The 226,235-nt window shown below is 63.1% G+C and carries 220 protein-coding genes and 6 tRNA genes (2 of these 226 running past the window's edge); 122 read left to right on the forward strand and 104 right to left on the reverse strand.

Going from position 1 to position 226,235, the window contains the following annotated elements; all coding sequences use genetic code 11:
- The 15 genes from nuoL to KTR60_RS13085 all read right to left on the reverse strand — a co-directional run.
- Nucleotides 1–700 carry the 5' end (the start) of an NADH-quinone oxidoreductase subunit L gene (gene nuoL / locus KTR60_RS13015; RefSeq protein ID WP_007735142.1) on the reverse strand. It extends 1,193 nt beyond the left edge of the window, so only the first 700 of its 1,893 coding nucleotides appear in the window; the start codon lies at nt 698–700; its stop codon lies beyond the left edge, outside the window.
- A 1-nt stretch (nt 701) separates the two neighbouring features.
- The gene (gene nuoK, locus KTR60_RS13020; protein WP_003942238.1) at nt 702–1,001 is read right to left on the reverse strand and encodes an NADH-quinone oxidoreductase subunit NuoK; all 300 of its coding nucleotides are present in this window, start codon (nt 999–1,001) and stop codon (nt 702–704) included.
- Nucleotides 998–1,795 carry an NADH-quinone oxidoreductase subunit J gene (locus KTR60_RS13025; protein WP_007735144.1) on the reverse strand — a complete coding sequence of 266 codons (798 nt, stop codon included), beginning with the start codon at nt 1,793–1,795 and terminating at the stop codon, nt 998–1,000. Before KTR60_RS13025 ends, nuoK begins: the two co-directional genes overlap by 4 nt.
- Nucleotides 1,792–2,349, reverse strand: coding sequence for an NADH-quinone oxidoreductase subunit NuoI (gene nuoI / locus KTR60_RS13030; protein WP_007735146.1), 558 nt, complete (start codon nt 2,347–2,349; stop codon nt 1,792–1,794). The genes KTR60_RS13025 and nuoI overlap by 4 nt, the downstream gene beginning before the upstream one ends.
- Nucleotides 2,342–3,682 (reverse strand): NADH-quinone oxidoreductase subunit NuoH, encoded by a 1,341-nt coding sequence (gene nuoH / locus KTR60_RS13035; protein WP_007735147.1) that lies wholly within the window; start codon nt 3,680–3,682, stop codon nt 2,342–2,344. Before nuoH ends, nuoI begins: the two co-directional genes overlap by 8 nt.
- Nucleotides 3,679–6,096 (reverse strand): NADH-quinone oxidoreductase subunit G, encoded by a 2,418-nt coding sequence (locus tag KTR60_RS13040; RefSeq protein ID WP_007735148.1) that lies wholly within the window; start codon nt 6,094–6,096, stop codon nt 3,679–3,681. Before KTR60_RS13040 ends, nuoH begins: the two co-directional genes overlap by 4 nt.
- Nucleotides 6,093–7,412 carry an NADH-quinone oxidoreductase subunit NuoF gene (gene nuoF, locus KTR60_RS13045; RefSeq protein WP_007735149.1) on the reverse strand — a complete coding sequence of 440 codons (1,320 nt, stop codon included), beginning with the start codon at nt 7,410–7,412 and terminating at the stop codon, nt 6,093–6,095. The genes KTR60_RS13040 and nuoF overlap by 4 nt, the downstream gene beginning before the upstream one ends.
- A 1-nt stretch (nt 7,413) precedes the next feature.
- Entirely contained in the window at nt 7,414–8,238 is an 825-nt protein-coding gene (gene nuoE / locus KTR60_RS13050) for an NADH-quinone oxidoreductase subunit NuoE (protein ID WP_228402214.1), read from the reverse strand.
- Nucleotides 8,235–9,566, reverse strand: coding sequence for an NADH dehydrogenase (quinone) subunit D (gene nuoD, locus KTR60_RS13055; RefSeq protein WP_007735150.1), 1,332 nt, complete (start codon nt 9,564–9,566; stop codon nt 8,235–8,237). Before nuoD ends, nuoE begins: the two co-directional genes overlap by 4 nt.
- Nucleotides 9,566–10,228 carry an NADH-quinone oxidoreductase subunit C gene (locus KTR60_RS13060; protein WP_007735151.1) on the reverse strand — a complete coding sequence of 221 codons (663 nt, stop codon included), beginning with the start codon at nt 10,226–10,228 and terminating at the stop codon, nt 9,566–9,568. The genes nuoD and KTR60_RS13060 overlap by 1 nt, the downstream gene beginning before the upstream one ends.
- Complete coding sequence (locus tag KTR60_RS13065) at nt 10,225–10,779, reverse strand: NuoB/complex I 20 kDa subunit family protein (protein ID WP_003942234.1); 555 nt, start codon at nt 10,777–10,779, stop codon at nt 10,225–10,227. The genes KTR60_RS13060 and KTR60_RS13065 overlap by 4 nt, the downstream gene beginning before the upstream one ends.
- A gap of 80 nt (nt 10,780–10,859) precedes the next feature.
- On the reverse strand, nt 10,860–11,219 hold the full coding sequence (locus tag KTR60_RS13070) for an NADH-quinone oxidoreductase subunit A (protein ID WP_003942165.1): 360 nt from the start codon (nt 11,217–11,219) through the stop codon (nt 10,860–10,862).
- A gap of 211 nt (nt 11,220–11,430) precedes the next feature.
- Nucleotides 11,431–11,823, reverse strand: a complete 393-nt coding sequence (locus KTR60_RS13075; RefSeq protein WP_042450864.1) for a response regulator transcription factor — start codon at nt 11,821–11,823, stop codon at nt 11,431–11,433.
- A gap of 180 nt (nt 11,824–12,003) precedes the next feature.
- The gene (locus KTR60_RS13080; RefSeq protein WP_003942203.1) at nt 12,004–12,438 is read right to left on the reverse strand and encodes an SRPBCC family protein; all 435 of its coding nucleotides are present in this window, start codon (nt 12,436–12,438) and stop codon (nt 12,004–12,006) included.
- 87 nt (nt 12,439–12,525) lie between these two features.
- The gene (locus KTR60_RS13085) at nt 12,526–13,005 is read right to left on the reverse strand and encodes a toxin-antitoxin system HicB family antitoxin (protein WP_003942206.1); all 480 of its coding nucleotides are present in this window, start codon (nt 13,003–13,005) and stop codon (nt 12,526–12,528) included.
- Between the two features lie 154 nt (nt 13,006–13,159).
- Between KTR60_RS13085 and thyX the strand changes: the two genes are divergently transcribed.
- The 6 genes from thyX to KTR60_RS13115 all read left to right on the forward strand — a co-directional run bounded on the left by thyX (nt 13,160) and on the right by KTR60_RS13115 (nt 21,476).
- Complete coding sequence (gene thyX / locus KTR60_RS13090) at nt 13,160–13,912, forward strand: FAD-dependent thymidylate synthase (RefSeq protein WP_003942250.1); 753 nt, start codon at nt 13,160–13,162, stop codon at nt 13,910–13,912.
- Between the two features lie 43 nt (nt 13,913–13,955).
- Nucleotides 13,956–14,861, forward strand: a complete 906-nt coding sequence (gene dapA / locus KTR60_RS13095) for a 4-hydroxy-tetrahydrodipicolinate synthase (RefSeq protein WP_003942142.1) — start codon at nt 13,956–13,958, stop codon at nt 14,859–14,861.
- Nucleotides 14,862–16,871: a ribonuclease J gene (locus tag KTR60_RS13100; protein WP_003942231.1), complete on the forward strand. Its 2,010-nt coding sequence runs from the start codon at nt 14,862–14,864 to the stop codon at nt 16,869–16,871.
- 59 nt (nt 16,872–16,930) lie between these two features.
- Nucleotides 16,931–17,554: a TIGR03085 family metal-binding protein gene (locus KTR60_RS13105; RefSeq protein ID WP_007735153.1), complete on the forward strand. Its 624-nt coding sequence runs from the start codon at nt 16,931–16,933 to the stop codon at nt 17,552–17,554.
- 124 nt (nt 17,555–17,678) lie between these two features.
- Nucleotides 17,679–20,450: a DNA translocase FtsK gene (locus tag KTR60_RS13110; RefSeq protein WP_081604874.1), complete on the forward strand. Its 2,772-nt coding sequence runs from the start codon at nt 17,679–17,681 to the stop codon at nt 20,448–20,450.
- Nucleotides 20,451–20,495: 45 nt separating this feature from the next.
- Complete coding sequence (locus KTR60_RS13115; RefSeq protein ID WP_019748181.1) at nt 20,496–21,476, forward strand: TerC family protein; 981 nt, start codon at nt 20,496–20,498, stop codon at nt 21,474–21,476.
- 16 nt (nt 21,477–21,492) lie between these two features.
- On the opposite strand, the gene KTR60_RS13120 is transcribed toward KTR60_RS13115, so the two are convergent.
- The gene (locus KTR60_RS13120; protein ID WP_003942124.1) at nt 21,493–21,777 is read right to left on the reverse strand and encodes a YciI family protein; all 285 of its coding nucleotides are present in this window, start codon (nt 21,775–21,777) and stop codon (nt 21,493–21,495) included.
- A gap of 58 nt (nt 21,778–21,835) precedes the next feature.
- Entirely contained in the window at nt 21,836–22,360 is a 525-nt protein-coding gene (locus tag KTR60_RS13125; protein ID WP_007735157.1) for an amino-acid N-acetyltransferase, read from the reverse strand.
- Between the two features lie 120 nt (nt 22,361–22,480).
- Between KTR60_RS13125 and pgsA (KTR60_RS13130) the strand changes: the two genes are divergently transcribed.
- From pgsA (KTR60_RS13130) to pspM, 5 genes are all read left to right on the forward strand, one after another.
- Nucleotides 22,481–23,122, forward strand: coding sequence for a CDP-diacylglycerol--glycerol-3-phosphate 3-phosphatidyltransferase (gene pgsA / locus KTR60_RS13130; protein WP_003942125.1), 642 nt, complete (start codon nt 22,481–22,483; stop codon nt 23,120–23,122).
- Nucleotides 23,119–23,616, forward strand: coding sequence for a CinA family protein (locus KTR60_RS13135; protein ID WP_003942100.1), 498 nt, complete (start codon nt 23,119–23,121; stop codon nt 23,614–23,616). The genes pgsA (KTR60_RS13130) and KTR60_RS13135 overlap by 4 nt, the downstream gene beginning before the upstream one ends.
- A gap of 90 nt (nt 23,617–23,706) precedes the next feature.
- Nucleotides 23,707–24,087, forward strand: coding sequence for a helix-turn-helix domain-containing protein (locus KTR60_RS13140; RefSeq protein ID WP_003942191.1), 381 nt, complete (start codon nt 23,707–23,709; stop codon nt 24,085–24,087).
- A 156-nt stretch (nt 24,088–24,243) separates the two neighbouring features.
- Nucleotides 24,244–25,056: a phage shock protein PspA gene (gene pspA, locus KTR60_RS13145; RefSeq protein ID WP_003942098.1), complete on the forward strand. Its 813-nt coding sequence runs from the start codon at nt 24,244–24,246 to the stop codon at nt 25,054–25,056.
- A gap of 31 nt (nt 25,057–25,087) precedes the next feature.
- Nucleotides 25,088–25,933: a phage shock envelope stress response protein PspM gene (pspM, locus tag KTR60_RS13150; protein WP_228402215.1), complete on the forward strand. Its 846-nt coding sequence runs from the start codon at nt 25,088–25,090 to the stop codon at nt 25,931–25,933.
- 39 nt (nt 25,934–25,972) lie between these two features.
- Here the strand turns inward: pspM and KTR60_RS13155 are convergent, their stop codons facing one another.
- From KTR60_RS13155 to KTR60_RS13165, 3 genes are read right to left on the reverse strand one after another with little or no spacing between them, the layout of a single operon-like run.
- Nucleotides 25,973–26,578 carry an energy-coupling factor transporter transmembrane component T family protein gene (locus KTR60_RS13155; RefSeq protein WP_007735160.1) on the reverse strand — a complete coding sequence of 202 codons (606 nt, stop codon included), beginning with the start codon at nt 26,576–26,578 and terminating at the stop codon, nt 25,973–25,975.
- Nucleotides 26,575–27,255, reverse strand: a complete 681-nt coding sequence (locus tag KTR60_RS13160) for an energy-coupling factor ABC transporter ATP-binding protein (protein ID WP_007735161.1) — start codon at nt 27,253–27,255, stop codon at nt 26,575–26,577. The genes KTR60_RS13155 and KTR60_RS13160 overlap by 4 nt, the downstream gene beginning before the upstream one ends.
- Nucleotides 27,256–27,261: 6 nt before the next feature.
- Entirely contained in the window at nt 27,262–27,858 is a 597-nt protein-coding gene (locus KTR60_RS13165) for a biotin transporter BioY (RefSeq protein ID WP_007735162.1), read from the reverse strand.
- A gap of 237 nt (nt 27,859–28,095) precedes the next feature.
- On the opposite strand from KTR60_RS13165, the gene KTR60_RS13170 reads away from it, so the two are divergent.
- From KTR60_RS13170 to recX, 8 genes are all read left to right on the forward strand, one after another.
- On the forward strand, nt 28,096–28,272 hold the full coding sequence (locus KTR60_RS13170; RefSeq protein WP_003942133.1) for a hypothetical protein: 177 nt from the start codon (nt 28,096–28,098) through the stop codon (nt 28,270–28,272).
- Between the two features lie 17 nt (nt 28,273–28,289).
- The gene (locus tag KTR60_RS13175; protein ID WP_007735164.1) at nt 28,290–29,003 is read left to right on the forward strand and encodes a PIG-L deacetylase family protein; all 714 of its coding nucleotides are present in this window, start codon (nt 28,290–28,292) and stop codon (nt 29,001–29,003) included.
- Between the two features lie 73 nt (nt 29,004–29,076).
- The gene (locus tag KTR60_RS13180) at nt 29,077–29,715 is read left to right on the forward strand and encodes a TetR/AcrR family transcriptional regulator (RefSeq protein ID WP_007735165.1); all 639 of its coding nucleotides are present in this window, start codon (nt 29,077–29,079) and stop codon (nt 29,713–29,715) included.
- Nucleotides 29,716–29,717: 2 nt separating this feature from the next.
- Nucleotides 29,718–31,253: a glycerol-3-phosphate dehydrogenase/oxidase gene (locus KTR60_RS13185; protein ID WP_007735166.1), complete on the forward strand. Its 1,536-nt coding sequence runs from the start codon at nt 29,718–29,720 to the stop codon at nt 31,251–31,253.
- A gap of 12 nt (nt 31,254–31,265) precedes the next feature.
- On the forward strand, nt 31,266–32,429 hold the full coding sequence (locus KTR60_RS13190; RefSeq protein ID WP_228402216.1) for a glycosyltransferase: 1,164 nt from the start codon (nt 31,266–31,268) through the stop codon (nt 32,427–32,429).
- 52 nt (nt 32,430–32,481) lie between these two features.
- The gene (locus tag KTR60_RS13195; protein ID WP_007735169.1) at nt 32,482–32,676 is read left to right on the forward strand and encodes a DUF3046 domain-containing protein; all 195 of its coding nucleotides are present in this window, start codon (nt 32,482–32,484) and stop codon (nt 32,674–32,676) included.
- Between the two features lie 288 nt (nt 32,677–32,964).
- Nucleotides 32,965–34,002 carry a recombinase RecA gene (gene recA / locus KTR60_RS13200; protein WP_007735170.1) on the forward strand — a complete coding sequence of 346 codons (1,038 nt, stop codon included), beginning with the start codon at nt 32,965–32,967 and terminating at the stop codon, nt 34,000–34,002.
- Between the two features lie 8 nt (nt 34,003–34,010).
- Nucleotides 34,011–34,589 (forward strand): recombination regulator RecX, encoded by a 579-nt coding sequence (gene recX, locus KTR60_RS13205; protein WP_007735171.1) that lies wholly within the window; start codon nt 34,011–34,013, stop codon nt 34,587–34,589.
- A gap of 115 nt (nt 34,590–34,704) precedes the next feature.
- Here recX and KTR60_RS13210 read toward each other — a convergent pair whose 3' ends face one another.
- The 4 genes from KTR60_RS13210 to gluA form a co-directional block, all read right to left on the reverse strand.
- Nucleotides 34,705–35,601, reverse strand: coding sequence for an amino acid ABC transporter permease (locus KTR60_RS13210; protein ID WP_007735172.1), 897 nt, complete (start codon nt 35,599–35,601; stop codon nt 34,705–34,707).
- The gene (locus KTR60_RS13215) at nt 35,598–36,278 is read right to left on the reverse strand and encodes an amino acid ABC transporter permease (protein WP_003942105.1); all 681 of its coding nucleotides are present in this window, start codon (nt 36,276–36,278) and stop codon (nt 35,598–35,600) included. The genes KTR60_RS13210 and KTR60_RS13215 overlap by 4 nt, the downstream gene beginning before the upstream one ends.
- 98 nt (nt 36,279–36,376) lie before the next feature.
- Nucleotides 36,377–37,207 (reverse strand): glutamate ABC transporter substrate-binding protein, encoded by an 831-nt coding sequence (locus KTR60_RS13220; RefSeq protein ID WP_003942146.1) that lies wholly within the window; start codon nt 37,205–37,207, stop codon nt 36,377–36,379.
- A 124-nt stretch (nt 37,208–37,331) separates the two neighbouring features.
- On the reverse strand, nt 37,332–38,060 hold the full coding sequence (gluA, locus tag KTR60_RS13225; protein ID WP_007735175.1) for a glutamate ABC transporter ATP-binding protein GluA: 729 nt from the start codon (nt 38,058–38,060) through the stop codon (nt 37,332–37,334).
- Nucleotides 38,061–38,291: 231 nt separating this feature from the next.
- On the opposite strand from gluA, the gene miaB reads away from it, so the two are divergent.
- The gene (miaB, locus tag KTR60_RS13230; protein ID WP_047271495.1) at nt 38,292–39,839 is read left to right on the forward strand and encodes a tRNA (N6-isopentenyl adenosine(37)-C2)-methylthiotransferase MiaB; all 1,548 of its coding nucleotides are present in this window, start codon (nt 38,292–38,294) and stop codon (nt 39,837–39,839) included.
- A complete protein-coding gene (locus tag KTR60_RS13235) occupies nt 39,836–40,426 on the forward strand; it encodes a hypothetical protein (RefSeq protein WP_003942155.1) in 591 nt (196 codons plus the stop codon). The genes miaB and KTR60_RS13235 overlap by 4 nt, the downstream gene beginning before the upstream one ends.
- Nucleotides 40,427–40,520: 94 nt before the next feature.
- On the opposite strand, the gene KTR60_RS13240 is transcribed toward KTR60_RS13235, so the two are convergent.
- Complete coding sequence (locus KTR60_RS13240) at nt 40,521–41,906, reverse strand: DUF349 domain-containing protein (RefSeq protein ID WP_003942193.1); 1,386 nt, start codon at nt 41,904–41,906, stop codon at nt 40,521–40,523.
- A gap of 139 nt (nt 41,907–42,045) precedes the next feature.
- Between KTR60_RS13240 and KTR60_RS13245 the strand changes: the two genes are divergently transcribed.
- The 7 genes from KTR60_RS13245 to KTR60_RS13275 all read left to right on the forward strand — a co-directional run bounded on the left by KTR60_RS13245 (nt 42,046) and on the right by KTR60_RS13275 (nt 49,321).
- A complete protein-coding gene (locus KTR60_RS13245) occupies nt 42,046–42,807 on the forward strand; it encodes a class III extradiol dioxygenase subunit B-like domain-containing protein (RefSeq protein WP_054188530.1) in 762 nt (253 codons plus the stop codon).
- A complete protein-coding gene (gene miaA, locus KTR60_RS13250; protein WP_007735177.1) occupies nt 42,795–43,730 on the forward strand; it encodes a tRNA (adenosine(37)-N6)-dimethylallyltransferase MiaA in 936 nt (311 codons plus the stop codon). Before KTR60_RS13245 ends, miaA begins: the two co-directional genes overlap by 13 nt.
- Before the next feature lie 84 nt (nt 43,731–43,814).
- Nucleotides 43,815–44,486, forward strand: a complete 672-nt coding sequence (locus KTR60_RS13255) for a class F sortase (protein ID WP_007735179.1) — start codon at nt 43,815–43,817, stop codon at nt 44,484–44,486.
- A 32-nt stretch (nt 44,487–44,518) separates the two neighbouring features.
- The gene (dapF, locus tag KTR60_RS13260) at nt 44,519–45,388 is read left to right on the forward strand and encodes a diaminopimelate epimerase (RefSeq protein ID WP_210378360.1); all 870 of its coding nucleotides are present in this window, start codon (nt 44,519–44,521) and stop codon (nt 45,386–45,388) included.
- Between the two features lie 75 nt (nt 45,389–45,463).
- The gene (gene hflX, locus KTR60_RS13265) at nt 45,464–46,939 is read left to right on the forward strand and encodes a GTPase HflX (RefSeq protein WP_228402217.1); all 1,476 of its coding nucleotides are present in this window, start codon (nt 45,464–45,466) and stop codon (nt 46,937–46,939) included.
- Nucleotides 46,940–46,949: 10 nt separating this feature from the next.
- Nucleotides 46,950–47,939 carry a hypothetical protein gene (locus KTR60_RS13270; protein ID WP_228402218.1) on the forward strand — a complete coding sequence of 330 codons (990 nt, stop codon included), beginning with the start codon at nt 46,950–46,952 and terminating at the stop codon, nt 47,937–47,939.
- 56 nt (nt 47,940–47,995) lie between these two features.
- The gene (locus tag KTR60_RS13275; protein WP_007735188.1) at nt 47,996–49,321 is read left to right on the forward strand and encodes an alpha/beta hydrolase; all 1,326 of its coding nucleotides are present in this window, start codon (nt 47,996–47,998) and stop codon (nt 49,319–49,321) included.
- A gap of 39 nt (nt 49,322–49,360) precedes the next feature.
- On the opposite strand, the gene KTR60_RS13280 is transcribed toward KTR60_RS13275, so the two are convergent.
- The 4 genes from KTR60_RS13280 to KTR60_RS13295 form a co-directional block, all read right to left on the reverse strand.
- A complete protein-coding gene (locus KTR60_RS13280; protein WP_228402219.1) occupies nt 49,361–49,618 on the reverse strand; it encodes an HPr family phosphocarrier protein in 258 nt (85 codons plus the stop codon).
- Nucleotides 49,619–49,715: 97 nt separating this feature from the next.
- Nucleotides 49,716–51,785, reverse strand: a complete 2,070-nt coding sequence (locus KTR60_RS13285) for a PTS fructose transporter subunit IIABC (RefSeq protein ID WP_007735189.1) — start codon at nt 51,783–51,785, stop codon at nt 49,716–49,718.
- Nucleotides 51,786–51,803: 18 nt separating this feature from the next.
- On the reverse strand, nt 51,804–52,799 hold the full coding sequence (locus KTR60_RS13290; RefSeq protein ID WP_007735190.1) for a 1-phosphofructokinase family hexose kinase: 996 nt from the start codon (nt 52,797–52,799) through the stop codon (nt 51,804–51,806).
- Complete coding sequence (locus KTR60_RS13295; protein WP_007735191.1) at nt 52,796–53,563, reverse strand: DeoR/GlpR family DNA-binding transcription regulator; 768 nt, start codon at nt 53,561–53,563, stop codon at nt 52,796–52,798. The genes KTR60_RS13290 and KTR60_RS13295 overlap by 4 nt, the downstream gene beginning before the upstream one ends.
- Before the next feature lie 191 nt (nt 53,564–53,754).
- Between KTR60_RS13295 and KTR60_RS13300 the strand changes: the two genes are divergently transcribed.
- The 3 genes from KTR60_RS13300 (at nt 53,755) to KTR60_RS13310 (ending at nt 58,116) form a co-directional block, all read left to right on the forward strand.
- Nucleotides 53,755–55,428, forward strand: a complete 1,674-nt coding sequence (locus tag KTR60_RS13300; protein WP_007735192.1) for a putative PEP-binding protein — start codon at nt 53,755–53,757, stop codon at nt 55,426–55,428.
- 75 nt (nt 55,429–55,503) lie between these two features.
- Nucleotides 55,504–56,784 carry a uracil-xanthine permease family protein gene (locus KTR60_RS13305; RefSeq protein WP_020907537.1) on the forward strand — a complete coding sequence of 427 codons (1,281 nt, stop codon included), beginning with the start codon at nt 55,504–55,506 and terminating at the stop codon, nt 56,782–56,784.
- 189 nt (nt 56,785–56,973) lie between these two features.
- Complete coding sequence (locus KTR60_RS13310) at nt 56,974–58,116, forward strand: acyl-CoA dehydrogenase family protein (RefSeq protein WP_007735194.1); 1,143 nt, start codon at nt 56,974–56,976, stop codon at nt 58,114–58,116.
- Between the two features lie 92 nt (nt 58,117–58,208).
- Here the strand turns inward: KTR60_RS13310 and lexA are convergent, their stop codons facing one another.
- The gene (gene lexA / locus KTR60_RS13315) at nt 58,209–58,937 is read right to left on the reverse strand and encodes a transcriptional repressor LexA (RefSeq protein WP_007735195.1); all 729 of its coding nucleotides are present in this window, start codon (nt 58,935–58,937) and stop codon (nt 58,209–58,211) included.
- 282 nt (nt 58,938–59,219) lie between these two features.
- On the opposite strand from lexA, the gene KTR60_RS13320 reads away from it, so the two are divergent.
- A complete protein-coding gene (locus KTR60_RS13320; RefSeq protein ID WP_003942242.1) occupies nt 59,220–59,933 on the forward strand; it encodes a LysM peptidoglycan-binding domain-containing protein in 714 nt (237 codons plus the stop codon).
- A 194-nt stretch (nt 59,934–60,127) separates the two neighbouring features.
- Nucleotides 60,128–60,625 (forward strand): transcriptional regulator NrdR, encoded by a 498-nt coding sequence (nrdR, locus tag KTR60_RS13325; RefSeq protein ID WP_030535543.1) that lies wholly within the window; start codon nt 60,128–60,130, stop codon nt 60,623–60,625.
- Nucleotides 60,626–60,911: 286 nt separating this feature from the next.
- On the opposite strand, the gene hrpA is transcribed toward nrdR, so the two are convergent.
- Entirely contained in the window at nt 60,912–64,817 is a 3,906-nt protein-coding gene (gene hrpA, locus KTR60_RS13330) for an ATP-dependent RNA helicase HrpA (protein WP_007735198.1), read from the reverse strand.
- 101 nt (nt 64,818–64,918) lie between these two features.
- Here hrpA and KTR60_RS13335 point away from each other — a divergent pair, with 101 nt between their 5' ends.
- Nucleotides 64,919–65,548 (forward strand): Pr6Pr family membrane protein, encoded by a 630-nt coding sequence (locus KTR60_RS13335; protein WP_007735199.1) that lies wholly within the window; start codon nt 64,919–64,921, stop codon nt 65,546–65,548.
- On the opposite strand, the gene KTR60_RS13340 is transcribed toward KTR60_RS13335, so the two are convergent.
- The gene (locus tag KTR60_RS13340; protein ID WP_003942194.1) at nt 65,519–65,836 is read right to left on the reverse strand and encodes a DUF2322 family protein; all 318 of its coding nucleotides are present in this window, start codon (nt 65,834–65,836) and stop codon (nt 65,519–65,521) included. The two genes, KTR60_RS13335 and KTR60_RS13340, sit on opposite strands and share 30 nt — an antisense overlap.
- A 132-nt stretch (nt 65,837–65,968) precedes the next feature.
- Here KTR60_RS13340 and KTR60_RS13345 point away from each other — a divergent pair, with 132 nt between their 5' ends.
- Nucleotides 65,969–67,192 carry an aspartate aminotransferase family protein gene (locus KTR60_RS13345; RefSeq protein ID WP_083058496.1) on the forward strand — a complete coding sequence of 408 codons (1,224 nt, stop codon included), beginning with the start codon at nt 65,969–65,971 and terminating at the stop codon, nt 67,190–67,192.
- Between the two features lie 2 nt (nt 67,193–67,194).
- Here KTR60_RS13345 and KTR60_RS13350 read toward each other — a convergent pair whose 3' ends face one another.
- Nucleotides 67,195–67,461 carry a hypothetical protein gene (locus KTR60_RS13350; protein WP_007732799.1) on the reverse strand — a complete coding sequence of 89 codons (267 nt, stop codon included), beginning with the start codon at nt 67,459–67,461 and terminating at the stop codon, nt 67,195–67,197.
- A gap of 17 nt (nt 67,462–67,478) precedes the next feature.
- Here KTR60_RS13350 and KTR60_RS13355 point away from each other — a divergent pair, with 17 nt between their 5' ends.
- Nucleotides 67,479–68,177 (forward strand): hypothetical protein, encoded by a 699-nt coding sequence (locus KTR60_RS13355; protein ID WP_003942163.1) that lies wholly within the window; start codon nt 67,479–67,481, stop codon nt 68,175–68,177.
- On the opposite strand, the gene KTR60_RS13360 is transcribed toward KTR60_RS13355, so the two are convergent.
- The 3 genes from KTR60_RS13360 to KTR60_RS13370 form a co-directional block, all read right to left on the reverse strand.
- A complete protein-coding gene (locus KTR60_RS13360; RefSeq protein WP_003942237.1) occupies nt 68,163–68,843 on the reverse strand; it encodes a PhzF family phenazine biosynthesis protein in 681 nt (226 codons plus the stop codon). The genes KTR60_RS13355 and KTR60_RS13360 overlap by 15 nt on opposite strands.
- Before the next feature lie 80 nt (nt 68,844–68,923).
- Complete coding sequence (locus KTR60_RS13365; protein WP_003942122.1) at nt 68,924–69,463, reverse strand: carboxymuconolactone decarboxylase family protein; 540 nt, start codon at nt 69,461–69,463, stop codon at nt 68,924–68,926.
- Between the two features lie 2 nt (nt 69,464–69,465).
- Nucleotides 69,466–70,053: a peroxiredoxin gene (locus tag KTR60_RS13370; RefSeq protein WP_003942119.1), complete on the reverse strand. Its 588-nt coding sequence runs from the start codon at nt 70,051–70,053 to the stop codon at nt 69,466–69,468.
- A gap of 229 nt (nt 70,054–70,282) precedes the next feature.
- On the opposite strand from KTR60_RS13370, the gene KTR60_RS13375 reads away from it, so the two are divergent.
- Nucleotides 70,283–71,203 carry a hydrogen peroxide-inducible genes activator gene (locus KTR60_RS13375; RefSeq protein WP_030536897.1) on the forward strand — a complete coding sequence of 307 codons (921 nt, stop codon included), beginning with the start codon at nt 70,283–70,285 and terminating at the stop codon, nt 71,201–71,203.
- Nucleotides 71,204–71,231: 28 nt separating this feature from the next.
- Here the strand turns inward: KTR60_RS13375 and KTR60_RS13380 are convergent, their stop codons facing one another.
- Together KTR60_RS13380 and KTR60_RS13385 are read right to left on the reverse strand one after the other, a co-directional pair.
- A complete protein-coding gene (locus KTR60_RS13380) occupies nt 71,232–72,632 on the reverse strand; it encodes an FAD-binding oxidoreductase (protein ID WP_007732803.1) in 1,401 nt (466 codons plus the stop codon).
- 122 nt (nt 72,633–72,754) lie between these two features.
- On the reverse strand, nt 72,755–73,603 hold the full coding sequence (locus KTR60_RS13385) for a LysR substrate-binding domain-containing protein (protein WP_003942255.1): 849 nt from the start codon (nt 73,601–73,603) through the stop codon (nt 72,755–72,757).
- A 56-nt stretch (nt 73,604–73,659) separates the two neighbouring features.
- Between KTR60_RS13385 and KTR60_RS13390 the strand changes: the two genes are divergently transcribed.
- Nucleotides 73,660–74,067: a DUF5997 family protein gene (locus tag KTR60_RS13390; protein WP_007732807.1), complete on the forward strand. Its 408-nt coding sequence runs from the start codon at nt 73,660–73,662 to the stop codon at nt 74,065–74,067.
- A gap of 53 nt (nt 74,068–74,120) precedes the next feature.
- Here KTR60_RS13390 and KTR60_RS13395 read toward each other — a convergent pair whose 3' ends face one another.
- The 3 genes from KTR60_RS13395 to KTR60_RS13405 form a co-directional block, all read right to left on the reverse strand.
- On the reverse strand, nt 74,121–76,625 hold the full coding sequence (locus tag KTR60_RS13395; protein ID WP_210378369.1) for a DEAD/DEAH box helicase: 2,505 nt from the start codon (nt 76,623–76,625) through the stop codon (nt 74,121–74,123).
- A gap of 26 nt (nt 76,626–76,651) precedes the next feature.
- Complete coding sequence (locus KTR60_RS13400) at nt 76,652–77,689, reverse strand: alpha/beta fold hydrolase (protein WP_007732813.1); 1,038 nt, start codon at nt 77,687–77,689, stop codon at nt 76,652–76,654.
- A gap of 181 nt (nt 77,690–77,870) precedes the next feature.
- Nucleotides 77,871–78,830, reverse strand: coding sequence for a proteasome assembly chaperone family protein (locus tag KTR60_RS13405; protein WP_003942198.1), 960 nt, complete (start codon nt 78,828–78,830; stop codon nt 77,871–77,873).
- Between the two features lie 355 nt (nt 78,831–79,185).
- Here KTR60_RS13405 and KTR60_RS13410 point away from each other — a divergent pair, with 355 nt between their 5' ends.
- Both KTR60_RS13410 and KTR60_RS13415 read left to right on the forward strand, forming a co-directional pair.
- Nucleotides 79,186–79,941, forward strand: coding sequence for a sensor domain-containing protein (locus KTR60_RS13410; protein WP_007732815.1), 756 nt, complete (start codon nt 79,186–79,188; stop codon nt 79,939–79,941).
- 155 nt (nt 79,942–80,096) lie between these two features.
- Nucleotides 80,097–81,230, forward strand: a complete 1,134-nt coding sequence (locus KTR60_RS13415; protein WP_209908418.1) for a DUF4192 domain-containing protein — start codon at nt 80,097–80,099, stop codon at nt 81,228–81,230.
- On the opposite strand, the gene galE is transcribed toward KTR60_RS13415, so the two are convergent.
- Both galE and KTR60_RS13425 read right to left on the reverse strand, forming a co-directional pair.
- Nucleotides 81,227–82,216, reverse strand: coding sequence for a UDP-glucose 4-epimerase GalE (gene galE / locus KTR60_RS13420; protein WP_209908421.1), 990 nt, complete (start codon nt 82,214–82,216; stop codon nt 81,227–81,229). The genes KTR60_RS13415 and galE overlap by 4 nt on opposite strands.
- Before the next feature lie 8 nt (nt 82,217–82,224).
- Entirely contained in the window at nt 82,225–82,911 is a 687-nt protein-coding gene (locus tag KTR60_RS13425) for a metal-dependent transcriptional regulator (protein ID WP_003942150.1), read from the reverse strand.
- A gap of 176 nt (nt 82,912–83,087) precedes the next feature.
- Here KTR60_RS13425 and KTR60_RS13430 point away from each other — a divergent pair, with 176 nt between their 5' ends.
- The gene (locus tag KTR60_RS13430; protein ID WP_003942159.1) at nt 83,088–84,359 is read left to right on the forward strand and encodes an acetoin utilization protein AcuC; all 1,272 of its coding nucleotides are present in this window, start codon (nt 83,088–83,090) and stop codon (nt 84,357–84,359) included.
- Nucleotides 84,352–87,063: a bifunctional GNAT family N-acetyltransferase/acetate--CoA ligase family protein gene (locus tag KTR60_RS13435; protein ID WP_030536893.1), complete on the forward strand. Its 2,712-nt coding sequence runs from the start codon at nt 84,352–84,354 to the stop codon at nt 87,061–87,063. Before KTR60_RS13430 ends, KTR60_RS13435 begins: the two co-directional genes overlap by 8 nt.
- Before the next feature lie 124 nt (nt 87,064–87,187).
- Here the strand turns inward: KTR60_RS13435 and KTR60_RS13440 are convergent, their stop codons facing one another.
- From KTR60_RS13440 to KTR60_RS13450, 3 genes are all read right to left on the reverse strand, one after another.
- Entirely contained in the window at nt 87,188–88,159 is a 972-nt protein-coding gene (locus KTR60_RS13440) for a sigma-70 family RNA polymerase sigma factor (protein WP_003942639.1), read from the reverse strand.
- Between the two features lie 159 nt (nt 88,160–88,318).
- On the reverse strand, nt 88,319–89,818 hold the full coding sequence (locus tag KTR60_RS13445; RefSeq protein ID WP_211920258.1) for a methyltransferase: 1,500 nt from the start codon (nt 89,816–89,818) through the stop codon (nt 88,319–88,321).
- 26 nt (nt 89,819–89,844) lie between these two features.
- Nucleotides 89,845–90,204, reverse strand: a complete 360-nt coding sequence (locus KTR60_RS13450; RefSeq protein ID WP_003942638.1) for a DUF3099 domain-containing protein — start codon at nt 90,202–90,204, stop codon at nt 89,845–89,847.
- Nucleotides 90,205–90,287: 83 nt separating this feature from the next.
- Here KTR60_RS13450 and KTR60_RS13455 point away from each other — a divergent pair, with 83 nt between their 5' ends.
- A complete protein-coding gene (locus KTR60_RS13455; protein WP_003942602.1) occupies nt 90,288–90,524 on the forward strand; it encodes a DUF3039 domain-containing protein in 237 nt (78 codons plus the stop codon).
- On the opposite strand, the gene KTR60_RS13460 is transcribed toward KTR60_RS13455, so the two are convergent.
- The gene (locus tag KTR60_RS13460; protein WP_030536891.1) at nt 90,497–91,759 is read right to left on the reverse strand and encodes a YihY/virulence factor BrkB family protein; all 1,263 of its coding nucleotides are present in this window, start codon (nt 91,757–91,759) and stop codon (nt 90,497–90,499) included. The two genes, KTR60_RS13455 and KTR60_RS13460, sit on opposite strands and share 28 nt — an antisense overlap.
- Nucleotides 91,760–92,015: 256 nt before the next feature.
- Between KTR60_RS13460 and KTR60_RS13465 the strand changes: the two genes are divergently transcribed.
- Nucleotides 92,016–93,794 carry a DEAD/DEAH box helicase gene (locus KTR60_RS13465; protein ID WP_003942642.1) on the forward strand — a complete coding sequence of 593 codons (1,779 nt, stop codon included), beginning with the start codon at nt 92,016–92,018 and terminating at the stop codon, nt 93,792–93,794.
- A gap of 133 nt (nt 93,795–93,927) precedes the next feature.
- Here KTR60_RS13465 and KTR60_RS13470 read toward each other — a convergent pair whose 3' ends face one another.
- Nucleotides 93,928–94,119 (reverse strand): hypothetical protein, encoded by a 192-nt coding sequence (locus tag KTR60_RS13470; RefSeq protein ID WP_003942643.1) that lies wholly within the window; start codon nt 94,117–94,119, stop codon nt 93,928–93,930.
- Between the two features lie 234 nt (nt 94,120–94,353).
- Here KTR60_RS13470 and KTR60_RS13475 point away from each other — a divergent pair, with 234 nt between their 5' ends.
- The 4 genes from KTR60_RS13475 to KTR60_RS13490 all read left to right on the forward strand — a co-directional run bounded on the left by KTR60_RS13475 (nt 94,354) and on the right by KTR60_RS13490 (nt 97,311).
- Nucleotides 94,354–94,731, forward strand: a complete 378-nt coding sequence (locus KTR60_RS13475; protein WP_211920257.1) for a DUF952 domain-containing protein — start codon at nt 94,354–94,356, stop codon at nt 94,729–94,731.
- 86 nt (nt 94,732–94,817) lie between these two features.
- The gene (locus KTR60_RS13480; protein ID WP_021344116.1) at nt 94,818–95,300 is read left to right on the forward strand and encodes a cation:proton antiporter regulatory subunit; all 483 of its coding nucleotides are present in this window, start codon (nt 94,818–94,820) and stop codon (nt 95,298–95,300) included.
- Nucleotides 95,301–95,307: 7 nt separating this feature from the next.
- Nucleotides 95,308–96,480: a cation:proton antiporter gene (locus KTR60_RS13485; protein WP_003942634.1), complete on the forward strand. Its 1,173-nt coding sequence runs from the start codon at nt 95,308–95,310 to the stop codon at nt 96,478–96,480.
- A gap of 21 nt (nt 96,481–96,501) precedes the next feature.
- Nucleotides 96,502–97,311, forward strand: a complete 810-nt coding sequence (locus KTR60_RS13490) for a tyrosine-protein phosphatase (protein ID WP_211920255.1) — start codon at nt 96,502–96,504, stop codon at nt 97,309–97,311.
- Nucleotides 97,312–97,380: 69 nt separating this feature from the next.
- Here KTR60_RS13490 and KTR60_RS13495 read toward each other — a convergent pair whose 3' ends face one another.
- Both KTR60_RS13495 and ppgK read right to left on the reverse strand, forming a co-directional pair.
- Nucleotides 97,381–98,739 carry an RNA polymerase sigma factor gene (locus tag KTR60_RS13495; protein WP_019748245.1) on the reverse strand — a complete coding sequence of 453 codons (1,359 nt, stop codon included), beginning with the start codon at nt 98,737–98,739 and terminating at the stop codon, nt 97,381–97,383.
- 178 nt (nt 98,740–98,917) lie between these two features.
- Nucleotides 98,918–99,685 carry a polyphosphate--glucose phosphotransferase gene (gene ppgK, locus KTR60_RS13500; RefSeq protein WP_042449945.1) on the reverse strand — a complete coding sequence of 256 codons (768 nt, stop codon included), beginning with the start codon at nt 99,683–99,685 and terminating at the stop codon, nt 98,918–98,920.
- A 169-nt stretch (nt 99,686–99,854) separates the two neighbouring features.
- On the opposite strand from ppgK, the gene KTR60_RS13505 reads away from it, so the two are divergent.
- A complete protein-coding gene (locus tag KTR60_RS13505; RefSeq protein WP_003942622.1) occupies nt 99,855–100,733 on the forward strand; it encodes an inositol monophosphatase family protein in 879 nt (292 codons plus the stop codon).
- A 6-nt stretch (nt 100,734–100,739) separates the two neighbouring features.
- Here the strand turns inward: KTR60_RS13505 and cei are convergent, their stop codons facing one another.
- Entirely contained in the window at nt 100,740–101,423 is a 684-nt protein-coding gene (gene cei, locus KTR60_RS13510; RefSeq protein WP_003942618.1) for an envelope integrity protein Cei, read from the reverse strand.
- A gap of 533 nt (nt 101,424–101,956) precedes the next feature.
- Here cei and KTR60_RS13515 point away from each other — a divergent pair.
- A complete protein-coding gene (locus tag KTR60_RS13515; RefSeq protein WP_003942593.1) occupies nt 101,957–102,259 on the forward strand; it encodes a DUF4193 domain-containing protein in 303 nt (100 codons plus the stop codon).
- Between the two features lie 80 nt (nt 102,260–102,339).
- Here KTR60_RS13515 and KTR60_RS13520 read toward each other — a convergent pair whose 3' ends face one another.
- Nucleotides 102,340–102,837 carry a DUF3093 domain-containing protein gene (locus tag KTR60_RS13520; RefSeq protein WP_003942596.1) on the reverse strand — a complete coding sequence of 166 codons (498 nt, stop codon included), beginning with the start codon at nt 102,835–102,837 and terminating at the stop codon, nt 102,340–102,342.
- A gap of 41 nt (nt 102,838–102,878) precedes the next feature.
- Here KTR60_RS13520 and dut point away from each other — a divergent pair, with 41 nt between their 5' ends.
- Together dut and KTR60_RS13530 are read left to right on the forward strand one after the other, a co-directional pair.
- A complete protein-coding gene (dut, locus tag KTR60_RS13525; RefSeq protein ID WP_003942635.1) occupies nt 102,879–103,373 on the forward strand; it encodes a dUTP diphosphatase in 495 nt (164 codons plus the stop codon).
- A 3-nt stretch (nt 103,374–103,376) separates the two neighbouring features.
- The gene (locus tag KTR60_RS13530) at nt 103,377–104,216 is read left to right on the forward strand and encodes a DUF3710 domain-containing protein (protein ID WP_007732842.1); all 840 of its coding nucleotides are present in this window, start codon (nt 103,377–103,379) and stop codon (nt 104,214–104,216) included.
- A gap of 11 nt (nt 104,217–104,227) precedes the next feature.
- Here KTR60_RS13530 and KTR60_RS13535 read toward each other — a convergent pair whose 3' ends face one another.
- On the reverse strand, nt 104,228–104,953 hold the full coding sequence (locus KTR60_RS13535) for an alpha/beta fold hydrolase (RefSeq protein ID WP_228402220.1): 726 nt from the start codon (nt 104,951–104,953) through the stop codon (nt 104,228–104,230).
- A gap of 138 nt (nt 104,954–105,091) precedes the next feature.
- On the opposite strand from KTR60_RS13535, the gene KTR60_RS13540 reads away from it, so the two are divergent.
- Together KTR60_RS13540 and KTR60_RS13545 are read left to right on the forward strand one after the other, a co-directional pair.
- Nucleotides 105,092–105,466, forward strand: coding sequence for an OB-fold nucleic acid binding domain-containing protein (locus KTR60_RS13540; RefSeq protein WP_030536883.1), 375 nt, complete (start codon nt 105,092–105,094; stop codon nt 105,464–105,466).
- Between the two features lie 52 nt (nt 105,467–105,518).
- The gene (locus KTR60_RS13545) at nt 105,519–106,232 is read left to right on the forward strand and encodes a DUF3159 domain-containing protein (RefSeq protein ID WP_003942611.1); all 714 of its coding nucleotides are present in this window, start codon (nt 105,519–105,521) and stop codon (nt 106,230–106,232) included.
- Here KTR60_RS13545 and KTR60_RS13550 read toward each other — a convergent pair.
- The 3 genes from KTR60_RS13550 to KTR60_RS13560 all read right to left on the reverse strand — a co-directional run bounded on the left by KTR60_RS13550 (nt 106,225) and on the right by KTR60_RS13560 (nt 107,966).
- On the reverse strand, nt 106,225–106,518 hold the full coding sequence (locus KTR60_RS13550) for a GNAT family N-acetyltransferase (RefSeq protein WP_003942641.1): 294 nt from the start codon (nt 106,516–106,518) through the stop codon (nt 106,225–106,227). The two genes, KTR60_RS13545 and KTR60_RS13550, sit on opposite strands and share 8 nt — an antisense overlap.
- Before the next feature lie 33 nt (nt 106,519–106,551).
- On the reverse strand, nt 106,552–107,214 hold the full coding sequence (locus tag KTR60_RS13555; protein ID WP_003942632.1) for a potassium channel family protein: 663 nt from the start codon (nt 107,212–107,214) through the stop codon (nt 106,552–106,554).
- Between the two features lie 86 nt (nt 107,215–107,300).
- Entirely contained in the window at nt 107,301–107,966 is a 666-nt protein-coding gene (locus KTR60_RS13560; RefSeq protein WP_003942587.1) for a potassium channel family protein, read from the reverse strand.
- Between the two features lie 171 nt (nt 107,967–108,137).
- On the opposite strand from KTR60_RS13560, the gene KTR60_RS13565 reads away from it, so the two are divergent.
- The 4 genes from KTR60_RS13565 (at nt 108,138) to KTR60_RS13580 (ending at nt 113,744) form a co-directional block, all read left to right on the forward strand.
- Nucleotides 108,138–110,132, forward strand: coding sequence for an APC family permease (locus tag KTR60_RS13565; RefSeq protein ID WP_007732857.1), 1,995 nt, complete (start codon nt 108,138–108,140; stop codon nt 110,130–110,132).
- Nucleotides 110,133–110,180: 48 nt separating this feature from the next.
- Nucleotides 110,181–111,449, forward strand: a complete 1,269-nt coding sequence (locus KTR60_RS13570) for a class I SAM-dependent RNA methyltransferase (protein ID WP_007732860.1) — start codon at nt 110,181–110,183, stop codon at nt 111,447–111,449.
- Nucleotides 111,450–111,603: 154 nt separating this feature from the next.
- Nucleotides 111,604–112,092, forward strand: coding sequence for a MarR family winged helix-turn-helix transcriptional regulator (locus tag KTR60_RS13575; protein WP_003942624.1), 489 nt, complete (start codon nt 111,604–111,606; stop codon nt 112,090–112,092).
- Between the two features lie 5 nt (nt 112,093–112,097).
- Entirely contained in the window at nt 112,098–113,744 is a 1,647-nt protein-coding gene (locus KTR60_RS13580) for an MDR family MFS transporter (protein ID WP_007732863.1), read from the forward strand.
- Nucleotides 113,745–113,795: 51 nt separating this feature from the next.
- Here the strand turns inward: KTR60_RS13580 and KTR60_RS13585 are convergent, their stop codons facing one another.
- Together KTR60_RS13585 and glsA are read right to left on the reverse strand one after the other, a co-directional pair.
- Nucleotides 113,796–114,461, reverse strand: a complete 666-nt coding sequence (locus KTR60_RS13585; RefSeq protein ID WP_007732865.1) for an SIMPL domain-containing protein — start codon at nt 114,459–114,461, stop codon at nt 113,796–113,798.
- A gap of 9 nt (nt 114,462–114,470) precedes the next feature.
- Nucleotides 114,471–116,297 carry a glutaminase A gene (gene glsA / locus KTR60_RS13590; RefSeq protein ID WP_125051007.1) on the reverse strand — a complete coding sequence of 609 codons (1,827 nt, stop codon included), beginning with the start codon at nt 116,295–116,297 and terminating at the stop codon, nt 114,471–114,473.
- Nucleotides 116,298–116,549: 252 nt separating this feature from the next.
- On the opposite strand from glsA, the gene dxs reads away from it, so the two are divergent.
- Entirely contained in the window at nt 116,550–118,496 is a 1,947-nt protein-coding gene (gene dxs, locus KTR60_RS13595) for a 1-deoxy-D-xylulose-5-phosphate synthase (RefSeq protein WP_210378372.1), read from the forward strand.
- 95 nt (nt 118,497–118,591) lie between these two features.
- On the opposite strand, the gene KTR60_RS13600 is transcribed toward dxs, so the two are convergent.
- Together KTR60_RS13600 and KTR60_RS13605 are read right to left on the reverse strand one after the other, a co-directional pair.
- Nucleotides 118,592–120,034 (reverse strand): sugar porter family MFS transporter, encoded by a 1,443-nt coding sequence (locus tag KTR60_RS13600; protein ID WP_007732869.1) that lies wholly within the window; start codon nt 120,032–120,034, stop codon nt 118,592–118,594.
- A 350-nt stretch (nt 120,035–120,384) separates the two neighbouring features.
- Nucleotides 120,385–121,401, reverse strand: a complete 1,017-nt coding sequence (locus tag KTR60_RS13605) for an iron-siderophore ABC transporter substrate-binding protein (protein WP_054188508.1) — start codon at nt 121,399–121,401, stop codon at nt 120,385–120,387.
- A 124-nt stretch (nt 121,402–121,525) separates the two neighbouring features.
- On the opposite strand from KTR60_RS13605, the gene KTR60_RS13610 reads away from it, so the two are divergent.
- A complete protein-coding gene (locus KTR60_RS13610; protein WP_003942617.1) occupies nt 121,526–122,077 on the forward strand; it encodes a TetR/AcrR family transcriptional regulator in 552 nt (183 codons plus the stop codon).
- Between the two features lie 102 nt (nt 122,078–122,179).
- Nucleotides 122,180–123,751 carry a GMC oxidoreductase gene (locus tag KTR60_RS13615; RefSeq protein ID WP_228402221.1) on the forward strand — a complete coding sequence of 524 codons (1,572 nt, stop codon included), beginning with the start codon at nt 122,180–122,182 and terminating at the stop codon, nt 123,749–123,751.
- A 65-nt stretch (nt 123,752–123,816) separates the two neighbouring features.
- On the opposite strand, the gene KTR60_RS13620 is transcribed toward KTR60_RS13615, so the two are convergent.
- From KTR60_RS13620 to KTR60_RS13640, 5 genes are all read right to left on the reverse strand, one after another.
- Nucleotides 123,817–125,922, reverse strand: a complete 2,106-nt coding sequence (locus KTR60_RS13620) for a 3-hydroxyacyl-CoA dehydrogenase NAD-binding domain-containing protein (RefSeq protein ID WP_228402222.1) — start codon at nt 125,920–125,922, stop codon at nt 123,817–123,819.
- Nucleotides 125,923–127,143 (reverse strand): thiolase family protein, encoded by a 1,221-nt coding sequence (locus KTR60_RS13625; RefSeq protein WP_003942598.1) that lies wholly within the window; start codon nt 127,141–127,143, stop codon nt 125,923–125,925.
- A gap of 161 nt (nt 127,144–127,304) precedes the next feature.
- Nucleotides 127,305–128,594 (reverse strand): ribonuclease D, encoded by a 1,290-nt coding sequence (locus KTR60_RS13630; protein WP_050656618.1) that lies wholly within the window; start codon nt 128,592–128,594, stop codon nt 127,305–127,307.
- Between the two features lie 11 nt (nt 128,595–128,605).
- On the reverse strand, nt 128,606–130,012 hold the full coding sequence (locus KTR60_RS13635; protein WP_003942594.1) for a WS/DGAT/MGAT family O-acyltransferase: 1,407 nt from the start codon (nt 130,010–130,012) through the stop codon (nt 128,606–128,608).
- Between the two features lie 60 nt (nt 130,013–130,072).
- Nucleotides 130,073–130,663: a DUF3000 domain-containing protein gene (locus KTR60_RS13640; protein ID WP_003942604.1), complete on the reverse strand. Its 591-nt coding sequence runs from the start codon at nt 130,661–130,663 to the stop codon at nt 130,073–130,075.
- 168 nt (nt 130,664–130,831) lie between these two features.
- Between KTR60_RS13640 and hemE the strand changes: the two genes are divergently transcribed.
- The 7 genes from hemE (at nt 130,832) to KTR60_RS13675 (ending at nt 138,098) form a co-directional block, all read left to right on the forward strand.
- On the forward strand, nt 130,832–131,929 hold the full coding sequence (gene hemE / locus KTR60_RS13645) for a uroporphyrinogen decarboxylase (RefSeq protein ID WP_162113571.1): 1,098 nt from the start codon (nt 130,832–130,834) through the stop codon (nt 131,927–131,929).
- Nucleotides 131,926–133,287 carry a protoporphyrinogen oxidase gene (locus KTR60_RS13650; protein WP_081557797.1) on the forward strand — a complete coding sequence of 454 codons (1,362 nt, stop codon included), beginning with the start codon at nt 131,926–131,928 and terminating at the stop codon, nt 133,285–133,287. Before hemE ends, KTR60_RS13650 begins: the two co-directional genes overlap by 4 nt.
- Nucleotides 133,288–133,291: 4 nt before the next feature.
- Nucleotides 133,292–133,987, forward strand: coding sequence for a hydrogen peroxide-dependent heme synthase (gene hemQ / locus KTR60_RS13655; protein ID WP_003942644.1), 696 nt, complete (start codon nt 133,292–133,294; stop codon nt 133,985–133,987).
- 54 nt (nt 133,988–134,041) lie between these two features.
- Complete coding sequence (locus KTR60_RS13660) at nt 134,042–136,318, forward strand: molybdopterin guanine dinucleotide-containing S/N-oxide reductase (RefSeq protein ID WP_228402277.1); 2,277 nt, start codon at nt 134,042–134,044, stop codon at nt 136,316–136,318.
- Between the two features lie 82 nt (nt 136,319–136,400).
- Nucleotides 136,401–136,874 (forward strand): YbaB/EbfC family nucleoid-associated protein, encoded by a 474-nt coding sequence (locus KTR60_RS13665; protein ID WP_228402223.1) that lies wholly within the window; start codon nt 136,401–136,403, stop codon nt 136,872–136,874.
- Entirely contained in the window at nt 136,867–137,178 is a 312-nt protein-coding gene (locus tag KTR60_RS13670; protein ID WP_003942588.1) for a hypothetical protein, read from the forward strand. Before KTR60_RS13665 ends, KTR60_RS13670 begins: the two co-directional genes overlap by 8 nt.
- Nucleotides 137,178–138,098, forward strand: a complete 921-nt coding sequence (locus tag KTR60_RS13675) for a hypothetical protein (RefSeq protein ID WP_007732900.1) — start codon at nt 137,178–137,180, stop codon at nt 138,096–138,098. The genes KTR60_RS13670 and KTR60_RS13675 overlap by 1 nt, the downstream gene beginning before the upstream one ends.
- 54 nt (nt 138,099–138,152) lie before the next feature.
- Here the strand turns inward: KTR60_RS13675 and msrB are convergent, their stop codons facing one another.
- From msrB to KTR60_RS13695, 4 genes are read right to left on the reverse strand one after another with little or no spacing between them, the layout of a single operon-like run.
- Complete coding sequence (msrB, locus tag KTR60_RS13680; protein ID WP_003942631.1) at nt 138,153–138,584, reverse strand: peptide-methionine (R)-S-oxide reductase MsrB; 432 nt, start codon at nt 138,582–138,584, stop codon at nt 138,153–138,155.
- A gap of 9 nt (nt 138,585–138,593) precedes the next feature.
- Nucleotides 138,594–139,877: a glycosyltransferase family 87 protein gene (locus KTR60_RS13685; RefSeq protein ID WP_228402224.1), complete on the reverse strand. Its 1,284-nt coding sequence runs from the start codon at nt 139,875–139,877 to the stop codon at nt 138,594–138,596.
- Between the two features lie 60 nt (nt 139,878–139,937).
- Nucleotides 139,938–141,491, reverse strand: a complete 1,554-nt coding sequence (locus KTR60_RS13690) for an alpha/beta hydrolase (RefSeq protein ID WP_228402225.1) — start codon at nt 141,489–141,491, stop codon at nt 139,938–139,940.
- 19 nt (nt 141,492–141,510) lie between these two features.
- A complete protein-coding gene (locus tag KTR60_RS13695; protein ID WP_228402226.1) occupies nt 141,511–142,260 on the reverse strand; it encodes a pyrimidine reductase family protein in 750 nt (249 codons plus the stop codon).
- A 43-nt stretch (nt 142,261–142,303) separates the two neighbouring features.
- On the opposite strand from KTR60_RS13695, the gene zapE reads away from it, so the two are divergent.
- Nucleotides 142,304–143,320, forward strand: a complete 1,017-nt coding sequence (gene zapE / locus KTR60_RS13700) for a cell division protein ZapE (protein ID WP_003942629.1) — start codon at nt 142,304–142,306, stop codon at nt 143,318–143,320.
- Nucleotides 143,321–143,332: 12 nt separating this feature from the next.
- On the opposite strand, the gene KTR60_RS13705 is transcribed toward zapE, so the two are convergent.
- Together KTR60_RS13705 and KTR60_RS13710 are read right to left on the reverse strand one after the other, a co-directional pair.
- The gene (locus KTR60_RS13705; RefSeq protein ID WP_007732909.1) at nt 143,333–143,866 is read right to left on the reverse strand and encodes a GNAT family N-acetyltransferase; all 534 of its coding nucleotides are present in this window, start codon (nt 143,864–143,866) and stop codon (nt 143,333–143,335) included.
- A gap of 67 nt (nt 143,867–143,933) precedes the next feature.
- Entirely contained in the window at nt 143,934–145,130 is a 1,197-nt protein-coding gene (locus tag KTR60_RS13710) for an MFS transporter (protein ID WP_007732911.1), read from the reverse strand.
- Between the two features lie 116 nt (nt 145,131–145,246).
- Between KTR60_RS13710 and KTR60_RS13715 the strand changes: the two genes are divergently transcribed.
- Together KTR60_RS13715 and KTR60_RS13720 are read left to right on the forward strand one after the other, a co-directional pair.
- Nucleotides 145,247–146,632: a GH1 family beta-glucosidase gene (locus tag KTR60_RS13715; RefSeq protein WP_050656610.1), complete on the forward strand. Its 1,386-nt coding sequence runs from the start codon at nt 145,247–145,249 to the stop codon at nt 146,630–146,632.
- Nucleotides 146,633–146,806: 174 nt separating this feature from the next.
- Nucleotides 146,807–147,283 (forward strand): alpha-isopropylmalate synthase regulatory domain-containing protein, encoded by a 477-nt coding sequence (locus KTR60_RS13720; RefSeq protein ID WP_003942597.1) that lies wholly within the window; start codon nt 146,807–146,809, stop codon nt 147,281–147,283.
- A 146-nt stretch (nt 147,284–147,429) separates the two neighbouring features.
- On the opposite strand, the gene KTR60_RS13725 is transcribed toward KTR60_RS13720, so the two are convergent.
- From KTR60_RS13725 to KTR60_RS13745, 5 genes are all read right to left on the reverse strand, one after another.
- Nucleotides 147,430–147,504: transfer RNA gene (locus tag KTR60_RS13725), tRNA-Val, on the reverse strand.
- Between the two features lie 16 nt (nt 147,505–147,520).
- Nucleotides 147,521–147,596 (reverse strand) — tRNA-Gly (locus KTR60_RS13730).
- Nucleotides 147,597–147,688: 92 nt separating this feature from the next.
- Nucleotides 147,689–147,763 (reverse strand) — tRNA-Val (locus KTR60_RS13735).
- 1 nt (nt 147,764) lies between these two features.
- Nucleotides 147,765–147,835: transfer RNA gene (locus KTR60_RS13740), tRNA-Cys, on the reverse strand.
- A 25-nt stretch (nt 147,836–147,860) separates the two neighbouring features.
- Nucleotides 147,861–147,933, reverse strand: a tRNA-Gly gene (locus tag KTR60_RS13745).
- Nucleotides 147,934–148,226: 293 nt separating this feature from the next.
- Here KTR60_RS13745 and KTR60_RS13750 point away from each other — a divergent pair.
- The 9 genes from KTR60_RS13750 to pdxS all read left to right on the forward strand — a co-directional run bounded on the left by KTR60_RS13750 (nt 148,227) and on the right by pdxS (nt 156,561).
- A tRNA-Val gene (locus KTR60_RS13750) sits at nt 148,227–148,298 on the forward strand.
- A gap of 187 nt (nt 148,299–148,485) precedes the next feature.
- Nucleotides 148,486–148,938, forward strand: a complete 453-nt coding sequence (locus tag KTR60_RS13755; protein WP_030536868.1) for a TIGR02611 family protein — start codon at nt 148,486–148,488, stop codon at nt 148,936–148,938.
- 133 nt (nt 148,939–149,071) lie between these two features.
- Complete coding sequence (gene thrS, locus KTR60_RS13760) at nt 149,072–151,129, forward strand: threonine--tRNA ligase (protein ID WP_007732914.1); 2,058 nt, start codon at nt 149,072–149,074, stop codon at nt 151,127–151,129.
- Nucleotides 151,126–151,680, forward strand: a complete 555-nt coding sequence (locus tag KTR60_RS13765) for an HIT family protein (protein ID WP_003943307.1) — start codon at nt 151,126–151,128, stop codon at nt 151,678–151,680. Before thrS ends, KTR60_RS13765 begins: the two co-directional genes overlap by 4 nt.
- An 81-nt stretch (nt 151,681–151,761) precedes the next feature.
- Nucleotides 151,762–152,439: a phosphatidylinositol phosphate synthase gene (gene pgsA, locus KTR60_RS13770; protein ID WP_007732918.1), complete on the forward strand. Its 678-nt coding sequence runs from the start codon at nt 151,762–151,764 to the stop codon at nt 152,437–152,439.
- Nucleotides 152,436–153,338, forward strand: coding sequence for a phosphatidylinositol mannoside acyltransferase (locus tag KTR60_RS13775; protein WP_042919909.1), 903 nt, complete (start codon nt 152,436–152,438; stop codon nt 153,336–153,338). The genes pgsA (KTR60_RS13770) and KTR60_RS13775 overlap by 4 nt, the downstream gene beginning before the upstream one ends.
- Nucleotides 153,335–154,462, forward strand: coding sequence for a glycosyltransferase family 4 protein (locus KTR60_RS13780; protein WP_054188503.1), 1,128 nt, complete (start codon nt 153,335–153,337; stop codon nt 154,460–154,462). Before KTR60_RS13775 ends, KTR60_RS13780 begins: the two co-directional genes overlap by 4 nt.
- Entirely contained in the window at nt 154,459–155,481 is a 1,023-nt protein-coding gene (locus KTR60_RS13785) for an NUDIX hydrolase (RefSeq protein WP_192712464.1), read from the forward strand. Before KTR60_RS13780 ends, KTR60_RS13785 begins: the two co-directional genes overlap by 4 nt.
- Nucleotides 155,482–155,652: 171 nt before the next feature.
- Nucleotides 155,653–156,561, forward strand: a complete 909-nt coding sequence (gene pdxS / locus KTR60_RS13790) for a pyridoxal 5'-phosphate synthase lyase subunit PdxS (RefSeq protein ID WP_003943338.1) — start codon at nt 155,653–155,655, stop codon at nt 156,559–156,561.
- A gap of 101 nt (nt 156,562–156,662) precedes the next feature.
- Here the strand turns inward: pdxS and KTR60_RS13795 are convergent, their stop codons facing one another.
- A complete protein-coding gene (locus tag KTR60_RS13795; protein WP_020969521.1) occupies nt 156,663–157,139 on the reverse strand; it encodes a RidA family protein in 477 nt (158 codons plus the stop codon).
- Between the two features lie 163 nt (nt 157,140–157,302).
- On the opposite strand from KTR60_RS13795, the gene KTR60_RS13800 reads away from it, so the two are divergent.
- The 3 genes from KTR60_RS13800 (at nt 157,303) to KTR60_RS13810 (ending at nt 160,300) form a co-directional block, all read left to right on the forward strand.
- Entirely contained in the window at nt 157,303–157,626 is a 324-nt protein-coding gene (locus KTR60_RS13800) for an NUDIX domain-containing protein (RefSeq protein WP_050656606.1), read from the forward strand.
- Between the two features lie 226 nt (nt 157,627–157,852).
- Entirely contained in the window at nt 157,853–159,364 is a 1,512-nt protein-coding gene (locus KTR60_RS13805) for an HNH endonuclease signature motif containing protein (protein ID WP_050656605.1), read from the forward strand.
- Nucleotides 159,365–159,478: 114 nt separating this feature from the next.
- Nucleotides 159,479–160,300 carry an acyl-CoA thioesterase gene (locus KTR60_RS13810; protein ID WP_003943337.1) on the forward strand — a complete coding sequence of 274 codons (822 nt, stop codon included), beginning with the start codon at nt 159,479–159,481 and terminating at the stop codon, nt 160,298–160,300.
- Nucleotides 160,301–160,335: 35 nt separating this feature from the next.
- Here the strand turns inward: KTR60_RS13810 and KTR60_RS13815 are convergent, their stop codons facing one another.
- On the reverse strand, nt 160,336–160,959 hold the full coding sequence (locus KTR60_RS13815) for a hypothetical protein (RefSeq protein ID WP_228402278.1): 624 nt from the start codon (nt 160,957–160,959) through the stop codon (nt 160,336–160,338).
- A 79-nt stretch (nt 160,960–161,038) separates the two neighbouring features.
- Here KTR60_RS13815 and tesB point away from each other — a divergent pair, with 79 nt between their 5' ends.
- Both tesB and pdxT read left to right on the forward strand, forming a co-directional pair.
- Nucleotides 161,039–161,908: an acyl-CoA thioesterase II gene (tesB, locus tag KTR60_RS13820; protein ID WP_007732935.1), complete on the forward strand. Its 870-nt coding sequence runs from the start codon at nt 161,039–161,041 to the stop codon at nt 161,906–161,908.
- Nucleotides 161,908–162,513, forward strand: coding sequence for a pyridoxal 5'-phosphate synthase glutaminase subunit PdxT (pdxT, locus tag KTR60_RS13825; protein ID WP_047269319.1), 606 nt, complete (start codon nt 161,908–161,910; stop codon nt 162,511–162,513). Before tesB ends, pdxT begins: the two co-directional genes overlap by 1 nt.
- Before the next feature lie 25 nt (nt 162,514–162,538).
- On the opposite strand, the gene KTR60_RS13830 is transcribed toward pdxT, so the two are convergent.
- Both KTR60_RS13830 and KTR60_RS13835 read right to left on the reverse strand, forming a co-directional pair.
- On the reverse strand, nt 162,539–163,216 hold the full coding sequence (locus KTR60_RS13830) for a response regulator (protein WP_051649471.1): 678 nt from the start codon (nt 163,214–163,216) through the stop codon (nt 162,539–162,541).
- Nucleotides 163,171–164,385, reverse strand: coding sequence for a sensor histidine kinase (locus tag KTR60_RS13835; protein ID WP_228232990.1), 1,215 nt, complete (start codon nt 164,383–164,385; stop codon nt 163,171–163,173). The genes KTR60_RS13830 and KTR60_RS13835 overlap by 46 nt, the downstream gene beginning before the upstream one ends.
- A 111-nt stretch (nt 164,386–164,496) precedes the next feature.
- On the opposite strand from KTR60_RS13835, the gene KTR60_RS13840 reads away from it, so the two are divergent.
- Together KTR60_RS13840 and KTR60_RS13845 are read left to right on the forward strand one after the other, a co-directional pair.
- Nucleotides 164,497–164,697, forward strand: coding sequence for a hypothetical protein (locus KTR60_RS13840; protein ID WP_003943331.1), 201 nt, complete (start codon nt 164,497–164,499; stop codon nt 164,695–164,697).
- A 1-nt stretch (nt 164,698) separates the two neighbouring features.
- Nucleotides 164,699–165,400 carry a GAP family protein gene (locus tag KTR60_RS13845; RefSeq protein WP_050656602.1) on the forward strand — a complete coding sequence of 234 codons (702 nt, stop codon included), beginning with the start codon at nt 164,699–164,701 and terminating at the stop codon, nt 165,398–165,400.
- Between the two features lie 13 nt (nt 165,401–165,413).
- Here KTR60_RS13845 and KTR60_RS13850 read toward each other — a convergent pair whose 3' ends face one another.
- Nucleotides 165,414–166,334: a hypothetical protein gene (locus KTR60_RS13850; RefSeq protein WP_064112870.1), complete on the reverse strand. Its 921-nt coding sequence runs from the start codon at nt 166,332–166,334 to the stop codon at nt 165,414–165,416.
- Nucleotides 166,331–166,687, reverse strand: a complete 357-nt coding sequence (locus tag KTR60_RS13855; protein WP_003943322.1) for a GntR family transcriptional regulator — start codon at nt 166,685–166,687, stop codon at nt 166,331–166,333. Before KTR60_RS13855 ends, KTR60_RS13850 begins: the two co-directional genes overlap by 4 nt.
- Before the next feature lie 145 nt (nt 166,688–166,832).
- On the opposite strand from KTR60_RS13855, the gene KTR60_RS13860 reads away from it, so the two are divergent.
- From KTR60_RS13860 to KTR60_RS13905, 10 genes are all read left to right on the forward strand, one after another.
- A complete protein-coding gene (locus KTR60_RS13860; protein WP_007732951.1) occupies nt 166,833–167,585 on the forward strand; it encodes a YebC/PmpR family DNA-binding transcriptional regulator in 753 nt (250 codons plus the stop codon).
- Nucleotides 167,586–167,709: 124 nt separating this feature from the next.
- A complete protein-coding gene (gene ruvC / locus KTR60_RS13865; protein WP_003943325.1) occupies nt 167,710–168,279 on the forward strand; it encodes a crossover junction endodeoxyribonuclease RuvC in 570 nt (189 codons plus the stop codon).
- Nucleotides 168,276–168,875 (forward strand): Holliday junction branch migration protein RuvA, encoded by a 600-nt coding sequence (gene ruvA, locus KTR60_RS13870; protein ID WP_003943318.1) that lies wholly within the window; start codon nt 168,276–168,278, stop codon nt 168,873–168,875. The genes ruvC and ruvA overlap by 4 nt, the downstream gene beginning before the upstream one ends.
- Nucleotides 168,872–169,969 carry a Holliday junction branch migration DNA helicase RuvB gene (gene ruvB / locus KTR60_RS13875; protein WP_003943304.1) on the forward strand — a complete coding sequence of 366 codons (1,098 nt, stop codon included), beginning with the start codon at nt 168,872–168,874 and terminating at the stop codon, nt 169,967–169,969. Before ruvA ends, ruvB begins: the two co-directional genes overlap by 4 nt.
- Before the next feature lie 138 nt (nt 169,970–170,107).
- A complete protein-coding gene (yajC, locus tag KTR60_RS13880) occupies nt 170,108–170,455 on the forward strand; it encodes a preprotein translocase subunit YajC (protein WP_003943339.1) in 348 nt (115 codons plus the stop codon).
- Between the two features lie 197 nt (nt 170,456–170,652).
- Nucleotides 170,653–172,374: a protein translocase subunit SecD gene (gene secD, locus KTR60_RS13885; RefSeq protein WP_228402227.1), complete on the forward strand. Its 1,722-nt coding sequence runs from the start codon at nt 170,653–170,655 to the stop codon at nt 172,372–172,374.
- Nucleotides 172,371–173,594 carry a protein translocase subunit SecF gene (gene secF, locus KTR60_RS13890; protein WP_007732958.1) on the forward strand — a complete coding sequence of 408 codons (1,224 nt, stop codon included), beginning with the start codon at nt 172,371–172,373 and terminating at the stop codon, nt 173,592–173,594. Before secD ends, secF begins: the two co-directional genes overlap by 4 nt.
- A gap of 2 nt (nt 173,595–173,596) precedes the next feature.
- The gene (locus KTR60_RS13895) at nt 173,597–175,327 is read left to right on the forward strand and encodes an ABC transporter substrate-binding protein (RefSeq protein WP_228402228.1); all 1,731 of its coding nucleotides are present in this window, start codon (nt 173,597–173,599) and stop codon (nt 175,325–175,327) included.
- Nucleotides 175,324–175,902: an adenine phosphoribosyltransferase gene (locus KTR60_RS13900; protein WP_007732962.1), complete on the forward strand. Its 579-nt coding sequence runs from the start codon at nt 175,324–175,326 to the stop codon at nt 175,900–175,902. The genes KTR60_RS13895 and KTR60_RS13900 overlap by 4 nt, the downstream gene beginning before the upstream one ends.
- 98 nt (nt 175,903–176,000) lie before the next feature.
- Nucleotides 176,001–178,412: a RelA/SpoT family protein gene (locus tag KTR60_RS13905; RefSeq protein WP_003943344.1), complete on the forward strand. Its 2,412-nt coding sequence runs from the start codon at nt 176,001–176,003 to the stop codon at nt 178,410–178,412.
- A gap of 52 nt (nt 178,413–178,464) precedes the next feature.
- On the opposite strand, the gene KTR60_RS13910 is transcribed toward KTR60_RS13905, so the two are convergent.
- The gene (locus KTR60_RS13910) at nt 178,465–179,277 is read right to left on the reverse strand and encodes a peptidylprolyl isomerase (protein ID WP_228402229.1); all 813 of its coding nucleotides are present in this window, start codon (nt 179,275–179,277) and stop codon (nt 178,465–178,467) included.
- The gene (locus KTR60_RS13915; RefSeq protein WP_228402230.1) at nt 179,277–180,158 is read right to left on the reverse strand and encodes a peptidylprolyl isomerase; all 882 of its coding nucleotides are present in this window, start codon (nt 180,156–180,158) and stop codon (nt 179,277–179,279) included. The genes KTR60_RS13910 and KTR60_RS13915 overlap by 1 nt, the downstream gene beginning before the upstream one ends.
- Before the next feature lie 195 nt (nt 180,159–180,353).
- Between KTR60_RS13915 and KTR60_RS13920 the strand changes: the two genes are divergently transcribed.
- The 4 genes from KTR60_RS13920 to KTR60_RS13935 all read left to right on the forward strand — a co-directional run bounded on the left by KTR60_RS13920 (nt 180,354) and on the right by KTR60_RS13935 (nt 183,996).
- A complete protein-coding gene (locus tag KTR60_RS13920) occupies nt 180,354–181,034 on the forward strand; it encodes an MBL fold metallo-hydrolase (RefSeq protein WP_007732970.1) in 681 nt (226 codons plus the stop codon).
- A gap of 15 nt (nt 181,035–181,049) precedes the next feature.
- Entirely contained in the window at nt 181,050–182,321 is a 1,272-nt protein-coding gene (gene hisS, locus KTR60_RS13925; protein WP_003943341.1) for a histidine--tRNA ligase, read from the forward strand.
- The gene (locus tag KTR60_RS13930) at nt 182,311–182,940 is read left to right on the forward strand and encodes a hypothetical protein (protein ID WP_007732974.1); all 630 of its coding nucleotides are present in this window, start codon (nt 182,311–182,313) and stop codon (nt 182,938–182,940) included. The genes hisS and KTR60_RS13930 overlap by 11 nt, the downstream gene beginning before the upstream one ends.
- Nucleotides 182,941–183,006: 66 nt before the next feature.
- Nucleotides 183,007–183,996, forward strand: a complete 990-nt coding sequence (locus tag KTR60_RS13935) for a malate dehydrogenase (RefSeq protein WP_042452093.1) — start codon at nt 183,007–183,009, stop codon at nt 183,994–183,996.
- Between the two features lie 12 nt (nt 183,997–184,008).
- Here the strand turns inward: KTR60_RS13935 and KTR60_RS13940 are convergent, their stop codons facing one another.
- Complete coding sequence (locus KTR60_RS13940; protein WP_228402231.1) at nt 184,009–185,244, reverse strand: hypothetical protein; 1,236 nt, start codon at nt 185,242–185,244, stop codon at nt 184,009–184,011.
- Nucleotides 185,241–185,570 (reverse strand): type VII secretion target, encoded by a 330-nt coding sequence (locus KTR60_RS13945; RefSeq protein ID WP_192712461.1) that lies wholly within the window; start codon nt 185,568–185,570, stop codon nt 185,241–185,243. Before KTR60_RS13945 ends, KTR60_RS13940 begins: the two co-directional genes overlap by 4 nt.
- A gap of 173 nt (nt 185,571–185,743) precedes the next feature.
- On the opposite strand from KTR60_RS13945, the gene otsB reads away from it, so the two are divergent.
- Nucleotides 185,744–186,532 carry a trehalose-phosphatase gene (otsB, locus tag KTR60_RS13950; protein ID WP_228402232.1) on the forward strand — a complete coding sequence of 263 codons (789 nt, stop codon included), beginning with the start codon at nt 185,744–185,746 and terminating at the stop codon, nt 186,530–186,532.
- 199 nt (nt 186,533–186,731) lie between these two features.
- Here otsB and KTR60_RS13955 read toward each other — a convergent pair whose 3' ends face one another.
- The 3 genes from KTR60_RS13955 to KTR60_RS13965 form a co-directional block, all read right to left on the reverse strand.
- A complete protein-coding gene (locus KTR60_RS13955; RefSeq protein ID WP_003943323.1) occupies nt 186,732–187,523 on the reverse strand; it encodes an ABC transporter permease subunit in 792 nt (263 codons plus the stop codon).
- A complete protein-coding gene (locus KTR60_RS13960) occupies nt 187,523–188,497 on the reverse strand; it encodes an ABC transporter ATP-binding protein (RefSeq protein ID WP_042919882.1) in 975 nt (324 codons plus the stop codon). Before KTR60_RS13960 ends, KTR60_RS13955 begins: the two co-directional genes overlap by 1 nt.
- An 81-nt stretch (nt 188,498–188,578) precedes the next feature.
- Nucleotides 188,579–189,634, reverse strand: coding sequence for a serine/threonine protein phosphatase (locus KTR60_RS13965; protein WP_065455701.1), 1,056 nt, complete (start codon nt 189,632–189,634; stop codon nt 188,579–188,581).
- Nucleotides 189,635–190,100: 466 nt separating this feature from the next.
- On the opposite strand from KTR60_RS13965, the gene KTR60_RS13970 reads away from it, so the two are divergent.
- Genes KTR60_RS13970 through KTR60_RS13980 form a run of 3 tightly spaced genes read left to right on the forward strand, consistent with a single transcriptional unit; the run spans nt 190,101 to nt 194,182 of the window.
- Nucleotides 190,101–190,721, forward strand: a complete 621-nt coding sequence (locus KTR60_RS13970) for a TetR/AcrR family transcriptional regulator (protein ID WP_039972893.1) — start codon at nt 190,101–190,103, stop codon at nt 190,719–190,721.
- Nucleotides 190,721–192,484: a 3-oxosteroid 1-dehydrogenase gene (kstD, locus tag KTR60_RS13975; protein ID WP_228402233.1), complete on the forward strand. Its 1,764-nt coding sequence runs from the start codon at nt 190,721–190,723 to the stop codon at nt 192,482–192,484. The genes KTR60_RS13970 and kstD overlap by 1 nt, the downstream gene beginning before the upstream one ends.
- Before the next feature lie 15 nt (nt 192,485–192,499).
- Nucleotides 192,500–194,182 (forward strand): ATP-binding cassette domain-containing protein, encoded by a 1,683-nt coding sequence (locus KTR60_RS13980; RefSeq protein ID WP_228402234.1) that lies wholly within the window; start codon nt 192,500–192,502, stop codon nt 194,180–194,182.
- 17 nt (nt 194,183–194,199) lie between these two features.
- Here the strand turns inward: KTR60_RS13980 and KTR60_RS13985 are convergent, their stop codons facing one another.
- Nucleotides 194,200–194,847: a hypothetical protein gene (locus tag KTR60_RS13985; RefSeq protein WP_228402235.1), complete on the reverse strand. Its 648-nt coding sequence runs from the start codon at nt 194,845–194,847 to the stop codon at nt 194,200–194,202.
- A gap of 439 nt (nt 194,848–195,286) precedes the next feature.
- Between KTR60_RS13985 and KTR60_RS13990 the strand changes: the two genes are divergently transcribed.
- The gene (locus tag KTR60_RS13990) at nt 195,287–195,841 is read left to right on the forward strand and encodes a transglycosylase family protein (RefSeq protein WP_003944949.1); all 555 of its coding nucleotides are present in this window, start codon (nt 195,287–195,289) and stop codon (nt 195,839–195,841) included.
- A 12-nt stretch (nt 195,842–195,853) separates the two neighbouring features.
- Here the strand turns inward: KTR60_RS13990 and KTR60_RS13995 are convergent, their stop codons facing one another.
- Nucleotides 195,854–196,585, reverse strand: a complete 732-nt coding sequence (locus KTR60_RS13995; protein WP_054188193.1) for a TetR/AcrR family transcriptional regulator — start codon at nt 196,583–196,585, stop codon at nt 195,854–195,856.
- 197 nt (nt 196,586–196,782) lie between these two features.
- Between KTR60_RS13995 and KTR60_RS14000 the strand changes: the two genes are divergently transcribed.
- Genes KTR60_RS14000 through KTR60_RS14015 form a run of 4 tightly spaced genes read left to right on the forward strand, consistent with a single transcriptional unit; the run spans nt 196,783 to nt 201,807 of the window.
- Nucleotides 196,783–198,342, forward strand: a complete 1,560-nt coding sequence (locus KTR60_RS14000) for an amino acid permease (RefSeq protein ID WP_042951823.1) — start codon at nt 196,783–196,785, stop codon at nt 198,340–198,342.
- A 2-nt stretch (nt 198,343–198,344) separates the two neighbouring features.
- Nucleotides 198,345–199,178: an urea amidolyase associated protein UAAP1 gene (locus KTR60_RS14005; RefSeq protein WP_228402236.1), complete on the forward strand. Its 834-nt coding sequence runs from the start codon at nt 198,345–198,347 to the stop codon at nt 199,176–199,178.
- The gene (locus KTR60_RS14010; protein WP_007728099.1) at nt 199,175–199,828 is read left to right on the forward strand and encodes an urea amidolyase associated protein UAAP2; all 654 of its coding nucleotides are present in this window, start codon (nt 199,175–199,177) and stop codon (nt 199,826–199,828) included. Before KTR60_RS14005 ends, KTR60_RS14010 begins: the two co-directional genes overlap by 4 nt.
- The gene (locus KTR60_RS14015; RefSeq protein WP_228402237.1) at nt 199,825–201,807 is read left to right on the forward strand and encodes a 5-oxoprolinase/urea amidolyase family protein; all 1,983 of its coding nucleotides are present in this window, start codon (nt 199,825–199,827) and stop codon (nt 201,805–201,807) included. Before KTR60_RS14010 ends, KTR60_RS14015 begins: the two co-directional genes overlap by 4 nt.
- A 115-nt stretch (nt 201,808–201,922) precedes the next feature.
- Here the strand turns inward: KTR60_RS14015 and KTR60_RS14020 are convergent, their stop codons facing one another.
- From KTR60_RS14020 to KTR60_RS14035, 4 genes are read right to left on the reverse strand one after another with little or no spacing between them, the layout of a single operon-like run.
- Nucleotides 201,923–202,705 carry a Fic/DOC family protein gene (locus KTR60_RS14020; protein ID WP_047888369.1) on the reverse strand — a complete coding sequence of 261 codons (783 nt, stop codon included), beginning with the start codon at nt 202,703–202,705 and terminating at the stop codon, nt 201,923–201,925.
- On the reverse strand, nt 202,702–204,135 hold the full coding sequence (locus KTR60_RS14025; protein WP_228232711.1) for a putative nucleotidyltransferase substrate binding domain-containing protein: 1,434 nt from the start codon (nt 204,133–204,135) through the stop codon (nt 202,702–202,704). The genes KTR60_RS14020 and KTR60_RS14025 overlap by 4 nt, the downstream gene beginning before the upstream one ends.
- Before the next feature lie 49 nt (nt 204,136–204,184).
- On the reverse strand, nt 204,185–205,069 hold the full coding sequence (locus KTR60_RS14030) for a DUF5995 family protein (RefSeq protein WP_323374424.1): 885 nt from the start codon (nt 205,067–205,069) through the stop codon (nt 204,185–204,187).
- Between the two features lie 53 nt (nt 205,070–205,122).
- On the reverse strand, nt 205,123–205,488 hold the full coding sequence (locus tag KTR60_RS14035; protein ID WP_058038743.1) for a RidA family protein: 366 nt from the start codon (nt 205,486–205,488) through the stop codon (nt 205,123–205,125).
- A 98-nt stretch (nt 205,489–205,586) separates the two neighbouring features.
- Here KTR60_RS14035 and KTR60_RS14040 point away from each other — a divergent pair, with 98 nt between their 5' ends.
- From KTR60_RS14040 to KTR60_RS14055, 4 genes are read left to right on the forward strand one after another with little or no spacing between them, the layout of a single operon-like run.
- Nucleotides 205,587–206,624, forward strand: a complete 1,038-nt coding sequence (locus KTR60_RS14040) for an Rv2578c family radical SAM protein (protein WP_003944842.1) — start codon at nt 205,587–205,589, stop codon at nt 206,622–206,624.
- 58 nt (nt 206,625–206,682) lie between these two features.
- Nucleotides 206,683–208,086 (forward strand): 3' terminal RNA ribose 2'-O-methyltransferase Hen1, encoded by a 1,404-nt coding sequence (locus KTR60_RS14045; protein WP_370852744.1) that lies wholly within the window; start codon nt 206,683–206,685, stop codon nt 208,084–208,086.
- Nucleotides 208,083–210,626 carry a polynucleotide kinase-phosphatase gene (locus KTR60_RS14050; RefSeq protein ID WP_228402239.1) on the forward strand — a complete coding sequence of 848 codons (2,544 nt, stop codon included), beginning with the start codon at nt 208,083–208,085 and terminating at the stop codon, nt 210,624–210,626. Before KTR60_RS14045 ends, KTR60_RS14050 begins: the two co-directional genes overlap by 4 nt.
- Before the next feature lie 36 nt (nt 210,627–210,662).
- On the forward strand, nt 210,663–211,331 hold the full coding sequence (locus tag KTR60_RS14055; RefSeq protein WP_208689551.1) for a class I SAM-dependent methyltransferase: 669 nt from the start codon (nt 210,663–210,665) through the stop codon (nt 211,329–211,331).
- On the opposite strand, the gene KTR60_RS14060 is transcribed toward KTR60_RS14055, so the two are convergent.
- The gene (locus KTR60_RS14060) at nt 211,292–212,521 is read right to left on the reverse strand and encodes an MFS transporter (RefSeq protein WP_039972887.1); all 1,230 of its coding nucleotides are present in this window, start codon (nt 212,519–212,521) and stop codon (nt 211,292–211,294) included. The genes KTR60_RS14055 and KTR60_RS14060 overlap by 40 nt on opposite strands.
- 70 nt (nt 212,522–212,591) lie before the next feature.
- Here KTR60_RS14060 and KTR60_RS14065 point away from each other — a divergent pair, with 70 nt between their 5' ends.
- Both KTR60_RS14065 and KTR60_RS14070 read left to right on the forward strand, forming a co-directional pair.
- Nucleotides 212,592–213,647 carry a LacI family DNA-binding transcriptional regulator gene (locus tag KTR60_RS14065; protein ID WP_228402240.1) on the forward strand — a complete coding sequence of 352 codons (1,056 nt, stop codon included), beginning with the start codon at nt 212,592–212,594 and terminating at the stop codon, nt 213,645–213,647.
- On the forward strand, nt 213,644–214,267 hold the full coding sequence (locus KTR60_RS14070) for a hypothetical protein (RefSeq protein ID WP_228402241.1): 624 nt from the start codon (nt 213,644–213,646) through the stop codon (nt 214,265–214,267). The genes KTR60_RS14065 and KTR60_RS14070 overlap by 4 nt, the downstream gene beginning before the upstream one ends.
- A gap of 95 nt (nt 214,268–214,362) precedes the next feature.
- Here KTR60_RS14070 and KTR60_RS14075 read toward each other — a convergent pair whose 3' ends face one another.
- Nucleotides 214,363–215,181: a helix-turn-helix domain-containing protein gene (locus KTR60_RS14075; protein WP_054188204.1), complete on the reverse strand. Its 819-nt coding sequence runs from the start codon at nt 215,179–215,181 to the stop codon at nt 214,363–214,365.
- Between the two features lie 89 nt (nt 215,182–215,270).
- Here KTR60_RS14075 and KTR60_RS14080 point away from each other — a divergent pair, with 89 nt between their 5' ends.
- A complete protein-coding gene (locus tag KTR60_RS14080; protein ID WP_054831940.1) occupies nt 215,271–215,642 on the forward strand; it encodes a cupin domain-containing protein in 372 nt (123 codons plus the stop codon).
- Here KTR60_RS14080 and KTR60_RS14085 read toward each other — a convergent pair whose 3' ends face one another.
- The 4 genes from KTR60_RS14085 to KTR60_RS14100 all read right to left on the reverse strand — a co-directional run bounded on the left by KTR60_RS14085 (nt 215,643) and on the right by KTR60_RS14100 (nt 219,440).
- Entirely contained in the window at nt 215,643–216,371 is a 729-nt protein-coding gene (locus KTR60_RS14085; RefSeq protein ID WP_211920212.1) for an HD domain-containing protein, read from the reverse strand.
- 209 nt (nt 216,372–216,580) lie between these two features.
- A complete protein-coding gene (locus KTR60_RS14090; RefSeq protein ID WP_007728059.1) occupies nt 216,581–217,177 on the reverse strand; it encodes a CHAP domain-containing protein in 597 nt (198 codons plus the stop codon).
- 17 nt (nt 217,178–217,194) lie between these two features.
- On the reverse strand, nt 217,195–218,766 hold the full coding sequence (locus tag KTR60_RS14095) for an MDR family MFS transporter (protein WP_003944867.1): 1,572 nt from the start codon (nt 218,764–218,766) through the stop codon (nt 217,195–217,197).
- Between the two features lie 41 nt (nt 218,767–218,807).
- On the reverse strand, nt 218,808–219,440 hold the full coding sequence (locus KTR60_RS14100) for a TetR/AcrR family transcriptional regulator (protein ID WP_003944787.1): 633 nt from the start codon (nt 219,438–219,440) through the stop codon (nt 218,808–218,810).
- 104 nt (nt 219,441–219,544) lie between these two features.
- Between KTR60_RS14100 and KTR60_RS14105 the strand changes: the two genes are divergently transcribed.
- From KTR60_RS14105 to KTR60_RS14120, 4 genes are all read left to right on the forward strand, one after another.
- Nucleotides 219,545–219,898, forward strand: coding sequence for a zinc ribbon domain-containing protein YjdM (locus KTR60_RS14105; RefSeq protein ID WP_164490578.1), 354 nt, complete (start codon nt 219,545–219,547; stop codon nt 219,896–219,898).
- 101 nt (nt 219,899–219,999) lie between these two features.
- Nucleotides 220,000–221,031 (forward strand): ABC transporter substrate-binding protein, encoded by a 1,032-nt coding sequence (locus tag KTR60_RS14110; RefSeq protein ID WP_228402242.1) that lies wholly within the window; start codon nt 220,000–220,002, stop codon nt 221,029–221,031.
- Nucleotides 221,032–221,082: 51 nt separating this feature from the next.
- Nucleotides 221,083–221,502 (forward strand): DUF1622 domain-containing protein, encoded by a 420-nt coding sequence (locus tag KTR60_RS14115; RefSeq protein ID WP_007728052.1) that lies wholly within the window; start codon nt 221,083–221,085, stop codon nt 221,500–221,502.
- A 31-nt stretch (nt 221,503–221,533) separates the two neighbouring features.
- Entirely contained in the window at nt 221,534–222,934 is a 1,401-nt protein-coding gene (locus tag KTR60_RS14120) for a DUF2252 domain-containing protein (RefSeq protein WP_007728051.1), read from the forward strand.
- A gap of 4 nt (nt 222,935–222,938) precedes the next feature.
- Here KTR60_RS14120 and KTR60_RS14125 read toward each other — a convergent pair whose 3' ends face one another.
- From KTR60_RS14125 to KTR60_RS14135, 3 genes are all read right to left on the reverse strand, one after another.
- Complete coding sequence (locus KTR60_RS14125; RefSeq protein WP_228402243.1) at nt 222,939–223,655, reverse strand: SRPBCC domain-containing protein; 717 nt, start codon at nt 223,653–223,655, stop codon at nt 222,939–222,941.
- Nucleotides 223,656–223,657: 2 nt separating this feature from the next.
- Nucleotides 223,658–224,287 carry an ArsR/SmtB family transcription factor gene (locus tag KTR60_RS14130; protein WP_007728048.1) on the reverse strand — a complete coding sequence of 210 codons (630 nt, stop codon included), beginning with the start codon at nt 224,285–224,287 and terminating at the stop codon, nt 223,658–223,660.
- Nucleotides 224,288–224,361: 74 nt separating this feature from the next.
- On the reverse strand, nt 224,362–225,285 hold the full coding sequence (locus KTR60_RS14135) for a neutral zinc metallopeptidase (protein ID WP_003945028.1): 924 nt from the start codon (nt 225,283–225,285) through the stop codon (nt 224,362–224,364).
- Nucleotides 225,286–225,448: 163 nt separating this feature from the next.
- Between KTR60_RS14135 and aspS the strand changes: the two genes are divergently transcribed.
- On the forward strand, nt 225,449–226,235 hold the 5' portion of the coding sequence (gene aspS / locus KTR60_RS14140; protein ID WP_058226758.1) for an aspartate--tRNA ligase. 1,022 nt of this gene lie beyond the right edge of the window; only the first 787 of its 1,809 coding nucleotides appear in the window; it begins with the start codon at nt 225,449–225,451; its stop codon lies off the right edge, out of view.

Consider the following 226,235-nt stretch of genomic DNA (forward strand, 5'->3'; position numbering starts at 1 on the left):
CGGACTTCGCGCATGCAGCGAGGAGGAGCATCAGGCCGATCGCCGTCAGGACACCTTCGCTTGCACCAGACGCGTCGGCGAAGACGCTGCTGAACGAGAGCGAGCCGAACGTGGTGAACATCAACATCATCGCGATCATCAATCCGATGTCGCCCACCCGATTGACGACAAAAGCCTTCTTGGCAGCGGTCGCCGCCGACGGCTTGTGCTGCCAGAAGCCGATCAGGAGGTACGACGCCAAACCGACGCCTTCCCAGCCGACGTAGAGCCCGAGGAAGTTGTCGGCGAGCACGAGGAGCAGCATCGCAGCGAGGAAGAGATTGAGGTAGGCGAAGAACTTCCGACGCTCGGGGTCGTGCGCCATGTAGCCGACCGAGTAGATGTGGATCAGCGAACCTACACCGGTGATGAGCAGGACGAAACACATCGACAGTTGATCAAGCTGCAGTCCGAACTCGACCTGAAGACTGTCGACCGGGACCCAACTGAACAGGTGCTCGGTGACGGTGCGGTCGGCGGTGTCGCGGCCGAGCATGGCGATGAAAGACACCACTGCGACGACAAACGACGCGAGTGCCATGACGCAGGCGAACAGGTGGCCCCACGTGTTCGTGCGACGACCCGCCAGCAACAGGACAGCGGCGCCGCACAGGGGCAGGGCGGGGAGCAACCAGATGGCGGACGTGATTCCTCCTGACATGTCAGTACTTCAGCAGGTCTGCGTCGTCGACGGATACAGAACGCCGAGATCGGAAGATGATCATGATGATTGCCAAGCCGACGACTACTTCGGCCGCAGCTACCACCATCGTGAAGAAGGCGAAGATCTGGCCGTCCAGATTGCCGTGCATGCGCGCGAAGGTCACGAATGCCAGGTTCGCGGCGTTGAGCATCAATTCGATACACATGAACACCACGATGGCGTTGCGTCGCAGGAGGACTCCCGCAGCCCCGATGGTGAACAACAGGACCGACAGATACAGGTAATTCTCGGGATTCATCGCGCAGACTCCTCACCGGTACTCGGATCCGGGGAACGCGGAGTGAGTGCGCTGCTGACGGAGAGCGTCGAGAACGTTCCGTCGGGCAACAGTGCCGGCAAGTCCACTGCGTTGTGACGTGCGTACACGCCGGGACTGGGGAGGGGAGTGGCCGAGCCCTTGTCGGGATTGCTCTCATCGCTGCCCAGGTACGCGAATCGTTGCTGCGAGAGTTCGCGTTGGCTGAGTGTGGCTCCGATCTTCTCCCGATGCGCGAGCATCATTGCGCCAAGTGTCGCCGTGATCAGCAGTGCGCCGGTCAGTTCGAAGGCCCAGACGTAGCGGATGAAGATGAGATCGGCGAGAGCGTCGATGTTGCCCTGGTCGAGTCCGGTGAATCCGGTGAACCCCGAGATCGACGCATTTCCGAGGCCGCCGATAAGGAGTAGCCCGAATCCGACGCCGATCACGATCGCGCTGACGCGTTGTCCCCGTAGCGTTTCGACCAAGGAGTCCGAAGAATCCACGCCGACCAGCATCAGGACGAACAGGAACAACATCATCACTGCGCCGGTATAGACGACGATCTGGACGACACCGAGGAACAGTGCGCCCTGCACGATGTAGAAGACGGCCAGGATGATCATCGTCATTGCAAGGAAGAGCGCAGAGTAGACGGCCTTGGGGGCGGCGACCACGCCCAAAGCGCTGATCACCGCAAGGGTTCCGAGGATCCAGAACTGCACCGCCTCGCCGGTGGAGGTCGATGTCATCGTTCCCTCCGCCAGGATCGTGGTCGTGACCGACGCGATCATTTCTCGGTCTCCGGGTTCGGCTCTTGCTCGGGTGCTGGCTGTTCGGGAGCTGCTGTGATGTCGCCGCGGTAGTAGTCGTCCTGAGTTGTGCCGGGACGCAGCGCGTGTGGTGGCGCTGCCATGTCGGGTTTCAGGGGCGCGAGAAGGCGGTCCTTCTCGTAGATCAATCCGGCTCGGTTGTCGTCGGTCATCTCGTACTCGTTGGTCATGGTGAGAGCCCGAGTGGGGCAAGCCTCGACGCAGAGGCCACAGCCGATGCACCGCAGGTAGTTGATCTGATACACCCGCCCGTAACGCTCGCCGGGGGAGAACCGTTCTTCTTCGGTGTTGTCAGCACCCTCGACATAGATCGCGTCGGCGGGGCAGGCCCAGGCACACAGTTCGCAACCGATGCACTTCTCGAGTCCGTCCGCATACCGGTTGAGTTGATGGCGACCGTGGTATCCGGGCGCGGTGGGGCGCTTCTCCTCCGGATAGAACTCGGTCTCGGGCTTCTTGAACATTGTCGAGAGCGTCACTCCGAAACCCGCGATAGGTCCGAGGAAATCAGGCATGGGAGTCCTCCGATGTGTCGGAAACATCTGTCCGCCGCGGCGGTGGCACCTTCTGACCCGGTAGTTTTCGGGTCGGCAGCGTTTGACCAGGTAGGGGTGGAACCGGGAAGCCGCCCGACATCGCATCGAAAGGCCGGGTCCCCGAATCGGGCACCAACGCGGCGGTTCGGCGTCGGCTGCGGTAAGTCCCGGCCAACACGATCAGGAGCGCAGCTCCGAGAACCAGTGCGACGCAAAGAAGTACGACCCAGGTGTTGTAACCCTCGTTGCGGAACGCACGAACGGTCGCGATCACCATCACCCACACCAAGGCAGCGGGGATGAGAATCTTCCATCCGAGATTCATGAACTGGTCGTAGCGCAATCGAGGAAGCGTGCTGCGCAACCAGATGAAGACGAAGAGGAAGCCCCACACCTTGGCGACAAACCACAGCACCGGCCACCAACCGGAATTGGCGCCGTCCCACAGGTTGAACGGGAACGGTGCGTGCCACCCGCCCAGGAACAGTGTCGTGGCCAGAGCGGACACCGTCACCATGTTCACGTACTCGGCCAGCATGAACATCGCGAACTTGAGTGAGGAGTACTCGGTGTGGAACCCACCCACCAGTTCACCCTCGGCCTCGGGAAGGTCGAAGGGAGCCCTGTTGGTTTCGCCGACCATGGCTGTCACGTAGATCAAGAAGGACGGCAGGAGGAGAAAGACGTACCAGGCACCTTGTTGGGCGCTGACGATGCCGGACGTGGACATCGTGCCGGCGTAGAGGAAGACTGCGGCGAAGGACAGCCCCATTGCTACTTCGTAGGAGATGACCTGCGCGGTCGATCGAAGTGCGCCCAGTAGTGGATACGTCGATCCGGACGACCAGCCGGCAAGCACGATCCCGTACACACCGATTGAAGTTACGGCGAGGATGTAGAGAACTCCGACCGGCAGATCGGTCAGTTGCAGGGGTGAAAGGGTTCCGAAGATCGAGACCTGCGGACCGAACGGGATGACGGCAAAGGCCATGAACGCGGGCACGACTGCGATGACGGGCGCGAGGAGATAAATCGGTTTGTCGGCGCCGGTCGGTGTGATGCCCTCCTTGAGGGCGAGCTTGATTCCGTCAGCGAGACTCTGGAGCATTCCACGGGGGCCGACGCGGTTCGGTCCGACACGCATCTGCATGCGTGCCATGACCTTTCGTTCCGCGTAAATTGCCACCAGCGGTGTGAGTACGAGGAACACGAAAATGGCGAGAGCCTTGCCGATCACCAACCACCACGGGTCGTGCCCGAACGCCGACAGGTCGACCGGAGCTGACACGGTCCCGTACTCGTGGGTGGTCATTGCGCTCCCGCCTTCGCAATCTTCACCACGGAACCCGCGGTAACGCAGAGCGTTTCGTAGATCGTGCTACCCGGTGAATTGAGCGGGAGCCAGACTGTTCGAGGCGGGAGTTCGGTGATCTCCAACGGTAATGTGATGGAACCGGATTCAGTCGACACCGCAACGTGATCGCCGTTGTCGGCGCCGATCTCGGCAGCGGTCTCGGCAGACAAACGCACGAGTGGGAGCCGTGCCGTACCCGCCAGGTTGGGCTCGCCGTCTTGCAATCGGCCGTTGTCGAGCAGCATTCGCCAGCTCGACAACACTGCCTCGCCCAGTGCCGGTGTGGGCATGGTGCCTGACGGCACCTGAGGCGAGATGGGGCGCGATCCGGACCACGCGCCGAGGCGGTGTATCTCCGAGCGTGCGGAATCTGCGTCGGGTAGGCCCAGATCGATGCCCATCTCGGCTGCGATCGCGTGAAGGACGCGCTGATCCGGCATCACTCCTGTCGTTCTCAATGCGGTGTCGAACACGCGCTCGCGGCCTTCCCAATCGAGGAAGGTTCCGGGCTTCTCGGCGACCGGTGCCACCGGGAAGACGACGTCGGCGAGTTCGGTGACTCCGCTGTGACGGATCTCCAAACTCACCACGAAACCTGCTGCTTCGATCGCGGCCCTTGCCTTCGCCGGGTTCGGGAGATCACTCAATTCGACGCCGCCGACAAGAAGGGCAGCAGTCGTCTGCCCCGGATCCAGCAGACTCGCGGCGTCGCGCCCGTCGGATGCCGGGATGGAGGCCCCCCACACTGATTCCACCTCCTGACGTGCTGCCGGGTCCGCAACGGGGCGTCCGCCGGGAAGCAATCCCGGTAGTGCGCCGGCCTCGACGGCGCCGCGATCACCAGCGCGGCGTGGGACCCAAGCCAAACAAGCTCCTGTCGCTTCGGCGAGACGTACCGCCGCGGCGAAGCCGCCCGCCACCTCACTGAGTCGTTCGCCCAACAGGATCACTGCACCGGGCTGCCGGAGGAGCTGCCCCTCCTCACTGCTGGGGTGAGACAACGAATCCATCAGAGCTGCTTCACTTCCGGGTACGGTCCGAAGCAAAGAGCCGCCCATCTTCTTCAGGCCGCGCGTAGCGAATGGCGCGCTGGAGAGCACCGTCGTCTTGCCGAAACGTGCGGCCTTGCGTAGCCGCAGGAAGATGATCGGTGACTCCTCCTCGGGCTCGAGAGCTACCAGCAATGCGGCCGGGGCCGACTCGAGGTCCTGGTACGTTACCGACTCTTCGAGTGTGCGGCCGGCGACGTGTGCTGAGAGGAAACCTGCCTCTTCGGCAGAATGAGCACGGATTCGGAAGTCGATGTTGTTGGTGGCGAGAGCAACTCGCGCGAACTTGCCGTAGGCGTAGGCGTCCTCCAAGGTAGAGCGTCCGCCGACGAGTACGCCTGCGTCACCGCGGGCCTGCGCGAAGGATCGCGCAACGAGGTCGAGTGCCATGGGCCACGACGCCGGAATCAATTCGCCGTCAGCGTTGCGGATCAGGGGAGTGGTGATCCGATCACCTTGGGTCGTGTACGTGAATGCGAAACGGCCCTTGTCGCAGTTCCATTCCTCGTTGACTGCGGGGTCGTCCCCGGCGAGACGGCGGAGAACCTTTCCGCGACGGTGGTCCGTGCGCTGAGCACATCCGTCGGCGCAGTGTTCACACACGCTGGGGCTGGACACCAGATCGAACGGTCGCGCCCGGAATCGGTATGCCGTACTGGTAAGCGCGCCGACCGGGCACACCTGGATGGTGTTGCCCGAGAAGTAGGACTCGAAGGGCTCGTTGGCGTAGATCCCGACCTGTTGAAGCGCGCCGCGCTCGAGGAGATCGATGAACGGGTCGCCGGCGATCTGGCCCGAAAACCGTGTGCATCTGGCGCAGAGGACGCAACGCTCGCGGTCGAGCAGGATTTCGGACGAGAGTGGGATGGGCTTGGGGTAGGTCCTTTTCTCCTCACCGAACCGGGATTCGGTGCGACCGGTCGACATCGCCTGGTTTTGAAGCGGACACTCGCCGCCCTTGTCACACACGGGGCAGTCCAGAGGGTGGTTGATGAGCAGGAGTTCCATCACCCCGCGCTGCGCCTTCTCCGCCACCGGTGACGTGAGCTGTGTGGTGACGACCATTCCGTCCGCAACCGGTGTCGTGCAGGACGCCACCGGCTTGCGTTGACCTTCGACCTCCACGATGCACTGTCGGCACGCCCCGACCGGGTCCAGAAGAGGATGATCGCAGAACCGCGGAATCTGTGTGCCGATCATCTCTGCAGCGCGAATGATCAACGTGCCCTTGGGTACCTGGAGTTCCCGGCCGTCGATGGTGAGGGTGACGAGATCAATCGGCGGTGCCGCATCGGTTCCAGTGGTGGCGTCGGCTGCAGTCATGAGACGAACGCTCCTGTCGCGAGAACGGACCGGCGAGGATCGAACGGGCATCCGTTGCCGTCGAAATGCGCTACGTATTCCTCGCGGAAGTACTTCAGGGAGGACATGATCGGGCTGGTCGCTCCGTCGCCCAACGCGCAGAAGGATTTTCCGAGGATGGTGTCCGAGATGTCGAGAAGTTTGGTGAGATCAGCTTCAGTACCTGTTCCGCCTTCGAGCCGACGCAGGATCTGCACCAGCCAGTACGTGCCTTCGCGGCACGGCGTGCATTTACCGCAAGATTCGTGGGCATAGAACTCGGTCCACCGCAGCACCGCACGCACGATGCAGGTTGTGTCGTCGAATATCTGCAGTGCTTTGGTGCCGAGCATCGATCCCGCCGCGCCGACGCCCTCGTAGTCGAGTGGGACATCGAGATGTTCGTCGGTGAAGATCGGAGTCGAGGATCCGCCGGGAGTCCAGAACTTGAGGGTGTGCCCGGTGCGAACGCCGCCCGCGTAGTCGAGAAGTTCTCGCAACGTGATGCCGAGCGGCGCCTCGTACTGGCCGGGAGTGGTGACATGACCAGAGAGCGAGTACAACGTGAACCCCGGCGACTTCTCGCTTCCCATCGACCGGAACCACTCCGGGCCGCCCAGGACGATCGACGGCACACTCGCGATGGACTCGACGTTGTTGACGACGGTCGGGCAGGCGTAGAGGCCGGCGACGGCGGGGAATGGCGGCCGCAGTCGAGGCTGACCGCGTCGTCCCTCCAACGAATCGAGGAGGGCTGTCTCCTCACCACAGATGTACGCGCCTGCTCCGGCGTGCACGACGAGATCCAAGTCGAATCCCGAACCGAGGATGTTGCGGCCCAGGTATCCGGCCGCGTAGGCCTCGGCCACGGCGGTCTGCAGACGTCGCAGGACCGGGACCACCTCGCCCCGGACGTAGATGAACGCCTTGGCCGCTCGAATTGCATACGCCGCGATGATGACTCCCTCGACCAACGTGTGTGGGGTCGCCATCATCAACGGCATGTCCTTGCATGTGCCCGGTTCGGACTCGTCGGCATTGACGACGAGATAGTGAGGCTTGCCGTCTCCTGGCTTGTCTTCGGTGCTCTGTGGGATGAAACTCCACTTGAGGCCCGTCGGGAAACCGGCGCCACCGCGCCCACGAAGGCCAGCGTCCTTGACCGTTTCGATCACGGCGTCGGGGGACATGGCTAGCGCTTTGCGTAGGGCTTGGTAGCCGTCGTGACGAAGGTAGCTGTCGAGAGTCCACGAGTTCGGTTGATCCCAGTAGCGACTCAGGACGGGGGCGAGTGTCATGTCACTTCCCTTCGCCGGGAGCGTCGGCTGCTGAGGCCGAACCGGGTGGGTTGTCGTCGTGAGATCGGCTGATACGCAGTCCGGCAAGAGTTGCCCCGCCGATTGTCTGTGCTTCGGCTGCTTCGATTCGCGTATCGGGGAACCCGGCCAAGGTGCGTGCGGTCTGTCGGAACGAACACAGTGTGGCACCGCGACTGGGTGTCACGCGCTCTCCGGCGCGGAGCGCATCGACGAGTGAGCGCGCCGATTCCGGAGTCTGGTTGTCGAAGAACTCCCAGTTGATCATCATGACGGGGGCGTAGTCGCACGCCGCATTGCACTCGATGTGTTCGAGGGTGATCTTGCCGTCGGACGTCGAGATGGAGTGTCCGCCTTCGTCTCTGGAGCCTGCTGACCCGAGATGCTCTTCGAGTGCTGCGAGGATGTCGTCTCCGCCCATGATCGCGCACAGCGTGTTGGTGCAGACTCCGACCAGATACTCACCCGTCGGACCACGGCGATACATCGAGTAGAAGGTGGAAACGGCGGCAACCTCGGCGCCGGTCAAACCCAGCTTGGCACTGCAGAAATCGATCCCGGCCGGGGTGATGTACCCGTCCTCGGACTGCACGAGATGAAGGAGCGGCAGGAGGGCTGATCGACTGGTGGTCGCCACGGCGTCAGGCTCACGGTAACGAGCGATGACGGTTTCGGCATCGGCGTCGAGTCGGGCGAGTACGTCAGGCGGATAACTCGATCGTGCGCCAGGGCGTACCAGTTGCGTGGGCTCGTCCGGGCGCGGCCCGAGTTCGATGAACACCCGTGACGAGCCGTTCGGGCCGGTCATCGGTCCACTCCGCCCATGACGGGATCGATACTGGCAACCGAGGCGATCACGTCGGACACCATGCCTCCCTCGCACATCGCCGCTACCGCTTGAAGGTTGGTGAATGACGGATCCCGGAAATGGACTCGGTACGGCCGGGTTCCCCCGTCGCTGACCATGTGCACACCCAACTCGCCACGCGGGGACTCGACGGCGACGTACACCTGGCCGGGCGGCACGCGGATTCCTTCGGTGACCAGTTTGAAATGGTGAATCAGACCCTCCATGGACGACTCCATGATCTTGGCGATGTGCTTCTGCGAATTGCCGAGGCCATCCGGTCCGACAGCGAGATCGGCAGGCCAGGCGATCTTCTTGTCGTCCACCATGACCGGCCCCGGTTGCAGTTTGTCGAGGCACTGCTCGACGATCTTGAGGGACTCCTTCATCTCCTCGACACGGATGACGTACCTTCCGTAGCAATCGGATCCGTCGTGCGTCACGACGTCGAACTCGTAGTTCTCGTAGCCGCAGTAGGGCTGCGCTCGACGCTGATCGTGGGGGAGACCCGTGGCGCGTAGGACCGGCCCCGTCACGCCGAGCGCCATGCAGCCGGTGAGATCGAGATATCCGATTCCCTGGGTGCGGGCTTTCCAGATAGAGTTGTCGCTGAGCATCAGTTCGACGTCACGCAACCGTTTCGGTAGGACCTTCAACAGTTCTCGCACCTTCGCGACCGACCCGTCGGGTAGATCCTGAGCGAGACCACCAGGCCTGATGTAGGCGTGATTCATCCGCAGTCCGGTGATCGTCTCGAACACGTCCAGAATCAATTCGCGTTCGCGGAATCCGAACAGCATCGCCGTCACGGCGCCCAGTTCCATTCCACCGGTTGCCAGGGCGACAAGGTGCGACGAGATTCGATTGAGCTCCATCATCATCACGCGAATGACGGTGGCTCGCTCGGGAATGTCGTCGGTGATACCGAGAAGTTTTTCGACTCCGAGGCAGTACGCGGTTTCGTTGAAGAACGGTGACAGGTAGTCCATTCGAGTAACGAAAGTGACGCCCTGCGTCCAGTTCCGGTATTCGAGATTCTTTTCGATTCCGGTGTGCAGGTAGCCGATTCCACACCGAGCTTCCACGACTGTCTCACCCTCGATTTCGAGAATGAGGCGCAAGACGCCGTGAGTGGACGGATGCTGCGGGCCCATGTTGACCACGATCCGTTCGGCCTCGCCGGTTCGCTGGCGAGCGGCCGCGGTGACGATGTCGTCCCAGTCCTGACCCGATGCTGTGACGACGGTTTCCGTCGTGGCACCGGAGTTGCTTCCTGTCGTCTCGTTCATCAGTTGTACGACCTACGCTCGTCGGGTGGAGGAGTCTGGGCGCCCTTGTACTCGACCGGGATACCGCCGAGCGGATAGTCCTTGCGCTGTGGGTGGCCCTTCCAGTCGTCGGGCATCTCGATACGGGTCAGGGCCGGGTGACCGTCGAAGACGATCCCGAAGAAGTCGTAGGTCTCACGCTCGTGCCAATCGTTGGTGGGGTATATCCCGACGATGGACGGAATATGTGGATCGGAGTCCGGCACGGACACTTCCAGTCTGATCCGGCGGTTGTGCGTGATCGAAGCAAATGGATACACGGCGTGGAGCTCGCGACCGGTGTCCTGCGGATAGTGGACTCCATCGACACCCAGGCAAAGTTCGAAGCGCAGTTCCGATTCGTCGCGCAGTCTGCGCGCGACCTGCGGGAGGTGAGACCGTTCGACATGCAGCGTCATCTCGTCTCGAAAGATCACTACCCGCTCGATTGCATCGGTGAAAGTGCTGCCCCCGCTGCGCAATGCGGCATCCAAGGAGTCCGCAACTTCGTCGAAGTATCCACCGAACGGTCGAGAGGCCTTGTCCTCTACTGAGATCGGCGGGGCGAGCCGGCTGTAGCCCGAGGTGTCACCACTGCCGCGGACCCCGAACATCCCCCTCGATCCGTTGTTGCCCGCGGTCATCGCAGAAGCCCCTTCATGTCGATGGTGGGGGTGGATGCCAGTGCGGCGCGCTCGGCTGCCGCGCGTGCCTCTTCGCGGTTCACGCCGAGGGGCATCTCCTGGATCTTTCGGTGCAGTTCGATGATCGCGTTCAGGAGCATCTCCGGCCGCGGCGGACAACCGGGCAAGTAGATGTCGACCGGCACGATGTGGTCGACGCCCTGTACCACTGCGTAGTTGTTGAACATACCGCCGGACGACGCACACACACCCATGGCCAGAACCCATTTCGGCTCGGCCATCTGGTCGTAGACCTGACGAAGTACCGGCCCCATCTTTTGACTGACCCGCCCGGCCACGATCAGAAGGTCTGCCTGTCGCGGCGACGCGCGGAATGCCTCCATGCCGAACCGCGCCAGGTCGAAGCGACCTGACGTGGTTGCCATCATCTCGATCGCGCAGCACGCGAGCCCGAAGGTGGCAGGCCACAGTGATCCTTTGCGGGCATACCCTGCCAGGCCCTCGACAGTGGTCAGTAGAAATCCGCTGGGGAGCTTTTCTTCGAGACCCATATCCGACTCTTTTCAGTCGTAACAGCTGCGGTGTGACCGGTTTTGTCTGACGTATGTGTGCTGTACCTGTGTCCGCTGGCCTAGTCCCAACCGAGACCGCCTCGTCGCCATTCGTATGCGTATGCCACCGAGACGTTGACTATGAAAAGGCCCATCGCCGCGAGGCCGAACAAGCCGAGCGAATCGAAATGCACCGCCCACGGGTAGAGGAAAACGATCTCGATGTCGAAGATGATGAACAGCATTGCCGTCAGATAGAACTTGACGGGAAACCGCCCGCCACCGGCGGTACGGGGTGCCGGTTCGATTCCGCATTCGTAGGCTTCGAGTTTCGCCCTGTTGTACCGCTTCGGGCCGACCACGGACGCGAGAACAACCGACACCACAGCGAAGGCCATCGCGATGACCCCGAGGACGAGAATGGGGATGTAAGCGTTCATGTCACCCGAACTCCTCTCCGCTGTGCGGAAGTCCGCCCAGCCCGAAGGTGCCGTTCGATTTCGATACTGCCAGCAATTCGATACTTATGTGACCTGCGACACCCACACTAGGGGAGGCCTCCGACATTGGGTTCGTTTTCGGGGTGCCGAGTTTCGCTCTCGAAAGTCCGAAGTAGTCGGCGCCGCAACGAATCACCGCTGCAACGGGTGCTCACCGGCTCAGTTGTCGACGCAGAAGCGCGATGACGGTGGAAGCAAGTTCGATCGGATCTATCGGCTGCGGCACTGAGGCTTCCGCTCTCGACCACGACGCCAGCCACGCATCGTCGGGTCGACCGGTCAGTACGAGGATCGGTGGACAGTCGGCGATCTCGTCCTTGAGTTGTTTCGCGACGCCCATGCCGCCCGCCGGACTCGCCTCGCCGTCGAGGATGGCGAGGTCGATTCCGCCGGCATCGAGCTTGGCTACGACGATCGGTGCCGTCGCGACCTCGATGTAGTCGATGGTGGGCATCGACGGATGTGGGCGCTCTCCGAGAGCGAGCCGAACTTGCTCGCGCGTGTGTGCGTCGTCGCTGTAGACGAGGATGCGCACGGGTGCCATGGAGTTGGGCTCTGCGGTCTCGGCGGACACGCGGCCGACGTTACTCCTGGCGGTCCCTGGCTACCGGCGAATCTTCAACATCGGCAGGGACTTCCGCGAAAACACAGCTCGGCTTCACAGCAAACGGCCCTTACCCGGCGATGAACGCCGAATTAAGGGCCGCCTGAATTGCGTGTGCGCTCAGAAGTTTTCGACGAACTTCGTCAGGCCCTTGCTCGCTGTTTCCAGGGCCGTCTTCTGTGCCTTCTTCACCAGGAAGCCCGGCAGCGGGATCTTGGGATCGATGGTCAGTTCGAAGGTGACTTTGGTTCCACCGTCGGTGGGAGTCAAGACGTACGAGCCGTCCTGCTGGTTCTGCTGACCGCTCTCCACGAGGGTCCAGGTCACCTTCTCGTCGCCCTCGAAGGTGTAGTCGACTACCTGCTCGTCGTTGATTCCCAGAATGGACACGGCCATGCGAACGCGATGGGGGCGACCGTCGTCGTGGGTGCTCTCGATGGTGATCTTCTTGTGTGCAGACGACCATTCCGGCAGCCGATCGACGGCTGCTACGGCCTTCATCACCGTTTCCGGATCAGCCTTGATCTCGAATTCCTTGACGCCCGAAACGGCCATGAACGTGCTCCTTCTCGCCTTGCGGCAACGGTTCGTGATTACTGCAGTTGCGCAATTAGATCATTCGGTGATCGGGTTGGCGTCGAGCTAGTCCATGCCGTTCTTGCGCATCTGGTCCCGCAATGCGCCCTGGACGGCTTGTGAAACCCACGAGTTGAGGGAGACTCCGTTCTGATTGGCGGCCTCCTCGGCGCGGGCTTTGATCTGCTCCATCATCCTCAACGTCACCCGGCTGATATCTCCGCTGACGTCGTCGAACGAGTAGGTTGAGTCCTTCTTCTCGTCGTCTGCCTTCTCGTTTGCACCTTCGCCGCCGGTCGAGTTCGGCGGGCGAACGACGTCGACCAGTAATTCGCTTCCGTCGAGATTGACCTTGACCTCTCGGTCGCCCAGCTTCGCCCCGATCTCCTTGGCCAGTTCTGTCGCCGCGGCCAACAAGACCAGGCGGACCGAGGGTTCGATGGCGGCGGACAACGACGCCGCAATCCGGCGCGTGTGATCGTCGCCGAGTTCGGCTGCAGTGGCGAGGTCGTTCTGCAGCTTTGCGGTGTACTCCGAAATGTCCATGACACCACAGTGACGTCAAAAGTGACGTCAGTCAAGGATGTGATGACGTCACTCGGTATCGAGGGCGGTCGACCGCTATAGAGTTGCCCAGCACCTGAGGCGAACGGCGCCCGGGTTTCATGCTGGTCGTTTCGTGCTTGTCGAGGAGTGGGTTGTGCCGAACACGGTGTCACTGAAAGTGCAGTTGGTGGCGAAGTCCGAGTTCTTCCCGCCCGAGGACATTCCGTGGGAGACGGACGCGGATGGTGGCGAAGCGCTGGTCGAGTTCTCCGGTCGAGCCTGCTACCAGAGTTGGTCCAAGCCGAATCCGCGAACCGCAACCAACGCCGGATACCTGAGGCATCTGCTCGAGGTCGGACACGTTTCGGTGCTCGAGCATGCGACAGTGAGCTTCTACATCACCGGTATCTCGCGCTCGTGCACTCACGAATTGATTCGTCACCGGCACTTCTCGTACTCGCAACTCTCGCAGCGATTCGTCCGTGAGAACGATGCAAACGTCGTCGTGCCTCCTGCTGTCGAAGGTGATCCCGAGCTCGAAGCACTGTTTCTGAATGCCACCGACGAAAGCCGTCGCGCTTACGGGGAACTGCTGACTGCCCTCGAAGGGAAACTGCAATCGGTGCCCGGTGCCCCGATGCGGGGGAAGCAAGCCAGGCAGGCTGCGCGCTCGGTGCTGCCCAACGCCACCGAGACGCGCTTGGTCGTGACCGGAAACTATCGGGCCTGGCGGCACTTCGTCGAGATGCGTGCCACCGAACATGCGGATGTCGAGATCCGGCGAGTCGCGGTCGAGTGCCTGCGTCAGCTTCGTGATGTCGCGCCAAATGTGTTCGGGGACTACGAGATTCTTCGCGGAAGCGACGGATCGGAAATTGCCGTCAGCGCATTTGCGGCCGAGTCGTGACTCGTGTGCAGAAGTAAGAGCTGAACCGGGTAACCTTCTGACCATGACCTACGGTGATTCCGCTTCTCTTGTCGAGCGTCCGTTCGGCACCATTTCCGTTGCGATGGTGACCCCGTTCACTGCCGACGGGAAGTTGGACGTCGACGCGGGAGTGCGCCTCGCAGCCCATCTCGTCGACAACGGCTGTGACGGCCTCGTTCTTGCCGGTACCACCGGTGAATCTCCCACCACCACCGAGTCCGAGAAGCTCGACCTGCTCCGCGCAGTGATCGACGCCGTCGGTAACCGCGCGAAGATCGTTGCAGGCGCCGGCAGCAACGACACCGCTCACAGCGTCGAACTCGCACGTGACGCGGCTCGCGCCGGAGCGCACGGTCTGCTCGTCGTCACCCCGTATTACTCACGTCCGCCCCAGGCCGGACTGTTTGCACACTTCACCGCCGTCGCCAACGCGACCGACCTGCCCGTCATGTTGTACGACATTCCGCCCCGCTCCGTCGTTCCCATCGAGACCGAGACGATCCGCCGACTCGCCGAGCACCCGCGAATCAAGGCCGTCAAGGACGCCAAGGGCGACCTCAACGCCGGCGCAGAGTTGATCGGCACCACCGAGCTCCAGTTCTTCTCCGGCGACGACCCGCTGAATCTGCCGTGGCTCGCTGTGGGCGCCACCGGCTTCGTCAGCGTCATCGGCCATCTTGTTCCGGGTCGTCTCCGCGACCTTCACACCGCGTTCGTGTCCGGCGATATCGCCCGCGCGCGCGAGATAAACCTCAGTTTGATCCCTGTGATTCGTTCCGTTGCCCGCCTCGGCGGTGTCAGCGCTTCGAAGGCGGGTCTGCGACTCATCGGAATCGATGTCGGAGAACCACGCCTTCCGCAGGTTGCACCCACTAAAGAGCAGATCGACGGTCTTGCCGCCGATCTGCATGCGGCAGGAGTTTTGTAAATGACCCGTCCCCCCCGACGTCGTAGTGCCAGTCGTCAAGCCGGTCCGCCTTCGCCTCCGGCTCCCGAAACGGCCGCAAAGGCCGCACCGGTAGAGGCACCAGCTGCGCCGGCGGCAGAAGCGGCCCCCGCCGCAGCCGCCCCGCCCAAGAAGGCCGCAGCAACCAAATCTGCAGCAACCAAGTCCGCTGCCACCAAATCTGCTGCACCCAAGAAGTCGACCGAAGACAGGTCGCCGCGCAAATCTTCCGGCGGTAACCGACCGGCAGCATCGAAGTCGGGCAACGGGCGCGGAAACAAGCGCCCCGAGAACCGTCCGGCCGTCGATCCCACGGGTCGCCTCGGAACACCCCCGAAGGCGCCGGCATCGGGTCTGCGCATCGTCGCGCTGGGCGGCATCGGCGAAATCGGTCGCAACATGACGGTGTTCGAGCACCGTGGCAAGTTGCTGATCGTCGACTGCGGTGTGCTGTTCCCCGAGGACCAGCAGCCTGGCGTCGACCTGATCCTCCCGGACTTCCGCTACATCGAAGACCGTATGGACGACGTCGAAGCCGTCATCTTGACTCACGGACACGAGGACCACATCGGTGCTCTGCCGTTCTTGCTGCGTCTGCGCGCGGACATTCCGGTCATCGGCGCGAAGTTCACTCTCGCTCTCGTTGCCGCCAAGTGCCGCGAGCATCGCCTGCGTCCGAACCTGGTCGAGGTCGTCGAGGGAAACACCACCACCCATGGCCCGTTCGACTGCGAGTACTTCGCGGTCAACCACTCGATTCCCGACGCTCTCGCGATCGCGATTCGCACCGACGCCGGCGTCGTACTGCACACCGGTGACATCAAGCTCGATCAGCTGCCTCTCGACGGCCGCCTGACCGACCTCGCCGGATTCTCCCGCCTGGGCGACGAGGGCGTCGACCTGTTCCTCGTCGACTCGACGAACGCCGAGGTTCCGGGATTCGTCACACCCGAGCGCGAAATCGGGGGAGTGCTCGACAATGTCATCGGCAAGGCGAAGCAGCGCGTCATCGTGGCATCGTTCGCCAGCCATGTGCATCGCATCCAGCAGGTCGTCGACGTAGCCGCTCGGTACAACCGCCGCATCGTCTTCGTCGGCCGCTCGATGGTCCGCAACATGCAGATCGCCCAGGATCTGGGCTACCTGACGGTGCCCGACGGCCTCGTCGTAGACATCGACACCGCCGCCACCCTTCCCGACGATCGCCTGGTGCTCATTTCGACGGGTTCGCAGGGTGAGCCGTTGGCAGCGCTCTCGCGGATGGCGCGCGGCGAACACCGTCAGATCAACATCCGCGCCAACGACCTTGTCGTTCTCGCGTCTTCGCTGATCCCGGGCAACGAGAACTCCGTTTTTGCCGTGGTCAACGGTTTGGCCAAGCGCGGTGCCACCGTCGTGACCCAGCAGAGCGCCAAGGTTCACGTCTCGGGCCACGCGTCCGCCGGTGAGTTGCTCTACCTGTACAACGCGGTTCGGCCCACCAATGCCATGCCCGTCCACGGTGAATGGCGGCACCTGCGTGCCAACGCCGCGCTGGCAAAGGCAACCGGCGTGCCGGAAGAGCGCATCGTATTGGCCGAGGACGGCGTCGTGGTCGACATGGTGGACGGCCTCGCCGAGATCGTCGGACGCGTACCGGTCGGACACGTCTACGTCGACGGTCTGTCCGTCGGCGACGTCGGTGAGCCGACGCTGTCCGATCGCCTCGTGCTCGGTGAGGGCGGCTTCATCGCGATCACCATCGTCATCAACGAGTCGACGGGCCGTGCGGTCAGCACCCCCGAGGTGTCCGGTCGCGGCTTCTCCGACGATCCGACAGCGCTCAAGGCTGCCGCGGATCTCGTGGAATCGGACCTGGCCCGGTTGGCGAGCGAAGGCGTCATCGACGCTCATCGCATCGCGCAGTCGGTGCGCCGCGTCGTCGGACGTTGGGTCGCGGACAAGTACCGCCGCCGTCCGATGATCATTCCGACGGTCATCGCGGTTCCGTAGATTCGGCACAGCAGGTCGCTTCCGCTCGAACCCGGTCCGGTTCGAGTACTTTGGCGAAGGTGACCTTCGCTCATGACGAACGACTCGCCCTGGTGGACAGCATGGTCGAATTCGGCCCCGATGCTCCGACACTGTGTGGGGAGTGGACCAATCGTGACCTGGCAGCACATCTGATAGTCCGGGAGCGGCGTCTCGACGCCGCTCCCGGAATCATGTTGAGCCCTCTTGCCGGTCACACCGAGAGCGTGCGTAAGGCCGCAGCGGCGCGTCCGTGGGAGGAGATCCTCGACGACGTTCGGAGTGGGCCGCCTCGGTGGTCGCCGATGTACTGGCTCGACGCGCAGGTAAATACCACGGAAATGTTCATCCACCACGAAGATGTACGACGCGCACATCTGAACTGGGCGCCGCGTCCGTTGTCGGAGGGTCGGCAGGCTCAGCTGTGGAAGTACGCCCGGCAGATCGGCAAGATGGGTTACCGCAAAGCCGCTGTCGAGGTCATTTTCGAACTTCCGTCCGGCGAGAGTGCGGTCGTCCACAAATCCGGCTCTCGCAGTGTTGTCCTGCAGGGTGAACCCGCCGAGTTACTGCTGCACGCTTTCGGTCGCAACGAGGTGAAGATCGAAGCCAAGGGCGAACTGGCCGACGTTCAATCCGTGATGGCGCTCGATCGCAGTTTCTGATGGCCGCCTTCTACCGGAGTGGAGCTCGACAGACGCGTTGTGAAGATCACGTTTCGCACTCGCCACCAGTGTTGCTGGTGTTGCGGATGGTCCAGATGGGGTCGCACAGACTAGCCTGAACTCCATGGCAGGTAAGTCGAGCGCCCGGGGATCCAGTACAAGCACGTCTACGTCCAGGGCATCGACCAGGTCGTCAGCCTCTACTCCGAGCACGCGCGCAACCGCAAAACCTCGTGCCTCGCGCACCACGCGAACTGTATCGACTCCTCGAAATGTCACGACTTCGGCCAGGGCTGGTGGGCGCCCCGCGTCGGGCAAAGGCTCCAAGCCGGCGCCCAAGAAGGCGTCCGGTACGTCGTCGGCCGCGCGCCGCCCGGTATCGAAAACCTCTCAGCGGGCCAGCCCGTTGGCCGCTGTGGGCAAGGGAATCGGAGCCGGGTGGTCCCTGGCTGCCCGCGGCGTCGGCGCCACCACACGCACCGTCAGTAAGGTCGGTGAGATCGAAGCCGGCCACCGCCGCGACGGAATAGCGCTCGGCCTGATCGCATTCAGCGTCGTCATCGCCGGTGGCGTCTGGTTCAAGGCCGGTGGTCCGATCGGCGGCGGCATCGACACCCTCGTGCGGGCGATCTTCGGCGCGGCCTCGGCCGTGCTCCCCATCGTCGGCGTCGGCCTCGCGATCCTGTTGATGCGCACCGAACCGAAACCTGAGATCCGGCCCCGACTGATCATGGGATCCTTGCTGGTCGGTCTGCCGGCGCTCGGCCTCTGGCACATCATCTCGGGTTCACCGACAGACGCCACCGGTCGCTCCAACGGCGCAGGGTTTGTCGGATACGTCGTGGGCGGCCCGCTCACCAACGGGCTCACCGTCTGGCTGTCTGCGCCGCTGCTGGTCATCGCCGCCGGATTCGGAATCCTCCTTCTGACCGGAACCACGCTGCGTGAGGTGCCGAGCAAGTTCCAGTCCTTCTTCGGTGCCTCGTATCGCTCGGACGAATACGGCGACTACGGATCCGAATTCGACGAGGACGGCGAGCACCACTACGGCGAATCTGCTTACGATCCTTCACTGTTCGACGCCGACGGCTACCCGGTCGACACCTACGCCGAGCCACCGCTCAAGCCCGCCAAGCGGACCAGTCGACGCGCACCGATCGACAACTACCCGACGGACGAGTTCGAGTCGGGCGACAAGAAGACCGAAGTCCTCGGCCTGTGGAACGCCGACGACACAGCAGTACCCGACGAGCCCGTCGCGGCTGCGGCAGCGCCCGTGGTGGAGACTCCGGCGCCGCGCCCCAAGGTGCCTGCGCGTTCGGTCCCCATCGCCAAGCCCGTGCCGAAACCCGAACCGGAGCCGGAGGAGAAGGAACACTTCGTCACCGATCGGGTCACCGACGGCGACTACAACCTCCCGCCGACGACGTTGCTGATCGAGGGAGACCCGCCCAAGCTCCGCAGTTCTGCGAACGACGCGATGATCGAGGCGATCAGCGAAGTCCTCGAACAGTTCAAGATCGATGCCGCTGTTACCGGTTTCACCCGCGGACCGACGGTGACGCGCTACGAGGTCGAACTCGGCCCAGGCGTGAAGGTCGAGAAGATCACCGCGCTCGCCCGCAACATCGCGTACGCCGTGGCAACCGACAACGTCCGCCTCCTGGCCCCCATTCCGGGTAAGTCCGCGGTGGGTATCGAGGTACCGAACTCCGACCGCGAAATGGTCCGCCTCGCCGACGTTTTGAACGCGCCGAGCACTCGACGCGATCACCATCCGCTGGTGATCGGTCTGGGTAAGGACATCGAAGGTGACTTCGTCAGTGCGAACCTCGCGAAGATGCCCCACCTGCTGGTGGCAGGTTCGACCGGCTCGGGTAAGTCGAGCTTCGTGAACTCGATGCTCGTGTCACTGCTGACCCGGGCGACACCGGAAGAAGTACGGATGATCCTCATCGACCCCAAGATGGTCGAGCTCACGCCGTACGAAGGTATCCCGCACCTGATCACGCCGATCATCACTCAGCCGAAGAAGGCAGCGGCAGCGCTGGCCTGGTTGGTCGAGGAGATGGAACAGCGCTACCAGGACATGCAGGCCAACCGGGTGCGTCATATCGACGACTTCAACTCCAAGGTCAAGTCCGGCGAAATCACCGCCCCGCTGGGCAGCGAGCGCGTCTACCGTCCGTACCCCTACATCCTGGCGATCGTGGACGAGCTGGCAGACCTCATGATGACCGCGCCGCGCGACGTCGAAGAAGCAATCGTCCGCATCACGCAGAAAGCCCGTGCTGCCGGTATCCACCTGGTGCTGGCAACGCAGCGCCCGTCCGTCGACGTCGTCACCGGCCTGATCAAGACCAACGTGCCCTCGCGTCTGGCGTTCGCGACGTCTTCACTGACGGACTCGCGAGTCATCCTCGATCAGCCCGGCGCCGAGAAGCTCATCGGTATGGGTGACGGCCTCTTCCTGCCCATGGGCGCGGGTAAGCCGACCCGTATGCAGGGCGCGTTCATCACCGACGAGGAAATCTCGGCGGTTGTCGACTTCGCGAAAAATCAGGCCGAGCCCGAGTACACCGAAGGTGTCACCGCACAGAAGGCAGGGGAGAAGAAAGACGTCGACCCCGACATCGGCGACGACATGGATGTCCTCCTGCAGGCCGTGGAATTGGTCATCACGAGTCAATTCGGTTCGACGTCGATGTTGCAGCGCAAGCTACGAGTCGGGTTCGCCAAGGCCGGCAGACTGATGGACCTCATGGAAAACCGCGGCGTCGTCGGACCCAGCGAGGGCTCGAAGGCACGCGAGGTGCTCATGAAGCCCGAGGAGCTCGACGGTCTGCTGTGGTCGATACGCGGCGGCGACCCGGATGAGGCACCTGCAGACGAGTAGGGACACCTCGGCGGAGAAGCCGTCGACAGACGACCGGAGGAACCCGTGCATGTGACGCCGTTGGCTTGGGGAATCACGATCGTGGTGATCCTCGGCCTGTTCGTCTTCGACTTCTTCGCCCACGTCCGCACTCCGCATGCGCCGACCTTCCGGGAGTCCGCATTCTGGTCGACGGTCTACATTTCGATCGCCATCGTCTTCGGCCTCGTCGTGATGTGGATCTGGGGCACCACGTACGGCGGTGAGTACTTCGCCGGCTACGTCACGGAGAAGGCGCTCTCGGTCGACAATCTGTTCGTCTTCGTGATCATCATGTCGACGTTCGCCGTCCCGCGAGAGTTCCAGCAGAAAGTCCTGCTGATCGGTATCGTCCTCGCATTGGTGATGCGCGGAATCTTCATCGGAGTCGGTGCGGCCGCCATCAATGCGTACAGCTGGGTGTTCTACCTCTTCGGTGCGTTCCTGATCTACACCGCGTACACCCTGATCCGCGATCACGGGCATGAGAAGGAAGCCGAGGAGAAGCGCGACAGTCGCATCATCTCACTCGTGAAGCGGGTGCTGCCGACAACCGAGGAATACGACGGGGACAAACTGATCACCCGGATCGACGGCAAGCGCGTCGTGACACCGTTGTTGTTGGCGCTCATCGCAATCGGGTTTGCCGACGTGCTCTTCGCGCTCGATTCGATTCCGGCGATCTACGGTCTGACCCAGGAACCGTATCTGGTGTTCACCGCCAACGCCTTCGCGCTGATGGGTCTACGGCAGCTGTACTTCCTGATCGGTGGGTTGCTCGAACGGCTGGTCTATCTCTCGTACGGGCTCTCGATAATCCTGGCGTTCATCGGTGTGAAATTGGTACTTCACGCGTTGCACGAGAACACCCTCTCGTTCGTCAACGGAGGTGAACACGTCTCCGTCCCGGAAATCTCCACGGCACTCTCACTCGGAGTGATCATCGGAGTATTGGCGGTGACGACGGTCGCGAGCCTGTTGAAGACTCGCGACCGGGCGGGGGAGTAAGCCGGGGCCGGGGCTCTCAGGCGCTGAACTGACCCAACACCGGAACCCACTCGGTGATCCGGACCTTCTCGATCAAATCGGCGATCGCGAACGGATCGTGGGTGAAGAGGAGGGAAACGGTGTCGGCGTCTGCGGCGTCGACGATGATCAGCGCGCCGTTTCCATCTGCAAACGGGCCGGATGACAAGACGATCGAGCGGGAAACCAGATCCGCGAGCCACGCGCGGTGATCGCTACGGACTTCGTCGCGCTGAGCGTTCTTCTCGGGCGCGTAGGTGTATTCGACGAGGAACAACGACATCGTGAACCGCTTTCGGGGCTGGTGATCGAGATGGTGGTGTGTGAAGAGTCTGAACGGTTCAGAGAGTCAGGAGCATGCGAGTATTGCCGAGTGTGTTGGGTTTCACATAGCTCAGATCGAGGAACTCGGCGACGCCGGCGTCGTAGGACCGACACATTTCCGCATAGACCTCGGCGGTGACGGGGGTGCCGTCGATCTCTGCGAATCCGTGACGGTGGAAGAACTCGGTCTCGAACGTCAAAACGAACAACCGTTCCAACTCCAATTCCTTGGCGACCTCGATGAGTTTGTCGACGACGTGGAAACCTGCGCCCTGGCCTTTGGCAGTCGGATCGACTGCGACGGTGCGGATCTCACCCAGGTCCGCCCACAGCACATGCAGTGCGCCGCAAGCGATTACCTGGCCGCCTCGCTCGGCGACCCAGAACTCCTGGACTGCCTCGTACAGCGTCACGAGATTCTTCTCGAGGAGGATCTTGCCGGCGTAGATGTCGATCAGACGCTTGATTTCGGGGATGTCCGACGTTCGCGCGCGACGCACGATCAACTGGCTCTCGGTATAGGTCGGCGCGGTCGAAGTCATGTGGTGCACATTAGTCAATGGCCCTACCGATATTCTAAGTCGCGTGCCTGTCCGCCCCACGCAATTCCCGCGCCGCTCGGCTTTGTCCCGGGTTCGGCTCACCGCCTGTGCGGTGATCCGATGAGTACCCCGCGCGATCAGACCGACGCCCATCGCGCCGCCGTCGGCCCGTCCGACGGCACACCTGTCGCGGACAACCCGGTTCCGTTGCTGAACATCGCGAACATTCTCACGATGGTCCGAATGGTTCTCGTTCCGGTTTTTCTCGTTGTTCTGTTCGTCGACGGCGGACACTCGACGTGGTGGCGTCTCGGGGCAATGGGCGTGTTCATCGTCGCCGCGATCACGGATCGGATCGACGGCCAATTGGCTCGGAAGTACGGTCTGGTCACCGATTTCGGCAAACTCATGGACCCGATCGCGGACAAGGCACTGATCGGCGCCGCGCTGATCGGTCTTTCGGTTCTCGGTGACCTGTCGTGGTGGGTGACCGGAGTGATCATCGCCAGAGAACTCGGAATCACGCTGTTGCGGTTCGCGGTACTGCGGCACGCGGTCATCCCGGCGGGCAAGGGCGGCAAGCTCAAGACCCTCGTGCAGGCCGTCGCGATCGGGTTCTACCTCTGCCCGCTGCCGAGCAGTTGGGACATCGTCAGCGGATTGCTGATGGCTGCTGCCGTCGTGCTGACGGTGGCGACGGGAATCGAATACATCGTGCAGGCGATCAGGCTTCGCGCCGGAGTTCGCGCAGTCGAGTCATGACGGACCCGCTGCTCGCACTCGGAGTGGTCGAACTCGTCGACGCCCTTGGCGCCGCGAGGCAGACTGTCGCCGCCGCCGAATCTCTGACGGCTGGCTTGTTCACGGCTGCGGTCGCGTCCGTGCCAGGGTCGAGCGCGGTGCTGCGTGGGGGCCTGGTCGTGTATGCGACCGACCTGAAAGCGACGCTGGCGGGCGTGGATCCCGAGCGTCTGGCAACGGACGGCCCCGTGTCCGAGAGCACCGCCGTGGCATTGGCGCTCGGCGCCCGGACGAGGTGCGGCGCCGACTGGGGTATCGGACTGACCGGAGTCGCCGGTCCGAGTGAGCAGGACGGACACCCGGTCGGAACGGTGTTTCTCGGTATCGCCGGCCCGGACGGAACCGAATGCGTACCGCTCGCGCTCGGCGGCGAACGGTGGGAGATTCGGACAACCGCAGTCGCAACTGCCGTGTCGCGGTTACGTGATCGTGTCGCAGAGCGTGCGGCACGATAGGCTCGGGAACCAATCGGATGTGTTCGGACGTTGACGATTGTGAAGACGTACGACCATGCACGATGAGGTCACGGATGAAGGAGGAGCGAGATGGCGCTGCTATTGCGTGAGGCAATCGGTGACAGTCTCCGGCGTACGCGCGTTTCGCAGAGCCGCACGCTACGTGAGGTGTCGAACAGCGCGCGTGTGAGCTTGGGCTATCTGTCCGAAGTGGAACGTGGACGTAAGGAAGCATCGAGCGAACTGTTGGCGGCGATCTGTGATGCGCTCGCAGTCCCACTGTCCGACGTGCTGGTCGACGTGAGCGAGACCCTGGCCACGAAGAAGAGCGCTCCGGTAGCTGGTCGACAGGTCGCCGAACCCGCCGTGTCGGCTTCCGGTTCGGTCTCGGCTTCCGGTTCGCCGACAATCGCACGCGATACCCGCGTCGTGATTCCGGCACCGAACGCTCGAAGGTTGGCGGCGGCGTAGCCACTACCGGCCGTAACCGATAGATTTTGTACGTAACCGCCGGTTTCCAGCAGGTGGGGTCAGAGCAGATAGGGCGCAGCCCTTGTTTCGGTGCGCGACGGTCGCGCTCCGGGTCGCGTTCGGCGCGGCGCATCAGATGGAGGCAGGATCAAACCAATGGCTAATCCTTTCGTCAAGGGCTGGAAGTACCTGATGGCGCTCTTCAATTCGAAGATCGATGAGAAGGCAGATCCAAAGGTTCAGATTCAGCAGGCGATCGAGGACGCACAGCGCCAGCATCAGGCGTTGTCCCAGCAGGCTGCGTCGGTGATCGGTAATCAGCGTCAACTCGAGATGAAGCTCAGCCGTCAACTCGACGAGGTCGAAAAGCTCAACGCCAACGCGCGCCAGGCCGTCAACCTCGCCGATCAGGCCGCTGCTGCCGGCGACAACGACAAGGCGATCCAGTACACCAACGCTGCCGAAGCTTTTGCGGCCCAGTTGGTGACGGCCGAGCAGGGCGTTGAAGATCTGAAGGCACTGCACGACCAGTCCTTGCAGGCCGCCGCTCAGGCCAAGAAGGCTGTCGAGCAGAACGCGATGACTCTGCAGGCAAAGGTTGCCGAGCGCACCAAGCTGCTCAGCCAGCTCGAGCAGGCCAAGATGCAGGAGCGCGTGAGCGAGTCCCTCCGGTCCATGGACAGCACGCTGTCGGCTCCCGGCAACACACCCAGCCTCGATGCTGTGCGCGACAAGATCGAGCGGCGTTACGCCGACGCACTCGGCTCTGCCGAGCTCGCCCAGAACTCCGTTCAAGGCCGCATGATGGAGGTCCAGCAGGCCTCGGTCCAGATGGCAGGGCACAGTCGCCTCGAGCAGATTCGGGCTTCCATGAAGGGCGAGGCACTGCCTTCCGGCGGCGCAGCTGCCACTCCTGCGACTCCGTCCGTCGAGAAGCAGCCCCCGGCTGCCGGTCAGACCGGGCAGTAGCCGAATCCTCGATGTCGGCAGTGATGCTCTGATGTTTTCTTCACGAGACGGTCGACCTGGGCGCGAGCCCCGGTCGGCCGTTCCCGTTTCCGTATCCGGCGCTTTCGGAGCCTTGGGACGCACCGCGGATACATTGCGCGAGGTCGGGCTTTCGGCGGCGGATGCCGCTCGGCGGTGGCAGGACCCGCGGGCCAAATTCGAGCGCAAGCGTGCCCGTGCGCGCCGACGCGCTCAGCGTTGGGGTTTCATGTCCGGCGGATCCGTGGTCGGCACGGCCGGCCTCGCCGTCGCGTCGGCTCCCGAGTGGTCGGTGGTCGTGGCAGGCGGGGGAGCGGCACTGTTCGCGGTTCCCGCCGTCATCGCGGTCGGCCGTTACCGTTCGATGAGTTCCGGCCCACCGCCGTCGGCGCCGATTCGCCGGCGCTTGCCACCGTCGTCGTCTCGCGCGTTCATCCCGATGTCTCGCCTCATCGGCGCCGAGACTTCGTTGTTCGAGATCTTGAGTGTGCTCAGGCGCGCCGACACCATCGACCCCGGTGAGTTGAACGAAATCACTGTTACCGCCGATTCGGCATTGAGAGCGATGTTCGCGGTGTCTTCGGATGTCGTCGCGATGGAACGCGCTGTGGCCGCTACACCCAAGGTGACCGAACCTCTTGATCCCACCATTGACGGCGCAGTTCGTGAGTTGCAGTCGGGGTTGGATCAGTACGAGGATCTGGTGACCTCCGCAGCTGCATTGACAGCGCCTCACAGCCCTTCGGCTCTGGTGGGATTCAACCGAGAACTCTCGGCGCTGCACGCGGCCGCCGAGCGACTCTCGGCGCTTGCCGACGCCATCGGTGAGGTGGACGACATCACCCGCAAGTACAACTGATCGGTCCTCGCGCCTGATCGATGCACCCTGTTCGAAATCTCAGTCGTCGGCGCCGCGGGCCGCCAATGCTTCACCCATTGCGTCCGCGGTCATCAGGGTGCCGACGATGACCGGAACTGCGAAGGATCGCAGCGAGAATCCGAGCCCTCGCGCCTTGCGTGCCTCGGACACCTGTGTGATGACCTCGAACATCAGCGGGATGCACCGGATCGTCATTGCGAGGAGCAAAGCGATCCGTTCGGGATTGACGCCGAAGCGTCGCAAGGGTGTCAGGAACCGGGTGATCGCGTCGAGCATCTCGGAGATCCGTGTGGTCAGACCCATGATCGCCGCGAAGGCGATCGAAATGATCAGAACCCCGCACACGACGGCCGCTCGCTGCCATCCCGCGACTACCAGCTGGAACGCCCCGATGAAGAGCAACATCCACAGCGCCGGACGCAGCTGCCGGATCGCAGTCATCGGAGGAATGCGCGCAACCGCGTACAGGGCCACAACGACGATCGTGGGAGCTGCCAGTTGCCACGGCTCGCGCACGAAGATCGAGACGGCGAGGATGGCCACGACCAAGGCGAAGAGCTTGATCCCCGTCGGCATCCGGTGCAGGAGTGAGCGGCCCGGACGGTAGACGCCGAGAGTGGTCACGAGACCAACGACCGGTAGTGATCGATGGAGTCGGCGGGGGAGCCGTCAGCGACGACGCGGCCTTGGTCGACGACCAACACCCGTTCGAAGGATTCGAGGAGATCGAGTTGGTGGGTCACGACGATCAGTTGCTGATCGAGTGACTCGAATACCGAGCTGATCAGCCGAGAGTTGCGAAGATCGAGGAGCGTGGTGGGCTCGTCGGCGACGAGTACGTTCGGTTCCGTCACCATGATGGCCGCGAGCGCGAGTAGCTGCTTCTGCCCGCCCGAAAGCTGGTGGGTGGGATGGTCGGCGTGCCCGGCGAGGCCGTAGCGTTCGAGCACCGAGGCCACCTTTGCGGCGCGCTCGGCTTTGCCCAATCCGCTACGGCGGAGCGAGAATTCGATGTCCTCGGCAACCGTCGGCATCACGATCTGGTGGTTGGGATCGGTGAAGACGAATCCGACCTGCTTGCGTACGTCGCGGCCCTTCTTCGCCGTGTCCAAGCCGTTGACGTGGACGTGTCCTTCCGTCGGAACGACCAGTCCGTTGATCATGCGAGCGAGCGTCGACTTGCCGCTTCCGTTCGCACCCACGATCCCGATTCGCTGCTCGCTCAGTCGCAGATCTATCTGCTGAAGGACCGTTCGTTCACCGAAGCTGTGTCCGACGTTCTCGAAGACGATCTCACTCATCGGAGATTAATTCGCCACCACGGTCTTGTTCGACGAGATCACCGAGTCGCGCAGTAGTGCCGGGTATGCCCGGTGAACCTGGGACGCGACCAACGCGGTGACGACCGCTTTTGCGGCGTCGAGCGGGATGAAGGCGGCGTTGGCCGACCATGCGGCAACGAAGCTCATGTGTCCGCGGACCATCATTCCTACGATGCCGAACGCGTAGAGAACGACGACGCCGCCGAGAAGGTTGATGCCGATGCCCGCGATGATCCGGTACTTGGGCAGCATCTTGGCGGTCAGCCATCCGATGACAAACGCCGTCGGGATCCAACCGATGAGGAATCCGGCTGTCGGGCTCGAGAGAGACACGAGTGCGGTGCGACCGCCGGCAAGGACCGGTAGACCGACCAATCCCAGAGCAATGACCGTCAGGACGGCGAGAACACCCTTGCGCGGTCCGAGTAGAGCGCCGGCCATCATGACGCCCATGGACTGAAGGGTGATCGGCACGCCGGAAATGCCGATGTTGATCGACCCGGGTAGGCCCAGCGCGATGATGAGTGCGGCGAAGACGGCTACATGCGCGAGATCGCGAGCGGGGAAACGGGTCGTAGACACTGCGGACGTGCTCCTTCGGCATACGGGATCGAACTTCGCGAGTTTACGCCAGGAGCAAGCTCCCATGGGTTGGACACCTGACCTGCGTGAGGGCCGGTCTCGGGGTGAACCCTGATCTTTACCTGAACTTGCCGCTGAGCTGCTGCTTTGTCACGCCAGACCTGTCAGGCTGGTTCTACGGACGACGCAGCACCTGTCCGATTCGACTGATTATTCAACGGCACGTTGGAGGTAAGCATGTTTTGGAAGATCGTTTTGGCCGTCGTACTGGTGTGGGTCGCTCTCGCGGTGGTCGGTGCCCTGATCAAGGGGCTTTTCTGGGTTCTGGTGGTCGGCGCTGTCGGCTTCGGAATCTACTTCCTGGTGAAGGCGATGTCGGGAAGTGACGACAATTCGCCCGCTTCGCGGTTCTGACGGGCAAGATCTGCCCTATGGAAAACTTCCCCGAGGACTGGCAGCGCGCGATTGTCATCGTGGCGCATCCCGATGACATCGAATACGGCGCAGCCGCAGCAGTGGCGCAGTGGACCGATCGCGGCAAAGACGTGCGATATGTCCTGGCCACGCGCGGCGAGGCCGGAATCGCCGGTCTGTCGCCCGAAGAGTCCGGCCCGATCCGCGAGGAAGAAGAGCGTCGCTCGGCCGCGATCGTCGGTGTCGGTGAGGTGGAGTTCCTCGGCCTGCCCGACGGTCGTCTCGTGGAAGGCTTGGAGTTGCGCTCGACTCTCGCCGCAGCAATTCGCCGCCACCGTCCGGAATTGGTGGTGACGATGAACTTCTCCCACACCTGGGGCCCCGGCTATCTGAACAGCGCAGATCACCGTGCACTCGGGATCAGCGTTCTCGACGCAACTGCCGACGCAGCGAACGAATGGATCTTTCCCTCATTGACAGCGCAGGGACTGGCGCCGTGGTCCGGTGTTCGGTGGGTTGCGGTCAATACGATGACTCCCACACACTGCGTCGACGTGACGTCGACGGTCGATCGCGCCGTGGATTCGCTCGCGGAACATGCGCGATATCTGGCGGCGCTGAGTTCCACGCCGATCCGGGAACAGGCGCGCGCACAGATCGACATGGTCAGCGGACCGAAGCCTGGTTTCGACGCCGAGCGAGCAGTTGGTTTCGAGTTGTACTATTTCTGATGATCTCTGAGCGAGAGAAATTGCAAGTCCCGACGGGATTACCGGTGACTTGTCCGGTATTGTGTTACACACGATGGTAATCCGTAACGCAGATGACTCAATTGCCCCTCGCAAGGCAGATGGTCAGCGCATCCCCAGCCGCGAGATCGACGACGTGATTCTCGACGCAGCAAGGTCGTGTGTCCTCGATTTCGGAATGCAGCGAACCACACTTGCCGAGATCTCGCGTCGGGCCGGCGTGAGCCGACCGACGGTCTACCGGCGATGGCCGGACACGCGAGCTGTCGTCGCGGACCTGCTCACCCGGGAGATTCGATCGGTGCTGCCCGAGGTGACCTTCACCGGGTCTGCGGCCACATTGCTCGTGGAAGCGATCGGTGACGTCGTCGGCCAGATTCGCGACCATCCGCTCTTCGTGAAAATTCGGCAAGCCGATCAAGAATTGCTGACGACCTACATCGTGGACCGGCTCGGCGCGAGCCAGAAGTCGATTCTCGAGCTGATCACATCCGTTGTCGCGGCCGGCCAACAGGATGGTTCGATTCGCGAGGGAAGCGTCAACGAGATCGCGGCGATGGTTCTACTGATGGCTCAGTCCGTCGTCATTTCTGCCCCGACTCTCGAGCCGGAGCTTTCCTCCGATGCGTCGGTCGAGCAACTTCGATATGCCGTCGCTGCTTATCTGGCACCCGTCAAGAATTCGGGAGAATAGCTGTGAGCCCCCTAGATTCAGCAGGCAGCGATTCAGCGCTCAACGCACAACGGCGTACTCGTGAACTCGAGCAGTTGGCGAACGGCGATTCGGTCGACGTCCTGGTGATCGGCGGCGGAATCACCGGTGTCGGTGTCGCTCTCGACGCCGTGACTCGTGGGCTCAGTGTTGCGCTGGTCGAAAAGCACGACCTCGCGTTCGGCACCAGCCGCTGGAGTTCGAAACTCGCACACGGCGGCCTTCGGTACCTGGCTTCCGGCAATGTCGGTATAGCGCGTGAAAGTGCGGTCGAGCGCGGCATTCTCATGACGCGCACCGCGCCGCACCTCGTTCGCGCCATGCCTCAACTCGTACCGCTGTTGCCCGAAACGTCGTTCTTCGGGAAGGCCCTGGTGCGTACCGGTTTCCTGGCTGGTGACGCTCTGCGCATGTCGGCGCGAACCCCGGCTTCGGTACTGCCCAGATCACGGACGGTCAGCGCTGCTCGAGCGCGCGAATTGGCTCCCGCGGTCAAGCGGGAAAACCTACGAGGCGCCTTGACCGCGTTCGACGGGCAGCTCATCGACGACGCCCGCCTCGTCGTCGGTATCGCCCGAACCGCAGCGTCGCACGGCGCGCGAATCCTGACTCGCGTCGGTGCATACGACGTATCCGGAACGTCGGCCACCTTGCGTGACGAGTTGACCGGATCCGAGTTCTTGATGCGTGCCCGCGTCGTGATCAATGCGACCGGTGTCTGGGCTGATCAGGTCGACTCCAGCATCACCCTGCGCCCCAGCCGCGGGACGCACCTGGTGCTCGATGCAGCGCGATTGGGGAACCCCACGGCAGCGCTGACCGTCCCGATTCCCGGCGAGACCAACCGTTTCGTCTTCGCCCTGCCCGCGCAGCTCGGCCGGATCTACCTCGGGTTGACCGACGAAGCAGCGCCGGGACCGGTGCCTGACGTACCGACGGCGTCCGAGGACGAGATCGGCTTCCTGCTCGACACCGTGAACACGGCGTTGGAAGCTCCGCTGACCCGTGGGGACGTCTTGGGGACCTTCGCGGGTCTGCGTCCGCTGCTGGACACCGGTGAAGGCTCGACGGCCGACCTCTCGCGCAATCACGCTGTAGTCCGTTCGGACTCGGGCTTGGTCACGGTGGTAGGCGGAAAACTCACGACGTACCGCAAGATGGCCGAAGACGCCGTCGACGCTGCGGTCGAGGTCGGGTCGCTGAGCGCCGGGGCATGTCGGACACGCGCGTTGCCGCTGGTAGGCGCTGCATCACCGGCGGAATTGAAGAAGATCAAGGCACCCGCGTCATTGGTGGCGCGATACGGCACCGAGGCCGAGGTCGTTGCCGCGGCGAGCGGCGATCGTCTCCGGTCGGTTGCGGACTTGGAGATCTGCGGTGCCGAGTTCGATTTCGCGGTGTCGCATGAAGGCGCCCTCGACGTCGACGACGTCCTCGATCGCAGGACGAGAATCGGATTGGTGGTTTCGGATCGCGAACGCGCACTGGGTGCGGCGGAACAGGCCTTTCACTCGGTGTGACACTCTGATCCGGTGCGTGTAGCCGTTGTTGCCGGGCCGGACCCGGGTCATGCTTTTCCCGCAATAGCGTTGTCGCTGGCGTTGATCCAGGCCGGCGACGAACCGATCCTGTACACGGGGACCCGGTGGGTCGAGGCAGCGCGAGCAGCCGGCGTGGAAGCCGAGCCGCTCAAGGGCTTGGCCCCGCGGCCGGGAGACGACGATCTTGATGCAGGTGCTCGGATTCATTCGCGCGCCGCCTATATTTCCACCGAACTGCTTCCCGACCTGAAGTCCGTCTCCCCGGATCTCGTCGTTTCCGACATCCTCACTGCCGGAGGCGGATTGGCCGCCGAAAGACTTGGCATCCCCTGGGTGGAACTCTCGCCTCACCCGCTGTACTCACCTTCACGGGGGTTGCCGCCGATCGGCAGTGGGCTCGCGCCCGGCGTCGGAATTCGTGGTCGACTCCGCGATACCCTGATGCGCGCAGCGACGGGACGTTCGATCAAGCAAGGGTTGGCCCAGCGATCCCAGGCCCGTGTCGGTGTCGGACTGCCCGCTCTGGATCCCGGTCCGCAAGCGCGGCTGATCGCAACACTTCCGGCACTCGAAGTGCCTCGCCCCGACTGGCCGGAGCGCGCTCACGTCGTCGGACCGCTTCTGTGGGAGCCGACCGAGGTGATTCTGGATCCACCGCCAGGTGACGAACCGCTGGTTATGGTGGCGCCCTCCACGGCGCACACCGGCGCAGTGGGAATGTTCGAGGGCACGGTCGAAGGACTCGGCGGAGCCGGTGTGCGGCTGATCGCGTCGATGCTCGACGGAGCCGAAGGCGAGCATCCCGATTGGGTTCGTGCAGGTCTCGGACGCCAGGACGCGATGCTGCGTGACGCGTCGGTGTTGGTGTGCGGCGGCGGGCACGGCATGTTGGCGAAGGCCTTGCTGGCCGGCGTGCCGACGGTCGTCGTTCCCGGGGGTGGGGACCAGTGGGAGTTGGCCAATCGCGCTGCGCGGGCAGGGACGTCGGTGATCGTGCGGCCCGCAGATGCCCGCTCGATTCGCGATGCCGTACTGCAGGTGCTCTCCGACAAACGATTTGCGGAAGCTGCGATGTCCGCTGCCGCGACTGCGTCGCAGGTCACCGATCCGGTGGCGGTGTGCCGAGAGGTGGTCAACGGCGGTGTGACGGCGTGAGCATGTTGCGCCTGAATGCAGGTGCACCGCTCTGTGGACTACGGTGGCGGCTGTGCGGTTGACCGAATTTCATGAAATGGTGCGCGAAGAGTTCGGACAGGTACGAGGCGACTCGATGCTGATCGACCATGTACTCCAGAGTCTCGACGGAATGACTGCCGCGGAGGCCGTCGAAGCAGGCTGGGAGCCTCGCGCGGTGTGGCGTGCGCTCTGTGTGGAGTTCGACGTACCACCCGCCCGCCGCTGATTCTTCGGCGTGTCGAACGTCTCCCATCTTCTGTTCGAACACGTGTTCGTCTATGCTGAACCTGTTCGGTGGTGACGCTCCTTTGGCAACTGCGAACTTTCGATGTTCTACAAACGCGGTGACCTACAAACGCGGTGATCGACAAGCGCTAAAGCAAGATCGAAAAGTCTGTCGGTGGCCGGATCTACTCTGATCGCAACACACCAACAGGGTCGGCTCAGGCAGGCGCTGAAGAGACGGAGTCTGCTCAGGCAGGCACTGAAGACTGAAACAAGGATGGGGATCACGATGGCACCACAGGCACCTGATCGGGACAAGGCACTCGACCTCGCGTTGGCGCAGATCGACAAGAACTTCGGCAAGGGTTCGGTGATGCGCCTGGGTGAGGGTGTCCGCCAGCCCATCGCCGTCATTCCCACCGGTTCCATCGCGCTCGACGTCGCGCTGGGTATCGGCGGACTGCCGCGTGGCCGCGTCATCGAGATCTACGGCCCGGAGTCCTCGGGTAAGACCACCGTGGCACTGCACGCAGTTGCCAATGCTCAGGCCAACGGCGGCATCGCGGCGTTCATCGATGCGGAGCACGCACTCGATCCCGACTATGCAGCCAAGCTGGGCGTCGATACCGATGCACTCCTGGTCTCACAGCCGGACACGGGTGAGCAGGCCCTCGAAATCACCGACATGCTGATCCGTTCAGGCGCCCTCGACATCGTCGTGATCGACTCCGTGGCCGCTCTTGTTCCTCGCGCCGAGATCGAAGGCGAGATGGGTGACAGCCACGTCGGTTTGCAGGCTCGACTGATGAGCCAGGCGCTGCGCAAGATCACCGGTGCCATGAACAACTCGGGCACCACCGTCATCTTCATCAACCAGCTTCGCGAGAAGATCGGTGTGATGTTCGGTTCTCCCGAAACCACCACCGGTGGTAAGGCACTGAAGTTCTACGCTTCGGTCCGCCTCGACATCCGTCGTATCGAAACTCTCAAGGACGGTACCGACGCAGTGGGTAACCGCACTCGCGTCAAGGTCGTCAAGAACAAGGTCGCGCCGCCGTTCAAGCAGGCCGAGTTCGATATTCTCTACGGCCAGGGCATCAGCAAGGAAGGCTCGCTCATCGACATGGGTGTCGAGCACGGGTTCATCCGCAAGTCCGGCTCCTGGTACACCTACGAAGGTGACCAGTTGGGTCAGGGCAAGGAAAATGCTCGTAAGTTCTTGCTGGAGAACACCGATATCCGCGACGAGATCGAGAAGAAGATCAAGGAAAAGCTCGGTATCGGTGCTGACGTCACTGCAACCGACGAAGCTCCCGCCGACTTCTGAGTTCAGTCATGAGCTTCGACGACGGTGACAACGGCGAGAATGCTCGTGAAGAGTACGGCGCTCCTCGGCGTCGATCCCGTCAACGATCCGAGAAGCCGTCGCAACGCGCAGAAGGTGGGACGGAGGCGCAGGCCAAAGATGCTTGCCTGCGCCTCCTGACCGACCGGGCGCGCAGCCGCTCCGAACTGGAAACCAAGCTGAGCGGACGCGGCTTCGAACCCGAGATCATTACCAAGGTCCTCGATCGACTCCAGGAAATCGGGTTGATCGACGACGCAGACTTCGCGAACCAGTGGGTTCATTCGCGGCATACGTACTCGGGCAAGGGAAAGCGTGCGCTTGCAGTCGAGTTGCGGCTCAAAGGAATCGACCAGGACACCGCTTCCGAAGCGTTGTCACAGATCGATCCGGAAGATGAACGCGAGCGAGCAGCGGAGCTGGTTCGGCGGAAGCTGAAGAACAAGCCCGTCGATGATCGCGACAAGGTCACGCGTCGACTGGTCTCGATGCTGGCACGCAAGGGATATTCAGCTGGGATGTCGTACGAGGTGGTCAAAGCCGAGATGGCGGCGGTCACCGACTCGTAGCGAAGTGCAGCATTCAGAACAACAGGGCGGGGGTACCACCGAAATTCGGTGGTACCCCCGCCCTGTTGTGTATTCACGCTAACGCGGCTGGATTCGACTCACGGCTCCATCTGATTCACGGCTTGGTCAGGTCCATACCCGGAACCGAAACAGCTGGGTCGGCGGACGGAGCCGCGATGGGGCCCTTGCCCTTTCGCTTCCCGGACCGCAGGCGCTTCTCCACCTTGGTTGCCAGGAAGGTCAGAGCCGAGTTGAGAGCGATCATGATCGCGGCGACCACGATGAGCGCCGGCAGGAAGTTTCCGTAGAAGGTGCCGAGCTGTTGGGCCTGACGCACCAGCTCGACATATCCGATCAGGTAACCGAGGGCGGAGTCCTTCAACGCCACGACCATCTGTGAAATCAGGGCCGGGAGCATGGCGGTAACTGCCTGGGGGAGCAGGATCGTCACCATGATCTGCGTCTTGCGCATACCAAGTGCCTTGGCGGCCTCACTTTGCCCTCGTGGGAGTGAGTTGATTCCGGCACGGACGATCTCGGCGATCACAGAACCGTTGTACAGAGTCAGACCCACGACGACTGCCGCGAGTGCGAGGTACTTGGACTTGAAGACCTCGTATTCGGCGAACACCTGATACGAGAAGATCATCAGAATCAGAACCGGTACTGCTCGGAACAATTCGACGATGACGCCGCAAATCTTCCGAATGATGTTGTGCTCGGAGAGTCGGCCGATACCCAGTGCAGAACCGAGGATGAGCGCGAAGACGATGGACATCGCAGCCGCGATCAGCGTTCCCCGGATGCCGGGTATCAGATACGTTGTCCACGACGTGGATTCGAGGAACGGATCCCACTTCGCTGCTGTCAGCTGGCCCTTTTCGTCGAGTGCGCGGTAGATGACGTAACCGATTGCGACCATGAGTGCAGCGACGACAAGGGACGCGAATCGGTAGAGATTTCGCGCTCTCGGACCTGGCGCGTCGTAGAGGACTGTTGCGCGGTTGCTCATCGTGAAACCTCGAATCGCTTGCTCAGCTTGCCGAAGATCAAGCCCATGGGAAGTGTCAGGATCACGAAACCGACAGCGAAGATTCCACCGACGACAAAGATCGCCGCTTCGTTTTCGATCATCTTCTTCATCAGCGCTGACGCTTCGGATACGCCGATCACCGCGGCGATGGTCGAGTTCTTGGTCAGTGCGATCAGCACGCTACCCAGCGGTGCTGTGACCGCGCGAAATGCCTGAGGCAGGACGATCAGCCGAAGATTTTGTGCAAACGACAGACCGAGTGATCGGCCCGCTTCGGCCTGGCCGACCGGAACGGTATTGATTCCCGATCGAAGTGACTCACACACGAACGCGGCGGTGTAGACACTGAGGCCGAGGACGGCGAGTCGGAAGTTGTTGTCCACCAGAAAAGTCGGCGAATCCGACTTGGCGAGGTTGACTCCGAGCGTCTGCGAAAGACCGAACAGACAGAACAACAGAATCAGTGTGAGGGGGGTATTGCGGAACACGGTCACGTACGCGGCGCCCAGGAATCGGGCGACCGGGACCGGTGACACGCGCATCGCCGCGATCAGCACACCGATGATGACAGCGCCGATCGCGGAGAAAAATGTCAGCTGGATCGTGGTCCAGAAGGCTTCCAGAAGCTGGTCGCCGTACTTGCTCAGAAGGTTCACTTGCCGTCTCCCCAGATCACGGGATCTCCGTTGGTGGCGTCACGCGCTGCGGCTCCCGAAGTGGGAGCCGCAGCGAGATTGACGGTGAAAAAAGCAGGTCAGTAACGATCAACGGTGGGCGGCGCCGGGATGGGGTAGCCCGAAGCGCCAACGGTGTTGTTGAAGGCTTCTTCCCATGCGCCGGTGGAGATCATCTTCTCGATGGCGTCGTTGATCTTGCCGCGGGTCTCGGAATCGTCCTTGGCCAGGCCGACGCCGTAGTTTTCCGTTGTGAACGGTTCTCCGACGACCTTCAACTGGCCGGGGTACTGTGCGGCAAAACCAGCGAGGATGATGTCATCGGTGGTGACTGCGTCGACAGCGCCGTTGCGCAGTGCTTCGACACAAGCAGAGTAGGTGTCGAACTCCTGAAGTTGGACGTCAGGTACGGAGTCCTTGACCTTCTGAGCCGGAGTGGAGCCAGTCACCGAGCAGAGCTTCTTGCCGCCGCTGAGAGAATCGCGACCGGTGATGTCGGTGTTGTCGGAGCGAACGAGCAGCGATTGGCCGGCGATGAAGTACGGACCGGCAAAGCCGACCTTTTCCTTGCGTGCGTCGGTGATCGAGTAGGTGGCCACAATGTAGTCGACCTCGCCGTTCTGGATCAGGGTCTCGCGTTGGGCTGACGGTGATTCCTTGAAGGTGATTCCTTCGGGCTTCACGCCGAGTTCGTTCGCGATGTACCGGGCTACCTCGACGTCGAAGCCGGAGAACGTCCCGTCCGGATTGCGCTGACCGAGGCCGGGCTGATCGAACTTGATACCGACGGTGAGCGTTCCGTCGGCAGCACTCTGCGATGCGCTCTTTTCTTCTCCTCCACCACAAGCCGTGGCAGCGAACGCGATAGCCATGATTCCGATTCCGAAACGGACGGAGCGATTGATCTTCATGAAGATCCTCTCAGTTGTCGACATGCAAACGGTGCAGTCGAGATGAACGGTGCAGCCGAGGTGAACGGTGCAGTCGAGCAAGTTGTCTTGTGGACGAGGACAGGACTGTCGGAGGGGACTGTGATCAGTGAGTGAGGATCTTGCCGAGGAAGTCCTTGGCCCGATCCGACTTGGGATGGGTGAAGAACTCTTCGGGCGTGGTGTCTTCGACGACCTGGCCGTCAGCCATGAACAGCACACGATCGCCGGCTTTGCGGGCGAATCCCATCTCGTGCGTGACCACGAGCATGGTCATGCCTTCCTTGGCGAGGGAAGTCATGACGTCGAGGACCTCGTTGACCATCTCGGGGTCGAGAGCGGAGGTGGGCTCGTCGAACAACATCACCTTCGGCTGCATCGCAAGAGCGCGAGCAATCGCGACACGCTGTTGCTGACCGCCGGAAAGCTGCGCCGGGTACTTGTCGGCCTGATTGGCGATACCGACGCGCTCGAGCAATGCCTGCGCCGTCTTCTTGGCTTCGTCCTTCTTCGCCTTGCGGACCTTCATCGGTGCGAGCATGACGTTCTCGAGGATCGTCTTGTGTGCGAACAGGTTGAAGGACTGAAAGACCATCCCGACGTCGGCACGAAGTGCGGCAAGTGCTTTGCCCTCCTCGGGGAGCGTCTTGCCGTCGACGGCGATGGTGCCCGAGTCGATGGGTTCCAGGCGATTGATGGTGCGGCACAGAGTCGACTTACCGGAGCCCGACGGACCAAGGACGATCACCACTTGGCCCTTAGGTACTTCGAGATTGACCTCTTGCAGGACGTGAAGTTCCCCGAAGTGTTTGTTCACCGAGGTCATCGAAATCATGGATGTGGAATCGCCGGAGGTGGTCGGCGTCGTCGCATCGTCGGCTTGGGTCATAAACGAGAACCTTAGGCGTAGTTTGCGTCGACGCCCGTGATTTCGCCATGGTTCTTGCCATATGTAATGGAAATTTTACTGTGACGACGTTTATGTCGCGTTTCGGCTGTTTATCAGGGCGTTATTACACGTCGTAGTGGACGTGAGCTAGGCTGAAGCGTGTCACTGATCGACGAAATGTCCCCTGCACTTCCGGAGCCGACTGCAGTTCCGGAGCCGACGGCGAAGTCTGTTCGCACCTACGAGGTGCGGACGTACGGCTGTCAGATGAACGTCCACGATTCCGAGCGACTGTCCGGTCTGCTCGAGGACGCCGGGTATTCGAAGGCGGAGACCGGAACCGATCCTGATCTTGTCGTCTTCAACACGTGTGCGGTCCGCGAGAACGCGGACAACAAGTTGTACGGCAACCTCAGCCAGCTCGCCCCGAACAAGGAGGCGAACCCCGACATGCAGATCGCGGTCGGCGGGTGCCTGGCGCAGAAGGATCGTGACACCGTCGTCAAGAAGGCGCCGTTCGTCGATGTCGTCTTCGGCACTCACAACATCGGCTCGCTTCCCGCGCTGCTCGACCGTGCGCGTCACAATCAGCGCGCCGAGGTCGAAATCCTCGACGCACTCGAGGCGTTTCCGTCGACACTGCCAGCCAAGCGCGAATCTGCTTATGCAGGTTGGGTTTCCATCTCGGTGGGCTGCAACAACACGTGCACGTTCTGCATCGTTCCGGCCCTGCGTGGCAAGGAAGTGGATCGACGTCCCGGCGACATCCTGGCCGAGGTGCAGGCACTCGTCGACGAGGGTGTCTCGGAAGTGACCCTGCTGGGACAGAACGTCAACGCCTACGGCGTGTCGTTCGCCGATCCGGAGCAACCGCGCGATCGCGGAGCCTTCGCCTCCCTCTTGAAGGCATGTGGACACATCGACGGCCTCGAACGGGTCAGGTTCACATCGCCGCACCCGGCAGAGTTCACCGATGACGTCATCGAAGCGATGGCAACCACTCCCAACGTCTGCCCGCAGCTGCACATGCCGTTGCAGTCCGGTTCGGACAAGGTTCTCAAAGCGATGAAGCGCTCGTACCGCAAGTCGAAGTACCTCGGGATCATCGAGAAGGTGCGCGCCGCAATGCCGCACGCCGCCATCACCACGGACATCATCGTCGGGTTCCCGGGGGAGACGGAGGAGGATTTCGAGGAGACGCTGGACGTCGTGCGTAAGGCGCGATTCTCCAACGCCTACACCTTCCAGTACTCCAAGCGCCCGGGCACGCCGGCGGCGGAGATGGCCGATCAGCTTCCCAAAGAGGTTGTCCAGGAACGCTACATGCGATTGCTCGCCGTTCAGGAAGAAGTGAACATCGAGGAAAATCGCAAGCTCGTCGGCACCGAGGTCGAACTCTTGGTGGCAGCGGGGGAGGGTCGGAAGAACGCGGCGACTCAACGTCTCAGTGGTCGCGCGCGAGACGGCCGCCTGGTGCATTTCCGCCCCGAGGGAAACCTCGACGGCACAATCCGACCCGGTGACGTGGTGACGGTCGTCGTCACCCACGGAGCCCCTCATCACCTCGTGGCAGATGACGGAGTGCTCACGCACCGTCGGACCCGCGCCGGTGATTCGTTCGAAAAGGGCATCACACCCAAGACCCCGCCCATCGGCGTAGGTCTCGGACTACCGAAGATCGGTGCCCCGGCCCCACAACCCGTCCAGATGGGATGCAACGCATGACCTCGCAACACGAGAACACGACACCACAGCCGGGCGACGACGCCTTCGAGGGCTACCGCAAGGATCTCGACGACGCGGAACGCAAGGTCGCGGGAGAAATCGATCCGGGTGTGCGCGCCATGGTTGTCGCGGTTGCGGTGCTCGTGCTGGTCGGCACCCTTGCCCTGCCCCATGCGGGAGTTGCGAACGGCTGGGATGTGCTCGCGTACAACCAGGACGCGGAAACCGAACGGATTGCACTGTTCTCACGCTTGTTCGTGTGGTTCGTCGTCATCTTCGGCATCGGATTCTCGATGCTCGCGCTGGTCACGCGGCGTTGGAGTCTGGCCTGGGTCGCACTCGCCGGCAGTGCCGTGGCGAGCGCTCTCGGCATGATGGCCGTCTGGTCGCGTCAGACCATTCCCGCCGGTTTCAATGTGGCAGGACCGTCGATCGGGCTGATCATCGGATGGTTTGCCGTCGTGTTCTTGACGTTCCATTGGCTCAAGGTGGTCTGGACACGAACCAACATTCAGCTCGCTGCCGAGGAGCAACGCCGGATTGCTGCGGCCGAAGCCGAGAAGCATCAGGAATGGAACGTCGGCTGACACAGCAGGCAGTCCGTCCAAAGCACAAGACAACGCCGGCTGACTCCTTTCGGAGTCAGCCGGCGTTTTTGTTGTCTTTACAGCTCGTCGTCGATTACTCGTTGACGGCGCTTTCGGCAGCTTCGGCCCACTCACGCCACTGCTTGGCCTGAGCGAGAGCCTTCTCGGCGTCCTTCGTCTTGCCGGCAGCCTGAGCCTTGGCGGCCTGCTCCTCGAACTGGCTCACCCGCTCCTTGAACTGCGCGACCCGGGCAAGTGCTTCCGGATCGGTGCGACGCCACTCGGCGTCGACCGCGTCGCGCACCTTGGTTTCGATGGCCCGGAGCTTCGCTTCGAGTTCCTGCATTCGGTCGCGCGGCACCTTGCCGATCGCGTCCCACTTCTCCTGCAGGTCGCGAAGCGCTGCACGAGCATTCTCGAGTCCGTGCGCCGGGTCGATGTTCGCGTTCGCAGCGAGCAGCTCTTCCTTCGCGACTGCGTTCTGCTCGAATTCGGCGTCGCGCTCGGATGCAGCAGCGTTGCGCGCGGCGAAGAACACGTCCTGAGCGCCCTTGAAGCGCTTCCACAGGTTGTCGTCGGCCTCGCGCGGTGCGCGGCCGGCAGCCTTCCACTCGCTGAGCAGATCGCGGAATTCCCCGGCGGTCTGTCCCCATTCAGTGGAGGTCGACAGCTTCTCGGCGCGCTCGACCAGTTCTTCCTTCGTCGAACGGGCGCTCGCACGATCCCGGTCGAGTTCGGCGAAGTGCGCTCCACGTCGTCGGTTGAAGGACTCGCGAGCCTTGGAGTACCGCTTCCACAGCGCGTCGTCGACCTTGCGGTCGATTCCGCGAATCGTCTTCCACTCGTCGAGAATCTCGCGCAGTCGATCACCCGCGGTCTTCCACTGGGTCGACTCCGAGCCGATCTGCTCGGCCTCGACTGCGAGGGCCTCCTTGCGGGCGGTGCTTGCCGCGCGCGACTGTTCCTTCTCTTCCTTCGCGTGCGCTGCGGCCTCGTCGGAACCGGCAACGATCACGTCGAGTCGGCGAGCCAAAGCGTCGAGGTCACCGATCACTGCAGCGGTCGAGAGGGATTCGGACAGAGCGATGGCGGCAGCCTTGGTCTTCTTGGCGTCTCCGGCGCCCGACGTCAGTCGCGCCTCGAGTAGCGAGACCTCGGTCGCGAGGTCGTCGTAGCGACGACCGAAATGGGCGAGGCCCTCGGTGGCGTCGCCGGCCTGCCACGAACCGATCTGACGTTCACCGTCAGCGGTCTTCACCCAGGCGGTTCCGTCTTCCTCGACGCGTCCGAACTTGCTCGGGTCGCTGGCCGGTGCGGCGGTGACGGCATGCGAGGCTGCTGGTCCGGGGCGAGGTGCTCCGGGGCGGGGCGCACCGGGGCGTGGTCCACCAGGTTTGGGAGCGCCGGGTTTGGGTGCTGCCGGGCTCGGGCTGGCCGAACTGCTGTCGGCGCCGGTGGTGGGTTCACTGTTCTCGGTCATCGGTCCTCGTCTCTGCCGCGCGTCACGGCTGCCTGATCGCATTCCTGGTTCCATTGAACCCGGTACTCACGTTCTCCGACTATTGAATCAGGTAAGAGGGTGTGAGGTCGCCACCTCGGGGTCGACTAGCGTGGCAACTGTGTTGACTTCCGCTGTTCTCGTCCCCTCGGCGCCGTTACTCGTGCCGGAATTGTCCGGTGATTCGGCCGAGTCCGCTCAGGTGCGTGCTGCAGCGACAACCGCCGTGAGCCGGCTCGCTCACGAGGCGGTGCACTGGGTGGGCGTCGGTGTCGGCCCCGAGAATGCAGAACCCGAGAAAGCAGCAGGCGAACTCTGGCGATCGGGCGTCGGACGTGGGCAGATCGGTACGTTCGCTGGATTCGGCGCCGATGTCCGGACGTCACTGGACGCGGATGCGGCAGGCGAACCGGTGCCATCTCTCGAACTGTGCGCCCTTGTTGCCGGCTGGTTGCGTGGCCGAACAGACGTGGAGATAACCGTCGACATGCACGTCGTCAGTGCAAAGGCGTCGGCGAATGAATGTCGTGAATTCGGGCAGCAGCTGCGCAAGCAACTCGACAGCGACAACCGACCGCAAGGGCTTCTGATCGTTGCTGACGGTGCGTCCACGCTGACGGCAAAGGCGCCAGGAAGCTTCGACGAGCGCGCCGCGGGTGTGCAGTCGGCCATCGACGACGCCCTGACGGCCGGGGACCCGGAGGCGCTGCTTGCTCTCGATCCGCGGCTCTGCCGCAGTGTCGGAGCCCAGGGGCGCGCGGCGTGGCAGGTCCTGGCCGGTGTCTTTACGTGCTCGTCTCGGTCGGCCCATCCTCGCGCGACGGTCGACTACAGCGATGCGCCGTTCGGCGTCGGTTACCACGTCGGGACGTGGCGGCCGTGAACGTCCCTGAAGAACTTCGCCCGATCGCAGTTGTCGGTCCGACAGCGTCGGGAAAGTCCGATCTCGCGTTGGCACTGGCCGAGGAATTCGGCGGTGAAATCATCAACATCGACGCGATGCAGCTCTATCGCGGCATGGATATCGGGACCGCCAAACTGACACCGGCCGAGCGCCGTGGGATTCCGCATCACCTGCTCGACGTTCTCGATGTGAAGGAGACCGCCACCGTCGCGCGTTATCAAAGCGACGCGATCGCGATCGCCGAGGATCTGATCGCGGCGGGCAAGGTTCCGGTGATCGTCGGCGGATCCATGATGTACGTCCAGTCTTTGCTCGACGAATGGTCCTTTCCGGCAACCGATCCCGAGGTTCGTGCGAAGTGGGAGGCGGTGCTCGCCGAAGGAGGGGTCGGTGCGGTGCATACGGCGCTTGTTGCTGCTGATCCGGTAGCAGCGGCGTCGATACTGCCGACGGACGGTCGGCGGATGGTTCGGGCGCTCGAGGTCGTCGAGCTGACAGGTCTGCCGTTCGCGGCCTCGGCGCCGCAGATCGGTGACCCTCGATGGGGAACCCGCATTCTCGGCGTGGATCGGGATACGGAAGAACTCGACGCCCGGATTCGGTTGCGAACAGAGCTGATGTTTTCAGACGGACTTGTCGACGAAGTTGCCGTGCTCGTCGAGCAAGGATTGCGTGATGGCGTCACCGCGCCGCGAGCCATCGGCTACGCACAGGTGCTCGCACATTTCGACGGTGAATACGATCTGGCCGAAGCACTCGAACGGACGTTCATCGGGACACGGCGCTATGTTCGCCGACAACGATCATGGTTCCGTCGTGACGCACGCGTGCACTGGCTCGACGGTGCCGATCCGGAGCTGCCCAACTCCGCCTTCGCGGCGCTCGCAGATCGCGGTCTGTAACACGATCGAGCGGATCAGCTATCTTACAGTTAGCTATTTCGCGATCGATCGGTTTCGCGAGCGATGAACTGGAGGTCAACGAGCATGGCGCAGACCGCGGCGCACGCGCATCCGAAACGTCGACGCGCGGGTCGGCTACCGCTGGTTCTTCTGCTCGTCACATTTCTCACGGTCGGCGGGGTACTGATCTACTTTGCGGTGAGTGCGGCCGGGAAGCCCATCAGCGCACCTGTTCCCGAAGCGCCCTTCGATGTGGGAGCCCCAACCGATCCAGGGGCGACGTGGGCGCCTGCGCCAACGGATCTGCCGCCGAACACGCTCGCGATTCCCGATCTGGATGTGCGAGCCGACATCGTGACCAGTGGGTTCGGCGCCAACCGCGGAATGATCCTTCCGCATCCTGACAAGGTTTCGCATTTCACCAACGGCGTGCAGTTCGGATCTTCGGAGGGTACCAATCTTGTTGCCGGCCACGTCGACGACGGTGACCGCACGCACGGCGCCTTGTGGGGGCTGCACCAGATGAAGCCTGGAACACCGATCTATGTCAGTGACGACACCGGAACGATGTTCACCTATCACGCAGCGAGCCTGAAGTTGTACGAAAAGGTGGCTTTGCCTGCGGAGTTCTTCTCCGAATCCGGTGCGCCCAGGCTTGTCCTGGTGACCTGCGGCGGCGCAACCGTGCCCGACCCCTCGTTGCCGTCCGGCTTCACGTACGAACAGAACGTCGTGGTCACCGCGTCACCTGCGTGAGTCGGTCGGCAGGTCCGGATAGGATGGCGACCATGGATTTCAGTAAGGGCCACGGCACGCAGAACGACTTCGTTGTTCTCCCTGACCTCGACGTTCGGGTCGATCTCGAGCCGACGCGAGTTTCAGCGTTGTGTGATCGTCAGCGTGGCCTCGGCGCCGACGGCATCCTTCGTGTCGCCCGGGCAGGCGCACTTGCGGACGCGGGCGTGCTCGGTGCGCTGCCCGACGGCGTCGCTGCCGAAGACTGGTTCATGGACTACCGCAACAGCGACGGCTCCATCGCGGAGATGTGCGGAAACGGAGTTCGCGTATTCGCCCACTATCTCAAGGCCTCGGGCTTGGAGAGCAAGGACGAGTTCGTGGTCGGCAGCCGCGCCGGAGCGCGTCCGGTCGTGGTGCACGGCTACGACGCCACACATGGTGACGTGACCGTGGCGATGGGCCCGATCAAGGACCTCGGCACCAGTTCGGCAACAATCGACGGCCGCGTCTTCGCCGGCGTCGGCATCGACGTCGGTAATCCGCATTTGGCGTGTGTCGACGAGCACGTGACGGCAGAAGTTTTGAGTGCGCTCGATTTGAGTGTTTCTCCGGGCTTCGATCCCGGGTTCTTCCCGCACGGGGTCAACATCGAGATCGTGACGCCGATCCACGACGGTGGGGTCCACATGCGCGTACACGAGCGTGGTGTGGGCGAGACTCGTTCCTGCGGAACCGGAACGGTCGCAGCGGCGGCCGCGGCGCTGAGGTACGACGGCCGCGATGAAGGCTCGGTACTGGTGCGCGTGCTCGGTGGCGAGGTGCAGGTCACCGTCGAAGGCGGCAAAGGGTCGTTGCGGGGGCCCTCGGTTCTGGTGGCGAACGGGACGATCAGCGATGCCTGGTGGCAATCGCTTGTGTGATATCGCCCGCGGGAAATACGCCTGCAGGAAATACGGATGCACCGTGGCCAGGTTTCGTGGGACCATGGATCTTGTATGACGAACACACATGAAAACGAAGAGTCCACCGCTCACGAGCAGTCCGAGTACGCGCAAGCCGAATACACGGCAGCGTCCGCATCGGGCAACCCGTCGACCGGTGAGATGCAACTCGCAGATCGCGGCGCCCTGCGCCGCGTGGCCGGTCTGTCGACCGAGCTCGAGGACGTCACCGAAGTCGAGTACCGCCAGCTTCGACTCGAAAGAGTTGTCCTGGTCGGCGTCTGGACGCAGGGAACTGCCGAGCAGGCCGAGGTGAGCATGACCGAGTTGGCCGCACTTGCCGAGACGGCCGGCTCCGAGGTCCTCGAAGGACTGGTTCAGCGTCGCGACAAACCCGACGCTGCCACCTACATCGGTTCCGGCAAGGCGCAGGAACTGCGCGAAGTAGTCCTGGCGACCGGCGCCGACACCGTCGTCTGCGACGGTGAGCTGACGCCGGCGCAGCTCACGGCGCTGGAGAAGATCGTCAAGGTCAAGGTCATCGACCGGACAGCTCTCATTCTCGACATCTTTGCTCAGCACGCCACTTCGCGTGAGGGTAAGGCGCAGGTCGCTTTTGCTCAGATGGAGTACATGCTCCCGCGTCTGCGTGGTTGGGGCGAGTCGATGTCGCGCCAGGCCGGTGGCCGTGCCGGCAGTAACGGCGGTGTGGGTCTGCGTGGTCCCGGTGAAACGAAAATCGAGACGGACCGCCGCCGTATTCGTGAGCGCATGGCAAAACTACGCCGCGAGATCAAGGGCATGAAGGCCGCTCGCGACACCAAGCGCACACGTCGACTGCAGAGCGACATCCCGTCGATCGCCATCGTCGGATACACCAACGCGGGCAAATCGAGTCTGCTCAATTCGCTCACCGGATCGGGTGTGCTCGTGGAGAACGCGTTGTTCGCCACCTTGGACCCGACCACTCGCCGCGCAGCACTCGACGACGGCCGCGAGTACGTTCTCACCGACACGGTCGGCTTCGTGCGACACCTGCCGACTCAGTTGGTCGAGGCATTCCGCTCAACTCTCGAGGAAGTGACCGACGCGGATCTGCTGCTGCACGTCGTCGACGGTTCGGATCCGTTGCCGACAGAACAGATCAAGGCTGTGCGGGAAGTCGTCACCGATGTTCTGCGCGAGACGGATTCGAAGGCTCCGCCGGAGTTGATCGTGGTCAACAAGATCGACGCGGCAGATCCGGTTACGTTGACGCAACTACGTGGTCTGTTGCCTGGTGCCGTGTTCGTCTCGGCGCGGACGGGTGAGGGAATCGCCGAACTAAGAGCACATCTCAGCGAGGTGCTGGTTCGGCCGGAGGTCGAGGTCGACGTGCTGGTGCCGTACACGCGCGGTGACTTGATGGCTCGAATCCACTCGGACGGAACGATTTTGGAATCGACTCACGAAGAGGCGGGAACGCGGGTGCACGCACGCGTGCCACAGATGTTGGCCTCGGCATTGGTCGAGTACGCACCTAGTGCGTAGTTTCGGGGCCGTGGTCGCGGTGATTGCTGCGACGACGGCAACCGTACTGCTTCCCGGAGCGCTCGCACAGGCGTCGTCGTTCGAACCGAGCGAGTTCGCCCCACTCTGTACGCCTACCGATCCTGCGCTCCAGGAGTTGTCGGGGATGGTCGTCGTCGACGATCGGATCTACGCGATGGGCGACGGCGGCAGTGACGACTTCGTATTCGAAATGGACCTGAACTGTGTTGTCCAGAAACAGATTCCGGTCCCGATAGATCCTTACGACGTCGAAGATCTTGCGGTGAGTGGGCGAACGCTCGTTCTGTCGGACACCGGTGACAACCTCCGGACCCGCGAAACAGTGGCGTTCATCACGATGGACCTCGATTCCGGCGACGGTACGTTGCACCGCCTCACGTACCCGGACGGTGCGCACGACACCGAGTCGATACTGCTCGACCCCGACGGCCACGTTTTTGTCGTGACCAAGGAATTGTTCGGCGAAAGCAGTGTCTACACACCGGTCGGGGATCAGAAACTGAGTGACTTGGCGCAGCCCGGCCCGACGCCGCTCGAGCGCGTCGGAGCCGTGTCCCTCGGACCGGAGAAGCCCGTGTCGGTGATGTTCACCGGGGGAGCGGTGTCGTCGGACGGTTCGGCGATCGCACTTCGGAGTTACTCCGACCTGTACCTGTACGAAGTCGTGGACGGCGGAATCGGCGCGACGCTCACCGGTACCGAACCGCTGCGGATCCCGCTCCCGAAGGAGCCTCAGGGTGAGGCGGTGGCATTCAACGATGCGGGCGATGTTCTGATCGGTTCGGAATCTGCCGGCGGAGCGTTGCCTCCGGTGTACGTGATGCGAGCGCTCGTGGACGCGACAGAAGCGACGGCTGACTCGTCTGCCGGTTCGGTCGGTGTCGGGGTCGATCCGTGGACATTCGTGTGGGCCGGGTTGGTCGCGGCAGGATGTGCGATCGGGGGCGCGGCGTTCGTGAGATTTCGACGACGCCGCTGATTCCCAAATAATTCCACGAATTCGCAGACCGACGGTAGATGTGGATACTGGAACGAATGCACGGGCATCAACTCCTGACGCGGCTCTCGCGTATGTCACTCGAGCACGGACACATCACCGCAGCGCTGCTCGTGGGTTCCGTCATCGTCGGCGTCGGCACGTTGCTTCTGCTTCGGTGGTTGCCGCGTCGGGCCGCGTTGGTCGCGCTAGGTCTGTCAGTGCTCGGATCAGCCACCGGTGCGACGTTCGTGTGGCTCAGCTTTCGGCCGCTGCCCGCGCAGCTACCGGCGTCGAATTTTGTCTGGATAGCGCTGGCGATGTTCGGAGTCATCGGCGCCGCACTCGTTCTCCTTCGGCGCCCAGGGCTTGCGCGTGGCCTTTCGGTGACGGCATTCGCCGGGCTGGCCGCGATCGTCGCAGTGGGTCAGGTCAACGCGCAGACCGGCACCTATCCCACGCTCGGCTCACTGGTCGGGCACTGGCCGGTCGGGTCGGTCGAGAACGTTGCCTTCGATTCGCTCCCCGGGGCCGAACCTTGGGTACAACGGGGACTGCCCACCGAAACTCATTGGCAGGTTCCGGTGCGGATGCCGAGCAACGGTGTCGTGACGGAAGCGGCGATTCCAGGAAACGTTTCGGGATTCGACGCGAGGCCGGCGACGCTGTATCTCCCGCCGGCCTATCTTGCCGATCCGCGTGCCGAGTTGCCCGTACTGGTGTTGGTGGCGGGTGAGCCCGGCAGCCCCAGCGACTGGCTGGACAGTGGCCGGCTCGCGACCACCGTCGACGCCTATGCGTCGAGGCATTCCGGGCTTGCTCCCGTCGTGGTGGTGCCCGACGCGTTGGGGGACTACGACGCCAACCCCGGCTGCATGGATTCTGCGCTCGGCAACGTCGCGACGTATCTGGACCAGGACGTCCCGAACTGGATCGAATCGAACCTTCAAGTGAATCCGGACGCTGCGCAATGGGCTATCGGTGGGTTCTCCTACGGCGGGACATGCGCGATCGAGATGGCCGTGAACTTCCCGGACCGATACCCGTCGTTCCTGGACTTCTCCGGCCAGGACGAACCGTCGACCGGTGATCACGAGGACACCGTGGCGGCCATGTTCGACGGTGACGAAAGCGCGTTCGACGCGGTCAACGCCCGAGACCTGATGGCGCAGAATCGGTATCCGCAGTTGTCGGGTGTATTTGTCGCGGGTGAGGACGACGACATCTACCGCCCTCAGCAGGAGATCATGTTCGAGGCTGCACGCGCCGCCGACATGAACGTGGACTACTACACCCTTCCCGGCGGGCACTCGGGTGATGTGTGGGGCACTGCTCTGGAACTCGAAATGGACTGGCTGGGCCGGACACTCGCACTGACTCCGTGAGAGTGTCCGGCCCGCTACACAGCACCGACTGACATCGGGTCAGGCGTCCAGATCAGCGGCTACCAGCTCGGCGACCTTGGCGAGTGCGTCGGCGTCGTCGGACTCGATGGTTACTTCGGTGTCCTTGGCGGCTCCGAGCGTCATGATCATCAGTGCCGAACCTGCATCCACGGGTTCGCCGTCGGCGACTGCGAGGGTGACCGTGGCGCCGGAGGCTCCGACTGTTTCGGCGATGAGAGCGGCGGGGCGGGCGTGGAGGCCGACTGCGGAACCGACGGCAACTGTCTTGCTGGGCATGGGATCTCCTCGTTGTAGAACTGTCGTTGCGGACGTTATGGGGTGTTCGGGCAGATCTGGTGACTCAGGTGGTGACTGCAGTGTTGCCTGCTGTCGATCATGCCGCAGCGGGCACGATTTCGGGGTCGAGTTCGGCATCGGACGGCCCCTTGCGGAAGAACTCCTTGGCTCCGACGACGGCGAGCGCAGCTACCACGGTTCCCGCGGCGAGCGAGACCAGGAACCAGCCGATTCCGCCGACTGCGAAGAAGACGAAGATCCCGCCGTGCGGGGCGCTGAGAGTGACGTCGAAAGCCATGATCAGCGCGCCGGTGACCGCGCCGCCCGCCATCATCGAGGGGATCACGCGAAGCGGGTCGGCAGCGGCGAACGGAATCGCGCCCTCGGAGATGAAAGCCGAACCCAGCAACCAGGCAGCCTTTCCGTTCTCCCGTTCGGCTTCGCTGAAGAGCTTGGGACGCAGCACCGTCGAGGCAAGTGCCATGGCAAGCGGCGGAACCATACCGGCAGCCATGACAGCCGCCATGATGCGCAAAGTGGCCGGGTCGTTGACGTTGAGTCCGGCGACGGCGAAGGCGTAAGCCGCCTTGTTGACCGGTCCACCGAGGTCGAAGCACATCATCAGGCCGAGAATGATGCCGAGGAAGATGGCCGAGCTGCCGGACAGTCCGTTGAGCCAGTCGGTGAGACCGGAGGTGATCGCGGCGAGCGGACGCCCGAGGACGATGAACATCAGTGCTCCGACGACCAGCGTCGCGAACAGCGGGATGATTACCACCGGCATCAGGCCTCGCAGCCACTGCGGGACGGCGATCCGGCCGATGTAGAGCGCGACGACACCGGCGATGAGACCACCGACCAAGCCGCCGATGAAACCGGCACCGACGAACACGGCGACCGCGCCGGCTGTGAAGCCGGGAGCGATGCCAGGCCGGTCGGCGATGGCGAAGGCGATGTAGCCGGCCAACGCGGGCACCAGGAAGCTGAATGCCAACGAACCGATCTGGAACAGCACTGCGCCGAGATAGGTGGCCAGACCACCGTCGGGAAGGTTGGTGATCGAGTTGTTGAGAACGATGTCCTTGGCCGGACCGGAGATCTCGTATCCGCCGAGCAGGAAGCCGAGTGCGATCAGCAGACCGCCGGCCGCGACGAACGGGATCATGTAGCTGACACCGGTCAGGAGGACCTGACGGAGGTGGGTGCCGAACCCTACGGAACCGGCATCGGAATCCGCGGCCGCTGCGGCGGTGCCGTCAACGGTGGCGGCGGCGGGATTCTCGGAGGCGCGCAACGCTTCTGCGAGCATCTTGTCCGGCTCGTTGATTGCCCGCTTCACACCGGAAGCGACGACGGGCTTACCGGCGAATCGTTCGCGGCCCTTCACTCCGACGTCGGTGGCGAAGATGACCGCGGCGGCTCCCGCGATCACCGAAGGGTCAAGGGGGGTGCTTCCGCTTGAACCTTGCGTTTCGACGTGAACCTTGATGCCGGCGCGTTCACCCGCGGCGACGAGTGAGTCCGCCGCCATGTAGGTGTGAGCGATTCCGGTCGGGCAGGCGGTGACCGCGACGATGTGACGCTCCGCGGGCGCTGGTGCCGGGGTCTCCTCGGTAGCGTGTTTCCCGGTGGAAACAGGTGCCGGGGGTGTAGCTGCCGCAGCCTTTGCTGCAGGATCCTTCGGTGCGGGATTGAGTACCTCGTCGACCAGTCTCACGATCTCGTCCGGCGTCGACGCTTCACGAAGTGACGTGACGAACGCGGGCCTGACGAGTGCTCGGGCCAACGAGGAGAGCAGCTTCATGTGCTCGGCCCCGGCGCCTTCGGGTGCCGCGATCAGGAAGACCAGATCGGCGGGGCCGTCGGGTGCACCGAAGTCGACCTTCGGATCGAGTCGAGCAAACCCCAGGGACGCGGACGAGACAGCCTCGGCGCGGCAGTGGGGAATTGCGATTCCGCCGGGCAGTCCGGTCGCGGACTGCGCTTCGCGAGCGAGTGCGGCATCGACCAGTCCCGCGGCGTCGCTCGCCCGTCCCGCTGCAGTCAATCGCGCTGCGAGAGAACGAATGACATCTTCCTTGGTCGAACCCAGGTCGGTGTCGAGTGAGATCAGTTCGGGACTGATGATCTCCGGGCCGGAACTGCCGGCTGCGGTGGTATCGGACATGTCAGGTTCCTTAGGGCGTCAGGCGAGTTCGGTGGGGACGGGGATGGGAGAGGCGGCATCTGCTGCAGATACCGAAACCGCTGCCAGATCGATCTGTTCGGGTGTGGGAAGGGTTGTGCCGGGAAGGGAGGCAGCGGCGCTTCCGTAGGCGACCGCGTGACGTAGCCGCTCGGATTCCGAGCCGCCGCCCGCTTCGGCGAGGATGTAGCCGGCCAGCGACGAATCGCCTGCGCCGACGGTACTGACTGCGACAATCGGGGGTGCGGTGGCGATCCACGCGCCGTCGGCCGTGACGAGGACGGCCCCGGCTGCGCCGAGCGTGGCGAGCACGCTGCCGACTCCGCGATCGACCAATCGCTGCGCCGCCGTGATTGCAGGCCCGGGATCACCGTTCTCGGCAGCACGTTCGAGGACGTGGCCGTCGACGCCGGTCAGTTGCGCGAGTTCCTCGCCGTTGGGTTTGAGCAGATCAGGTGCCGAGCCGGGGAAGCCTTCGGCGAGTGCCGTCAGTGGGGCGTCCGAGGTGTCGACCGCCACCTTGCACGGGTGATCGCGCAGCGCGGCGACCAGTTCGCCGTACCACCCCAGCGGAACGCCGGGAGGCAGTGAGCCGGACAGCGCGAACCACAGTGCGGTATCGGCGCGGGCGATCAACTCCTGTGCCAGGGCGTCGAGCGTCGAACCGGACAGCGTTGCGCCGGGCTCGTTGATCTTCGTCGTGGTCCCGTCCGGTTCGGCGATGGTGATGTTGGTGCGAGCCGGACCCGTTGTGGCGACGCCGATGTGGGGAATCCCACCGGCTGCGAGCGCCGAGAGCAACGGATCGCCACCATTTCCCGGTAGAACGGCGAGCACGTCGAGGTCGGCTGCGGCGAGAACACGCGCGACGTTGACCCCCTTGCCGCCGGGGTCGCTGCGAGTGGAGTGGGCGCGTAGGACGGAGCCTCGTTCGAGCCGTTGCTCGAGTTGTACGGTCCGATCGATACTCGGGTTGGCTGTCAGTGTGACGATCATGCGATCACCACCTCGATTCCGTGGTCGTGGAACTCGGATGTGTCTGTGGGACTGATCTCTTCGTCGGTTATGAGGACGTCGATGCTGTCGAGTGGCGCGAAGCTGATCAAGTGCTCGCGGCCGACTTTGCTGGAATCGGCCAACACGACAACGTGATTGGCGGCCTTGACCATCGCTCGTTTGACGGCGGCCTCCTCGCTGTCCGGGGTGGAGAGTCCGTGCCCGACGCTGATCGCGTTGGTTCCGACGAAGGCGACGTCGACCCGCAACGTGCTCAGCAGGCGTAGAGCGTCCTCGCCGACCGCGGCTTGCGTCACCCCGCGTACTCGTCCGCCGAGCAGGATCAGGGAAATCGAGTTCATCGATGCCAGTCGTGCGCCGATCGGCACGGAATTGGTCACGGCCGTGAAGTCGTTCTCGGTCGGTAGTTCGGGGATCATGCGACCCGTGGTCGTGCCCGCGTCGAAGATGACGCTGCCGCCGGTAGGAGGGAGATAGGTGACCGCGCAGCGGGCGATCCGGTCTTTCTGTTGCGCGCGGGTCTGATCGCGTTCCGCCATGCCAGGTTCGGTCACGTGGAGGGATCCGGTCGGAACGGCGCCGCCGTGTACACGCCTGATCTGTCCGATCCGCTCGAGGAAGGCCAGATCGCGACGCACGGTCTCGGTGGTCACACCGAAGGTTTCCGACAGCGCCGCCACGGACATGCGTCCGCGCTGCGACACCATGGTGCCGATCGCTTGTTGGCGTTCTTCCGCGTACACGTGCTCTCCGATTCCGAAATGTGATCCGACGGTGCGTTGTGGATCACAGTGAATGTTGCTTTATGTTGTTTTACGCCCGAGTGTGTTGACATGTCAAGACTTGGGAGTAATCTTCGTCACAACGAAGGTGAGGGCTTTACGCGCTCGAGGTGATCCGGTGTGACACCGGGCCCATCGCTCAAGGAGGACAGATGACCGAACAGCTCAACCGAATCACCGTGCACGGCACCCCCGTCGTGCCCGGAATTGCCTACGGCCCGGCTACCTGGCCGTCCAGCCGACCAGAACTCGTCACCGATGCACCGGCCCTCGACGAGGCCGATCGAGAGGCAGCTGCAGACGCCTTCGTCGCAGCAGCGAAGGCGGTCGAGAACCGCCTTCTCGGACGGGCTGCCGAAGCCACAGGCGCGGCCGCCGAGGTCTTGCAGGCCAACGCGGCGATGGCAGCTGATCGTGGCTGGATCGGGGCGGCCAAGAAGTCGATCGCCGGCGGAGTGCCCCCGGTGCAGGCTGCGATCGCGGCGACGGAGCAGTTCGTGGTGCTGTTCACCAAGGTCGGCGGTGTGATGGCCGAGCGCGTCACCGATCTCGAGGACATCCGCGACCGCGTGATCGCCGAACTCTCCGGATTGCCCGAACCCGGAGTTCCGATGCCCGAGACGCCGTCGGTGCTGTGCGCGGACGATCTGGCTCCTGCGGACACCGCGGGCCTCGATGCAACCAAGATCATCGGACTCGTGACCATCTTCGGCGGCCCGACCAGCCACACGGCAATCATCGCGAGGCAGTTGGGCATCCCGTGCATCGTGGCTGCGAAGGAATTGGAATCCATCGCGGCCGGAACACCGATTCTGATCGACGGAACCACCGGCGACGTGATCGCGGAGCCGGATCCCGAACAGGCGCGCGAACTGGTCGAACAATCCCGGATCGATCGCGAACGCGTCAGCACGTGGACCGGACCAGGCCGGACGTCGGACGGTCGGCCGGTAGACGTTCTCGCCAATGTTCAAGACGGCGCGGGCGCTCGCGCCGCGGCGTTGACCGCAGCGGGAGGCATCGGGCTCTTCCGGACCGAACTCTGCTTCCTCGGCCGTGAGACCGAACCGACCGTAGACGAGCAGGCGGCGATCTACGCCGAAGTTCTCGAGGCCTTCGCAGGAAAGAAGGTCATCATTCGCACGTTGGACGCGGGTTCGGACAAGCCGCTCAAATTCGCCAACCATCAAGAGGAAGCGAATCCGGCCCTCGGCGTTCGTGGGGTCCGAATCGCCTGGCAGGACATGGGAATTCTCGACCGCCAGCTCGACGCGATCGCGGCAGCCGCGGCGTCGACCAACTCGTCCCCGTGGGTCATGGCACCGATGATCGCCACCCCGGCCGAGGCGAAACGTTTTGCCGATGCGGTGCGGGCACGCGATCTTGTTCCCGGTGTGATGGTCGAAATCCCGGCGGCGGCGCTGTTGGCCGACCAGATTCTCGAACACGTCGAATTCCTCTCGATCGGTACCAACGACCTCGCTCAGTACACGATGGCCGCTGATCGGATGTCCTCCGAACTCGCCGACCTGACCGATCCGTGGCAGCCCGCGGTGCTCGCCCTTGTCGCACGTACGGCCCAGGCCGGTCAGGCGGCAGGCAAGCGCGTCGGCGTCTGCGGTGAGGCGGCCGCCGATCCACTGTTGGCGTGTGTTCTGGCCGGACTCGGAGTTTCCTCGCTGTCGTGCGCTGCGGCGTCGGTCGCGGGTGTGGGAGCGAAGGTCGGGTCAGTCACCATGGCGCAATGTGAGGCGGCTGCGGCGGCGGTGCTGGCAACCGGTGATCCGGTGGCAGCGCGCAAAGCGGCGGCCGACGCAATCAGCTGAACTGGTTTCGTTGGTCTCGGTCGGAGACCGAGCGCCTGACCTCTAGTATTTCGACCTGTGATCGAACGAGAAACAATGACCGGGGCCGGCGGAATCGGCTGGACTGTCCACGGAGACGGCAAGCGGATCGCCGACGGCGCCGTCGTGGCGCCGGACGAACGACTGAGTTGGCCGCGCACCATCGGGATCGGGATGCAGCACGTCATCGCGATGTTCGGAGCGACACTGCTCGTTCCGACCATCACCGGCTTCCCCGTCACGACGACGCTGTTGTTCTCGGGTATCGGCACCGCGCTGTTCCTGCTCATCACCCGGGGCCGGATCCCGAGCTATCTCGGTTCGTCCTTCGCGTTCATCGCCCCGCTGACAGCGTCGGCAGGATCGGGCCCGGCCGCGCAGCTCGGTGCCGTCATGGCCGTCGGCATCGTGTTGATGTTGATCGGCGTCGCCGTACGTCTGATCGGCAGCCGGGTCATCGACGCCGTCATGCCGCCGGTAGTGACAGGCGCCGTCGTCGCGCTGATCGGTCTCAACCTCGCTCCGACGGCGGTCGGTTCCTTCGAATCGCAGCCGCTGATCGCCACGGTCACGCTCGTTTCGATCCTGCTGGTCACGGTCGTCGGTCCCGGGCTGCTCGGCCGGTTGGGCATTCTGGTCGGCGTCGTGATCGGCTGGGTCTTCGCCGCGGTCATCGGTGGTCTCGACAGTGAACGAGTGTCCGCTCTGCGCGAAGCCGACTGGTTCGGGCTGCCGAGTCTGCACGGACCGTCGTTCGACTGGTCGGTGATCGTGCTCGCGCTGCCCGTGGTGATCGTTCTGGTCGCCGAGAACGTCGGACATGTCAAGGCGGTGTCCGCCATGACGGGTAAGTCCCTCGATGATCTGGCCGGCAATGCGCTGTTTGCAGACGGTCTCGCCACGACCTTGGCGGGCGCCGGCGGCGGATCCGGAACCACCACGTATGCCGAGAACATCGGGGTCATGGCAGCGACGCGTGTGTACTCGACCGCGGCGTACTGGGTAGCGGCCGCCACCGCCGTGATCCTGGCATTTTCGCCCAAATTCGGTGCACTGGTCTTCACGGTTCCGAACGGCGTCATCGGCGGTGCGACGATGGTTCTCTACGGACTCATCGGCATTCTCGGTGTGCGCATCTGGATGGAAGCGAAGGTGGACTTCACCGATCCGGTCAACCTGACCGTCGCCGCTGCCGCACTGGTTGCCGGCATCGGGAACCTGACGCTGACCATTGGTTCGGTCGAGCTGGGCGGCATCGCTTGGGGGTCGATCGGCATCCTGGTCGCCTACCCGATCATGCGATACCTAGCCAAATTCCGTACTTCGAGTAACAGATAACCGCTACAGTCACGAATCGTGATCGTTCGGGTCATCGACGGGTATCGCAACAGGTTCTACCGTCGGAGGCAGTGACGTGGGCCCGCGAACTTCGGCGTGCCCAGTCTTAGCGAAAACATCCCGACCGGGTACATCGTCCCCACCGGGTACATCACTGAAGTGCCGTATATCGAATTGCAAGGAGTCGGCGTGGAGCGCACCCTGTTCGAACCGGAACATGAACTCTTCCGGGAGTCGTACCAGAAGTTCTTGGCACAGCACGTGGCACCGAACCACGAGAAGTGGGAAGAGCAGAACATCGTCGATCGTGACGTCTGGGTCGAGGCCGGAAAGCAGGGATTCCTGGGAACCGCGGTACCTGAGGAATTCGGCGGCGGCGGTGTCAAGGATTTCCGCTACAACGCGATCATCACCGAGGAAACCACCAAGGGTGGCTTCAGTGGTATCGGCTTCACGCTGCACAACGACGTGGTGGCGCCGTACCTCCTGGAGTTGACCAACGAGGAGCAGAAGCAGCGTTGGCTACCCGGATTCGCGTCGGGTGAGCTGATCTCGGCGATCGCGATGACCGAACCGGGTACCGGTAGCGACCTGCAGGGCATCAAGACGAAAGCAGTTCGCGACGGGGACCACTGGGTACTCAACGGTTCGAAGACCTTCATCACCAACGGAATCAACGCCGACATCATCATCGTTGTCGCGTGCACCGACCCGGACAAGGGTGCTCAGGGCTTCAGCCTCCTCGTGGTCGAGCGGGACATGCCCGGCTTCGAGCGAGGACGCAATCTCGACAAGATCGGCATGAAGGCTCAGGACACCGCCGAACTCAGCTTCACCGACGTACGCGTTCCCGCTGCCAACCTGCTGGGCGAAGAGGGAATGGGCTTCTTCTACTTGATGAAGAACCTTCCCCAGGAACGACTCTCGATCGCCGTCGTTGCTGCCGCCGCAATGGAATCGGTTCTCGAGAGCACGATCCAGTACTGCCGTGACCGCAAGGCATTCGGCAAGTCGATCGGCAGCTTCCAGAACACCCGATTCGTACTGGCCGAATTGGCAACGGAGACCACGGCAGTGCGCATCCTGGTGGACAAGTTCATCGAGCAGCTCAATGCCGAGAAGCTGACCGTGCAGGAAGCTGCGATGGCGAAGTGGTGGACCACCGAAGCTCAGGTCAAGCTCATCGACCGCTGCCTCCAGCTGCACGGAGGCTACGGCTACATGAAGGAATACCCGGTTGCCAAGGCGTACATGGACTCTCGTGTGCAGACCATCTACGGTGGCACAACCGAGATCATGAAGGAGATCATCGGACGTTCGCTGAATCTCTGATTCGGGTGATGGACCGCTGATCGTCACGAAAAGACTCTGGGCCCCGGCTGATGCCGGGGCCCAGAGTTTTGTGATCGAGGGTGCGAGCGAACTCAGATCTTCCGCATGACCGTGACAACCTTGCCCAAGATGACGGCGTTGTTGCCGGGAATCGGCTCGAAGAGGTCGTTGTGCGGCATCAGCCACACCTCCTTCTTCGTACGCTTGAACGTCTTCACGGTGGCTTCGCCGTCGATCATTGCGGCCACGATGTCACCGTTCTCGGCGACGTTCTGCTGACGGACGACAACCCAGTCGCCATCGCAGATCGCTGCATCGATCATCGACTCACCGACAACCTTGAGCATGAAGAGCGAACCTTGGCCGACGAGCTCGCGGGGGAGTGGAAACACATCCTCCACAGCTTCCTCGGCGAGGATCGGTCCGCCGGCAGCGATGCGGCCCAGGATGGGGACGAACGCCGGCTCTGGCAGCGGGTCGGCACTGTTGTACTCGCCGGAATGCTTCGACACCGACGCGATGGCGGTATCGGCCGCAACCTCGTCGAGACCCCGAACATCGACTGCACGAGGGCGATTGGGATCGCGTCGAAGGAAGCCCTTGCGCTCCAACGTTCGCAGTTGATGCGCGACCGACGACGTGGAGGTAAGCCCCACCGCATCCCCGATTTCGCGAATGCTCGGCGGATACCCGCGCTCCGTCACCGAATCGCGGATCACTTCGAGAACGCGCCGCTGACGCTCGGTGAGCGTCTCGCTCGACGGAGACGGAACTGCAGAAGCTCCTGCCTCCGCGGCTGTGCTGGAGCGATCGTCCTTCATGGCCTGTTGCCTCCGTGTCTGAAGAAGTCGTGTCTGAAGAAGTCGTGTCTGAACAAGTCGTGTCTGAAAACTGCCTGCAAAAGTGCCTGGTGCAAGTCGCGCAGAAACCTGTCGGTGCCTCCTGCCAACATTCGAGCTGTCGACAAACACGGAGGCTTTCGCAATTCCCGCTGTGTGGTCTGACACGAATCTAGCCGGATTTGCTCGCGGTTTCAAACATCTGTTCGATTCGTGTCGCTCCAAGTAGAGACATTGTCGGCCAGGCGTGGTAGAAATTCGAACATGCGTTCCATCGAACGCATGATCGAACACATCGATCGGTGTCGACCAGCGGAGGTCACGATGGGTAACGCAGCACTGAAAAGCAACAGGGTTTTCGACGACGCGATTGGTTTCGACGCGTTTGGTTTCGACGGTACGTCGGCACTGAAGTACCACCCCTCGTTCTATGGGCCCGATGCAGACGCTGTGTCCTTCGAACGGCGCGGAGCGGCCGAAATGCATGGCGTGGCCAGGGATGTCGACAACGAACCGCAGGCGGCCGTCGTTCGCCGGGTTCCGGCGGTGGGCGCGGTTTCAGGTTCGCGTTCATTGCGCGAATCTCCTCGCCGGTGGGACAGCGAGCACGATTCGTCACGCCCGTACGGAGGAAGTTTCGCGCACCGAAACAGGGTCGGTGTGTCACGGGTCGAACATGAAGTGGCCGCCGAGGATGTCGGTTGGAAGACGGTTTTCCTGGGCGCCGTATTCACCGCATTCGCAGTGTTGGCGTTGGTGGGGATCGGCGCTTTGTCGAGTGGTGACGTAGCTGCGACAAACGGCGCGACCGAAGTGGTTCGCGTTGCCGCGGGTGAATCCCTCAGTGATATTGCTGCCAAGGTTGCACCTGGCCAGGCTGTCGGTTCGGTGATCGAGCAGATCATGGATCTCAATGCGATGTCGAGTTCCGGACTGTCAGTGGGACAAACGCTGATCGTGCCGGCCTCGGGGCGCTGACCTACCCCGTACCAGGCGGGGGCGTACCGAGCGTGAGAGCAGTCCGTTCACAGCGAGTAAGCTGTCCACTTGACAGTCCCACCACCTCGGGTGGTCGCGTTGAGTACGTGGATCTGCTCTGTAAATCGTCGGAGGATTTGCAGTCGGTAGCGAATCTGAGTTGCGGCCATTTCGGCGACAACGAAGGAACCCCGATGCATTGCCCGTTCTGCCGGCACCCTGATTCCCGAGTGGTCGATTCGCGCGAGGCCGACGAGGGCCAGGCGATCAGGCGGCGCCGTTCGTGCCCCGAGTGTGGCCGCCGATTCACCACGGTCGAGACGGCAGTTCTCTCGGTCGTGAAGCGCAGCGGCGTCACGGAGCCTTTCAGCCGAGAAAAGGTTGTCAAAGGTGTGCGTCGCGCATGCCAGGGCCGCCAAGTGGACAACGATTCGCTGAATTTGCTCGCCCAACAGGTCGAAGATGCCGTTCGAGCTTCGGGTTCTGCCGAAATTCCCAGTAACGAGGTAGGGCTCGCGATCCTCGATCCGCTTCGAAATCTCGACGAAGTCGCCTACCTGCGATTCGCATCGGTGTACAAGTCCTTCAGCTCGGCTGCGGATTTCGAACGTGAGATCACCGACATGCGCGAGCATGCAGAGACCCGTGCCGCCGAGAAGGCTCCCGGCGCCGAGACCGTTTCCGTCGACTGAGGCCTTCGCCTCAGATAACGCTGAGAGCACAGAGCGGTCTTAGGTAACGCTGAGAACACAAAGCGAACAATCGAACAAATCGGGCACGTTATTCGCTTAGTGTCTACCAGGTACGTTCGTCCGCATCTCGGATCTTCACGGAGGCGTTATGAACTTAGTTGCAGTTCTCGGAGTCGTGAACAGCCTGGTAACCCTCGGGTTCGCCAACACTGTTGCCACCTTTGGCGGTTTCCTCACCAACGTCAACATTCAGACAATCTACTGATCCCGCAATTCTCGCCGAACATCAACGCTTGATCGCTTCGATAGCTTTCAGGACTCGCTTTTCGGAAATCGGTGTGGGTGTACCGAGGGACTGCGCAAACAGGCTCACGCGCAGTTCCTCGATCATCCAACTGATCGCGTCGACATCTCGAGCAGTGCGACGCTCTTCGGGAAGCGAACTCACCAACTGGTCGTACGCTGCGTACACCCGGTCGAGGACATCCATAGCCTGCTGATCTCGTTGTGCACTTGCGGGCAGAGCTTCGAGACGGAATTTTGCTGCGGCAAGATACCGCGGTAAATCGCGTAGGCGGGCCGATCCCAGTTCGGCGACAAATCCCGGAAACAGCAGTGAGGTCAACTGTTCTCGGACGTCGTCGGCTGCCTCGCCGCGCGAGCGGTCCAGCACGACGCTCAGTTGGTGTGCTTGTTCGAGGATCGGAACAATCATGCGCAGGATCGCGGAAACGCGTCCGGCCAGTTCGGAGCGTGCGATCTTCACCAGGGCATCGAACGCTTCAGGCGTGCGTACCGGTCCACCGTGGGCCGCAATCACTTCGTTGGCAGCTGCCACCCGGCAATCTTCGACGAGGGCCTCCAAGCCGCCGTCCGGATTCTGGCCGAGAGCCAGACGCTGAGTGTTCGACAAGCCGGCGGTCACTGCCTTGAGTTGGGTGGGAACGGCCGCGAGGAGAAGCGCCCGCGTACCTTCCCTCATCGCCTGCGCCTGCGCGGCCGGCGTACTCAGGACACGAACGGCAACTCCGCCGTTCTCCGGCACCAGAGCTGGGTAGCCGGTCACCTGCTGTCCGCCGATGGAGCGAGTGATGGTCTCTTCCAATGCGCCCAGGGTTTCGGATGTCCAGACGGTTGCCGCTGTCCGTTCGGTTCCGGTTGCCGCCTTGGCCACTTCCTTCTGCACGCGCGGGGCGAGTGTGCGTCGTAGCTGCGCCAGATCCTTGCCCTTCGCGAGAACCTTGCCCGATTCGTCCTCGACGACAAACGTCATCCGAAGATGGTCGGGCAGCGCGGCGGGATCGAAGTCCTTGGCGTCGATCTGGATCCCGCCCAAGTGCGAGAGTTCGCGGGCCATTGCGGTCATCAACGGCTCGGATCGAGGTTTGACTGCTGCCAACGCTGCGGCGGCGTAGTCGGGTGCGGGCACGACAGCGCGTCGGATGTTCTTGGGCAACGTCTTGATCAGAGCAGTAACCAGATCGACGCGCATACCGGGGACCAACCAGTCGAAGCCGACCGGCTGAAGTTGCGCGAGCAGGCCGACCGGGATGTGCGCGCTGACGCCGTCGTCGTCCTTTCCCGGCTCGAATTGGTAAGTGAGTGGAAACTGCATGTCGCCTTGGCGCCAGGCGTCCGGGTACTCGCCGCCCAGTACTGCAGCTGCGTCGGAGTTGACCACCGTTTCCGGTGTGAAAGTCAGCAGACTCGGATTCTTGCGCCGCTCGGTCTTCCACCACTGGTCGAAATGCTTGGCGGATACGGCTTCCTGGCCGATACGTTCGTCGTAGAACTCGTAGAGAGTTTCGTCGTCGACGAGGATGTCGCGTCGGCGCGCGCGGTTCTCGAGTTCTTCGACGTTGTCGAGGAGTGCACGGTTTTCGTGGAAGAACTTGTGGTTCGTCTGCCATTCGCCCTGCACGAGCGCATGGCGGATGAAGAGATCGCGAGAGGCCTCGGGATCGATTCGTGAGTACGTCACTGCGCGGCCGGTTACCAGAGGAACTCCGTAGAGAGTGACCCGCTCGTATGCCATCGCCGAGCCGCGCTTGGAGGACCAGTGCGGTTCGGAATAGGTCCGTTTCACCAGGTGCGGGGCGAGCTTTTCAGCCCACTCGGGTTCGATACGCGCGGACATGCGCGCCCACAGCCTCGACGTTTCCACGAGTTCGGCGGCCATGACCCAGCGTGGTGGCTTCTTGAACAGTCCCGATCCGGGGAAGATCGCGAAGTGGCTGCCCCTGGCGCCGAGGTAGTCCCGCTTCTCGCCCTCGCGTAGCCCGATATGCGAGAGCAACCCGGCAAGGAGCGACTGATGGATCGCGTTCTCGCTTGCCGGTGTCTCTCCCACTGTCCAGCCGAGACCGCGGGTGATCTGCCGGAGTTGCCCGTGCAGATCCTGCCATTCGCGGATGCGGAGCCAGTGCAGGAACTCGTTCCGGCACATCTTGCGAAACTGGTTGGAGGACAGATCGTTACGTTGTTCGCGTAAGTAGTCCCACAGTTTCAGGTAGGCCAGGAAGTCGGAGTTCTCGACGTTGAAGCGGGCGTGCTTTTCGTCGGCGGCTTGCTGGAACTCGGCGGGCCGCTCGCGAACGTCCTGGATGGACAACGCCGCGACGATGACAAGGGTTTCGTGAAGGCAACCGTTGTTCTTGGCTTCCACCAGCATCCGTGCCATCCGCGGATCCACCGGAATCTGGGCCAGCTCGCGGCCGACCGGCGTCAGTTCGGGGTGGCTGGCCTCGGAACCTCGCGCGATGGCGCCGAGTTCCTCGAGGAGTCCGATTCCGTCCTTCACGGCGCGCTGGTCCGGCGGTTCGACGAAGGGGAATGCCGCGATGTCGCCCAGGCCGAGGGCCGTCATCTGCAAGATCACGGATGCGAGGTTGGTTCGCAGGATCTCCGGTTCGGTGAATGCCGGCCGTGACTCGAAGTCCTCCTCGGAATACAGGCGGATGCAGATTCCTTCGGCGACGCGGCCGCAACGCCCGGAACGCTGACGAGCTGACGCCTGCGAAATGGGCTCGATCGGCAACCGCTGAACCTTGGTGCGCACCGAATATCGCGAAATGCGCGCGGTTCCCGGATCGACGACGTACCGAATGCCGGGAACGGTCAGCGAGGTCTCGGCCACGTTGGTGGCAAGGACGACGCGTCGGCCGGTGTGCGGCGAGAACACTTTGTGTTGCTCGGCAGCAGACAGCCGCGCGTACAGCGGGACGATTTCGGTGTTGCGAAGACGCCGATCGCGTAAAGCATCTGCGGTGTCGCGAATTTCGCGTTCGCCGGAGAGGAAGACCAAGATGTCGCCTTCGCCCTCCACGCTCAGCTCGTCGACCGCCTCGCAGACCGCGTCGACGGGATCGCGGTCGAAGGTGATGTCGCCGGATTCGACGGTCAGTGGCCGGTAACGCATTTCGACAGGGAATGTTCGCCCGGATACCTCGACGATCGGCGCGGGCTTACCGTCGACAGCGAAGTGCTTGGCGAAGCGCTCGGGATCGATGGTCGCCGACGTGATGATGACCTTGAGATCGGGTCGGCGGGGGAGCAGCTGAGCCAGGTATCCGAGGATGAAGTCGATGTTGAGGCTGCGTTCGTGCGCTTCGTCGATGATCAGCGTGTCGTAGCGTCGGAGCATACGGTCGCGCTGAATTTCGGCGAGGAGAATGCCGTCGGTCATGAGCTTGACGTAGGTGCGGTCCGAGACCTGGTCGGTGAACCGCACGGTGTATCCGACGGCGTCGCCGAGTTCGGTGTCGAGTTCTTCGGCGATACGTTCGGCAACGGTGCGTGCTGCCAACCGGCGCGGCTGTGTGTGTCCGATCAAACCGCGGACGCCACGTCCGAGTTCGAGACAGATCTTCGGGATCTGGGTTGTCTTACCCGAGCCGGTCTCGCCGGCGACGATGACAACTTGATTCTCCGAGATCGCGGTGGCGATATCGTCTTTGCGCTGACTGACGGGCAGTGCTTCGGGGTACGAGATCGCGGGGACGTTCGCGGCGCGGTTCGTCAATCGAGTGCGTGCGGCGTTAATTTCTTCGGCCAGCGCCACCAGAGCGTCGGGTGTGCGGGCACGGTCGAGTTTGCGACGGAGTCGACTCTCGTCGCGGAGTGAGACCTGCGCCAGTGCGCTCTTCAGGTCACTCCGCTTGGGGGAGAGCGGGGCCGGTGGTGTTGTAGACATGCTGATGACAGCCTATCGAACGCGTTCACAACTACCGCTCGCAGATCGTTTTGATGTGCAAATATCGACCAGTGACGACAAATACCGCAAATGAGTCATCGGTGCCTGTCTTGTCGACGCCGATCGCCGTGCGAGCCCTGAGACTGTTGTTTGCTGTGTTCGGACTTGCCGCTTTGCTGTGGATCCCGATCCGTGACGCGGCTGAGCTGTCTCTGTCGAACTATCTGAGCTACTTCACCATCGAGAGCAACATTCTTGCAGTGATCGTGTTGCTGATCGGTGCAATTCGAGATCCACAATCGCAGGCGTGGCAGTCGATCCGCGGGGCGGTGACGCTGTACATGGTGATCACCGGCATCATCTACGCCGTCCTCCTGGCAGATATCGACGTCAATTTGAACGATGCCTGGATCAACTCGGCACTGCATCGGATTCTTCCGTTGGTCATGCTGCTCGACTGGGTGTTCTTCGCCTCGAGGCACACGATCTCCGAAGCACGTTCACTGCAGTGGTTGCTGTTCCCGGTCGTGTACGGCGTGTACACGTTGATCCGAGGCTCGATCGTCGACTGGTATCCCTACCCGTTCATGGATCCGCGCCACCAGGGCTATCTGGCCCTGTTCATCGGATTCGTCGTACTGGGCATCGCGATGGCCCTGATGGCGTTGGCAGTCAATGCCGTCGGACGGCTGGGAGCCGGGCTACGCGGACGGAACGCTGCGAAGTCCTAGGGGATTGCCGGAGGCGAGCACCTGCTCGAGGCGGTCCACGTTCGGATGCTTACCGGGGTTCGCCCGCGCGTCCTCGGTGTGCTCGGCGAAGATCGTCAGTCCTGCCGAGGCGGCTTCGGGTGTCAGCGCGCCGTAGACCTGAGCGAGATGGTTGTACACCTTGACCGAGCCGGACTTTCCGGGCTTGTTCTCCACGGTGTCGATGACGTTTCCGTCGGCGTCGAGTACCTCGATGGCGGCCAGATGATCGATGGCGGGCAGTGCTGCAAGATTGTCGGCAAAAGTCATGGTCGACAGATTACGGGTGCGCCCGTGAAAGCCGGTGCCGGGCGAGCGCCGTCGTGCGCGGATTCCTGGTGTCGATATAGTCGCAGCACATCGTTTGCACACCAGCATCGTTTGTATTCGAAGGGGACAATGATGGCTTCGGCATTGTGGCACGGGTTCGCGGACATGGGCGCTGTGGAGAAGAACGGCGCGTTTGTCGTCTCTCGCGGTGAGGGCGCGTACATCTGGGACCGCGAGGGCACTCGGTATCTGGATGCGACGGCGGGCCTGTGGTTCACCAATGTCGGGCACGGGCGCACGGAGATCGCGGATGCGGTGGCGGCTCAGTTGTCGAAGATCGCTCATTTCTCGAATTTCGGTGATTTTGTTCCCGAGACCACGCAGGTGTTGGCCGAGCGGTTGGCGACGATCGCGCCGGTTGCCGGGAGCAAGATCTTCTTCACCTCGGGTGGTTCGGATTCGGTGGACACTGCGGCGAAGCTGGCTCGCCGGTACTGGCACGAGGTGGGGCAGCCGGAGAAGACGATCATCGTCGGTCGTCAGAAGGCGTACCACGGAATGCACGTTGCGGGAACAGCTCTGGCGGGTATTCCGGTGAACCGTGAGGGGTACGGCGAGCTGATGGCGGATGCGGCCACGGTCGGCTGGGATGATGCGAAGAGTCTGCTCGAGTTGATCGAGCGGGTCGGTGCGAACAAGATCGCTGCGTTCTTCGCGGAGCCGATCATCGGTGCGGGTGGGGTGTATCTGCCGCCGGAGGGGTATCTGGCGGAGGTGCGTGACATCTGCCGCGAGCACGACATCCTCTTTGTCGTCGACGAGGTCGTGACCGGTTTCGGCCGGATCGGTGGTGAGTGGTTCGCGTCCACTCGTTTCGATTTGCAGCCCGACATGATGACCACGGCAAAGGGTTTGACGTCGGGTTACGTTCCGATGGGTGCGGTGTTCATCGCGCCGCGGGTGGCGGAGCCGTTCTATGCGGGTTCGTGGTGGCGTCATGGCTACACGTACGGCGGTCATGCCGGTGCTGCTGCTGCGGCGATGGCGAACCTCGACATTCTCGAGCGTGAGAATTTGCTCGCGGAGTCGAAGCGTTTGGAGGCGTCGTTGCATACGCATCTGCAGCCGTTGGCGGAGCATCCGCGGGTGGCGGAGGTTCGTAGTGGGCTCGGTGCGGTTGCTGCGGTGCAGTTGGCTGATCCGGCGGAGGCGTTGCCGTTCGTGAAGACGCTTCGTGAGCATGGTATTTCGGGTCGCGCTGCGGGTCAGGGTGCGATGCAGATTTCGCCGACGTTTGTGATGACCGACGATCAGGTCGCGGAGATGGCAGCAGGGATCCTCGCAGCCCTCGGATGAGTTCAGTTGCGGCGCCGGAAGAGTTTCTCGATTCGGCGCCGCACAGCGTTGGGTGCAGGTTCGAGTTCCAGAACCTCTTGTTCCGACTGCTTGGCGTAGGCCTGGGTGTACCGCTCGTGCAGTACCGAGCGAATTTCGTCCGGAGAGTAGGCCCGACGCTGGCGTTCGCCGCGCGCAACGAGAACCCCGGTGGCGGCAACGCCCATCGCACCGGCGAGGCCGACCAGTTTCCAAACGTGCGAGGCGCGCAGAGGAGTAGGGAGTTTCATCCCTCTACGCTAGAGGCATGGACCGACGATTGCTTTCGCAGGTGAGTCTCGACGAGGCCGCCGCGGCGACCCGCACGGGCGACATCTGGATCTTCCGCGGAGAGTCGACGGCGGACCGGGCCATCCAGACGCTGACCAACAGCCCGGTCAACCACGTGGGAATGTCGGTGGTGATCGACGACCTCCCACCGCTGATGTGGCATGCGGAACTCGGTCACTCGCTGCAGGACATGTGGACCGGACGCTTCCAGCGTGGTGTCCAACTGCACGATCTGCGATCGGCCGTTCAGGTTTGGGGCGCCAAGTACGGGCAGCGTGGATGGTTGCGCCAACTCGACCACGAAGTCACCCGGGAGCAGGAAGACGCTCTGCTCGAGACGATCGCGCGGCTGGACGGTACGCCTTTCCCGTCGACGGCCAAGCTTGCTTCGCGCTGGTTCGGCGGCCGAATCCCGAAGCTGCGCAAGAAGTCCGACGTATCGGCAGTGGCCGTCGAGAGCGCCTACTGCGCCGAAGTGGTTGCCAAGACCTATGAAGCGATGGGTCTGCTCGTCGGTAATCGTCGTGTCAACTGGTTCGACCCGGGCAAGTTCTGGAGTGGAGATCAGTTGCCCCTCGCGCCGGGAGTTGCGCTCGGTGACGAGATCTCGGTATCACTGAGTGCACGTGACCTCGAGGCCGGACGCAATCCCGCCGGGTACTCACAAGGTTCGTGACGGCTCGGCGACGACGCGGCCGCCGACTTCGAGCCAACCTTCCGGAGAGAAGGTGGTGTGAAGCACCGATCCGCGTCCCTGGGTGATGAGCAGTGATTTCCTCAATCGGTCCGTGATGCGCAGCGCTGCAGATCCGGTCGCCTCGTCCTCGGCGATTCCCATCACCGGTGCGAACATGCGTGCGCGGATGGCAGCCTCGAGCTTGTCCTGCCATGCCCACAGATACGAATGATCCGCCTCGTAGTCGGACGGATCGGCGTCGATGACGTCGTCCACCGTGTCCATCGGATAGATCGCGAATTCCGGTGCCCATTCGGCACGCGCGCGTACCCACGTCAAAGCGCCGGATTGGCGGACGTCGACACTGCCGGCAGGAACGTCGAGGGCGCTCACGCGACGGCCCTGTTCGCCCAGCCACCACGTGGCACCGACGGTCGGGTGTCCGGCGAAGGGGAGTTCTGCTGCCGGAGTGAAGATCTGGACCCGCGCACGCGAGGCGCCGTCATCCGGAACGTCGATGAAGATGGTCTCGCTGTAGTCGAGTTCCTTCGCGACAGCTTGTCGATCCGATTCTGCAACCGTGGACGCGTCGACGATTCCCAGCGGATTCCCGTGCTTGCCGTTCTCGTCCGTGAAGACCCGGACCACACTCACCTCGATACCCATCGGTCCACCCTAGCGCGCGAAAAGCCCTCCCCACCTTCACGGTGGGGAGGGCTCGTCGAACTGCACTCAGGTCCGAGTGATCAGACCTGTGCGGCAGAGAGGATCTCGTTGGCTTCGACAGCCTGTGCGACGCCCGCGACGATGGAACCGGCGCGGATCGCTTCGAAGATGACCTCGCGGTCGACACCTTCCTGGCGGAGGGTGTTCTCGTGAGCTTCGAGGCAGTGGTTGCAGCCGTTGATCGCGGACACTGCAAGCGACCACAATTCGAAGTCGGCCTTGTCGACGCCCGGGTTGCCGATGATGTTCATCCGCAGGCCGGCACGAAGGTCGTCGTACTTACCGTCGAGGTAGCCCTTGGTGCGGTAGAAGACGTTGTTCATGCCCATGATCGACGCTGCGCCGAGAGCGGCGTTGTATGCCTCTGCCGACAGGTTGTCGGCAGCCTCGGAAGCAATCTCCTTGAGCGTGGACGCAGACTTGGTGGCTGCGGCCGTTGCGAGGAGCGTTCCCCACAACTGCTGCTCGTTCAGGACCGTCGTGCGCGCAATGGAACTCAGGTTGAGCTTGAGGTCCTTCGCGTACTCCGGAAGCGAGTTCTTGAGGTTCTCGACGCTCATACTCAGACGCTCGCAGTCAGGAGCTCGCCGGCGTTGATGGTCGGGTCGCCCTTCTTCCAGTTGCATGCGCACAGCTCGTCGCTCTGGAGAGCGTCGAGGACGCGGAGAACCTCGTCGACGTTACGGCCGACGGAACCGGCTGTGACGGAGACGAACTGGATCTCGTTGTTGGGGTCGACGATGAACGTCGCGCGGTCTGCAACGCCGTCGGCGTTGAGGACGCCGGTGGCCTCGGCAAGCTCGCGCTTGAGGTCCGAGAGCATCGGGAAGGGGAGGGTCTTGAGCTCTTCGTGCTGTGCACGCCACTGGAAGTGCACGAACTCGTTGTCGACGGAAGCGCCGAGAACCTGAGCGTCACGGTCTGCGAACTCTTCGTTGAGCTTGCCGAATGCAGCAATCTCGGTGGGGCACACGAAGGTGAAGTCCTTGGGCCAGAAGAAGACGATGCGCCACTTGCCTGCGTAGTCGTCACTGGTGACGGTGGTGAAGTAGTCATCGGGCTGCTGGGCATCGACCTTGGACAGGTCGCCGCCGATGACAGCCGTGAGGTTGTAAGCGGGGAACTGGTCGCCGATTGTGAGCAGAGCCATGTGTCTCATTCTCCTACGTGTCTCGTGAACAGGAATTTCTTGCGCACACGATCCGGCTGTTCGGACTGTGACGGCCGAACGTGCTGGATCGAGAGGATTTGTCACCGTCAGCGGGTCGGACGGTTTCGACTGGAGTGTCGAGGTTGTGACCGGCGCTTTTTGGTATGAGTCCATTCTGCATCAAACCGTTCAAAAGGTAAAGGTGATGGGTGGCACTACACTGATAGGCATGTCTGATCAGACTTATCAACCTTCCTTGTCACAGCTGCGTGCCTTCGTGTCGGTCGCCGAGTATCGGCATTTCGGTACTGCCGCAGCGCGTTCCGGTGTGAGCCAACCCACACTGTCGCAGGCGCTGGCAGCTCTAGAGGCGGGGCTGGGAGTCAGACTGATCGAACGCAGTACCCGGCGTGTGCTCGTGACCGCGGACGGACAGCGCTTGCTCGGTCAGGCCAAGCAGATTCTCGAAGCTGCCGACGGTTTCGTCGCGAGCGCGGCCGGCTCCGGCGACTCTCTGACCGGACCGCTACGCATCGGGTTGATCCCGACCGTTGCGCCCTACATTCTTCCGGGGTTGTTGCCGGAGCTGCGCGAGAAGTTGCCGTCGTTGGCGCCGCAAATAGTCGAGGATCAAACGGCGCGCCTACTCGATGCACTGCGATCGGGAGCGCTCGACGTCGCGGTGTTGGCGCTTCCTGCCGGAACACCTGGCCTGGTGGAAGTTCCTGTGTACGAAGAGGATTTTGTGATGGTCGTGCCGAACGATCATTCCTTGGCCGGACGTGTCGATCTCACGGCGGACGTGCTCGACGCGCTGCCGTTGCTCTTGCTCGACGACGGCCACTGCCTGCGTGACCAGACGTTGGATCTGTGCCGTTCGGTAGACGCCCATCCGCTTGCCGGCGACACGCGGGCTACCTCTCTCGCGACAGTCGTGCAATGTGTGGCCGGGGGACTCGGGGTGACTTTGGTCCCGGAATCGGCTGTTGCAGTGGAGGTTCGACGCGGGGACTTGTCGACGGCGCGTTTCGCTTCGCCAGCTCCCGGTCGCACGATCGGCGTCGTGTTCCGCTCGTCGAGTGGCCGAGCAGAAGGATTCCGTCAGCTGGCCGAGCTGGTCCGTTCGGTCAGCCCGACGGTTCCTCGATGACGTAACTCGTTCGACGTCGACGTGAAAGCTAGTCGAGAGAGCCTTCTTTCACGGCAATGACCGCTCCGGGATTGAGAATTCCCAGCGGGTCGAGCGCATCCTTGACCTTGCGATTGAGGGCCATGACGTCTTCACCCAACTGTGACGGCAGCCAGTCGCGCTTGAGTCGACCCACCCCGTGTTCGCCGGTGATCGTGCCGCCGAGCGCGATGGCGAGATCCATCACCCGTCCGAATGCGATCTGTGCGCGTTCGGACATGTCCGGGTCTGCGGGGTCGAAGACGATGAGCGGGTGGGTGTTTCCGTCTCCGGCGTGCGCCACCGTGCAGATCAGGACGTCGAGGTCGTCTGCGATGGCTTCGACCCCGGTTACCAGCTGGGGGAGTGCGCGCATGGGAACGCCCACGTCTTCGAGAAGCAGACTTCCCATCGCGAGCACGGCCGGGAACACCGCTCGCCGTGCCGCCGCAAAAGCGTCACCTTCGGCCTGGTCATCGGTGGCGAATACTTCGGTGGCTCCGTTGTTTTCGCACGCCTGAACAATCGTCTCGATTTCCAGCACGCCTGCCGCGCCGGGTGCGTCGGACTGCGCGAGCAGTAGTGCGTGAGCCTTGCGGTTGAGACCCATGCGTACCGAATCCTCGACAGCATTGATACTGGCGTGATCCATGAACTCGAGCATCGCCGGACGCATGTTGCTGGTGATCGCCAAGACCGCGTCGGCAGCTTCTTGCACCGAGTCGAACGAGGCCACGACGGTTGATGCGGGCGGTTGTGCCGGAATCAGACGCAACGTGATTTCCGTGATGATGCCGAGAGTGCCCTCGCTGCCCACGAACAGTTTGGTGAGTGAGAGTCCGGCGACGTCCTTGAGAAGGGGACCTCCGAGGCTGACAGCTGTACCGTCCGCCAGCACGACCCGGAGTCCGAGAACGTAGTCGGTGGTAACTCCGTACTTGACGCAGCAGAGTCCGCCGGCGTTGGTGGCTGCATTGCCGCCGATGGAACAGATCTCGAAGGACGACGGGTCAGGTGGGTACCAGAGTCCGTGCTCTGCGGCGGCTTTCTTGACCTCCGCATTCATCAAGCCGGGCTGAGTGACCGCCACACGGGCGACCGGGTCGATCGTGATCTGTCGCATTCGATCGGTGCTGACCACGATGCAACCGTCGACGGCGCTGGATCCACCGGACAGGCCCGAGCCGGCACCTCTGGGAACCACCGGTACGCGGTTGGCGGTTGCCCATCGCATGACTGCTTGGATGTCTTCGGTGCACGTTGCGCGAACCACGGCAGCGGGATGGCCGGCGGTCGGGTCGGCGGCCCAGTCCTGGCGGTAGCCCGCGGTCACGTCCGGATCCAGCAGGACGGCTCCCTCGGGGAGTGCCGCTACCAATTCGTCGAGGGCTGAAGAACTCGCGGGAGTCATACTCTCATCATGCTCGACGGAGTTCGACGATGCGCCAATTCGCGAGACCACAGCCCGAGTCTGTCGCGCCTGATCAGTTCAGCGTTGTCCGGCAGCGATCCTCCGAGTTGCCAGTTGAAGCCCTAGCGGCCCTTCTGCTTTCCGGAGAACCGGCCACCCGAACTCTTGGTCCCACCGGACTTGCCGCTGCCTGATTTGCCGCCCGCCTTGGCCTTACCGGAACCGGCGTTGCGTCCGGATATGTTCTTTGCGGTGCCGGCGCCCTTAGCTTTCTGCCCGTTCTTGGCAGCTTCTGCGCGACGCTCGCGGGCCGCGATCTTGGCCTTGACGGAGCCCTTGATCTTCTCCGCCGGCTCACCGTTTCGGCCGCGGGAACTCTGCGCCGTTCGGCCCCGCACGATGCCGATCAGTTCCTCGACCAGATCTGTGGTCTTGGACTCCATCCATGCCAAAGCCACAGGAGCCTCGGGCGCACCGTCCACCGGACGGAAGGTCAGGTCCTTGCGATGGTGGAACCGCGCCAGCGAATGGGGAACCACGACAACTCCGACGCCGGCGGCCACCAACTCGATGGCGTCGGCGATGGTCGCGGGTCGCTCGGCGGCGGTCTTTCCGGGACGGGTCGGCCAGTCGAGTCTGTCGTCGAGAGGATCGAGCACTATCTCGTCGGCCAGATCGTCGACGGAAATCTGATCGACAGTAGTGAATACGTGATCTTTCGGTACCACCACCACCGGGGTTTCCGCGTACAGCGAGATGGCGCTGATGCCGGTCCGGTCGATCGGCAGTCGAACCAAACCTGCATCTGCTTCACCGGCGCGAAGTGCAGCTTCGAGTTCGAGAACCGGGAACTGAACAAGTTCCAGACGCACCTCGGGGAGCCGCTCGTGCCACACCCGGACCCACTTGGTGGGCGTCACCCCCGGGGCGTACGCGAGTCGAAAAATTGCCTGACTATCCGCGTCTGTCACCAGGCAAGGCTACCGCCTTGGTAAAAGCACCCGTATCGGCTGGTTACTCTTGTTGCATGACGTCGAACAAAACTCCCCAGACGATGAAGCCGACGACGGCTGCCAAGAAGCTGGGTGTGTACCTGGAAGCAACACCTGCGCAGTTCCAGGAAGGCGACGTGACTCGTGACGAGCTGACCGCTCTGCAGACCGATCCGCCGGAGTGGCTGCTGGAGCTGCGACGCACCGGACCGCACCCTCGCCCGGTCATCGCCGCCAAGCTGGGCGTATCGATCGCCGGGCTGGCCCGCGGCGGCGTCGAAGAAGCACTCACCACGGATCAGATCGCCGCACTCCTCGAAGAGAAGCCCGAATGGCTCGAAAAGGAACGCGCTGTTCAGGCCGAGGTGCGGGCCGAGAATGTTCGCATCAAGGAAAAGCGCGCTGCTCGCCGCAACCAGCCGCGGAAGGCTCGAAGGGGCTGACGCCCCCTGTGCGCCTTTTTGGTAGCGATGACTACCAAAAAGGCGCACAGGCGCTAGCCTTCTACGACGCTCAGCTCGTCGAACACGATTTCACCCGCGGCATCCGATTCCGGGATGTCGACGACGGCAAGCAGTGCCCATCCGTGATCGCCCTCCGGATCCTCGAGCACCTGCCGCACCCGCCAGAACTCACCCTCTTCGGTGACCTGGAAGAGCGCCGGCCCGCGCGCCGATGGCCCGCTTCCGATTGTTGCGTACTCCTCGAAGTACGGGAGTAGTTGCTCTTCCCACTCGGCGGCGTCGATACCGTCCTCGAGGTTTTCCAGCTCATTCCACTGCCGACGCGACGCGAGGTCGATGCGTCGGAACATCGCATTGCGCACCATGACGCGGAATGCGCGCGGGTTCGCCGAGATGGGACGGGGAATGTCGGCGCCGAACGCAACCTCTTCCGTATCTGCCTCGGCTCCGGGGTCGGTGAGTGACTCCCATTCGTCGAGCAGGCTCGAGTCGACCTGACGGATCAGCTCGCCCAACCACTCGATGATGTCTTCGAGTTCCTCGGTGCGCGCTTCCGCCGGGACGGTCTGTCGCAGCGCGCGGTAGGCGTCGGCGAGGTAGCGCAGGACGAGGCCCTCGGACCGGGTGAGTCCGTAATGGCTGATCAACTCGGCAAACGTCATGGCGCGTTCGATCATGTCGCGCACCACGGACTTGGGGGAGAGGGCGAACTCGGTGATCCACGGGTGGCCACCCCGGTACATTTCGAAAGCCGGGAACAGCAAGTCCGACAACGGTTTCGGCCACGTAACCTCTTCGAGGAGTTCCATGCGCTCCTCGTACTCGATGCCGTCGGCCTTCATCTGCGCAACCGCTTCGCCACGAGCGAAGTGCTGCTGCGCCATCAGAACCTGACGCGGATCGTCGAGCGTCGACTCGATGATCGAGACGACATCGAGTGCGTAACTGTCGGATTCGACGTCGAGAAGTTCGAATGCCGCCAAGGCGAACGGTGAGAGTGGCTGGTTCAAGGCGAAGTCGCGTTGCAGGTCCATCGTCAACCGAGCCATGCGGCCGTACTCGTCGGGTTCGTCGAGGCGTTCCACGATGCCGGCGCTGAGCAATCCGCGATACAGCGAGATCGCTTTGAGGATGTGCTTGCGCTGCGCCGGACGCGATTCGTGGTTGTCCTCCAACAGGTGCCGCATCGCGTCGAAGCAGTTACCCGGGCGGGCAATGACATTGAGCAGCATCGAGTTGCTGACCGAGAATCGCGACACCAACGGCTCGGGCGAGGCGGCGACCAAGCGATCGAACGTCGCTTCGCTCCAGGACACAAACCCCTCGGGAGCCTTCTTGCGTTGAATCTTCTTGATCTTCTTCGGATCGTCGCCGGCCTTGGCGACTGCCCGCAGATTCTCTACTTCGTGTTCCGGTGCCTGGACGACGACGGTGCCCATCGTGTCGTAGCCTGCACGACCCGCGCGGCCGGCGATCTGATGGAACTCGCGGGCTTTCAGATGCCGAGTGCGGACGCCGTCGTACTTGGCCAGACCCGTGAGCAGCACCGTGCGGATCGGGACGTTGATGCCGACGCCGAGGGTGTCGGTACCGCAGATCACCTTGAGAAGCCCGTCCTGTGCGAGAACTTCGATGAGCCGTCGGTACTTGGGCAGCATGCCCGCATGGTGAACGCCGATGCCGTGCCGGACCAGGCGGGAGAGTGTTTTTCCGAACCCGGTGGTGAAGCGGAAACCACCCAGCGCCTCGGCGATCGCTTCCTTCTCTTCTTTGGAACAGAAGTTGACGCTCGTCAATGCCTGGGCGCGTTCGAGCGCGGCGGCCTGCGTGAAATGCACGATGTAGACGGGGGACTGGTTGGTGGTCACCAGATCTTCGATGGTTTCGCCGACCGGCGTGGTCGCGTACGAGAACATCAAAGGCACGGGGCGTTCTGTGCCGGAGACGACGGTGGTGGGTTTCCCGGTACGCCGCGTCAGATCTTCGGAGAAGAAGTCGACCTCACCGAGAGTTGCCGACATCAACAGGAACTGGGCGTGCGGCAACTCGATGAGCGGAACCTGCCACGCCCAACCTCGATCGGGTTCGGAGTAGAAGTGGAACTCGTCCATCACGACCTGGCCGATATCGGAGTTCGGGCCCTCGCGCAGTGCAAGATTCGCGACGATTTCGGCCGTCGCACAAATGATCGGCGCCGACGAGTTCACGGCGGCGTCGCCGGTCATCATGCCGACGTTCTCGGCACCGAAGACTTCACACAGCGCAAAGAACTTCTCGCTCACCAAGGCCTTGATCGGTGCTGTGTAATAGGTGCGCTTGCCGAGCGACATCGCATAGAAATGCGCGCCGATCGCCACCATCGATTTGCCTGACCCGGTCGGCGTCGCAAGGATCACGTTTGCACCCGAGACCAACTCCATGACGGCCTCTTCTTGGGCCGGGTAGAGCGTCAAACCTCGTTCGATGGTCCACGAAGAGAAGGCGTCGAAAACGGAATCAGGATCCGCGTTGTCGGGGAGAAGTTCCGTCAGCAGCACTCGTACAGGCTAGCCGCAACCGTGGATCAGGTTGCGCTTCGCTCGTCCGAGCCCATGGCGTCGAGCACCGCCATGCGGGTGGACGACGTTCCGGTGATGGTGTTCTCGCCGACCCCGGAGATCAGCATGTGGCGCCAGCGAGCCTCGTCGAAGACGAGTGGTGCGGTGCTGGAAAGAAAATCTTCGACGATCTGCAGGAAACGCATCGGATCGTCGCGGAACGGGAAGTGGCCCGAGCCGCGGAAGACTTCGAGGCGTGAGTTCGGCATCGCCGCGTGCGCGAGATGAGCGTGGGAGACGGGAATGACGGAGTCGTCGTCGCCCCAGATCAGTTGAACCGGCAGATTCTCGGTCAGATAACAGCGGTCGAGCATCGTGACGACCTGTCCGCGCCAGTCCACGACGGCCCGCAGCGTACGAAGGTAGGCCTCGTAGGCAGTGGGGTCGGGGAGATCAGCGAGCACGCGAATCAGGTCCGGTGTGTCATGCAACATGGTGCCGGGACGCAGATTTGAACCGTGAACTACGCCGGCAAGGTTCCCGGCCATCCGGACGAGCGGCATCGCACCAGGTATCCGGAGCAGCTTTACCACCTCGTTGACCACCGGAACGGACATGAGGCGAAGCAGCGGATGGACGTCCTTGGTGACGCCACCGGCCGAGACCAGCACGAGGCGATCCACCATGTGTGGGAATTGGTAGGAGAACTGCATCGCTACGCCGCCGCCGAGCGAGTGCCCGATGACGGTGACGTGCTCGATGCCGAGCGTCGACAGAAGATCCCGCATGCCGTTGGCGTACGCGGCTACCGAGTAATCCGCGCGTGGCTTGTCGGAACGGCCGTGACCCAACAGGTCAGGTGCGATGACTGTGTACTTCTTGGCGAGGTGGGGAATGATCTCGGTCCACGTCGACGAGTTGTCGCCGATTCCGTGCAGGAGTAGTACTGCCGGACCCTCGCCGGCTATCCGAAATGCGCGTCGGTAGCCGTGAATCGTCCGGAACATCATCCGCGGTTCCTCGTCGGGGACCGGTCGGAGCTGACGGTTCCGTGGTCTGCTCATGTCGCCTCCTGGCTCGGCGTGTGACCACGTTGACTGTCTGCTCCAGTTGTTGAGCCGTCAACGAAAATCACACAGAGTTTGAGGCTATCCGACGGATGTGTCCTGAACAACAGCCCAGGTAACGGAGGGGTTGCGGAATGCGCACAATGTCGAATTATGCGCCCCGCCCGTCACATTTTCGTCAGTTGTCGCCTCGATCGAGGTCTCCAGCTGAGCCGAAGTCGTCATTTCCCGCCTGTTCGGCCAGGAACTTTTCGAACTCTGCGCCGATCTCGTCACCGCTGGGAAGGTCGGCCTCGCCGGCCAGAAGGGACGACTGTTGTTCCTGAGCGGCGACAAAAGTGTCGTATTGACGCTCCAAAGCGTGGACTACAGTCTGAACTTCTTCGTTCCCGGCTATGTGCTCGTTAACCTGTTCCCGAACGCGCGCCGCGGCCTCACCCAGTGCCACCAAGGGCAACTCCAGATCCGAAACCTCGGAAACGTTTTCGAGCAAAGTTTCTGCGGCGCCCGGGTAGTCCGTTTGCGCGAGGTAGTGGGGGACATGCACCGAAAAGCCCATCGCCTCGTGCCCGTGCTGAGACATACGAAGCTCGAGCAGTGATGATGCGCTGCCGGGAACCTGCAGTTCACCTGACCAACGCTGATGGTCCTGGATCAGGTCCTTGTTGGTCGAATGTGCTGTCACACCGAGCGGTCGGGTGTGCGGGATTGCCATCGGAATCGCGTTGAGCCCGATGGTTCGACGCACTCCCAACTGTTCGGACAACAGTCGAACAGCTGTGGTGAACCGCTCCCACTTGAGGTCCGGTTCCATCCCGGCAAGCAGCAGGAACGGCGTGCCGGCCGTATCGCGCAGTGCGTACAGATTGAGCGCCGGAGCGTCGTAATCGGAGAAATGATCGGCCTTGAACGTCATCGTCGGTCGACGCGAGCGGTAGTCGATCAGCTCGTCGACAGCAAACGACGCGACAAGCTCGGTCTCGAGGCTTTCGCGCAGATGCGTCGTCGCCAACTTCACGGCGTGACCGGCGTCGGAGTAACCCTCGAGTCCGTGAATCAGGATCGGTCCCTGGCCGTCGGCAGCCGCCAACTGGGGCGCCGGAAATTCCAGCTCGTACATCCTCGACTGTTCGTCCATCGCAGTCCCCTTCGCTCTTCGGTCTTGATCTCAAGTGTCCACTATCGGCGCACGCTCGACAGCATCGGAGTCAGGTGCCCGACAGCACTGGATCAGACGTTCATCGGTAAGAACACCGAGTCGGTGACCGATCATTCCCGATCCGACGAGACGGGCGTTCGCCGAGAGCGAAGCTGAGCGGTATTTTTCGACACTTGGCCTGGGCGTTCGCTAGATGTCGGGTGCGCGGCTTCGGACATGGCAGAGTGGAACACAAGGTCGGCACGGCCGATTTGTCCGAAATGGATTGGTCGATTGTCGGGATCGGTCGAGTGCGGAGGCTTACATGCGGGTGTGTCCACGATCGTCCAGGCGAGTGGCCGCATGCTCACTTGCTGCGGTGGCCGCCGTTGCACTACTCGCGGGCTGCTCCGGGTCGGTCCAAGGAGCACCCGTTCCGGACTCCGCGCCGGCGACTGCCGGTGCGACCGACAGCGGCACGGCGGCGCCGAGTACGACGGCTGCACCCAAATCCTCGACGCCGAAATCCACCTCTCCGAAAACGGCGGCACCGCTGTCCGAACTGCTGCTGACTCCCGAGGAATTCCCCGAGCCCTTCGGCGCTGTTGTGCTGCCCCCGCAAGCCGTTCCGATGGCAGCGCCGGATCTAGTCGGCGTCCCGCGCGGTGCCACCGTCGATCCGTCCGAATGTGAGCCACCGGAACAGGATTACGGTCCGAACGGGACCGTGATGGCGGTCGGGACCGACAACGCGACGAGGGCAACGATTTCGGTCGAACTCACGAAGGTCGATGCACCACTGGACGAGTTGGAAGCGCAAACTCGGCAGTGCCCGTCCATGACTGTCACTGCGAACGGCGTCACTACGGCAGTGACGACGGAAATTCTTCCGCCGTCGCCGATCGATGCCGACAAGACGATGTCACTTCGCCGCACTGTCGTGTCCCCCAAGGCCACAGCCGGTGATCAGACGATGCTGACCTTGATCGCGCAGGTCGGCGACGTACGGGTGGCGACAACACTGATGACGTTCGGTTCTGCGACGCCCTCGACGGCACCGCTGGATCAAGCGTTCACCGCAGCCGTGCAGAAGGTCAAAGCAGGCAAGTGATTTCACAGCACACAGGTCCGACAAGTAGCGGAGCTGCTCGGTGCGGCGCGGTACTTGGTCCCCAACAAATGCGGTAATCCACAGACGAGTTGGACGCAGCTGTTTTCCCTGCTCGAGCAGACGGTCGGGTCAGGGTGATCAGCGACGGTGTGTGCATGACGACATCACCTCTTCCGGGAGAATTCGAATTCTCCGACGACGACCTTGCCGCCCTTCTCGGATGCGTCGAACGCGTCTCCGATCCAGGCGAATTGATCGCGGCAATACCCGCACTCCTGGGCTTCCATCCGTCCAACTCTGTGGTTGCGCTGTCTCTGATGGGCGCCTCCGCCTCGACGCTCGGACCAGTGATGCGGCACGACTACTTTCCCAGTGTCAGGGGAAAGCCCGCGAGGCAGATGAGCGCGGCGCTGCGCCAGTTCGCCGCCGTCTGTGACGGGGAAGGCGCGCGTGCGGTCGTTCTCGTGGTGATCACCGATTGCTCGGCGGCTGAAACTCTGATCGATGAAACCATCGAGCTGGCCGAGGTATTCGAAGACATGCTCGGCGGAACCTGCGTCGAGCTGGCCGACGTATTGTGCACGGCCGCAATAGAATCTGGCCAGCCGTGGACGAGCGTCATGCGTTCGATTCACCGCGGCACCCTGCCAGACCCGGCATCTTCGTCGGTTGCAGCAGCACAGGTGTTGGGCGGGAGGGTCATTCGCCGTTCGCGTGAGGAACTGGTCCGGTGGGTACACGGCGCCGCTCGCAATCACGACACGATTGCCCGACTGATCGCGAGCCGACGAGAGTCGAGCGCGCACAGTGGGGGACCGAGCGGTGAAACCGCAGTTCAGTGCCGGATCGATCTGGTGTTGGAACACGTCCGCCGTGTCGAGGCAGGCGCTCACCGCCCTGACCCGCAGGAATGCGCCGATCTGGTGGTCGCATTGACGGACGTACGCGTGCGCGACGTGGTGCTGGGATTGGCGATCACGTCCGTTGCGGCACATGCTGAGCAATTGTGGCTCCTGCTCACCCATGAAGTCCCGTTGCCCGAACGAGCTTGGCCGGCAACACTTCTCGGCTTCTTTGCATACGTGCGTGGCGACGGACCTCTGGCAGGTGTTGCGCTGTCGGCCGCGCTGTCGGCCGATTCGGAACACACCTTGGCGGGATTGCTGGATCTATCGCTGCAATCCGGTATGCGCCCCGACGGAATCCGTGACCTCGCGGCCGTCGGATTGTCCATCGGGGAATCGCTCGGAATCACCGGCTTGCCGCCGGCACTGCCGAATGGAAGCTAGCGAGCAGCGTGTGAGCGGTCGCCCAGATCCTGGAGGAACTGCCATGCGTCGGCGACGATGACGTCGAGATCGGTACGCGTGGGCGTCCAACCCAGCTCGGCCATCGCCTTGTCGCTCGATGCGATCAGTACTGCCGGATCACCCAGCCGTCGTGACGCGTCCTCGACGTTGATCGGCAGGCCGGTGACCCGCGCACAGGCGGCGATCACCTCGCGCACGCTGAAGCCGGCACCGCTTCCGAGGTTGTAGATGCGGTGCTCGCCGGGAACCGAGGATTCGAGCGCCAGTAGATGTGCTTCGGCGAGGTCCAGCACGTGGATGTAGTCGCGTACCGCGGTTCCGTCCGGCGTGGGCCAGTCGGTTCCGAAGACCGAGATCTTGTCCCGCTGTTCGAGCGCGACCTGCAGGACGAGTGGAATCAGGTGGGTTTCGATCACCCGGTTCTCGCCGGCGGACTTGTACGCACCTGCGACGTTGAAGTAGCGCAAGCTCGTCGCACCGAGGCCGTGGGCGATCGAGTACGAGGTGATCGCATGATCGATCGCGAGCTTGGTCGCGCCGTACGGATTGGTGGGGCGGGTCGGAGCGGTCTCCACGATGGGGGACTGCTCCGGTTCGCCGTACGTAGCGGCGGTGGACGAGAACACGAGGCGGGGAGTACCGGAGACACGGATAGCCTCGAGCAACTCGATGGTCGTGACGACGTTTCCGCGCCAGTACTTTTCAGGGTGAAGCACCGATTCGCCCACCAGCGACTGCGCTGCGAAGTGAAGCACACCGTCGAAAACCGGTGAACCCGCACTGCCGAGGACGTCGGCAGCAAGCGCTCCCACGTCTCCTTCGATGAACTCGGCACCGGCAGGCACCGCGTCGGCATTTCCGGTGGAGAGGTCGTCGATGACGACAACCTCGTGTCCACGCTCGAGCAACACAGTGCTGCATACACTGCCGACGTAACCGGCGCCGCCGGTGACCAGGAGTTTCATCTACTTCCTCAGACCTGCTTGACCTGAACGGCGTGAGCCATTTCCTCGGACAGGTCGAACCCGCTGTGACCCGGCACGATGATCGTCACCGAGCCCGGACGGGTTTCGACCGTCACCCTGGCGTCGGGAACGACGCCGGCGTCACGCAGCTGCGCGATCACCTCGGGATCGGACTGCACGTGCTCGGCCAGTCGCCGAACGACCACAGCTGTCTGTGCGCCGTGCGGAATATCGGTCAGGCGCACCAATGTTTCGGTGGTGGCAACCGGGCCGTCGAGTCCCAACTGGTCCAAGCCCGGAATCGGGTTGCCGTAGGGCGACGTCGTGGGGTTGTTCAGAACGACGACGAGCCGACGCTCGACCTCCTCGCTCATCACGTGCTCCCAACGGCATGCCTCGGCATGTACGTCTTCCCATTTGAGACCGATGACGTCCACCAGCAGGCGCTCTGCCAACCGGTGCTTACGCATGACAGAGATCGCGAGATCGCGACCCTTGTCGGTGAGTTCCAGATGTCGATCGCCGGCGACCATCAGCAAGCCGTCACGCTCCATACGCGCAACAGTCTGGCTGACGGTGGGTCCGCTCTGTTCGAGCCGTTCGGCGATCCGCGCCCGGAGTGGGACTACGCCCTCTTCTTCCAAGTCGTAGATCGTCCGGAGATACATCTCCGTGGTGTCGACTAGATCCTTCACACTCAACCCCTTCGTCAGTTGATCATTCTACCGTTCAGTTCGTGGTTCCGGTGCCGCCTCCACCGCGGCGAGTCCAGCGCGTGTCCGAATTGGATTCGTGTCACTCGATCTCGGTCTCCGAAGCGGGCCACGAGTGTGGTGTGCAGCACGAAACGAGAAGGAAGTAGCGTGATCCCATGACCGCGTCGATCAGATCTGACGGGGACCCCGCGGCGTCTCGAGCGAATCGAGTCGTGGTGTGGAGTCCGGAGTACCTGAGCTATCGGTGGAGCGCCGATCACCCGATGAATCCCACTCGCCTCGATCTCACGATGGCACTCTCGCGAAGCCTCGGACTTCTCGAGGGCATCGAATTTCTCGAACCGAGTGCCGCGTCCGATGCCGACCTCCTCAGAATCCACACACCGGCATATCTTGCAGCGGTCAAAGACGCGGGTAACTCTGCGAACAACGGTGTGAGCGGCCAGGATGTTCCCCACGGGCTCGGTACCGAGGACAACCCGGTCTTCCCGCACATGCACGAAGCCAGTGCGATCCTCGCCGGCGGCTCGCTGGCCGCAGCGCAGGAAATCGCTTCGGGACGTACGAGGCGCGCGGTCAGCATCGGCGGCGGCATGCATCACGCGATGGCGGATTGGGCCTCTGGATTCTGCGTCTACAACGATGCGGCGGTTGCGATTTCGTGGCTGCTCGACAACGGCTACGACCGCATCGCCTACATCGACGTCGACGCTCACCACGGCGACGGAGTGCAACATGCGTTCCTCGGGGACCCGCGGGTGCTCACGGTCTCGCTGCATCAGCACCCGGCAACCTTGTGGCCGAACACCGGATGGTCGAGCGAGGTCGGCGACGGGGCCGCCGAAGGTACGGCGGTGAACATCCCGGTGCTGCCCGGAACCGTCGACGCGTTGTGGCTGCGTGCATTTCACGCCGTCGTCCCGGGAGCCATTGCAGCCTTCCGCCCGCAGATCATCATCAGCCAGTGCGGAGTCGACTCGCACCGCGAGGACCCGCTCGCGGATCTCGCCCTCACCGTCGACGGTCAGCGCGCCGCGTTCCTGGCGATGCGTGACCTCGCCGACCGCTACTCCGAGGGGCGGTGGCTGGCAGTCGGAGGCGGGGGATACGGACTGGTGCGCGTCGTGCCGAGGGCATGGACTCACTTGATCGCTGCAGCGCTCGATCGCGAGATCGACGTCGACACCGCTGTCCCGGAAGACTGGAAGGAATCGACGAAGCTGCGAGCGCCGAGCGTCGACCTCCCGCCGACCATGGGGGACGGCGGCGATGTCGCCTACACGCCGTGGGACGGCCCGGGTGGTACACCGGAGACAGGTGTCGCCTCGGTGGACCGTGCACTCACCCGTATCGACTCGGCGATCATCGCGACACGTCGCGCTTCGTTCCCGCTACTCGGACTCGACCCGGAGGATCCCCGTGACTGAACAGTCCGATACCGAAGCTGCCGGCGGCGAGGCGAGCGGCCAGGCGCCGAAGACCGACCCCGCTCACACCTATCCCCATTCCTGGGTAGTCGATGTTCTCGCCTCCGACGGCGGAGCGGTGGCGTTGCGACCCATCGTTCCCGAAGACGCGGACAAGCTCGTCGAATTCCACGGCAAACTCTCCGAGCGCACCCGGTATCTGCGCTACTTCGGCCCGTACCCCACGATGTCGGCGCGCGACGTCAAGAACTTCACGACGGTCGACCACCACAACCGCGTGGCGTTCGTGATGATGCTCGGCGACGAGATCATCGCGGTGGGTCGATACGAGCGACTGCTCGACGTCGGTGACGGAAAGTCTGCCGAGGTCGCCTTCGTCGTCGCCGACGCACACCAGGGGCGCGGCCTCGGCCCGATCCTGCTCGAGTACCTGGCAGCGGCAGCGGCCGAGAACGGTCTGACGATGTTCGTCGCCGAGGTCCTCTCCGAGAACCGCAACATGGTGACGGTGTTCCGTGAGGCGGGGTATCAGGTGAGCCGCTCTTTCGACGGTGGCGTGCTGAGACTCGAATTCGCGATCGACCCGACGGAAGCGCTTGTTTCAGTACGTAATTCGCGTGAGCGGGCAGCTGAGGCCCGCAGCATGGGAAACGTGCTCAGCCCGCGATCGGTGGCGGTGATCGGCGCATCAGCGGACCCGGCCAAAGTGGGTAACGCGGTGTTGACCAACCTGCTGCGCGGCGGATTCACCGGACCGGTCTATCCCGTCAACGCGGAGCATCGTTCGGTACACGGCGTTCGGGCATATCCGACGGTTCGTGACATCCCCGACGACGTCGATCTCGCCGTCGTGGCTGTACCTGCAGAATCGATCAATTCGGTACTCGACGACTGCCTCGACAAGGGCGTCAAAGCGCTGGTGGTCGTCTCGTCGGGCTTCAGTGAGAGTGGTCCGGACGGGCGCTCGTCCGAACGCAAACTGGTCCATGCAGCGCGCGCTCACGGTATGCGCCTCATCGGCCCGAATGCGCTGGGTGTCGCGAACAACGACCCGGCGATTTCGTTGAATGCGACGCTCGCGCCGGTCTTGCCGGTGGCAGGCAACGTCGGCTTCTTCTGTCAGTCCGGCGCGCTCGGTATCGCCATTCTCGACGAAGCCGCGCGCAGCCGAATCGGATTGTCCGCCTTCGTTTCCGCCGGTAACCGTGCGGACGTCTCGGGTAACGACCTTCTGCAGTACTGGGATTCCGACCAGTCCACCGAAGTGGTCCTTCTCTATCTGGAGAGCTTCGGCAACCCACGGAAGTTCTCTCGCATCGCGCGTCGAGTTGCGCGGAAGAAGCCGATCGTCGCAGTGAAGAGCGGTCGGCACGCGGTTCCGCCAGTGCTCGCCGCCACCGGAGTCGAGATCGACGATTCGATCGTCCGCGCCCTCTTCGAACAGGCGGGCGTCATTCAGGTCGGGTCCATTTCACAATTGTTCGACTGCGCCTTGCTCTTCGGATACCAACCGTTGCCCGCCGGCCCCCGGCTTGCGGTCATCGGCAACTCGACCGCGCTCGGTGTCCTTGCTGCGGACGCGGCCCGCAGTGAAGGTCTGCAGGTCAGCGACCCGGTCGACCTCGGCGCCCAGGCGAGTCCGGAACTGTTCGCCACTGCCGTGCGCGACGCTTTGGCGTCGTTCGACGTCGATGCCGTCATTGCCGTCTTCGTTCCTCCGGTCGCCATTCCGGTCGAGCCGTTCGCGAAAGCACTCAAGGACGCCGTCGCAGGCTCGGACAAGCCGATTCTCACCACGTTCCTCGCAGCTGAGGGTGTGCCGGACGTCCTGGCGGTTCGTGACGAAGTCGGTAACCCGACCCGCGGTTCGGTGCCGTCCTACCCGGGGCCGGAGCGTGCCGCCCTGGCGTTGGCGAGGGCTTGGCGATATGCGGAGTGGCGCAGCAAGCCTGCGTCGAAGGTGGTTCGCCCCGTGGGTATCGACTCCGAGCGAGCCCAGAAGATGGTGGCCGATTGGCTTGAAAACTCTCCTGGCCGTTGGCTTTCAGATGTGGAAGCGGCGGCGCTGCTCGAGTGTTACGGGGTCGCCGTCGTCGAATTCCGTTCGGTCCTGAGCGAAGACGAAGCAGTAGAGGCAGCGGATGCTGTCGGCTACCCGGTCGCGGTCAAGGCAACCGGCGAAATGTGGCGACACCGACCGGATCTGGGCGGTGTCAGGCTGGATCTGAGTGGACCGGAATCGGTGCGCCTCGCTTACCGAGATCTTGCGGCCGCGTCGGGTGAACCGCTGCTGCACGTGCAGAAAATGGCAACCAAGGGCATCGGATGTGTGGTTGGTGTCCAAGACGACCCGTCGTTCGGTTCGCTGATCTCGTTCGGGCTTGCCGGTGTGATCTCCGATCTCCTCGGTGACCGTGCCTATCGCGTACTGCCTCTCACCGAGGACGCTGCTACGGAATTGATCGACGCGCCCAAGGCCGCGCCGCTTCTCTCCGGATACCGCAACGCCGTTCCGGTCAACAAGGGTGCGTTGGTCGATCTGGTCCAGCGCATCTCGGCGCTGGCCGACGACATTCCCGAAGTCCGCGAACTGGCCTGTGAGCCGGTACTCGCTTCGGCTACCGGCGCGGAGATCACCGATTCACGTGTCCGAATCGGACCTGAGCCGAGCGCAATCGACCTGGGGCCCAGGCGGCTGCGGTAGACACAGCGAACAACACCGGCCACCGCACATTCCCGAGGGGGAGGGAAGTAGCGGTGGCCGGTGCTTTGTGCGGTGCGTCAGCGCGAGTGGTGTGGCGCGCTGACGCACGTGCTGTGTTGTTTGATCAGCTCGCGTAGGACCGCAGTTTCTCGGCGCGATCGCCGACGCGGAGCTTGCCCATGACCTCACGCTCGATCTGACGAACCCGCTCACGCGAGAGGCCGAAGAGCTTGCCGATCTGATCGAGGGTGCGGGGCTGGCCGTCGTCGAGACCGTAGCGAAGTCGGATGACCTGCTGCTCCCGCTCGTCGAGCGTCCCGAGCACGCTGCGCACATCGCTGTGCAGCAGACCGGCGATGACGGCGTTCTCGGCCGAGGTCGCCTCGGAATCTTCGATGAAATCGCCCAAGGGCGCTTCTTCGTCGTTGCCCACAGGCATGTCCAGGCTTACCGGGTCGCGGCTGTGGTCGAGCAGGTCGGCAATCTTGTGCGCCGGGATGCCCGACTCTTCGGCCAACTCGTCGTCCGTGGCTTCTCGCCCGAGCTGCTGGTGCAGTTCGCGCTTGATGCGGGCGAGCTTGTTGACCTGCTCCACGAGGTGGACTGGGAGCCGGATGGTGCGGCTCTGATCAGCCATTCCGCGGGTGATTGCCTGACGGATCCACCAGGTGGCGTACGTCGAGAACTTGAAGCCCTTGGCGTAGTCGAACTTCTCCATTGCACGGATGAGTCCGAGGTTGCCTTCTTGAATCAGATCGAGGAGCGGCATGCCGCGGCCGGTGTAGCGCTTGGCCAGCGACACGACGAGTCGCAGGTTCGCTTCCAGGAGGTGGCTACGTGCCGACTGTCCCTCGCGAACGATCGTTGCGAGATCCCTCTTCTTGGCGACTGTCAGGCGCTTTCCCGTGGCAAGGACGTGGCTGGCGTACAGCCCCGCTTCGATTCGCTTCGCCAGTTCGACCTCGTCTGCTGCTGTCAGCAGTGCGGTACGACCGATCCCGTTCAGGTAGACGCGGACCAGGTCTGCGGCCGGGCTCTGGGCGTCCAGATCTGCGGCGCTCGGACGAATGCGAGTAGTGGTGCTGGGGCTTGTCATGACTTGCCTCCCTATCGGCGGTCTCTCACACAGTTCAACGTGTGAGAGTTCCGGGAAAGTTCCCGTGCCGATTTCCGCTAAATCGCCGTGACCTGCAGTTATTTCCCAGTCGTCCTGAGAAGTTGCTGAGAACACAAAAATCTGCAACTCACCGGGAACTCAGTTCGTGACGGGAAGCACCAACCCGTGCCGAACCAGCGAGACCATCATTGTGACGACGGCCTCACGTAGCTGGTCCGGGTCTTCGCCGTTCGCCGCGGCAAGAAGTTCGATCAATTCGTCGACCACCAGTCCATCCGCTCGGAGTCCGGCCAACAGCGCAGCACCGAGCTCGTCGATCTCGTGCTGCCAGTGCGGTCCGTTGCCGCGGTGCACACGCGTGACCACTTGTTGCCATCCCTCGTCACCGGGGAGGTAGACGCGTTCGAGAGCCGTGTCCGGATCGAGGACGAAGCGTTCCTCGAGGACGTCGTGTTCACGCAACCAGGCAAGACGGTCGAAGTATGCGAGCGCCTCGGCCCCGAGCGGGTCCGAGAAGCCGTGCATGAGGTCCTCGGCCATCAGGTCGGTGGGGGAGTCGGTGCGGCGAAGGAACACGAAACCGAAGCCGACGCCCTCGACATCGGCTTCTTCGAGGTGATCCAGCCAGGCGTTTGCTCTCGATGCCGTTTCCGGATCTCGAGGATCCTGCCCGCCGTCCTTGAGCCACGTGCCTACATACAGAGCCGGATCCGCGACATCGCGCTGGACCACCCAGGCATCGACGCCGTGGGCCGGCAGCCACGACGCGATCCGCGACCGCCAGTCCTGCCCTTCGACGTGCACCCAGGACGCCAACAGAGCTGCCGTGCCGCCGGGGTTCAGGTAGTCGATCGATTGCGAGATCATCAATTCGCTCGCACCGTCGAGATCGAGGCCGGAATCGCGGTACGTGTGATGGACGCGTGCCTCGCCGACGACAAACGGCGGATTGGCGACCACCTGGTCGAAGGTTCGACCCTCGACGGGTTCGAACCAGGACCCTTGAAGGAGTTCGACGTCCAGTCTGTTGAGGGCCATGGTTGCTGCCGTGAGGTCGACAGCGCGTTGATTGATGTCGGTTGCGGTGACCGAATCGGCGTACGTGTTCGCGTGCAGGGCTTGGATGCCGCATCCCGTACCGAGGTCGAGCACGCTGCCGACCCTCGCGGTGGGCGTGGCCTGCAGCAAGGACAGTGACGCATGCCCGACGCCCAGCACATGATCGGCCGTGGCCTTCTTGGGACGGATTCCGCCGTCGAGATCCGAGATCACCCAACGATCGCCGTCGCCGACGTCGATGGGGCGAAGATCCACCGCGGCCCGCACGAGCGGATTCTCACTGTCGAAGTTCTCACCTTCGAGCAGACCGGCGTCGACGCACTGCGCGATTGTCAGCGGAGCCAGCGCCGCGGCGACGTCGCCCGCCGGGCAGTCATCGGCGAGAAGGAACAGTCTGATGAGAACGCCCAGGTCCCCGAGTTCTCGGGTGGCGCGGCGCACGGGCACCGGCTCACTTCGGCCGAGAGCAGCGTGAACTTCGGGACCCAACGCCTCGAGCATGGTTCCGGTGTCGAATCGATTGCGAAGCAGAGCCTCACGCAGCGCAGGGGTGATGGACAGGAGCGTTTCGCTTCTCACCCCGTCATTCTCGCAGGCGGAACTTGTCAGCCTTCGATGGTGTGGTGCGTCGCGGATTCGATCTCGCCTGCGGTCTTCTTTCGTCCGTCGTATCGACTCGGTTCGTCCTTGGTGCGCGGTGGTCGGTCGTTGGCGATCAGGACGGCGATCCAGGGAAGCGGAATGGATGCACCGATGATGAGCATCGAGATCCAGGCGTTGGCCCAGATGCCGTACGCGATCGCCGCGAGGATCAACGCCGGGAACCGGAAGGACATGATGATCATGTACTTGCGCACTCGGGCTTTGTGCTGTTCTTCGACGGACTGCTGCGCTTCGGTGATCAGTACGGGATTGTCGGGAGTCCCGGCCTCGTCGGACCTGCCGAACGCGCCATTTCGTGCCATGACTCCACTGTTCCACTCTCGGCCGACAATTGCACACGACCCGTGGGTCGCACCGCTGTGACGGAGACGGCATTATTGGAGGGGTGAGCACTCAAACCAAGGAACGTCCCGACGTCTCCACCGACGAAACGACCGACGACGACACCCCGAAGTTCTTCCACTACGTGAAAAAGAACAAGATCGCCGAGAGCGCCGTCATGGGAACCCATGTCGTCGCGCTGTGCGGTGAGGTGTTTCCCGTGACGAAGTCCGCCAAGCCGGGATCACCGGTGTGCCCGGACTGCAAGAAGATTTACGAAGGACTCCGTAAGGGCGACTGACCTCGGGTCAGGCGAGCGGGAGTACTTCCGGAGCTCGGCGGATCGACAGCCTCGACGCAGTCGGCCGCCGGGCTCTTCGCGTCTGCGTGCGGTTCATCGCAGGGATCTTGGTCGACGCACGAGTTCTGGCGCGACTCCGATTGTCTGCTCTCGGTTTGTCTGCTGCGGGGCCGCCCGTACGAGGGGACCGTGGCCGGGTCCGCTTTGTCGCCCGAGATGCGGATCGGGCTGGTGGCCAGGTGCCAGGTCAGGTTGGTGACCGGACCGGTCTTTTCGTCGGTGTTCTGAGCCGCAAGCCACTCTCGCATCTGCTCCATCCGAGTGGCACGAGCGGGCCAGAACTCCTGAACCGTCGCGTTGAACTCGGCGCCGAGCACGACGGCAAAACCGAGGAAGAACGTGAAGAGCAGAAACGCGATCGGCGTTGCCAGTGCGCCGTACGTGTAGCCGGTGCTGGTGACGAATCCCAGGTACCAGCGCAATCCGGTGCTGGCGGCCATGAAGAACACACCGGCGACCAGGGCGCCCGCGAGCAGCCGATGCCACGGCAGCGACTTCGGCAGAGCGACTTTGTAGAGCGTCGTGAGGCCGATGATCACCAGCAGACCGACAGCGGGATAGTAGAACGTGTCGACCAGATTCGATCCGACCACGTACCAGGAGGCCGGCAGTGCTCGCCCGACGAGCGTCGGCCCCAGAGCTACCAGCGGCAGGATGAACACCGCCATCACCAGGAACATCACGTAGAGCAGCAGGGCGAAGATGCGCTGCCAGATGGGATTGCGGGCATCCTGCTGCCCGTGTGCTTCCACGATCGAGTCGACGAACGTACTGATCGCCGATGATCCCGCCCACAGGGAGAGCAGGAAGCCCACCGAGATGATCTCCGGGCGTCCGCGCTGAAGGACGTCCGTCACCGTCGGGCGGATGATCTGGTCGACGACGCTTTCGCTGAAGATCGTTCCGCTGAACGTGACGATCTTGGATTCGATGATCTCGACGGTGTTGGGTCCGAACCACCCACCGATGTAGCCGATCATTCCCAGAAGGCCGAGCAGCAGGGGAGCAAGCGACAGCGTTTGCCAGAACGCGGCCGTAGCCGCCTTTCCGAAGATGGAATCGTCCCAGGCCTTGCTCAGGGTTCGACCGATCAACTGCCCGGTGCGGCGTAGCGGATGCCATCTGCGGTGGTGCAGATCACTTCCGCTCGACTTCTCGCCTCGCGCTTCACTCATGATGTCTCCAGCATCCCTGACGACACACCCGGTTGCCCAACCATGGCGCCGACGTGTCGCACATTTCTGAGACAATTCGCGTGCAGGTCGGCAGGATGCGAGAACGGCGAAACCTCGCCGGCCGGAGTGAGAACGGCCATGAGTACGCGCTTCGAGTGCGGCTTTCGTCGGTGGCGGCGGCTAGGCTCGTCGCCGGACATTGATGAAAATTCGAGGAGCGCGAGACAACAGTGCGATTCCAGTGGAGGCGCGGCCTATGACGTCTGAGACCGTGGCAGCCGAGTTCGGCAAGTCGCCCGAACCCGCCGGAGCTCAATCCGCGGGAACCCAACCTGGCGCCCCTACCGGTTCCCTTCGTGCATGGCAGCGCCGTGCACTGACCAAATACCTTTCCAGCAGCCCGCGTGACTTTCTGGCGGTCGCAACGCCGGGAGCAGGTAAGACCACCTTCGCTCTGCGGGTAGCTTCGGAATTGCTCCGTGACCGGACGGTCGACCAGATAACCGTCGTGGCGCCGACCGAGCACCTCAAACACCAGTGGGCGGAGTCCGCACAGCGCTCCGGCCTCGCATTGGATTCGCGGTTCTCCAACTCGACCGGCCAGACCTCGAGTGACTATCACGGCGTCGTGCTGACCTACGCCCAGGTTGCCTCGCACCCGTCGAAGCATCGTGTGCGGACCGAGGGCCGCAAGACGCTGGTCATCCTCGACGAGATCCACCACGGCGGCGACGCCAAGAGCTGGGGCGACGCCATTCGTGAAGCGTTCGGCGACGCGACCAGGCGTCTCGCACTGACCGGAACCCCGTTCCGCAGTGACGACAGTGCCATTCCTTTTGTCGAGTACGAGCCGGACAAGGAAGGTCTGCTCCGCTCGAAAGCCGACCACTCCTACGGATATTCGGATGCCCTCAAGGACGGCGTGGTTCGCCCCGTCGTGTTTCTCGCCTACTCGGGCGAGGCACGGTGGCGAAACAACGCCGGCGAGGAATTCACCGCTCGACTCGGCGAGCCGCTGAGCGCCGAGCAGACGACTCGGGCCTGGCGCACGGCCTTGGACCCTGCCGGCGACTGGATTCCTGCCGTGCTGCAAGCAGCAGACACCCGTTTGGCGCAGCTGCGCAGTACCGGTATGCCCGATGCCGGCGGACTTGTCATCGCGACGGACCAGACAGTGGCCCGCGAGTACGCGAAGGCCCTGACCGCGATCACCGGCGAACAGCCGGCTGTCGTGCTGTCCGACGACCCCACCGCGTCCAAGCGAATCGCCGAATTCGGTGCGAGCGACCAGAAATGGATGGTCGCGGTCCGCATGGTGTCCGAGGGCGTCGATGTTCCCCGTCTGGCGGTCGGTGTGTACGCGACCAGCGCGTCGACTCCGCTGTACTTCGCTCAGGCGATCGGGCGCTTCGTGCGCTCGCGTCGTAAGGGCGAAACTGCCAGCGTCTTCCTGCCGTCGGTGCCGGTGCTTCTCGACCTTGCCGCACAGCTCGAGGCCCAGCGTGATCACGTACTCGGCAAGCCGCATCGTGAGAAGGACGGCCTCGAAGACGACCTGCTCGCCGATGCGAACAAGCAGAAGGACGAGCTGGGCGAGGAGGAGAAGGCGTTCACGTCCCTGGGCGCCGATGCCGAACTCGACCAGGTGATCTACGACGGATCGTCCTTCGGTACCGCGACATTCGCCGGAAGTGACGAGGAAGCCGACTACCTCGGTCTGCCAGGTCTACTCGACGCCGATCAGATGCGGGCGTTGCTGCGTCAACGCCAGCAGACACAGGTCGAGGCCAACTCGGCCAAGGCTGCCGCCCCGCAACCCACGGCGGCAGTGGTATCCGATCGAGCGGCCACGGCAGATCAGCTCGGTGCGCTCCGCAAGGAGCTGAACGGGTTGGTGGCGATGAACGTCCACCGCACCGGTAAGCCGCACGGCATCATTCACGCGGAACTGCGCCGGGTGTGCGGCGGTCCGCCGACGGCCATCGCTACTGTCGATCAGCTGACCGAACGCATCGCGATTCTCCGCAGCTGGTAGCAGCCGATACCGGTCCCGCACGCTTCGCGTGCTTGCGACCCCGGAACGGCAGAACGGGCGATCACAGTGACTGTGATCGCCCGTTCTGGCGTTCATGGCGCGCCTCGTGAAGAGGCCACCCCCGGCTGACAGGTCAGATTGCGGGTTCGCTTTCGGAGACGACGGCATTCATCTCGCGAAGTCGATCCGCGTGTTCGGTTGCGTGGTGTCCGCAGAAGAGAAGCTCGCCGCCGGTGGGAAGCACGGCGCGTACGCGTGCTCCGGCACCGCACCGGTCGCACCGGTCGGCAGCGGTCAACTGTGGGCTGGTCAGTGTTCCGGGCATGACTCCTCCGTACTGGCTTTGCGGCATTCGGGCCGCGTGCCTGGGGCCTGGTCCGCCGCGTCGGAATGGCGCGGTAGATCCACTCTTACAGACGTTTGGGGTTTACGGGTTGTTCCCGAAGGCGTTTCTTAGTGTTGTGTCTCACTGGAAATGCGCTGGGCAGGCATTCTCGGGTGAAGATTGTTCGCTGACAGCTGATTCGGATCGCCGACCTCAGCCCGATATTCTGGGCGGATGAACCCGGGACGCGAACCACTTGTCGACGAGAGCGTCGAGTTGCTCCACATGTGCACGCGCGAGGAGTGGGCGCGGGCACAACAGCTCGGTGAACGTATCCCCGACGGATTCGAGGCGGAGGGATTTGTCCACATGTCGACTCCGGCGCAAGTTCATCTCCCGGCCAATCGGATCTTTGCCGGCCGTGACGACATAGTCCTTCTGGCTATCGATCCGGCCTTGCTCGGCGGTCAGGTCAAGTACGAACCGGGTGTCCCCTCGGACCCGGAATCGATGCGATTCCCGCATCTGTACGCCCCGATTCCCGTCGCAGCCGTCACCGCTGTCGTCGAGTATTTTCCGGGCGAGAACGGCTTGTTTTCGCCGGTTCGGTAGGTCGCCGGTTGGCCGGTCGTGAACTGTGCCCCGCGGATTACGGCCCTCCCGCGATGCAGGTCACCGATCGGCGCTACCGTTGGTATATGAACGTAGAAGTCACCCCACTACCGGGGATCGGGACGCGCAAGGATTTTGTTCTGTCTTCCGGTCGTCGCGTGGGTGTCGTCACCCATCGGGACGGTCATACCGACCTCATCGTTTCCAAGGCAGACGACCCTGACGCGTGTGCTGCCTCGCTGCCTCTGACCACCGAGGAAGCGGCAGCGCTCAGCAATCTCCTGGGTGCCCCCCAGCTCGTTGCTCAGCTCGAGGAAGAGCACCGTGACCTTCCGGGCATTCGAACCAAACAGCTCTACATCAAGGACGGTTCTCGCTACGACGGACAGACCCTCGGGGACACCGGCATGCGCACGCGCACCGGAGTGTCCATCGTCGCCGTCATGCGCGCAGGACAGGTGAGCCCGTCTCCGAACCCCGACTTCACGTTCACCGGGGGAGACCTTCTCGTGGCAGTCGGAACGCCGGACGGTTTGGCTGCAGCGGCAAAAATCTTGGCCAACGGCTGACTGGCGCGTGGACACAACCACCCTCGCACTGATCGAACTCGGCGCGGTCTTCTTCGCGCTCGGACTGCTCGGACGGCTCGCTGCTCGCGTCGGCATGTCGCCGATCCCGTTCTACCTGATCGGCGGCCTGTGCTTCGGACAGGGCGGTTTCATCCAGCTCGGCGACATCGGCGAGTTCTCCCATCTGGCAAGTGAGATCGGGATCGTCCTGCTCTTGCTGCTGTTGGGGCTCGAATACACTGCGGCCGAGCTCGTCACCGGTCTCAAACGCTCGCGGGTAGCCGGCATCGTCGACATCGTCCTCAACGCCACCCCTGGCGCGGTTGTCGGCTTGATGCTCGGTTGGGGCGTCGTGGGGGCGACGGTCATGGCCGGCGTCACCTATATCTCGTCTTCGGGAATCATCGCCAAGGTGCTCAGCGACCTGGGGCGCCTCGGTAACCGCGAGACACCGGTCGTGCTGTCGATTCTGGTGTTCGAAGACCTGGCGATGGCGCTGTACCTGCCGATTCTGACCGCGATGCTCGCGGGCGTGAGCTTCATGGGCGGGCTCGAAGCGGTCGGGATCTCGTTGTTGGTCATCACCGTGGTTCTTGTCGTGGCCCTCCGATACGGACGGTACGTCTCCGCCCTCCTCGACAGTCCCGACAGTGAGACGCTCCTGCTCAAGCTGCTCGGTGCCGCACTGTTGGTCGCCGGCATCAGTTCGGCGATGCAGGTGTCGGCGGCTGTGGGCGCATTCCTCCTCGGAATCGCGATCTCGGGGTCGACGGCGCACAATGCCAGTCGCGTGCTCGAGCCCCTTCGAGATCTGTTCGCCGCAATGTTCTTCGTGGTCTTCGGTCTCAACACCGATCCCAGTTCCATTCCGCCAGTCCTCGGATGGGCCGCGATCCTGGCAGTGGTCACGGCGATCACGAAGCTGGTAACCGGCGCCTGGGCGGCCAGACGTCAGGGTGTCGCGCGAATGGGTCAGGCGCGCGCCGGTGCCGCTCTGATCGCCCGCGGTGAGTTCTCCATCATCATCGCAGGCCTCGCGGTGTCCGCAGGCGCCGTCGACGCCGAACTTGCCGCATTGGCAACTGCTTACGTGCTCCTGATGGCGGTCATCGGCCCGGTGGCGGCAAGAGTTATCGAACCGGTCGCCTCGTTGTACATCAAGGTTCGTACGAAGTCCTGATTGCGGTCCTATTCTGTCCGGATGTCGAACAGAATCGCCCGTCCCGCCGCGACCGCTCTGTGTGCGCTGATCATCTCGTGTGCACCGGTCCCGGCGCTCGCCGGTGGAATTCCCGCTCTCGACCACGCCGGACCAACAGCTGCGCAGGTTGCCGCGGATCGATCGCTACACCTCGGGGGTGCGTCGAACGCGCGTGACATCGGTGGCTACGACGCCGCGGACGGGCAGACCGTTCGGTGGGGGAAGGTATTTCGCTCGAATGCCCTCGACAAGCTGACACCGTCGGATCTCGCGTCGTTGAGCGAACGCGGAGTGGAATCGGTCGACGACTTCCGTACGGTCGTCGAACGAACGCTCTCGCAGGATCGCCTTCCGAACGGGGCGCGAAGCAACTGGTTCGACGTCATCGGAACCAACCCCGCCAACCTCCCGGCGCTGGTGGACATGCCGACGATGTACGCGTTGATGGTGACCGATCCGGGGGCGAGCCGCGCATTCCACGACGCGCTGGTGAACGTCGCGAACACCGACGGTGCAGTCCTCTACCACTGCTCGGCGGGCAAGGACCGTACCGGTTGGATGACCGCGGTTCTCCTGACCGTCCTCGGCGTGAGTCGCACCGACGTGAACGCCGATTACATGCTCAGCAATCAGTACCTCACCGGACCCCGCACGGGGAGCGCGTTCATCGACGGCGTCGAACAGTCTTGGCTGGACACGTCTTTCGCCACGGTGGATCGGGTGTACGGCAACTTCGACAACTACGTCCGGGACGGCCTTCAGTTGAGCGAGGACGATGTCGCACAACTCCGGGACACACTCTTGGTCTGAGGCGACAAACGCACAAGAGCCGCTCTCCGGCGATCCGGAGAGCGGCTCTTGTGCGCATAGCTGGTGTGACTAGTCGAGGTAGTCGCGCAGAACCTGCGAACGCGACGGGTGGCGCAGCTTCGACATCGTCTTCGATTCGATCTGGCGGATACGCTCACGCGTGACGCCGTAGACCTGTCCGATTTCGTCTAAAGTCCTCGGCTGACCGTCGGTGAGACCGAAGCGGAGGCGAACCACGCCGGCTTCGCGCTCGGACAGCGTCTCGAGTACCGACTGCAGCTGATCCTGCAGCAAGGTGAACGAGACGGCATCGACTGCGACAACAGCTTCGGAGTCCTCGATGAAGTCACCGAGCTGGCTGTCGCCCTCGTCGCCGATGGTCTGGTCGAGAGAGATCGGCTCACGCGCGTACTGCTGGATTTCCAGCACCTTCTCCGGCGTGATGTCCATTTCCTTGGCGAGCTCTTCCGGCGTGGGCTCACGGCCCAGGTCCTGGAGCAGCTCACGCTGGATACGGCCGAGCTTGTTGATGACCTCGACCATGTGTACCGGGATACGGATGGTGCGAGCCTGGTCGGCCATTGCGCGGGTGATGGCCTGACGGATCCACCACGTGGCGTAGGTCGAGAACTTGTAACCCTTGGTGTAGTCGAACTTCTCGACTGCACGGATCAGACCGAGGTTGCCTTCCTGGATGAGGTCCAGGAACGCCATGCCGCGGCCCGTGTAGCGCTTGGCCAGCGAGACGACCAGGCGGAGGTTGGCCTCGAGGAGGTGGTTCTTGGCGCGGTTGCCGTCGCGGCAGATCCAGCTCATGTCGCGTCGCTGAGCCGCAGGCAACTTCTCGCCCTTGTCAGCGAGGTCCTGCATGATCTGCACGGCGTAGAGGCCGGCCTCGATGCGCTTGGCCAGTTCGACTTCCTCTTCGGCGTTGAGGAGTGCGACCTTGCCGATCTGCTTGAGGTAGGCGCGAACCGAGTCGGCGGACGCCGTCAGTTCGGCATCCTTGCGTGCCTGGCGGAGAGCCTCGGACTCTTCCTCGTCCCAGACGAAGTCGCCGGAAGCCTTGTCCTTCTCGGACGGCTCTGCAGCGGTCTCTTCGTCTTCGCCGACTGCTACGACCTCGACGACATCGGACTCGACCTCGGCAAGGTCGCCGTCCGTGATGTCGATGTCTTCCAACTCGACATCGCCGTCTTCGGCGTCAGGATCGCCGGCCTTCTTGGGGCTGGCCTTCTTAGCTGCTGCCTTCTTGGCCGGAGCTTTCTTGGCCGGAGCCTTCTTTGCTGCTGCCTTCTTGGCGGGGGCCTTTTTCGCCGGAGCCTTCTTGGCTGCCGGAGCGGTGACGGTGGCCGCCTCCACGGCTGGAGATTGTGGCTCTGACTCTGATGGAGAATCAGCAGTCTGACGTGTATCGGTGGCTGCCACGTACGCCCTTTCGTGACGGTGTCGTGCGGCGTCACGCCAGAGTGGTGATCCGGCGGAGAGGTCAATGGTTGTTGGCCGGCGCGCAGCCGGACTTCACCATTGTAACGACTCTCAGGAAACTCTTACGTCACGGCGGGCCGTAACAGGTAGATTTTCCGCTTTTCACGTGCGGGTTTTCTCATCCGGCGACGGAGGCCGGCCTGGTCAGTCCGACCGATGCGAGCGCAGCTCCCGCAATTCCCGCGGTGTTGAGAAGGGTGGCGGGGACGACCTTGGTGCGGTTGGTCAGATGCGGAATCCACTTCTCGTGCTTGCGGCTGATACCGCCTCCGGCGATGAAGAGATCTGGCCAGAGCAGGTTCTCGAAGGTGGTCAGAACTCGCGAGACCTCGACGGCCCACTCCTTGTAGCTCCAGTCCTTCTTCTCCTTCACCGACGACGCCGCCCGGTGCTCGGCTTCCTTGCCGTCGACCTCGAGGTGACCGAACTCGGTGTTGGGCAACAGAACTCCGTTGTGCAGCACGGCAGATCCGATTCCGGTGCCGAAGGTCAACAAGATCACGACGCCGGAGGTGTCCTTGCCCGCTCCGAACGAGTCCTCGGCGATTCCGGCAGCGTCGGCGTCGTTGAGGACGGTGACCTCGCGCCCGCCCAGCGCCTTGCCGAACAGGGCGGCGGCGTCGGTGTCGATCCAGGACTTGTCGATGTTCGCGGCGCTTCGCGCGACGCCGCCGGTCACGACAGCGGGCAAGGTGATGCCGACCGGACCGGTCCACTTGGCCTGCTCGACGATCTCGGCGACAGTGCCCGCGATCGCATCGGGTGTGGACGGCTGCGGGGTCAGGATCTTGATGCGGTCACCGATCATTTCCCCGGTGCTCAGGTCGATCGTGCCGCCCTTGACGCCGCTGCCGCCGACGTCGATCCCGAAACCTGTGGTTGTCATCGTCCTGCGCTCCTGAGTGTCGAATTCGAGGTCACGATCTACCGTTGCAAACACTAACCCGAACAAGGACCCGGGCGCGTCCTCTCGAACCGCCCACCTCGAGACGTTCGAGTGGTGCCCCTCGGTAGAGATGTGTTGCGATGGTCCGGTGCGCCCTTCAGAAAGAACGTTGCCCGACTTTTCCGCCGATTCTCTGGACCCCGCACAGTTGCGGGAAGTAGCCGTAGCCGTCGCCGAACGCGCAGCCGAACACGTCCGCTTGCGTCGGCCCGAGGTATTCGGCCTGGTGGGTTCCGGTGCCGCCGAGGGTGGTTCGGTTGCGGCGAAGAGCACGCCCACCGATCCCGTCACGGTGGTCGATACCGAAACCGAACAGGTGATTCGCGACCTTCTGGCGCAATGGCGGCCTGCAGATTCGATCCTGGGTGAGGAAGGTGGCGGAGACACCGACGATTCCGCGGGAGTTCGATGGGTTGTCGATCCCATCGACGGCACGGTGAATTTTCTCTACGGAATCCCCGCGTTCGCCATCTCGGTGGCCGTACAGATCGACGGGGTCTCGGTAGCCGGGGCTGTCGTCGACGTGTCGTTGGAAACCACGTACGCCGCGCATCGGGGCGGCGGTGCAACCATGACCACGGCCGACGGCGTCGTCAGCGACCTGCAAGCCAATGAGGTGACCGAGCTGTCAATGGCGCTGTTGGCCACCGGCTTCGGTTACGGAGCGGATCGCCGGAAGGTGCAGGGCACGTTGATCGGGCAGATCCTGCCGCAGGTTCGCGACATCCGACGCATCGGTTCGGCGGCTTTGGATCTGTGCATGGTCGCCACCGGCCGGGTCGACGCTCACTTCGAACACGGACTGAGTCCGTGGGACTGGGCAGCTGGCTCCCTGATCGCTTCCGAAGCGGGCGCCGTCATCAACGTCCCGGCGTCAAATTCCACGTCGGCCGACGGTGATGTCGTTTACGCAGTCGCTCCGGCGATCGCCGAGCAGTTCGCGCACATGCTCGGAGCTACCGGCGCAGATCAGCCGATTCCGAGCTGAGGCTTGTCAGCAGCGCGCCGTGCGCGCTGCTTTGAGCAGTGCGATGTCCATGGGGGCGACTTCGGCGTTTGCGGGTTGCTCGGCCAGAGCATGCAAGATCGCGGTGGCGTCGGTGTTGGGGGTCAGGGCGCCCTTGTTGTAGGTGCCGAGAGCCAGGTCGACGGTGTCGTCGCCGCGGCCGTCCTGGACCAGTTCGGCGCAGGGGGCGACCAGCCAGACGGAACTGGCGGCGGCGAGGCCGTTCGCTCCGAATCGGATCTGACCCTGGCACTCCATGTTCTGGTCGACGTAGACGGGGTCGTTTCCGACCTGGACGTCCGGCGCGCTGGAGAAGCCGAACTCGCTCAGTTGCGCTGCCACCTGGGCCGCCTGGCCGTGTTCACCGTTGGCGTTGAACACACGAACCTTGGTGGCGGCGAGGGGAGCGGGATCCACGTCGAGCAGCTTCGAGCGGTCGACGACGGTTCCCAGCGGTAGTGGCGCCGCTGCCGAAGGATCGGACGAAGGTTGCGGCAGGTTGCAGGCGACGGTGTCACTGACTTCCGCCTCGGCGCTCAGGATGCGGACCCACAAGACACTGCCGATCAATGCGAGTACCGCGAACACGGCGATCACCGGCCACGCGCGCCGACGGCGGAACGGACGTCCCTGGTCATCGGTAGAGCTGCCTTCGGTGATCAGAGAAACCACGGTATCCCTCGACTTTCTTGACGAAACTTCTACTTCGCCATCGGGCCGAGCGGCGCCGGCATGACGTTCGGTGCCTACCTTAGAGGGCCTGTGTGACGAGACAGCCGAAGCGAGGCTCGACGCGTCGAGTCCTTGTCGATTGCGAAACGGCAGTTGGCCGATTACCGGCCTGTTTCTACCCGGATTCGGCCCGAAAACATCGTGGAAAGGTCACAGCTTGCTCTTGCCTTGGTGACAATTCGCAGTCATTTTTCGGAAATTTCCGATTCGGTTACTACTTTCGTGCTCACGTCGGCTACTGTCTGGCGGCCCAGGTCGTTCAACTGGGCATCGGCCGGACGCCGAAATGACAACCAAATGAGGCGCAGATCACGTTCTCGGAAGGAACTTCCGGGCACTAATTCCGGTCCTGCAGCGTTATGCAGCGACAGGGAATGATCTGGATGCCACGGCGGTTTCCATGCGCATCAAGGATCTACCGGATTCTCGGCGCACACGGGACCGGGATACACGAAGAGGATGGGGTAGACGAGATGGCAACTGACTACGACGCACCGAGGCGTACAGAGTCCGACGAGGTTTCGGAGGACTCGCTCGAGGAGCTGAAGGCGCGACGCAACGAAGCGCAGTCAGCCGTCGTCGACATCGACGAGACGGACACCGCGGAGTCCTTCGAGCTGCCGGGTGCCGACCTTTCCGGCGAGGAACTCTCGGTTCGAGTTGTTCCGAAGCAGGCAGACGAGTTCACGTGTTCGAGCTGCTTCCTGGTTCATCACCGCAGCCGCCTGGCCAGTGATGCCAACGGACAGCTCGTATGCATGGACTGCGCTGCCTGATCTCCCTTCCCGGTGGTCGACCCGTCAGCGCGAGGGTCGACCAAGGGTCGGGAAGTACTGCTTTGCTGTGACCGCGCTGGTCAGAGATCCAGCGCAGCCAGCAGATCAGCGGGACGACGTGTGCTCACCAACCAGTACGGCGTGGGATCCTCCGGGTCGTCGAGCACGATCAACACCATTGTCTTGACCCATGGGCGATGCTGGACGAACGCCGACGGATCGAGTTGGCGCCCCATCGCAGCACTCTTCGCGGAAGCCGGCACTGCTGCCGCCCGTGAAATCAATTCGACCGGCAGGTGGGCTCTACCCACGTGCAGTTCCTTCACCCCTGCTGTCTCCACTACCTCGACGCGCATCCGGCTGAGCCAGAATGCCGCCCAGATCGGGATCGGGAGTAGTACGACGTACGCCAGGTACGAGAGAAGCCCCGGGCGGCCCATGTGGACCTCGGCCGCGAGGAGTCCGGCTACGGCCAACCCGGCGATCCACCACCAGATCGGCACCCACAGGCGCTCGGAGTACAGCGTCGTGGACGGGGGCGTTGTGGTGGCGACGTCAGGTCGAGATGTTTCGGGCACCTGTCAAGGATAGTCCGTCGCTACGAGTAGTCTTGGCCCACGTGAGCGACCATCTCTCCATCGCCTTGAAGCGACTGGATCCAGACCTGCCCGTTCCACAGCGTGCGCATCCCGGAGATGCGGGTGTGGATCTGTGCTCCACCAGCGACGTCACCATCGAACCCGGCCACCGAACACTGGTCGGAACGGGGATCGCGATCGCTTTGCCGGTGGGCACCGTCGGGTTGATCCATCCGCGTTCCGGACTCGCCGCCAAATCGGGACTGTCGATCGTGAATGCGCCCGGAACCGTGGACGCGGGATACCGGGGCGAACTCAAGGTCTGCTTGATCAATCTCGATCCGGCCACAGCCATCGACATCCGCCGCGGTGACCGAATCGCTCAGCTCGTGGTTCAACGAGTCGAACTTCCGGTTTTCGAGGAAGTCGAATCGCTGGACGACACGACCAGAGGAACCGGAGGCTACGGTTCCAGCGGCGGGCACGCGATACTCGATACCGATGCGCCTGGCGCGGTAGTCGGAGAGGGAGTCTGAATCATGTTCGGACGCAAGAAGAAGACAGACGTCGACGAGGAAACCACCAGCTTCTTCGGTGACGAGAACGACGAGTCGGTGGAGATCGACGAGGTCGAAGACGATCTCGAAGTCACCGGCGACGAGTTCGGTGGCGAATCGGAAGGCCCTTACGACATCTCGGAGATCGATTCCGACGATCCGACGGCAGGCCGTGACGGTCAGCGTCTTGATCTCGGTTCCGTTCTGGTGCCGATGCCGACCGGCGGGCAGTTGCAGGTCGAGATGGCGCCCAACGGTTCGCCGCAGGCCGTGCACCTGGTCACCGAGCACGGCCGCATCACGGTTGCTGCCTACGCCGCCCCGAAATCGCCCGGTCAGTGGCGTGAGGTCGTTGCCGAGCTCGCGCAGTCGCTTCGCGACGACAATTCCGCGGTGAGCGTCGAGAACGGCCCGTGGGGCCGTGAACTGGCTGCTGTGACGGCCAACATGGACCTGCGGTTCATCGGCGTCGACGGTCCCCGGTGGATGGTGCGCTGCGTGGTCGCGGGTCCGAGTGGATCCACCGCCGCGAACGCCCCTCTGGTGGCAATCGCACGGGACATCTTGCGTGACACCGTCGTCAACCGAGGATCAGAGCCGCATCCGGTGCGGACACCGCTGCCCGTGGTGCTCCCGCAGGTGCTCGCCGAGCAGTTGGCGGCCGCACACGAGCAGCAGTTGGCGGCAGCGCAGCAGCAACAGGTCGCCGCCCAGCAGCAACAGCAGTCAGCACCGCCCGCTCCGCCGGCACCTCCAGCACGGCCGACCCCGCCGCCTCGTAGCGGCGAATCCGGTTCTGCCATGCAGCAATTGGGTCAGTAACAGGATTTTCTTCAGGCGCTCGCGGTGGTATCGGATTCGATCGCCGCGAGCGCTTTGATGCAGGTGGACCCGAGAACCGCGGGGTCGCGCCCGATCATGTCGAGCGTCGTCGTGGCGACTGCGCCGCGGGGGAGTGAAGCCGCCCAGGCCTGCGCCACTGACGCGGGATGAACCGGATCGTCCATCGCCGACGCAATGCCGACCGGAACGCCTACCGCCCGTAGCGCGCTCTCGCCGAGTGAGTGGTACGACGCCGCCTCGTCGAGCGCAGCCGGGAGATCGGGCCACTGAGAGCGCCAGGAGCGCTCGAGTTCGGCTCCGAGCCACGCCGGACTCGACGCGAGCATCGCAGCGATCACCGACTCCAAGCCTTCGGAGCGCAGTTGCCCGGCGGTGAACCGCGCGCTCGCTGCTGCGGGGGCGTCGTCGGCCGAGCCCGTCCAGGCCGGAAGCGCTGCCAACACACTCACGGTTCGATCGGGATTGTCGGCGGCCCACTGGAGTGCAACGGCCGCTCCGATCGAGACCCCTCCGACGATGATTCGGCCGTGCGTGTCCGCGGCTCTGTCCATCGCGTCCAGATAGCCGTCCACGACACGCCGAGGGTCCGGTTCAATTGCGACGATGCGCACACCCAGAGTCTCCAGCGGCGCCCGGAATGCGCGGTCCGCGAAGTGGGCGTCAGAGCCTGTACCTGGGAGAACGACGGCAACGGTCGCCAATTCCGAGTTCTGCATCTCTTGATCTTGCCCGGTGCCCCCGAGACGCGGACTGACCGGTGTGGTTACACGCTCGTAATGGGTCTACAGTGGCGATCACACAGCCCTTCACGTGACGCGAAACCCTTGCGTCACACATGTTCGCAGGAGCGCGCAATGGCACCCGCCGCCGCAGGATATTTTCGTCGACTGACCCAGCGTCTGACCGAGGACGTCGACCAGTTGGACGCCCAGGAGATGGCCGAGTCCAACAAGGCTTCCGGAGGTCAGAAGGCATGCGATTGTCGTCGCGGTGAAGAAGTCACGATGGTGGGCCGGCTCCGCAGCGTCGACGCGTGTCCCAAGTCGGGAAATGCCAGCATCGAGGCCGAGTTCTTCGATGGCACCGAGATGATCAATCTCGTCTGGATCGGGCGTCGCCGGATCCCGGGAATCGAGACCGGTAAGACCCTGCTGATCCGCGGTCGTGTGGGCGAGCGTGACGGTCGCAAGGCGATCTTCAACCCTTACTACGAACTGCGCGGCGAATAGGCGCGTTTCCCGCATTTACCGTGCAACTCGGTGACTGTGGCACCCTCGACAGGTGACTGAAACACAACAGCGATCGGTAATCGACCAACTCGGCGGGCTGAGTGGTCTGATCTATTCGTCTTTGCCGATTCTGATTTTTGTCCCGGTCAACAGCATCTGGAATCTCACCGCGGCAATCTGGGCCGCATTGGGCGTCGCTGTCGCTATCGCGGCCTGGCGCCTCTTCCGCAAGGATTCCCTCCAACCCGCTATTTCCGGTTTTCTCGGAGTCGGAGTTTCCGCATTCATCGCCTACCGCACCGGCGACGCCAAAGGATATTTCCTCTTCGGTATCTACACGAGCCTCGCCTACGGTGCGGTCTTCCTGATTTCCATCCTCGTGCGCTGGCCCCTCGTCGGAATCATCTGGGGTTATCTCAACGGGCACGGCAATCTCTGGCGCAAGCACAGCTCCGCCGTCCGGCTCTACGACGTCGCGACGGCAGCGTGGGCGTTGGTCTTCGGTGCGCGGTATCTCGTTCAGTCACAGCTCTACGACACCGACCACACCGGATGGCTCGCAGTCGCGCGTATCGGCATGGGGTGGCCGTTGACCGGTTTGGTGCTGCTCGTGACGGTCTGGGCTGTGCGTAAGGCCGATCGCATCGTCGAGCCTGAACCGGTTGTGGAGCCCGAAAGCAGCGAGCCCACCGCCACGGACGCAGGGTCCGAAGAGGTGGGCTCGGTGAATCTGACGAAGCCGCGCGAAGACCGCGATCTCAGCTGATCAGGTCCTGGTACTCGGGGTGCTTGTCGAGGAACTTCACGACGTACGGGCACACCGGATGAACCTTGAGGCCGCGTGCTCGTAGGTCGTCCAGAGCCTGGCGGACGAGAACCCCGGCCAATCCGAAACCTTCGAAGGCGGGGTAGATCTCGGTGTGGTTGAACGAGACGACGTCACCGGAGGTGGTGTAGTCCTCAATCCCGGCGAGGTCGCCGTCGGCATGGATCTCGTACCGGCTCTGGGCCGGATTGTCGGTGACTACGGTGTTTTCGGGCGCTTGTGCCATGTGATTCCCTTTCGTCGTCAGTGTGTTCGTCGGTCAATTCTCCAGGCGGAGTGCAACGCGCAACTGATCCTCGGCGTCGACGGCCGCAACGAAGAGCAGTTCGTCCCCGCCTTCGATGGGATCGTCCATCTGCGGGACGATCACGCGTCCGCCACGCAGGATGGTGACCAGTGCGCAGTCTCGCGGAAGTTCGAGTTTCTTGACGGCTTTTCCGGCAAGAGGTGTGTTGTCGGGCAACGTGATCTCGACGAGGTTGGCCTGTCCCTGCCGCAATGTCATCAGTTTGACCAGGTCACCGACCGAGACGGCCTCTTCGACGAGCGAAGCGAGCATCCGCGGTGTCGAGACGGCGACGTCCACGCCCCAGGACTCGTCGAAGAGCCACTCGTTGCGGGGATCGTTGACGCGGGCGACAACTCGGCGAACACCGAACTCGGTTTTCGCGAGCAGACTGAGGACCAGGTTTGCCTTGTCGTCTCCGGTCGCGGCAATCACGACCTCGTACGACTCCATCGACGCGTCCTCGAGTCTGCTGAGTTCGCAGGCGTCCGCGTGCACCCACTTCGCCTCGGGCACCGACTCCGGTTCGATGTGATCGAGTTTGCGTTCGATCAGCATGACGTCATGTGAGCTTCGAATCAGCTCTCGCGCAATGGAACGGCCTACGGCGCCGGCTCCGGCGATGGCGACCTTCATCGAGAACTTCCAATCACGTTGTAGTGCAACACAGTCGCAGTCTTGTTGTGGGGGGCGGCGTACGGATCAGTCATCTGCGGCCTCCCTCAGTCGTCGCTCGGCGGCGGGTTGCCTGCCAGTGCGACAGCTTCGGCGACGGTTCCCGACACGGCGGCGATGTAGACCTGATCGTCGGCCTGGATGACAGTCTTGCGGTCGGGGAGAATGCCGGTCCCGAAGCGGATGATGAAGGCGACTCTCGAACTGGTCGCGCCCTCGAGGAGCGCGATCGGCTTGCCCGCCCAATCCTCGTGCAGGGCAAGTTCGGTGATGGCGACAGTGCCCGAAGGATCGCGCCACTTCGCAGTCTGACTTTCCTTGGTCAACGTGTGCAGGAAACGATCCGTCGACCACGGCACGGTGGCGACCGTGGGAATGCCGAGTCGCTCGTAAACGGCGGCACGCTTGGCGTCGTAAATACGTGCGACGACGCGTTCGACGCCGAAAGTCTCGCGTGCGACTCGCGCTGCGATGATGTTGGAATTGTCTCCCGAGGACACCGCGGCAAAGGCGTCGGCCCGCTCGATTCCCGCCCGGACCAGCACGTCACGGTCGAACCCCATTCCCAGAACCTTGGTTCCCGGGAAGTCGAGATCGAGACGCAGAAACGCACTCTGATCGCGGTCGATGACGGCGACCTCATGTCCGATCCTGGTCAGAGACGCGGCGAGGGAAGAACCCACTCGACCGCACCCCATGATGACGACATACACGCCCTACTCCGTTCATGGACCCTCATGGCGCGATTGCACGCCGAATCGAACGGTACAGCCCCTCACGGGAAGAGCAAGTACAACGGTCGCCCGCGTGCCGGTTGTCACGACAAAAGGTGAAGTTGGGGCTCTGATGACTCCGAATCGGGCGAGACGGCTTACGCTTTGCACGTGTCTAAGCTCTCGACCGCTACCAAGCGGCTCCTGCTCGGTCGGCCGTTCCGAAGCGACAAACTCGGGCACACGCTGCTACCCAAGCGAATTGCACTACCGGTCTTCGCGTCCGACGCGATGTCGTCCGTCGCGTATGCCCCCGAAGAAATCTTCCTGGTTCTCTCCGTCGCGGGTATTTCCGCGTATGCGTACACCCCCTGGATCGGATTGTCCGTCGCCATCGTCATGGCTGTGGTGGTGGCGAGCTACCGCCAGAACGTCCACGCATACCCCTCCGGTGGCGGCGACTACGAGGTCGCGACGGTCAACCTCGGCCCGACCGCCGGTCTGACCGTCGGTAGTGCGCTGATGGTCGACTACGTGCTGACGGTCGCCGTGTCGATCTCGTCGGCGGCGTCGAACATCGGCTCGGCTCTGCCGTTCGTCGCGCAGCACAAGGTGTTGTTCGCGGTTGCGGCGATCGTGTTGCTGACCGCGGTCAACCTTCGCGGTATCCGTGAATCGGGGACCGCGTTCGCAATTCCGACCTACGCATTCATCGTCGGCATGTTCCTGATGCTCGGGTGGGGATTCTTCCGGATCTACGTCCTCGGTGAGGATGTGCACGCGGAATCGTCGTCGTTCACGCTCAACGCCGAGGATTCGCATCTGTACGGAATTGCCTTCGCGTTCCTGATCGCCCGCGCATTCTCCTCGGGCTGTGCCGCACTGACCGGCGTCGAGGCCATCAGCAACGGCGTACCGGCGTTCCAGAAGCCGAAGTCGCGCAACGCTGCCACGACCTTGCTGCTGCTCGGGTCGATCGCCATCGTCCTGCTGATGGGCATCATCATCCTGGCTCAGAAAATCGGCATCGTCTACGCACACAATCCGCAGGAACAGCTGGTCGGAGCGCCGGAGGGCTACCATCAGAAGACCTTGATCGCGCAGATCGCCGAAGCCGTGTTCAGTGGTTTCCCGATCGGTTTCTTCTTCATGGCGATCGTCACGGCACTGATCCTGGTTCTGGCCGCGAACACCGCGTTCAACGGCTTTCCGGTACTCGGATCGATCCTGGCGCAGGATCGGTACCTACCGCGTCAGCTGCACACGCGCGGCGACCGACTGGCATTCAGCAACGGAATCCTCTTCCTCTCCGGTGCTGCCATCGCATTCGTCGTGGTGTTCGGCGCCGAGGTCACCAAGCTCATCCAGTTGTACATCGTCGGCGTCTTCGTCTCGTTCGTGCTCAGCCAAACGGGCATGATCAAGCACTGGACTCGGCATCTGAAGTCCGAGACCGACAAGGCGCAACGGGCCCGTATGCAGCGCTCGCGAGTGATCAATTCGATCGGTCTGGCAATGACCGCCACCGTCTTGATCATCGTTCTGATCACCAAGTTCGCTGCCGGCGCATGGATCGCCATCGTTGCGATGGTCGCGATCTTCATCGTGATGAAGATGATCCGCAAGCACTACGACAGCGTCGCAGCCGAGCTCGAGGAGCAGGAGTGGGACGGCGTACTGCCCAGCCGCACGCACTCGATCGTGCTCGTCTCGAAGTTGCACATGCCGACGATGCGAGCTCTCGCCTACGCGCGAGCAACGCGACCGGACACCCTCGAAGCCATCACGGTCAACGTCGACGAGCCCGACACCCGCGCACTCGTGCGTGAGTGGGAGAAGAGCGACGTGACGGTTCCGCTCAAGGTGATCGAGTCGCCGTACCGCGAAATCACCAAGCCGGTTCTCGACTACGTCAAGCGTGTACGACGCGATGCTCCGCGTGACGTCGTCACCGTCTTCATTCCCGAGTACGTCGTCGGACACTGGTGGGAGCAGATCCTGCACAATCAGAGCGCGCTTCGTCTGAAGAGTCGTCTGCTTTTCCAGCCCGGCGTGATGGTGACCAGCGTTCCGTGGCAGCTGAGTTCGTCGGCAAAGGCGAAGCCGCTCGACATCGAGAAGACCGCAGGTGCCACGCGTCGCGGTTACGACACCGGCGAGAAATGATCACCGGCGAAAAATGATCGGCAACATCGAAATGGCAGGCGTAGTTCGTTGAGTGAGAATTGGACCGGACAGACCTTCGAGGTCGATCTGGGCAACCCCGGTCACGGCGGGTTCGTCGTCGCCCGGCACGAGGGGCGGGTCGTGTTCGTCCGTCACGGTTTGCCAGGGGAGCGGGCGCTGGTCCGGGTGACCGAGGACAAGGGCGGATCGTTCTGCCGCGCCGACGCGATCACCGTTCTCGACGCTTCTCCGCATCGGATCGATCCGACATGCCCGATCTCCGGCCCGGGCGGGGCGGGCTGCTGCGACTACTCGCACGCGGATCTGAGCGTCCAACGTGAGATGAAGACCTCGGTCGTGCGGGAGCAGCTTCTGCGACTGGCTCGTGTCGAATCGGACGTCGAGGTAGAGGAACTGCCCGGAACCGGAGACGGAACGGGTTGGCGCACGCGAGTCCGGTTGGCGGTGGACGGGCACGGTGTCGCCGGATACCACGCGTACCGCAGCAACCGGATCGTCACAGACCTGCGGTGCACCCAGATCGATCAGAGCGCGTACGACGGTCTCGGCGGTGCGCAGTGGGCGCCAGGTAGCGAGCTGCAGGTCGTTCTCGACGCTGCGGGCGAGCGGCACGTCGTGGAAATCGCGGCACCCGCGGTGTCCAAGACGGGACGGCGGACGCCCGGGCGACGCGGCGCGATGGCACGCCGAGCGGCAAGCGGCGGCCCGCGAAAGACCCGAGTTGCCATCGGATCGGACACAGTGATCGAGCGCGTCGGCAATCGAGAATGGGCGCTGGCCGCGACCGGTTTCTGGCAGGCCCATCGCGGCGCTGCGGCCACTTACTCACAGGTGGTCGGGGAGTGGGCCGGAGCCGCTACCGCGGACACGGCCTGGGATCTCTACGGCGGTGTCGGCGTGTTCGCAGCAGCGCTCGCCGAGCTTGTCGGGCCGTCCGGCGTGGTGGAGTCCGTCGAATCTTCGGCGCGTGCAGTCGCGGACGGGCAGGCAGCGCTGTCCGATCTCGGTCAGGTGCGCTTCCACAGCGCCCGCGTCGAGAACATCATCGCGGATCTGGAGCGTTCGCCTGCTGTCGTCGTGCTCGACCCGCCACGTGCGGGAGCCGGCCGTCCGGTCGTGGAAGCTCTCGCCGCAACGGGCGCTGAGCGGATAGTCCATATCGGGTGCGACCCGGCGTCGTTCGGTCGCGATATCGGCCTCTACCTGGAGCAGGGCTTCAGAATCGGTGGCCTCCGGGCGTTCGACGCGTTCCCCCAGACTCACCACATGGAGTGCATCGCGCTCCTCGAACGCTGAGACGTCCCGAAATCTTTCCCTGAAACGGTGTGACGCTTCTCGCGTTCACAACAGTTGCTTGCATTACGCAACTAATCGTATAGTTTCGTTCTGCAAGTAGTTTTCCGTTTTCAAGTCACGGCTCGTTCGGGCCACTCGAATTCAGGGGTAGGCAATGTCGGTACAGCCGGAGACGGCCCAAGCGCTCGTCGACACGATCTTCATGTTCGGCAGATCGCTGCGAGCCGCGGTCACCACCGGTGCAGACAGCCTGCTGCCGCCTGCGCTGGTCAGTGTGTTGTTCATGCTGGCAGCGCGTGGGGAGTGCCGACAGAACGAATTGGCCGTCGATCTGTGTGTCAGTCAGTCGTCGCTCAGCCGACAAATGTCGGATCTGGTCGACGCTGGGTATGTCGAGAGAAATCCCGATCCGGCTGACAAGCGGGCGTTCCGCATCCGAGTATCGGAAGAGGGACACGACGTTTTACGGAGAACCACGCAGCGGCGTGCGGCGCGTTTGCGCAACATGCTCGAAGACTGGAGCCAGGAAGAGGCCATGGCCGCAGTGACATCGCTGCAACGTCTCAACGAGACGTTCGGCGCATCGAATCGGCAGGCCTCACCGGCAGTTCCGCACACGGGCGTAGAAAGTATTGGGAGATAAGGCACATGGCAGCAACAGTAGGAGAAACCCGGGCAAGTACCGGAGGTGACGGATCGGCTCGCGAAGCGGGCGCGATGACTCACCGCGAAATTCTCGAAGCACTCACCGGACTCATCGCGGCGCTGTTCACCGCGCTGCTCAGCAGCACCATCGTTTCGACAGCGCTTCCCACGATCATCGGTGAACTGCACGGAACTCAGACGCAGTACGCCTGGATCATCACGACAGCGTTGCTCGCCACCGCGGCGTCGACGCCGATCTGGGGCAAGCTTGCCGACCTTTACAACAAGAAGGTGCTGGTCCAGACCGCGATCGTCATCTTCGTGATCGGCTCGGTCATCGCCGGCGCGGCGCACAACGTTCCGTTGCTGCTCGGTGCGCGTGTCATCCAGGGCATCGGTATGGGCGGTCTGACCGCTCTCGTCGTAGCCATCATCGGCACGATCATCCCGCCGCGAGATCGCGGTCGCTATTCCGGATACATGGGTGCGGCCATGGCCGTCTCGATGTCCGGTGGACCGATCCTCGGCGGCGTCCTCGTGGACACTGCCGGCTGGCGCTGGTGCTTCTACGTATGTGTTCCGCTGGCAGTCATCGCATTGTTCCTGCTTCAGCGCACACTGCACGTCGAGACCGTGAAGAAGGACAACGTCTCCATCGACTGGATGGGCGCCACCTTGCTCACCGCCGGTGTCAGCGTCCTGCTGATCTGGGTTTCGTTTGCCGGTCAGGACGACTACTACGCCTGGTTCTCGAAGGAGTCGGCCTTCTTCGTCATCGGTGGTCTGGCCCTGCTCGGCCTGACGATGTTCGTCGAATCCAAGGTCAAGGATCCGATCCTGCCGATCAAGATCATCACCGAGCGCACCACGGCTCTCGCGATCATCGCCTCGATCGCAGTTGGTGTCGGCCTCTTCGGCGCGACGACGTTCCTGACGCAGTACTTCCAGACCGCACGCGGATTCGATCCCACCGAAGCCGGATTGCTCACCATTCCGATGGTCGCAGGCATGCTCGTCGCCTCGGTCGGCTCGGGCCAGCTGATCACCAAGTTCGGTCAGTGGAAGCCCTTCATCGTCGCCGGCGCAGTTCTGCTGCTGGTCGGTTTCGGGCTGCTGTCGACGATCGACCACGCAACCAGCCTCTGGACCATCGGAATCTTCATCGCCATCGTGGGTCTCGGTACCGGCATGCTGATGCAGAACATCGTGCTCGCCGTGCAGAACACGGTCAGCGTCGAGAACATCGGCGCGGCCAGCAGTATCGTGGCGTTCTTCCGCACCTTCGGCGGCGCGATCGGCGTGTCGGTGCTCGGTTCGATTCTTGCGACCCGCGTCAAGACACTGACAGTCGATTCGGTCTCCACCTTGCCGCCCGAGCAGCAGGCAGTAGCTGGAAAGAGCCTCCAGGACGGCCTCGACCTGAGCAATATGCCTGACTTCGTCTCGCAGATCGTTCGGTTCGCCTACGGCGACGCAACAGGACGGATCTTCCTGGTCGCAGCCGTCGTCGCCGTGGTCACGCTCGTGTCGGTCATCTTCATCCCGAACCGTCCGTTGCGCACCACCATCGACATGGCAACCCCCGACGCCGAGCAGAAGTTCGAAGAAGAACGCGAAGAGAAGAACGAGGAGAAGAACCTCACTCGCTGATCCGCAAGCCCGGCTGGTCTACTGCCGGCCGCGTCTTCTGAATTACTGTTGTCACGCCATAGCCCATCGAACGCGGACCGAGATCGATTCTTCGATCTCTCCGCGTTCGACGGCTATCGGGGCCGAATCCGCTTTCATCGCCGCGACACGTCCGCGCATCGGCACGATCTGGTCGAAGTCCTCGAGCACCTCGAGGACTTCGACCAGATCTTTGTCTGCAAGGTCTGCGAACTGTCTGGCCTTCGATTCGGCTGCCGTCCAGGCCAATTCGCGTGCTCTTGTCGCCAGATCGCTGCGGTCGTCGAGATCGAACTCCAGTCCGTCGAGCCGAATCGCGTCGCCACCCACCGATACACATGCCGCGATGACGGCAGCGGGGGAGTTCGCCGCTTCCGGCTCCAGCTCTCGCAGTACGACTCGGAAAGTTGTCGATGCCGTGAATCCTGTTGTCTCCTGGCGGCCTCCGTCGCTCCAGTGAGTCTGCGGATGGACGCTCAGCCCGGCGGTGGTGAGGTCCGCTCCGCGCACACCGCGCGCGTGCAGGGTCTCGGTCAGGGCAGTGGACAGACGCGCGACGGCGTCGAACGCGTCGGAAACGGCCGTCTGTGTCACCGATACTCCGATCGTCAATCGCACGATGTCGGGAACAGCTGTTGCAGTGGCGGTTCCGGTTACCGTGACAGTGGACGGATCCGAGGTGAAGGCGGTGGTGGGCACGTGTGGTTCCTATCCGATTCGTCCGGCGGATATGACACTCCGCAACATCAGGTCCAATTGCTCGTAGGCGCCCGCAGCCAGTCGTTCGAGAAGCGCAAGTTTCAACTCGGGTGCCTGTGCGGTCAGTTCTGCATATCGCTCCGGAGTCAGCACGGCCACGGTGACCGTGGAATCGGCGCGGATGTCGTTGAGGAACGGAGTGTCGAGGAACATCGTCATCTCGCCGAACGTCATTCCGGCGGAGAGCGTCGTGATGCGGTGCTCGACCCCGTGCGCGTCGGTGAACATGGTGCTGACCTGGCCACTGAGAATCAGATAGAACCCCGAGGCCGCTTCGCCTCGGCGGGCGATCTTCTCGCCGCGGGCATAGGTTCGCGTCTCCAGTTCTGCGGAGAATCCCTCGATCTGCGCCGCGGACAGAGCATCGAGAACTGGGTGGTCCTCGATCGAGATCGTCGACGCCTGCCGATCGGCCTCACAATGCACCGCAAGCAGCGTGTCTTCGCACCACTGCATGGCGGAATCGAGATCCGCAAAAACCCGACCACTTCTTCTGGCGGGGTCGATGCTCGAACTTCGTTGTCCCAGCAGTCCTTGCGGATCGACGACGGCCACAGCACAAGCCTGCGCGGCCAGCTGAACCTGCAGCGCAGTGATCATGCGTACCGCGACGTCGCTGGCGTCGTCGACGCGGCGGACGTCGATGACGACAACTTCGAGGCCCTCGTCCACCGAGCCGATTTCGCGGACCGCCGATTCGGCACCGGTGAAGAGGAGATCGCCGTGCAGTTCGTAGACCCGGCTGCGCTTGCCGACGTCGTCGAGCACGGCTTGTTCGGTCGGGGTGCGTCGTACTCGCGACGGTGCTTCGATGACGCTGTATCTGGCCCGGATCGACGAGCGTGACGCCCGCGTCACGTGGAGGAAGTGCAGTTCGAGTTCCTTCGACAGTGCCCGGGCAGAAGCAACTCCGCGAACACTGTTGCCGTGAACGTCGAGCCTGGGGGAGTACACGGCGATGCCGATCTGGCCCGGCAGAACCGCCAGCACTCCGCCGCCGACACCGCTCTTGGCCGGCAATCCGACCTCTACCAGCCACTTGCCGGCGCCGTCGTACATTCCGCACGTAGCCATGACGCTGAGGACCTGTTCGACGCCTGCGGGTGCCAGCGCGCGCTCGTGGGTGAGCGGATTGACACCGTTGTTCGCCATCGTCGCAGCCATCAGACTCAGGTCGCGGCAGGTCACGTCGATCGAGCATTGACGGAAATACAGGTCGACGGCCTCGTCGGGATTGCCGGTGATGACGTCGAAGGATCGCAGCATGTGGCCGATCGCACGGTTGCGGTGACCGGTGCGGGCCTCGGAGGTGTAGACGGCTTCGTTGAAGGTCAGCTCGCGGCCTGCGTATCGCGAGTACGCCGAGCGGATGCGCTCGAAGCGGGCCTCGGGATTCGGTCCGGCAACCAGTGATGCAGCGGTGATAGCCCCGGCATTGATCATGGGGTTTCGTGGCCGTTCGGTGAGCGGGTCGAGGCTGATTTCGTTGAACGGCTCGCCGGATGGTTCGACGTCGATTTTCGCGGCAACCGCCTCGCTTCCTCGATCGGCGAGAGCCAAGGCGTAGGTGAAGGGCTTCGAGATCGACTGAATGGTGAACGGGATTCGCGAGTCACCGATCTCGTAGACGTAACCGTCTACGGTGGCGATGCAGATTCCGAACGAATCGGGGGCGACCGCCGCGAGTTCGGGGATGTAGTCGGCCAACTCGCCTTCGTCGAGTGATCGGACTTCGTCGAACACTCGCGTTATCAGGTCGTCGACCACAGTTCCCATACGTCGACCTTAAGCTGACATGGCGGTCGTTTTGTGGAAGAAGAGTTGCCGAGTCGATCGCGACGGATCCCATTTGTCTGTGATTGCGATCACGAGCGATCCGCGGGATTTCGCTGTTACGCGAAGTCACACCGGAATCGGGCCGAGTCCGCGTGTCGGTTCGCCGGAACGCTCCGTAGACTGGCAGCACTGTCGCGAAGACAGCCGCGGCGCGCACCGGTGCAGCTGTGAAGCACGGAGGGAGCGATCTCGTTGGGTGTTCTTGCCCGCATTCAGGGTCCTGACGATCTACGTCAGTTGAGCCACGCCGAGATGACGGAGTTGGCCGACGAGATTCGTGAGTTCCTCGTGCTGAAGGTCGCTGCGACCGGTGGTCACCTCGGGCCCAACTTGGGCGTCGTGGAGTTGACCCTCGCACTGCACCGAATTTTCGACTCGCCGCAGGACGCGATCATCTTCGACACGGGCCATCAGGCCTATGTACACAAGATCCTCACCGGTCGTCAGGATCAGTTCGACACTCTGCGTAAGCAGGGTGGACTGTCCGGGTATCCGTGCCGCGCCGAGAGCGAACACGACTGGGTCGAGTCTTCTCACGCTTCCGCCGCGTTGTCCTATGCCGACGGCCTCGCGAAGGCCTTCGCGCTGACGGGTCAGAATCGCCACGTAGTTGCCGTCGTCGGTGACGGCGCGCTGACCGGCGGAATGTGTTGGGAAGCTCTCAACAACATCGCGGCAGGCAAGGACCGTTCGGTGGTGATCGTGGTCAACGACAACGGTCGCTCGTACGCACCGACCATCGGCGGACTCGCCGATCATCTCTCGGCGCTGCGCACCGCACCGAGTTACGAGCGCGCCCTCGACAGCGGCCGGCGCATGGTCAAGAGACTGCCCTGGGTCGGGCGCACTGCTTACTCCGTCCTTCACGGGATGAAGGCCGGTCTCAAGGACGCGGTCAGTCCTCAGGTGATGTTCACCGATCTCGGTATCAAGTACCTCGGACCGGTCGACGGTCACGACGAAGCTGCCATGGAATCGGCGTTGCGCAGGGCCAAGGCCTACGGCGGACCAGTCATCGTTCACGCCGTCACCCGCAAGGGCAACGGTTACGCACACGCGGAAAACGACGTGGCCGATCAAATGCATGCCACCGGTGTCATCGATCCCGTCACCGGTCGCGGCGCCAAGTCGTCAGCGCCGGACTGGACGTCGGTCTTCTCGGCCGCATTGATCGAGCAGGCTTCGCGTCGTGAGGACATCGTCGCCATCACCGCGGCCATGGCCGGGCCCACCGGCCTTGCGGCATTCGGTGAGAAGTTCCCCGACCGCATGTTCGACGTCGGTATCGCCGAGCAGCACGCGATGACCTCGGCCGCCGGCCTTGCATTGGGCGGACTGCACCCCGTGGTCGCTATCTACTCGACCTTCCTCAACCGAGCGTTCGACCAGTTGTTGATGGATGTCGCACTGCTCAAGCAACCTGTGACAATCGTGCTCGACCGCGCCGGTGTCACCGGAGTGGACGGCGCCAGCCACAACGGCGTCTGGGATCTTTCGCTGCTCGGAATCATTCCCGGGATTCGCGTCGCGGCACCGCGTGACGCCGACACACTGCGTGAAGAACTGGACGAAGCACTCCTCGTCGACGACGGACCAACTGTTGTTCGCTTCCCGAAGGGCGCTGTACCCGAAGCGATTCCGGCCGTGAAGCGACTCGATGGAATGGTCGACGTTCTCAAGTCCAGCGAGGGTGAGCGCGGCGACGTGCTCCTCGTCGCGGTGGGCCCGTTTGCATCCCTGGCACTCGAGATTGCCGAGCGGCTCGACAAGCAGGGCATCTCGGTTGCCGTCGTCGATCCGCGGTGGGTTCTGCCGGTCGCGGATTCGCTGGTGAAGATGGCGGACAAGTACGCCCTCGTGGTCACCATCGAAGACGGTGGTCTGCACGGCGGCATCGGTTCGACGGTCTCGGCCGCGATGCGGGCAGCCGGAGTGCACACGTCGTGCCGCGACATGGGCGTTCCCCAGCAGTTCCTCGATCACGCCAGCCGCGAGGCCATCCACAAGGAACTCGGACTCACGGCTCAGGACCTCTCCCGCAAGATCACCGGCTGGGTGGCGGGGATGGGCAGCGTCGGCGTCCACGTCCAGGAAGACGCGTCCTCGGCCTCGGCTCAGGGTGAAGTCGCTCAAGGCTGACAGGTCGTCTACCGACAAATCTCGAAAAGCGGTGGCCCTCGGATCAATCCGAGGGCCACCGCTTTTCGGTGTAAAGGTTTGAAACCGGGAGAGCGCTATTGCACGGATTCGAGTGTGCTGCCTCGCGTTTCCTTCACGAACCTGAGGACGACGAACAGCGACAACACTGCCATGACGGCGTAGCCGGCGTAGGTGTACGACAGATTCCAATCGGCCAGTGCCGGGAACGTCCAGGACACCAGGAAGTTCGCGACCCAGTTGGTGGCGGTCGCAATTCCCACTGCTGCAGCACGCACGCGGTTGGGGAACATTTCGGAGATCAACACCCAGACGACCGGGCCCCAGGACAAGGCGAAGAAGAACACGAATGCGTTCGCCCCGATAAGAGCGATAGTGGCATTGGCTCCGGTCAGCGTCGCCACGGATTCGCCGATCTCGTTCTTGGTCACTGTTGCCGAATGGAAACAGAATGCTGCGGTGCCCAGTGAGATGGCCATACCGGCGGAACCGACCAGCAACAGCGGCTTTCGACCGACCCGGTCGATGACGGCGATGGCGACAAACGTACCGACGATGTTGACCAAGGCGCTCACGACGCTGATCAGCAGGGACCGGTCTGCGCCGAATCCGACCGCCTGCCAGAGGGTGCTCGAGTAGTAGAAGATCACGTTGATACCGACCAACTGCTGCAATGCGGCGAGTGCAATACCGACCCACACCAGATGGGAGACCCCGAGCCGCTTCGAGAAGAGTTGGCGGACTGTGGTCTTGGCTTGCTTCTCCGTCAGAGATTCGCGGATCTCGTTCATGCGTTCGGTGACGGCGTCGTGATCTCCACCTTCGAGATCGGAGATGATCTTGCGAGCACGATCGTCCTTGCCCTGCGCCACGAGGAACCGTGGAGACTCGGGAATCGTGGTTGTCATGATCAGGTACAGGACTGCGGGAACCGCCTCGAGCATCAGCATCCACTGCCAGGCTTCGAGGCCTGCGATCTGATTGCGATCACCACCGGCCGCGGCCTGGAGGGCGTAGTTGACCAACTGTGACACGGCGATTCCGAGAACGATAGCCAGCTGGTACATCGAGCCGAGACGTCCGCGAATCGCGGCGGGAGAGATCTCCGCGATGTAGGCCGGGGCGATGACTGACGCGAAACCCACTGCCAGGCCGCCGACCACGCGCCAGAATGTGAGGTCGTAGACGCTGAACGGAATTGCGGAGCCTACGGCGCCGATGATGAACAACACCGCGGCTATCTGCATGACGCGGATGCGGCCGAGTCGGTCGGCGAGTGTGCCTGCGATCCAGGCGCCGAGTGCTGCGCCGAGCAGAGTCAGTGAGACCGTGAGCCCGGTGCCCGAGGCGCCGATGTCGTACTTGTCTCGGATCGCACCGACCGCCCCGTTGATGACGGCGGTGTCGTATCCGAACAGAAAACCGCCGAGCGCGGCGGCGCCGGCGAAGAGCACTGCATGTCCGACGTCGGCGCGAGTAGCGCCTGATCCTCCGCCGGAGGCGGTTCCGCTGAATGCCATTCCTGCCCCCTCAAAGGCCCTACGGTCGACACCCCGATGCGCCGATCCATCCGCGAGCACTCTGCACGCTACGCCCACCGGGACAGATTTGGCGGGGACTCACGCGCCGTTACCCAGCTGAGTCCATTCCCGCAGAGAATCAGCTTGACACAGTAATGTCGTATTGATTGCAGTTAGTATGCAAACAATATGGTAAGTGCAGGTGAGGGCGCTTTACTCGCCCGAGAGACGCTCGGCTTTTGCTGCGATGTCTTCGAGATCCTTCGCCATGAATTTTCGGGTCACCCGCCTCTCCGGCGAGCCGTTCGATACGGATCACGCCGGAGAGGGTTGTCGGGAAAATCTCGTTTCTAGGCCGAGGCGCGCTTTGCGGCTTCGCTCAACGTCGGTGTGATCTGGCCGAGGACCCACGGCGTGCTCAGGACGTTGACGTTGCTCAGTCCGCCGATGACCCGGGTGTCGCTGAGGAAGGCGGTGGATCCACGCTTGACCGCGCCGAGTCCACCGACTGCGGGTATGCCGGACGGATCACCGGAGCCGTCGGTGAAGCCGACGATCACATCGGCGTCGATGTCGGCGATGTTCTCGTAGGAGATCGTCTTGAAGAACGATCCACCTGCATTTTCCGCGGCTAGCTTCTCGACGCCCGGTGCGTTGACGAACCCGAGTTCGGTCAGCACCTGGACCCGCGGATCAGTGGGCAGATAGACGTTGATGTTGCTCGAATCGGTGTCGAAGTTGACCACTGCCAATGTCTTTCCGGCGAACTCCGGGTGGGCTGTGGCGGTATCGGCGAGAGTCGCGTCGAGGCCGTCGACGAGCTTGTCGGCCTCTTCGCTCTTGCCGACTGCCTTGCCGACGATGCGGGTCTGGTCCTGCCAGGATGTCTGCCAGGCCGCGCCGGGGTAGGCGGCCGTCGGTGCGATCTTGCTCAGTTGGTTGTAGACGGATTCCTCGAAGCCCTCGTACGGCGCGAGGATGACGTCGGGGGTCAACGACGCGATGGACTCGATCGGCGGTTCTCCGCTGGCCGGCATGTCGAAGAGCGTTGTCTTGTCCGCGTCGAAGTAGTCCTGCGCCCAGGGCATGACGCCGTTGTCGTCCGCGCCGTAGGTGTACTTGGGCTGTCCGACCGGAGTCAGATCGAGTGCGTACAGGATGTCCTGCGCGTTCCATCCGAGGGTGACGAGGCGCTCGGGCTTCGAGTCGATGGTCGTGGTGCCGAAGGTGTTCTCGATGCTGACGGGGAATCCGCCCGTACCTTGGGATGGCGTGGATGTGCCTGAATCCGAGGAGCACGAGACAAGTGCGGTGACCGCGATTGCAGCCGCACCGAGGGCAGTGAAGCCCCGAACAGAAGTTTTCATGAAGGGCAGCCTAACCTACTGAATTTCGGCAGCCAAACGAAACCGATTGTGCCGTTTATGCAGGTGGGAGTCGGATCTGGACCGCGTTTCTCAGTGCACCGTTTCGGTGGGCAATACTTTCCTCGTGCGATCACAGCAGAAGATTCTCGGCGCCGCCCTCGGACTGATCGAAGGTGGCGGATTCGAGGCTGTGAACATTGCCGCAGTTGCCACCGCGGCCGGTGTCTCGCGCCAGACGGTGTACTCGATTTTCGGCACACGTGAAGAGGTCGTCTCCCAGGCGATGGGCGGTCTCGCTGTCGAGGTTCTCGGGGAGATCACGGCACAGGTGGAGTCGGTCGACACGGCGTGTGATTACGTCGTCGAATTCATCGTTGCCGCGCGAACTGCCGTGCGTGCTCACCCGGTGCTCGCGACTCTGCTCCTCGCCGAGCGGGGAAACCCTGTCTTCGATCTCGAAATGATGAGTCGAGCAATACCTTTCGCTGGTCAGATGCTCACCCCTATGGTCGAACGTGGCCTCGCCACCGAGGCGGAGTTGGATGAGATAGTGGAAATTGCCGTGCGACTGGGGCTTTCGGTTGTTGCATTCGACAGTGACCTCGTACATTCCGACGACTCCTTACGGGCCTTTCTCTCGAGGTGGCTCGGGCCCGCAATCCGGTCGACCTCGTAGTTCCTTGCCTGCTCCGCCAAAACCTTGACACTCGAGCGTCAGAGTGTCTAGTTTTGGCGTGCCCGGAATTCTCTGGCGACATTCTTCGAGGGAGCACCAGTCATGTCCGGAGTGAAACGTAGATCGTTCTTGGCCGGTACGGCCGCCGTGGGAGTCGCGATGATGGCGCCACGCACTGCCAGGGCTGCAACAGGGATTCCGCTGACACGTGAAGTGCACCGTGTCGTGGTTATCGGATCGGGGTTCGGCGGCGGGGTGACGGCACTTCGCCTGGCCGAGGCGGGGGTTCCGGTCACTTTGCTGGAGAGAGGGATTCGGTGGCAGACCGGGCCGAATGCCGAAACTTTCCCGCACCCCGCCAGCCCGGACAAGCGCATCCTCTGGCATCAGTCCAACCCGACTCTGTTCGGCAGGCCGGCGATCTTCGAGCCATACGCGGGTTTGTTGGAGACGGTGACCGGTGAGAACATGACCGCGATCTGCGCAGCCGGTGTGGGCGGCGGATCGCTTGTGTACCAAGGGATGACGCTGCAACCGGAAGAAGCGGTCTTCAACACGCACTTTCCGGAGGAGCTCGATTACGCACGAATGGGCCGCGTCCATTACCCGCGGGTGGCGCGGATGCTGCAAGTGGAAACTGCACCAGACGAACTGATTTCCAGCCCGAACTACGAGGCGGCACGTGTATTCGCGCGTAACGCAACGCGTTCCGGTCTACCCGTGTCGAAGATTCCGATGCCGATCGACTGGAACTTCGCGTTGGCCGAACTGAGGGGTGAGATGAAGCCGTCTTACACCAACGGTGACGGCGCGCTCGGTGTCAACAACGGTGGCAAACATTCGGTGGATGTCACCTACATTGCGGCTGCGGAAGCGACCGGATTGGTGAATGTGGAGACTCTGCACCAGGTCACCGATGTCGAGCGGTCCGCCGACGGACGGTGGCGCGTGTACGTGGACCGGACCGACATTTCCGGCAAGATTCTCGAGAACAAGATCTTGACGACGGATGCGCTCGTCATGGCTGCCGGCAGCATGAACACCACCAAACTCCTGGTCCGCGCCGCGGCAACGGGGCGGATCACGGATCTGCCGGACGAGCTCGGCGCAGGGTGGGGGACCAATGCCGATCGGATCTACATCTGGTCGGATCTCGCCGAGAATTTCGGCGCGACGCAGGGCGGGCCGGTCGTCTACGGCAGCCGGAACTGGGACGACCCGCATAACGCGTTCACCGTCATTCAGGCGTCGTTCCCGCCCGTTGCGTTCGACGCTCACAGCACGGTGATGGTCGGATTCGGTGTGAGCCGCGACCGAGGTCGGTTCGTGTACGACTCGGCGCGGGGTGAGGCGGTGCTCCGTTGGCCGAGTGATGGCGACTCTGCGATCCAGCAAGGCCACATCGGACCTGCGGCCCAGCAGATCGCGGCAGGAGGACTGCTCACCGATACGAACGCGATACTGCCGTCCACGTGGCATCCCCTCGGCGGTGCCTGCATGAACTCGGTGTGCGATCTTGATGGGCGGGTTCTGGGCCAGCGGGGGTTGTACGTGCTCGACGGCGCTCTGCTGCCGGGAAACTCCGCTGCGTGCAATCCGTCGATGACTATCGCCGCCGTCGCGGAGCGTGCGCTCGAGAACATCGTGAAAGACGATGTGGGAACCCTATTCTGAGCCTGCAGAACGCCACGGACGGCGTACCCGAGGGCACGCCGTCCGTGACGGGTCGATCGACTGACTCAGACGCTGGCAACACCAGGCGCGAGGAAGCGCTTGCCGTTGACGGCCTCGGAGGTGCCGGTGCGGTCCAGGTACGGCGTGATGCCGCCGTTCCAGAATCCGAATCCGCCGCCGAGCAGCAGGCAGAGGTCGATGTCCTCGGCTGCCGCTACGACGCCCTCGTCGAGCATGATCTGAATTTCCTCGGCAAATGCACGACGTGTGCGCTCGAGGACCTCTTCCGAGGTGGACACCTTGTCACCCTGCGGCCACAGTGCGGCGACCTCGGGGTCGACGGCCTGACCGTTCTCGCCCCAGGTCCACACGCCGGGCTTGCGGGCCTCGACGAGTGCTTCGAGTCCGGGTGAGCTCTTGAACCGGTCCGGGTACGACTCCTGCAGGGTCTCACCGGTGTGCAGTGCCACTGCGGGTCCGACGAGGGCCAGCAAGGTGAACGGCGACATGGGCATGCCGAGTTCGGCGATGGCATTGTCTGCGACGTCGAAGGGGGTGCCTTCGTCGACGGCGGACATGACCTCACCCAAGGTGCGGGTGACGAGGCGGTTGAAGACGAAGCCGGCCTTGTCGCCGCAGAGGACGGCGGACTTCTTCAGCGACTTCGCGGTGGCGAAAGCCGTTGCGAGAGTGGCATCATCGGTCTTGCTGCCCTTGATGATCTCGAGGAGGGGAAGAACGGCCACCGGGTTGAAGAAGTGGAAGCCGACCACACGCTCGGGATGTTCGAGGCCGGACGCCATCTCCGTGATGGAGAGCGAAGACGTGTTGGTGGCGAGGATGGTTTCGGGAGCGATGAACTGCTCGAGTTCCGCGAAGACCTTCTTCTTGACGTCCATGTTCTCGAAGACGGCTTCGATGACGAAGTCGGTCTTGGCGAACGCGGCCTTGTCGAGGGAGCCGGAGACGAGCGCCTTGAGGCGGTTCGCAGCGTCGGGGGACAGGCGTCCCTTGCCCTGGAGCTTCTCGATTTCGGTGTGGACGTAGCCGACACCCTTGTCGATGCGTTCCTGGTCGATGTCGGTCAGGATGACCGGCACCTTGAGCTGGCGGACGAAGAGCAGCGCGAGCTGGCTGGCCATGAGGCCGGCGCCGACGATGCCGACGCCGCTGACCTTACGAGCGAGCGAGCGGTCGGGTGCTCCGGCGGGACGCTTGGCGCGCTTGTTCACCAGATCGAAGGCGTACAGACCAGCCCGGAGTTCGTCCGTCAGGAGGAGGTCGGCAAGAGCCTCGTCCTCGGCCGCGAAGCCCTTGTCGAGCGAGGCGGCATCGGTGATGTCGGTGCTGCGAGCCAGTTCGAGCAACTCGACGGCCTTGACGGCGCCGGGAGCGTTGCCCTTGGTCTTGCCGTCGACGATCGCCTTCGCACGAGCGATCGCGTCGTCCCAGCCCTGGCCACGATCGATCTCGGGGCGAGCGGGGGTCACTGTGCCGGCGAGGACCTGCGACGCCCAGGCGAGGGACTGCTCGATGAAGTCGGCGGAATCGAGAACGACGTCGACGACGCCGAGTTCGAGTGCCTTCTTGGGGGAGAGCACCTTGTTCTGGTTCAGCGAGTTCTCGATAACCACGGTGACGGCGTTCGACGGGCCGACGAGGTTGGGGAGCAACTGCGTTCCGCCCCAACCGGGGACCAGACCGAGGAATGCTTCCGGAAGACCCAGTGCGCCCGCATTGGCGGCAACCGTGCGGTAGTGGCTGTGCAGTCCGACCTCGAGGCCGCCGCCCAGAGCGATACCGTTGATGAAGGCGAACGTGGGAACGGACGACTCACGCAGGCGTCGGAACACCTTGTGGCCCAAGCGGCCCAGCTCGAGTCCCTGCTCACGAGAGGTGATCGCGGGAACACCCTTGAGGTCCGCGCCGGCGGCGAAGATGAAGGGCTTGCCGGTGACGGCGATGGCAACCGGGTTGGCGGCAAAGGCTTCGTCGAGGGCGGCGTCGAATGCTGCGAGTCCGCCGGGACCGAAGGACGACGGCTTGGTGTGGTCGAAGCCGTTGTCGAGGGTGATCAGTGCAAACGGGCCCTCGATGCCGGGGACCGAGATGATCTTCGTGTAGGCGTTCGTCACGACCTCGTCGGCGAATGCTGTTGCAATATCAGACATTTAGTTAACTCCTGCCTGGTAGTCAGCGTGGTTCGGGTTCTCCCAGATGACGGTGCCGCCCATGCCGAGGCCGATGCACATGGTGGTCAAGCCGTAGCGCACGTCGGGACGCGTCGCGAACTGGCGGGAGAGCTGCGTCATCAGGCGAACGCCCGAGGAAGCGAGGGGGTGGCCACACGCGATGGCGCCGCCCCACTGGTTGACGCGCGGGTCGTCGTCGGCGATTCCGTAGTGCTCGAGGAACGCGAGGACCTGAACGGCGAACGCCTCGTTGATCTCGAAGAGTCCGATGTCCTCGATCTTGAGGCCGGTGCGTGCCAGCAGCTTCTCAGTGGCGGGAACCGGGCCGATGCCCATGACGGCGGGGTCGACGCCCTGGTAGGCGAAGCCCACCATGCGCATGCCGACCGGCAGGCCGAGCTCGGCTGCGGTGTCCTCACCGGCGAGCAGTGCTGCGGTGGCACCGTCGTTGAGTCCGGCTGCGTTACCGGCGGTGATGCGTCCGGCCGGGCGGAACGGCGTCTTGAGCTTCGCGAGATCTTCGACGGTGGTTCCGGGGCGCGGCGGCTCGTCTTCGGTGGCCAGACCCCAGCCCGCGGAACTGCGGGTGGCGACGGGGACCAGGGTGTCGGCGATGAAGCCGGCCTTCTTGGCAGCGTCGTACTTGTTCTGGCTGTTGACGGCGTAGGCGTCCGTGCGGTCCTTGGTGATGGTCGGGAACCGGTCGTGCAGGTTCTCGGCGGTGTTACCCATCACGAGGGCGCTCGGGTCGACCAGGCGGTCGGCGAGGAAACGCGGGTTGGGGTCTGCGCCCTCACCCATCGGGTGGTGACCCATGTGCTCGACGCCACCGGCGATCACGACGTCGTACTGGCCGAAGCCGATGCCCGACGCGGTCGTGGTGACGGCGGTCATCGCGCCGGCACACATGCGGTCGATGGCGAATCCTGGAACGGTTTCGGGGAGACCGGCGAGGATCGCAGCGGTGCGGCCGATGGTCAGGCCCTGGTCGCCGGTCTGCGTGGTGGCTGCAACGGCAACTTCGTCGATCCGTGCGGGATCGAGCTGCGGGTTGCGGCGAAGCAGCTCACGAATCGCCTTGACGACGAGATCGTCTGCGCGCGTGTCGGCGTACATGCCTTTCGGGCCGGCCTTGCCGAACGGGGTGCGAATGCCGTCGACGAAGACGACGTTGCGTTGGTTGTTTGTGGATGGAGCCACGCGAATTCCTCCTGATGGAGCTGCCCACCGCACCGAAGGGCGGTGAGACGTTGGTTCGGCGATCACGGCCAGGCGTCCGGCCTCGTATCGAGCGTACTACTGCCCATTACTGACCGGTAACTTAACGTGCCGAATTGCTCCAACCTCACACCGGGGTCAGGTCAGGATTCCGGCTCTTCCACTTCGGGCTCGGCCGGGACCACGGAGTTCAGTGCCTCGGCGAGGACGGGAACGGTCAAAGTGCGTTGCCAGCCACGTGCGCCACCGGAAGTGAGCTTGGTCTCGATCGCACTCTCGACTTCGGCGATGTCCGAGTCGGGTTCCAGTTTCCAGTCCCAGCACAGGCGCCTGACCAGGTCGGGTTGGAGCAGATTCTCCACGGGCACCGAAACCTCTTTGCTCAGGTCCGACAGGGCTGCGCGCGCCGCGGTCAACCGATCAGCCGCCGCTGGATCCTGGCGGGCCCAGCGACCGGCAGCGGGCGGCCCGACGATGGGCGGGGTTTTCGGCGGAAGCTCGCTGTCGGGGAGCTTCCGCGCGGCTTCCAGTGCATCCATCCAGATACGCGAATAACGGCGTTGACGTGGTCCGCCGAAGACGGGAAGCGAGCGGAGCGCGTCCAACGACCGAGGATCTTTGAGAGCGGCATCGATGATCGCGGAGTCAGGAAGAACCCGACTCGGAGACACGTCGCGCTTGCGTGCGAGATCCTCGCGCGCCTGCCACAGCGCCCGTACCGCCGCCAACTGACGGGTGGTCTTGAGTGAGGTGATGTGCGACGTACGACGCCAGCGGTCCGGTTTGGGCTTGGGCGGGCCGGCCAGACGGATGTACTCGAACTCTTCCTTCGCCCACTCGAGCTTGCCTTGGGATTCGAGTTCGGCTTCCATTGCGTCGCGCAGTTCGAGAAGCACTTCGACGTCGAGGGCGGCGTAGTTCAACCAGGCGTCCGGCAGCGGACGTGTCGACCAGTCCGCAGCCCCGTGACCCTTGCGAAGTTCCACTCGCAGGGTTCGTTCCACGATCGCGGCGAGTCCGACTCGCTCGAACCCGGCCAGTCGTCCGGCCAGTTCGGTGTCGAACAGCTCGGCCGGCGTCAGGCCCAGTTCGGCGAGGCCGGGGAGATCCTGATCGGCAGAGTGCAGCACCCATTGCAACGGGTTGATCACCTCGGCCAACGGCTGCAGGTCTTGCGCTGTCGGAATCGGGTCGAGCAGGAACGATCCTGCTCCTTCGCGTCGAAGCTGGATCAGGTACGCCCGTGCCGAATAGCGGAATCCGGATGCGCGCTCGGCGTCCACGGCGAGCGGGCCGTGGCCGGAGGCCAGCGCGGCCGCGGCGTCGGCGACACCGGCGGCAGTGGTGATGACGTCCGGAACTCCGTCACGCGGAACGAGCAGCGGAACTACGTCGGAGGTGGGCTCGGTTGCATCATCGGTGACTTCGGACATGGTCACTGACTCTACGTCGCAGTCGGGGCCGGGGTTGTCACCTCAGCGTCGAACAGTTCGTCGAGTGCGGCTCCGAAACCTTGCGCGAGCTGGTCCAATTCGGGTGCCAGATCGGAGCAACTGACGATGCCGACGTCGAGTTTTCCGTCGAGAGACATCACCGTCACGTTGAGACCTGCTCCGTGAAAGATCGGGCCGAGCGGGAACATTCCCTTGATCTGGGCACCGAGGAAGTAGAGCGGGACCGGCGGTCCAGGCACATTCGACACGACCAGGTTGGACACGACGGGGTGACGCTCGGCGAGTTTGAGCGACGAGTACACGCGCATGGCGGCGCCGAACACCGCCGGCGAAGCGAACTGCGACCAGTCCTGGAGCATGTTCGCGCCCAGAGCCTCGTTGTGGTTCTTCGAGGTGGCGTTGTAATCGCTGATCGCGTGCAGGCGTTCGACCGGATCGGCGATCTGGGTGCCGAGTTGCGTGAACATGCCCGAGATCTGGTTCGTGCCCGGACGATCGGATTTGCCGTGGACCGACACCGGCACCATGGCGACGAGGGAGTCCTCCGGCAGCTCGTCCCGGTCCTCCAGATACTTACGCAGTGCCCCGGCGCAGAGCGCGAGAACCACGTCGTTGACCTTGACGCCGTGACGGTCCTTGACGGCTTTGACCTTCGCGAGATCGAGTTGGCTGAACGCGACGTTGCGGTGACCGGTGATCGCGCCGTTGAACGAGGTCCGCGGCGCGGTGAACGGAGCAGGCATCGCTTCACCCTTTCGCGCACGCGTCACCCACTTCGGGAGCATGGCGATTCCGCCGGGGACCAGACGGGCAATTCTTGCGGGTCGGGCGATGACGGCCATGAGTCCGCCGATGGCGATGTCCAGCGTTCCCGCGTCGCCCGCACCCTGTGCGGTGGGATCCACGAGCGCCGGTGAATCCGGTTCGAGACTGCACAGCTGAGCCAGGATGTTCGCGCCGGTGACACCGTCGGCAGCGCTGTGATGGATCTTCGACATGACGGCGATCTGTCCGTCGGCAAGTCCCTCGATGACCCACATCTCCCACAGCGGTCGGGAACGATCCAGCGGTTGGCTCGCGATGTGTCCGGCGAGCTCTGCCAGTTCCGCGTGTGTGCCGGGAGCAGGTACCGCGGTCCGATGGCAGTGCCGCTCGATGTCGAAATCGTGATCGTCGACCCACACGGGGTAGTCGAGATTGAGACGGGAATCTTTGAGTTTGCGCCGGAAGGTCGGCATGGTGGCCATTCGCGAGTCCAACTCGCGAAGCAGCTTCCGGTAGTCGTAGCCGCCCGGGATGGTCGTGGGGTCGAGCAGGACAAGTCCACAAACGTGCAATAGCTGGGTCGGTGTTTCCAAGTAGAGGAAGGTCGCGTCGAGTCCGCTGAGACGTTGCATGACTCATTCTAGAACAGGTTCTAGTATTTTTCCGGGGGAATGCTCAAACGAGTGACAGAGTTAGTCGTTCTGCCGCGACAGCGTGGTTATCCCGGCAGGCGGAAGCCCCGCCGCGTACGCGAGAACCTCGCAGAAAGCCTCGACGTGGTGAGCCAATTCGGACGAAGTTGCAGTCCAGGACGCTCGCAACTCCAGTTGATGGGCTCGCGGAGGCCCGGCGATGTCGCCGTACCGCACGGAAGTTGTGGCTGTGACCGTACCGCCCAGGGCCACAAAAGGTTCCGGTCCGGCCTCCAAAGCGTCCACCAGCCAACTCCAGGCTACTTCGGGAAGTAGTGGATCCGCGGCGACGGCTTCGTCGAGATCGGCCTGGATATACGCCACCAACCGCATGGTGCCGTTCCACGCCTCGTCGCCGTCCGGATCGAACAACAGGATCAGGCGGCCGAAAGCGTCACCTTCGGACTGCTCGGCCACTACGTCGGAGTCCGGGTGGAGAACCTCGGCCCCCACCGCGTGGCTGTACGGAGCGAGACGCTGCGGCGGGCGGATGGGACCGACCTCTATCTCGGGCCGAACCCGCGCAGCGGTCATCGCCTCCACGGCGGCACGGAACTCGGCCGGGTCGGCTGTCGATCCGGATGTCGTCACAGGTCAGGACGTTAGTCGGGGATGCGGGCGGGGAGGTGGAGGCGCGCCGACCGAGTGTGGCTCGGGTGTGTGGGCGCTCACGAACCGCTCGGGTGTCCGATCCCGAGTGTGGGACGTGGCAGCATTGAGTCGATCGAAGACACACGTTGGCGGAGAGCGCGAGGACTGATGAGCGGGTTGGACAACATGAATTCAGGCATTACCGGGTCGGCGGAGTACAGCGCTCGGCGAGTCTTGCCCCACGCACCGTTGCTTGCCGCGGCGACCGGACGCACTCCGAGTCGACGGCCGGTGTGGTTCATGCGTCAGGCCGGGCGTTCGTTGCCGGAGTACCGCGAGATCCGCGCCGGGATCGGCATGTTGGAATCTTGTTTCGATCCGGCGCTGGTCTGTGAGATCACGATGCAACCGGTGCGCCGTCACGACGTGGACGCGGCAATCCTGTTCTCGGACATCGTCGTTCCACTCAAAGCCGCAGGAATCGATCTCGACATCGTTGCCGGCGTCGGACCGGTGGTCGCCAATCCGATTCGCTCCATCGCCGACGTTGCAGCACTTCCGCGACTGGTCCCCGAAGAGGTAGGCGCAATCGCGCAGGCCGTTCGGCTTCTCACCACCGAGTTGGGCTCCACGCCGCTGATCGGCTTTGCCGGAGCGCCGTTCACTCTGGCGTCGTATCTGGTCGAAGGTGGTCCGAGCCGGAACCACGAGAAGACCAAAGCGCTCATGCACTCCGATCCGAAGACCTGGCACGCGTTGCTCGGAAGCTTGGCCGACACCACGATCTGCTTCCTGCAGGCGCAGCTCAAGGCGGGCGTCGACGCGGTCCAGCTGTTCGACTCGTGGGCCGGCGCGCTCTCGCTGGCCGATTACCGGGAATTTGTTCTCCCGCATTCCGAGCGAGTGTTCGCCGAGGTTGCCGCTGCCGGCGTCCCGCGTATCCACTTCGGTGTCGGCACCGGTGAACTTCTCGGCGCGATGGGGGAGGCAGGCGCCGACGTCGTGGGTGTCGACTGGCGGATTCCGCTCGACGTCGCGGCTGGTCGTGTCGGTCCGGGTAAGGCGCTGCAGGGCAATCTCGATCCCGCCGTACTGTTCGCGGGCCCCGAGGTGATCGATCGTGAGGTGCGCCGGATCGCCGCCGAAGGGGACCGCGCGATCGAGGCCGGTGCCATCGGCCACATCTTCAACCTCGGCCACGGAGTTCTTCCCGACACCGATCCCACGGCGATCACCTCGGCGGTGGAGCTGGTGCACTCGCTGTGACAACGACTCGGCCGTCGGTCGCGGTGATCGGAGGCGGAATCTCCGGTCTGGTTGCCGCGTACCGGCTTCGGCGCAGTCTGGGCTCCGAAGCGGACATCACGATCGTCGACGACTCACCGCGGCTGGGCGGGAAGCTGCGAACGATTGATCTGGGCGGCGGACCGATCGACATCGGTGCCGAGGCTTTCATCGCTCGTCGGCCCGAGGTTCCCGCGCTTCTCGCCGAGCTGGGACTGACCGATCAGATCGTCTATCCCGCGGGCCTGAGTCCGTTGATCTGGTCTCAGGGCTCACTGAATCGGTTGCCGACCGGAACCCTGATGGGAATCCCGGCTTCGGCGGAGTCGGTTCGAGATCTTGTCGACGAGCAGACCCTGGCGCGCATAGCGGCCGAGGCCGGCGTCCCGCTGGAGTGGACCCGCGGTTCCGATTGCAGTGTTGCCGAACTGGTTTCGCAGCGATTCGGTGATCAGGTGGTCAGCCGATCGGTGGATCCGCTTCTCGGTGGGGTGTACTCGGGGCTGGCGGAGACCATCGGCGTGCGTGCAGCTTTGCCGACACTCGCTGCGGCCCTCGATGCGGGCTCTCGGAGCCTCACGGATGCAGTCGCAGCCGCATTGCCGACGCCTGCACCGGGGCCGGTGTTCGGAGCGCTCAGAGACGGGTACGGCATCCTGCTCGATGCGTTGCAGCAGGCCGCCGACGCGACCTTCGTCCGTGGCGAGGCTTCTGGGTTGCGCAGCGACGGGGCTGGTTGGAACGTCGATCCGCTCGGAAGCGTCGACGCGGTGATTCTGGCCGTCCCGGCGCCGCGCGCGGCGGCGCTGTTGGCCGGAGTCGATGCGGATGTTGCGAGTACCGTCGCTCGGATCGAACTGGCGTCGTCCGCGGTGGTGGCGCTCCGGTTGTCCGGGCAGGTCGAACTTCCGCAGAATTCAGGGATCCTGGTAGCCACCGACGCCGACCTGACCGCCAAGGCGTTCACGCTGTCGAGCCGAAAGTGGACACACCTCGCTGATCGCGGTGAGCACCTCGTTCGGGTGTCGTTCGGTCGATTCGGTGCATCGGAGATCGTCGACCGGTCGGATGGTGAGTTGATCGACTTCGCGCGCGCCGATCTCGAGACCGTGACCGGAATCACCGAGGAGCCAGGCGCGACCTTCGTACAGCGGTGGCACGGAGGTCTTCCCCAATACGCCCCAGGTCACACGGAAATCGTGGCTGAAATCGAGTCCGGGATGACGCAGTTCGACGGCCTCGCCCTGGCCGGGTCGTGGCTGCACGGCGTCGGGGTTCCGGCGTGTGTCGCAGTCGGCACGACGGCGGCTACACGGATATTCGAGCGAGTGGCACGATAGACCCATGGCACGCCTTGATTTCGACAAACTGAACTCTGAAATCCGCTACCTCATGTTCTCCGTGTTCCAGGTGGAACCCGGTGTGCTGGGCGATGATCGGGAAGCTGCGGTCAAGGACGCCCGCTTGTTCTTCGAGGGTCTCGAAGACAAGGGCGTCGTGGTTCGCGGGATCTACGACGTCGCCGGCCTGCGCGCCGACGCGGACTTCATGATCTGGACCCACGCGGCCACCATCGAGGAACTGCAGGCCGCGTACGCGGATTTCCGTCGCACCACCGTCCTCGGACAGGCCAGTGCTCCCATCTGGAGCAACTCGGCGGTGCACCGCCCCGCGGAGTTCAACAAGAGCCACGTGCCCTCGTTCATCGCGGGTGAGGATCCGGGCGACTACATCTGCGTCTACCCGTTCGTCCGCTCGTACGAGTGGTACCTGCTCCCCGACGAGGAGCGTCGCAAGATGCTCGCCGATCACGGTATGGCTGCTCGTTCGTACAAGGACGTTCGCGCCAACACGGTCCCGGCCTTCGCCCTGGGGGACTACGAGTGGATTCTCGCGTTCGAAGCACCCGAGCTCATTCGTATCGTCGATCTGATGCGCGATCTACGTGCCACCGAAGCTCGCTTGCACGTTCGCGAAGAGGTGCCGTTCTTCACCGGCCCGCGCGTGGACATCGAGAAGCTGGTCCTTTCCCTTCCCTGATCTGCTTCGAAAGTAGTTCCTGTGACAACTGCACCGAACCGGCGTCGTCAACACATGTCCCATTGGGGAATGTTCACCGCCGAATCGGTCGCCGGCGAGGTGACCGCCGTGCATCCGTACGAGGGTGATGCGAATCCTTCGCCGATGCTCGGGAACCTCGCCGGTTCGGTGCGCAGTCGGGCTCGTGTTTCGGGCCCGGCGGTGCGTCGGGGTTGGCTCGAGAACGGGCCGGGTCCCAGCGACCGACGTGGAGCCGACGAATTCGTCTCGGTCTCCTGGGACGAACTGACCGAACTCCTCTCGCGTGAACTGCGTCGCGTGGTCGACGCGCACGGAAACAACGCGATCTTCGGCGGCTCGTACGGCTGGGCCAGCGCCGGCCGATTCCATCACGCGCAGAGCCAAGTTCACCGATTTCTGAATCAGCTGGGTGGATACACCAAGTCAGTTCACAGCTACTCGCTCGGTGCCACCGGCGTCATCATGCCGCGTGTGGTCGGAACGCACTGGAAGTTGTTCGCGCGCTCCACGTCGTGGGACGTCATCGCGAAGCACTCCGATCTCCTCGTCTCGTTCGGGGGAGTGCCGATCAAGAACACCGGAGTCAATGCCGGTGGTACGAGTGATCATCCGACGCGCGGGGCGCTCGACGCGTTTCGTGCCCGCGGCGGAAAGATCGTCTCCTTCAGTCCGTTGCGTGACGACGTCGAGGGTGACTGCGAGTGGATCGCACCCGTTCCGGGAACCGACGTTGCAATCATGCTTGCCCTGGCGTTTGTCCTGGCGTCGGAGGACCTGCACGATCGCGATTTCCTGGGCCGTTTCTGCGTCGGTTACGAACGCTTCGAGGACTACCTGCTCGGATGTTCCGACGGTGTACCGAAGGATCCGCGCTGGGCGCAGAAGATCTCCGGTGTGTCGGCGGAGTTCATCACCGACCTGGCTCGGAGAATGGCGTCTGGCCGGACGCTGGTGACCGTCACGTGGTCGTTGCAACGCATCAAACACGGTGAACAGGCACCGTGGATGGGCGTGACACTCGCAGCGATGCTCGGCCAATTCGGGCTTCCGGGTGGAGGTTTCGGGCACGGCTACGGTTCGATGAACGAGCCGGGTCTGGCTCCGGTGCCGTATCCCTTGCCGACCTTCTCGCAAGGTGTGAATCCGGTGTCGGATTTCATTCCGGTAGCCGCGATTTCCGACCTGCTGCTTTCGCCCGGGGAGGAGTTCGATTACGACGGCCGACGCCTGACCTATCCCGACATCCGGTTGGTCTACTGGGCCGGTGGCAATCCGTTTCACCACCATCAGGATCTCCCGAGGCTGCGACGGGCATTTGCGCGTCCGGACACGATCGTCGTTCACGATCCGTACTGGACGCCGATGGCCCGCAACGCCGACATCGTTGTCCCGTCGACCACCTCGCTCGAACGAAATGACCTGAGCTGCAATCGAAACGACCCGCTTCTGGTCGCGATGCAGCAGGTCGTTCCACCTTTCGAGAACTCGCGTGACGACTACGACACGTTTGCCGCTCTCGCTTCTGCGCTCGGATTCGGGGAACAGTTCACCGAGGGGCGATCCTCACAGGAGTGGATCGAGCATCTCTACGGTCAATGGCGGCCGTTCGTCGATGCAGACGGCGGCAACACACCGACGTTCGAGGACTTCTGGGCAGAAGGGCACTACCGGATGCGAACCGAAGACAACCTCGTGCTCTTCGGTGACTTCCGTGAGAATCCCGAGAAACATCCGCTCTCGACTCCGAGTGGGAAGATCGAGATCTTCTCCGAGACCATCGAGTCCTTCGGCTACGACGACTGCGCCGGCCATCCGCGCTGGTACGAGCCCGACGAGTGGCTGGGTGGACCGCGAGCCTCGCAATTCCCGCTTCACTTGATCGCCAATCAGCCCAAGACGCGTCTGCACAGCCAACTCGATCACGGCGCTGCGAGCCAGGCGTCGAAGATTCAGGGACGCGAGCCGATTCGTATGCACCCCGATGCAGCGGCCGCGCGCGGCGTCTCGGCAGGAGACGTGGTGCGGGTGTTCAACGATCGCGGAGCGTGCCTTGCTGGTGTGATCGTCGACTCGGACTTGCGGAGCGACGTCGTCCAACTTTCCACCGGTGCCTGGTACGACCCGCTCGATCCTGCCGATCCCGACTCTCTGTGCGTGCACGGCAATCCCAACGTTCTGACACCGGACATCGGTACGTCGTCACTCTCGCACGGGTGCACCGGCCAGCACGTTCTGGTGCAGATCGAGAAATTCGACGGGGCCCTGCCGCCGGTCAAGGCGTTCGATCCGCCCGTGCTTCGTTCACGCTGACGGAACCGATCGGCCACCTCTCGCGTCGAACCTCGTGAGCGCCTGAATCAGGTGTCACGATCTATCGAAGGTGGGGGCCATCGTGAGTGCAGCGGATGTTGGTTCGATGCGGGGGCAAGTCGAAGTACTTCGGGCTCAGATCGATTCGATGCAGCACGTTCTGTTGGAGCGGACTCGATCGCTGGCGGACTTGCAGGAGAGGATCGCTCGAGCGACGGCGAGCGCGCGTTCGAGTGACGGCAGCGTGGAAATCGTCGTCGACGCCTCGGGGGCGGTGGTGGGAGTCGATCTCTCGGGGAGTTCTTACGCCAAGCATTCGCCGGCAGCGTTGGGGAATCTGATTCTGGATACGGCCACCTCTGCGGCAGAAGACATGCGCCGACAGGTTTCCGAGATGACGAAGCCGCTCACGGAGGCGGCCGGAATCGATTTGCCGGACCTGGTTCCGGGCGTGCTCGGATTGCGCGAGATTCTCGAACCTCGTCCGAGCTCCACACCGGCTTCCTGCGACGAGAACTGGGACCGCACCGTTCTGAGGAGCTCCGGCAATGTCTGAGCTGGGCGTGAATGTGGCCGCGATGAAAAGTGCTGCACCAGCCTTCGCGGTGGTCGCTGCCGATCTGGACGAGGCGCGGAGCGCTCTCGACGCAGTGGTCGCCGCCGAAGAGGGTTGCTGGGGCACTGACCAGTTCGGATCCGCATTCTCAGGCGCATATGTTCCCGGTGCTGAGTCAGCAGTCGGTGGGATGACGCTGGTCGCGGGCGCGCTGCGCGAATTGACCGCCACGCTGATCGAGATCACCGATCGTTTCGAATCGATCGACACCTCGCTTGCCGACGACATGGCGGGTGGGCTCTGATGGGACTCGAGATTCCAGGCTGGTTACAGGCGGTTGCGTCGGTCGCGGTGGGCAGTGACTGGCCGCAAGGAGACGAAACGGCACTGTGGAGGTTGGGTGATGCCTGGTCAGGCGCGGCTGATCGGATCGAGGCTTCGGCCGCTGCCGGTGGTTACGGATTGCAGGCAGTACTGGCATCGATCGACGGTCGAGCCGGCGACTCGTTGTCTCGGTATTGGTCCGAGGCCGGGGGAGTTGCGGAGGTCTTCGAGCGGTTGTCCTCTGCCGCGGCCGAACTGGGTCAGTCATGCACCGATACCGGCACGGACATCGAGTACACCAAACTGTCGATCCTCGCGGCGCTGGGCGCACTGGCGCTCGAGATTGCCGCCATGGTGGCGGCTGCTGTCCCGACACTGGGTGTCAGTACCGCCGGGGTCGTGGCGGCTGAGGTCGCAACAACACTCACGGTCCGAATGTTGTTGCAGCAATTGTTGATACGAGTGATCGAGGCTGCGGCAGTGGAAGCTGCCGCTGCCGTCTTCTCCGGCCTCGCCATTCAACTCGGGCAGATGACGATGGATCATCGCCAGTCGATCGACGGTGGCAAGGTCGTGACCGAGGGGCGCGACGGTTTCATCAAGGGACTTGCGAACGGAGGGTTGAAGACGACGCCGGATCGTGTCGGCCCTGACCCGAACCCGCTTCCGACCGGTTCGAGGTTGCAGGAGATCGCGCGAGGTGCCTTCGACGACGCGGTCTCGGGAGCGTCCGCTGCGATCGTGACGAAGGAAGTCACGGGCGGCGACGCCGCGTTGACGGACATCACTTCCGGCGCGATCGGTGGCGGGATCGGTTCCGTCAAAGACGGACTTGTCGCTCGCAACGAGGACCTGAATGCGGCCGGTCTGAGCCCGACTGCGCTGAACTGGGACTTCTGAGTGGAAAGTCTCGAATCGTGGGCTACCAGTGATACGGGGTAGCCCACGACCTGGCTACTGAGCGGGCTTGAGGACCAGCGAGATCGAGTTGATGCAGTACCGCTGATCGGTCGGCGTCGGGTATCCCTCGCCCTCGAAGACATGACCGAGGTGGCTGTGGCACTTCTTGCAGATGACCTCGACGCGGCGCATCCCGAGTGAGCTGTCTTCTTTCAGGATCACGGCATCCGAATCCGCCGGATCGAAGAAGGACGGCCACCCGCAGTGCGATTCGAACTTCTCGGTGCTGCGGAACAGTTCGGCTCCGCAGGCCCGGCAGGAGTAGACACCTTCCGTGGTGGTGTCGGTGTACTCGCCGACGAAGGGGCGTTCGGTGCCGGCTTGGCGCAGGACGGCGAACTCCTCCGGCGTCAGTTTTTCGCGCCACTCGCTCTCGGTGTACGTGACCTCAGGTGTGCTGTCGATGCCATCGTGTGAAGAACTCATGCCTCCACGCTAATGCTTTGTCGCCGTTTCGGCTTCGTCGGCAGGTGAGACGGTATCGAGTGGGGGATCGAGGAGGTACGCGGGATCGATTCCCCGATCCAAGCGGCCCTCTCGACGCGCGACCAGATACCGGTATCCGAGGACACAGAAGATCACGATCAGCAGAAGGCTCCAGCCGAGGGTGCTCTTGGTGTATTCGGCCGCCCGGCCGAAGGTCGGCCAGCGGTTCGACCACCAGCTGTCGAACGTCATGAAGCCGTAGACGGCGAGCCAGGCCGGCCAGTTCCGCATGACCGAGTTCTTGAGCACCACGGACATCAGGAGCGGGAGCAGCATCATCGAGTAGTACATCTGGCCGAGCGAGGGCAGCAGGAACGACGCGGTCATGATCACACCGGTCGCGGTGGTGAGGAAGAACAGTTCGTCGTTGCGGTAGTAGCGGTACAGAAGCCACAGAGAAACGACGACCATGGCGGCCAACACGACGCGCAAGAGCAGGATCAACCATTCGGGCAGACCGAAGTAAGCGCCGTTTCCGACAATCGAACTGTTGAAGTAGTCACGAGATTCGAGCAGGTACGGCACGGTGCGGCGGACGAAGTCCATCGCATCCGACGCCAGCGGCCATGCCACGACCGTGAGAATGAACGGGATGCCCAGGGCGGTGACGAACACCTTCCACTGACCGCGAACGAGTGGCAGCAGGAGCAGCGGCGCGAGAGTGGGTTTCACTGCGATGGTGAGACCGATCGCGGCGCCGGCCCACAGGTCCTTCTTGCGCATCAGCAACAGGAGGAAGGCAACTTCGCCGAGCAGGACGAGGCCGTTGATGTTGGTGAACACCAACGTGTTGGTGACCGTCTCCGACATGAACGCGCCGAGCACCAGAATCGGCGCCGCGATGGAACTGATCGTCAGGTCGAACAAGCGCAACAGCAGGTAGAGAGCCACGAGAATGGCGACGGCATTGACACCGATGAACAGCCACCGTGAGCGCTCGGGATCGAGGATCGCCAGGGGGGCCATCAACAAGGAACCCGATGGTGGGTACAGGTAATGGGGGTCTACGGAGTTGAAATCTGCGGTGTAGACGTCGCGCCCGTTCCAGAACGCCAGCGCGGCGTTGTAGACCGGTCGGAAGTCATCGGTGATGGCGCCGTTGACTGCTGTGACGATGACACGATTGAGCACTGTCATCACGGCGATCGGCCACAAAACGAAGTTGACGACTTGTTGGGTTGTCCGCCCGGTACGCGGCTCGAGCTGTCGAAGGAACACTTCGGCACGGTACACCGGAGCAGGGTGTGATCGGGGGATGCACCCCTTTTCGGTCGTGGTGGACGAGCGCCCGAGTCAGGCCGGGCACACGCTTCCGTTACTGGGCAGGGAGGCGTCGCTGAGGTAGAGGCGCATCGCCTGTTGAGCGCAGGTGGATTGTGCCGCGGGGTGACCCGCACCTTGCCAGTCCAGAGTTGCGAAGCGCGATCCTGCATTGGTCACGACGCCGGTGACGGTCGAGAGTCCGGAGTTCCCGACGGCCGGGTCACCCTGACCGCTCAGCACGAGGACTGGGGGCTTCAACTGATTCGGCAGGGGGGAGTTGGCGGTCGACGGCCAGCTGGCGCACGCCAGCAACCCGAGCGCGGCTTCTCGCCCGAACACCGGATAGTTGGTGCCCCAGGTGTCCGCAAGCTCGCGCGCACGCCCGATGCCCGGCCATTGCATGCCGTCGGTGCACCGTCCGATGAACTGGCCGTCGCCGTCCACCTCGTTCTCCGCCCGGGCGGCGCGCTCTCGAATCGGCGAAGCGTTGCCGGTACCGAGCGCGGACAGAGCGTCGGACAGTGAGCGGGTCTCCTGCTCACGGTTGGTTCCGGCAGTCCACAGGCTGGCCGAAATCGCGTTCGACACCGCAGCGGCGGACAGCGGCTGGAATTCATCGGCGCGAGCGCGCTCCATCAAGTCCGTGACCGATTTCTTCGGATCAGGTCCGAGCGAGCACCCCAGCGCCACACATCGCTGAGCGAATGCCGCCAATGCCGCTTCCTCGCCCTGCACGCGGCTTTCGGCCTCGGTCGCAGCGTCGGTGGCCACCGGAGCGGGAGAATCGAGGATCAATCTCGCGAGGTTGTTCGGGTGGGCTGCCGCATAGCTCAGCGCGATGTCCGAGCCGGACCCTGCAGACCACAGAGCGATGGTCTCGACGCCCCACCGTGTACGTAGAGCGTCGATGTCCTCGGCTGCGGAGTCGGCGCCGAACTTCAGTTCTTGAGGGTCGAGGTAGTCCGTGCAGGCAATGGTGGCGTCGTGACCGAGAGCCGCGACCGCATCGGCGGCGTCACCGGTGGAATCCGCGTCGAACTGGCCCAGATCGTGAAGGCCACGCCGAATTTCCGGCGTCATGCAGTCGATTGCGGTGGACCTGTCGATTCCGCGTCGATCGAGGGCAACCACGGGATGTTCGGTGAGAACCGTGTTCAAGCTGGATGCGGCGAGCATGGCCAGAGAGTTTCCCGACGAACGATCGGTGCCCGATGTGAACACGATCGGATACGCGTCGGCAGGCGTCGACGAGGTCCGAGCGCGGGTCAAGCCGGCAGTGAAGTTGCCGTCGATGGCGCCGGTCACGTCGATGGGGGCATTGAATTCCGCGCATTCGAGAATGACGCCGGCGCTCGACGCCGCGAGAGCCTGGTCGGCGAGTGACGTGCCGGTGCAGTCTCGCCACGGTATGTCATCGGTCGGGACTCCAGGGTCAACCGGCGGCGCATCGGGCGACGGTCCCTCGCTCTGGGCAGGGCTGCCGTCGGTGCGGCCTTCGACCGCGACGGCGGGCCGAAGCGACGGACCGGCGCCGCACGCACAACACGTCGCGAGGACGACGGCCATCAAAGCAACTCTGCGCATGCCGACCAGAGTGCCAGGTTCACCGACGTGGCTGCTGACGAACCCATCGAGTGAGGATCGTGCCGTCCGTATCACCGAGAATGTGCGCGGGACGCATGGCTGTGGGCATTGCGTTGGGGGAGAGTGAGATTCGGCCGACTTTGCTCCCCACCAGTTGAGGTGACGTGGTGATGCAGAGTTCGTCGACGGCATTGTCCTCGATCAACTGCCCGAAAAGTGACGGTCCGCCCTCGCACAGCACGCGACGGAGCTTGCGAGCCGACAAGGCCCTGTCGATGTCGCCGCTGGTGACGTTCGGTGAGTCCGTCACCTCCACCTGCGCTCCGGCAGATCTCAGCGCCGAAATTGCCGCGGAGTCCGCGTCGCGACCGACAACAAGGATCGGTGGAACTTCGGTATCGCGAAGGAGTCGGCTTTCGGGGTCGATCGACGCGTGCGCCGAGACGACGAGGATCGGTGGGACCGGAGCGAGGCCGCTCGCCTTTCGTCGCGCCCGGGCTTCGTCCGAGACCTGCACACCCCCGTAGTTCTCGGCTCGCGCTGTGCCTGCGCCGACGAGGACGACGTCACAGAGTTCGCGCAAGATCCCGAATACCGACTTGTCTGCCGGTGTGCCCAGTCCACCGCTCACTCCGTCGACGGAGACGCACCCGTCGATGCTGGAAACGAAGTTCACGCGCATCCAGGGTTGCAAGAGGTTCTCCGGATAGGCGTACAAGCCGCGGAGTTCGTCGTCGTGGCCTGGTGTGAAGTAGGTCGCAATATCCATACGGTGCACATGAGAGATCACATCACGTAGATACCCTTGACGGATGCATGAACGTCTTGTCGATCGCAGCCCGGTGGTACCCGCCGATCAACTGGTAGCTCAAATGGTGCCTCCCGCAATGTTCGACGAGGTGAGTTTTGCGTCCTACATTCCTGATCCGAAGGAACCGAGCCAGGCAGCTGCTGTCGCCAAGGCCGAGGAATTCTCCAAGCGCGTCACCAAGATCCGTAGTGGTGGACGCCGTGGACTGTTCGGCAAGAAGACCCAGGCGACCGGCGCCGGCCTGTACCTCGACGGCGGGTTCGGTGTCGGTAAGACTCACTTGCTGGCGTCGATCTTCCACAGCGTTCCGTCGCCGAAGGCTTTCGGAACCTTTGTCGAGCTGACACACGTCGTCGGCGCTCTCGGCTTCAACAAGGCGGTCGAAGCGCTCGCCGACCACAGCGTTCTCTGCATCGACGAGTTCGAGCTCGACGATCCGGGCGACACCATGCTCGTATCCCGCCTCCTTTCGGAGCTTTCCGCGCGCGGCGTGTCCATCGTCGCGACGTCGAACACGCTTCCCGGCCAGCTCGGGGAGGGTCGCTTCGCCGCCCAGGACTTCCTGCGCGAGATCAAGAAGCTCGGCTCGATCTTCGAGACGATTCGCGTCGACGGCCCCGACTACCGTCACCGCGATCTCCCGCCCGCACCCGAGCCCATCTCCTCGGAGGAGTTGGTTTCTCGGGCCGACGCCATCGACGGCGCCACGCTCGACAACTTCGACGAGCTGTGCAAGCACCTCAGCACCCTGCACCCGTCGCGGTACAACAAGCTGGTCGAGGGTGTGAAGGCGGTGTTCATCGACGGTGTCCACCCGGCAACGGATCAGTCCGTTGCACTGCGCATCGTGGTTCTCGCCGACCGCCTGTACGACGCGAGCATCCCGGTCACCGTTTCCGGCGCACGCCTCGACGAGATCTTCACTCCCGAGATGCTCGCCGGTGGGTACAAGAAGAAGTACTTGCGCGCGACCTCGCGTCTGCTCGCACTTTCTCGTTTCGAGGTCGCGGCCGGCTAGTCTGCACGCCTGTCAGCTGACGGGGCGCTCCATCACGAAATCGTGGTGGAGTTGTGCGCCCACGAGGAAAGTCTTCGTGCCGACCTGTGTGAAACCGTGCTTTGCGTAGAACTTCTGGGCGCGCAGGTTCTCCTGATTGACGCCCAGCCAGATCCCGGCACTTCCGCTGCGTCGTGCGTGGTCGACAACCGCGTCCATCAAGGATGCTGCCGCGCCGGTTCCGTGGTTACCCGGAAGCACGTACAACTTGCTCAGTTCCGTTGTCGGGCGAAGTGTCACAGCAGCTTTGACGTCCGGGTCGGAGGGCTCGTCGTCGACAAGCATCGCGTAGCCGACGATCGAACCGTCGCGAATGACCTTGAGAACGGTTCGTGTCGGATCGGTCAGGTACTCGGAGAACTTGTCGACGGAGAGAACGTTGTCGATGAAGGCACTGATGTCGTCGTCGGATGCGTCCGGCGGACACGCCAGTGGAAATGTCACCGCTGCCACGTCGGCTATTGCTTCGGAATCCCAGATCCCGGCCCGGTCAACGGTGATCGTCACGTCAGTTTCTGCCTCTCGTGCACACAATTCGGTCGATCAAGTACACCACTTTCCTCGGGCGCAATGCTCAAGCGGCGTTCTCGGCGACCGGAGTTGTGGCTCGTTTCGGTGCGAACGCGGGAGCAAGAACTATCAAGATCGCGCAGAACGCCAGCGGAATCAGGAACCCGATTCGGAGGTCACTGAAGGCAGCGACCGCGCCGACGATGCCGCCGCCGACGACTGTGCCGACGTAGTTGAAGAGGTTGATGCGTGCGATCACCGCATCGACCTGATCCGGGGGAGCCATCCTGCCGGCAGCGCTGAAGCAGATCGGAGCGATCACCGGTACCCCGAGCCCGACGATGAGGAACCCGGCGATGGCAACGGCGGGAGATTGCGCGAGGACGACAACTGTCATACCGACTACGCCGATGAGAGAGCCGATCCGCACGACGGTGGTCTCACCGAATTTCCCGACCCAGTAGTCCCCGGTCAGTCGTGCGACAAGTGCCGCGATCTGATACGCCGCCACGGAAAGGGCAGCGGTCCCGGCGTCGGCGAGCAGTTCGTCCTTGACGTACAGAGTCGACCAGTTTCCGACGCTGAAGTCGACCGCGTAGAACAATGCCATCGCGACGCCGAGGAGGACGAAGGCGCGGGTGGGTACCGCGAATTTCGCGGTGCTCGTGATGTTTGCCTCGGCAACCGGAGACTCGGACCGATCGAGTAGTTGCGGGCCGAAGGCCAGAAGCATCAGTCCGACAACAACTCCCGCGATCACCTGCGTGACGCGGATCGAAATGTCGAGGCCTGCGGTAGCAGAGATGAACAGGGCGCCGACAATCGCTCCGACGCTCCAGGAAGCATGGAACGAGGAGAGGATGAAGCGGCCCTTGGCGTGTTGGATCGAGACTGCCTGCATGTTGGCGGCCGCGTCGACCATGCCGAGTCCGATGCCGTAGATCGCCAGGAAGACGAAGAACATCGCTGCGTTGGGCGCAATTCCGGTTGCCCCGCCGAAGACTGCGATGACGGCGAGCCCAGTTCGCAGGGTCATCTTGCTCGACGTTCTCACGGCTAGCATCTCGGCGAGCACGCTGCCGAGCCCGGCGATGACGGACACGGTGACAACCGCAACCACAACCAGTGTCTCGCTCAGCTCGAACAAGTCCTTGTACTGCGGCAGCTGCGTCAGAATGGCGGCGAGCAGAAATCCTTGAAGTCCGAAGGCCACCGAAGTGGCGATCCGAGCCCTCGTCAGGGTGCGGGTGTTATCCGTCATCAAGCAGGGCCTTTGTCTCGTTCGTTCGGTTAGGCCGAACGGTACTGGATCTTGATACTGGTCGAGTGTCCAACAAAGCTGCGTGTTTTGCACGGTTCTTTGATTAACTGACCGACATGACTCGGCAGCCGACACCAGAATTTCCGACTTCCTTCGTCTGGGGAACCGCCACTGCGGCCTATCAAATCGAAGGAGCAGTGGCCGAAGACGGTCGCGGACCGTCGATCTGGGACGAGTTCTGTGACCGTCCCGGTGTTGTCGTCGGGGGCGACACCGGGACGGTCGCTGCCGATCATTATCACCGCTGGGAGTCGGACATCGAGCTGATGAATCAGCTCGGGCTCGACGCTTATCGGCTGTCTCTGTCGTGGTCGCGCATTCTGCCCACCGGATCGGGGGCAGTGAATACGAAGGGGCTCGACTTCTACGACCGCCTGATCGACCGACTGTGTTCGGCGGGAATTACTGCCGCTGTCACGCTCTTTCACTGGGATCTGCCCCTTGCCTTGCAGGAGCAGGGCGGCTGGATGAACCGCGACACCTCGTATCGGCTGGGGGAGTATGCGCAGGTCGTCGGCGAGCGGCTGTCGGATCGGGTCGGAATGTGGATGCCGCTCAACGAACCAGTTGTGCACACGCTTTACGGGCATGCCCTCGGAGTTCACGCCCCCGGACTGGCCTTGGGGTTCGAGGCTTTCCAAGCCGCACATCACCAGCTGCTCGGGCATGGCCTCGCTGTCGAAGCGCTTCGGGCAACCGGATGCACGAACATCGGAATCGCCTCGAACCATGCTCCGGTGCGTGCCGCTTCGGATTCGCCGGAAGACGTGATGGCTGCCGACATCTACGACCACGTCGTCAATTGGATGTTCGCCGACCCGGTTCTGGTCGGGAAGTACCCGGCCGACGAATTCGCTCAGCTGCTCAGCGGTCCTGTCGACGAGGACTTGAAAATCATCGGGGCGCCGCTCGACTGGTACGGGATCAACTACTACGAGCCGACGATGATTGCTGCTCCGGTGGAAGGCCAGGGGACCGAAGGTGTGCTCGAAGTCGACCTGCCCCCGGGCCTGCCCTTTGCCCCTGTCGCGATTACCGGTTATCCCACAACCGATTTCGGTTGGCCGATCGTTCCCGAGGGGCTGGGCGAGATCTTGCGGACGTTCCACGCCCGCTTCGGTGACGCACTGCCGCCGATCTACATCACCGAAAGCGGATGTTCATTCCACGACGCCCCGGATGCCGCAGGCGTCGTCGACGACGAAGCACGAATCGACTACCACGATGCGCACCTTCGCGCCCTCCGATCGGCAATGGACGACGGTGTCGACGTCCGCGGTTATTTTGTGTGGTCACTTCTCGACAACTTCGAATGGGCTGCGGGATACAAAGAGCGATTCGGCCTGGTGCACGTCGATTTCGACACCCAGAAGCGCACTCCGAAGACCTCGTTCGAGTGGTATCGCGCCCTCATCGCCGAGCACAAAGCGGCTCAGGTCTGACCTGTGCGGAGGCGGTCTGGGTTGCATTCTCGAACCGGGCCGCCTAGCCTCGTCTCTCATGAAGCGAATTCTCGTAGTAAGCCGCCGTAGCGGGGTCTGAATCGGACCGACCCCTCGCTGCGGGTCGTCTTGCTACCAGTTGGTCCTCCACTTCATTCCAGGAAGACCACGATCATGACTTACAACTTCGCTTTCGCTTCTGATTCTTCTTCTGCTGCTGATCCCTTCGCGGCGCGTCACGGCAAATCTCTGCCCGCCGGCTTGCGTGCCGAATGCTCAGCGATGTCGTGGACCGAGTTCGAGTCCACGTATGCGGCTATGAGCGGCCCGATCCGTCTGGGTGCGTGGTCCTCCGAGAAGATTGCGCCGGGTCGTTGGACCTTCGAAGCGACTCTCGGTCTGGGGGAGCGTATCCAGAAAGCGTCCGCCACCTCGACCGGCGCGATCTCGGCCATGACGTCGATGCTGCACGACGCGGGAATCTCGCTCGAGATCCTGTCTTTCCATCAGCACCAGATCGGCCACCGCACTGCGACGTTCATCTTCACCGAGTGCGACGGCCGTCGGAGCTGGGCGATGGGTATTGCGGAGTCGTCGACGGAGTCCTCGCTGCGCGCGATGACTTCGGCAGCGAACCGCTTCTCTCACTGAGCAGTTACAACAATCTGATCAGCTACATCAACCGCAGTACTGACGTGGATTCCCGAGGGGGCTTGCGTCAGTACTGCGGCCCGTGTGTTCGGCGCTCGAACGCAAAAAGCCGGAACCCTGAGGTTCCGGCTTCTTGCATTCTCAAATGGTGCGCGATACTGGGATTGAACCAGTGACCTCTTCCGTGTCAGGGAAGCGCTCTCCCGCTGAGCTAATCGCGCGGGTTCTGGAGAAAAATGGAGCGGACGACGGGATTCGAACCCGCGACCCCAACCTTGGCAAGGTTGTGCGCTACCAGCTGCGCCACGTCCGCATGAGCAATGAACTCCGTTACCGGAACTCAGTACTTTTCTAACTTATCAGACCTGCAAGCAGGTCTTGACCATCAGGCCCTAGGGCCTGACGTGGTGCGCGATACTGGGATTGAACCAGTGACCTCTTCCGTGTCAGGGAAGCGCTCTCCCGCTGAGCTAATCGCGCGAGGTGGAGACGGGAATCGAACCCGTGTGCACGGCTTTGCAGGCCGTTGCCTCACCACTCGGCCACTCCACCGTAAAAGGTTGAGTCACACCTCTCGAGCGGACGACGGGATTCGAACCCGCGACCCCAACCTTGGCAAGGTTGTGCGCTACCAGCTGCGCCACGTCCGCATCGCACCGTGTTGCTTGGGGAGCTGCTCGCTCTCCTCGGTGCGTTGGAAACATTAGCCGACCGTGTCGGATACACACAAATCACCAGCTCAGTGGCTTGTTCGGAGTCGAATCGGCCCGTTGCGCGCGTTGCAACTGTCCGTCTTGGCGATGAATACGGTCTGAAATCAGCTCGAATTCGTAGATTTCGGGGTCGCCTGGAGCAAAACGAATGCCAACCTGGTGATTCGTATTCATCGCGCAGCCGTGTTAATGTTCCAACTCGTTCGAGCGCATGCGTTCGGATGACTTACGGTCCCGTGGCTCAGTGGGAGAGCGTCCGCTTCACACGCGGAAGGTCGCTGGTTCGATCCCAGCCGGGACCACAGAAAAACACTGAAGGCGTTCCCGATCATCGGGGACGCCTTCAGTCGTTTGAGAGCACAGCTGGTCGAGGGCACAGCTGTTCGAGGGCACGGTTATTTCGGCATGCAGACCGTCGTCGCAGGTCGCCGGGCGACGATTTCGGTAGCCTGGTCGAAGAGACATTTCGCGACCGAAAAGGTGACTGCTTTGAGTACCGAAAAGGTCGATTCTTCCGTCGACGATTCAGACCTGTCCGTCTTCCAGGACGCAGAGTCCCGCTGGGAGCGGTGGCGCGCGGGAATCGCCGCGCGGCCCACCCTCAATCTTGCGTACCGCATCGGCGTCGGAGTCGTGGGCACGATCGTGTTCGCCGCCGGCATCGTGGCTATTCCGTACCCCGGGCCCGGTTGGCTCATCGTTTTCGCCGGCCTCGGCATCCTGGCGTCGGAGTTCGCGTGGGCACATCGACTCCTTCATTTCGCGAAGGCTCGATACGACCGGTTCATGGAATGGTTCGGCAAGCAGTCGCTGTTCGTCAAAGGGTTGGGCGTTCTGTTCACCACAGTGATCGTCCTGGCGACTTTGTGGGTGCTCGGCACTTTCGGCCTGATCGGGACATGGGTGGGCCTGGACTACTCGTGGCTCGAGTCGCCGCTGTGAGTTGAACGCGGCCCGGTTTCCTTCACTCGGTTGTCTCACCATGTCGGTAGGGCCGATAACATGATCGTGCGCGTGCTCGCAGTGGGTACGACGCCTGTCTAACTTGTCGCAATACCTTTAGGAGCACATCGCCGTGACCAGTCCCGCGCCAGAGCACTCAGCCGCCCCACTTCGGGTGCCCGCGGGGACGACCGCCGGGACTGCAGTGCGCGAAGCCGGATACCCCACGAAGGGGCCCGACGTGATCGTCGTTGTCCGCGATGGCGAGGGAACGCTCAAGGATCTGTCGTGGACACCTGAGGTCGATGTCGACGTCGAGCCGGTGGCAGCATCCACCGAGGACGGCCGCAGCGTCATCCGGCACTCCGCGGCCCACGTCCTCGCGCAGGCGGTTCAGAAAGAATTCCCCGACGCGAAGCTCGGCATCGGTCCGCCGATCAAGGACGGCTTCTACTACGACTTCGCGGTGGACCGCCCGTTCACTCCGGAGGATCTGGCCAAGCTCGAAAAGCGTATGAAGCAGATCATCAAGGGATCACAGCGCTTTTCGCGTCGAGTCGTCGATTCGATCGAGGACGCTCGGGTCGAGTTGGCCGACGAGCCCTTCAAGCTCGAATTGATCGACGACAAGTCCGGTATCGACGATCCCGAGATCATGGAGGTGGGCGGCAACGAGCTGACCATCTACGACAATCTCGATCCTCGTACCGGCGACAAGATCTGGTCCGATCTGTGCCGCGGCCCGCACATTCCGACCACCAAGCACATCCCGGCCTTCAAGTTGACCCGAAGCTCCGCCGCCTACTGGCGTGGCAACCAGGACAACGCCGATCTTCAGCGTGTCTACGGCACCGCGTGGGAGTCCACCGAGGCTCAGGACGAATACCTCGAACTGCTCGCCGAGGCCGAGCGTCGTGATCACCGCAAGCTCGGTACCGAACTGGACCTCTTCAGCTTCCCCGACGAGCTCGGTTCGGGTCTGCCGGTGTTCCATCCCAAGGGCGGCATCATCCGCACCGAGATGGAGAACTACTCGCGCAGCCGCCACATCGAGGCGGGCTACGAGTTCGTCAACACTCCGCACATCACCAAGGGGCATCTGTACGAGGTTTCCGGTCACCTCGACTGGTACCGCGACGGCATGTTCCCGGCGATGCACGTCGACGAGGAACTGAACGAGGACGGCACCGTGCGCAAGCCGGGCCAGGACTACTACCTCAAGCCGATGAACTGCCCGATGCACAACCTGATCTTCCGTGCTCGCGGACGCTCGTACCGTGAATTGCCGTTGCGGCTCTTCGAATTCGGCTCGGTCTACCGCTACGAGAAGTCCGGCGTCATCCACGGCCTGACCCGCGTGCGCGGCATGACCCAGGACGACGCTCACATCTACTGCACCCGTGAGCAGATGCGCGACGAGCTGACCACCACCCTGCAGTTCGTTCTGAACCTGCTCAAGGACTACGGCCTCGACGACTTCTACCTCGAACTGTCCACCAAGAACCCGGACAAGTTCGTCGGTAGCGACGACGTCTGGGAAGAGGCGACCGCAACGCTCGCCGAGGTCGGCGAAGCTTCCGGCCTGACTCTGGTGCCGGATCCGGGCGGAGCCGCGTTCTACGGTCCCAAGATCTCCGTTCAGGTCAAGGACGCACTCGGCCGCACCTGGCAGATGTCGACCATCCAGCTCGACTTCAACCTGCCCGAGCGGTTCGAGCTCGAATACACCGGCAACGACGGCGTCAAGACTCGTCCGGTCATGATCCACCGCGCGCTGTTCGGCTCGATCGAGCGGTTCTTCGGTGTCCTGACCGAGCACTACGCGGGCGCGTTCCCGGCGTGGCTGGCGCCGGTGCAGGTCGTCGGAATCCCGGTGGCCGAGGCCTTCGCCGATCACCTGTTCGACGTCACGAAGAAGCTCAAGGCAGCCGGTGTTCGCGCCGAGGTCGACTTCAGTGACGACCGTATGCAGAAGAAGATCCGTAACCACACCACGCAAAAGGTCCCGTTCATGCTCCTCGCGGGCGAGCGTGACGTGGAGGCCGGCGCGGTCAGCTTCCGTTTCCGCGACGGCACCCAGATTAACGGCATTCCCGTCGACGACGCCGTCCGGATCATCACCGAGTGGATCGGCCGCCGCGAGAACGCCTCGCCGACAGCCGAACTGGTGCAGCCAAGCGTGGCGCAGTGAGCGCCCCCGGTGACGACGGTCCGGGTTCGCTGATCGACCACGGCGTCGGTGACCCTGACCATTTGCAGCGCATTTGGTCGCCGCATCGGATGTCGTACATCACCGAGGCGCCCAACACCCCGGGCACGACAGGTGAACCGTTCATCGACATTCCGAAGATGTCGGACGAAGAAGGGCTCATCGTTGCCCGCGGTGAGCATGTCTATGCGGTTCTGAACCTGTATCCGTACAACCCGGGGCACCTGATGGTGGTTCCGTACCGCAAGGTTGCGGCACTCGAAGACCTGACGCCGGAGGAGAGCGCCGAGTTGATGGCGTTCACCCAGCAGGCGTTGCGGGTGATCAAGAGCGTGTCGAATCCTCACGGATTCAACGTCGGCCTGAATCTCGGTGCCGCTGCGGGCGGTTCGCTGTCCGAGCACCTTCACCAACACGTAGTGCCACGTTGGGGCGGCGACGCCAACTTCATCACCGTGCTCGGTGGGGTAAAGGTGATGCCGCAATTGCTGCGGGAGACCAGGGGACTACTCGCCGGTGCCTGGCAACAATAGGTTGACGCATCCGGCTTCATGGCAGGATGCATTGCTGCAACGAGTTCCGAACCGGAACTCACGACGGGGAGGGTTCCTGCGGTGTTGAGCTTCTTCGGGCGCGCATCGGTGTCCAAGGTGACGGCACCTATGGGGAAGGCGCTGGTCAAGACCGGTCTGACGCCGGACTCGGTGACGGTGATCGGCACGGTGGCAAGCGTCGCCGGTGCGGTGACGCTGTTTCCGTCCGGACATCTGTTCTGGGGAACCATGTTCATCTGGTTCTTCGTCATGTTCGACATGCTCGACGGCGCAATGGCTCGTGCTCGCGGCGGCGGAACGCGGTACGGGGCCGTACTGGACGCGACCTGCGACCGCGTAGCCGACGGCGCGATTTTTGCCGGCCTGGCCTGGTGGGCGGTCTACCACGAGAACAGCAAGTGGCTGCTCGTCGCGACGCTCATCTGCCTCGTCACCTCGCAGGTCATCTCGTACGCGAAGGCGCGTGCGGAGGCGAGCGGGCTGACTGCGGACGGCGGGTGGATCGAGCGCCCGGACCGACTGATCATCGTGTTGGTCGGATCCGGCCTGACGGGTATGGGTCTTCCGTGGGCAATCCACATCGCGATGTGGGTACTTGCCGCCGGAAGCATCGTGACGGTCTTCCAGCGAGTGCTCGCGGTGCGCAATTCCCCTGGCGCTCGGGAACTTCTGCCGATCGCCCCGGCCGCATCGACGGTCGAAGGTGCGCCGGACACGGACGGCGAGGCAGAGAAATGAGCTTTGCCGAGCGTGCAACCGACCTGGGATACGCCGCGGGTTGGCGTCTGGTGCGAAGCCTGCCGGAATCGGTGGCGGTCAAGCTGTTCGACGCCGGAGCGGATTTCGCGGTACGCAAGGGCGGACCCGAACAACTCAGGAAGAACCTCGCGAGAGTTCTGGGCACGACGCCGGAGGAAGTTCCGGATCAGTTGATCAAGGATTCTATGCGCTCGTACGCCCGGTACTGGCGTGAGGCATTCCGTCTACCGTCGATGGACCTGGTCGCGACAGGTAAGGCGTTGCATGCGCTGGTCGAGGGCCAGGAACATCTGGAAAAAGCAATGGCAGCAGGTCATGGCGCGGTATTGGCGCTGCCCCACAGCGGTAATTGGGACATGGCCGGCGTGTGGTGTGTTCAGCAATGGGGTGGGTTGACCTCCGTTGCCGAGCGGCTCAAGCCCGAATCCCTGTACGAACGGTTTGTCGAATACCGCGAGAGTCTCGGTTTCGAGATCTTTCCGCTCAGCGGCGGGGAGCATCCTCCGTTCGTCGAACTGTCCAAGCATCTGCGCGAGAACAAGATCGTGTGCTTGCTGGGGGAGCGCGATCTGGCGAAGAAGGGTGTGCCCGTCACCTTCTTCGGAGAACCCACTCGCATGCCCGCCGGCCCGGCGAAGCTCGCGATCGACACCGGCGCGCCGCTACTTCCGGTCCACTGCTGGTTCACTCCCGACGGTTGGGGTTTCAAGATCGACCCGCCGATCGACGTATCCGGCGGAGTCGGCCCGGCCACGCAGGCACTTGCCGACCGTTTCGCGGTCAACATCGCAGCGCACCCCGCTGACTGGCACATGCTTCAGCCGCTGTGGCGCTCCGACCTCTCCGAATCGCGGCTCGCCCGCATGGAGGGTGAATGAAGATCGGCATGATCTGCCCGTACTCCTTCGACGTCCCCGGTGGTGTGCAGGCGCACGTGGTGGATCTGGCAGAGGTGCTGATCGAACGTGGTCACAAAGTGAGTGTGCTTGCGCCGTCGTCCGATGACGACGAGTTGCCGGATTTTGTGGTTTCCGCAGGTAAAGCCGTCGCGATTCCCTACAACGGTTCTGTTGCACGGTTGTCTTTCGGCCCGACGGCGAACAACCGCCTCCGCAAGTTCATCGCGGAAGGTGACTTCGACGTTCTACATATCCACGAACCCAATGCGCCGAGTCTGTCCATGCTCGCGTTGCGTATCGCGGAAGGCCCGATCGTCGCCACCTTCCACACGTCGACCACGAAGTCGTTGGTGCTGAGCACTTTTCAGGGTGTCTTGGCTCCGTATCTCGAGAAGATCAGTGGCCGGATCGCAGTCTCGGAGTTGGCGCGTCGTTGGCAGGTCGAGTCCCTCGGATCCGACGCGGTCGAAATTCCCAACGGCGTCGATGTCGCAGCGTTTGCCGAGGCCGACATGTTGCCCGGCTATCCGCGCGAGGGTGGAACCATTCTGTTCCTCGGGCGCTACGACGAACCGCGCAAGGGGATGGCCGTCCTCCTCGGTGCACTGCCGGAGTTGGTCGAGCGTCACCCGGATCTCGAGGTGATCGTGGTCGGACGCGGCGACGAGGAGAAACTCCGCAAAGAGGCGGGCAAGTACTTCAAGCATCTCCGCCTGCTCGGGCAGGTCAGTGACGAGGAGAAAGCGTCGGCGCTTCGCAGTGCGGACGTCTACTGCGCGCCCAATCTCGGCGGTGAGAGCTTCGGGATCGTGCTGGTCGAGGCCATGGCGGCTGGCACTGCCGTCGTGGCCAGTGAGTTGGACGCTTTTCGCCGTGTTCTTCGCGACGGTCAGGCCGGCTTGCTGGTCCCCATCGGGAACTCCGATGCCTTGGCAGAGGCAATCGATTCCGTTCTCGGTGACCCGGATCGACGACGCGCGCTGGTCAACACCGCGACAAGTGTTGTTGCCGAATACGACTGGCCGGTGGTGGCCGAACAGATCCTGCGTGTCTACGAGACCGTCACGGTTGGCGGCACCGGCGTACGCGTGGTGGGTTCATGACCTTCTCCGCTCTGACGATCTTCATTCTCGGGCTCGTCGCTGCCGTCGTCCTGGTCGTCGGACTGTGGGCGTACGGGACGGCGAACCGACTCGATCGACTGCATGTGCGTTCGGATCAGTCGTGGTTGGCGCTCGATGCGGCTCTGTCCCGTCGTGCCGCGGTTGTCCGCGCGGCGGCTGTGGACATGAGCGCCGACGACGCCCGCAGATTCGTCACCTTGGCGGACGCCGCCGAACGTGCGGATCGTCAGGATCGCGAGCTTGCCGAGAACCGGCTGTCCAATGCTCTTGCTGCCTACGGCACGACGTCGCTGCGACCTCAACTGGTCGCCGAACTGGCCGATGCCGAGGCGCGCGTGCTGATCGCCCGGCGGTTCCACAACGACGCGGTGCGAGACACTCTCGCGTTGCGTACGCGTCGACTTGTTCGCTGGCTACATCTCGGGGGAACGGCACCGCTGCCTCAGTATTTCGAGATCTCCGAGCGCACGACCGCGGCGGCGGTGCCCGAGGGCATCACCGTGGATACGTCACGGACCTCTGCTCGCGTGGTGATGCTGGACGAGGACGATCGGGTGCTGCTGTTGCGCGGGCACGATCCCAAGATCCCGAACACTTACTTCTGGTTCACCGTCGGCGGCGGGCTCGAACGCGGCGAACACCTGCGGGCGGCTGCCGTTCGTGAGATCGAGGAGGAGACCGGATTCGTCGTGGCTCCGGAGAATCTGCGAGGTCCGCTCTGGCGTCGGGTGGCGATCTTCCCGTTCGACGGTGAGCTGATCCGTTCGGAAGAGCTGTTCTTCGCTACGCGCACTCACGGCTTCGAGCCGGTCTTCCAAGGCCACACGGAATTGGAGCAGCGTGCCATCACCGGCCATCGCTGGTGCAGCGCCGACGAGATCCGCCAATTGGCCAAGTCCGGTGAGCCGGTCTACCCGTTGGATCTGGCAAACCTCCTGGTGGAAGCGGCGACGATCGCGGACGGTTCCGAGGATCCGGAAGTGCGTTCCATCCGCTGATCGTTCGGTCGTTCAGTGCTCGCGGGCAGTTTAAGGCCAGCAATGGCAAATTGGATACGGAATCGAAGGCCGGTTCGTCCTAGAGTTCTGGCCAGAGGCCTCCGCGCGAATGAACTCGTGTGTTCGCCGTGCCTTGTTTCTTTCGTCACGCCACTACTGCAGGAGTTTGCTGTGAGCACCCCCGACTCTGCCCCCACCACCGCCATCGGCACCGCCCGCGTCAAGCGCGGCATGGCTGAAATGCTCAAGGGCGGTGTGATCATGGACGTGGTCACCGCTGAGCAGGCCAAGATCGCCGAAGACGCCGGCGCCGTCGCCGTCATGGCACTCGAGCGGGTCCCCGCAGACATTCGCGCACAGGGCGGCGTCTCGCGCATGAGTGACCCGGACATGATCGACAGCATCATCTCCACCGTCAGCATCCCCGTCATGGCGAAGGCACGCATCGGTCACTTCGTCGAAGCGCAGATCCTGCAGAGCCTCGGCGTCGACTACATCGACGAGTCCGAGGTCCTGACCCCGGCCGACTACGCCAACCACATCGACAAGTGGAAGTTCACCGCCCCCTTCGTCTGTGGCGCCACCAACCTCGGCGAAGCGCTCCGTCGCATCAACGAAGGCGCGGCCATGATCCGCTCGAAGGGTGAAGCAGGCACCGGAGACGTCTCCAACGCCACCACCCATATGCGCACCATCCGCGGCGAGATCCGCCGGTTGACCTCGCTGAGCGAGGACGAACTGTACGTAGCCGCCAAGGAACTGCAGGCCCCGTACGAACTGGTCGTCGAGGTCGCCAAGGCCGGCAAGCTGCCTGTCACCATGTTCACCGCCGGCGGCATCGCCACCCCGGCAGACGCTGCGATGATGATGCAGCTCGGCGCCGAGGGCGTGTTCGTCGGATCGGGCATCTTCAAGTCCGGCAACCCGAAGCAGCGCGCCGAGGCAATCGTCAAGGCCACCACGTTCTACGACGACCCGGACGTGCTCGCCAAGGTCTCGCGCGGACTCGGCGAGGCAATGGTCGGCATCAACGTCGACGACCTGCCGGTCGGACACCGCCTCGCAGAGCGCGGTTGGTGACAGCAGGTTCGACGACCGGGCTCAGTGCCTGAAAGTCCTCACAGACGAAGGGGCGGCGGTTGCGTTGGCAACCGCCGCCCCTTCGGTGTGTGGCAGACCGATCAGATGCTGTCCGATACCTCGAACACGAACTCGACCTCGACGGCACTGTTTCGGGGTAGTTCGGCGACGCCGATCGCAGAGCGGGCATGTTGTCCAGCGGTACCGAAGATCTCGGCCAGCAGGTCGGACGCACCGTTGATCACCTGAGGTTGCTGCGAGAATCCCGATCCGGAAGCAACAAATCCAACGACCTTGACGACACGAACGATGCGATCGAGCCCGACTAAGGCATCGACTGCCGCGAGTCCGTTGAGAGTGCACAACCGCGCCGCCTGGGCGGCGTCTTCGACGGAGACGCCCTCGCCCAACTTGCCGATGCACGTCGTAGTGCCGTCGACGAGCGGCAATTGCCCCGACGTGTAGACGTATGACCCCGTCTGAACGGCGGGAAGGTATGAGCCTGCGGGGGTGGCAACAGGCGGGAGGGTCAGGTCGAGTGCTGCGAGTCGTGCGGTCCAGGTACTAGCGTCGTTCATCGAGTTCCTCAATGGATTCTTTTGTCTGGGAATGATGCTCGAGTCTGTCATCGGGAGTCTCGGCAAGTCCAAGTCGTATTTGCGCCCACCCCATCACTTTTGGTGATATTCGCCGTCGTCGGATTCAAAATGGTGTTCGAGTTGGCCACCTAAACTGTGTCGTATGTCGTCAATTCGTAACATCTCACTGGGGATACCTGTCCGTTCCGGTCACATACTCATACTCGACGGCACGGACTCTGTCACGGGGGAGAACTTTCATCGATTGATCGGTGGCGGTATCGAGTTCGGTGAGACGGCCGAGGCAGCGCTGCGGCGCGAGTTCGCGGAGGAACTCGGCGTCACGTTGGGAAGCGTCGAGTTGCTCGAGGTCGTAGAGAACATCTTCGAGTTCGAGGGGCGACCTGGGCATGAGATTGTCCATGTCTTTGGAGTCGACTCGGCTGACATCGATGCGTTCCGCTCGACGTGCAACTCCGAGTCCTAGACGAAGGTAGTCCAGTCCACTGGGTATTGAGTGGTGGGTCCGACCGCCCTATCTACCCGGCCGAAGCTGCCCGCATTATCAACGCCCTGGTTCAGTAGGGGAATCCGTTGCCGGAACACGAGTGGCCGCAAAGGTTGCTCCGCAACAATTTTCGGTCAATCAGGATTGTTCGGACTGATTCCTGGAAATCATGGATATCGAACGTATATTCGAATAATGTTGAGGAATGTTCGATGACGGAGTAGGAAGTTCGGGTACCGCAGCGCAGCTGTCCGGTGCTGAATCCGACTGCGCCCTCATCGATCTCATCGCCGATCTGCATGCGCGCGAATCGATGCTCGTGGAACGGAAACTGGCTGCCATTGCCGAGTTTTTCGAGCGTCGCAGCGCTGACCACACTGATAACGGTGCTTGGTCGTCTACCGCTCACGAACTGGCTGAGGCCGAGCTCGGCGCGGCATTGACCATGGGCCGTGCCGCAGCGGGAAAGTTGATCGGTCTCGGCTTTTCTCTCAAGACTCGCCTCCATCGCACGCGTGCCGCCATGGCGCGCGGAGAACTGGATCTGTATCGAGTCGGATTGATTGACTCCGCTACGGCCAACGTAGCCGACGATTTGATCGACGAGGTGGAACGGCAACTCCTCGAGAAGATCTCGGCGCCACCGATGCCTGGCGGTACCGGCTTGACGGGTCGCCGATTGACAGCGGCTATCGACCGGATCGTCGCCGTGGTGGATCCCGAGGGGATACGCGAACGTCGACGCCGCGCCCTGGCTGATCGGTTCGTGGGTGTGAGCGCTGCCGAGGACGGAATGGCGCGGATATTGGGGAGTATTCCGGCGGAGGAAGCACGGGCTTTCGACCGTCGGTTGCGGGAGTTGGCAATGTCGGTGTGTCGACACGATTCCCGTAGGTACGAGCAACGACGAGCTGACGCATTGGGAGCGTTGGTATCCGGGTCGACGATTCTGCCGTGCGATTGCGGCCGGGACGAGTGCCCACAAGATCGAAGCGGGATTGTGGTGGTGCGTCGGCCGTTGGTTCACGTGGTCATGCTGGAATCAACGCTTCAGGGCGGTGACGCACCAGGTGCAGACGAACCCGCTCACCTCGACGGTTATGGAGTGATCAGTGCAGAGCATGCGCGTGACATCGCCGCGGGTGCGCTGATTCGGAAGGTGAAGGTACCAGCCGATGCCGCGCTCGAGTCTTCCGGTGAGGGCGAGCCAGTACCTCCGCCTGTTGTTCCTTCTGCGTCGGTCTACCGCCCCGGCGCTGTCCTCGACACCTGGGTGCGGGTGATCGCAGGAAGCTGCCAGTGGTTGCACTGCGATGTCGCTGCATGGAATTCAGATCTTGATCACACTGAGCCCTTTGATCATCGCGATCCCACTTGTGGTGGAAAGACCGTGGCGTCGAATCTGAGTGCGTATTGTCGAAACCATCACCGCCTCAAGCATTCCGGTCAGTGGTTGCATATCTCGAACCCGGACCGGAGTGTCATGCTGACCTCGCCGACCGGACATTGCTACCGAACCAGGCCGTCAGGTCTGCTGGCGGGAATGCTCGAGCCTGTGCTGCCCGAGGGTGGTCGGCGTCGGCGCACACGTCTGGAGAACAAGGCCGCTCGTGTGTGGGGGGAACGCCGGCGGCAGCGGTTACGAATGCACCTCCGAATGAAGAAGAAGGCCCGGAGGAGGACCTTCGACGGCGGAGACGATCCACCGCCATTCTGAGTCGATGCGCCCCGTCGCTCAACGTTTTCGGATGCCCACTTTGGTGGCCGGGGGTGCGTCAGGCATTGTGTGAAGGTCGGTAGACGTCGGTACACGGGAAGATGTGGAGCATCGATGGCGAGGATCGAAGAAATTCTGGAGTTGGAACGCCTCGAGCGGGACATCTTTCGAGGAATCATCGCGGAGACCACCCTGACCCGCACTTTCGGCGGCCAGGTCGCCGGACAGGCATTGGTGTCGGCGGTACGCACGGTCGATCCGGCCTACTCGGTTCATTCGTTGCACGGATATTTCCTGCGTCCGGGAAATCCGATGGAGCCCACGGTTTTTCTGGTTGATCGTGTTCGGGACGGTCGATCGTTCGCGACCCGCTTGGTCACCGGAATTCAAGACGGGCAAGCCATTTTCACGATGTCGGCGTCCTTCCACGTCCAAGACGAAGGCATCGAGCACCAGGACGAGATGCCACCCGTTCCTGACCCCGAGACCTTGGCCATCGCCCAGGATTCGGAGGATCCCGAGACTGCGTGGCTGGCGCGTGAGTGGTCCGATTGGGACCTTCGAATGGTGCCGAAGGCCGACATCGACAAACGTCCGGGCGCTGCCGCGCAGCAGCAAGTGTGGTTCCGTTCCCGCGAGGCACTCCCGGACGACCCGGTATTTCACGTGTGCACGCTTGCCTACATGAGCGACATGACGCTGCTCGGATCTTCTCGCGGCCCCCACATGGACGTCGCCATGCAAAGCGCTTCGCTCGATCACGCCATGTGGTTCCTGCGGCCGTTCCGCGCCGACGAGTGGCTGTTGTACGACCAGACGTCGCCGTCAGCGGGCTTCGGTCGCGCACTGACGCAGGGACGAATCTTCGACAGCCGAGGAAATATGGTTGCTGCAGTCGTCCAGGAGGGTCTGACCAGGCTGTATCGCCCGAAGTGAGGTCGGCCGACGTGAGATCAATCGCAGTGAGACCTTCACTGGCGAGACCGCACCGCAGGCCGGGCCGGATGGTCGTATCTGACCTCGAAATCGACCTCCTCGGACACTTCTGATCGGTGTTCGAGGAGTGCCTCGACGGTCCACAGATCTGCCTCCGGTGTGTGCCGCCGCATGGCAGGTTCGCTCATGTCCAGGCGGACGCTGACGTCGAACTCCAGCCCGCGCCCGAGCAACATCGGACCGGCGATCACGATGACCGCGCGCTCATGGACGGGGATACGGGTCGACCGAGCCGATCGATCGGTGGGTTCGTCCCAGAGTTTCGGCAAGAACGCCCGTCTTGTGCGGGCTGCGGTGATCACTTCACGATCGAGTGCCGGATAGTCGAACCAGATAGTGCGGTAACTCAGCGCATCCTCGTGGCCGAACTCGTATCGCAGCGAAGCCGGCCGCACGTAGTCGTGCAGTGACACAACAGCACTCGGCCTGTTGCACGACTCGACGGCGGTGCCGACCAGTTCCGCGAGCCGAGACGGCTGTGCACAATCAGGTCCGTCGATCGCTACTACCGCCACCGACGGAAACGATCCGCTAAGCGTTGCAATCTGCTCGGCCAAGGCGAGGGGACTGGACGGGATGAATGTACTCACGCCCACCATGGTGCCGTGCCCGCTCGCCGAGGCGATATTGTGAACCGTCATCGCGCCCAGTGCGGCGGTCTATGTTTTCGGAGGACTCATGGTTGGTATCGAGGAGATCCTCGCGCTCGAACACCTGGAGAAGGACATCTTCCGTGGTGCGGTCCATCCCACCGCACTTCAACGGACGTTCGGCGGGCAGGTTGCCGGGCAGTCGTTGGTTTCTGCCGTGAGCACCGTTGACGAGAGCTACCACGTGCACTCGTTGCACGGATATTTCCTGCGCCCGGGCAATCCGAAGATTCCGACGGTCTACCTGGTGGACCGCATCCGCGACGGGCGCTCGTTCTGCACCCGCCGGGTGAATGCAGTTCAGGACGGCAAGACGATCTTCACGATGTCGGCCTCGTTCCACGTCGACGACGAAGGTATCGAGCACCAGGACCGGATGCCCTCCGTTCCGGCGCCGGAGGACTTGCCGGATGCGCAGACCGTTCCGAAGTTGGCTGAATCGCAGTTCTATCAGGAGTGGAAGAACTGGGACATCAGAATTGTGCCCGCTGAGCAGAGCGCGTCAGCGCCGGATCTCGCCGCGCAACAACGCGTGTGGATGCGCTACCGCGAGGCTCTGCCGGATCGTCCGCTGCTGCACATCTGCACCCTCGCGTACCTCAGTGACATGACCCTGCTCGGAACTTCCAAAGTCCCGCACCGCGGCGTGAAGACGCAGACTGCTTCGCTCGATCACGCGATGTGGTTCCTGCGTCCGTTCCGGGCCGACGAGTGGTTGCTCTACGACCAGACGTCGCCGTCGGCAGGTTTTGGTCGCGCGCTCACTCAGGGGCGTATCTACGATCGCGATGGCAACATGGTGGCAGCGGTGGTTCAGGAGGGTTTGACGCGTCTCGAACGCGAACCCGACAGCCATGAGAGCAAGAACAGCCGTGAGAACAAGACAGGAACTGTGTGATGACGCGTCCGTTGATCGGTGTACTCGCCCTCCAAGGTGATGTTCGCGAACACCTTGCCGCACTCGATGATTCGGGAGCGGATGCGGTGGGTATCCGGCGCCCGGAGGAACTCGACAAGGTCGACGGCATCGTGATCCCCGGTGGCGAATCCACCACCATGAGCCGGCTTCTGCAGGTGTTCGAACTGTTGGATCCGCTTCGTGAGCGTCTTCGCGGGGGGCTGCCGGCCTACGGATCGTGTGCGGGCATGATTCTGCTCGCCAGCGAGGTACTAGACACCCGGCCGGACGCCGAGCATCTCGGCGCCATCGACATGACGGTGCGCCGCAACGCTTTCGGTCGGCAGGTCGATTCTTTCGAGTCCGACCTGGAGTTCGAGGGCATCATCGGTGATCCCATTCGCGCTGTCTTCATCCGCGCGCCGTGGGTGGAGCGAGTTGGGCCGGGCGTTGAGGTCCTTGCGCAGGTTCCCGCCGCCGCGGGGGAGGCCGCGGGCCGGATCGTCGCGGTTCGGCAGGGCTCGGTGATCGCCACTTCTTTCCATCCCGAGGTTACCGGGGACCGTCGAGTGCACGAGATGTTCGTCGATCTGGTTCGCGGATAACTGGAGTAGTCAGCCTCGGCCGAACCTACAGCTCCAGTTCGCGGGCAAGGATCGCCGCCTGGACGCGTGAGGTGAGGTGCAACTTCGACAGAACTCGCGACACGTGCGACTTCACCGTCGGAGCACCGACTCCGAGTTCACGCGACAGTTCGGCGTTGGACATACCCGTCCCCAACAGCGCGAGGACCTCGCGTTCACGGTCGGTGAGCTCGCTCAATCCCAGCGGTTCGGTGGGTTTGGGTGCGCGCTGCACGAACTCGCCGATCAGTGCACGCGCCGCACGCGGAGCGAGCACTGCATCTCCGGCCGCGACGTTGCGGATAGCGCTGGTCAGCTCGTCCGCGGTCGCAGTCTTGAGCAGGAATCCCGAAGCACCGGCGCGCAGGGCCGCGAAGACGTATTCGTCGAGGTCGAAGGTGGTCAACACCAGAACCCGGCTGCGGGTCGTCCCGATGATCTGACGCGTCGCCTCGATGCCGTCGGTGCCTGGCATCCGGACGTCCATGAGTACGACGTCGGGTTGATGCGTGCGGGTGACGGTGATCGCCGACGCTCCGTCACCGGCTTCTGCAACGACATCGATGTCGTCGTGCTGCCGCAGGATCATCGCGAGTCCGGACCGGATCGCGGCGTGGTCGTCGACCAGGGCGACGGTGATCACTGATCCGTTCCGTTCGGCGCGGGGACCGGTAGCTGTGCGCATACCGTCCATTCTCCGTCGACCGGAAGTGCGTCGAGTGAACCGCCCAGCAGTTCGGCGCGGTGACGCATGTTTGCAAGTCCGTGCGTTCCCGCCCGAAAACTGGATGTGTCGCGACCGACGGGGTTTCGGATCTCGATCTGTAATGCATTGTGCTGGAGAGAGATCGACATCGAGATCGGTGCACCAGGCGCATGCTTGAGCGCATTGGTCAACGCCTCCTGGGTGATCCGGTACGCCGTGTGATCGACCACGCTCGGCAGGTCGGCAGTATCGATGTCGATCGCAACGTGCACGGCGGCGCCGGCTGCCCGAACTGCGTCCAGGACGACGGGCAACTCGGTCAGCCGCGGGGGAGAGGAACGCGGGTCCGGGGTCTCGTCGTCCCCGGCGTGGAGCAGTTCGATCATCGACCGCATCTCGGAAAGGCCCGCGAGACTGCTCGATCTGATCGCTCCGATCATCTCCCTCAATCCGTCGTCGGGTTGGCCCCGTTCACCGGAGAGAGCTGAGGTGGACAGTGCCGCCTCCGAATGGATTGCGATGGCGGAGAGGTGGCTTGCGATGACGTCGTGCAGATCGCGCGCCATGGTTGCTCGTTCGTGAGCGACTGCGGCCTCGCGGTCCAGAGTGGCGAGTGCTTCGTGGACTCTGGAACGCTCGCGTTCGGCCTCGGTCAGTTCGACTTGTCGACGGATGACCAGTGCCCACCACACCGGTGTACCGAAGAACAGAGCGGTCACCACGCCTGCCCCAGCCGCAGCGCGGACGTCCTGGGTGGACAGGTAGACGAGTGCGGTGAGAGCGGCAACCGTCACCGCGGTCAGAGAACACACCACTCGGCCCAGCCGCGCCGTCCCGTACAGAACTGCGGCGTAGGTGAGATCCGAGAGGACCAGCCACATCGGCAGAGTGGGTCCCAGGGCAGCGTCGACCGCGACGATGACGGCCCCCGCCGCCAAAGCTGTTGCCGGACGCACCCGCCGGAACGAGTCGATCGCACACAGCAGAGCCAGCATCCCGATCCGAACCCCGGCGGGAACGTCGGCGACACCTCCGACATCGGTCCACATTTGGTACAGGCCGACCAGGTAGAGGAGTACCCCGATCGCGAACAGGCCGAAGGCGATGAGCGGATCGTTCCACTTGCCGACACTCCGACTTCTGGTCACCACAGACTTATCAGAGCACATCGGGGCGCCTGACTTGTCATACCAAATGATGAGGTCGGCGTTGTTCCGATGGCTGATGTGCGGATTCGAGAGAGAAGACAGGCTCGACGTATGAAAATTCGCTTCGAGTTGATGATCGGCATTCTCTTGGTCGTCGGTGGCGGCTGTCTGTGGCTGTTCGCGCGTGACGCCGAGTTCTTCTGGTTTCGCGGCGGACCACTCGGCGTGATCCTCGCGATCATCGGTGCCTTCGACATCGTGAATGCAGTCCGAACGAGGGAGACAGCGATACCCGAGCGCCGAAACGACTGACGTGGAACTCGTCCTGCTCACCACGCTGGGCGGGCTCGCCCTGCTGGACAGTACGAGCATCGGAACATTGGTCGTCCCGGTCTGGATGTTGTTGATGCCGGGACGACCGCAGGTTCGCAGGCTGCTGACGTATCTGGTGGTCATCACGACGTTCTATTTTGTTGTCGGGGTGGCAGTCTGGACGACGGCACGGGCAGGCATGCCTGTCGTCGCCCCGCTGCTCGAAACCCCCGCCGCCCGCGGTGCGCAGTTGATTCTCGGTATCGCGTTGTTCGCGTGGAGCTTTCGATTCGATTCCGAGAAGAGGCGCACATCCGGTCAGGCCGATCGAACCCATGTTTGGCGAGAGCGGGTGCTCGGCTCGGCCAGTTCCGCGAGAAGTGTTGTACTTCTCGCGATTGCTGCGGGAACCGCCGAATTGGTGACGATGTTGCCCTACTTGGCGGCGATCGCGATGATCACCGCTGCTGGGCTGCCCGCAGTCGCGTCTGCGTCGATACTTGCCGGATACTGCCTGATCATGGCCACTCCGGCAGTGCTTCTGTTGTGCGGGCGGGTCGTGGCCGGCAACCGCCTCGACAAGCCGCTGCGCCGAGTGGACTCGCTGATGTCTCGCTACGGCGACAGCGCAATGGGTTGGGTATTCGGCATTGCCGGTTTCTACCTCGCCGGCAATGCCGCTGCCGTGTTGTTCGTGAATTGACGTTGTTCGTGAATCAACCAGCCTGAACCAACGAATTGATCAGCTTCACACCGTCTTCCGGGTGATCGACGGTTACGGCGAACAGTCGTCCGCTCTCGAGAGTGACCACGATGGCCTCACCCGAGCGGAGAGTGACGGCTGTTCCGCGCGGTGTCATTCGGTAACCCCATCCGCCCCATTCGGCTGGACGTATCGCGTCGACCGATGCGGACTTCACCTTCGAGATGGGGATCTTCTTCCATCGAACGCCCCAGGAACTGATGCCGACACCGTGACGGTCGACGCGCACGGTGACCGACGCGAATGCTGTGACGGCGAGGGTGGACACACCCAGGATCACGGCAACCCACCAATCCGAGTACGCGGCAGTCGCGATCACGAGAACTACGAGGCCGGCTGTAACGATCCACGGCCAGACGCTGCGGACCTGCCCGACCCACACTGCACGTTCGGAGGCCGTCAGCGGAGTGTCGAGCGTCGGGGTCGGCAGTGGCGACTCCGGGCCGCTTCGTTGCTGGTCAGGCAGCGCGTATGCCAGAACTCCTACGAGTACCGCCGCGATCGGCGCAAGAATCCACCAGCCGATACGCGCGGCTTCCGGCGACCCGGCGTCGATCGTCAGGGCGACGCTCAGAATCCAGATCGTCGCCAGTGTCGCACTCGAGATCGAGGAGACGGCCAGAAACAGGGGCGCGTTGTCGCTCGAACGGGCCGCGACGACACAGGCGCAAACGACAGCCACCAGAGAAATCACCAGCGCGATGGCGAAAAACGTCGTCGTGGTGCTGAAGCCGTCCGGGGTCGATCCGGACCAATGGCTCGCGACGGTCTCGGGTAGGCGGTCACCCCACGCGAAGCGTGCGAGAACCAGGATCAGGGTCGGGATCAGAGTCAGCGAAGCTGCTGTCCAGAGTCGGATCTTGCTGGTCGTCATTGTGTGCTGGTCTCCTTGATGAGGTCGAGCATGTGCGCAGTGTCGAGTCCGAGATTTCGGGCCTGCCGTACGAACTCGCGCGCAGATTCGTTGAGAGCTGTTCTTCCCGAGTCGAATTCGGCGCGAATGACGGCGCCACGTCCGCGTCGGAGGTCGATCAGGCCTTCGTCGCGGAGTGTTGCGTACGCACGAAGAACCGTGTGGAGATTGACGTCGATCGACTCGGCGAGAGCGCGAGCGGACGGCAGGCGGTCACCTGGACCGATCTCACCGCGGATGACCGAGCCACGAACCCCGGCTGCAATCTGCTCCGCGAGTGGAGTTGTGGAGGCGTGATCTATTCGGACCAACATGTTTGCATTCTATGCAAACAATGCGGGGTTTGACTAATTTGTGTCGGGGGATGCAGCGAGTTGTGACGTGGGACGGGTAACATCGGCAGAGCTGAAAGACGCGCATTCGGCGTGCGCAACGCAGCAGGAAAGGGGCTTGAATCGCATGAGCGGCCACTCAAAATGGGCCACCACCAAGCACAAGAAGGCTGTGATCGACGCACGTCGTGGCAAATCCTTCGCGAAGCTGATCAAGAACATCGAGGTGGCGGCACGAACCGGCGGTGGCGATCCCACGGGCAACCCCACCTTGTACGACGCCATCCAGAAGGCGAAGAAGACGTCTGTTCCCAATGACAACATCGAGCGTGCGCGCAAGCGCGGCGCCGGTGAAGAAGCGGGCGGCGCAGACTGGCAGACCATCATGTACGAGGGCTACGGACCCAACGGCGTCGCCGTTCTGATCGAGTGCCTCACCGACAACCGCAACCGCGCAGCCGGTGAAGTTCGCACCGCGATGACCCGTAACGGTGGCAACCTCGCTGACCCGGGTTCGGTCTCCTACCTGTTTGCTCGCAAGGGTGTCGTCACGCTCGAGAAGAACGGCCAGTCGGAGGACGACGTCCTGATGGCTGTGCTCGACGCCGGTGCCGAGGAAGTCACCGATCTCGGTGAAACCTTCGAAATCGTCAGTGAGCCACAGGATCTGGTTGCCGTACGTTCGGCACTTCAGGAAGCCGGCATCGACTACGACTCTGCTGAAGCCGATTTCCGCGCTTCCGTCGAGGTTCCCTTGGATGTCGACGGCGCACGCAAGATCTTCAAGCTCGTCGACGCGCTCGAAGATTCTGACGACGTGCAGAACGTCTACACCAACATCGATCTGTCCGACGAGGTTCTCGCGGCGCTCGAAGACTGATTGCTTTTCAACTCAACCCGGCCCTGACGTCCGCGTCCGGGCCGGGTTGCGTGTTGATGCGGGGTAGTAGTCCCGCGCACCGCTAAGCTATCGAACAGCTGTTCGGTATGGAGAGGTGTGACAAGTGCGCGTGCTCGGAGTGGACCCAGGCTTGACTCGCTGCGGGTTGGGAGTGGTCGACGGGAGCAACGGCAGGAAAGTGCGCCCCATTGCGGTCGACGTGGTGCGGACTCCGGCCGAGATGGACCTTGGTTCTCGGCTTCTGCGGATCTCCGATGCGGCTGAACTGTGGATCGAGCAGTACAAGCCGGAGGTGGTCGCGATCGAGCGCGTGTTCGCGCAGCACAACGTCAGTACCGCGATGGGGACGGCGCAAGCAGGCGGAGTTGTCGCGCTCGCTGCCGCCAGACGCGGCATTCCGGTGTGTTTCCACACGCCCAGCGAGGTGAAGGCCGCCGTCACCGGCAGCGGTAACGCCGACAAGGCGCAGGTCACTGCGATGGTGACGCGAATTCTGAATTTGAAGACGGCGCCGAAACCGGCTGACGCTGCCGACGCTCTGGCGCTGGCGATCTGTCACTGCTGGCGAGCACCGATGATCGAGCGGATGGCCCGCGCCGAGGCGATGGCCGCTGAACAAATGCGTAAGTATCAGGCAAAATTGGCCGAGACGAAGAAGGCAGGTTCACGATGATCGCGTCGGTACGCGGCGAGGTACTCGATATTGCGCTCGATCACGCGGTCATCGAAGCGTCAGGTGTCGGCTATCGGGTCAATGCCACCCCGGTGACTCTCGGTGCGCTGCACCGGGGAAGCGAAGCGCGACTGTTCACGACGATGATCGTTCGCGAAGACTCGATGACGTTGTACGGCTTTTCCGATACCGAGTCGAAGGATCTGTTCAGCCTTTTGCAAACGGTCTCGGGTGTCGGGCCGCGCCTGGCGATGGCAACTCTCGCAGTTCTCGAACCCGACGCATTGCGGCGGGCACTTTCGGAAGGCAACCTGACGGCGTTGACGAGAGTCCCCGGTATCGGAAAACGCGGCGCTGAGCGCATGGTCGTCGAACTGCGCGACAAGGTCGACGCGGTCGCGACGACGGCCGGCGCGGCCTCCGGTGTGGTCGCCGGCAGTTCGATCCGCGATCAGATCGTCGAGGCTCTGGAAGGTCTGGGCTTCCCGATCAAGCAGGCCGAGCAGGCCACGGACTCGGTTCTGGCGGAATCACCCGAGGCCACCACGTCGGTCGCACTGCGTTCCGCTCTGTCGCTGCTCGGTAAGACTCGATGAACTTCGACCCGATCGACGATTTCGACGACGAGTCGCAGGTCTCTGCCGAATTGGTGGCGGGAGACGGTGATGTCGAAGCGAGTCTGCGCCCCAAGAGTCTCGACGACTTCATCGGTCAACCTCGTGTTCGCGAACAACTGCAGCTCGTGCTCACCGGAGCAAAACTTCGTGGCAGCACGCCTGATCACATCCTGATGTCCGGTCCCCCCGGGCTCGGCAAGACGTCGATGGCGATGATCATCGCGGGGGAGTTGGGCTCTTCTCTGCGGTTGACGTCCGGACCGGCGCTCGAACGCGCCGGAGACCTGGCTGCGATGCTGAGCAACCTCGTCGAGGGCGACGTGTTGTTCATCGACGAGATTCACCGAATCGCTCGTCCGGCCGAGGAGATGTTGTACCTGGCCATGGAAGACTTCCGTGTCGACGTCGTCGTCGGTAAGGGGCCGGGCGCCACGTCGATTCCTCTGGAGGTTGCACCGTTCACGCTGGTCGGTGCGACTACGCGGTCGGGTGCGCTGACCGGTCCGTTGCGCGACCGCTTCGGGTTCACCGCTCACATGGATTTCTACGAACCCGAAGAGCTGCAACAGATTCTGATGCGTTCGGCCGGAATTCTGGGCGTCGATCTCGAAGTCGATGCCGGTGCCGAAATCGCACGACGCTCGCGGGGGACACCGCGTATCGCGAACCGATTGCTGCGCCGGGTTCGCGACTTCGCCGAGGTGCGCGCCGACGGAATCGTCACCATGGACGTCGCTCAGGCGGCCTTGGCCGTCTACGACGTGGACCAGTTGGGCTTGGACCGTCTCGACCGTTCGGTACTGAGTGCTTTGGTGCGTTCGTTCGGCGGCGGGCCCGTCGGCGTGTCGACGCTTGCGGTGGCCGTCGGCGAGGAACCGTCGACGGTGGAAGAAGTGTGCGAGCCGTTCCTGGTCCGGGCCGGAATGATCGCCCGGACGCCGCGAGGACGTGTGGCTACCGCCGCTGCTTGGACTCAACTCGGAATGACACCGCCGCCGGATGCCGCAGCGGGCGGTATCGAGGTTCGTGTCAACGAACCGCAGGCCACGTTGTTCGATCCGAACGGCGAGTGAATTTCGACTGGAAAGGCCTACTTGAACGGCCGATCTGTCAGGAATCCTCAGCAACTAATGGCACACTGGTGTATTGCGTAGGTCCATCCGGGACCATCGCGGCGTAAAACGTGCAACACAACCGAGGTTGATCAACACATGTCGAGTTTGCTTTTCCCCCTCTTGATCCTCGCACTGCTGGTGCCCATGTTCCTGGGCATGCGCAAGCAGAAGAAGGCCTTGGCCGCGACTTCCGAGATGCAGGACTCGCTGCAGGTCGGCGATCGGGTGCAGACCACGGCCGGGCTCTACGCCACGATCGCTTCCCTGGACGACGACACCGTGGACCTCGAGATCGCGGACGGTGTCATCACCACCTGGTCGCGTCTGGTCATCCGTGAGCGCGTCGTCGAGACGACCGAGACCGACGAGTACGACGACGACTCGATTTCCGAGATCGAAGAGTCTGCTGCCGACACCGAAATCCGGCTCACCAAGGAGTCCTGACTTCGTCGAACTGGTACGTGTTCTAGAGTTGTGAACTCGGACACACGTCCAGACCGGTTTGTCCGCTCTTACACCAGCAGCTCAGTTCACCCCGTTGATCAATCGTTGCAGTTCGAACGCCGCAGCTCGGGTGGTCGTCGACCACCCGAGCCGTGCACTTACTGAAGCTCTGCACCTACCGAGGAGACTTAAAGATCGTGGCACCTTCCACCGGAACGGTGCATCCGGTCCGCTACCTGGCCCTTTTCGGGGTCCTGGTAGTGGCACTGTATGCCCTGGTGTTCTTCACTGGAGACAAGTCGGCCACGCCGAAACTCGGCATCGACCTGCAGGGTGGAACGCGCGTCACGTTGACCGCTCGTACCCCGGACGGCAGCGCTCCCAGTCAGGACAGTCTCAAGCAGGCTCAGGAAATCATCGAGACCCGCGTCAACGGTCTCGGCGTTTCCGGTTCCGAGGTCGTTGTCGACGGTGACAACCTCGTCATCACCGTTCCCGGCGACGACAGTGCGCAGGCTCGCTCGCTCGGCCAGACCGCTCGTCTGTACATCCGCCCGGTGACGGGTTCGATCGACGTCGCCACCCGTGACGCGAATCGGACAGCTACGCCTGAGGCGCCGGCGGCCGAAACTCCGGCCACTGATGCACCGGCCCCCGAAGCACCCGCTGACGGGATGCAGACGCCGCAGAACCGTCCGTTCCTGGCTCAGGACCCGACTACTCCCGAGGCAACGCCCGCGCCGCAGACAACGACTCCGGCCCCCACCGGGGACGCGCCGAGCGACGGCACCGACGAAGGCGACGCAGCAGCAGCGGAAATCGCCGCAGCGCGCGCCCTCCGGCAGAGCAGCGATCCGACAGTGCAGCAGCAAGCAGTGGCGAACCTCGACTGCTCCGTCGCGGATCCGCTCCGTGGAAACGACGACCCGACCCTGCCGCTGGTCGCGTGCTCGCAAGACGGACTGAACATCTATCTCCTCGGTCCTTCGATCATCGACGGCCAGGAGATTGCCGACGCGTCTTCGGTCTTCAACTCGCAGCAGTCGCGCCACGAGATCAGCCTCTCGTTCAAGACGACCGGCAGCAACACCTGGGCCGAGTTCACCTCAGCCAACATCGGCAAGCAGGCAGCGTTCACGCTCGACTCGAAGGTCGTCAGCGCTCCCACGATTCAAGGTGCAACGCCTGCGGGTAGCGCCACCTCGATCACGGGCAGTTTCACTGCCGAGAGTGCCAAAGAACTTGCCAACACACTGAAGTACGGTTCGCTTCCGCTCTCGTTCGCAGCCTCTGAGGCCGAGACGGTCTCGGCCACGCTCGGCCTGGCTTCACTGCAGGCGGCATTGATCGCCGGCGCGGTCGGTCTCGTTCTCGTTCTGCTGTACTGCCTCGTCTACTACCGCATGCTCGGCGTCCTGACGGCGTTGTCGCTGATTCTCTCCGGAGTCATGGTCTACGCGATCATGGTTCTGCTCGGCAGATACATCGGCTTCACGCTCGACTTGGCCGGCATGGCTGGTCTGATCATCGGTATCGGTATGACCGCCGACTCGTTCGTCGTGTTCTTCGAACGCATCAAGGACGAAATGCGTGAGGGCCGTAGCTTCCGCTCGGCGGTGCCACGCGGTTGGGCAAGAGCACGCCGGACAATTCTTTCCGGCAACGCGGTGAGCTTCATCGCCGCTGCAGTTCTGTACGTGCTGGCGGTCGGACAGGTGCGAGGCTTCGCCTTCACCTTGGGTCTGACGACCATTCTCGACGTGATTGTCGTGTTCCTCGTGACGTGGCCACTGGTCAGCATGGCGTCCCGTTCGGCGTTCTGGTCCAAGCCCAGCGTCAACGGTCTCGGCGCAGTGCAAGAGGTTGCCCGCGAACGTAAGGTTGCCGCCGCTGCGTCGGCTAAGGAGACACGAGCATGAGCGAGTCCAACAACTCCCCGGTGGGGTCCACCAACAGTTCCGCCGCCGAGTCCGCCGATGCGGCGGCCCGGTCGGAGATCACCGACTCAGGCGTCGATCAGGGCGCGATGCCCAAGCACAGCTGGCTCTCGCGGTTGTACACCGGAACGGGTGCGTTCGAGGTCGTCGGCAAGCGTCGCTTCTACTACGGACTGACCGGCGCTCTGGTCGCCATTGCGCTGCTGAGCATCATCCTGCGCGGCTTCACCTTCGGTATCGATTTCGAAGGCGGATCACGCATTCAGTTCCCGGCCGAGGGCGGAGTCGAGACGTCGGCGGTGGAAACCGTCTACTCCGACACACTCGGGTTCGAACCGGTCAGCGTGCAGACAGTCGGCTCGGGTGCCAGCGCAACCGTGCAGATCCGGTCGGAGACGTTGAACGCGACGCAGATCAACGATCTTCAGTCGGCTCTCTTCGACGAGTTCCAGCCCAAGGACAAGAACGGGAACCCGTCGGCGCAAGCCATCAGTTTTGCGGACGTGAGTGAAACCTGGGGCGGCCAGATCACCAAGAAGGCGCTGATCGCGCTGATTGTGTTCCTGGTGATCGTGAGTATCTACATCGCCATCCGCTTCGAGCGGGACATGGCGGTAGCTGCGATCGTTGCGTTGTTCTTCGACATCATCGTCACTGCCGGCGTCTACTCGCTCGTCGGTTTCGAGGTGACGCCCGCGACGGTGATCGGTTTGCTCACCATTCTCGGCTTCTCGCTGTACGACACCGTGGTGGTGTTCGACAAGGTCGAAGAGAACACCCGCGGTGTTCTGCATCTGACGCGCCGGACGTACGGCGAGCAGGCCAACCTCGCGGTGAATCAGACCTTGATGCGATCGATCAACACGACCGTCATCAGTGTGCTCCCGGTGATCGCTCTGATGGTCGTCGCGGTCTGGATGCTCGGCGTCGGCACACTCAAGGACCTTGCGCTCGTTCAGCTCGTCGGCATCATCGTGGGTGCGTACTCCTCGATCTTCTTCGCGACGCCGCTCCTGGTGTCGATGAAGGAACGCTGGGGACCCGTTGCCGCGCACACTCGTAAGGTGCTCTCGCGCCGGGCTACGCTGGCCGAGAAGGGTACGCAGACGGTTGCCGTCGGCGCACCAGTTGCACGCCGTGCGCCGGTTGCTCCGCAGCCGGGTGCGCGGCCGACCGGAAAGCGAAACAAGAAGGGGCACTGAACATGCTCCCAAGAACACGCACACTGGTTCGATCGATGACGTTCGTTGCGGCCACCGCTGTGGCTGCGGGTTCGTTGGCGGCCTGCTCGGAAAGCGCCGAGCAGGTTCCGTCCATCGGATATGCCATCGACAACTCCATCTCCACGTACAACGCCAACACGACAGCTGGATCGGTGTCCGGGGCGATGGCCGCGTTCGGCCGGGTGCTTCCCGGCTTCACGTTCACCGGCCCGGCCGGAGCACCTGTCTCCGACACCGACATCGGAACGGCGTCGGAGTTGCCCGGTGACGTGCTCACGGTCTCGTACAAGCTCAATCCGGCGTCCGTGTACTCCGACGGGATTCCGATGTCCTGTGACGATCTCGTCCTCACCTGGGCGGCGTCGAGTGGCAAGTTCACCGAAGACGTCGATGGTGCCGTGAAGCCCATGTTCGACACGGCGAACAATCTCGGATACGCGGACATCGACCGGATCGACTGCCAGAGCGGGGCGAAGGACGCGACGGTGTTCTTCAAACCCGGGCGATCGTTCACCGATTGGCGGTCGTTGTTCGGTGCGACTGCGTTGATGCCTTCACACGTCGTGACGCAGCGCACGGGTGTCAGCGACGTGGTGAGCGCGGTGAATGCCGGTGACACCGAAGCGTTGTCGAAGATCGCGGACTTCTGGAACACCGGGTGGAACCTGACTCCAGGTCAGGTGGACACCTCCGTACTGCCCTCCGCTGGTCCGTATCGAATCGACTCGTACAGTGCCGACGACGGCCTGGTGCTGGTCGCGAACGAGCGGTGGTGGGGCAACAAGCCGGCGACCGATCGCATCGTCGTCTGGCCACGTGGTGTGAATCTGACCGAGGATCTCGACAAGAACTCGATCGAGGTAGTCGACGTCGCTTCCGGCTCGGCTGGCGAACTCGGTACTCCGTCCGGGTTCGACGTCCAACAGATTCCGTCGCGGTCGATCGAGCAGTTCGTTCTCGCGACCTCTGGTTCGCTGGGCGACGAAGCCGCCCGTCGAGCGTTCGCGCATTGTGTTCCGCGTACGACTCTGTTCGAGAAGTTCGGGCAGACGGAGAATGCGCCGCAGGCGGGTTTGGGTTCCGGCGTGGTCGATTCGCGACTGATGGCGCCGGATTCACTCGTGTACAGCGACGCCGCTGCGGTCGACGGTGATCGGTACGCCAATGCCGACATCGAGGCTGCGAAGACGTCGTTGTCGGAAGCCGACCTCGACCAGTTGACCGTCCGGGTCGGGTACCTCGCACCGGACCCGGTGCGGGCGCAGATCGTCTCCGAAGCGAAAGCCGCGTGTGCTCCGGCGGGAATCACGGTCGAGGACGCGAGTACCGACAGCTTCGATCCCGCGAGTCTGCAGAGTGGGGGAGTCGACGCCGTGCTCTCCGGCATGGCAGGCAAAGTCGGCGCAGGCGGAACAGCGAGCATGATCGACGCGCGCGGAGCGCTGCGATCGGGCAACGGCGCAAACCTCGGTACGTACGGAAATGCCAGGATCGATCAGATCATCGATCAGTTGAACGTGGATGCGAGCACGAGTGCGCAATTGGGACTCTCGGTGGAGGCGGAGAACATCCTGTGGACCCAGGTGCCTACGATTCCACTGTTCAATCAACTACGAACTGTCGCTGTAGCTCCAGGCATGTCGGCAGTGTTGGTCAATCCGACTCGGGCCGCTACCGGCTGGAACATGGACAGATGGGTACTACGCAGATGAGCGTCTCGAATGGTGTTGCCTTGCACACGACTGAAGAATTGATCGCAATCCACCGGGCTGCCGGTGACGCCGTTGTTCGGCTGACCCGCTGGGCGGACAACTTTCCCGGTCCCGGTGTTCGGTTCGCCGATCTGACTCCGGTGTTCGCCGACGCCGAGGGGTTCGGGGCCGTGCTCGATGCCCTTGTCGCCTGTGCTCCGGACGCCGACACGATCGCCGCCGTCGATGCTCGTGGATTTCTGCTCGGTGCCGGTGCGGCCGCGAAGATGGGTGCGGGAGTCGTTGCCGTGCGGAAGGTCGGCAAACTGCCGCCGCCGGTGCTCTCTCGTTCGTACAGCCTCGAGTACGGATCCTCGACTCTCGAGATTCCCGCAAACGGCTTCGATCTCACGGGGCGGAATGTTCTGGTGATCGACGACGTTCTGGCTACCGGAGGGACACTCGAGGCGGCTGTACAGTTGGTCGAGTTGGGTGGAGCGAACGTCGTCGGCGTCGCAGTGGTGCTCGAGATCGAGGAACTGCGCGGTCGAGATCGCTTCTTGAAGTACCCACTGACATCACTGGTGAAGGTCTGAGTATTAAAGTTGTCTCCTGGGGGTCGAGTTAGACCTCCAGGGCAATTACCCGATGCAGGGCGGTTGCCTCAACCAACTCGGTGGTAGGAGGTGGCGACATGACGTCGAATCTTGATCGATCACAGAACTCGGGTGCAGTGTCGCAGGAGACGGGTGCAGTTCCGGCTCCGGAGACGACACCATCGAAGTCCGCGGTGCCCGACGATTCGGGATCTGCGCAAACTACCGGCAATCGGGGTGGGCAGAATCTGGCCGTGCCCGCTTCCGCCTCCCGTAGGGTGCGCGCTCGGCTTGCTCGACGCATCACCGGTCAGCGCAACGCCACCATCCGCCCGGTGCTCGAGCCGTTGGTCAGCCTCCACCGTGAGCTGTATCCGAAGGCCGACCTCGCGCTGCTCCAGCGTGCGTACGACGTCGCCGAGGACAGACATTCGAGCCAGCGGCGCAAGTCCGGCGATCCGTACATCACGCATCCGTTGGCCGTCGCAAGCATTCTGGCCGAGTTGGGTATGGACACCACCACCCTCGTCGCAGCCCTGCTGCACGACACCGTCGAGGACACCGGGTACTCACTCGAAGAGTTGACCAAGGACTTCGGTGACGAGGTCGCTCACCTCGTCGACGGCGTCACCAAACTCGACAAGGTCGTTCTGGGCACCGCCGCCGAGGGCGAAACCATCCGCAAGATGATCATCGCGATGGCGCGGGACCCGCGCGTGCTCGTGATCAAGGTCGCGGATCGTCTGCACAACATGCGCACGATGCGATTCCTGCCGCCAGAAAAGCAGGCACGTAAGGCGCGAGAGACTCTCGAAGTCATTGCGCCACTTGCACATCGACTCGGAATGGCGACCGTCAAGTGGGAACTCGAGGACCTCTCATTCGCCATCTTGCACCCGAAGAAGTATGACGAGATCGTTCGACTGGTCGCCGATCGCGCGCCTTCTCGTGACACCTATCTGGCCAAGGTTCGCGCCGAGATCAACTCGACCCTGTCCGCCTCGCGGATCAACGCCATCGTCGAAGGCAGGCCCAAGCATTACTGGTCGATCTATCAGAAGATGATCGTCAAGGGCCGCGATTTCGACGACATCCACGATCTGGTCGGCGTCCGCATCCTGTGTGAAGAAGTGCGTGACTGTTACGCCGCGGTCGGCGTTGTCCACTCACTGTGGCAGCCGATGGCCGGACGCTTCAAGGACTACATCGCACAGCCGCGCTACGGCGTCTACCAGTCGCTGCACACCACCGTCGTGGGACCGGAAGGCAAGCCCCTGGAGGTCCAGATCCGGACCCAGGACATGCACCGGACCGCGGAGTTCGGTATCGCCGCGCACTGGCGGTACAAGGAGACCAAGGGCAAGCACGCGGGCGACATCGCCGAGGTCGACGACATGGCGTGGATGCGTCAGCTACTCGACTGGCAACGTGAAGCGGCCGATCCGGGGGAGTTCCTCGAATCGTTGCGTTACGACCTCGCGGTCAAGGAGATCTTCGTCTTCACGCCGAAGGGTGACGTGATCACGTTGCCTGCCGGATCGACTCCCGTCGATTTCGCGTATGCGGTGCACACCGAGGTCGGGCACCGATGCATCGGTGCCAGGGTCAACGGTCGGTTGGTCGCGCTGGAACGAACTCTCGAAAACGGCGAAGTGGTGGAGGTCTTCACGTCGAAGGCCGCCACCGCCGGGCCGAGCCGAGATTGGCAGACGTTTGTCGTCTCGCCGCGTGCCAAGGCGAAGATCCGGCAGTGGTTCGCGAAGGAACGCCGCGAAGAGGCGCTCGAGTCCGGCAAGGATCAGATCGCGAAGGAAGTCCGCCGTGTGGGACTTCCGTTGCAGCGGTTGATGAATGCCGAATCGATGAGCACGATCGCGCACGAACTTCGCTATCCCGACGTCTCGGCGTTGTACACGGCCGTAGGCGAGAGTCAGGTGTCGGCGCACCACGTCGTGCAGCGACTGGTTGCTCATCTGGGCGGCGTCGGCGCCGTCGAGGAGGAACTGGCCGAGCGTTCGACGCCGTCGACCATGCCGGTGCGCACCCGCAGTACGGGTGACTCCGGAATTCTGGTTCCCGGAGCACCGGGCACGGTGGCAAAACTCGCGAAGTGTTGCACGCCGGTACCGGGCGATTCGATTCTGGGCTTCGTCACGCGTGGCGGCGCGGTCAGCGTGCACCGTACCGACTGCACCAACGCCAACTCGCTCCACGATCAGTCGGAGCGAATCATCGACGTCGAATGGGCACCGTCAGCGACATCGGTGTTCCTGGTCGCGATCCAGATCGAGGCACTCGATCGTCATCGGTTGCTTTCCGACGTCACCAAGGCGTTGGCAGACGAGAAGGTGAACATCCTGTCGGCCTCGGTCACCACGTCCGGCGACCGGGTGGCGATCAGCAAGTTCACCTTCGAGATGGGCGACCCGAAGCACTTGGGTCATGTTCTCAACGTGGTTCGTAACGTGGAAGGCGTCTACGACGTCTACCGCGTGACCTCTGCCTCGTAAACTGCTGTGCGCCTTTATTAACCGCGGGCGGTTAATAAAGGCGCACAGGGGGTCAGGCGACTACTGCAGTCTCGATGGTGATCGGGGTGTTGGGTGCACCGCCGCCGGTTGCTCCCATGCCACCGTCGTCGCCGTCGGCCGCGATCTTCTCGATCGTCGCCAGGCCGGCGTCGTCGATCTTTCCGAAGACCGTGTAGTTGGGCGGCAAGACCGAATTCTCGTAGACGAGGAAGAACTGACTGCCGTTGCTGCCCGGTTTACCCGAGTTGGCCATTGCCAGCGTGCCGCGGGGGTAGACGGCAGGCAAGGAGAGTGCCGGATCGTTAGCCGGGTAGGCAGTGGTCGGGTACTCGTTGTCGAAGCCATAGCCTGGTCCGCCCGTGCCCTTGCCCGAGGGATCGCCGCACTGCAGGATCTGTAGACCGGGTGTGGTGACGAGTCGATGGCACGGGGTGTCGTCGAAGTACTTCTGCTCGGTCAAGCTCACGATGCTGTTGACCGTGCAGGGGGCTTCCGCCCGGTTCAGTTCCATCCCGATCGGGCCGGCCGTAGTCGTGAGCGCGACGTTGACGGTTCCCTCGGTGGACACACCCGTGGAGTTCGGCGGATTGACGGTTTTTGCTGCACCCGCCGCGCTCGGGTACGAGCAGTCGACGGTCGCCGACGCCGGAGTCGGGACAGGCGGGAGTGCGTCGAACTGTGACATGTCGAGCGGCGGCATGGCAGCCGTTGTCGTCTTCGCCTTGGAGGTACTGGACGGCGAGTCCGAGCTACCGGAATCACTGGAACAACCAGCCAGAAGCAGCGCTGCGACGCTTGCGGCGGCAATAACTACAGGAAAGCGCATCACAGGATTACGTCGCATCAGTCGAGCCTTACTGTCTTGATGTCGGTGGTCAGATTCGGCTTGCCGTCGCCCTCTGGTGTCGATCCGCCGGCCGCGACCTTGTCCAAAGTGGCGAGACCGGTCTCGTCGATCGTGCCGAAAACCGTGTACTGCGGCGGGAGTTGTGAGTCGCCGTAGACGAGGAAGAACTGGCTGCCGTTGCTACCGGGTGCCCCGGTGTTGGCCATCGCAACCGTGCCGCGCGCGTAGGTGACTGGCTCTTGCGCTGCCGGGTCGGTGGTGGCGTACGCCGTGGTGGGGAACTCGTTGTCGAATCCGTAGCCCGGTCCGCCGGTGCCGGTGCCCGACGGGTCACCGCACTGCAGAACCTGGAGCGAGGGGCTCGTCGTCATGCGGTGGCAGGTGGTGTTGTTGAAGTAATCCTGCTGCGCCAAGCTCACGAAGCTGTTGACCGTGCACGGAGACTTCGTTCCGTCGAGCGTGAGCCCGATGTTTCCCTGCGAGGTCTCGACGCTGATGCTCGGCGTCGCGTCCGGCGCGGTGGTGGGAATCCCGTCGGTACGAGGAGGGTTGTTGGCCTTGGACGCGGTAGCGCCGTCGGCTGGATACGAGCAGGAAACCGTGTCGGCCAGTGGCGTCGACAGACCGGCCGGCATTGCACCCGCGGTTTGTGGCGTGAGGCTCGAGTCGTCGGCAGCAGTGTTGGTGGTGTTTGCGTCGTCGTCACTGCGATTGCTCAGCCAGATGAGTCCACCGACGACGCCGACTACGACGACCACGCCGAGCGCAGTTCCGGCTATCGTCATCTGCTTGCGCTTGCGGGCACGTTCTGCGCGACGTTCGAGCTGACGCTCGAGCTTGCGTTTCGCCGCCTCGCGGCGTTGCTCGTTACTCGGCACTGCTGTAGTCCTCCGTATCGCGGGTGGATCGTGGTCGGCCGGCCGAGCGACACCCTGGGGGTCGGCTTCGGCAAGCGGCTCTACTCGTCGTCAGAGTCTCCCATTGCAACCTGAGAACTTACTGGCGGGGCAGCAGCTTAGGCTGTAACCGACAGCGTGTTGTTCGTTTCCACCCTTCGAAGAGGAGTTGCCCCCGTGCTCGTCACTGGTTTTCCGGCCGGGATGTTCCAAACCAACTGCTACATACTCGCTCAGGACGACGCGTGCGAGTGCGTAGTCGTAGATCCGGGTCAGGATGCAGCTGAGCCGCTCTTCGAATATCTGGACTCCAAGGACATGTCGGTCACGGCGGTCCTCCTGACGCACGGTCATCTCGATCACGTGTGGTCGGCCCGCGAGGTCTGTGAGCGGTATTCCGTACCCGCGTACATCCATCCCGAGGATCGCTACATGCTCAGCGATCCGGCACGGGGGATCGGCCCGACGATGAAGGAATTCATTCAAGGCATGACGTTCGTGGAGCCGGACGAGGTGATCGAACTGGCCGACGGAGACAAGATCACCGAGGCCGGAATGACGTTCGTCGTGGACCACACACCCGGGCACACGCAGGGATCGGTGGTGTTCCGCACCCAGGCGAACACCGAGAGCGGGCCCGTGGATTTGGCGTTCACCGGTGACACCCTGTTCCAGGGTTCCATCGGGCGCAGCGACCTGCCCGGCGGAAATCACGAGCAGTTGCTCGCTTCGATCGCCCGCAAGCTATTGGTACTCGGTGACGAGACAGTGGTCCTGCCCGGGCACGGCGGCAACAGTTCGATCGGCGCCGAGCGAAGCTCGAATCCGTTTCTCGTTGGACTCAGCGCACAAGAATAAGGAAAAGTACCTCTCGTGAGTAAAGCCAGCACCTTCTCTGCACCCAAGGGCATTCCGGACTACGTTCCGCCGCAGTCAGCCGAATTCGTCGCCGTTCGTGACGGTTTGACGCGCGCCGCGAGGTTGGCCGGATACGGCCACATCGAATTGCCGATCTTCGAGGACACCGGCCTGTTCGCTCGCGGTGTCGGTGAGTCGACCGACGTCGTCAGCAAAGAGATGTACACATTCGCCGACCGCGGTGACCGTTCGGTGACGTTACGTCCCGAGGGAACCGCTGGAGTCATGCGTGCGGTCATCGAGCACAGCCTCGATCGTGGACAGTTGCCGGTCAAGGTCAGCTACGCGGGCCCGTTCTTCCGCTACGAGCGCCCGCAGGCCGGTCGCTACCGCCAGTTGCAGCAGGTCGGCGTCGAAGCCATCGGGATCGACGACCCCGCGCTCGACGCTGAGGTCATCGCGATCGCCGACGCCGGATTCCGGTCGTTGGGGCTCGACGGCTTCCGCCTCGAAATCACCTCTCTCGGTGACGACACCTGCCGGCCGCAGTATCGCGAACTGCTGCAGGAGTTTCTCTTTGCACTCCCGCTCGACGAAGACACGCGTCGACGCGCCGAGATCAACCCGCTCCGCGTGCTCGACGACAAGCGCCCAGATGTACGCGAGATGACGGCCGGCGCACCGCTCATGCTCGATCACCTGTCGGAGAGCTGCAAGGCCCACTTCGACGAGGTGCTCGCGCACCTGGACGCCTTGGGCGTTCCCTATGTCGTCAACCCGCGCATGGTTCGCGGCCTCGATTACTACACCAAGACGACCTTTGAATTCGTGCACGACGGACTGGGTGCGCAGTCGGGAATCGGTGGTGGTGGTCGTTACGACGGTCTGATGGAACAGCTGGGTGGACAGCCGCTCTCGGGCATCGGGTTCGGAATCGGCGTCGACCGCACGGTTCTCGCGCTCGAGGCCGAGGGCAAGTCCGTTGCGCCACCGGCGCGTGTCGACGTCTTCTGCGTACCGATGGGTGCCGAGGCGAAGGCTGCACTGGTGAAGATCGCACATCAGTTGCGTGCCAATGGGATTCGCGTCGACCTGGCGTACGGAAACCGCGGTGTGAAGGGCTCGATGAAGGCAGCTGATCGTTCGGGTGCCGCAATCGCTTTGGTTCTCGGCGAGCGTGAACTCGAAGAGGGCGTTGTCGTTGTCAAACAGTTGGCAACAGGTGAGCAGGAGGCAGTGGCGCTCGACCAGGTTGTCGACAAGCTCGGGGAACTCGTTGAGCACTGAGGCCGAACCGGTTTCGCTCGATCTGGTTCCCGTGGCGTTGATCGCGCCGCGGCTGAAGAAATTCGCCGTTGTTGTCGTGGTGTTCGGTGTGGTCGTCGGGTTGATCGTCAGTGTGTTCTCGACGGCGACCGTTGGAGTGATCGTCGGTGCCGTCATCGCGGTGCCGACGTCACTTGCGATCCTGATGACGCTGCGCCGGCACATCACGTTGTACGGCAACAGAGTTCGTGCGCAAGCTGGTTTTCGAACCAACGTCGTCGACGTGGCCGAGGTACTCACGGCGGCATTGACGGTGCGATCCGGCCGGATCAGCGAAGTCAGCTTGACGCTCGGCGACGGACGGTCCACCGTGCGGATCCCGCTCGCGTTGTATACCGCGGGGGGTGGGCGCGAGTTGGAGATCCTTGCACTCCGCAAGCTCGCCGACGCGCTGGCGGCCAGCGAGTTGGTACCGGCTGCCGCGTTGTCCTCGGTGCTGATCGAACAGTTGCGTGCCGAAGCCCGCGGCGCCGGACTCGCCGAGCGTCCGCTCTACCGCGCCGTCGAACTCGTGACGGCGGAGGGACGAGTGCCGAGAACCACACTGACAGACCACGAAGTGGCCGGTTTACTCGACTAGCGTGGAAACCGTTCTTACAGCGTTGTAGAACGGACAGTCGTGAAAACGGCAGGTGAGGAGTCGGCAATGAGTATTGCGCCCGTAACCGTCACGGTAACCGGAGCGTCGGGTCAGATCGCATACGGAATGCTTTTCCGCATAGCTGCGGGGGAGATGCTCGGCGCTGACGTCCCGATCAAACTTCGACTGCTCGAGATTCCTGCCGCCGTGTCCGCTGCCGAAGGCGTTGCGATGGAACTCGAAGACGGCGCATTTCCGTTGCTGAGCTCCATCGACATCACTGACGATCCCGATGTCGCCTTCTCCGGCGCGAACGTCGGGATGCTGGTCGGCGCACGTCCGCGGAGCAAGGGGATGGAGCGTGCCGATTTGCTGAGCGCGAACGGCGCGATTTTCACAGCCCACGGGAAGGCGATCAACAACAACGCAGCCTCGGACGTCAAGGTGCTGGTCGTGGGAAACCCGGCCAACACCAACGCGCTCATCGCGATGAACAATGCACCGGACGTGCCCGATACTCGGTTCAGTGCGCTGACACGTCTCGACCACAACCGAGCGATCGCGCAGGTGGTGAAGAAGACCGGGGTTCGTGCGTCGTCGGTGCGCAAGGTGTCCGTCTGGGGAAACCATTCGGCGACGCAGTACCCGGACCTGTCCCACGCGACTGTCGCAGGTGAGCCTGCACTCGCGGTGATCGACGACCGCGACTGGGTGGAGAACGATTTCATCCCGACTGTGCAGGTGCGAGGCACCGCCATCATCGCTGCGCGGGGATCGTCCTCTGCGGCGAGTGCGGCCAGCGCGTCGATCGACCACGTCCGCGACTGGGTGATCGGTACCGCCGAGGACGACTGGGTATCCATGGCCGTCTGTTCGGACGGTTCCTACGGAGTGCCCGAAGGATTGATCTCTTCCTTCCCGGTGACCTGTGCCGATGGCGAGTTCGCTATCGTTCCCGACCTCGCGATCGACGACTTCTCACGCGAACGGATCGACCTGTCCGTCAGCGAACTGGAGCAGGAGCGTGCGGCGGTGCGGGAGTTGGGCTTCGTCTGAGGTTTGTCTTGATCAGAGATCTCGGAACAGGTACTGATCGGGATCGTCAGCCCCGAGCACGGGCGGCGACACCATCGGCAGATCGTCGACCATCGAATTCTCGTCGCCGGCAGTGACGAGATACCTCGGGGTAGTGCGTGGCGACTCGTCGTCCCGAGATCCGCGGGGTCCACCGCCCAGCATGCCGCCCGGCGACATGCCGCTACTGCCGACTGCCGACGATGGTGCACCCAGGCCGGGCGTTGTTACCGGAACCGGTTGAACTGCAGCAACTCCCGCTGCGCCCCTCACCATTCCGCCGGTAGTGCCACCGCTTCCGCTCACCCATGCTCCGCCTGAACTTGCCGTCGCACTGGGTGACGGCGACGCGCCGGCTGCGAGTGACGTCGACGGATTGCCTGCGCCCCACAGCTTGTCGACGCCGGTCGGAAGCCCGGCGCCGGCCCGTGCAGCCGAAGTTCGAACAGCCTCTGTGCCTGGCTGAGTGGAGTCCGGGTGGGTGGAGTACGGCGCATCACCGGCATCGGTTGAGGCAGAAAGAGGTTGGGCGATCTGACGGGCGGCGTTGTTGATTGCCTCCGCAGTGACCAGGTTGGAGAGTGCCTCACTGGTCGGTGGGGTCGGCACGGGGATCGGTCCGGCAAGGGCGTTCATGGCTGCGGTGTGCCCGAGCATCTCCCCACGCGTCCGAGTCACCGCCGCGACGGCTGCCTGCATGTGTTCAGCTGCCGAGGCAAGCAACATCGCCTGTCCTGGTGGTGTCCACGCGATGGGCGCGGCAGCTGCAACCGTGGTGGCGAAGGACTGCGCGATTGCCGCGAGATTCGCGTTGCCTCGCTGCACCGATTCCGCGGCGGCGGCAGCAGTTTTCGATATCGCGGTTCCGCGTTCGCTCAATTCTGCGCCGCTGTTCTGGGCGGATCGCGACAGTTCGGTCGCGGCGTCACTGCCGGTGCTGTTCCAGGTCTGGCCCACGTCGGCGACCGCGCTTCGGGACAGTCCCATGGCGTGGTCGATGAGAGTGGACGCCTGATCGAAGATGCCGACGGGATCGATGCCCGCAAAAGTGCCTGTGCCGAGACTCTTCCCGAGTTCGATCAAGGGCGTGAACAGATCTTCGATTCCGGGGAGTGCCGGTACCGGTATGCCGGCGAGCATCGATTCGACCACATTGTTCGGCAGTACCGGGGCAGGAGCGCCACCGTGAAGGAATTCGATGACGGTCGTCGAGTCGTCTTCGGTGCTCACGCGGTCGCGCCCGTCGGTCCGGCCGCAGCGGTCAGATCTGTTGCGATTGCATGATCTGTGGTGTCGTAGGCCTGCGCGGCTGCACCGGCCGTCGCGGCGTTGCCGGCGTAGAACGTGGCGAGTGCTGCAACATCTTTGGTGTGTGTGGCCTGAGCGCGCGCGAATGCTTCGAGAAATTCGATCCCGACGGGGCCCACGGCCGGTGCGACTGCTGCGATGTTTGCACCCAGATCGACGGCGGCGGCCTGCGCGATGCGTCCTGCCGCTTCGGTCGACGTCGAGCCGTACTTTCGGATGCCGTCAGTGGCGACAGTCAATTCGCTCATCATTACCCCCCAGTTGGTAAGCGTGGTGAGAACTGTATCGGACCACAGTCCGCCCTTGCAGGGAGAGAACGCGAGTTCGCCAGCGGTTCCGGACAACTTGGACGAAGTGGCGGAGATTACATTCGGATCCGGTGTTGGTATTGCGGGTGCGATCGATTTGGCACACTCGAACCATGCGAACCGCTGCGGACGTCATCCTCCGACTCACGTCCGATCCAGCTCGCTGTGGACTGGTGATGGATTTCGACGGTGTGCTTGCACCCATCGTCGATGATCCGTCGGCGAGTGCACTCCTGCCCGGCGCCGAGGACGTGCTCGCGACTCTGACGAAACACCTCGGTGTTGTCGGCTTGCTCTCGGGACGGCCTGTGTCGTTCTTGCGAGAGCGGCTCAGCTTGAATTCCGTTGTGCTCATGGGTTCCTACGGCGTCGAGACCTGGACGGACGACGGAATCCACGTGCTTCCGGCCGTCGCGGCGTTCAGTGATGCTGTCGCCGAAGCAGAAGCCGAATTGCGACGCTTGTTCGACTCTCCGGCAGTTCCTGGCATCCATGTCGAGAGCAAAGGCCTTGCGGTGGCCGTGCATTGGCGTCGGGCCGCGGATCGTGCGGTCGCGCAGCGCCTGGTGGAAGCAGCGACGACAGAAATCGCGAGCCGGACCGGGTTGCGGCGTGAGCCCGGCAAGTTGGTCGAGGAATTGCGCCCACCCGTTGAGGAGGACAAGGGGACAGGCCTCCTTCGCGCGATCGCGGCCGCAGGGGTCGACGTCGTCGCGTACGCGGGCGACGACCGGGGTGACCTACCGGCCTTTGCCGCTGTCCTTGCCTCGGGTGGAGAAGCGTTGGTGGTCAAGGGCGACGACATCGCACCGGAAGTGGCTGCTGTCGACGGCGTCCAGTTCGACGGCCCGCAGGCATTCCTCGATTGGATGAAAGAGCTTGCCGCGCAACTGGAACGCTGACATGTGAGGTCAGTCTGCCAAGAACTCGACCAGGTCTTATTTCGAGGTGCCGCGTCCGCGGGGCAGAGTGACGCGAACCCGCGCGTGCCCTGTTCCTTGGCGTGATCGACAAGCGCTGCGGGTTCTGTCAACGCGAAACTGGCCGCACCGGAAGGGCTCCGGTGCGGCCAGTTTCGGTCTTGGTCGGTTTGCGACTCGGTCAGGCGTCGCGCTTGTTGACGACGGCGATGCTGATTCCGAATATCACCAGCACAAACGCTGCGAAGTAGAACAAGCTTCCCCAAGGGCCCCAATGGAAATTGGTGCTCGAACCCGAAGAGAGGAAGTGGTCGGCATTGGCGAACGGGAGGAACGGTGTGACGTTTCTGCCGAAGGATCCGAACATGCCGAACAGGCTCTCGATGAGCAGTGGCCACAGCAGCAGTAGTGCAATGGCGCCGGCGGACTGACGAAGGAGTGCTCCGACGGCGATGGCAAGGGCGACGCAGAGGAACGCGAAGATCGGTACGCCGTAAACGGCACGCCAGGCATCGGCGTTGTCGAGTGCCAGATTGGTGGAACCTTCAGAGCCTGCCGCAGCTTTGGTGATGAATACCGCGCCGAGCATGAGAACGAAGGACAGTACCGCGCCGAAAGCCCCGATCAGGCCGGCTTTGGCGATCAGAACCGAAGCCCGACTCGGGATGGCCTGGAAGGTGGTACGGATGATGCCAAAGCGGTACTCGCTGGTGATCGCGAGCGCCGCCATGATCATCAGGACCATGACGCCGAATCCGGATACTCCTAGCCCCGCGTCGTTGAACGTGGGGAGGAATTTCTCGAAATCAGGAGTTCCTGATGCGGCTTCGTCGTTGTACGCCTGAATGCTCGAACTCGACGAACGCCCGATCATCCAGGCGACGCCCAACCCTAGGACGATGATTGTGATCGTGCACCACAGCGGCGACTTGGTCGTGGTGATCTTGATACGTTCAGCACTGAGAACAGCCATTACAGTGCACCTCCCATAGCGTGCTGTGTGTTTGCGTGGTGGGCTCCGGCGCCCGGATCGATACCGGATGCGTGGTACTGGACATCGTCTCCGGTCAACTTCATGAACGCATCCTCGAGCGATCCCTGCACAGAAGCCAACTCGTGCAACACGATTCCCTGCGAACCAGCCAAACCACCGATCACATCGGTGGTCGAATCCACGACCACCAACACCGGCTCCGATCCTGAATGTTCCTCGCGGACAGTCAGTCCCTGGGCAGTCAATGCGGCATGGAGAGCGTCCAATTGTGGGCTGCGCACGCGCACCGTCGACTCCGACGAACGATCCACGAACTCCGCGACCGTCGAATCCGAAATCAACCGACCCCGACCGATCACCACCAACTGCTCCGCCGTGAGCGCCATCTCCGACAGGAGGTGACTCGACACCAGCACCGTGCGGCCCTCGGCCGCCAACCGCTGCATGAACTTACGAATCCAGACGATGCCCTCCGGATCGAGACCGTTGACCGGCTCGTCGAACAACAACACCTTCGGATCCCCCAACAACGCACCCGCCAACCCCAGACGCTGCGACATACCCAACGAGAACCCGCCGGCCTTCTTGCCCGCCACCTCGGACAACCCGACCAACCCGAGCACCTCGTCGACGCGGGACTTCGGGATCCCGTTCGAAGCAGCCATCCACTGCAGATGCGCACGCGCACTGCGATTGGGGTGCACCCACTTCGCATCCAGCAACGCACCCACCGTCCGCAACGGCGTCTTGAGCTCGCGGTACGGCTTGCCCTCGATCAACGCCGCACCCGACGTCGGCTGATCCAAACCCAGGATCATCCGCATCGTCGTCGACTTGCCTGCACCGTTCGGGCCCAGGAAGCCCGTCACGATGCCCGGCTTGACCGTGAACGACAAGTCGTCCACCGCTTTCGTCGGTCCGTAAACCTTGGTCAATCCCCTCAGTTCAATCATGAGGAGAACTGTGCCCTACCGGCACTGACCAGCACATCGGTCCCGAGGATGACATGAACCCTGAGATGTGAATACGGCAGTTCAGGGAAAACCCTGTGCTCGACCGGAAGTCGGAACTGGCGCGGCATGCGGGTAGGGCGCATCGAAGTCGCCGTCGAACAATCGCCAGTAGAAGTCGTTCATCCTCGCAGCGACGGGCGCGTGCCGTGTCACGATCGCGGCCACCTCTGGTGTCACATCACCTGGAATATGACCTGTGGCGCATCGTCGTACGTACTGGTTGCGGGCGACTGGTCCGCCGCTCGTCGGCCTCGGTACCCCGCAGACCTCGGTCACCAGCCAGTTGACCAGAAGCATGGCGGCGTAGTCGGCGTCATGAGTGGCGTGGCGCCGGACGAAGTCGTGCTCGGCAGTCGACAGGTCGAAGTGTGGGGATGTGGCCAGTCCGAAGTCGGTGAGATAGATCCGCTCCATGTCGGTGCGCATGTTGCCGAAATGTCCGTCCATGTGCAGCAACTGTCGATCGCGCAAGAATGCCACGATCTCCGAAAACTGTCGCTCGACTTCGGCAGCTTTGGCGGACGGGTTGTCTTCCAGCCAATTCGAGATCGGGTGTTCGATGTACTCGCAGAACAGTACGAGGCTGCACGGCGCAGCGGCAAGCGCTTCGAGACGGGTCCGCACTTCACGGCTGGCGCCGGCGGTGTGAACGGAATCGATGTCGGCGTGTTCGGCCGCAACGGGCGAACGTCCGGGAAGTATCCGCCAGTGGTAAAGCATTGGGAACGACTGTGTTTCGCCGGCCAGAACGGCATCGGTGACCACGATGTTCGCGGCCAGTTCTCGCCAGGCGTTGAAGCTTGGGCCACCAATGCCGTACTGGCAGAACGTCGGCAGATCGAAATGGTTGGAAGTAGAGCCCACCTCGGCGATTTCCCGCACGCTCAGTGGGATGCGTTTGGTGAATACCGGAACGCCGTTGAGCCTGTTGTCATAGACCCTGATCACTCCTGCGGCGCCACCTACGCCGACACTCGAGATTTGAACGGTGTCGACCAGTCGGGCCAGTTCGACATCGTTCTGGGAAGACAGGAACGCCGACAGCATTCGGTGGCGGTCAATCCTGACGTCTGTCATTCCACGACTGTGCCACAGGCTCGTCCGGCTTCGATTTCGCGGAGCCGCCTGTCGAAGTCACCGATTCTGGCGGTGTCCTCGTAGTAGACCTCTTGCTCGATGATCTTTCCCACTTGGTCCGAACGAGAAGCACTGTTCGATTTCGATAGATGACGGCGCCGTCGGGGCCGAGGGCTCGGTCGTCGAAACGGGCGAGCAGGGTCATGCGCCAGAGTGGACCACCGAAATACCCTTCGGTGACCGCGCCTTGAAGCCCCGCATCGACAAATTCTTGGAGAAACGTCTCGATTCGGTCCCCATCGTTTCATCTTCGAAGCTTGTCGTGGCATCGAATGCCCTGTCAACGAAATGCCCGGGTCTGCTGATATCTGACAGAGAATTGGATATTGACAGTGACTGTCACAATAGGTGAGACTCGCATTATCGAGAACGGCCGGATCTCGGCCGAGGCGGGAGGACGTTGCTGATGTCACTACGGGAGAGACAGCGGTTGCAGGTGCGAGCAGACATTCAACGTGCGGCATTCGATCTGTTCGCGCGTGACGGTTTCGAGGACGTGACCACCGAGCAGATTGCGGCGGCAGCGGGGGTGTCGGCGAGTACGTACTTTCGGCACGTTCGTAACAAGGAGGATCTGCTGTTGGATCCGGTCAGGCAGGGCGGTGCCGGAATCGTGACGTTGCTCGAGGATCGCCCACCGACCGAGTCGGCTGATCTTGCGATATCACGGGCAATCCTCGAGCGTTCCAATGCTTTCGAGTCCGCGGAGATCGATCAGTGGCGATCGGCGTTCCGTACCGCGCCGCACCTGATGGATCGTGTCGCTCTGATCGCGCCCGAGCATCGTGATCGGTTGGTCGAGTTGGTGGCGCAACGTATGCAACTCGATCCGGAAAACGACAGCCGCCCAGGACTTCTCGTTCATTTGATGTTGGCGGCGGCGGAGTTCGGTTATCGGCAATGGATACGTAACCCTCACAAGCGCGGGGCATCACTTCCCGTGTGCGTCGAGGGGGCGCTCGACGCTGTTCGAGGATCCCGGTGGCACACGCAGGACGAAGATGACACGAAAGGTCGTGACCAGTGATGGACGAGAACCCTCAGGGCGCCGTGCCGCCCGTAGTAGATGTGCCCGTAGTGGATGTCGTTGTTGTCGGATCGGGGGCTGCCGGCATGTCCGCAGCCATCACCGCAGCCCGCAACGGACTCTCGACGATACTCGTGGAGAAGTCCGAATACTGGGGCGGTTCGTCGTCCCGGTCCGGGGGCGGCGTGTGGATTCCGGGAAACTCGATACTTCGCCGCGAGGCACCGACAGATGATATCGACTCTGCGCGAACATATCTGAAGAGCATTGTCGGAGAGGATGCAGACACCGACCGAATCGACACGTATATCGATCGAGGTCCGGAAGCCCTCGATTTCCTGATTCGTCACTCTGCACTCGAGCTCGAATGGGTGAAGGGTTACTCCGACTACTTTCCCGAGGCACCTGGCGGACGTGCAAGCGGCCGCTCGTGCGAGCCGCGCCCGTTCGACGCGCGAGCTCTGGGCGACGATCTTGCGACACTTCATCCGCCGTACATGAAGGTTCCGCTCAACATGGTTGTCCAACAATCTGATTACCGTTGGCTGAGCACGGGGATCCGGCATTGGCGGGGTCCGGTGCGGATGCTTCGGGTAGGACTGAGATCCCTGGCCGCAAGAGCTCGGAAGAAGAAGCTGATCGGGCTCGGGCCGGCGCTCATGGCCGAACTGATGCTCGGAGTTCGGGACGCCGGAGTGACGGTGGAGCTCGGGACGAGGCTTGTGGATTTGGTAACCGACAGTGATCGTGTCGTGGGTGTGCGACTCGAGTCCGGGGGAGTGCAGACCACCATGCACGCTCGATGCGGTGTCATCCTCGCGTGTGGCGGGTTCGACAACAACGACGACATGCGAGGCGAGTACCAGCGCCGGCCGAGTAGCGCGCAGTGGACTCTCGGGGCACCGACCAATACCGGGGACGGTATCCGTGCAGCTCTACGCGTCGACGCCGCAATTTCGTACATGGACGACGCGTGGTGGGCCCCGTCGATTCCACTGCCCAAAGGCCCGTGGTTCGCCTTGGCGGAACGCTCGTTGCCTCGCAGCCTCATGGTCAACGCCAGCGGTCAGCGCTTCATGAACGAGTCACTTCCCTATGTCGAAGCGGCACACGCCATGTTCGGCGGAAAGTACGGCCGAGGTGAAGGACCCGCTGAGAACATCCCGGCTTGGCTGATCTTCGATCAGACGTACCGTGACCGTTACCTGTTCGCGGGGGTTCCGGCGCGCAGGCCGATACCTCGGTCGTGGATCGAATCGGGTGCGATTGTGCGAGCTGGATCGATTGCCGAACTCGCTGCCGAGATCGGAGTGCCGGGCGATGCGCTGTCCGCCACCATCACACGATTCAACAGCTGTGCGCGCGACGGAATCGATCGCGACTTCGGCCGTGGGACAAGCAGATACGACCACTACTACGGCGATTGCACCAACAAGCCCAACCCCAGCCTCGGAGAACTCACGAAGGGTCCGTTCTATGCCGCGAAGATGGTGCCTGGAGACCTCGGGACCAAAGGCGGCATCAACACGGACGCTCGCGCGCGAGCGTTGCGCGCCGACGGTTCGGTCATCGACGGGCTCTACGCAGCAGGTAACACCAGCTCACCGGTGATGGGTCATACCTATGCTGGTCCAGGTGCAACTATCGGTCCCGCAATGGTTTTCGGATATCTGGCGGCGCTCGATGCGGTCGGACGATCCCAGAACGGTAGTGAACTCGAGACCGAAGGCAGGAATAATGGTTTGGCAGATCGCCGTGGGTAGGGTTCTCTTGACAGCGTGACCCACCTCAACATCGCCGACGTCGACTACTTTCTCCCTGATGGTCGGCAACTGCTCAGCGGTGTCAGCTTTCGGGTCGGCAACGGTGCAAAAACTGCACTGATAGGCCCCAACGGGACTGGCAAGACGACGTTGCTCCGCATTGTCGCCGGAGACGTCGTCGCCGACGAGGGCGCTGTCACTCGATCCGGAACACTGGGCGTGATGCGGCAATTCGTCGGCCATGTTCGCGACGAGTCCACCGTGCGCGATCTTCTGTTGTCCGTCTCGCCGGCACGGATCCGGGACGCAGCACTGGCGCTCGATACGGCAGAAAACGCGATGATCGAGCGCGACGAGGAATCAACTCAAATGAAGTATTCGCATGCGCTGGCCGATTGGGCCGACGTGGGCGGCTACGAGACCGAAGACTTCTGGGACAAGGTCACTACCGCGGCTCTCGGTGTTCCCTATGACCGTGCGAAGTGGCGCGCGGCCAACTCCCTCAGTGGTGGCGAGCAGAAACGGTTGGTTCTCGAAGCACTGTTCGCTGGGCCCGACGACGCACTCCTGCTGGACGAGCCGGACAACTACCTCGATGTTCCGGGCAAGCGATGGCTGGAAAAGACGATCTCGGAATCGTCGAAAGTGGTTTTGTTCGTCAGCCACGACCGCGAACTGATCGCCAACGCGGCCACCCACATCGTGACGCTCGAGCCCGGAATCAGCGGCGCAACGTCGTGGACCCACGGTGCTGGGCTGGCCAGCTACCACCAGGCCCGCGAGGATCGCAACGCTCGATTCGAAGAACTGCGCCGACGCTGGGACGAGGAGCACGCGAAATTACGTGCCCTGGTTCTGCGATTGCGTGAAAAGGCCAAGTTCAACGACGGCGTCGCTGCGCGGTATCACGCCTCGCAAACCAGGTTGGCGAAGTTCGAGGAGGCAGGGCCACCCGAAGCGATTCCACTTCAGCAGAAGGTGACGGTTCGGCTGGCGGGCGGGCGAACCGCCAAGCGCGCGTTGGTATGTCAAGATCTCGAGCTGAGCGGATTGATGAAGCCGTTCGACACCGAGATCTGGTACGGAGATCGGGTTGCCGTGCTGGGCTCCAATGGATCCGGAAAGTCGCATTTCCTTCGGCTCTTGGCGGGTGGGGGGACCGATCCGGGGAGCGAGCATCTGCCCGTCGAGGCGCTCGACATCGCGCCGGTCGAGCACGGGGGTACTGCGACGCTGGGTGCCCGGGTACGTCCCGGATTGTTTGCGCAGACACACTCCAGGCCCGATCTGACCGGAAACACGCTGCTCGAGATCCTGCACATGGGCGACGAACACCGCAGCGGAATGGGACGCGAAGCGGCGAGCCGCGCGCTGGACCGTTACGGATTGTCCCAAGCTGCGGAACAGAAGTACGACGACCTGTCCGGCGGTCAGCAGGCACGATTGCAGATCCTGCTCCTCGAGCTCTCCGGCGCCACGATGTTGTTGCTCGACGAACCGACCGACAACCTCGACCTTCATTCGGCGGATGCGCTCGAGCACGGAATCGCCCAGTTTGCCGGCACCGTCATCTCGGTAACCCACGATCGTTGGTTCGCGCGCGGGTTCGACAGGTTCCTGGTATTCGGATCGGACGGGAACGTGTACGAGAGCGAGTCTCCGGTGTGGGACGAGGCCAGGGTCGAACGAGCGCGCTGAGATCGAGCAGCCGCTCCCTACCTGGGGAGAGGCGGCAATTCGTCGATCACGGCGCGAAGAAGGCCCAGATCGCTGCGATCCGATCGAGGTGGGGGACAGCGCGAAAGATCGAGCTGTGTCGGAAAGCGCCACACAACGCGACCTGGATCTACCCTGTTCACCGCCGAGTACCAGTGGGTGAGGGGCTCGGCGAGCGCCGCGTGAAGCTCGAAATGCCGTCGGCGGCGGCTGGGGTCGCCTTCGCGCTGAAGTAGAAGCTGCTCCGGTGACGGTATCGAGATGACGGTCAGATCCGCGAAACCCAGTTCGAGGTGCTCGAAAGCTGTCTCGACTGCCGCGAGCTCGTACTCGAATCGCTCCCGAGGTGCTGCGCCCACCGCAGCGAGACACCAGCTGTAGTGCAGTTTCAGCGGGTCGCTGTCGCAGAGCGCGATACCGGTTCTCGCTTCGAGATCTTCCGCTTGCGACCATCGCTTCGAATTGACTGTTGTCCAGTAACTTGCCTGAAGGTCGAGATCCGTACCGTCCGGCTCGAACCCGGTGGGCTGATACTCGGCGACGAATCTCTCCGCCGCGGATTCGCCACCGAGTTGGGTTCGGCACCAGGTGGTCTTGCCGGCGGCGCTGGGTCCTTCTACTGCGACGATCACCAGTCCATTCTCCATAATGATTGGGGCGGTTGGTTTTTCCCGTTGCCAGGAATCTCTTAACATCCCCAGGATCCTCGTTGGCGGTCCGACACGGCCTGTTTCGGTGCGGTGGGTCACAAAATCACCGTGACGGTTGCCACATAACGGACGGATAACGATCGGTATGGTTGAAGCTCGAATCAATTAGTTGACCTGTGGTTATTGCTCGAGTTTCGACTGAGTCTGGTACAGCAGTGCCGGAAAACTGCCCCGTGACCAATCCGTGACCATCACCTACGGTCGTTGACAGCCCGAAACTACCGGGCAAACACCGACCCGCAACTGCGTGCTTCTGCCCCGCGGGTCCGGTACTCCCGAAACCTTCGCGGGGCAGGAGTGAAACAGACGAGTCGATCGACGAGACGTGAAAGCGTCCGGGCCGACCTCGTCCGCGGTAGCGGAGAGGATTTACCCAATGACCAGCATCACCTTCAAGCGCGCCCTCGGCGCAGTTGCAACCGCAGGCGCAGTCGTCGCGATCCCGCTCGCCATGAGCACCGGCACCGCTTCGGCAGCCGGCCACGACTGGTCCGGAGTCGCAAACTGCGAGTCCTCCGGTAACTGGGCCGCCAACACCGGAAACGGCTTCTACGGTGGTCTGCAGTTCACGCAGAGCACCTGGAACGCATTCGGTGGATCGGGCAACGCTGCCAACGCCAGCCAGGCCGAGCAGATCCGTGTCGCCGAGAACGTTCTCGCAGGCCAGGGCGTCGGCGCATGGCCCGTCTGCGGTCAGTACCTGACCACCGGCACCACCGCAGGCAACTACGAGGCCGCAGCCGCCCCCGTCACCGCTGAGGCTTCCGTCGAGTCGGCTCCGGCAGCAAGCACCGGAAGCGGCAACTACGTGGTCAAGGCAGGCGACACCCTGTCGAAGATCGCTGCTGCACACGGCATCTCGCTCGAGAACCTCGCCAGCCAGGTTCCGAACATCAACCTGATCTTCCCGGGACAGTCCCTCTCGGTCTAGTCTCGTGGCCGTTTAGGTCCTCAATGCGTCGAAATTGTCCGGAGCTGATGCAGCCCCGGACAGTTTCGGCGTTTCTGCGTTCGCAATGATCGTTGCCGCTTCCGTATGGATGGGGTCAAGATCCTGGCGCCACCCAAGAATGTGCAGCGCCGACCCGGCGATGACAGCGGCGTCGGGAATCGGGGTGCCTTCGAGCGCGTCGGCTCGCGCGCTGATCACACTTTCTACCAGGCGAAACGGAAGCTCGGCCAGGTGCGTTGATGATGGATCGTCAATCGCGTCGAGCACATCCTGGGCGAGTGCCCGGTATTGCTCGCGAAGCCGATCGCGATCGGCTCGGAACGACATGAACCTGTCACTTCTCAGTTCCGGTAAGAGATAAAGGACGCCGAGGTTCCACCGTCCGGTGATCAGTTGTGCCGCGTCGATGTACGAAAGTGCGTACAGCTTGACCTCGGGTGCGGTGTCGAGTGGCCTGAGATTCTCCGCGAAGTCGAGCGCCGGCGTCACGGTGTCGGCGAGAAGTGCAACCAGAATGTCGTCCTTGGTGGCGAAATGGTTGTACAGCGACGCCTGACGCATTCCGACTGCTTCGGCGATGTGGCGTGTGGACGTCGCGGCGAAGCCTCGGGTGGTGAACAGTTCAGCGGCTGCATCCAAGATCTCCGCCCGGGCAGTGCCACCCGGGCGTCGGCGAGCGGTCAGGCGGGGTCGTCCGGGGCCGGCGTTGGTCACGCCTTCCATAGTGGCAGGCTGCGGCCTTACGTGCGGGATGGCCGCCGCTGTGAGCATTCGGTCACGTGCTCGAAACGTACTCAACGAGCCTGTTACAGAATCAGGCGAATCGTATACGCGGGCGTCACCTGCGGCGAGTGGATTTCGCGAAAACTATCAATCGACAGTTATTCGCCTCTGAATCGCTTCGCCGAAGGAGTACGCCGTTGAGTGCAACCACCCCGGCTGCGCAGCCCACCACCGCATCCGCACTCGCCTCTTCGCCTCACGACGACGGTGACCTCGCGGAGTTCGGCTACGAGCAGCAGCTGCATCGATCGCTGGGAAAGTTCGCGTCTTTCGCCGCGGGCTTCTCCTTCGTCTCCATCCTCACCACGATCTTCCAATTGTTCGGCCTCGGTTTCGGTTTCGCGGGTCCGGCATTCTTCTGGACGTGGCCGGTCGTCTTCATCGGTCAGTTCATGGTCGCTCTCAACTTCGCGGAACTTGCTGCCAGATATCCGATTTCGGGTGCCATCTACCAGTGGTCGCGGCGGATGGGTGGTGAGATCGTCGGCTGGTTCGCCGGTTGGTTCATGATTCTCGCTCAGATCGTCACTGCATCGGCCGCCGCGATCGCCTTGCAGGTCGTGCTCCCCAATGTGTGGAGCGGGTTCCAGATCATCGGCGAGGACAGCGCACTCACCTCATCGAGTGGTGCCGCCAACGCCGTGCTGCTCGGATCGGTACTTCTGGTTCTGACCACCTTCATCAACTGCATCGGCGTCAATTGGATGTCGCGTATCAACAACATCGGCGTGACCTGCGAAATCGTCGGTGTCATCGCGGTGATCGGGATGTTCTTCACCCACGCTCAGCGCGGACCGGACGTCGTCTTCGACACCGGCAGTGCCGGCGGTCAGCCCGGATACGCCTGGGCGTGGATCATGTCCGGACTGATGGCTGCTTACGTCATGGTCGGCTTCGGTTCGGCAGGCGAACTGGCCGAGGAGACCCGCAACCCCCGACGCGTCGCACCTCGTACGATCCGGCTTGCACTGTCCGCTTCCGCGCTCGGCGGCGGCTTGATGATCCTCGGCGCGTTGATGGCAGCGCCCTCACTCACCGACGGACGCCTGGCCACGGAAGGTTTGCCGTACGTACTGACATCGATTCTCAGTTCGCCGTGGGGCACGGTCTTGTTGATCGACGTCTCGATCGCAGTGTTCGTGTGCACCTTGGCCATTCAGACTGCTGCTTCACGGCTGATGTTCTCGATGGCCCGCGACGGGCGGCTTCCTGCCTCGCAGGTACTGGCAAAGGTCAACCCCCGCACCGGAACACCTATCGCGCCGTCCGTCCTCATCGGTCTGGTCTGCATTGCCGTCCTGGCCGTCAACGTGGGCAACTCGGCAATTTTTGCAACCCTGTCCAGCGTATGCATCATCTTGATCTACTTGGCCTACCTCATGGTGACCGTGCCGCTGCTGGTTCAGCGTCTCAAGGGATGGCCTCGCACGGCAGTCGGCCCCAAGTTCGACGCCGAAGGCAAAAAGCTTTTCTCCCTGGGCATCTGGGGAGTTCCGGTCAACATCGCCGCGGTTGTGTACGGCGCGCTGATGGTGATCAACCTGTCCTGGCCACGAGCCGAGATCTTCAACCCCACCGGGGAGTACCCCATTCTGCAGTGGGCCGCGCCCATCACGGTAGCGCTGGTCGTGGGGCTGGGAGTCGCTTGCTTCCCACGTGGCCGCGCCACCCCGAATCCCGTCACGATCGGAGCCTGACCATGAGTACTCAGACCACCGCCGGAGCGCGCGAGCATGCCCGGTCCCAAGCTGGAACGATCACCGATTCCATGCCCGTATTGCCGGCAACGCGTTGGCCGAACCCACCCGAAGACGTCGCGCCCGAACGTCTGACCTGGGCTGAGACCGTGCCGGGTGGGCGGTACGCGACCAAGGTTCTCGCACGTGGAACCCGATTGCGACTTCGCGACATCGCTGGCAGCGCCTGCGCAAACATCTTGCTCTATCGCGCCGACGCCCCCTGGGAGCGTCTCAACGTCGCCGATACCGTCAAGGTGCCATGGCAGGCCTATCTCGGCGTCGGGCACCCGTTGCTCTCCGATCAGGGGCGAGTACTTGCGACCGTGGTCGCAGACACGTCGGGTCACCACGACGCGTTCTGCGGAACGACGTCACGCGCCACCAACGAGGCGAAGTACGGGCAGGGTTCGCTGCACAGTGCCTCACCCGCCGGTCGTGAACTGTTCACCGTCGCTGCCGCGAAGAACGGACTCGGGCCGCAGGACATAGCGCCGCCGTTGTCCTTCTTCCATGGTGTCCGCGTCGAGGCGGACGGCGCTCTCACCAGTACGGGGTCCGCCGGCTCAGGCGCAACGGTCGACCTTCTGATTCACCTGCCCGTCATCGTGATGATCGCCAACACCGCGCACCCACTCGATCCGGCGCCGCAGTTTCCCACCACGTCCCTCGAAGTGCTCGCGTGGAAGGCCGCCGACGAACTCGGCAGCCTTGACGATCTCGGGCCGGAATACCAACGCGCAGTGCTCAATACCGAAGATGCCTGGACGGCTTCGAACCTGGAGGAGATCGCATGACCACCACCTTGGATGTCCCCGCCCTCGTTCCCGGAACGGTGATCCTCGACGAGATTGCTGACGCATTCGGGCCGTGGTCCGCAGTTGTCCGTGCCGGTGACGTTCTGACCATCGTCGATCTACACGGAAATCAAGCCGTCGACACCCTCGTCTACGCTGGTGACGATCACAGCGTTCGGTACTCGGCAGCAGCGACGGTCACAGCCCAGAAGAACCTGTTTCTGTCCACAGGCTCCGTGCTCCGCAGTGACGACGGAACTCCACTCATGACCCTGGTCGCAGACGAGGTCGGAAACCACGACACCGTCGGCGGCGCGTGCTCACAGGAATCGAACACCCTGCGATACGGCCACCACACCAAGCATCAGCACGCGTGCGTCGAGAACTTCCTCGTCGAGGGCGCAAAATGGGGGCTCGGTAAGCGGGACCTGGTGTCCAACATCAACTTCTTCATGAACGTCCCGGTCGACCCCGACGGCACACTCGGAATCGTCGACGGACTGTCGGCACCAGGCAAGCGGCTCGCGTTGCGTGCCGAACGTGACGTGCTCGTCCTCGTGTCCAACTGCCCGCAGATCAACAACCCGTGCAACGGCTTCGATCCCACGGCCGTCCGCATGATCGTCACACGGCCGGGAGCAGACGAATGAACGCAAAACTGACCATCGTGCGTCCCGGAATGCTGACGACGGTTCAGGACTATCCAGGACGCGTCGGATACTGGCAGATCGGAGTCCCACCATCGGGCCCGATGGACGACCTGTCGTTTCGGTTGGGAAACACCGCACTCGGAAACCCCGAAGGCGCCCCCGGCATCGAATGCGCGATGGCCGGACCTGCCATGACGTTCGACGAAGACACCACGGTCTGCATCACAGGTGCCCCGGTGTCGGTGACCGTCGACGGCGTCGTACACGGTCAGTGGCGACCAGTTTTCGTCCCCGCTGGATCGGTGCTCGACGTCGGAACGGTCAGCGGCCCGGGCCTGCGCATCTACGTACTCGTACAGGGCGGAATCGAGACCGACAACTATCTCGGCAGTGCGTCGACCTTCACCCTGGGCAGGTTCGGGGGACACGAAGGTAGGACTCTGCGGGCAGGAGACGTTCTCAAACTCGGACAGGCGACCGGGGTCGCGGGAGCTGTTCCCGCCGAGCATGTTCCGGCGATACACACGTGCTGGGAACTTGCGGTGACCGAGGGCCCGCACGGGGCGCCGGAGTTCTTCACCCGCTCCGACATCGACACGCTGTACGCGACCGAGTACGAGGTCCACTTCAACTCCGACCGCACCGGTGTCCGGTTGATAGGTCCGAAACCAGACTGGGCCAGAACCACCGGCGGCGAAGCCGGACTTCACCCTTCGAACATCCACGACAACGCGTATTCGATCGGTGCACTCGACTTCACCGGCGACACGCCCATCCTCCTCGGACCCGACGGACCGAGCCTCGGCGGCTTCGTCTGCCCGATCACAGTGGTGTCCGCTGATCGCTGGAAGCTCGGACAGTTGGCTCCCGGGAACAAGATTCGCTTCGTGCCGGTCCGCGCCGAACGGGCAGCCTCCCGGCGTGACCTCGGAGTATCGCGTCGAGCGTCCAATTCGGTTGTTCATTCCTCCGGTGGTGACGGCGACGACGGCGTCATAGCCCGCCGTGACGGCGACACCGCGGTCACGTACCGGCGCTCAGGCGATGACAACGTGTTGGTCGAATACGGCGACATGAATCTCGACCTGGCGTTACGTGCGCGTGCTCATGCACTGCATCAGCGACTCGACGCCGAGAAGCCGGCCGGACTACTCGATCTCACCCCGGGAATCCGCAGCCTGCAGGTCCGCGTCGACCCGGACGTGCTGCCCGTCGGCAAGCTGATGGGAATGCTCGCCGAGGCGGAGGACACCTTGCCGGCGGCCAACGAACTCGTTGTGCCCAGTCGCACTGTGCGGATGCCACTGTCGTGGGACGACCCGGCTACGCGCGAAGCGATCCAGCGGTACATGCACGGGGTTCGCGCCGACGCGCCGTGGTGCCCGTGGAACATCGAGTTCATCCGCCGGATGAACGGTCTCGAATCCGTGAACGACGTGTTCGACACCGTCTTCGGCGCCGAATACATGGTGCTCGGACTCGGTGACGTCTACCTCGGAGCGCCGGTCGCGACGCCGCTCGATCCGCGTCATCGTCTGGTCACGACCAAGTACAACCCCGCCCGCACCTGGACCCCCGAAAACGCCGTCGGGATCGGTGGGGCGTACCTCTGCATCTACGGCATGGAAGGCCCGGGCGGGTACCAGTTCGTCGGACGTACGACGCAGGTGTGGAATCACCGCCACCCCGCGAAGTCCGGGCCGTTCGAGGAGGGCACTCCGTGGTTGCTGCGATTCTTCGACCGGATCTCCTGGTACCCCGTCGAGCCGGAAGAGTTGATGGATCTGCGCGCGGACACCGCCGCCGGCCGCGGCGGGGGCGTCGAGATCGAGGACGGCAGCTTCTCGCTGGCCGAGCATCAGGAGTTCCTCGCGTCGAACTCGCGCTCGATCGAGGAGTTCCGTGCGATGCAGTCCGTCGCGTTCGGGGCCGAGCGTCAGCGCTGGTCCGCCGCAGGGGAGTTCGCGCTGCCCGGTTGATGGTCGAGTGAGCACCCTTTTCCTCGAGTGAGCACCGCTTCCAGAGTGTCGGAAGCGGTGCTCACTCAGCAGTAACGGTGTTCAGTCCGTCTGGAACGGGCAGCAGATGTTTGCGTCAGCGAGTCAGCGCGCGATTGAACAGATCGATGAACGGGCGAGGCGACGGGGTTCCGGTGGGCCGGAAAGGCGCAGAATCCCTCGACGCGGATACCCACTCGGTTCTGCTCACCCGCGACAAGTCGAGCTGATACCGGGTGTCCGCGGCGAGTCGGTGCAGGAAGAGGGTTCCGGTTCGCCCGTTTCCTTCCCGAAACGGGTGGGCATGATTGAGCGTCGAGTACACCGATGCGAGCGCGAACGACGCAGCGCCGTGATCGAGCGCTACCCAATCGACGGCGGCGATGATCTCTTCCACCTCGGACAGGTAGTTCCGAATCGCCGAGACCGGAGCAAACGTTGCCGCACCTTTCCTGATGTCGACGGTTCTGATGTGTCCGGCCCACTGGTACAGATCTTGGAAAACGTGCTGGTGAAGTAGGAGAAGTTCGGCTGTGTCTCGCGTGTGCGGTACGAGGTCGCTGCCGAGATGCGCCTCACCCAGACGAAGCGCGGTCGCCGCGAACTCGAGTGATTGCAGTGCGGCGGGATCTCGCACGTCGAAATTGTTCTCGAGCACCGATGTACCGCGATAGACGTACGGCGCTGATCTTCGCCAGCGGATTCGCGGGGGAATTGCAGACGAGAGGCCGACAGCTCGCGCCAATTCCTGCTCGAAATACTCACGCCGAGAGAGCATCCCGATCATCACGGCCTCGAGTTCCGCGATCTGCTCGTTACTCGGATCCCAGCCTTCGAGGCGCTCCGCCGCTAGAACCTGTTCGAGCGCAGTGCGATTCACGGGTCGATGTCGGGTAGCGCCGACGCGGACGCGGCATATTCGAGTCGTCGTTGCACACCTGCGACCTCGCGCACTGCATTGCTCAGCAAGCTCCGCGAGAGCGGAGTGAGTTCGGAGATCACGACTTCGTCGGTCGGTGGCCGACCTGCCGCGAACTGATCGGTCTGGTGGCGGACACGAATCTGCTGCAACACCTCGAAAGATTCGATCAGTACCTGGGCGTCGTCGTCGAGTAGGAAACCGCTTCCCGCTGCAGCCTTGAGACGTTCGAGTGTCGAACTCGTGCGGGCGCCCACGGAAATCCCCGCCCATCGAGCGATGTTCACGATCGGTTGGACGGCGCTGGCTTTGAGGTCGACGGTTCCGGTCCGACGCGTCATCACGTCCTTGAACGAATGGAGCTTTGCCTTGTCTCCGACCGCTTCGCGAAGGAGCAGTCGCATGACGGCCGGGTGCAGTCGCAGTTGATCCAACGCCGCAGGGCGAGGATCCAACGCCGGATCGCCTGCGACGACGCGGGCATCCGCCAGCATCGACAACATGACCAGGGCTTGGTCCTGGTACGGATTGGATACCCATTTCCGCAGCGCAGTGCGCCATTGTGGGAGCGTCCGAGCAAACCTGGCCTGGGTCGCGACGGCGTTCTTGGTGTCGCGAGGGAACCCGCAGAGATCGAGGATGTCGTGGATGGTCTTCGCGGCGTCGGCTCCCTCGTGATGAGATTCGCCGCCCCACACCAGCGCACTGTCGATATCCGAAGAGGGGAGCGCTTCACGCCTGGCGACGCTGCCGAGCGACAGCCACGCGAAATCCGGTCGCTCGTCTCCGCCCACCACCAATTCGATGGCTCGCCTGACCGTCACGTCGATCAGCACGGCCAGCGTCGCACCGATGTCGAGCGGAGAGACCCGTGACGCCACCAATTCCGTCACCAGAACAGGGACCGCGCGGGCTGTTTCGACGAGGTGGGCGTCATCCTGTGCTGTGGCGAGCGCTGCGCGCAGTTCGAAACCCTGATTGGTGGCCGAAGTCAGGAGGTCGCTGAGTTCGAGCACACCCATCAGTGCGCCTGCCTCGGTCACGACCGGGAGATGGCGCAATCCGTACTCGAGCATGTCGGTCACGGCGTCGGCGCCCAATCGATCCGGATCGACTGTCACTGCTGACGGCGTCATCACCGTTGATACCGGCTGATTGCTGTCGATACCACCGACTACCACACGAGCACGTAGGTCACCTTCGGTGAAGATTCCGAAACCGGTTGTCTCCGTCGGGATCACAACAGCGCGGCGGCCCGCATCGGTCATCAACTTCGCGGCCTCGCGGATGGTTGCCCGGCCATCGCAGACAATTGCGGGCCCGCGCAACAGGTCTCGCACCCGGCGCATGGCGGGACTCTGCATGCCTTGCCCCGTCGAGTGCCCCGTCATGGGGTCATTGTCGCAGGTGTGTCCGGTTCAGGCAGCGGAGGGTGAGATGTCAGAGACCACCGAGTCGCGAGAGTACGTCGAGAGCGGAATCTGTAGTACGCCAGAGCGCGTCGATCTCCTGTTCTGCGCCGGGACGTGTCTGCGGATTCTGGAGGGCGAACCCGTTGGCCAGCGTGATGGTGTTGTATCCGCTGTCGGCGGCGCGGAGCAACAGTTCCGAGGGCTGCGAGTTTCCGGCCAATCGGTCGAGTCCTTCGCCGACGAAGTAGAACCGCCAGAGGGGCCCGAGATCGGCGTCGTACTCGGCCTTGGTGAGCGTCACGATCGAACCACCTTTGACGGCAATCGAATCGACGATCTTGTAAAAATCGGGGACATCCTCTGCTGTGGTTCCGGAAGCGGCGACGGCGTGAGCGAGGTCGACGGTGAGATGCGCGTTGTAGCCGGCCATGGCGACTCGTGCCGGACTGGCGTCGCACTGACGCGTCAGGGTGAAGTAGTTGTTCCACGCCGGATCTGTGGGAGTGCCGGTGAACTCCGCATGGACGTTCACCAGGTACCTTCGCAGCAATTCGTAGCTGACCGAATGGGCCCACTCGTCATTGTCGAAGACCGCGGGGTCTCGCTGCAGCGGCATCACCGCCTCGTGCTCGACAGCGTCGAGGCCGACGGAGAACAGGCCTCGCCAATCGTGGTGGGAGACGAGGATCGACGTGATCTCACGATGACGTTCGACAGCGGTCTCGAGCCGAGGCAGTCCGGCACCGTTCAGGGTCGTGACGTCGCTGAGTTCGGCAATCCGGCCCACCTCGGCATTGCTCAACTGGCTGCCGCAAGCCGTCGAAAGACTCTCGCCCGGATCTGCGAGTGCAGAACCGGGCGAGAGGAAAGCGGCGGTGATGCCGAGCGCGAGCGTCAACGGATACAGCCGCATCGGTTTCATCGGCTCAGACTAGGCGCCCATTTCACAAATGTCCGGATTGGCGATCAGCTGAGGACCGCGTCGGCCTCGATCTCGATGAGCAGAGCGGTGTCGATCAGCGAGCTGACCTCGAGGATCGTCGTGGCGGGACGAATCTCGCCGAACACTTCACCGTGCGCGAGAGCGGCCTGCTCCCACTGCGTCATGTCGCGCAGGTACATGCGAGTGCGGATGACGTCGTCGAGCGAGGCGCCGGCCTCGGCCAGTGCTGCCTTGATAGTTTCGAGCGCTGCGCGGGTCTGATCTGTGAGGGTCTCACCAGGAGCGGTGGTGCCGGAGACTGCGATCTGGTTACCGATGCGCACGGCACGGGAGTAACCGATCTTGGGTTCCCATTCGGAACCGGACGAAATATTGATTCTGTTCGACATGCACCGAATTCTGCCAACAACTTCCCGGCCGTGGTGAGGCACGGTCGGGTATTCGCTCCATCTTGACATACCTTAGAACAAGTGTTCGACTTGGGGCCATGAGGTGGTCGGGTCAGGCATTGGATGCAGATGACGGAGCGCTACCCGGACTCGAACGGGCCGGGTTGGTTCGCTCCGTGCAGACTCCCGAGTTCGAGGGAATCACGTTTCACGAGGTGCTCTGCAAGAGCGCGCTCAACAAGATGCCCGAAGAGTCGACGTTGCCGTTCAGCTTCACCGTCAACGCTTTTCGTGGTTGTTCGCACGCATGCCGATATTGTTTCGCGAGACCGAGTCACGAGTATCTCGACCTCGACGCCGGCGCGGATTTCGATTCCCAAGTGGTCGTGAAGACGAACATTGCCGCGGTGCTCCGCAAAGAGTTGGCGCGAAAGTCCTGGAAACGGGAGGCGGTGGCACTGGGTACCAACACCGATCCCTATCAGCGAGCCGAGGGCCGATACCGCTTGATGCCCGGCATTATTCGCGCGTTGACCGAATCCGGAACTCCCTTCTCGATCCTGACGAAGGGAACTCTGCTCCGACGGGATCTGCCGCTGTTGAAAATGGCGGCAGCGCAGGTCGACGTCGGAATCGGTGTGTCGTTGGCGATCAACGACGCTGCACTTCAGAAGCAGATCGAGCCTGGTACCCCGTCGCCGCGGGCGCGTCTCGAGATGATCCGCGCCATCACCGACGCGGGATTCTCGTGCAATGTCATGGTGGCGCCGGTCATTCCGTTCCTCACCGACTCCACCAGTCATCTCGACGGGCTGTTCGAGGCACTGTCCGAAGCCGGTGCGACGAGTGTGACGGTCTTCCCGATGCACCTGCGGGGGAGTACTCGGGGTTGGTTCATGAATTGGCTTGCTCAGGAACATCCGGCGCTCATCCGTCGCTACCGCGAGCTGTACGGGCGGGGCGCGTATGTCACTCCCGAATACAAGCGTTGGCTCGCAAGCCGTGTCGAGCCATTGGTCGAGCGCCATGGGTTGGGTGGTCGTTCGGAGCATCGAGACGTCAGTGCAGCTGGCAGTGAGCCGCGTGAGGCGCCCCGGGAACTGGTGGGTGCGGGAGCAGCTCTCACTTTGTTCTGACGGCCGCGGGCGCGTAAATCGGAGGCGCCGCGGACGTTTGCCGGGCTACATTCGCCTGGTGCTACTCACACTGACGTCCACCCCGACCCCGCAGACTCCTGATGCGACCGCGTTGAGCTACCTGCTGCACAAACATCCCGACCGCGTGCAAAGCTTCGACTTGGCGATCGGCACCGCCACGGTTCTGTACCCGGAGGCCTCAGCCGAAAAGACCACGGTGGCAGTGATTGTGGACGTCGACCCCATCGAACTTGTGCAGAGTAGGTATCGACGCGGCAAGAGTGGCGACAACTTTTCGCTGGGTGAGTATGTCAATGATCGGCCGTATGCGGCGTCGTCCATACTCTCGGTTGCTCTGTCGAAGCTGTTTCGCACCGCGTTGACGGGAACGTGCAAGTCGCACCCGGAACTCGTTGGAACCGAACTCGCGTTGACCGTCTCGATTCCGGTGGTTCCGTGTGGCGGCGATGCGGAATTGCCTCGTCGGTTGTTCGAGCCGCTGGGCTGGGATGTGACCGCGATACCGGTGCAGCTTGATCCGCACCTGCCGACGTGGGGAAACTCCGACTTCGTGTCGTTGACGCTCACCGGGGAACACACGGTGCAGAGTGCCCTTCGGCACCTCTACGTGCTGTTGCCGGTCCTCGACGACGTGAAGCACTACTGGGTGGGACCCGACGAGGCAGACAAGTTGATCCGCGTCGCTGGAGAGTGGTTGGCGTCGCATCCGGATTCCGCGCTGATCATGTCCCGCTACCTGGCGCGTCGACGCGACCTGGTCGAATCGGTGGTCGATCGACTGATTCCCGACCAAGCAGAGGCGCAGATCGAACTACCGCGACCGGATCCGCCGCTGGCACGGCTTCGCGTCGACGCAGTTTTGGCGACGCTTCAGCGACTGCACGTCAGAACGATTGTCGACATCGGTTGCGGCGAAGGCAAACTGATCGAGGCGCTGATGCCGCACGCTCAATTCGACAAACTTGTCGGCGTCGATGTGAGCGCGCGCGAACTGACACGGGCGCAACGCAGATTGAAGTTCACCGAAATGTCCGACGCCCAACGTGATCGTGTGTCTTTGATGCAGTCGTCCGCGACGTACCGCGACGCACGCTTGAAAGGCTTCGACGCAGCCGTGCTGATGGAGGTGGTCGAGCACGTCGACACGGCGCGCCTGCCGGCTCTGGTCAGATCGGTCTTCGTGGACGCAGCACCGCAGTATGTGCTGCTGACTACTCCGAATGCCGACTACAACGTGCTGTATCCGGCGTTGGCAGAGGGAGAGTTCAGGCACCCGGATCACCGGTTCGAGTTCTCACGGACCCAATTCCGCGACTGGGCAACCGAAACGGCCCGAGTCCACGGCTATTGCGTGGAGTTCGAATTTGTCGGAGCAATTGATCCGGTCCTTGGCGGACCGACACAGATGGCAATCTTCACGAAGGAGGCACGAACGTCATGACGGTGTACGAGATTCCAGATCTCGCCCTGGTAGTACTCATCGGCGTCAGTGGCTCGGGAAAGTCGACCTTCGCGGCGCGCCACTTCGGTGAGTTCGAAACTCTCTCGAGTGACACATTCAGAGGGTGGGTCAGTGATGATCCGAACTCACAGGAGTCGACGTCCGATGCTTTCGAAGTGCTGGAGTTCGTCGCGGCCAAGCGTTTGCGACGCGGACGCCTCACGGTGGTCGACGCGACCAACGTCCAGCCCGCCGCGCGCAAGCGACTCGTTGCGTTGGCTCGCGAGCACGACATACTGCCGGTGGCAGTCGTGCTCGATATTCCGGAATCGGTCTGTTCTGCGCGCAACGACGCACGCTCTGATCGGACGTTCGGACGCGACGTCATTCGCCGCCAGCACCAACAGCTGACTCGCTCGCTTCGCGGGTTGGGCAAGGAAGGTTTCCGTTCGGTTCACATACTCAGAGGTGAGGACGCGGTTTCCGAAGCCACATTCTTGCGCCACCCGCTCCGCAGCGATCTGCGTGTCGAGCGTGGTCCGTTCGACGTCATCGGTGACATCCACGGATGTCGAAGCGAGCTCGAGACGCTCCTCGTGAAACTCGGCTACACCGTCGACTACGGGACCGATGGCAGAGCTGTCGGTGCGGTGCCGCCGGAAGGGCGAACTGCCGTCTTCCTCGGTGACTACGTGGATCGAGGACCGGATTCGGTCGGTGTGCTGCGTCTGGTCATGGGGATGGTCGCGGCGGGACATGCGATAGCGGTTCCGGGTAACCACGAGAACAAACTCGTCAAGGCCTTGCGCGGTAAGAAGGTCACGGCCAGTCACGGACTCGCCGAGACCCTCGAGCAGATGGCCACCGAGTCGGCGGAGTTCCGCGAAAGCGTCGTCGACTTCTGTGACGGCCTCGTCGCGCACCTCGTCCTGGACGACGGCAAACTCGTTGTCGCGCACGCCGGTCTCAAGGAGGACTACCACAACAGGGCATCCGGTCGAGTCCGGAGCTTTGCGCTCTACGGTGAAACTACCGGTGAGACGGACGAATTCGGCTTACCCGTTCGATACCCGTGGGCGCAGGACTACCGAGGATCAGCGACGGTCCTCTACGGTCACACGCCGGTGCACGAGGTGGAATGGATCAACAACACCGCGTGCCTCGACACCGGGTGCGTCTTCGGTGGATCCCTCACCGCCCTTCGATACCCGGAACGAGAGATCGTGTCGGTTCCGGCGGAGCAGGTTTGGTACGAGCCGGTGGTACCGCTGGCACCGCCGACTCGTGATCCGGATGTGCTCGATCTCGCCGACGTCCTCGAAACGACCGGCGTCGACACCGAACTGCGCGGTCGAGTGTCCGTTCGCACCGACAACGCTGCCGGCGCCTTGGAAGTGATGAGCCGATTCGCGGTCGCGCCGCAATGGCTGCGGTACCTACCGCCGACCATGGCGCCCTGCGCGAGCGCCCAATCCGATGACTATCTGGAACACCCGTCGACCGCGTTCGACGCATACCGGGCCGGCGGAATCGGAACAGTGATCTGCGAAGAGAAGCACATGGGTTCGCGGGCAGTGGTGCTCGTGTGCCGTGATCGATCGGTTGCTCAGTCCCGCTTCGACGCACCGGATGCGCTCACCGGGATGGTGCACACCCGCACCGGCCGCCAGTTCTTCGACGACGACCTGACTCAGCAGTTGATCGACGACATCGCCGCCGCAGTCACCTCCGCTGGGTTGTGGGAAGAGCTGGGCACCGACTGGCTGCTCCTCGACTGCGAACTGTTGCCGTGGAACGTCAAAGCGGAAGGTCTGCTGCGCTCGCAGTACGCGTCGGTCGCGGCGGCCGGGCGATCAGACCTCACAGCTCGCGAGGCCGTGCTGGCGCGGGCCGGGTCGCGGGGCCTGGACGTGGCGGAGATGTTCGAACAGACAACTGTTCGGGCCGCCAGTATCGAGCGCTTCGGCGAGGCGTACCGACGGTACGTGTGGCCGACGAACGGACTGGACGGCGTCACCATCGCGCCGTTCCAGATTCTGGCGGCCGAGGGCCAGTCGTACGGGGAACGGGATCACGAATGGCACCTCGGTATTTCGGACCGCCTGGCCGCGGCCGACCCGAGTCGATTTACCACTACACGTCGCCTGGTGGTCGATCTCGGTTCCGAGGACTCGGTGTTCGAAGCGACGAAGTGGTGGGAGTCGCTCACCGGCGACGGTGGTGAGGGGATGGTCGTCAAACCGCTGGCGAATCAGATTCACGGACCGCGGGGGTACGACGCGAAGGTTCAGCCAGGGATCAAGGTCCGCGGCCGGGAGTACCTACGGTTGATCTACGGTGCCGACTACCTCGAACCGTCGACACTTGCTCGGCTACGCAATCGCAACCTCGGACACAAGCAGTCGATGGCGCTGCGCGAGTACGCGCTCGGCATGGAGGCGGTATCCAGGCTCGTCGACCGTGAACCTTTGTGGCGAGCGCACCAGGCCGTGTTCGCGGTGTTGGCTCTCGAATCGGAGCCGGTCGACCCGCGGTTGTGACGGCCGGTGCGCAGGCTCGGATTGATACCGTCGGGTATGGGTGTGATTGCTCGCGTGGACGGTTTCAACCGACGCCATCCGTGGAGTCACAACGATTACTACGGCCGGTGGGTTCTACGTAATCTGCGCGGGGTCAGGTCCGGTCGCGCTCTCGACGTGGGGTGCGGGACCGGCAATCTGATCGACCTCTTGCGTCGGCGGTTCGACGTGGTGGTCGGTGTGGAACCCGACCTGACAACCTCGGCCGCCGTGCGCGCAAGGTTTGTCGACGACGGGAACGTGATCATCGACGCGCAGCGGATCGAGGACTTTGCATCCGAGGCGAAGTACGACGCGATCACAGTCGTCGCAGCGTTGCATCATCTTCCACTCGAAGAATCGATGAAGCAGCTGAGTAGCCTGCTCGAACCGGGCGGGCGGCTCGTCGTGGTCGGGTGTTATCGGTCGACCACACCCACCGACGCACTCCTGTCGGTGTTGGCGACCGTGTGCAATCCCGTCGTCGGCGTCGTCAAGCATCGACGGGTTGCCTCCGAGCCACTGAAGGCGATGACAGCTCCCACCGCGGAACCGGGTGAGTCGATGGCTGACGTCCGACGCGCGGCCGCGTTGTATTTGCCAGGTAGCCGGATCAGGAGACGACTGTTCTGGCGATACACCCTGATCTACGACGAGAGTCCGGCCGGCGCGTCGGTGGGGGAGTGAGTAGACCGTTCCGGTTCCTGGGGAAACGCGCGTCGGCCGAACCCGACTATCGCCAACGAAGCGATCATCAGAGCGACCCCGATGCCCGCCAGATGTGAGAGCCCGCCACTGTCGACGACGGCCGCACCGAGCAGAGCGCCCGTTGCAATCGCGATCTGGAACACGACAACGTAGATGGCCGAGGCACGGTCGGTCCCGATAGGGACGGCGCGCAGAACCGAGGACTGGAGGCAGATCGGAACGGTGGTGAACGCCGCACCCCACAAGATCGTGGCGACGACAGCGAACGCTCCCATCGACGGCGCCAAGAGCCAGAAGATGGCCAGCGCGCCTGCCACCGTCGCGATCGAGATGAGCGTGAAGAGGCGCGGTCGGCGGTCGTAGTACTTGCCGGCGACCCACACTCCGACGGCGCCGGCGGCGCCGTAGACCAGAAGCATCGCGGTACGGATGCCACCGGACGAGCCGAGGCTTTCCTCCACCAGAAGTGTGAAGAACGTGTACGAAGCGAATTGCCCCAGGGCGGCAAACAGCGTTGCCGCGCAGATGACGGCGAGTGCCCGTTTCATCGCCGGCGTCGGCTTCGGTTTGTCTCGCTTGCTCCGATGGTGTTGATCGACCGGCATTTCGGGCAACGCACGATGCAGTGAGAAAGCAATGACCACTGCCACCACACCGATTGCCGCCGATGCGGTCCGCCAACCCCAGGACTGGCCGATCGCCGAAGACAGTGGACCTCCGAGAACAAATGCGAGAGACGTACCGGCATACACCATCGCGATGGCCTTGCCCTGTTGTCCGCGCGGAACCAGAGTGGCTGCGACCGGGGCAACGACAGCCCAGAACACTCCGTGCGTCGCAGCGCAGAGCAATCGTCCGATCACCAGCATCGGATAGTTGACGGCCAATGCTGCGACCAGTTGCGACACCGCGAGGGTGGCCACCGTCAGAACGACGACGCGTCGTCGCGGCCAGGTTTTGACCGCTCCGATCAGTGGAAGCGTCAAGACCGCGACACCGTATGCGTAGAAGGTCAGCAGTAGGCCGACACGCCCTTCGGTGACGTCGAGGTCCGTCGAGATTTCGCTGAGCAGTCCGACGGGGAGCATTTCGGCCGTCACGTAGGCGAAGGCTGCTCCGGCCAGTGTCATCAGCCGTAGCGTGGTTGCCTTCGGCAGTCGAGCACTCATGTTGTGTAACGATACATGTATCGATACACACCTGCGCAATGGATATTTTCCACTCGCTATGCTGATGCTCATGGCCATACGTGCGCAGCGTTCGAGTCGTCCGACGATGGCCGACGTCGCCAAGGCCGCAGGCGTGTCGGTGATGTCGGTGTCGTACTCCTTCGCGCAGCCCGAGCGCGTGTCTGAATCAACGCGGGCCAAGGTGTTCGCCGCCGCCGAAGAGCTCGAGTACGCGGGCCCGAACCGGGCGGCGCAGTCCTTGCGGAGCGGGAAATTCAACAACATCGCGGTCGTCTTCAGCGAGAAGCTGACGTACGCCTTCGAAGACGCAGTAGCTCGGCGATTCCTCTCGGGAGTCGCCGAAGCGTGCCTGGATGCGAACGCCGGGCTGATGATGCTGCCGAACTCGGGGAAACCGGGAGACGTCGACAGAGTTCGCGACGCGGCAGTAGACGGTTTTGTCGTCTGGACCACCGTCTTCGACGATCCCATCCTCGACGCGATTGTCGGCACCGGAAAACCCGCATGCATCCAGGGTGGTCCGTTGCACGAGGGTGTGGATCTCGTCGGGATGGACGATGTTGCCGGCGCCGTTGCGATCGGGGCAGTCGGGTTGTCGGGGGCGCAGCGGCCCGCGGTGATCAGCCTTCCGTGGGATCGTGAGCGTCGGTCCGAGATTCGGATGGACGTGGATCCAGGTGAAGCGTTCTTTCCGGTGTCCCGCCATCGGCTCGAGGGCTACGAGCGCGCCGTCCGCGACGCGGGCCTCGATTGGCCCTCGGTGCGGGTAGGGGTCGTCACTGTCAACGAGCGGAGCGAGGGTGCGCGGATGGCTCGGTCCCTGCTCGACGTTCCCGAGAGCCGAAGGCCCGATGTCATCTTGGCGATGAGTGACGAACTGGCTCTGGGGGTTCTGGACGCGATCCGTGAACTCGGCCTCGCGCTGCCCGACGATGTCGCAGTCGTCGGATGGGACGACACAACAGCCGCATCGGACGCCGGCCTGACGACGGTTCGCCAGTCCCTGTTCGATCAAGGGCGCAATGCAGCTCGCGTGGTTCTCGGGCTGGACGATGCGGTCGAGCCGGTCGAATGGTCGGTGCGTCGGCGAACCTCGACACGATGATCACGCCGGTAGTCATCGACGGTCTGCGTCTTCGGTGGTTTGTCCCTCCCGAATTGGGGGAGACCGTCCGGTGGGGACTCTCCTGGAATGTCGACAGCCCGAGCAGGTGGGCGGTAGTCGAGCCGGCGTGGGTCTTGACGGCGGAAGTGCGCACGAGTTCGAAACCATTGATGTGGAGACTGCCTCGCGACGGGTCAGGCATTCGGGAGCCGGTCCAGCCGGCGATCGCTCGCGTCGCTGCACTGCAATTCATGTTCGACGCCGAACCACCGTTGCCTTCTCGGATCGAAGCCGCGGGCGCTTTGCAACTACGCGCCGGAACTCCTCGTGACGACACAAATGCCCGTCAGGCATGGATCGATTTCGACGAGAGTGCCGCCACGACCGGGGTAGTTCGGCGCCTGCGGCTCATGTCGATGGAGTCCGACATGCTGCCCGACCCGAAGTTTCCGCACGGCCCGAACTGGGGTTGGGCTACGAGGCAACTCGTGCCTGGCTCCGAGCGCTTCTACGAGTTGGCCCGTGCACCTCGCGCGTTGCGCTCGTATCAGCTGACCGATCGTGAATACGGGCCGCGGCGCGAGGACTTCCTCCTGGTCGACCTCGAGACGGCTGCTTGATCGTTGGGACCTGACACCGTTTTCATTCAGTGGACACAGACTCCAGCTGACCGGAACCAGTGTCTGCTCGACGAAACCGGTGCCAGGTGCTGCGACTAGCGCGCTCCACTGGCCACGTTCAGTGAGTATTTGCCGGGCGGCGCCCCGACATGCTTGACGAAGTGCCGCGACAGGTGGGATTGATCGTGGAATCCGACGTCGACGGCCACGTCCGCCAATTCGCGCCCGGCGAGGATTGCGCGTCGCGCCAGATCGATTCGTCGTCCCGTCACGTACTTGTGAGGCGGAAGCCCGAAATGCTTCGCGAAGTTCTTGATCAGATACGTGGGGTTCCGCTGCAGGATGTTCGACGCTTCCCGCATCGTGATTCCCGTTGTGAGTCGCGCATCGAGCAGGTCCCGAAGTTGATCGGCAACGCGTTCGTCAACGGTCCGCGTGTGACGGGATCGACCTGTGGCCGGTGTGAGGATCTCGTTCAATCTTTCAGCGAGGAATCCCAGGCGACTTTCGGCCTCGAGTGATTCGCCGTCCGGGCCGAGTGCAGAGTGCAGTTGATCGATGCGATGGCGCAGCAGAGGGTCTCGAATCTCGGGGCTGTCCACCGCCGGGCCTATGAGGACCTCGCCGAGAACTGACGTGTCGAGGTAGAGGATTCGTTGACGAAATCCGGCCTCGGTGACCGGAACTCCGTCGTGTGCGATGCCTGGCGGCAACAGAGTCACGATCTCGGGTGCCGCGCCATGAGCGCGATGATCGAGGTCGTATGCAATCGTGCCGCGGTCGACGAGCATCAGAGACCACTGATCGTGCGTGTGTTTGGGATAGGCGTGTCCGACGAAATCGGCATGGAAGACCTCGGTGATTCCCGCGAGGCCCGGTGCCCACGCGGTGATCTGTGCGCCGCGGGGATCCATGTCAGAAACGTACAAGACGCAGCTGCCTCGGGTGACGAAGAGTGGCGGGGTCGTCATCGCGATGGTGGCGCGCCCGAGGGAGGAACAACATGAACAGTTCGGCAACAGCGGTATCGCTCCGCGAGAAGTTCGGTCAGTTCACCGAGCACTGGTCGCCCAAGAAGATTGCGGCCCTCAATGATTACGAGATCAAGATCGTCAAGATCAAAGGTGAATTCGTCTGGCACTCCCACACCGACACCGACGAAATGTTCCTGGTGACGAAGGGGCAGATTCGAATCCAACTCCGAAACGGAGATGTTCGACTGGGGCCCGGTGAACTGTTCGTGGTACCTCGCGGAGTCGAACATTGCCCGATCGCCGAGGACGAAGCGGAGGTGATGTTGATCGAACCCGTTGGCGTGATGAATACCGGGAACGTTGGAGGGGCGCGAACCGCAGTGCTCGAGGACTTTTCGTAGTTACCGGCTCTTCCAATCCAGGGGATTGGTACGCAACGGCAAGGCCATTCCCGATCTCCAGAGCGTCGCCGCGCGAGAGTTAGGACGGAGCTCGACCTCGCGCCGCATCGACTGCGCGAAGGCGTCGGTGAACCCTGTTCGCGGGTACTCCGCGATTGTTGCATCAACAGTTGCTCGCGGAATTTCGGGCGCACGCCGACCGGCAACGTCGAAATGCGCTGCGGCATGCAGTAGGTAGGCGTCAGCGCCCGCGCCGCGGTCGACGGTCAGATCCATGTGCAGACGGATCGCTTCGCCGATTCGCTGTACCGACCTCTCCGAAGTTCCCACTCTGGTCGCGAGTTCTTCTGCGTCTGCGGCACTGATGTAGGTGAAACAGCCGTGCTCGGCCGATCCTTCTGCGCCCAGTCCGACATCGTGAAGGGCGCACGCAGTGAAGAGATCTTCGGGGTCGTACTCGATCGCATCGATCTGCGCGAAGGCGTCGGCCCAGATCCAGCAGCGCAGGCTGTGGTTCAAGACCGCGGGGGACAGGGTTCCTCTGGCGTGATCGAGCGCTTCGCTGCACAGCTTGGTGTCGGGGAGTGGGCGTTTGCGCAGCTCGGGTGTGCGAGTGGGGTAGCGGCCGAGCCGCAGTCGGAGCATCGACGGAGCACTCATGGCCTGCGCAGCAGCCGCGCGGGCCATGAGTTGTATCTGCTCGAGAGTGGTGAGCTCACCAGGGCGCATCGAATTCCTGTTCTGGGTGGGGGACAGCTGGATACGAATCTAGTTGGCAGGGAAACTTCTTCACAGATGTCTAATATCTGTCAATGACGGAAACACGGAATTATCCGAATATTGGTCGATAGCAAGTGCCATCCAACGGCAACCCCGAATCTGTAGCCTCACCTCTGCACATCGCAAGAACCATCAAGCAACGACGGTGGGGCTCGGGCTCAGATGACGCCGAACCCGACGATCCCCGGGACTTCCGACGGGACGATGCGATGGAGCATGACCTTGTTGTTCTCGTTGCCGCCGACGGTCGTCAGAGTGCCGGCGTCGTTGACCAGAACGACGTTGACGTGTTGGCCGAAGGGGCTCGAGTCGCCGTACAGGATCGTGTCGCCGACCTTGGGTTGGTAGTCCTGACCGTAGGGGACAAACGCGTCGACGGACTCGTAATACTCCTGCAGCGTGTACACCCCGGGGATGCGCCACGACCCTGAGTTGGGGTTCGAGAACGGCGTGCCGATCTGGTTCATCGACCAGCTCACGAAATCGGCACACCACGATTCTTCGACACCCTCGGCGTACTTGGTGCCGGGACTCCCTGACTCCCATTCCTGCTCGAGGACGCCCAGTAGCGCACTCTGCTGAGCGCTGAGAATGCTGTGGTCGACGGCCGGGAACGAATCGAGATTCTCGCCGGCAAGAGCGTCGTCGCCGCGCGCGAACCACCACAGTGCGCCGGCGACCACTACGACCACCGCAACGCCGAATACGCCCAGAACAGCGAGAGTGCGTCTGGGCGTATTCGGTGCGTGCGACATCACGCCACGATAGTCAATTACTCGAGCGGGGGTGCAGAGCGATCGATCGTCGTCGCGAGTGGCTTCTCCTTGACGAAGAGCAACAACACGACCGCTGCGATGACCAAGGGGACGAGGTAGAGGAAGATCGGCGCCAGCGCGTCGTTGTATGCACCGACGATGATCTCGCGAACCTGGCTCGGCAACTTCCAGAGGATTCCCGGGGTCAAGGAGTTCTCGTCACCACCGACCGCGCCGCCATTCGCCGGGAGTCGCTCGGCCAGGAGATTGGTCAGACGCGAGGCGAACAGGCTGCCCACGATCGCGCTGCCCAACGACGCACCGATCTGGCGGAAGAAGTTGTTCGACGCGGTGGCCGTTCCCACTTCGGCCGCGGGGAAGGTGTTCTGCACGATCAAGATCAAGATCTGCATGACGAGGCCGAGTCCGATACCCATGAGTGCGATGTAGCAACCGAAGACCAGCAGTGAGGTCGACGGCGTCAGACGTGAGAGCAGGACCAGAGCAACAGCGACGATGGATGTTCCGACGATGGGGAAGATCTTGTAGCGGCCGGTCTTGCTGACCAGCTGGCCGGACCCGATGGAGGCGACGAGCAGGCCCGCCATCATGGGAATCATCATCAATCCAGCTTCGGTGGCGTTCTTGCCTGTCACCATTTGGATGTAGGTCGGCAGGTAGGCGAGCGCACCGAACATGGCGATTCCGATGATCAGGCCGGCGACGGTGGTCAACACGAAGTTGCGCTGAGCGAACAGGTGCATCGGAATCACCGGTTCGTCGGCACGCTTTTCGACGAAGACAAAAGCCACTGCCGTCACGACGCAGCCGACGATCAACCCGATGATGACGGCCGATCCCCAGGCGTAGGTGTTTCCGCCCCAGGTCGTGAACAGGATCAGACACGTCGCTGCCGTCGCGACGAGAACCATGCCCAGATAGTCGATGCGAGGCTTGCCGAGGTTCGGCTTCCGCAGGTGCAGAAATGCCATCGCGCTCGCGATGGCGAGTAGGCCTAGGGGGATGTTGATCCAGAAGGCCCAACGCCAACCGATGCCCTCGGTGAACCAGCCGCCGAGTAGGGGACCGGCAACCGAAGCCAGTGCGAACACCCCGCCCATCGCACCCATGTACCGGCCGCGTTGCCTGGCGGGGACGACGTCGGCGATGATCGCCTGGGACAGCAGGATCAATCCGCCGCCGCCGAGTCCCTGCACGGCTCGACCAGCGATGAGTGTGGTCATGTCGTGGGACAGACCGCCGATCACCGAACCGACGATGAAAATGCTGATGGCGCCGATGAAGAGGCCCTTGCGGCCGATCAGGTCACCGAGTTTTCCGTACACCGGCATCATGACGGTCGAGGCGAGGATGTATGCCGTCGTCACCCAGACCATGTGGTTGACGCCGTTCAATTCGCCCACGATGGTGGGCAAAGCGGTACTGAAGATCATCTGGTCGAGCGAAGCCAGAAGCATCGTGATCATCAGCCCGACAAAAACGAGGATGATCGACCGTTTGTCCGGCGAGGCCTCGGTGTCGGTATGCGTGCCGTCGGGCTCGACGGTCGCAGCTTCTCGAGTGGACATGTAGTTCCTTAGTTGAGTGACGGCGGGTGCGAGAGTGTGGATCAGCTCTCGGACCTCAGTATTCGAGCCATCAGGAGTAGTGCCGGATCGAGCAAATCTGTTCTGGGGCTTGCCCGTTCACTGTTCTGCCATTTTCGGAAGACGTAACGCATCGCGGCGCCTGCGGTGATGACCGTTGCTGTGGCTTCGTCGGCAGCGGCTGTGTCCGAGTGCAGGCGGCGATACTCGGTTCTGTTCGACAACTCCCGCGTGAGGATCCGGGTGAGCGTGTCTTCAAGATCGTGGAAGGTGGCCAGATGTTGTTGCAACAGCGTGGGATGACGCTCGAACAATTCGCGTCGATGCGCGAGCAGATCGGGTCGCTCGTCGACGATTTGCATCGCCGCCTCGAATACCGCGAGAGCGCCGCGCAGCGGATCGTCCGGGTGCTCGCCGATGAGCGTGAGCATGGTCGTCTCACTTGGCACGACGAGCATGAGCCCACCGATCGCTGCGTCCTTGGTGGGGAAGTAGTTGAAGAACGTGCGGGTCGACAGATTGCAGGCTTCGCAGATTTTCTCGACGGTCACTTCGTCATAGCCCAGGTCGAGAACGAGTTCGACGGCGGTGTGCTCGATCAGCTGCCTCGTCGCAATTCGTTTTCGTTCGCGCAATCCGAGAGTTTCGGTTCCCATTTCATCCATAATTGCACAGAGTGCAAAGTTTCATCGAATGCAATATTTCGCCCAAGAATGCCTCATGAAATGCAAAAATGGGGATCGGGTGCCTGGTGGATAGGATGAACCGCGTGGAAGACACCTTGCCCCCTTGCCCTGAATGCGCCGGCGAATACACCTACGAGATGGGCGCGTTGATGGTCTGCCCGTCCTGCGCGCACGAGTGGGCGCCGACCGATAGTGCCGGCGAGGACCTGGGTGTGGTGAAAGATGCCGTAGGCAACATTCTTGCGGACGGCGACACGGTGACGGTCGTCAAGACGCTCAAGGTGAAGGGCAGTCCGACCGGCATCAAGTCAGGTACGAAAGTTCGCAACATCCGCCTTGTTCAGGGTGTTGGTGACCACGACATCGACTGCAAGGTCGACGGCATCGGACCGATGCAATTGAAGTCGAGCGTCGTCAAGAAGGTGTGACCGGACAGCGATAGTTGTCGGCTCGAAATCCTGTTCAGTTTCGACGGTTCGATAGCCACAATCGAGGTGATTCTCGACCGCTCGAACGAATGGACCGAACTGTGCCGAACTCGATCTGCCTGGCGCCCGCACTCGATAACACCGCACTCGATACAGACGAGCAGTGGAAACGCATCGTCGATGCGCTGACGCGCAGGGGTTTCCTCGGCGCCGGGCTCGGTGCCGCGGCCGCGACCTTGCTTGCAGCGTGCAGCAGCGACGAAAACGGCTCGGCGCCAAGTGGTCTCGTCACAGTGCAGGATGAGACGGGCAGTGTCGAGATTCCGTCGGACCCGCAGCGAATGGTCATCGCCCATGTCAGCGCCATGGCGACGGTGCTCGACCTCGGTGTGCCGCCGGAGAAGATCGTCGGCGGCTTCTTCGGTCTCGAGGGTGTGAGCGGTGACGCGGTGTTGCGTACGATGCCGGAGGCTGCGAACATCCCGAACCTCGGCACGGCGGGGACGTGGAACAAGGAAGCGATCATCGGCGCGTCGCCGGATCTGATCGTCATGCTCCTGACCGCCGGAAATGCTTATGCGGCAAAGTCCTACGACGAACTCTCCGCGACCGGTGTTCCAGTATTCGCCGGCTTCAACGGGTACCTCACGTGGGCCGAGATGAAGAAGTTGGTCACCTCGATGGGCGTCGCGGTCCGACGCGAAGACGCTGCTGCGGAATTGAACGCGAGAACGGAAGAGCGCCTCCTCACAATCAAGGATCGACTCTCCGCCCTCGGTTCGTTGCCGTCGGTGACCCTCCTCCGCACCGGCGAGAACGGTGTCGTCTACAACCAGGTCGACGCTCTTCTCGACGCCCTCGGTTTCCCCGGCGAACGAGCTACATCGGAGGAGTTCACGCGCACACTCACAGCGGAGCAACTCGATCAGGTGACCAGCGACGTGATCATCGTGGGCGCATTCCAGGACCAGCAGGACGTCCGCGCGCAGTTGGCGATGAACCCGCTCTGGGAGCGTCTTCCCGCTGTCCGCTCGGGGAACGTCCATTACGTCGACGACAGCCTGTGGGGCTCGGGCTATTCTCCCCGCGCGACCGAGCTGCGACTCGACGACATCGAGCGGATCTTCAGCTGACGCCGTCGTGTCACCTCGACTTATCGGTGCATTACCTCGAGAATCATGACCATGGACAAAATCAGGTTCTTCGAGCTGGTCACCGAATGGTTCGAGGTACTCGGTGTTGTCGCCATGGTTCTCGGGTTCGTGTTCGCATTCGTGATCGCGGGGCGCGCATGGAGTCGAACGCGGGACGGTAGTTCGGCGTTTCGTACTCTGCGCGAGACCATGGGCGCGGTCATCCTTCTCGGCCTCGAGATCCTTGTCGCCGCTGATCTGGTGAAGACGGTGACGTCGTCGCCGTCGCTGACAGACGCCGCAGTTCTGGGCATGATCGTTCTTATTCGGACCGTGCTGAGCCTGTCGATTCAGATCGAGATCGACGGGGTACTTCCGTGGCGCAAGGCGTTGGTGTCAAGTCCGGAACTCCTGGTACGCGCAGCGCGCGGATCAGGAGGCCGCACGACGCCCGACGCGTCGAGTTCGTAGCGATAGCCGTTGCGAGTGAAAGGTCGGGCAGATGACAGCAGTGCGCACCGAGCATCTCACGGTCGACGAAAGGCGGGCGCGCGGGCGCCAGGCGCGTAGAGATACGCCATTGGCCGCGCTCGCGGATCTGGCAGAGAGTGACCGTGATCCGATATCACTGCTCGAATTGCAGGCGAAGTCGCGGGTACAGGACCTGGTGCCCATCCGATACGGGCGGATGTCGGCATCGCGGTTCTCGTTCTTCCGCGGCGCTGCGCTGGTGATGGCCGACGATTTGTCACGCAGTCCGGATTCGGGTCTTGCCAGCCAACTCTGCGGCGACGCGCACCTGAGCAACTTCGGTATCTATGCGACGCCCGAGCGAAAGCTCGCGTTCGACATCAACGACTTCGACGAAACGTACCCGGGACCGTTCGAATGGGACGTCAAGCGTCTGGCCGCAAGTTTGGTGATCGCCGCAAAGGACAACGGATTTTCGGGCAAGGAGCGGAAGAAGATCGTTCGCGGATGCGCGGCCGAGTATCGGGAAACCATGATCACCCAGGCAGGATTGGGAAATCTTGCAGTCTGGTACTCGCACATCGCACCCGAGGACGGGCTCGAGGCTCTCCAGATCGACCTGAAGAAGCGCATGCTTGCTCGCACACAAGCGACGCTGGACAAGGCTCGTCGCCGCGACAGTGTGCAGGCGGCAGGCAAGTTCACCGAAATCGTCGACGGCCGGCGGCAATTCATCAGTGATCCGCCGCTGATCGTGCCCGCAAACGAGTTGTTCGCAGGGACCGATCTCACGCAGATCGAGGAGTTGCTACGTCAGCGCGTTCGGTCGTATCGGAGCACGCTGCAGTGGGACCGTCGGGTGTTGCTCGAAAGCTTCGAGATGACGCACATTGCGCGGAAGGTTGTCGGTGTCGGGAGCGTCGGAACACGCGCATGGATGATCCTCATGAAAGGAGTCGACGACGACGATCCGTTGATCCTGCAGGTCAAGGAAGCGCAACCCTCGGTATTGTCCGGCTACGTCGATGGTCCGACCTTCAAGAACGAAGGGGAACGCGTCGTCAACGGGCAACGCTTGATGCAAGCGACAAGCGACATCTTTCTCGGCTGGGAACGAGGGCCGGGGCTCGACGAGGGTGAGCACGATTTCTACATTCGTCAACTGCGTGACGGTAAAGGGTCGGCAGTCATCGAAGAGATGGTGCCGCAGGGGCTGGAACTCTACGGGCGCCTGTGCGCCAGGGTCCTTGCCTACGCACACGCTCGCTCGTCCGATCGGATAGCGATCGCCGAATATCTCGGTGACGGAACCGAATTCGATTTCGCGATCGGGGAGTTCGCGGCTGCCTACGCCAAGCGCAATGCTCGCGATCACGCCGCTCTGCTGACCGCGATCGACGACGGTCGCGTGTCAGCAGAGCGGGGAGTGTGACGACTCAGGCGAACGCGCCGTCGAGCCAGCCCTGCCACGCTGCCGTTGCTGATCCACCGTCAGCACCCTCTGCGAAGAGGTGATGGGCCGCGTCGACGGTGCCGCCGAAAGCATTTCGGCCGTAGAACCGCAGCAATGCGTCCTGGGTGCGCAAGCCGATGAACCAGTCGTTGATGTAGTCGACAATCGCGTCGACGGTTCCGATTCCGGGGACTTCCACCGACGCGGAGTCACCGACAGCGGCGCCCGAGGTGATTCCGAGGGCGCTGCGAAGCGTTCCCATCGCTCGCGGCGCGGAAGAGGATTCCGGGCCTTCAGCCGAGACATAGGTGGTGGGCCTGCCGGCGAAGTACCGCACGTACTGGCCGAGACTGTGCAGGTAGAAGTCCGTGTGCTTGCTCGCGCCGTCGTACTGGTTGTCCCAGTCATCGGCAAACACTCCGGCGTGGACGTAGCGGACAACGGCGGTGCTCTCGTCGCGGGCCTCGACGACGTATTCAAGGTTGTTGAACCAGCCGTCGGGGCCTTGCATGTGGATGGCGAGTTCGCGGGGTGGCTCCCACGTGGCGATGATCGGGCTGTCCGGGCGGCTGCCGTCGGCGGGGATCTTGAGAGGGGAGGGGAACATCCAGCCGGCCGTTTCGGCCGAGATGGCGGCCCAGATCTGCTCGGGGGTTCCTGGGACGACCACCTCGCGGCGGATTTCGAATTTCTCGGACATTGCTACTTCTCCGTTTCGGGCGCGTCGATCGCTTGGGTTGTGATGGTTTGGGGTGTGGTGAGGCTGGGATGCAGGGCGACAACGAGGCGGTGTTTGCGTCCGCCTTCGGAATTGCCGTCGTGATACTTGGCGACGAGTGAGTTGATCGACTCGCCGAGTTCGCCGGCGAAGGCGGCACGGTCGGCCGCCGTGGCAAAGGTGATGTCGCTGTCGATGGCAAAGGACGCCAACGGTTTTCCGGCTGCAGTTGCTCCGGCGATCAGTTCGCCGACCTCTCGGACGATCCGCGCTGCGAGACTGACGAGCCAGCGCGCCGAGAGTTGATCGGGGAACCGGCCCGGGTCCGGGGCGAGCGCCGACATGGCGGCAGGGGATATGACGTACGACGCGGCACTGGCCTGCATGATTCGCTCGGTCATGTTGCCTCGCTTGCGTTCCTCGACGAGCTCGACAAGTCCGTGGTCTTCGAGAGTGCGCAGGTGGTAGTTCACCTTCTGGCGTGTCAGCCCGATCCGGGGCGCCAGCGAGGATGCCGATCCCGGCACCGCCAATTCGGCCAGAATCCGTTGCCGAATCGGATCGAGCGACGCCTCGGCAGCTCCGGGGCGATCGATGACTGCTACGTCCAACATGAGAAAACCATCCCACCGACAACTAAATCTGTCAAGACAGAAAAAATTGTCGGTGGGATGGTTTCGGAGATTCGCTATCGCTTGAGGTCGGGCGGGTTGTTCAGATCCCGCGCCGAGTACGTGTCACACGACGAAATCTGGCCGGTCTGGTATCCGGTCATGAACCACGCCTGACGCTGTGCGGAGGAGCCGTGTGTCCAACCTTCAGGGTTGACCCGACCGGTCGTGGACTTTTGGATACGGTCGTCGCCCACCGACGAGGCGGCGGACAACGCGTCGCGAATGTCGTCTTTTGACAAGGGCTTCAGGAACGGTTGACCGGTCGCCTGATCGGGAATCGTGTCCGCAAAATGTGCCCAGACGCCTGCGTAGCAATCGGCCTGGAGTTCGGTGCGAACCGCACCCGACTGCTCACCCTGCGGGTCGGCCTGCGCGCGGCCGATGTCGCCGAGCTGATTCTGGATGTGATGTCCGAACTCGTGCGCGACCACGTACTCCTGTGCGAGCGGTCCGGCGCTGGAACCGAAACGGTCGACGAGTAGTTGGAAGAAACTCGTGTCGAAGTACGCAGTCTGGTCGGCCGGGCAGTAGAACGGACCGACGTCACTAGACGCCTGGCCGCAACCGGTGTTGACCGAACCGCTGAACAGAATGACTTCGGGTCGCACGTACGCCGTGCCGGTCTGCTTGACCAACTGCTGTTCCCAAACGTCGTCGAGGCTTCCGACGGTCAGTGTGACGCGGCAGTTCACATCGGCGTTTGCCTGAGCGCCGGTGCACTCGTCGACCGACGACAGTCCGGTCGACGAACTCGAAGTCTCGGTAGACGTACCCAGGAGTGAGCCGGGGTCACCGCCGAACAACAGCGCCAGGATCAGAACGATAATGCCGCCCGCGCCACCGCCGATCGCGATTTTGCCGCCGCGGCCACCGCCACCCCCGCCGCCTTGAACCTGAACGCGTCCCGCTTCGCCGCGGGCCCCCTCGTTGAAGGTCATCTATGTCCGCTTTCTGCTGTCGTGAACAAGTGCTTGCCGTCACTTCTGGAGATAGCTTCGCATGCGATGCGGGTCCGCGTTTCCGCTCTGTGCAGTTCGCTCCGTAGGATCGCAGGCAAAGTAGTCGGTCGTCGGTTATTGGAAGTAGTTCGAAAGGAATCCCGTGCTGCGCACACATCTCGCCGGTTCATTGCGACCCGAGCAGGCAGAGCAGACCGTAACGCTCACCGGTTGGGTAGCCAGGCGTCGTGATCACGGCGGAGTGATCTTCATTGATCTCCGTGATGCATCCGGAGTTGCGCAGGTAGTTTTCCGGGCAGGTGACGTGGCCGAGCAGGCGCACCGTCTGCGCGCGGAATACTGCGTTCGCGTGACCGGAACGGTCGAGGTTCGCCCCGAGGGCAACCAGAACTTCGAGATCCCCACCGGAGCAATCGAGGTCAACGCCACTGAACTCGAGGTTCTCAACGAAAGCGCACCGCTGCCGTTCCAGCTCGACGATCAGGTCGGCGAAGAAGCGCGCCTCAAGTACCGCTACCTCGACCTGCGTCGTGAAGGCCCCGGCTCCGCAATTCGCTTGCGCTCCAAGGTAAGTGCTGCAGCGCGCGGCGTTCTCGCGCATCACGAGTTCGTCGAGGTCGAGACTCCGACGCTCACGCGCTCGACGCCCGAGGGTGCCCGTGACTTCCTGGTGCCGTCGCGCCTTCAGCCCGGTAGCTTCTACGCACTGCCGCAGAGCCCGCAGCTGTTCAAGCAGCTCCTCATGGTCGGCGGCATCGAGCGCTACTACCAGATCGCACGTTGCTACCGCGACGAGGATTTCCGCGCCGATCGCCAGCCCGAGTTCACTCAGCTCGACATCGAGATGGCTTTCGTCAACCAGGACGACATCATCCTGCTCGCCGAGGAAATCCTGACGGCGCTCTGGAAGCTCGTCGGCCACGAGATCA

Source organism: Rhodococcus sp. C1, assembly GCF_020809065.1.
Lineage (GTDB): Bacteria > Actinomycetota > Actinomycetes > Mycobacteriales > Mycobacteriaceae > Rhodococcus_F > Rhodococcus_F qingshengii.

Excerpts from the sequence above, each read along its gene's own strand:
- nuoK (WP_003942238.1), bottom strand. The coding sequence starts at position 1,001 with ATGAATCCCGAGAATTACCTGTATCTGTCGGTCCTGTTGTTCACCATC.
- KTR60_RS13025 (WP_007735144.1), bottom strand. The coding sequence starts at position 1,795 with ATGATCGCGTCGGTCACGACCACGATCCTGGCGGAGGGAACGATGACA.
- nuoI (WP_007735146.1), bottom strand. The coding sequence starts at position 2,349 with ATGCCTGATTTCCTCGGACCTATCGCGGGTTTCGGAGTGACGCTCTCG.
- nuoH (WP_007735147.1), bottom strand. The coding sequence starts at position 3,682 with ATGACCACCCACGAGTACGGGACCGTGTCAGCTCCGGTCGACCTGTCG.
- KTR60_RS13040 (WP_007735148.1), bottom strand. The coding sequence starts at position 6,096 with ATGACTGCAGCCGACGCCACCACTGGAACCGATGCGGCACCGCCGATT.
- nuoF (WP_007735149.1), bottom strand. The coding sequence starts at position 7,412 with ATGACACTCGCCCCCGTCCTGAGTCGCTACTGGGATCAACCGAACTCG.
- nuoE (WP_228402214.1), bottom strand. The coding sequence starts at position 8,238 with ATGACCGGCCCGAACGGCTCGTCACGGGTGTTCATCGAACTCGGGCCG.
- nuoD (WP_007735150.1), bottom strand. The coding sequence starts at position 9,566 with ATGAACGAGACGACAGGAAGCAACTCCGGTGCCACGACGGAAACCGTC.
- KTR60_RS13060 (WP_007735151.1), bottom strand. The coding sequence starts at position 10,228 with ATGACCGCGGGCAACAACGGATCGAGGGGGATGTTCGGGGTCCGCGGC.
- KTR60_RS13065 (WP_003942234.1), bottom strand. The coding sequence starts at position 10,779 with ATGGGTCTCGAAGAAAAGCTCCCCAGCGGATTTCTACTGACCACTGTC.
- KTR60_RS13070 (WP_003942165.1), bottom strand. The coding sequence starts at position 11,219 with ATGAACGCTTACATCCCCATTCTCGTCCTCGGGGTCATCGCGATGGCC.
- KTR60_RS13075 (WP_042450864.1), bottom strand. The coding sequence starts at position 11,823 with ATGGCACCCGTGCGCATCCTCGTCTACAGCGACGACGCACACACGCGC.
- KTR60_RS13080 (WP_003942203.1), bottom strand. The coding sequence starts at position 12,438 with ATGGCCGTTTCGGGCGTCAAGGAATTCGAGATCAAGGCTGATCCGGAA.
- KTR60_RS13085 (WP_003942206.1), bottom strand. The coding sequence starts at position 13,005 with ATGGACATTTCGGAGTACACCGCAAAGCTGCAGAACGACCTCGCCACT.
- dapA (WP_003942142.1), top strand. The coding sequence starts at position 13,956 with ATGACCTACGGTGATTCCGCTTCTCTTGTCGAGCGTCCGTTCGGCACC.
- KTR60_RS13100 (WP_003942231.1), top strand. The coding sequence starts at position 14,862 with ATGACCCGTCCCCCCCGACGTCGTAGTGCCAGTCGTCAAGCCGGTCCG.
- KTR60_RS13110 (WP_081604874.1), top strand. The coding sequence starts at position 17,679 with ATGGCAGGTAAGTCGAGCGCCCGGGGATCCAGTACAAGCACGTCTACG.
- KTR60_RS13120 (WP_003942124.1), bottom strand. The coding sequence starts at position 21,777 with ATGTCGTTGTTCCTCGTCGAATACACCTACGCGCCCGAGAAGAACGCT.
- KTR60_RS13125 (WP_007735157.1), bottom strand. The coding sequence starts at position 22,360 with ATGACTTCGACCGCGCCGACCTATACCGAGAGCCAGTTGATCGTGCGT.
- pgsA (WP_003942125.1), top strand. The coding sequence starts at position 22,481 with ATGAGTACCCCGCGCGATCAGACCGACGCCCATCGCGCCGCCGTCGGC.
- KTR60_RS13135 (WP_003942100.1), top strand. The coding sequence starts at position 23,119 with ATGACGGACCCGCTGCTCGCACTCGGAGTGGTCGAACTCGTCGACGCC.
- KTR60_RS13140 (WP_003942191.1), top strand. The coding sequence starts at position 23,707 with ATGGCGCTGCTATTGCGTGAGGCAATCGGTGACAGTCTCCGGCGTACG.
- pspA (WP_003942098.1), top strand. The coding sequence starts at position 24,244 with ATGGCTAATCCTTTCGTCAAGGGCTGGAAGTACCTGATGGCGCTCTTC.
- pspM (WP_228402215.1), top strand. The coding sequence starts at position 25,088 with ATGTTTTCTTCACGAGACGGTCGACCTGGGCGCGAGCCCCGGTCGGCC.
- KTR60_RS13160 (WP_007735161.1), bottom strand. The coding sequence starts at position 27,255 with ATGAGTGAGATCGTCTTCGAGAACGTCGGACACAGCTTCGGTGAACGA.
- KTR60_RS13170 (WP_003942133.1), top strand. The coding sequence starts at position 28,096 with ATGTTTTGGAAGATCGTTTTGGCCGTCGTACTGGTGTGGGTCGCTCTC.
- KTR60_RS13175 (WP_007735164.1), top strand. The coding sequence starts at position 28,290 with ATGGAAAACTTCCCCGAGGACTGGCAGCGCGCGATTGTCATCGTGGCG.
- KTR60_RS13180 (WP_007735165.1), top strand. The coding sequence starts at position 29,077 with ATGGTAATCCGTAACGCAGATGACTCAATTGCCCCTCGCAAGGCAGAT.
- recA (WP_007735170.1), top strand. The coding sequence starts at position 32,965 with ATGGCACCACAGGCACCTGATCGGGACAAGGCACTCGACCTCGCGTTG.
- recX (WP_007735171.1), top strand. The coding sequence starts at position 34,011 with ATGAGCTTCGACGACGGTGACAACGGCGAGAATGCTCGTGAAGAGTAC.
- KTR60_RS13210 (WP_007735172.1), bottom strand. The coding sequence starts at position 35,601 with ATGAGCAACCGCGCAACAGTCCTCTACGACGCGCCAGGTCCGAGAGCG.
- KTR60_RS13220 (WP_003942146.1), bottom strand. The coding sequence starts at position 37,207 with ATGAAGATCAATCGCTCCGTCCGTTTCGGAATCGGAATCATGGCTATC.
- gluA (WP_007735175.1), bottom strand. The coding sequence starts at position 38,060 with ATGATTTCGATGACCTCGGTGAACAAACACTTCGGGGAACTTCACGTC.
- miaB (WP_047271495.1), top strand. The coding sequence starts at position 38,292 with ATGTCCCCTGCACTTCCGGAGCCGACTGCAGTTCCGGAGCCGACGGCG.
- KTR60_RS13235 (WP_003942155.1), top strand. The coding sequence starts at position 39,836 with ATGACCTCGCAACACGAGAACACGACACCACAGCCGGGCGACGACGCC.
- KTR60_RS13240 (WP_003942193.1), bottom strand. The coding sequence starts at position 41,906 with ATGACCGAGAACAGTGAACCCACCACCGGCGCCGACAGCAGTTCGGCC.
- KTR60_RS13255 (WP_007735179.1), top strand. The coding sequence starts at position 43,815 with ATGGCGCAGACCGCGGCGCACGCGCATCCGAAACGTCGACGCGCGGGT.
- dapF (WP_210378360.1), top strand. The coding sequence starts at position 44,519 with ATGGATTTCAGTAAGGGCCACGGCACGCAGAACGACTTCGTTGTTCTC.
- hflX (WP_228402217.1), top strand. The coding sequence starts at position 45,464 with ATGACGAACACACATGAAAACGAAGAGTCCACCGCTCACGAGCAGTCC.
- KTR60_RS13275 (WP_007735188.1), top strand. The coding sequence starts at position 47,996 with ATGCACGGGCATCAACTCCTGACGCGGCTCTCGCGTATGTCACTCGAG.
- KTR60_RS13280 (WP_228402219.1), bottom strand. The coding sequence starts at position 49,618 with ATGCCCAGCAAGACAGTTGCCGTCGGTTCCGCAGTCGGCCTCCACGCC.
- KTR60_RS13285 (WP_007735189.1), bottom strand. The coding sequence starts at position 51,785 with ATGTCCGATACCACCGCAGCCGGCAGTTCCGGCCCGGAGATCATCAGT.
- KTR60_RS13290 (WP_007735190.1), bottom strand. The coding sequence starts at position 52,799 with ATGATCGTCACACTGACAGCCAACCCGAGTATCGATCGGACCGTACAA.
- KTR60_RS13300 (WP_007735192.1), top strand. The coding sequence starts at position 53,755 with ATGACCGAACAGCTCAACCGAATCACCGTGCACGGCACCCCCGTCGTG.
- KTR60_RS13305 (WP_020907537.1), top strand. The coding sequence starts at position 55,504 with ATGACCGGGGCCGGCGGAATCGGCTGGACTGTCCACGGAGACGGCAAG.
- lexA (WP_007735195.1), bottom strand. The coding sequence starts at position 58,937 with ATGAAGGACGATCGCTCCAGCACAGCCGCGGAGGCAGGAGCTTCTGCA.
- KTR60_RS13320 (WP_003942242.1), top strand. The coding sequence starts at position 59,220 with ATGCGTTCCATCGAACGCATGATCGAACACATCGATCGGTGTCGACCA.
- nrdR (WP_030535543.1), top strand. The coding sequence starts at position 60,128 with ATGCATTGCCCGTTCTGCCGGCACCCTGATTCCCGAGTGGTCGATTCG.
- hrpA (WP_007735198.1), bottom strand. The coding sequence starts at position 64,817 with ATGTCTACAACACCACCGGCCCCGCTCTCCCCCAAGCGGAGTGACCTG.
- KTR60_RS13340 (WP_003942194.1), bottom strand. The coding sequence starts at position 65,836 with ATGACTTTTGCCGACAATCTTGCAGCACTGCCCGCCATCGATCATCTG.
- KTR60_RS13345 (WP_083058496.1), top strand. The coding sequence starts at position 65,969 with ATGGCTTCGGCATTGTGGCACGGGTTCGCGGACATGGGCGCTGTGGAG.
- KTR60_RS13350 (WP_007732799.1), bottom strand. The coding sequence starts at position 67,461 with ATGAAACTCCCTACTCCTCTGCGCGCCTCGCACGTTTGGAAACTGGTC.
- KTR60_RS13355 (WP_003942163.1), top strand. The coding sequence starts at position 67,479 with ATGGACCGACGATTGCTTTCGCAGGTGAGTCTCGACGAGGCCGCCGCG.
- KTR60_RS13360 (WP_003942237.1), bottom strand. The coding sequence starts at position 68,843 with ATGGGTATCGAGGTGAGTGTGGTCCGGGTCTTCACGGACGAGAACGGC.
- KTR60_RS13365 (WP_003942122.1), bottom strand. The coding sequence starts at position 69,463 with ATGAGCGTCGAGAACCTCAAGAACTCGCTTCCGGAGTACGCGAAGGAC.
- KTR60_RS13370 (WP_003942119.1), bottom strand. The coding sequence starts at position 70,053 with ATGGCTCTGCTCACAATCGGCGACCAGTTCCCCGCTTACAACCTCACG.
- KTR60_RS13375 (WP_030536897.1), top strand. The coding sequence starts at position 70,283 with ATGTCTGATCAGACTTATCAACCTTCCTTGTCACAGCTGCGTGCCTTC.
- KTR60_RS13380 (WP_007732803.1), bottom strand. The coding sequence starts at position 72,632 with ATGACTCCCGCGAGTTCTTCAGCCCTCGACGAATTGGTAGCGGCACTC.
- KTR60_RS13390 (WP_007732807.1), top strand. The coding sequence starts at position 73,660 with ATGACGTCGAACAAAACTCCCCAGACGATGAAGCCGACGACGGCTGCC.
- KTR60_RS13400 (WP_007732813.1), bottom strand. The coding sequence starts at position 77,689 with ATGAGCAGACCACGGAACCGTCAGCTCCGACCGGTCCCCGACGAGGAA.
- KTR60_RS13405 (WP_003942198.1), bottom strand. The coding sequence starts at position 78,830 with ATGGACGAACAGTCGAGGATGTACGAGCTGGAATTTCCGGCGCCCCAG.
- KTR60_RS13415 (WP_209908418.1), top strand. The coding sequence starts at position 80,097 with ATGACGACATCACCTCTTCCGGGAGAATTCGAATTCTCCGACGACGAC.
- galE (WP_209908421.1), bottom strand. The coding sequence starts at position 82,216 with ATGAAACTCCTGGTCACCGGCGGCGCCGGTTACGTCGGCAGTGTATGC.
- KTR60_RS13430 (WP_003942159.1), top strand. The coding sequence starts at position 83,088 with ATGACCGCGTCGATCAGATCTGACGGGGACCCCGCGGCGTCTCGAGCG.
- KTR60_RS13440 (WP_003942639.1), bottom strand. The coding sequence starts at position 88,159 with ATGACAAGCCCCAGCACCACTACTCGCATTCGTCCGAGCGCCGCAGAT.
- KTR60_RS13450 (WP_003942638.1), bottom strand. The coding sequence starts at position 90,204 with ATGGCACGAAATGGCGCGTTCGGCAGGTCCGACGAGGCCGGGACTCCC.
- KTR60_RS13460 (WP_030536891.1), bottom strand. The coding sequence starts at position 91,759 with ATGAGTGAAGCGCGAGGCGAGAAGTCGAGCGGAAGTGATCTGCACCAC.
- KTR60_RS13465 (WP_003942642.1), top strand. The coding sequence starts at position 92,016 with ATGACGTCTGAGACCGTGGCAGCCGAGTTCGGCAAGTCGCCCGAACCC.
- KTR60_RS13470 (WP_003942643.1), bottom strand. The coding sequence starts at position 94,119 with ATGCCCGGAACACTGACCAGCCCACAGTTGACCGCTGCCGACCGGTGC.
- KTR60_RS13475 (WP_211920257.1), top strand. The coding sequence starts at position 94,354 with ATGAACCCGGGACGCGAACCACTTGTCGACGAGAGCGTCGAGTTGCTC.
- KTR60_RS13480 (WP_021344116.1), top strand. The coding sequence starts at position 94,818 with ATGAACGTAGAAGTCACCCCACTACCGGGGATCGGGACGCGCAAGGAT.
- KTR60_RS13490 (WP_211920255.1), top strand. The coding sequence starts at position 96,502 with ATGTCGAACAGAATCGCCCGTCCCGCCGCGACCGCTCTGTGTGCGCTG.
- ppgK (WP_042449945.1), bottom strand. The coding sequence starts at position 99,685 with ATGACAACCACAGGTTTCGGGATCGACGTCGGCGGCAGCGGCGTCAAG.
- KTR60_RS13515 (WP_003942593.1), top strand. The coding sequence starts at position 101,957 with ATGGCAACTGACTACGACGCACCGAGGCGTACAGAGTCCGACGAGGTT.
- KTR60_RS13530 (WP_007732842.1), top strand. The coding sequence starts at position 103,377 with ATGTTCGGACGCAAGAAGAAGACAGACGTCGACGAGGAAACCACCAGC.
- KTR60_RS13535 (WP_228402220.1), bottom strand. The coding sequence starts at position 104,953 with ATGCAGAACTCGGAATTGGCGACCGTTGCCGTCGTTCTCCCAGGTACA.
- KTR60_RS13540 (WP_030536883.1), top strand. The coding sequence starts at position 105,092 with ATGGCACCCGCCGCCGCAGGATATTTTCGTCGACTGACCCAGCGTCTG.
- KTR60_RS13550 (WP_003942641.1), bottom strand. The coding sequence starts at position 106,518 with ATGGCACAAGCGCCCGAAAACACCGTAGTCACCGACAATCCGGCCCAG.
- KTR60_RS13555 (WP_003942632.1), bottom strand. The coding sequence starts at position 107,214 with ATGAAGGTCGCCATCGCCGGAGCCGGCGCCGTAGGCCGTTCCATTGCG.
- KTR60_RS13575 (WP_003942624.1), top strand. The coding sequence starts at position 111,604 with ATGTCGGTACAGCCGGAGACGGCCCAAGCGCTCGTCGACACGATCTTC.
- KTR60_RS13580 (WP_007732863.1), top strand. The coding sequence starts at position 112,098 with ATGGCAGCAACAGTAGGAGAAACCCGGGCAAGTACCGGAGGTGACGGA.
- glsA (WP_125051007.1), bottom strand. The coding sequence starts at position 116,297 with ATGGGAACTGTGGTCGACGACCTGATAACGCGAGTGTTCGACGAAGTC.
- KTR60_RS13600 (WP_007732869.1), bottom strand. The coding sequence starts at position 120,034 with ATGGCATTCAGCGGAACCGCCTCCGGCGGAGGATCAGGCGCTACTCGC.
- KTR60_RS13605 (WP_054188508.1), bottom strand. The coding sequence starts at position 121,401 with ATGAAAACTTCTGTTCGGGGCTTCACTGCCCTCGGTGCGGCTGCAATC.
- KTR60_RS13615 (WP_228402221.1), top strand. The coding sequence starts at position 122,180 with ATGTCCGGAGTGAAACGTAGATCGTTCTTGGCCGGTACGGCCGCCGTG.
- KTR60_RS13620 (WP_228402222.1), bottom strand. The coding sequence starts at position 125,922 with ATGTCTGATATTGCAACAGCATTCGCCGACGAGGTCGTGACGAACGCC.
- KTR60_RS13630 (WP_050656618.1), bottom strand. The coding sequence starts at position 128,594 with ATGTCCGAAGTCACCGATGATGCAACCGAGCCCACCTCCGACGTAGTT.
- KTR60_RS13635 (WP_003942594.1), bottom strand. The coding sequence starts at position 130,012 with ATGCAACGTCTCAGCGGACTCGACGCGACCTTCCTCTACTTGGAAACA.
- hemE (WP_162113571.1), top strand. The coding sequence starts at position 130,832 with ATGAGCGGGTTGGACAACATGAATTCAGGCATTACCGGGTCGGCGGAG.
- hemQ (WP_003942644.1), top strand. The coding sequence starts at position 133,292 with ATGGCACGCCTTGATTTCGACAAACTGAACTCTGAAATCCGCTACCTC.
- KTR60_RS13660 (WP_228402277.1), top strand. The coding sequence starts at position 134,042 with ATGTCCCATTGGGGAATGTTCACCGCCGAATCGGTCGCCGGCGAGGTG.
- KTR60_RS13670 (WP_003942588.1), top strand. The coding sequence starts at position 136,867 with ATGTCTGAGCTGGGCGTGAATGTGGCCGCGATGAAAAGTGCTGCACCA.
- KTR60_RS13675 (WP_007732900.1), top strand. The coding sequence starts at position 137,178 with ATGGGACTCGAGATTCCAGGCTGGTTACAGGCGGTTGCGTCGGTCGCG.
- msrB (WP_003942631.1), bottom strand. The coding sequence starts at position 138,584 with ATGAGTTCTTCACACGATGGCATCGACAGCACACCTGAGGTCACGTAC.
- KTR60_RS13690 (WP_228402225.1), bottom strand. The coding sequence starts at position 141,491 with ATGCGCAGAGTTGCTTTGATGGCCGTCGTCCTCGCGACGTGTTGTGCG.
- KTR60_RS13695 (WP_228402226.1), bottom strand. The coding sequence starts at position 142,260 with ATGGATATTGCGACCTACTTCACACCAGGCCACGACGACGAACTCCGC.
- zapE (WP_003942629.1), top strand. The coding sequence starts at position 142,304 with ATGCATGAACGTCTTGTCGATCGCAGCCCGGTGGTACCCGCCGATCAA.
- KTR60_RS13710 (WP_007732911.1), bottom strand. The coding sequence starts at position 145,130 with ATGACGGATAACACCCGCACCCTGACGAGGGCTCGGATCGCCACTTCG.
- KTR60_RS13715 (WP_050656610.1), top strand. The coding sequence starts at position 145,247 with ATGACTCGGCAGCCGACACCAGAATTTCCGACTTCCTTCGTCTGGGGA.
- KTR60_RS13720 (WP_003942597.1), top strand. The coding sequence starts at position 146,807 with ATGACTTACAACTTCGCTTTCGCTTCTGATTCTTCTTCTGCTGCTGAT.
- KTR60_RS13775 (WP_042919909.1), top strand. The coding sequence starts at position 152,436 with ATGAGCTTTGCCGAGCGTGCAACCGACCTGGGATACGCCGCGGGTTGG.
- KTR60_RS13780 (WP_054188503.1), top strand. The coding sequence starts at position 153,335 with ATGAAGATCGGCATGATCTGCCCGTACTCCTTCGACGTCCCCGGTGGT.
- KTR60_RS13785 (WP_192712464.1), top strand. The coding sequence starts at position 154,459 with ATGACCTTCTCCGCTCTGACGATCTTCATTCTCGGGCTCGTCGCTGCC.
- KTR60_RS13795 (WP_020969521.1), bottom strand. The coding sequence starts at position 157,139 with ATGAACGACGCTAGTACCTGGACCGCACGACTCGCAGCACTCGACCTG.
- KTR60_RS13800 (WP_050656606.1), top strand. The coding sequence starts at position 157,303 with ATGTCGTCAATTCGTAACATCTCACTGGGGATACCTGTCCGTTCCGGT.
- KTR60_RS13805 (WP_050656605.1), top strand. The coding sequence starts at position 157,853 with ATGTTCGATGACGGAGTAGGAAGTTCGGGTACCGCAGCGCAGCTGTCC.
- KTR60_RS13810 (WP_003943337.1), top strand. The coding sequence starts at position 159,479 with ATGGCGAGGATCGAAGAAATTCTGGAGTTGGAACGCCTCGAGCGGGAC.
- KTR60_RS13815 (WP_228402278.1), bottom strand. The coding sequence starts at position 160,959 with ATGGTGGGCGTGAGTACATTCATCCCGTCCAGTCCCCTCGCCTTGGCC.
- tesB (WP_007732935.1), top strand. The coding sequence starts at position 161,039 with ATGGTTGGTATCGAGGAGATCCTCGCGCTCGAACACCTGGAGAAGGAC.
- pdxT (WP_047269319.1), top strand. The coding sequence starts at position 161,908 with ATGACGCGTCCGTTGATCGGTGTACTCGCCCTCCAAGGTGATGTTCGC.
- KTR60_RS13830 (WP_051649471.1), bottom strand. The coding sequence starts at position 163,216 with ATGCGCACAGCTACCGGTCCCCGCGCCGAACGGAACGGATCAGTGATC.
- KTR60_RS13840 (WP_003943331.1), top strand. The coding sequence starts at position 164,497 with ATGAAAATTCGCTTCGAGTTGATGATCGGCATTCTCTTGGTCGTCGGT.
- KTR60_RS13850 (WP_064112870.1), bottom strand. The coding sequence starts at position 166,334 with ATGACGACCAGCAAGATCCGACTCTGGACAGCAGCTTCGCTGACTCTG.
- KTR60_RS13855 (WP_003943322.1), bottom strand. The coding sequence starts at position 166,687 with ATGTTGGTCCGAATAGATCACGCCTCCACAACTCCACTCGCGGAGCAG.
- KTR60_RS13860 (WP_007732951.1), top strand. The coding sequence starts at position 166,833 with ATGAGCGGCCACTCAAAATGGGCCACCACCAAGCACAAGAAGGCTGTG.
- ruvA (WP_003943318.1), top strand. The coding sequence starts at position 168,276 with ATGATCGCGTCGGTACGCGGCGAGGTACTCGATATTGCGCTCGATCAC.
- ruvB (WP_003943304.1), top strand. The coding sequence starts at position 168,872 with ATGAACTTCGACCCGATCGACGATTTCGACGACGAGTCGCAGGTCTCT.
- yajC (WP_003943339.1), top strand. The coding sequence starts at position 170,108 with ATGTCGAGTTTGCTTTTCCCCCTCTTGATCCTCGCACTGCTGGTGCCC.
- secF (WP_007732958.1), top strand. The coding sequence starts at position 172,371 with ATGAGCGAGTCCAACAACTCCCCGGTGGGGTCCACCAACAGTTCCGCC.
- KTR60_RS13895 (WP_228402228.1), top strand. The coding sequence starts at position 173,597 with ATGCTCCCAAGAACACGCACACTGGTTCGATCGATGACGTTCGTTGCG.
- KTR60_RS13900 (WP_007732962.1), top strand. The coding sequence starts at position 175,324 with ATGAGCGTCTCGAATGGTGTTGCCTTGCACACGACTGAAGAATTGATC.
- KTR60_RS13905 (WP_003943344.1), top strand. The coding sequence starts at position 176,001 with ATGACGTCGAATCTTGATCGATCACAGAACTCGGGTGCAGTGTCGCAG.
- KTR60_RS13910 (WP_228402229.1), bottom strand. The coding sequence starts at position 179,277 with ATGCGACGTAATCCTGTGATGCGCTTTCCTGTAGTTATTGCCGCCGCA.
- KTR60_RS13935 (WP_042452093.1), top strand. The coding sequence starts at position 183,007 with ATGAGTATTGCGCCCGTAACCGTCACGGTAACCGGAGCGTCGGGTCAG.
- KTR60_RS13945 (WP_192712461.1), bottom strand. The coding sequence starts at position 185,570 with ATGAGCGAATTGACTGTCGCCACTGACGGCATCCGAAAGTACGGCTCG.
- otsB (WP_228402232.1), top strand. The coding sequence starts at position 185,744 with ATGCGAACCGCTGCGGACGTCATCCTCCGACTCACGTCCGATCCAGCT.
- KTR60_RS13955 (WP_003943323.1), bottom strand. The coding sequence starts at position 187,523 with ATGGCTGTTCTCAGTGCTGAACGTATCAAGATCACCACGACCAAGTCG.
- KTR60_RS13960 (WP_042919882.1), bottom strand. The coding sequence starts at position 188,497 with ATGATTGAACTGAGGGGATTGACCAAGGTTTACGGACCGACGAAAGCG.
- KTR60_RS13965 (WP_065455701.1), bottom strand. The coding sequence starts at position 189,634 with ATGACAGACGTCAGGATTGACCGCCACCGAATGCTGTCGGCGTTCCTG.
- KTR60_RS13970 (WP_039972893.1), top strand. The coding sequence starts at position 190,101 with ATGTCACTACGGGAGAGACAGCGGTTGCAGGTGCGAGCAGACATTCAA.
- kstD (WP_228402233.1), top strand. The coding sequence starts at position 190,721 with ATGGACGAGAACCCTCAGGGCGCCGTGCCGCCCGTAGTAGATGTGCCC.
- KTR60_RS13985 (WP_228402235.1), bottom strand. The coding sequence starts at position 194,847 with ATGGAGAATGGACTGGTGATCGTCGCAGTAGAAGGACCCAGCGCCGCC.
- KTR60_RS13990 (WP_003944949.1), top strand. The coding sequence starts at position 195,287 with ATGACCAGCATCACCTTCAAGCGCGCCCTCGGCGCAGTTGCAACCGCA.
- KTR60_RS13995 (WP_054188193.1), bottom strand. The coding sequence starts at position 196,585 with ATGGAAGGCGTGACCAACGCCGGCCCCGGACGACCCCGCCTGACCGCT.
- KTR60_RS14005 (WP_228402236.1), top strand. The coding sequence starts at position 198,345 with ATGAGTACTCAGACCACCGCCGGAGCGCGCGAGCATGCCCGGTCCCAA.
- KTR60_RS14010 (WP_007728099.1), top strand. The coding sequence starts at position 199,175 with ATGACCACCACCTTGGATGTCCCCGCCCTCGTTCCCGGAACGGTGATC.
- KTR60_RS14015 (WP_228402237.1), top strand. The coding sequence starts at position 199,825 with ATGAACGCAAAACTGACCATCGTGCGTCCCGGAATGCTGACGACGGTT.
- KTR60_RS14025 (WP_228232711.1), bottom strand. The coding sequence starts at position 204,135 with ATGACGGGGCACTCGACGGGGCAAGGCATGCAGAGTCCCGCCATGCGC.
- KTR60_RS14030 (WP_323374424.1), bottom strand. The coding sequence starts at position 205,069 with ATGCGGCTGTATCCGTTGACGCTCGCGCTCGGCATCACCGCCGCTTTC.
- KTR60_RS14035 (WP_058038743.1), bottom strand. The coding sequence starts at position 205,488 with ATGTCGAACAGAATCAATATTTCGTCCGGTTCCGAATGGGAACCCAAG.
- KTR60_RS14040 (WP_003944842.1), top strand. The coding sequence starts at position 205,587 with ATGAGGTGGTCGGGTCAGGCATTGGATGCAGATGACGGAGCGCTACCC.
- KTR60_RS14050 (WP_228402239.1), top strand. The coding sequence starts at position 208,083 with ATGACGGTGTACGAGATTCCAGATCTCGCCCTGGTAGTACTCATCGGC.
- KTR60_RS14055 (WP_208689551.1), top strand. The coding sequence starts at position 210,663 with ATGGGTGTGATTGCTCGCGTGGACGGTTTCAACCGACGCCATCCGTGG.
- KTR60_RS14060 (WP_039972887.1), bottom strand. The coding sequence starts at position 212,521 with ATGAGTGCTCGACTGCCGAAGGCAACCACGCTACGGCTGATGACACTG.
- KTR60_RS14065 (WP_228402240.1), top strand. The coding sequence starts at position 212,592 with ATGGCCATACGTGCGCAGCGTTCGAGTCGTCCGACGATGGCCGACGTC.
- KTR60_RS14070 (WP_228402241.1), top strand. The coding sequence starts at position 213,644 with ATGATCACGCCGGTAGTCATCGACGGTCTGCGTCTTCGGTGGTTTGTC.
- KTR60_RS14075 (WP_054188204.1), bottom strand. The coding sequence starts at position 215,181 with ATGGATCCCCGCGGCGCACAGATCACCGCGTGGGCACCGGGCCTCGCG.
- KTR60_RS14080 (WP_054831940.1), top strand. The coding sequence starts at position 215,271 with ATGAACAGTTCGGCAACAGCGGTATCGCTCCGCGAGAAGTTCGGTCAG.
- KTR60_RS14085 (WP_211920212.1), bottom strand. The coding sequence starts at position 216,371 with ATGCGCCCTGGTGAGCTCACCACTCTCGAGCAGATACAACTCATGGCC.
- KTR60_RS14090 (WP_007728059.1), bottom strand. The coding sequence starts at position 217,177 with ATGTCGCACGCACCGAATACGCCCAGACGCACTCTCGCTGTTCTGGGC.
- KTR60_RS14095 (WP_003944867.1), bottom strand. The coding sequence starts at position 218,766 with ATGTCCACTCGAGAAGCTGCGACCGTCGAGCCCGACGGCACGCATACC.
- KTR60_RS14100 (WP_003944787.1), bottom strand. The coding sequence starts at position 219,440 with ATGGGAACCGAAACTCTCGGATTGCGCGAACGAAAACGAATTGCGACG.
- KTR60_RS14105 (WP_164490578.1), top strand. The coding sequence starts at position 219,545 with ATGAACCGCGTGGAAGACACCTTGCCCCCTTGCCCTGAATGCGCCGGC.
- KTR60_RS14115 (WP_007728052.1), top strand. The coding sequence starts at position 221,083 with ATGGACAAAATCAGGTTCTTCGAGCTGGTCACCGAATGGTTCGAGGTA.
- KTR60_RS14120 (WP_007728051.1), top strand. The coding sequence starts at position 221,534 with ATGACAGCAGTGCGCACCGAGCATCTCACGGTCGACGAAAGGCGGGCG.
- KTR60_RS14125 (WP_228402243.1), bottom strand. The coding sequence starts at position 223,655 with ATGTCCGAGAAATTCGAAATCCGCCGCGAGGTGGTCGTCCCAGGAACC.
- KTR60_RS14130 (WP_007728048.1), bottom strand. The coding sequence starts at position 224,287 with ATGTTGGACGTAGCAGTCATCGATCGCCCCGGAGCTGCCGAGGCGTCG.
- KTR60_RS14135 (WP_003945028.1), bottom strand. The coding sequence starts at position 225,285 with ATGACCTTCAACGAGGGGGCCCGCGGCGAAGCGGGACGCGTTCAGGTT.